Below are 202,952 nucleotides of genomic sequence, written 5' to 3' on the forward strand. Positions count from 1 at the left end.
TCACTCATAATCTGTATCATAAAGTTAAAAAATCAAATTCTTAATTCCTTAACTGACACAGTTCATTTTACAATCTCAATGATTATTTCTTTTATAATCTCCAGCCCCTTATGCTTTACGCATAGTTCTCTGTTTAACTAACAAACCCAGACGTATAACTCGCAACTTAACTTTAATAAACCCAGGCCTGCAACTTATAACCCGCAACTTAACACACCAAACCTGCAACCTCTACTTACTAAATCTTCTGTTTAACAGCTCATAAAACTGATCTACAGTAGCTTGTTTACTTGCCCAATCATACTTCATGGCATAATTGCTTTGCAAAAAGTTATTGGCGGCTTCAAAACTATTCATCTTGTTAACGATATCAATCGCTTCAGAATAAGCCAGATTATATCCCTTAAATAAATCCTTAATAAACAGTAATTTTTCGTTCAGGTTAATGGCGTGTTTCAAATCAGCAATTGGCGATTTTACCGGTTCATCACCCTGTGCATTTGTTTTAGCCAGCAAATCATTTAAACTTTCTGCTGGCTTAGCAGGAGCCACAGGCTGTTCTACTGGCCTAACAGGTACCGCTTCAGGGGTAAAGATTGGTCTATCTGCCACTGGCGGGGAAATAACAGGCTCATCCATTTCTACGTCTTTTAAAGCCGGAATGGGTTCTGAATTGGCAACTATTGGTTGCTCAATTATAGGCTCTATAGGTTTTGGCTCTTCAGTTACAGGCGACTGTGCAATGGATTCCTGATCTGTAAGTTCCGCTGCTTCGTCATGGGCAATTAAAAATGGCTCTGGCCCTATTTCATCTTCTTCATTAAGTGCACTTTCTTCCTGAATGGTTAAAGGTGCTTCTTCTTTTTCGTGGATTTTCTTTTTCTGTGCCAGAATTTCTTCCTCAGCTTTACTCAACGGCCGATCAAATATTTCCTCAACAGATTTGGCTTCATAGTCGAACTTATTATCATCGCTATGGTTTCCCAAAACAAATTCAAAACTGTGATTATCCTGATCTGGTTTAAAGAAATCGTGGGCTAAAACCTCTTCTGCTGTATCTTCTTTATTTTGCTCATCATCCAGAATTTCCTGTTCTGGTTTTACATCGATCCGTTCTTCTGCTTCCTCTGCTGTAATGACTTCCTCTAGTTCTTGTGGTGCAAAAGCCTGATCATTTTCGATATAACCCGGAGAAACTTCTGGTAAGATAATTGTATTTTGTTCTTCCAGCAACGGCTGATTAACTACGGGTGCCGGTTGTTCATTTATGGCATTTAATTTCTGTACAATCCGAACATGATCTGCAAGGAAATCTGCATTGGCTAAAAACAATTCGAGTTCTAAATGATTTAACTGTTGTGGATTTTGAGCAAGAAACTCATATTGCTCATTTAATTCTGTTAAAATACTGCCGACTTTCCTGAAGATACTTTGCTGATTCATCATAAACATTAAACGAATTTTGTGCTGATTTATGTTGGTAACTATGTACCCAAAAATAACACATAATTCTCATATTTGTTGGGTTTTAAATTAATAGAGCGCACATAGAGGCATAATAGATCTGGCATGTTATTTAGCGAACAGAATTTTAGAAGGAGAGGCGAATTTTCAGGAAGTATTGAAGTGGTTTGTGGCTCCATGTTTTCCGGCAAAACGGAAGAATTGATCCGACGTTTGAAAAGAGCACAGATTGCTAAATTAAATGTAGAAATTTTTAAGCCCAGAACAGATACCCGTTATCATGAAACCGCTGTGGTTTCCCATGATTTAAACTCCATTAATTCCACACCTGTTGATAATGCCTCCGCAATTTTACTTTTGGGCACTAATACTCAAGTGGTGGGCATTGATGAGGCTCAGTTTTTTGATAATGAGCTTCCTGATGTTTGCAATAAACTGGCATTAAGGGGAATCAGGGTAATTGTTGCCGGTCTGGATATGGATTTTTCCGGAAAGCCATTTGGTCCGATGCCAGCTTTAATGGCTATTGCAGAACATGTTACCAAAGTAAATGCAGTTTGCGTATGTTGTGGTAATCCAGCCCTTTTTAGCTATAGAACGGTAGCCAATGAATCTACCGTTTTATTGGGCGAAAAAGAAAGCTATGAACCACGTTGCAGGGCCTGCTATAATCTGGATAAAGGATAATTATTCGTTCAAAATATATCTTCAATTATTTAAATAAACCATGTCTACATTAAAAAAAGTAAATAAAATAGCCATTTTAGGCTGTGGTTGGTTTGGTTTTGCTTTCGCGAAGAAGCTGATTTCAATGGGCTATGAGGTTAACGGATCAACTACTACTCCCGAGAAACTTGACTTAATTGCCGAAGAAAAAATTCAGCCTTTCCTGGTCAATTTCACATCAGACCAAGTGATAGCAGATCACGAATTTTTTAATGCTGATGTGTTGTTTATCTGTATCCCGCCGAAACGAAATTCAATTGAAGTGTATGATTATGCGCAGAAAATCGCTTCAATTCTAAACGCAGCAAAAGATAAGGTTGCCAATGTCGTTCTAATTAGCGCTACCAGTGTTTATGGCGATGAAAACAAAGCTGTAAATGAATTAACGGAAACAAACCCAGATACGGAATCTGGTAAAGTAATTGTTGAAGCTGAAAATATATTAAAAATAGAAAATCCTGATGGTTTCACAATTATCCGCTTTGGTGGATTAATTGGACCAGACCGTAACCCGGGAAGATTCTTCGCCGGAAAAACAGCTATTCCGAATGGTTTGGCGCCGGTAAATCTGATTCACCAAACTGACGCGGTGAATATTGCAATTAACATCATCGAAAAACATGCTTTCGGCAGAATTTACAATGCCTGCTCCCCTATGCACCCAACCAGAAAAGATTTTTATACCGCAGCCGCTGAAAAAGCTGGATTAGTGCTACCCGGGTTTGTTTCAGAGAAAAAAGCATGGAAGGTAATAGAAAGTGTAAATGTTCCCAGGTATTTAGAATATAACTTCCAAGAGGAAATAAGATAAGTTATAGCTGCACCAGCTTTGACAACTTTCTTTCTATGGCACTGGTAAAAGTTGTCAAAGCTTATTACCGTAATAAACCCAACAACTCTTTCTTGCTCAATCCTTTAAAAAATCCACCATCGGTTTGAATCAGGTTTTTAACCAAATCTTTTTTAGAAGCCTGCAATTTCATGATTTTTTCTTCGATCGTATCCGGGCAGATCAACCTTACGGCCATTACATTTTTATGCTGCCCGATTCGGTAAGCCCGATCAATTGCCTGGTTCTCCACTGCTGGATTCCACCATGGATCGACCAGGTATACATAATCTGCTTCCGTTAAGTTTAATCCCGTTCCGCCAGCCTTTAAACTGATTAAGAAAACCGGAATATCGGCATTCTCCTGAAACGACTTCACTGTCTCTTCCCGCTTTCTGGTTTGGCCAGTGAGGTATTCATATTTAATGTTTCTCTTCTCCAGTTGCTTTTTGATCAGATCGAGCATAGTTACAAACTGAGAAAATACCAGTATTTTATGATTCCTTGCCTTGCTTTCAATCTGCTCAATTAACACTTCAATTTTGGAAGAGGCCTGCAGGTAAGATTTTCCATCGGCTAATAATGCTGCAGAGTTACAGATTTGCCTCAACATGGTAATGCTTTTCAAAACATGCATGGCGCTTTTAGGCAACTCATCTTCCGTTTTGCCTAAGATAAAATCCTGAATCTCCTTTTTGTTTGCTTCGTAAACTTCACGTTGTTCTGCACCCATTTCGCAGTAGAGAATAATTTCAGTCTTATCCGGAAGCTCCTTAGCTACCTGCTCTTTGGTACGCCGCATTAAAAATGGCCTGATCTTCTTTTGCAACTCTTCTGCCCGCTTCTTATCTTTAAACTGATCAATTGGCGTAGAATATAAGTCGGCAAATTGCTGCTTGCTGCCGAATAAACCCGGACAAGCGAAAGACATTTGTCCGTAAAGATCAAAGGTATTATTCTCAATCGGTGTTCCCGTCATTACGACTTTATTCCGTGATTTTAACAGCCTGACTGCCTTGTATCTTTGAGACTCCGGATTCTTGATATTCTGCGATTCATCCAGGAAAATATAATTAAAACGATAATCTTTTAGAAAACGAATGTCTGAAAGTAGCGTACCATACGACGTAATCACAATCTCAAACTGATCAAAATCATCAGTGGTTTTGATTCGCTCGTTGCCATAAATCGTTTTGACGGTAATTGATGGTGCAAACTTTTCTACTTCAGCTTTCCAGTTGAAAATGAGCGATGCCGGAACCACCACCAGGTTGATGTTGTGGCTTACCTTATCTCTTTGCGATAAAATAAAGGCAAGGATCTGAATGGTTTTACCGAGTCCCATATCATCAGCCAAACAAGCGCCAAAATTAAAGTCATCCAGAAAATTCAACCAGTTAAGTCCTTCTTTCTGATAAGGCCGTAACGAGGCGTTTAAAGCACTCGAAACTTCTACTTCCCTGATGGCATCTGTACCTTCAAACTTCTGTTGATACTGTTTTAACTCATTTTTTACTTCGCCATCAAGCAATGCATCTTCATACAAATCATTCAGCGTAGCAAATTTAATTTTAGGCGTTAGAATAGCATCATCAGTTACTTCTCCCGCATTAAAATAATCTGTAAATTTCTGAATCCATTCATGTGGCAAAATGCCTTGCGATCCATCATCAAGCGTAATAAATTTACTTTTATTCCTAATCGACTTATGCAGGTGCTTCAATGCTACCTGCTGTTTGCCGAATTTCACCTTCACTTTGGTTTCAAACCAATCGGTGCCACTTAACACCTCGATATTGATCTCTGCCTTATGTTGATTAAGCTTATTATTTTTTAGCTGATTGAAGCCTAAAATGTGGATACCTTTATTCTGCCAAATTTCAAAAGCATCCAGAAACCAGCCTTCTTCCAGAAAACGTTTTCTGTGCAAATAAAAGGAATCATTGGTTTCCTGATCGTAGAAGTGAGGATGTTGTCTGAGTACATTGGAGATAAATTGCAGTTCGGCCTGCTCATCGCGATGTAGCGTAAAAACATTTCCCAACTTATCTTGCGCCTGAATTTGCCGTTTAGAAAGCACCGGAATTTCCAGGCTTCCGTAACGCATTACAGGGGTAAGTAAAATAAAATCTTCAGACTCTGACAAGTAGATTAACTGCTCATTTTCGAGATCGAAACCTTTTTCTTCCAATTGATCAGGCGTTGCCGCTTTCAGGTAAGTGTAATCAACCTTGATGCTACCTTCCAGCTGGATCAAGATCAGCTTCTGAAACTCAGGATACTTCGTTTTATGTAAAATTAAACGATTGCTTTGCTTTTTGAAGAAGCTAATCACGCGCAGAAAATCAGGTCTGGTGATGAGATAAAGTTGATCTTTCAGCCGGATAAAATACTGATGAACCAAAACCAGTTGATCCAGTTCGTAAGATTTCCCTTCAATGGTTAACCTACCTGTAATTTCATAAAAATCGTTCAGCTGGTTAACAGATAATCGTAAATCAAGATCAAGAAACTGAACATTTACAGGAATGATCGTCGAAGCCTGGATGTTGGCCTCCTTAGAATCCTGAAGATAGAAAGGAATTTTTTGTGGATTTTTTACAATGGCTTTTAGCGCTTCAATTTCCTCGCCAGTTTGGTCATTATTGTAATTGGCCTGGAAGGTAGAGATCCCACTGTAGAATTTCAGTTCATCACTATCGTCTGTTTTGAATAATAAACTGGTTAAATTTACTCGTTGTAAAGGATTTTTGATCTTCCCGGCTTTTGTTTTTTCTCCTTCATACAGTTCGATAGACAGGTTGCTGTAATAGCGGTGTTGCCCCAGCACGAGAATGGTTTTACTCAAATCGTAAACAGGTTTCAACACATTCTTAGCTTTCTCTTTCGGCAAAAGCAACGCTGCTAATTGTTCTTTGGCTGCTCTATTAAAGGGTTGCAAAGCGGCAATTTTCGGCTTTATTTGCAAAGCTCCATCGGTATGGCTAAGGGAGAAAACAGCATCAAGATCCGGCTCCTTTTCGAGGCCATAATCCATTGCGAGTATATGCAACTTTTGGCGACGCAATCGCTCATCGAAAAAGATAGCGAAATCTTCCCGGTGTAAAATATTGTACAAAACCTGGGCCTGATGCGCACAGAGCTTGTTTTTAGGCGTAGAACATCTACAAGATAACTTTACTGAAGTTCGGTTTTGCTGCACCTGAACAATTGGAAAAACTGCTTCAGCGTCCGGATGACTAAAAGCTGCAAAATTAAGTTCTATCTGCTCCGGATGGAGATTGAAGAAACCTCTCGCATTGGTATGCACTTCCTGACTAAGATGTTTGAGAATAAATATACCGTTTAAATCTTTAAGGTTGAAATCAGGCAATACATAATCGTATGGATTTGGTACTGACTGTTGTTTCTCCTCAAAAATTTGACTCATTTATAGAAAATTATAAGTTATAAAAGTACAGCTATGCCTGGACATAGCGATAATGAGATTTTCATATTTTATCAACAGTAAAAAATTCATCTTTCAACTGGAAGCAGAGCAGAGGCAAAAACTTTTGATCTGTGTATAGCAAAGTCTAAAAATGATCAGCTACGTTCGAAATGACGATAACATTTGGTTACGCTCAACATGAAAGTGAATTATAAGTTTGAAGAAGCCGAAAGGCTTGAATAATTACAGTGATTTTCGTAGATTTAAATAAAAAGGAACGGCAACTTTCTCTGTTTTTCCATTCATTATAAATTCGGCCCCTTGTGTGCCTAAACGGTTAAAGTCAGTTGAAATGGTGGTAATTCCATCCAAAATAATCCTTTTTAATGGTGTTTCATTATAAGATATCACGCCTACATCTTTGCCAATTTTAAGTTTCAGAACAATTAATCGCTCGATCAGGGTCACTAAATCATCTTCCATTAAATTGATATAAACCTCACCAACATTAATTTCTTCATCTTTAATATTGTGAATCACCTTGTGTGCAAAGGCATATTGCTGACAAAACCTGTAAAATCCACTCAAAATTTCCTGGGGAAAATAACTGCTCTTCGGAAAGATAATTTTTAATGTGGTATAATTTGACAAGCGATCCAATGCCTGTTCTAATGCGGCATAAATATCTTGCGCAAAGTTTTCATATGCAGCAGCGTAATCGCCCGTTACGCCTGGCAGCAGCTTATCTAAAATAATAAGCTTTTCTTTCGGAATGGTGTTAATTACCTCATGGGCATTTTCACCACCTTCGAGGAAGTGTGGAATAATTACAAAATGAGTGTAATCATCTTTCTTACTCATGATCATTTTCTTAAAGAAAACGTAATCATTATTATAAATATAAAAATCTATCGCAGCGCGTTCGCCAATGGCTTTGGTAAAGGAATCGTAAATGATTTTTTTATGGGTGCTTAACTTATTAAAAAGCAGGCATACTTTTAATTTTCTTGAAAAATCAGTGTTAATAATGAAATACCCTTTCCCTGGTACCGAATCCACTACACCAAGTTTACGCAGGTTTCTATACCCTTTTTCGGCCGTATCACGAGACATTTCCAAACTGAAACTGAGTTCGTTAATTGAGGGCAGCAAACTTCCTTTTTTTAATTTACCCATATCAATTCCATTCAAAATAGCATTGGTTAACTGCTTATATTTTGGTGTGGATGAATACTCATCAATTTGAATATAATCGAGGATATCTTCTGGTTTCAAAGGAATTTGGCTTGGGTTTCTAATATAAAAAAAAATCTGCTACCAGAGCAGATCTTTTTGTTATATCGTTCGCTGAATAGCAGAATAGTACTTTAAATTAATCATGTCCGTTGGTGCCGGATTACTGTTCCATACATCGTTGATAGCCAGCGCTGTTCCAATCGCAGTAGCCTGAGATACAGATGATGCGTAAACCTCGATATCTGGCACGGCGCTGGCCAACAAATGCATATAGATTGCGTTTTTTCCGAAACCACCATCCACAAAGATTCTGGTTACACCTGGATTCAGAATTAATTTCAGCGAGTACACCTGTTGCTTAACCAAATCTAAAAGTAACTGGTGATAAGCCTCTTCTGCCGTTTGAAAAATATTTAAGTCTCTGGCAGGAAATGCTGAAACCAGTGAAAATTCAGTTTGAATATTCTGGTTTTCGGGCACTTTACTGACGAGCTTTAAAACTAAACCCGGATTGAATTTCAGGTGCTTAAAAAGGTAAGCCGCCCGATCGAAATGTGCTGCAATGCGCTTCAATTGAATCTCATGCTCATTACCTGCGAAAATACGGGAGGCTTTTACCGCTTTCCCCTTAAAATGCATGTAACACAAGCAATCCTTTTTTAATTCACTCGCCGTTAATGGCTCCTGGTTAAAAGGATTTAAACTGATGCACCAGGTTCCTGTAGAGATTAATACAAATGGCGTGTTAAAATTGGCCAGGTAAGGGATTAGTGCGGCAGAACTGTCGTGCAAACCAACACCTACACTCACTTCTTTCCCTTCAAAAGTCGTTTTCAAAGTAGAATCTGCAGGTGTAAATTCGCCAAACTTGTCAATAATCTTTTCCGCTGAAACCCATTGATGGTATTCATTTTTATTAAAATCCCAAAGCTGGGTATGGCATCCGATACTGGTAATATCCGCTACCGCTTTTCCGGTAAGCAAATAACTTAAATACTGTGGCAAATGCAGCGCATACTTAACCCGGGCAAAGAGTTCTGGTCTTTCATTTTTTAAACGATAGAGTTGCATGCCTGAATTTAAGCTTCCTAAAACCGGTGAAGCAGTTTCCAAAGAAATCTTTTCCTCACCGCCATATTCGGCATAAAAAGCTGTTTTTAATGCTTCAGGATATTCCTTTAAATAATTGTAAAGTGGTGTTAAGGGCTCACCATTCTCATCAAGATATACGAAACTCGCGCCATAAGTTGAAAAGTTAATGGCTCTAATATCAAACTCCTTCAATTGCAAAACCTGGTTCAGCGAATCATAAACAGATGATTTTAAGCTTTCCAGGTTTTCACAAGGTTCGCCATCTTCGTCTATCGTTTCTACAAAACGGGCAGAACGCTCATAAACAATGCTGTAATTTTCGTCGATTAAAAATAGTTTCTTGTTTGTCTTTCCAACATCAAATATGGCAATAACAGGTTTGGACATTTTTACTTCCTCTTCGATTATAAACCTGTAGCTACAGTATTTCCACGGTGATCAACTAAATTACTTCTTACTGCCAAATCGCGGTATAAGCCAATTGGTGATAAAGCTGCTCCAGCTCTCAAACGCGCCTCAGCAACTAGCGGTCTCAAATCACTCCGGAAGGTATTTTGAAGAATTTCCTGTGCTTTTGCCACATCATTATTATCCTGAGCGGCATTTAAAGCATTTCTATCCACCAGTAAAGCCTGGGCGTAAGCAATCATAATCGCTTCTACCGATTGCAATAAATCTTCTAAAGGATCTTTCACATTGTGGGAAGCATCAATCATCCATCCTAAATCTTTTGCATGGTTCATGCCTTTTGCATCCATTCCTTCAACCAATTCGTTAAAAATTAAGAACAATTGATAAGGCTTAATACTTCCGGCTGTTAAATCATCATCACCATATTTAGAATCATTGAAGTGGAAACCACCCAACTTTCCTTCCATTAATAATAAGGCAACAATTTGCTCTATGTTAGCATTTGGTAAATGGTGACCTAAATCTACCAGCGTATAAGCTTTTTTACCCAATTTACTGGCGTACAATAAAGATTGACCCCAATCGCCAACTGTGGTAGAATAAAAATTAGGCTCGAAAGCTTTATATTCTACAAATATTTTCCAGTTTTCTGGCAAAGCCGAATAAATTTCCTGCAAACTTTCCAAAGTATTTTCAAAAGCTTTACGGAAGTTCAACTGACCCGGAAAACACGATCCATCAGCCAACCAAACCGTTAAGGCATCAGAATCTAAGGCTACACCATGTTTAATTACTTCGATATTATGTTCAATGGCTTGCTTGCGAATATCTTTGTTTACATTTTGAAGTGATCCAAATTTGTAGCTGTTTGCAGAACCCGCCTGATCTTGAAAGGTATTGGAGTTCATGGCATCGAACTTTAAGCCATAGCTCGAAGCGAGACTTTTTAAACTTTCTGCATTTTGAGGGATATCCCAAGGAATATGAAGTGAAATTGCACCACTCGCGCCGTTAAGGGCATGTAGTAAACCCACATCTTCGATTTTCTCTTCGATTGTCCTTGGCTCACCACCAGTAATGGCAAAACGGCCGAAACGTGTTCCGCCGGTACCCAAAGCCCAGCTCGGAATGGCAATTTGAAAATCTACTAATTTCTGGATTATGTTTTCAAGGTTAACATGCGACCAGTCTTCCTTTAAAAAATCCAACTTGCGCTGGTGTGAAGTAGAAAGGGAGTCGTTATGTTTTTCTATTTGGTTCTGCTCAATATTCATTGCAATATTTGCTTTATTAGGTTAATCTTCGGCGAAAACCGCCATTATCTATCCAGTAACTGGATATTCCTTTTAACAGTCATTTTCGGTCTGTGGAAACCACAGACCTGAAAAACGACTTACTAAAACTAACTTATCTTTAAAGGTATTCTTCATCAGCCTCTGGCTAAAAAAGAAATTCCTCTTGCTGATGCTATCTTACAAACGCCATGGCCACACCGCCATCAACGTTTAACACGTTACCTGTTGATTTCTGCAATAAACCGCCAACGAAAGCGAAACATGCATTTGCAATATCATCTGGTAAAATGATTTGATTTAACAAGGTACGTTTTGCATAATAAGCAGGCAGCTCCGCAACCGTTACGCCGTATGCTTTTGCTCTGCCTTCGGCCCATCCGCCAGCCCAAATGTTACTATCGCTTATTACGGCATCAGGATTAACTACGTTTACACGAATATTATCTGCACCCAATTCTGCAGCATTTAACCTGCTTAAATGAAGCTGAGCAGCCTTTGCACTGCCATAACCGGCATTATTTGGTCCGCTTACCAACGCATTCTTGCTTACAATATTAATAATATCTCCACCAACATCTTGCTTCTGCATCGCTTTTGTTGCAGCCTGGGTGATGAAGAACTGGCCTTTCACTAAAACATCATACAATAAATCCCAGTCTTTTTCCGTGTGATCACCTATGGTTTTAGAAATGGATAATCCAGCGTTATTTACTACGATATCGATACCGCCAAAAGCTAATGCCGCAGCATCAAAAGCGCCGTCAATATCTTCCTGACTGGTTACGTTTAAAATTGCAGTACTATAAGAATCTTTACCATATAGTTTTGAAAATTCATCGCCGGCTTCTTCCAAACGTTCGGCGTTCATATCATTTAAAATCACCACACCGCCTTCAGCAACAAACTTTTTGGCAATTGCTTTACCAATACCGCCTGCACTGCCCGTAATTAAGGCAATTTTACCGGTAAGTGGTTTTGGTTTAGGCATGCGTTGCAATTTTGCTTCTTCTAACAACCAGTATTCTATATTGAATGCTTCCTGGTGTGGTAAAGAAGTATATTCTGAAATTGCTTCAGCGCCTTTCATCACGTTAATGGCATTGATGTAAAACTCTGCCGCAACTCTCGCCGTTTGTTTATCTTTTGAGAAAGTGAACATACCTACACCCGGATATAAAATTACAACAGGATTGGTATCACGAATGGCAGGACTGTTTGGATGTTTACAGGTTTCATAATAGTCTGTATACATCGCTCTGTAAGCCTCAAACGCTGGCAGCAATTGTTCTTTTATCGCTTTTACATCAGACAGATCAGCATCAATGGCTAAATCTAAAACCAACGGACTGATCTTTGTTCTTAAAAAGTGATCCGGACAGCTGGTACCCATTGGCGCCAGACGGGAAAGATCATTCGAATTTGTAAATTCTAAAACACGAACATCATCAGTAAAATGACCGATCATGTGTTGTTTAGAAGAACATAAACCACGTAGTACAGGTGCTAATGCAGCAGCTTGTTTTTTACGGTTAATATCGGTAGCACTTTCTATTTTTTGTCCGCCGAAAACCGACCCTTTTTTACCGTAGTTCTGCGCCAGGTAATCTGAACAGATTTCGATTACATCTAAAGTATTTAAATAACTTTCGTAAGCAGTATCGCCCCAGGTAAACAAACCGTGAGAGCCCAGCATGATCCCCCGAATGCCTGGATTTTCATCTAGACATTGCTTTAATTGCAAGCCCAGTTCAAAACCTGGTTTTTTCCATTCTACCCAACCAATTGTTCCGCCGAATAATTCTTCGGTGATTTTTTTACCATCTTTTGCCGCAGCGATGGCTATGGCCGCATCCGGATGCAAGTGATCGATGTGTGCAAATGGCAGGAAGCCATGTAAAGGCGTATCAATTGAAGGTGCTTTCGAACTTAAATCGAAAATACAGTGATTGAAAAGCTCAACCATTTCATCTTCATGTTCTACGCCACGGTAAATGTTTTTTAAACTGCGCAGGCGATCAACATAAAGTGCAGCTAAACCACTTTTCTTTAAGGTACCTAAATCGCCACCCGATCCTTTAACCCACATTACTTCGGTTTCATTACCGGTAAGCGGGTCTTTTTCCATTAACTTGCATGAGGTATTGCCACCACCATAGTTAGTTAGGCGCAAATCTGCACCCAGTAAATTAGAGCGATAGATCAATAATGCAACTTCATCTCCAGCCAGTTTGGCGGCTTCTTCTTCATCCCATAAGTAGCTTACGTACTTATAATTTGTTTCTTTAACAGACATGTATATTAATGTTTATTTTTTTTAAAAATTTATCTAATTGAATTACCGTAACCCACAATCAGCACAGAAACGATAATGGTTACAATGCCAACGATTACGGTTGTTAATGTTTTTCTTGATACACCTTTCCATTCTTTCAAAACCAAACCCCAAATGTTCGCAATCAGGATGATAAAGGCCATGTGTAAAATCCACGAACTGGCACCGTTACCCATTTTACTTTCCCCCATTCCGTAGAAAAAGAATTGTAAAAACCAGGTGGTTCCTGCAAGTGCAGAAAAGATATAGTTTTTTAATAGCGGGGTTGATTTTTTGGTGTAATCTCCAAAAGTTTTGTTCCTGGCGTTGAGAATCATACACCAAATGAAGTTGGTGGTTAAGCCGCCCCAAAGTACCACTACATAAGTTACGTTATTCTGGAACAGGAAATTACCCGTTTCTGATGGATTTGCAGCTTTCCAGATTTGATTGGCCGCATCCGCCATCGGCTTTCCGGCTTCTAAACCGAAGTTAAAACAAGCGCTTAATACACCTGAAACAATCCCTACGAATAAACCTAAGCCAAATTTAAATTCAGTTTTTACTTCCATGCCGTGCGGATCAGTCACGTCAGAATTAATTTCCTTTTCCTTCATCACGCCTGCTTTACCGCAGATCATGATACCAACAATGCAGACCAAAAGGCCCAGCATCACCATCCTGCCCCAATCGGTATGCAAAAACATCGTGAAGGTATCTTTACCTTCCTGTGGAAAAATATCAAAATAGATGGAAGGTAATATCGACCCAATCACCATCGATAAACCCAGGATAATACTGCTTCCTAATGATACACCGAGATAACGAACGCCTAAGCCGTAAGTTAAGCCGCCAATGCCCCAAAGCACACCAAAGAAATAGGTTAATAAGAGAATGTTTCCACTTGTAGAGGCAATAATATCACTGAAATTTGGAATGGTTAAATAAGCAGCCAATGGCGGAACAATAAGCCAGGAAAAGATTCCTCCAACTATCCAATAGCTTTCCCAGGCCCAGCCTTTAACTTTCTTGTATGGAATATAAAAACTCCCCGATGCGAACCCACCGAAGAAATGAAAAATTACGCCTAAAATTGCCTGCATGCTCTATATTGAATATTTGGTTGGTCCAAAATAGAAAATACACCATGTTTAACTGTTATGCACTGTTATGCCGATCAGTGCAAATTTATTCCTGGTTGGAATATGGTTTACCAGGAAGCAAAATTGCGAATTTAATGCAATGATCAATTGTCAAACCCATATTTTGAGCATTTTAATTAAAAATATATCAAATGTATATGCTATAGATTATCGATTAAATATCGAATTTGTTACCCTGAGTTAACCAATCCATAATTTAGCAGAATTAAATGGTGCCCCCACGTATGAGGCAAAATAATCCTAACCAATAAACCATACAATTATGCCCCGAATTATTTCGCCGCAGTTATTTTTAGAACGATGTCGTTAATTACCTCATTAGATTTCAAAATCTTATAGTGACCGACACCTTCGTAAGCAGTAGCGTTAATATCAGGAAATTTATCGAGAAACTCTTTTAAGAAAGGATAAGTAGAAATGTCATCTTCAGGATCGAAAGCCACAAAGTGATTGAAATTGCGGTTTTCTTCATAAAGATTTACCAGATTAAAATAACTCGCCCGAACCGGAAATTCTTTAGCAAAGTTATCAAAAAACCGATCCTGATGCACAGCTGCAATGCCTACCGAAGTAAGGCTTTGTGCGAACTTCTCCTTAAGTCTGATTAACGGCGCAATGCTGATGAGCATTTTCGGCGACAGATTCAAATCTTGTAAAGCGATTACGTTTGCCATACTGCCTAACGAATGGCCGATTACAAAATCTGGTTGTGTATAATTTGAAGCAATGGATTTAACGGCATCTGTATAAAACATAAGGTTAGAAAGATCAGAACCAGAGCTTCCATTTCCTGGCGCATCAAAGGCAATCACTTCTACATCGTCCATTTTTAACAATTCGACAATTAATTCATAGAAATCTAACGCCTTAGATGCCCAGCCATGTGTTAAAAGTATTTTTATTTTTCCAATGCCCCAACTGAAGCAATTTATTTCAAGGTTGGATTGTGTAAAATAAGGATCGTAAACAGCAAGGGTAAAGATTTTTGCAGCCGCCACCAGTTCTTCCTGATGAATCCGCAATGGCATCTTTGGTGAGTAAAAAATAAACTCACGCATCTGCCCATCATCTGGGTTTTCAGCGGTTGTTTTTAGTGAATTGGTTAACTGTTTTAATCTTTTCAAATCCCGGATATTTTAGATTAATTGCGATTTTAAGTCAGCAGGCGAATAGTTTATCGATTTCAGTGTTTTATCATCGGCTTTTCTAAAAACTAAAAATAAACCATCAACTTCTTTATAATAAGATTCGGTTTGGTCTTTATCGAAATAGTGTTTAATGGTTAATTCGGCCTCTTCTAACGTTTTGCAAGCTTTGCTCATGTTAGAACGGTGAACTTCATCAAACAACGTCTTAAACTTTCCCCCTAAACCAAATTCATGGATAGCACCCGCTAAAACATATTGCAAATCGCACAATGCATCGGCTACTTCCACTAAATCATCATTTTCGACAGCCTCTTGTAGTTCTTTCAACTCCTCAGCCAACAATGCAATTCTTAAGTTTGCCCGTTGTTTAGACGGAATAACCGGCGAATCTAAAATTGGATGTTTAAAAGTGGTGTGAAATTCTGCAACCTGATTGAGTGAATTTGTTTCCTGCATGGTTTGTTGGTTTAATCCTGATGGCAGCAAAAGTATAAAAACCGGCCTAATTTAGCGCCAGAATTTATAAACATCGCCAGGCGACTGTTCATTAATCTACCTTCGTTCTCTAATCACCTTAAAAAACTCTTCCTTATAAGTATCCCCTATCGGTAACGATTGATCATTTATATAAACGGTATTCCCATCTACCATTTTAATTTTATCAAGCGAAATAATGTAGGATTTATGAATGCGATAGAAAGGTGGCTTTGGCAGATCAACTTCTAATTCACGCAGGGCCTGATAAGTGACGATTCTTTGCGTGGAGGTATACACCGAGACATAGTTTTTCAGCCCTTCAATGTATAAAATGTCATCATAGTTAACTTTAATGAATTTGTTCTTGGTATCACCTTTAATAAAAATAAAATCATTTCCGGTTGCAGGCGTAACAATATTTACCATTTCAGTTTGTGCCGGCGCGATGACTTGCTGAGCTTTCAGCGCGGCCTTGTAAAAACGCTCATACGGAATCGGTTTCAGCAGATAATCTACCACATCAAGATCAAAGCCTTCCAATGCAAATTCGGGATAAGCCGTAGTTAGAATCACTTTGCACTTGCCACCCAAAATCTTTAAAAACTGAATCCCGTTAAGCTCTGGCATCTGGATATCTAAGAAAACCAGATCAACCTTGCCCTCCTGGATCAGATTTAGTGCTTCAAAAGGATTAGTAGTGGCAGCAACCAACTCCAAAAATGGTGTTTTATTAATGAAGGTGGCAATAATATCTGATGCATAAGATTCATCATCAACAGCTAAACAGCGGATCATAGAGGGTTTAGGGTTTAGGGTTTAGGGTTTAGGGTTTAGGGTTTAGGGTTTAGGGTTTAGGGTTTAGGGTTTAGGGTTTAGGGTAAATTTAAAATATGGAAATGATTTTTCCTACCAGATATCATTAAATATGGATAATCAATGTCGTTTTATAGGTATTGCCATTATTCGACACCAACAATTCATGCTGATTAGGATAAAGTAAATCAAGTCTTCTGTGAATGTTAACCAAACCTACCCCACTCGAAGGATCTTTTTGTGCATGGCTGATTTTATTGCTCACCTCAAAACTCAAACGCTTTCCATTAATTTTCAGCTTAATCCGAATGGGATGCTTTTCATCATTCATTAATCCATGTTTAAAGGCATTTTCCACAAATGGGATTAAAACCAGCGCCGCAATTTTTTGGTTGGCTATGCCTTCCGTGTTAAAATCAACATAAAACCTGGGTTCAAAACGCATTCTAAACAGTTCAATATAACTTTCCAGGTATTCTACTTCTTTGTTTAGGATAACTTTTCCATCCGGACTTTCATTCAATGTGTAACGCATTAAATCTGATAACCGCAAAACGGCATTCGCCAGTTTATCAGAAACAGGAATCGCCAGCGAATAAACATAGTTTAAGGTATTGTATAAAAAATGGGGGTTAATCTGTGATTTCAAAAAAGCCAATTCGGATTTCACCACCTCATCTTTTAGTTTCCTGTTGGAAATTTCAGTCTCGAAATTCTTTTGCACACTATAAACCGCAGCAGGAATGATGATATATGAAATTCCATAATAAATATTATCTATAATATAAGTAAAAGCGCTGGTATCATCTGAATAATTATGAAAGTCAAACCATTGCAAATAAAGCACTTCTTCTATTAGGTAACGCAACGCGATAAAAACGCCGAGTGTAAAAACCATTCCAACGATTAACTGCGGTATTTTTCCACGTTTCAGGTATTTAGGATAAACCCACAAGTAACAAATATAAAATTCTACAATCCTGATGAACGACATGGAAACACCAAGTGCCACCGTTGCAAATGATGATGATTCGATCAGGTAACCGCTATACTGGTAAGCCAGAATTAAAAGCCAGCAAATAATATGTAGCGCGATAATTTTAAATTGTTTCATGCTCTAAAGCTAAATAAACCTTTTCAAACCCTCAATCTTCTTATTCAAACGCTGAAAAAAATTATCCCAACACCCGCTTTTGCCCTGCAAACGTTTTTTGAATACGATCTCCGGTTTGGATAATAATCTGATGGTTTGGGATTATTTAATTTTCAGCATGCACAGTAATCTGCAGCTTTGAAACATCAAATAAACCAATGATTATGAAAACGGCTACAAAAATCCTGTTTACCTTAATATGCTTATTTATTTTCCAGTTTACAGCATTTGCACAAAAGCAGGAAGTACTCTTAATCGGCACTTTCCATTTTGCCAATCCAAATCTTGATGCCGTGCAAACTATTGATTTCAACATTTTAGGTGATCAGTCACAAAAGGAACTCGAAAATATTACCAATCAAATCAAAAAATTTAATCCTGATCAGATCTTTGTGGAATGGCCGGCTACCGACCAGGAAAAATTAGACTCCTTATATCAAATGTATGTTAACGGAAACTATCAAAGTTACATCAAAGAAAAATATCAGCATACCAAACAATTTGCGAGCTACAATGAAGATGAAACTTTTCAACTCGCTTTCAGGGCGGGTAAAAAAACAGGGTTGGGTAAGATCTATGGAATAGATTACCAGATGAGTTTACCTTTTGATACGGTAATGAAAGCGATTGAATCTGCCAAACAAACTGATTTAATGAATGATATTAGCCTGTTTCTGAAAATTTCAACTGATGAAGCCAATTTACAGCGCAAAACCCTGGGCGTTACGGAAATTATCCTCAACATGAATACGCCAGAATTCAGGGCTAAAAACGCAGGCTTTTATCTTCAAACCATTAATAAAGCAGGGAGCAAAGAAAGTTTCGCAGGTGCTTATTCGGTTTCTGAATGGTACCGCCGCAACCTGTATATGTATTCACTTGTGCAAAAGTTAACCAAATCAACTGATAAAAGAATCGTAATCCTGCTTGGTGCGGGCCACGCTGCCATGATTAAACAATTTATAGCACTCGAAAACAAGTTTAAAATAGTAGAACTGAAAGATCTTTTAAAGTAGCCTTTATATAAGAATATTGCTGGTTTTAAAGCACCAGTAACATCCAAACGTTGCAGGCAAAATGCCCTGAATTGCCTAACGGAGCTGATATCTTTTTAAAACCGGCCTTCTCATACATACCGATTGCTGTCGTTAATTCGGGGAAAGATTCGAGGTAAATTTCATTATAACCAAATTGTTGTGCAGACTCCATACTTTTTTGCATCAGCATTTTGCCTACACCTTTTCCCCTTGCAGCAGCCGCTGTGTAGAGTTTAACCAATTCTACGCAACCATCGGGCAAGCCTGAAGTAGGATAGATACCGCAGCCGCCAATAATTTTACCTTCTTCTTCCGCAATCCAGTAAGCAGACTGTTCTGCCTCAAAAACTTCAGATAGATGATCAGTCGTAGGGTCAGTATAAACGGTGCCTGGTTTATCAATTTTAAATTCCCTTAAAACGGTTCTGATTACTTCGGCAAGTTCCTGGTTATCCTGCGACTCTATTTTTCTATAAGTGATGGACATGATTTTTTTTCGCCAAAGTTAAAAATTGCCCGTAAAGCATTGAAGAAAATTCAAACAAAACTGCAGTGAATTCATTTATTAAAGAAAAGATACGACCATGGAAAACGAAAATAATAAAACGACGAACGGAAACACCAATGAACAACCAAAACCAACTGATGATGTTCAAATGGATATTGAAACAGTAGTTCCATCTGCACACCAGGCGGAAGTTACACCAGGCAACGCTGAAACACCGGCCGATGCTGATGAAGATCAATCGACAGAAGAACCGAAAGAAGAGGAAGGCAAAAAAGTTACGGAGGGTGAAGAAGGTGCCGGGAAACCCGCCACAGATGCTGATCAATCTGGAACAGACGAAGCGTCATCGCCAGAAAAAACTGCTCCAAACGGGGAAGAAGAAACAAACTCAACGGAAGAAAATGATGATAAAAAAGCTGGTGCTGATGACGAGCATAATGGGATTGAAACGGTAACTCCTTAGCGCATTATGCTAATTTTTGTTAAAGCATTATTGCTGCTGAAATAGTTTTACTAAATTACCGTTATGATTAACATGAAAAACACACTATGGCTTTGCCTCTTTACCATTACCATATTTAGCTGTGGTATAAACAGGCAGGCACAGCAGATCAAGGCGCTGGAAGATTGCACGTATAAAATTACAGGAGTTAAACAGGTATCCATTGCTGGGACAAATATTAAGCAATTAATGCAGCAGCAAACGTTTAGCCTCACCAGTTTACCAGGCGTTGCACTGGGCTTGCTTAGAAAAGATATTCCTTTGAGGGCAAATCTTAATCTGGAAATCACTAATCCATCCAGTAACCTGGCAGCGATAAACCAGTTCGAATACAAAATTCTGGTCAATAATACCGACCTGGCGCAAGGAGTCGTTAATCAGAATGTAAGTATTGCTCAAGGACAAACTGTTACGGTTCCGGTTCAGTTAGTGAGCAATATTTATGGATTGGTATCTAACGGAAATGTTTTTAACGACATTGTTAAGGCGGCCCAAAAAGGATCTTCATCTAAGGATGAAAAACTAGGCCTCTTAACCATTAAAATCAAACCTACATTTATGCTGGGAAACACTCCTGTAAAATATCCAGGTTACATTACAATCAATAAGGATATCAGCAGCAAAATATTACTATAAAATTAAGTACAATAAAAAAGGGCAATTTTCTTAATTGAAAATTGCCCTTTTTATTGTAAAGTCTTTTATTTCTTTAAAATTTCTTCTCTGGTTTCAGGAGCATTCCCTGGAAATTATGCTGATCAAGGCTTAAAGAAACACTTTTCCGTTCTATTGATGATAATCTATCTGGCATGGTGGTAGATGACGCTTTTAAACTTGCTGATTTAGCTGCGGTAGTTACGAAGCTCCCTGTTCTGGCATATAACAGCGCATAACTTAATAAAGTCTCAGATTCATCACCCCAGGCTTTTGTCAAATCTTCAAATGCCTCCTTATCAACAGTTAACCCAGCATAATAGCCGCCAACGCCAGCCTGATTCTTCGTTTCAAACTCCGGAACATACATATCTACCTTATCTATCCTAATAGGGAAAAAACCAACAGGTTTGCCATAAGTGGTTTCCCCGATAATTTTAACATCCATAACCGGTTTTAGGCTATTAATCACCAGTTCACTTGCTGATGCGGTAGATCCCGTTACAATAAAGTAAATTCGGGAAAGATTCAAAGACCCCGATTTAACAAAGCGTTCAATATTATCTGTAGAGGCTACCGAAAAGTCTAAATCTGCGTAGGTAGCATATTTGCCATTTACACCTGTAGTAAATGTCTGTACTTTTCCATTGTCATCCAATAGCGGTTGATGAGCCAATACAGAACTTTTTCTTTGTGCTGTAGTTAAATTTCGCAAAAAGCTGTTGTATTGGGTAGTGTACATTACATTACCATTTTGAGCTTGTGGCCCGGCAAGATTAATCATATTAGTTGCTGTCGAAACATAGCCACCGCCGTTATACCTTAAATCTACTACAAGTTCTGTTACCCCCTGTGTGGCGAAATTCGAAAACATTGTTCTTAATGCCGCAGTAGCATTATTTGTAAAGCTGTTGAAAACAAGATAGCCTACTTTTTTTGATCCAACAGTATATACATTCGTAAAAAGTATGGGGTTTTCAGTATAACTTGCTGAACTCACCGTTACCGTTTTGGTTACATTATCCAGGCCAACGAAGGTTAGCGCGATGGATGGATTCGTACCAAAGATTGCATCATTCAAAAAGTTTATAGTCGCATTACTGTAAGTTAGATTGGTGCGTCCGTTGATGCTGGTAATTCTACATCCTCTTGTTAAACCTTGCAAACCTGCAGGCGAATTCGGATAAACATATTTCACCCTTAAATCTGTAGTAGTTTGATAGTTTAAAGAAAAGCCATAATCGTTTGCTGTTCCATTAACATCAGCTTTTAAGGCCGCTACCTTCCCTGCTGTCGTCACCTCTTCAAAAAAAGAATATTTCGGTTTACCCGTACCATTCACGTATTCGTATGGCCGGCCTGTAGAAGGATCTGAAGAAAACTGAGTCAATGCATAAAGTTCTGCTTCATTGGAACTGAAACTACGGGGTTTGAATGCATCGTAGGTGGGTAAGGAAGTATTCCAATAGTAGAGCTCTTTTGTATACAGAAAAATGGAATCTTTTGTTAACTCATCTCTGGTTGCAGTGGCTGTGACCGGGGGTGGTTCAGGAGCAGCACTATCTTTTTTGCAAGCCATAAACAAGCCAATACATAAAAGTGTGGATACTTTCAGGTAGCTATATCTATTATATTTCATAGTTATTTTTTATTTGGATATTTTTATTGATACGAGGATACGCTTTGAGAAGTTGTCTGAACAGGAACATTTAACTATCACAAATTAAATTTATTCCAAAATATTTTAATAAATAAGTGAAGTGTAGATAAATAACTAATTACTATCGATTAAATTACTTTCAACTGAGAATAACCTTAAAAGCAAATGTAAACTAAACCAGACAAATACTAATAAATTAATTAGCATTATCTCGATCTATCATTGAATGCCTCACCAATCCAAAGTTTCTCTATTGCATTTCTATTTAAAAATCCCTGAAAACCAAAAAAGCCTCTCATTTCTGAAAGGCTTTTAGGAGTGGTGCCTGCTGGAATCGAACCAGCGACACAAGGATTTTCAGTCCTTTGCTCTACCGACTGAGCTAAGGCACCCCGTTTTTGAGTTTGCAAAACTAGCATTTTTTTTCAAATACAAAAGCATTTGAAAAACTTATTCCCTAACAATCCCATTTAAGGAAATTAAAAAGCCTCACATTTCTGTAAGGCTTTAGGTTGTGGTGCCTGCTGGAATCGAACCAGCGACACAAGGATTTTCAGTCCTTTGCTCTACCGACTGAGCTAAGGCACCAACCGTTTGGGATTGCAAATGTAGCGTTCTTTTTTCAAAAGCAAAACTTTTTTTTAATTAATTCAGTCTCCTGCTGATTATCAATTAATTAAATTTTTGGTATAGAAAAAACAGCTTCAAAACTAGCTTAGAATCAATACAAACAACTATAATTAAATATTTTTTTATGCATGCATAGTAATTTATTTAGATTAATATCCTATTTTAGCGTAAAACAATCTAATATTGCATGGTGGCTCAGATCATTTTTCTAGTAATAACACTTGCAGCAATTGTGCTGTTTACCTTCAATTCGCGAAAGATTATTCGCAATATTCGCTTAGGAAGACCTGTTGACCGTAATGATCAGCCTCAAAAACGGTTATTAACCATGCTTAGGGTTGCATTTGGTCAGTCTAAAATGGTAGTGAGGCCAATTCCGGCCTTTCTTCACTTCTTTGTTTACATCGGTTTTGTGATTATTAACATTGAAGTAGTCGAGATTATGATTGATGGACTTTTTGGAACCCATCGTATTTTTCATGGGCTGGGCGGACTTTATGATTTCCTGATTGCATCATTTGAAATACTTGCTCTTACAGTGTGGGTTGCCTGTGTGATCTTTCTTATTCGCAGGAATGTGTTAAAACTGAAGCGTTTCAGCGGTGTAGAAATGACATCCTGGCCAAAATCTGACGCCAATTATATCCTGATCACTGAAATTTTACTGATGACAGCTTTCCTGATGATGAATGCTGCGGATCTCAAATTACAGGTTTTAGGCTCAGCACATTACACCTCTGCAGGCGCATTTCCAATCAGCCAATACCTGATTAACCTTTTGCCATCATCAGAAAGTACGCTGGTAGCGGTAGAAAGAGGCTGCTGGTGGTTTCACATCATTGGGATCCTGGCTTTTTTAAATTACCTGCCTTACTCGAAACATTTCCACATCCTTTTCGCTTTTCCAAACACTTATTTTTCAAATCTGGAACCTAAAGGAGAGTTTACCAATATGGCATCTGTAACCAATGAAGTTAAAGCCATGCTCGATCCTTCTTTTGTACCCGCAGAAGCTGAACCCGGAAAATTCGGAGCTAAAGATGCAACAGATTTATCCTGGGTAAATTTGATGAATGCTTATACCTGTACAGAGTGTGGGCGATGTACAGATTCTTGTCCGGCAAACATCACCGGTAAATTGTTATCACCAAGAAAAATTATGATGGATACCCGAGATCGAATTACCGAAATTGGCAAAAACATCGATAAACATGGTGCGGACCATCAGGATGGAAAATCTTTATTAGATGATTACATTACCCGGGAAGAAATTTGGGCTTGTACCAGTTGCAATGCCTGTGTACAGGCTTGTCCGGTTAACATTGATCCGCTTCAAATTATAATGGAGCTGCGCAGATTTGCCGTAATGGAAGAATCGCAGGCTCCGGGAAGCATTAATAACATGTTAGGCAACATTGAAAATAACCAGGCACCCTGGAAATATTCTCCGGCAGACCGGTTTAATTGGGCTGAAGGGAATTAGTTTGGAGTCCGAAGTCTTGAGTTCAGAGTCTCAGGCAAACAACCTAAAATACAATTAACAGTTAACCGCTTTAAACAATTAACCTTTAAAGCGATTAACCTTTAAAATATTGATAAAAATGGAATTTAAAGTCCCTACAATGGCCGAATTATTGGCCGCAGGTGAAGAACCAGAGATATTATTTTGGGTTGGATGTGCTGGAAGTTACGATGAAAGGGCACAGAAGATTACCCGCGACATTTGCAAAATTTTGCATCATGTTGGTATGAAATATGCCGTTTTGGGCACTGAAGAAAGCTGTACCGGAGATCCTGCAAAACGAGCTGGGAACGAGTTTCTTTTCCAAATGCAGGCCATGACCAATATCGAGGTTCTGAATGCCTATAACATTAAAAAAATCGTTACAGGCTGTCCACATTGTTTCAATACCATTAAAAATGAATATCCTGGCCTTGGCGGATCTTATGAAGTGATTCACCATACGCAGTTGATTCAGGACTTAATCAACGAAGGAAAACTAAAGGCAGAGGGCGGCGAAAGTTTCAAAGGCAAAAAAATTACCTTTCATGATCCTTGTTATTTAGGTCGTGGAAATGGAGTTTATGAAGCACCCCGGAAAGCACTGGAGGTATTAGATGCCCAACTTGTGGAAATGAAACGCTGCAAAAGCAATGGTTTATGCTGCGGTGCTGGTGGTGCGCAAATGTTTAAGGAACCAGAAAAAGGCAAAAAAGATGTTAACGTAGAACGAATTGAAGAAGCTTTAGAAACCAACCCTCAGGTAATTGCAGCTGGCTGCCCTTTCTGCATGACGATGCTAAGTGACGGCATCAAACTAAAAGATAAAGAACAAGAAGTTAAGGTATTAGACATCGCAGAAATTACTGCGAGAGCCAATGGCCTTTAATTCTCATCGTATTTAAACCTCGTAGTTTTATAAACCTGCGAGGTTTAATTTGCACATTAAGGCGTTATCACAGCTGGTAACCCGCAAATCTTGGTCAGGTTCTCCCGAATTGCATTTAAATCCTCAGCCTCCATGTTTTTTACCGGTATTACCACTTCTGTAGCCATCGAATCAACATCTCCTCCCCTATCCTTATAAGTTTGCACAATTACATCATCGCCTTTGGTACGCAGGTATAATTTGCCTGCTGTAGTCGTTCCATAATATTCCATATCTTTAAATTTTGCAAGCTTGAACGCGAAATACTCTGTTTTTCCGTTATTGAAATACCGCTTATATCTACAAAAGCCATTGTTAGTAATATTAAGCTCATAACGCTTAATTTGCTTAACTTCCTGGCTGCTATCATAATGATCGATAAAGGATTTTTGCAGGAAACCAACGTATTGTTCCATTGATTCCGGATCTGAAAAAGCGCATAAAAACACCGCCGTGGCCGAAAGGAGTGATGTTTTCAAGCACAATGTAAACTTTTTCATGAGGAGATGATTTTAAGGCAAACCAATTTAATTAAAATTATAAATTTGTATATGAGTTTTTCTCCACAATCTAGAGTCTGGATCTATCAAAGCGACCGTAAATTCACAGCAATCGAAGAAACAGAAATATTAAATAAGCTGTCTGCTTTCACCAATCAATGGAAAGCCCATGGCAATGAATTGCTGGCTAAAGCCGAGATTCGTTATGGCTACTTTATTATTTTAACGGTAGATGAAAGTCAGGCTGGTGTGACTGGCTGCTCTATTGACAGTTCGGTAAGACTTGTTAAAGAGATAGAACAAGAGTTTCATGTTGATCTTTTTAACCGTTTCAACATTGCTTATAAAGTTGGCGGGGGAGTGAAAGTTCAGGGCAAGGAGGATTTTGAAACACTTGTAAACATTAAACAAATAACAGCAGATACGATTGTTTTCAATAACATGGTTCAAAATCTTGAGGAGTTAAATACCAAATGGGAAGTACCCTTCCGCGATAGCTGGCATTCTTCAGTTTTTGCCCACCTCCTGTAAACTCTTATGGAGTCAGCCGCAAGCGACGATACTGTTACCATGTTTTTTAGTGTGCTGTAAAACAATTGCATCGTAAAACATATTGTATGAATAAATCAACTAATATCTATGAAGCGCTGGCTCAAAATCACCTTAAGAATACTTTCTGCACTTGTAATTCTGGTTATTTTAACCTGGCTTGCCGGTGCTTTCTACATTAGCCGCAATAAAAAAGAAATCCTGTCGACTATTCTTGCCCAACTTAACAAAAACCTAAATGGGGAGATTACTGCAGGTAGTATGGAGCCCACGCTTTTAAAAAGTTTTCCTGGCGTTTCTGTGTCTTTAAATGATGTTTTGTTGAGAGACAGCTTATGGGCTCAGCATAAACACGATCTGCTAAAAGCAAAAGAGATTAATGTTTCTCTAAATATACTTTCGCTCCTTGTTGGGGATGTAAACATCAATAGAATTGCTATAAATGATGCCAGGGTATATATCTACACGGATTCTACCGGATACAGCAATACGAGCATATTTAAAAGCAAGCCGAAAACGGAAGAAAAAAAATCTTCAGCAAAATCATCTGCACTTGAAATAAAAAAAATCGATTTCAACAGACTTAGTTTAATCCTGGATAATCAGAAGCGATTTAAGTTATTCAACTTTAATATCGATCAGATTCAAGGTAGAATGCAATATCCGGATAGTGGCTGGACAGGTAAGATCAAGCTTAAAACACTGGTTAACAATTTCGCCTTTAATACGCGAAAAGGGAGCTTTTTAAAAGGCAAAACACTAGATGGAACTTTGTCAGCGCATTACAGCAGAGCTCTAGATGCCGTGATTTTAGACCCGGAGAATTTAAATATTGGCGGTCACCCGTTCAAAATCGGAGCAAAAATTGATCTTGGTAAATCTGCATTTGCCATTAGCATTGCGGTAGATCAAATTCTATTTAAAGAGGTTGCATTAATGCTTTCGCCAAATATTTCTTCCAAACTTTTAAAATTTGGGATTGAAAAACCAGTTGATATCCGTGGGAATATTATTGATGATGGCTCAGGGAAATATGGCGATCCATTAATTAAAGTAGGAATTAAGGTTCGTGATAACATGCTCTCTATCCCTGCCGGAAAACTAACTGCGGCCAACTTTGACGGTTCATTTACTAATCAGGATACCGTTGGAGGTATTATCGGCGATGAAAATTCATCCATAAAGCTTCACAGGCTCACGGCCAAATATTTCAATGCGCCAATAAAGATAGATACCTTCACCGTTAATAATTTAGCCAGACCTATTGCCACTGGCCTTGTAACCTCTCAATTTCCGCTAACAAACCTTAACAACTCGTCAGGCATACAAGATTTTGAATTTAAAGATGGAACTGCAGACTTAAAGCTCTATTGCAAAGCTGATATCGACAACTTCATTTTCATAAAACCAGTTGTTTCTGGGGCAATCAAAATTTCAAATGCAGACATTACCTATCTGCCCCGTAAGCTTCACCTCGTGAAAAGTGCACTGAATATCAATTTTAATCAGAATGATCTTTCTATTCAAAATGGACATTTTCAGCTCGGAAAAAGTGAACTGAATGTAAGTTGCAGTATTAAGAATTTCGGCAACCTATATTATTCAGATCCTGATAAAATCCTGGTTAATCTCAAAATGCATAGTCCGCAGCTTTATTTAAATGAGTTTCTGCCATTTTTAGGGCCTAGAAACACGGCCAAGAAAGCATCGTCTCGCAATTCGATGAAGACCGCATCAAAACAATTAAGTAATGTGTTAGAGGTCTCTAAAATGAATATCAACTTAACAGTTGGGAAAGCAATTTACAATAAGTTTTTAGCTAAAAATCTTTCTGCAGACATCTCATTACGGGGCGAAGGAATATTTTTTAACAAGATAAGTGTAGAGCATGCCGGTGGATTAATCGGTATGAATGGCAGCATTATACAGCAACCAAGTATCAATACCTTTAAATTAAGTTCGAAAATTAGCCATGTAAGTGTGAAAGATTTCTTCTATTCGTTTGATAACTTCGGACAGAAAACCATTACTAACAAAAACCTAAAAGGCTACCTGTCTTCTTTGGTAAATATTTCCGGAAAAATTTCACAGGCAGGCAAGATCATTCCACGTTCTATTAACGGAAAAGTAGTATTCAACTTAAATAATGCAGCCCTGGTAAATTTTGGACCTATGGTTAATGTTGGAAAATTCGCCTTTGCCAACAGAAATATGTCTAATGTTGAAATTAAAAAGCTTGATGGTATCCTCGATATTAATGGCGACAAAGTAGTAATTAATCCGATGCAGATCAATTCCAGCGTACTAAACTTCAATATAAAGGGCATTTATGCCCTTGGCACCGGCACAGACGTTGAAATGGATATTCCGCTCAGAAATCCAAAGGGAGATGAAAACCTGACGAAAGGAGAAAAGCGTGAAGCACGGATGAAAGGCATTGTGCTACATTTAAAAGCGATTGATGATGATAAAGGCGGAATAAAAATCAGGTGGAATAGGGATCATGATTAGAGTCGTGAGTCCGGAGTGGTAAGTCTAGAGTCGTAAGTCATGAGTCCGGAGTCGTAAGTCATGAGTCATGATTCTTTCCCCTTAGCGTTTTAAAGTAGTGCGGCTAGACATTTGACTAAAGACTACAGACTTATGACTGAAGACTAAAAATCCAACGGCCCTAACCTATTCATATTTCTTAAGATCAGGTACTGACGGTGGCGAATATAAGGCGTTGCATTTTTAGGTGTCCACCTTCTGGGATTGGGGAAACATGCAGCAATCAGGGCAGCTTGTCTTTTGGTTAACTTTACGCACGATTTGCCATAATATTCCTGGGCAGCTGCTTCTGCACCATAAATGCCATCCCCCATTTCGATAACATTCAGGTAAACTTCTAAAATCCGTTCTTTGCTCCAAAATATTTCGATCAGTAAAGTAAAGTAGGCTTCAAAACCTTTTCTAATCCACGATCTTCCTGGCCATAGAAACACATTCTTAGCGGTTTGTTGAGAGATGGTACTGCCGCCTTTTACCTTTTTGCCCTTAGCATTGCTGGCAAATGCTTTCTCAATCGCCTTCATATCGAAGCCAAGATGCCTTAAAAACAGTTGATCTTCCGCGGAGACGGCAGCACGCTTCATATTGTTAGACATATCTTCGAAATCAACCCACTTTTTTTCCGTCTTAAACGATTTTCCATCCGCTTTACGCTCAATGTTCCGAAGTGCCATTAGCAGGGTTAAAGGTGGATTAATGAAGCGATAAGCAACTACCCAGATTACAGAAACGAACAAAAAATACAGGAAAACCTTACTTGCAATATTGATAATTTTCTTGAACAGCGGATTCTTGGATTTTGATTGAGGAGGTCGTTTTTTAGCCATGGCACAAAGGTATAAGAAATAAATTTTGTTTCTATACCCAAAGGACCGTAAAGGCATAAACACTTGTTTCCTTTTTTGTATTTTGCCATTAAAAGATTACCATGAAAAAATCAACCTGCCTTATTTTATTAACTGCACTTTTCGGATGCACCACAAATCTTAAAAATGTGCAGAAAAAAAATGAATGGACCTCCCTATTTAATGGAAAGGATATAAAAGACTGGAATGTGAAAATCCATCACCACGAATACAATGAAAATTATGGCAATACTTTTCGGGTGGAAGATGGAATGATCAGGGTGAATTATGATGAGTATGGCGACTTCAATGATCAGTTTGGACATTTGTATTACAAAATGCCATTTTCAAATTATCACCTGAAATTAAAATACCGTTTCGTTGGCAAACTGCAAAAAGGTGCACCGGGTTATACTTTAAGAAATAGCGGTGTGATGTATCATAGTCAAGATCCTGCCACCATGCCGAAGGAGCAAGACTGGCCAATTTCTGTAGAGATGCAGTTTCTGGGTGGTTTAAGTGATGGAAGACCAAGACCTACAGGGAATATGTGCTCTCCAGGAACGGAAATATTTTATCAGGGAAAATTGTATCCGGACCATTGTCTGGATTCAAAATCGAAAACTTACGATGGTGATCAATGGGTTTCTGCTGAATTGATTGTGATGGGAGATTCAATTGTTAAACACATCATTAATGGAGATACAGTTTTACAGTATAGCAAACCTCAAATTGGAGGTGGCGTGGCAAATGGCTTCGATCCTAAAATAAAAGTTGATGGAAAAGCACTTAAAAGTGGTTTCATCGCTTTACAAAGTGAAGGCCAACCGGTTGATTTTAAAGATATCTTTATCAGGAAACTTTAGTACACTCAAATAAACATTTTATAGTGGAATACGTTTATACCTTATGAAAGTAGCATTAATTACAGGCGGAAGCAAAGGAATTGGATTTGGAATAGCCGAATCACTCTTAAAAAATGGCTATAAAGTAGCAATTACCAGCAGAACAATAGATAGTGCCAATGAGGCAGCATCGCAATTGGTAGCGCATGGAGACGTTTTAGCCATCGAGGCCGATGTTAAAAATTTCCAGTCGCAGCAAGATGCTGTTAATTTAATCGTTGAAAAATGGGGTCAGCTTGATATACTGATTGCGAATGCAGGTGTTGGCGCCTTCGCCCCTGTAGATGAAATGGATATTGATTCATGGAATGACATCATCGATACCAACTTAACAGGCGTTTTCTATAGCATTAAGGCCAGTGTAGAAGAGATAAAAAGAAATCAAGGCCATATTTTCACCATTTCAAGTTTGGCCGGAACCAATTTCTTTGCCGGCGGTTCTGCTTATAATGCCAGTAAGTTTGGTTTAACAGGCTTTACCCAATCAGTAATGCTTGATTTAAGAAAATACGGTGTAAAAGTAAGTACCATTATGCCAGGTTCGGTTGCGAGCCATTTTAACGACCATAGCCCGGATGCAGAGAATGATGCCTGGAAAATCCAACCGGAAGATATGGGTAAACTAATTGTAGATTTATTGGCCATGCCTGCAAGAACATTACCAAGTAAGATAGAAATCAGGCCGACCACTCCTAAAGGATAATCAATGGATGTACTGGAAGACTGAGTTTATATCAAAAAATCTTGCACAAAAAAAAATCCCGATTTTCATCGGGATTTTCAATATCTAAATAAAAAAGATTATTCAGCGATTACTTCGAAAGGAACCTGAACTTTCACTTCTTTGTGTAAGTTTAAGTTAGCAACATACTCGCCAACAAATTTAGGTTCAGTTTCGAAAGTGATACGACGACGATCTACATCAAAACCTTGCGCTTTTAATGCTTCAGCGATCTGGATAGTGTTAACAGCTCCAAAGATTTTTCCGCTTTCACCAGCTTTAGCACCGATAGATAGTTTAACAGCAGTTAAACGCTCAGCGATACCTTCAGCATCTTTCTTAATTTTATCTTGTTTAAAAGCAGCCTGCTTTAAGTTTTCTGCCAATACTTTTTTAGCAGAAACTGTAGCTAATGCTCCAAATCCTTGAGGGATTAAATAGTTACGGCCATAACCTGGCTTTACATTAACTACATCATCTTTCTCACCAAGGCCTTTAATATCTTGTTTTAAAATAATTTCCATATCTCTAGCCTCCTATTTTAATTGATCTGCAACGAAAGGTAACAAACCGATGTGACGGGCACGTTTAACAGCCTGAGCCACTTTACGTTGGAATTTTAACGAAGTACCAGTTAAACGGCGTGGTAATAATTTACCTTGATCGTTAATGAATTTCAACAAGAAGTTTGCATCCTTGTAATCGATGTATTTAATTCCGTTTTTCTTGAAACGGCAATATTTTTTACGGTTATCCTCTACTTTAGGGGCAGTTACGTATTGAATTTGTTCTCTTGCCATTACGCTGCAACCTCCTTAGTTTTTTTGTTAAAAGCACCACTACGCTTTTTCTCATTGTAAGCAATAGCGTGTTTGTCTAAACGGATTGTTAAGAAACGTAACACACGCTCATCGCGTTTTAATTGAAGCTCTAATTTTGCGATCAAATCACCTGAAGCTTTGTATTCAGTTAAGTTGAAGAATCCGTTTGATTTTTTCTCAATTGGATACGCTAATTTTCTCAAACCCCAATTATCCTCTTGGATAATTTCGGCACCGTTATCAACAAGAACTGCTTTAAATTTAGCTAATGCCTCTTTTGCAGCCTCTTCAGATAACAATGGGGTTAGAACGATAACAGTTTCGTACTGATTCATTGTTATAAATTATGTTTTTAATTTTTAATCCCGAGGTATATTACGGGGATGCAAAAGTAACAATATATTTCTTAAAATCAAAGCTTTAATTAAAAAAAGCTTGATGCCTGGAGCGGAAAGGCTAAAGCTTAAAGCAGAAAGATCAAAGCAGAAAGATATAAATAATTCAACTAACTAATTGATTGACCTACATCTCTTCTAATAACCGATATGCCTTTGGTGGAAGAAAAACTATACAGAATTCATGCAAATAAAAAAGGGAGATTACTTTTAAAGTAACCTCCCCATCAATTAGCAATATTTAACCTTAATATAATTCTATCGTTTTAGAAAATTGTTTCCCTTTAACGTTAATTACAAATGTTAACGATTGAGAATCAGTTTTACTGATATTAAACTTCCTTTGTAAGGCTGACTTATTTTTGAAAACTTCTGTATAAACACTGTCGTTATACTCATTCATCACCTGCACTTCAATTGGATTACCTTCTTCGTTCTCAACATTTAGAATAATGAAGTCGCCTTCTTTTTTAATTAACGGATGGAAAACATCTGAAAATACTGGTTCAGAAACTGTAGCCTTACCATTCGAAATTACCACTTTATAGTTTGCAAGTTTAGTATCCGACTCAATTTTGATTGTATATTTTCCTTCTGGTAAAGCATTTAAATCATAAAGTTTGCTTGAAGCAGCTTTTGCCTGGATATTTTCCTGAAACAGGACTTCATTATTGCTTCCAATGAAAGATAGGTTTACATTTTCATTTCCTTCGAAAGAAAAACGGAGAAACTTTTCATTTTCACCTTTAACTTTTAAGGTGAAATCACCATCTTTTGCAAAAGTAGTGGTTGCAGTCAAAAATAACGCTGCGATTAGGCTGATTTGTAAGAACTTTTTCATAATTAAATAGCTTTATGAGTGAACAATTAATTTATGATGTAAAATTACTTCGCATTTAGCAGCCAAAACGCGACCATATTCACCGATATATATGCAATATTAACCTTTGTTATTCTTTTTTGTCATCAGAACATCAATACAGCATATTTATCACTATTTTTGTTAAGCAAAAAACCATGAAAACTTTAAAACCAAGCTTTGAAGTTGTAGAACCATCCTTCGGAAGTTCTTTCTATTATTCTAAATACGTGGAAAACGAGAATAATAAGGCACACTTATGGCATTATCATCCGGAAATAGAAATGGTTTTTGTAAACGGAGGCGCCGGAAAACGGCAAATTGGAAGTCACGTTTCTTACTATACTGATGGCGATTTAATCCTGATCGGCAGCAACCTTCCACATTGTGGTTTTACCGACACGCACACTGGAAACAAAAATGAGACGGTAATTCAAATGAAACCGGATTTTTTAGGCGGCGTTTTTATGACACTTCAGGAAGCCAAATGGATTGCAGAATTATTTGATAAAGCCAAGGGTGGAATTGCCTTTGGGGAGCAAACCAAGAAAGACGTGGGCAAGCTAATCGAAGATATGGAGTTCCAACAGCCCTTTAATAAATTATTAACATTGCTTGGCGTACTTAAATCGCTTGAGGCCACCAGAGATTTTAAAATTTTGAATGCTTCCGGATTTTCTATAGAAACACAAATTCAGGATAACGACCGGATTAATATGATTTTTAATTATGTTAAAGATCATTTTCAGGAACAAATTAGCCTGGAAAACATTGCCGAAATGTCTGCCATGACCGTCCCCTCCTTTTGCAGGTACTTTAAAAAAATTACCAAAAAAACATTTACCCGCTTTGTAAATGAATACCGCGTGGTCCATGCCTCTAAGCTTTTATCGGAAAAACACATGGGTATTACCGCTATATCTTATGAAAGCGGGTTCAATAATTTTAGCCATTTCAATAAAATCTTCCATGAGTTTACCGGAAAAAGTGCTTCAGAATATCGGAACGAGCTAAAGTCGATCATTAAATAACGCACAATCAGGCAATTTCCGACTTTTCCACATTTGAAATTTTGACATTTCAAGCTCAACAAATTTTCCTATTTTCGTGCCGATGGAAAATTTTATTGTTTCTGCCCGTAAATATCGTCCGGCCACGTTTGAAACCGTAGTTGGGCAACATCATATTACCGGTACTTTAAAAAATGCCATCAAAAACAATCAACTTGCCCAGGCCTTTTTATTCTGCGGTCCGAGAGGCGTTGGTAAAACGACCTGTGCCCGGATTTTGGCGAAGACCATAAACTGTACTAACCCTACAGCAGAAATGGAAGCCTGTGGAACGTGTGACAATTGCTTGTCTTTCCAAAACGGACATTCATTTAACGTTCACGAATTAGATGCAGCATCAAATAACTCTGTTGATGATATCAGGAGTTTAATTGAGCAGGTTCGGATCCCGCCACAGGCTGGCAGATATAAAATCTATATCATTGATGAGGTTCACATGTTATCTCAAAGTGCATTTAATGCTTTTTTGAAAACATTAGAAGAACCACCTTCTTACGCAATTTTTATTTTAGCGACTACCGAGAAGCATAAAATATTGCCAACCATTTTATCACGTTGTCAGATTTTTGATTTCAACCGCATTCAGGTGGAAGATATTTCAAATCACCTGGCTACTATTGCGCAACGCGAAAATATTGCTTTCGAATCTGATGGCTTACATATCATTGCCCAAAAAGCAGATGGTGGTTTACGTGATGCACTTTCGATGTTCGACCAGATTGCGAGTTACGCAAACAAGAACATTACTTACAAAGCGGTAATTGATAACCTGAACATTTTAGATTACGATTATTTCTTTAAACTTACTTCCCATCTAACGGCTGCAGAAGTTAGTCAGACTTTGCTCCTTTTCGATGAGATTTTGAACAACGGTTTCGACGGAAATAACTTCATTAACGGTTTGGCTACGCATTTTCGTAATTTATTGGTAGGTAAAGATGCCGCAACAATTAAATTATTAGAAGTTAGTGAGAACATTAAACAAAAATATTTAGATCAATGCAGGCAGACGGAATTATCCTTCTTGTTAACAGCTTTGAATTTAGCCAACAATTGCGATTTAAATTATAAAAATTCGAAAAACCAGCGTTTACAGGTAGAATTGGCATTAATTAAAATGTGTCACATTCGATCCGTCGTCCAATTAGCCCAACAGCCTTTAAGCCCTAGTAATACAGCAACTGACCAAGATCAGGATAAAAAAAAAACTAATGTCGTAGCTGAACAAGCTGAAAGCCCTAAGCAAAAAGCGGAAAGTGATCAAGCTGCTCAAACACCCGAAAGCTTATCTGTACCTAAAGCTCCGGCAAGTATCCCATTAGAGAATAAACTTAAAGAAGTTCCAAAAACCAACCCTGTTTCTTCCGCAAATTCCATCAGCATTAACATTCCTAAAAAAAATGTCGGCACCTTAATCCCTTCATTAAATGATTTAGAGCGCCTTGCAAACGGCGAGGAAGAAAGCGGACCGAAGAAAGCTACGGGCGAGGCCCGCGAACCTTTTACTTATGATCAGTTGCTTGAAATCTGGAATAAATATATTCAAATCTTAAAGAGTACTGATAAAATTAATCTTTTTACCATACTGAATAATTTCGCACCAAAGCTGATTAGTCCGGTATTGATTGAGATTTCCGTAGAAAGCAAAACCCAGGAACAATTTGTGGTTCAGGAATCTGTTGAACTAATGAATTATCTGAGAAATCAATTGAATAATTTTGCAGTAGACATTACCTTTAAGCTCGTAGAACGAAAAATTGAGAACAGGTTATACGGCAACCGTGAAAAGTATGATTATCTGGTCAATAAAAATCCTAAGCTTGATGACTTGCGTAAAAGATTCAATCTGGATATTAATCCATAATCAATTTTCAGTTGACAACATAAAACGGTCAACTGAAAATTGCAAACTGTAAACTATTTCTCGGGTGCATCATTAATAGGATAACCTTCTTCATCTAAATCATCGCGGTCATCTTCTGGGGTACGGGCTAAGATTTCATCTTCAGTATTAAGTTTAACACTTTCGCCATTATCTACATGCATACCTAATTCTTCCAGATTATCGTCTGCAATATCTTCATCTCTGGCATATTCATCCCCGACATAAGGGTTTGCTTCATCATAAGTAGAGTCATCGTCTTTCGCGCCTGCAGCTACCGTTTCATAACCCATAGGGTGATCATAATCTTCATTATCTCCTTTTACATCCAATTCATAACTTTCTTTATGTTTATCGTAAGAAAGATTTTCTCTATTGATTTCAGGGTTTTCAGTTGTGCTGTGGATTTTATCTTGTGATCCTTTATTTTCGTTATCTGACATGATTATTTCTCCTATATTATTTGGTATAACAACAAATGGTTTGGCAGATGGTTTTTGGGAGATTATGCTTTTTAAAAGGATTTATTTTTTCTTCCCAAATTTTCTAATTCCCAAATACTTCTTATATTGAGGTACTCATCCCTATAAATCAACCATAATCAAACGATTTATATAGCGTAATAATTCTTCGCTCATGATTGAGAAATATCAAAACAAATACAGAATCGCTTCTGCGCGTTTACAAAACTGGGATTATGCCAGTGAGGGTGCGTATTTTATCACTATTTGTACTAAGGATAGACGGCATTATTTTGGAGCGGTCAAGAATGGAATAATGGTGTTATCAAATGCTGGTGTCATTGCTAATTTGATGTGGTACGAAATCAAAAATCACGGCAAAAACGTGGAATTAGGCGAATTTATTGTGATGCCTAATCATGTACATGGGATTTTGATTTTGAATGATATTGCTAATTTGGATCCAGGCCTGAATATAGAGACAGGGCATGCCCTGTCTCTAAAATCCCCCGGCCAACAACGATTCCAAAATCAGGGGAAAAATACCGTTTCATCTATTATCGGCTCATACAAATCGGCGGTGACTAAACATTGTAACCGACTGGGATTTGAATCTGGATGGCAAACCCGCTTCTACGACCACATCATTCGTGATGGAAGGGCTTTTGAAAATATCTCAAACTATATCATAAACAACCCTGCGAAATGGGATATTGATAAATTCTACATGAACGAATGAAGATTTATCCTGTTTTTGAATATTGCAAAAAAAAATCTCCAATCAAACTACATTCGATTGGAGATTTTATATAACAAACTGAAGCAATTACAAGGAAGCTAAAGCAGTATTTAAAGTTTCACTCGGACGCATTGCTGCGCTTGCCAATTCATCATTTGGATGATAGTAACCACCAATGTTCTGTGGTTTGCCTTGCGAAGCGATTAACTCTTCTGTAATTTTTGATTCCTTTTCAGTTAGTACTTTTGCCAATGGTGCAAACCTTGCCTGAAGGTCTGCATCTTTACTTTGAGCGGCCAGCGCCTCTGCCCAATATAAAGCAAGGTAGAAATGTGAACCACGATTATCAATTGTACCTAATTTTCGGCCCGGAGATTTATCCTCAGCCAAAAACTTAGCATTTGCTTCATCCAACGCATCAGCCAAAACCTGCGCTTTAGCATTATTTTGTGTTTGGGATAAATGTTCTAATGAGGCTTGAAGGGCTAAGAATTCACCCAATGAATCCCAACGCAAATAACCTTCAGCAATAAATTGCTCAATGTGTTTTGGCGCAGAACCACCGGCGCCTGTTTCAAATAAACCACCACCATTCATTAATGGAACGATGGATAACATTTTTGCCGATGTACCTAACTCTAAAATTGGGAATAAATCCGTTAAATAATCACGCAATACGTTACCTGTAACTGAAATGGTATCTTCACCCTTACGGATACGTTCTAAAGTAAATTTAGTCGCTTCGATTGGTGCAAGAATGCGGATATCTAGTCCTTCCGTATCGTGGTCTTTTAAGTAAGTATTTACTTTAGCAATGATTTCTCTATCGTGTGCCCTGTTTTCATCCAACCAGAAAACGGCTGGTGTTTCAGATAAACGAGCCCTGTTAACCGCTAATTTAACCCAATCCTGAATGGGTGCATCCTTAGTTTGACACATACGGAAAATATCCCCTTGCTCCACTTTTTGGTCGAAGAAAACCTTACCATCAGCATCTGTTACACGAATTGCTCCGTTTGCAGTAGCCTGGAAAGTTTTATCGTGCGAACCATATTCTTCCGCTTTTTGAGCCATTAAACCTACATTTGGAACCGAGCCAATTGTAGTTACATCAAAAGCACCATGAGCTTTACAATCATCGATTGTTGCAGTGTACACACCAGCATAACAACGATCTGGAATTAAAGCGATAGTATCCTCGGCATTTCCATCTTTATTCCACATCTGACCCGAAGTACGGATCATTGCTGGCATCGAAGCATCAACAATCACATCACTTGGAACATGCAGGTTTGTTATTCCTTTATCAGAATTTACCATGGCCAATGCAGGGCCATTTTCAATCGCAGCAGCAATAGCAGCTTCAACTTCAGTCTGCTCCGGGCGACCAGCGATCTTTGCAAAAACATCCCCTAAACCATTGCGGGTATCTACATTAATTTCTTTAAAAAGGTCGGCATATTTAGTAAAAACATCTGCAAAGTAAACTTCTACAATGGCACCAAAAATGATTGGATCAGACACTTTCATCATTGTTGCTTTTAAGTGTGCGGATAATAAAACACCAGCGGCTTTGGCAGCTTCTACTTCTTTAGCTACGAAAGATTTTAAAGCAGATAAACTTAAGGCAGAACTATCAATTACCTCACCTGCTTTTAAAGGCGATAAACCTTTTAATTCTGTTACACTTCCATCAGCAGCAACAAATTCTATTTTGAATTGAGTTGCATCAGCAACCGTTACAGATTTTTCCGAATCATAGAAATCACCTTCAGTCATGCTGGCAACTACGGTTTTCGAATCCGAAGACCATTTTCCCATCGAGTGTGGATTTTGTTTCGCATAATTTTTAACTGCTTTTGGCGCTCTACGATCTGAGTTACCTTCACGTAAAACAGGATTTACTGCAGAGCCCAGCACTTTTGCATACTTGGCTTTAATGGCTTTCTCTTCTTCAGTTTGTGCATTATCCGGATAGTTTGGAATGGCAAAACCCTGAGCTTGTAACTCGGTGATGGTACCAACCAACTGTGGAATAGATGCAGATATATTTGGTAATTTGATGATGTTAGCTTCTGGTGTGGTGGCCAGTGCACCAAGTTCGGCTAAAGCATCGCCAATTTTTTGATCGTCTTTTAAATACTCAGGAAAGTTTGCCAAAATTCTTCCTGATAAAGAAATATCTCTGGTTTCTACATCAATACCAGCTGATGCGGTAAAAGCTTGTACAATTGGTAAAAGTGAATAAGTTGCCAGCATTGGCGCCTCATCGGTTTTGGTGTAGATAATTTTTGATGTATTGGACATGTTTATATTGATTTTGCTTTATAAGGTTTAACTAATTAATCGGCTAAAATTGAAAACCGACCTTTTCTTAAAATCGCCTAAAGATAAAATAATCGAATCAATTAAGGAACATCGCAATGTTATTTGTGTTTTATAAAACATTAATTTATTCGCCTATTTTTCAAATAGCTGAAGCCTTTACCCTATTTGTAATTACACCTATAAAGTAGAACGATATGGTGTTTTTTAGAATTGGTTCAGGATTTGTTAAGAAGGAAGACGAATCGAACGGGCAATCTATGACGGGGAACGTATCTCCCTCATTAAATGCGCTACAACGCAGAGCTCTTGAAATTAAACCTATACAAATTATATCTATGAGTGAACAGAATTTAGAACAACTATTGTTGCAAGGACAGTTTGAACAAGCACTATCCTCCATCCAGTCAGGTGATAAATTATCAAAAAATATTCCCGAACATCAGAAATCTCAAATTCTGGAGCGGTTGTTTAGTAATGAGCAATATGAACTCATTAATGAACTGGTTGCCGGCAAGTGGATTGAAACGGATGTTTATGAATTTGATAGTTTCGATAAAAGTGTTTTCGGTAAGATTGTTTGGAACCTCAAAAATGATGAAAAGGCCCTGAGCTTTTTTCAGGATTTTGTAACTAAATTCGAGAACCTCAATGATGAGGTAGAGGCAAAAACCCTAATCAATTATTTCCTCGAGAAAGGAGCAAGCATTGAAAAGATTAAAATATTAATCGATGCCGGATGTGATATCAATTTCACTAACAATGCTGAAGAAAACCTTATCCATCAGGTAATTAAAACCAACCTGATGAAACCGCAGCTTTCTATTTCCTACCTGGAATTATTGATCAAAGAAGGTGTAGATGTGAACGCACCTAACATTGTAAAAAAGACTCCGCTTATTACCGCAGTGGAATCCAATAAACCGGATTACCTGGATATATTATTGCAAAATGGCGCAAATCCAAATGACCTTGATCAGGACGAAAATTCTGCATTTTTCTACGCTGTCGCACACAAACAAGACCTTAATATTTATTTAAAACTTAAAGACTTTGGCAGTCCGGATTTTGAAAAAATCAATAAGGCTGGGGTAAGCACCTTTTTCGAATATCTGCGGATGATGTACGCAAGTGAAAAAAACCTCGAGCTGTTAAGCACGATGATTAGCGATGGGGCGGATCTTTACCAGGCCAATATGTATTATGGAAAAGAGAAAACACCCTTAGACCTGATTGCAGAAAAACAACCTGAGATTTTACAAACTGTTTTGGATTTAGGAGGCATAGATGTTAACCATCAGGATAATCATGGCAATACACTCCTGCATAAAGTTTGCGGTTTTAACGTAAACTATGAAGCGGAGCGGGCAAAAGAGACTTACAAAAAGGTAAAATTATTGCTCGAAAACGGAGCAGATATTTCTATGAGTAACGATGAAGATAAAACACCGCTTATGTTGGCTTCTGATGATAACCTGAAAATAAAAACGGTAGAACTATTAATGAAAAACGCTTAATCTGATTTTTAGAAAATATGTCGATGTCATTTATAATTGCCTGCGAAAGCGGCAAAAGAAAAATAGCCGAGCTTTTATTGGCCAACGGTGAAGTTGAAGTAGGTTATACTGATGAAAAAGGAAGAACAGCATTACATTATGCGGCCCATCGCGGCTACCTGGATCTTGTTCAGTTGTTAATTAACGCCGGAGCAGATATAAACTACGAAGATCACGCTGGTGAAACGCCACTTTACTTCGCTTGTTTACAAAAACAGAAACAAACGGCATTGTATCTCTTATCTGAAGGTGCAAAAGCTGAAATTAAAGATTTAGCCGGAAATGGCTTACTTCACCTAACTGCGCAAAATGGCCAGATTGAAGTTTTAGAAAAATTACTGGAGAAAGGATTGGAAGTTGATGGCGAAAATAATGAAGCCGAAACACCTCTCCTGATAGCGGCCAGCTGGAGGAATAAAGAAATCGTTAAAATGTTATTGGATAAAGGTGCGAACGTAAACACGACTAATAAAAGCGGAAACTCACCTTTGCTTTTTGCCGTAGCTTCTAAAAACATTCCGGTAACAGAACTTCTTTTAGAAAATGGAGCTAACATCAACCACGTTAACCATAACGGAGAAAGTGCCCTGCTGCAAGCTTGTTATGATAGCAACAGGATGCTAATCAAATTATTGATGGACAAAGGTGCCGATGTATTCGTATCTTCTAAAAACGGACAATCACCAATTTGGTATGCTTGCTCAAACAATCAAAAAGAAATTGTGGCATTATTTCTGGATAACGGCGTTGATGTAAATTACTCCAAACCTGTTTCTGGTGATGAAACGTCGATGTACTCATACCTGGATTGGGTAGAAAGTGCCACCAATTTATCCGCAGCAAGTACCTTCTCATTGGATACTGATTATGGCTATGGCGGCGAAAGTTTGCTGCATGTAGCTGCAAAAAGCGGAAATGTAAGCATGGTAAAATTACTAATTGAAAAGGATGCCAACATCAATATTCAGGATGAAAGTGGTAATACCGCCTTGCATTATGCAGCCGCAAACGGTAAGAAAGACATTGTAAAATTGCTTTTGGAGCATCAGGCCGATGGAACCATAGTGAACGCGAAGGAACAAAAAGCCATAGATTATGCGAATATCAAGGGCTTTAACGAAATTACGGTATTGTTACTTCAGTATAATCCAACAACACAAGCCAGTTATAATAAGCCTGTGGAAACTGTAGTGACTGATGAAAAACCAAAATTAGACCTGGCAGCTAAAAAACAAGCGCTATTAGATTTGAAAGAGTTGCTGGATATAGGAATTCTTTCCCAGGAAGAATTTGATGTTGAAAAAGGGAAGATTTTGAGTAGTTAAACTGTGGTAAAGCATTCCAAATCAATATTTATTTAGCGTCTGGAGCAGCAGATATTTTGAAAAACATCTAAGCATTTAAAATGTTATCATTTCGAAATCTTATCATTCACGAAAAAAGAAGAAAATGAAACAATATTATTTTTATGCTTCGATGCTCTCTGTGGCCTTCCTAGCGAGTTGCCAATCCAACTCTAAATCGGGTCCGCAGGGTACAGATACCACCATTACAACTAAAAGTGAATCGCTTAACTTGCCCGCTCCAGACACTACTGCTTCTAAAAATAAATTCAGCAAAGTAATCGGCTGGCCGGAAAATAAAACGCCGGTAGCACCGGAAGGCTTCGTAGTAACGAGATTTGCAACGAATATTAAAAGTCCACGGAATACCATTGTTGCACCAAATGGTGATGTACTTGTTGCGCTTTCAAATTCCGAACGCACTACAAAGGAAAAAATCGCTAATACCGTAACAGGTAAAGCAAAATCGGAAGTGGCAGGACAAAGTGCCAATACCATTTTACTTTACAGAGATGCCAATAAAGATGGTAAACCAGAATTAACGACTACGTTTCTGACTGGCTTAAATCAGCCTTATGGCATGCTGATTATAGGTAATTCATTTTACGTAGCCAACACCGACGGTATTTGGCAATACCCATATAAAAATGGAGATACCAAAATCACATCCACAGGAAAAAAAATTATGAGCTTACCTGCGGGTGGTTACAATAACCACTGGACCAGAAACCTCATTGCGAATGCGGATAAAAGCAAAATCTATGTTACCGTTGGATCTGGAAGTAATGTTGGCGAAAACGGAATGGAAAATGAAGTTCGGAGAGCTAATATTTTAGAGATAAATCCCGATGGTACAGGTGAAAAAATCTATGCCGCAGGTTTACGTAATCCAGTCGGGATAGATTGGACTCCGGGATCTGATATGCTTTGGACAGCTGTTAACGAGCGTGATGGTTTAGGCGATGACTTGGTTCCTGATTACATTACCAGTGTAAAAGAAGGCGCATTTTATGGTTGGCCATATGCTTATTATGGTCAGAATGAAGATCCGCGGATGAAAGGTAAAAACCCGGAATTGGTTAAGAAAACCATTGCACCAGATGTTCCTGTCGGATCTCATACGGCATCGTTGGGTTTAGCCTTTTATAAAGGAACTAAATATCCATCTAAATATCAGGGAGGAGCTTTTGTAGGTCAGCATGGATCTTGGAACCGTTCAAAAATTGCGGGCTATAAAGTTGTTTTCGTACCTTTTAAAGATGGAAAACCAACAGGAAAACCTGAAGATTTCTTAACAGGCTTTGTTGCTGATGCGGATAAGGCTGATGTATATGGCAGACCTGTTGGCGTAACATTTACTCCGGATGGTGCTTTATTAGTTGCCGACGATGTAAGTGGAGTAATTTGGCGGGTAGCTGCAAAATAATTAATTATTCATTTAATAAAATAAGAGGAGATGGTGGAAGCATACATCTCCTCATTATTTTTACTAAAATTTAAAATATTGAAAATACTTTTTACTTCGATTTCCTTATTTCTTTCTGTTACTACATTTGCACAAAGTAAAACTGATTCTACGAAAAAACTGAATGAAGTTATTGTTCGTGGCTATTATAATAATCAACCGCTGTTGAGATCTGTTTCGGCTGTAAATGTGATTGACAGTAACCTTATCCGAACCCAACAAAACACTTCATTAGTAAGCACATTAAACACCGTTCCGGGCTTACGAATGGAAGAAAGATCTCCTGGAAGTTACCGTTTATCACTGAGAGGAAGCCTGCTCCGCTCCCCTTTTGGAATTAGGAATATTAAAGTTTATATTGATGATTTTCCATTAACTGATGCCGGTGGAAACACTTATCTAAATGCATTAGATCCTCTTTCTATTGGAAATATTGAAGTGTACAAAGGCCCTGAAGCCAGCGTTTTTGGTGCCAATACCGGCGGAACAATTTTAATCTCTCCGCAACCTGTAAATGAAAATAATGTCACAGCATCAGTTACTGCAGGCGCTTATGGCTTATTTCATCAAACGGTTGGCATTCAGCAGAAATACAAGGATTACAGTTTTAGCTTTATGCAGGGATACCAGCGAAGCGATGGTTTCAGGGCGCACAGCGCCATGGAAAGAAAATACTTTCAAACCAATCATCAATGGAACTATAACAATAAGGGAAATTTAAAACTTTACGCTTTTTACAGCGACCTGAACTATGAAACACCCGGAGGCTTAACTTTAGCACAATTTGAACTCGATCCAAAAGCTGCCAGACCTGCAACAGCAACGCTACCCGGTGCAGCATCTCAACAAGCAGCCATTTACAACAAAACACTGTTTGGTGGTTTATCAAATGACTATCAGATCAGTAAGAACTTTAAACACGTAATTGCATTGTTCGGAAGTTATACCGACTTCAAAAATCCGTTTATCACCAATTACGAAAAACGATACGAGGGTACTTTAGGCTTGCGAACATTTGTTGATTATCAGCAAAATAATAACCTTTTAAAATTCAATGCTCAATTGGGCTTGGAAAGCGGTGCAACCAAAACGGAAATCAAGAATTTCGACAATAATGCTGGCTCCCCTGCTGCAATGCAGGCTTTTGATCACTTAAAAGCCAACCAGAATTTCGCCTTTCTTCGATTAAACTTCGATATTAGCAATAAGCTTTTAATTGAATTAGCTTCTAGTTTAAACTATTATAAATACAAATATGAAAGCTTTTTCCCGGCAACTATTGAATCGAAAGAGAGAAAATTCGACACGGAACTAATGCCGAAACTAGCAACTTCATATTTAATTAGCAACGAGCTATCAGTTAGGGCATCGGTAAGTAAGGGTTATTCGCCGCCTACCATAGCAGAAGTAAGGGCTTCAGACAATAATATTAATAATGATCTTCAGGCAGAACTTGGCTGGAATTATGAAGCAGGCTTTAGGTATCATCTAAAAAACAATCGCCTCCGTTTGGCAGCTAATGTATTTCAATTCAACCTGAATGATGCAATAGTTCGGAGATTGAATGCAAATGATTCAGAATTTTTCATCAACGCAGGCGGAACTACACAGAAGGGACTTGAGCTGGAAACTGCGTTCTGGCTCATTAGAAACAGTGCTTCATTTTTGAATGCAATTGAATTAAAGAGCAACTATACCTACAGTCATTTCAGATTTAAAGAGTTTACAACGGGCAATGTAAGTTTCGACGGCAACAAGTTAACCGGTGTTCCGGCAAATGTTGTGGTAAGCAGTTTAGATTTCCAATTTAACAAGGGCCTATACTTTTTTGCCCAACATAATTATACTTCCAGTATTCCACTTAATGATGGCAACAGTGTTTTCGCAAAAAACTATCATTTGGTTGAACTTAAAACAGGGATGCGCAACATCCGCATCAAAAACATCAAACTTGAACTTTTTGGCGGGATCAATAATCTTCTGAATAAAAGCTACAGCTTGGGGAATGACCTGAATGCTATAGGCGGAAGATACTACAATGCTGCTGCCGGTATTAACTATTACCTCGGCACATCAATTAAACTTTGATGAATAAAGTAATCAGGTTTTAATTAGCTTGATTACTTTATCCAATATAAATCAGGCATTGAACTAGTTAACTAAATCAATTTCTTTGATGGCTACTTCACTCACCACAATGTCTGTGGTAAATTTTTTCGTGCCGTCTTTTGCTAAGTATGATCCTGTTATTAGTTTGCCTTCTATGGTTAATCTGGTACCTTTTTTAATCTGAGCAGAAGCAAGGTCAGCCTTATCATTCCAGAAAGTCAGCGAAAACCAGTTGGTTCTTTTGGTCTCTTCGCCTGATGCGTTTTTATAATACTCATTTACGGCTAGATTTACCCTGGCTAATCTTTGGTTTCCTGATAAATTTTTAACTTCTGCGTCTGCTCCTGCAAAACCGCTCAATACTACTTTGTTAATTGCACTTTCCATGATCTTTTAAATTTAAGTTTCTTATTGTTTAATGAACGGTAAACTCCTCGCTACCGACAATACAAAGGTGCAACTACTAAAAAGCGTTAGTCGGTTGTTAAGTGTTTATAGTCGTTTATAAACGTTTAAAAACGGATAATCATAAAGGTGAAGGATTCAAAAACTAAATCAATTGAACAATGAACTGCAGATAATCATCTAACTGGAAGAATATTTCTACATTTATGCATGAGATCTCAAATTAATAAGCAGCGCAGTATTCAAAGATCTCAGCTAATATATCACTTCAATACAGAATTGTTTTTTAACAGGCTTTATGAAAACTTAATTTGGATCATCTGTCTGGCCTTACCGATCTTACCGTTATCAATACCTAATAATCGTGGTTCCTTCGTTGTTGCCTGCTCAATCTTGGCGTTCTGGGTATTCATGTTGGTTAGCCTTTATTTTCTTAACTACTTAACAATTATTAAGGGATCAGATCAAACAATAAACAGGACTATAATGGTGAAGATCTTAAAATCAAAATATCCGGATTTAAGGATCAATGATTCCGGGCAACACATCATCAGGTGTACACAAACTACAGGGCTTCTAACCTGGGGGAAACAGATCAATGTGATCTTTGACAACGATCGCATGTTTCTAAATCTAACCACACTCGGACGTTATCAGATCAGATCGCCTTTTCATGCAATTTTTAATGCGATTCAACTGAGAAAAATAAAAAAGGAATTTCAAAATCTTTCGAGGTGATGAGCGTTATATTGGTTTTTGGTCGTTACGACATTTCTCATTTTCTTGCTAATCGTTGAAACATCAGCCAATAGAAAGTTGGAATTTTTATTTCGGCTAAAGCTAAAATTTAGTTAGTTTTAAACATCATCCCATAATACTTAATCTAATTTTATTATGGAGCGCCTGTGTTTAGACTGTGGTAAAGCCGTAAGAGGCAGAACCGATAAAAAATTTTGTGATGATAACTGTAGAAATAGCTATAACAACCATCTGAAAAATGAAAACGGACTATTTTTTAAGAGAATTAATTTGATTCTTAAAAAAAATCGCACATTGCTCGCCCAATTCAATCCAGATGGCAAAATAAAAGTATCGAAGAAAAAAATGCTTACTGCAGGGTTTAATTTCGATTACCATACGCATACTTACTACACTCAAAACGGCAAAAAATATATTTTCTGTTATGAATTTGGTTATCTAGCGCTGAGCGATGAAGAGCTTTTACTAGTAAAAAGGGAAGAAAAACTGCTATAACCTGACTAATTCAAATTTAATTTAAAGAAGCACATCCTTGAATTGAAAAAAATGCTCATTAGAGGGATAACAATATTAGCCCAATTCGCATTGAATTGGTATTACAAAAGCTAAATAATAATCCTAAATCTATTTTAAAAAGTCAAAACACAGCAATTATCGGGTGTTATATTTTCCATTCTTGAAGTAATTTTGTGTATAATAATTAAAGAATGAAAGCACAAGACGAAATTAACTTCACTAGAATTGCAGAAGCGATAAACTTTATTCAGCTAAATTTCAAAAGGCAGCCAAATCTGGAAGAAATTGCTGAAAAAGCAAATTTAAGTCCTTTTCATTTCCAGCGCCTTTTTACGGAATGGGCCGGTACCAGTCCGAAAAGATTTCTGCAATATATTAGCATCGGATATGCAAAAACGTGCTTAAAAGAAAACCAATCCTCCCTATTTGAAACGGCATTGGACACAGGTTTATCAGGCACCAGCAGATTGCATGATTTATTTGTAAATATTGAAGGAATGACACCAGGAGAATATAAAAACGGTGGTGAAAACTTAGCTATCAATTACAGTTTTGCAGCAACACCTTTCGGAACTGTTATTGTGGCTTCAACACAAAAAGGAATTTGCCAGCTTGTTTTCTCTGAAGATGATGAAGTTGCTTTAATGCAGCTGAAAAACAAATTCCCTGCCGCCAGCTATACGCCAAAAACAGATCTTATTCAGCAAAATGCGCTGGCAATTTTTCAGCATGACTGGACTAAACTAAAACAAGTGAAGCTTCATTTAAAGGGCACAGACTTTCAGTTGAAAATTTGGGAAACCTTATTAAAAATCCCGATGGGTGGCTTATCTACCTATGGGCGTATTGCGAATGAAGTTGGGAAACCGAAAGCTTCCAGAGCTGCAGGTACCGCAATTGGCGATAACCCTGTTGCATTTTTAATTCCCTGCCACCGGGTAATTCAGGCTAGCGGGGCCTTAGGCGGCTATCGATGGGATCTTAATCGCAAAACGGCCATTATAGGTTGGGAAGCAGCAAAGATGGAAACCAGGTTATTAATAGAATGATCAATCACCATGAACTATCTGCTGCAAATCTAGCCGGAAAGATAAAAAATAAAGAAATTTGCTTTGGCGGAAATATAAAACTAAAAATCTATGGAAGCCTTCAATGTAAATCCGGCAAGAGCATGAAAAGGGAAAACCGGGTATTTTTTAAATCAGAACAGGACGCGATTGATGCAGGTTTCAGACCCTGTGCACACTGTTTATTCACTACATATAAAAAATGGATTTGTTCAGTTCAACAATAAACTTAAATAAAAATCTCCTTCCTTATGATGGAACGGTGCGGTATTCCGGTCAGTTATTTACTGTGGAAGAAGCAAACGCCTATTTCGAAGTACTGTTAAATACCATCGATTGGAAAAACGATGAGGCTTTTATTATGGGGAAACACATCATTACAAAAAGAAAAGTGGCCTGGTACGGTGACCGGGAGTATGCATATACCTATTCTAAGACCACAAAACATGCCCTCCCCTGGACAAAAGAGCTTCTGGAACTCAAACACACCGCCGAAGAAAATACCGGAGCTAAATATAATTCCTGCCTCTTAAATCTTTATCACAATGGTGATGAAGGCATGGCTTACCATAGCGACGATGAAAAAGCATTAGGTAAAAATACCAGCATTGCATCTATGAGTTTTGGTGCAGAAAGAAAATTTCTTTTTAAACACAAAGTCTCCAAAGAAACTATAGGCATGATTTTAGAAAATGGAAGTTTGCTGGAGATGAAAGATGCCATACAAACGAACTGGTTGCATCGCTTACCCCCAACAAAAAAGGTTTTTACTCCACGGATAAACCTAACCTTTCGATCAATGGTTACAAAATAATTAACTACTTTTTAAATTCACTGATATCAACAATACGGTCTTCATCTGGATTTTGCTTTAAGAATGATGTTCCTTTGCCGTTGGTAGCCCAGCTGTAACCTCGTCTGATCTCATCAGCTACATTTGCAGACTGAGCCACTTTTGCCGGGAGTGTGAGGTTATTAGTTTCACCAGTACGATAATTGACCTGATAAAGAGAATTTCCGGTAACGAAGACGAGCGTCTTTTTATCTGAAGAATTGAACAAGAATTCGCCTTGAATACGTTCGCTATCATGCTGTCTCTTTATCGGATAGATCTTTCCATTTACCAGTGCAATAGCGAAATCATTGTTCACAATAATATTGCTGAGGCTCATTTCCTGTATGCCTTTTGTATATTTTTTATCGTTTTTACCGTTCGATTCCCTGTACAAACTGGTAACACTCACTTTTCCATCTGTTAGTGAAACCACGTAAAACGGAGAAACCAAACCCGTACCATCTTCCACTTGTACCAATGCAGCTGTTTTTTGGGTGTTGATAAATCTTGCTTCCTTAAACTTGTTAGCCACAGGTTTCGGATTATCCTGAACAGCCACAGTGGTATCCTTAAACTTTATTTCATAACTTTCTTTACCTTCAGGAGTTTCGGGCTCGGTAGTTACAATGTTTAAAGTTTGGTTTTTAACGGTTGGAAACTCATTAAAATCATCATTTGCGTAAGCTTTCGGGGTGTAAACAATTTCTAATTTGCCCGGTTTGCATCCAAATAAGCAAATAGAAAGAACAAGGGCTAATACGGTAGTTTTCATAGAATGGAGATTGTAGCTTTTTTTGCTAATTTATTACCTTTATTTCTTTCCTCCGATTAAAATTTCACTTTTATATAATTTAGTCTAAATTGTGTAGAAACAAAACGATTATTCACTCAAAATAATATGTATAACATTCCTTTTACCCAGATTAATTGGACCCAGGTTGAAAAAACAGCACATGCCGGCACCCGGGGAACAGCTACCTGGCAAACCTTGAATTTAGGTGGTTTAAGAATTAGAATTGTGGAATACTCTCCCGATTATCTTGCCGATCACTGGTGTTTAAAAGGCCATATTGTGCAATGCCTTGAGGGAAGTTTTATAAGCGAAATGAAAGATGGAACCACCTTTAGCTTATCAAAAGGTATGACCTATGTTGTATCAGACGATTTAAGTACCCACAGGTCTATATCTGCCGAAGGCGTAAAGTTATTGATTATTGATGGAGATTTTTTAAAGCCTATAGCCGGTTAACATATTACAATCTGAAGTTAATTACTTAAAAAGAATGCTAAAACTTATCTGAAAATGCTACAAGATTTTTAATAAAAAAGAATCTATTACCAAAAGCAAATTATTGGATTAATTATTGTTACAACAGTGAAAATAACAATTATGAAAAATCTATTTACTCTTGCCATAATCCTGGGTCTTTTTAGTGCCTGTTTAGAAAAGAATGACCCAAAGAAATTAACAAATACGAAATGGGAGTTATCAGAACTGCCTGGCTTAACACTCCCTGCAAGTGCTAAAGCAACGCTGGTTTTTGGCGACAGCTTGAAGATAAGTGGTAAATCCTTTTGCAATAGTTATGGCGGCAAGGCCGAAATTGCAGACCAGAAAATTGTATTGAAAGAAGTTATCAGCACCAGAATGTTTTGCCAGGAAACAGACGCTGCAGAGCGGGCTTACATGCAAGCCATTAATCAGGTAACCGGCGCCAAAATAATGGATAAAGAACTTCAACTACTGAAAGGAAACGAAAAACTACTTGTATTTAAAAAAATTGATTAATAACAATCTATATACAAATGGAATGAAATAAAGTAATTTAAGTAATTTCGACCTTTTATTAATCTAACATGCTGTCAAAACTCACGGATGAATTACGCTTTTTTTTCCTAACCGGGAAAAATGCTTTTGTTTTATTTCAACAAAATGATCCGTTACGTTTAGCAGGAGCTACTGCATTTTTTACCAACTTTGCATTACCCCCAATACTGATTATCCTGATCCGCTTATTCGGGATTTTTACAGATCGGCGCACCTTATTCACCAATATTTTTCAGCGGCTGGCGAATATCCTTGATGAGAATAGCATTAAACAAATCAAGTTAACACTGCGAAACATCAGAGGCATTGATCAGCCGTGGTATGTTACCTTGTTCAGTTTCATCTTTTTTCTTTTTGTAGCCACTACCCTCTTTAATGTGATTAAAAATTCGTTGGAACAAATATGGAACATTGGGCAGAAAGATAAAAAAGGAATATTAGCCACTTTGAAATCACGGGCAATATCTATGACTATTATTTTATTTGCCGGAATTTTGTTTTTTATCGGCTTACTGGCCGATAGTGTGCAGGCCATCATTGGCGCTTATTTAAAAACCAATTCACCATCTTTCAGCTTAATTCTTACGTCGATACTCAACCAGATCGTTTTCGTAATTATTGTGACTACTTGGTTTACTATGCTATTCAGGTTTTTGACCAATGGCAGACCAACCTGGAAAGCTGCATTTTCTGGTGGCTTACTCACGGGTTGTTTATTTACTGCCGGAAAATACATTTTAAGAATTCTATTGCCATTAAGCAACATCAGCAATATATATGGGTCAGCCGGGTCTATTATTGTAATTATGCTTTTCGTATTTTATTCTTCACTGATCTTTTACTTTGGCGCATCATATATAAAGGCTTTAAGCATCGGAAGGGAAACACCTATCATCCCGAAGAATGGATCATATGCTTATGAGTTAACCGAAATCGACACTGAAAAAACCCCATAAAAAAAGAGCGGATGCAATGTCCGCTCTTTTCAATATCTGGATAACTGTTGATCTGATTAAAAAATTCTATATCCTAAACCTACAGTAAACAAATTTAATTTTGTTCCCGGATAACCATCTTTGTTCAATTTAGATAAACCCAACTCGTAACGTGCATCAATACTTAATTTTTTAATATCAAGTGCTGCACCAAACTGCCAGGCAAAAGCCTGGTTTTTAAAGTTACCATTAAAAACATTTCCGGTAGCCTGACCAAAACTTTGCTTTTCATCTAAGATAAAGGAAACCATTGGTCCTGTATTTAACCTCACACCAACACCTAAAGCACCTATTTTAGTTCCAACTAATAAAGGAACATCTAAACTGGTAAAACTTACTTTGTTAACCTGTCCGGTTGCATCACTAACTAAATTCGCTTTCTTACCAGAAATGTAAAGTTCTGGCTGGAAATGAACACCTGCGCCACCAATCCTTGCCCATAAGCCACCGTAAAAACCTGCGCGGTTATCACTGCTAAAAGTGTTATCGCTATCAAATTTCGAAAAATTGGCTCCGGCCTTAAGACCTAGCTGGAAAGTTGGTAATAACTGTGCACTTGCAAAAAAGCATACAAATAAACAGGCAATAGTAAGAGATAAAGATTTCATAAACAATAGAGTTAAGTTAATTAGCTTGTTGCATTGTCGATTGCTTCTTGTTCTTTCAAGGCATCAACATTGTTTTTATCGCCAAAATTTTGTGTTTTACCTGCAAAGTAATCTAAAATTCCTGAGATAGTATCTAAGTTATCAGCTAAATTTTGGTGAATATCTGGTAAATCTTTTTCCAGCCTGCCATCGCCTAGTTCGATATTGTCAACTTCGATTTTACCAATCTTTTGGATAAGTGCCGTTTGCGAGTTCTGTAAATCCTCTAACTCACGCACAATTTTTTCCATCAATTCGAATTTTTTTAAGGTATTCATAGATTCTGATTTTAAATTTTTATACTGTTCACTTTATAAACCCGCCCGCCTTCAATTTGTTTTATTTACATAAATGTTCGATACAAATTTGGAATAACCACAAACAACTAATAAATTAGTTAAAACTTTTAAGGTTATGAAAAAGCTTTCCACACTCCTGCTCTTTAGTTTATTTTCAATATGGTGTTATGCACAAAATGCTCCGGTTTTAGATAAAGATAAGCTATTTGATTTATACCAAAGCCAGCGGTATGCGGATGCAGCGGTATACCTTAAAAATGTTTTGGGTGATGATACTCAGGATCTAAAAGCCTTAACACAGATTGGTTATTGCTTTTTAATGGCAGGAAATAATGTTGAGGCCGAAAAATATTATAGCAAGGCCTACCAGATTCAGCCTCAAAGTTTGTCTATCCTTTTTAGTTTAGGCAACATCAGTACCAAACGCGGCAACAACGATAAGGCAAAGAAGTATTATGGTGAAATTGTGAAAATCGACAGTAATAACTTCAACGTTTATAAACTACTTACCAACCTATACCCATCTGCTAAAGATTCTTTAAGATTTGTTTACCTGCTCAAAGCGAACCAAATTAATCCAAATGAAGGAGACGTTGCCGATGACCTGGCCGAAGTGCATGCTGTTAATCAAAATTACGATAAAGCTTATGAGGTACTGGATATTGCAATCAGGGCTGATCGTGAGAACCTAGTATTACAGCGGGCGAAACTTCCAATTGCTAATCAATTGAAAAAATACCCGGAAGTGATCACCTCCGGAGAGATATTAATGAAAGACGGTACAGATGCAGGTGTAATCAAAGATGTAGCTAAAGCATATTACTACACTAAAAAGTATGAAAAGGCTATTAAGCTTTTTTCGAAACTTGAAACTCTTTTGATGCAGAATGAGAATACCTTATATTTCACAAGCCTGAGTTACCGTGCGTTAAAAAACTATAAAATGGCTGCCTTTTATACTAAAAAAACAATTGATGAAGCGATTTCTCCGAATACATCCAGTTATTATGCCTTATTGGGTTTGGTATATGAAGAGAATAGTCAGTTTGCATTAGCCAACTCAGCTTATAAAAAGGGGCTGCAATTTAAAGTCAGTCCAACTATTTATTACCGACTGGCCACCCTTTATGATACGAAACTCAAAGAACCGAAGGCTGCACTCCATTATTATAATCAATATTTAAGGAGCAAACCCGATGCTGAAAATGATAAATCAGAAATTAAATTCACCAAAGATCGAATTGCACAATTGAATCTGACTGATTAAACCAGGTCTTCGAAAACTGGTTTAACATTATCCCAAAAATCATCAAGGGCGATCATTCTGGGTTTAAAGAATGAAATCAGTTCAGGCCAATGTTTTTGGTTAAGGATGCTAACGCCTGTGAGCGTGAGTGAAATTTGGCTAATCGTTTTGCCATATTCATCGGTAAAATCTCTTGTCCAGTCCCATTCTTCGCCTACAGTATTAGAGAACATAAGCTTAAACTCCTCAAACTGATCAAAAATCAAGTGACGAATATCCGAATCGGAGTGGCTCAGCTGGATAGCGATACTTGCTTTTTTGTTATCGACATCCATTTTAAAGAAGATATTTTTTACGCCCGTTTTATAATTAATCCAGTGTACGGTGCTTCCACTTGCCGAAGGAACAGGCTTCATGTATTGTCCGAAACTAATCCAAAACTGCTGCCTTAACCTGGCGGCTTCATCTTTACTGTACATCTAAATTTGTAATTCGCAATAAAACTCAGGCCAAAGGAGCCTCAACTACCAAAAGCTGCAATATTAAAGCATTAATCCTTATATTCAAAATGATAGTAATCGCAAGCTTAAAAACCATTTATGAAAGTCGAAAACAAATGTCATATCCTTTAAACGGGTTACTATCTTAAAAATAATAATTAACTGAACGCCTGTAGCGATATTAATCTTTAATTCGTTTTATAGAAAAAATCAAACAATGAAAAAACTACTCTTTATTTTCGCAATCTTCTTCGCCTTTGCATGTAAAAAAAACAATGCGGCTAACAACGATCTCACTGATTACGATTGGTCATTATCAACAGCCACAATAACTCCGGCAGTAGTTATAAACGGAAAAGCTGAAACCAATTACAGGATAGTGCAAAGTGGTTGTATAGGCGCTGAAGTGAAATTTACCTTTTTAAACGATGGCACCTACCGTTTTTTTGCGGGCGGACCAGCTTGCGATTACTGGAACTCATCAGAACAAACATATTCGAGAACAGGCAACGAAATATCGCTGAAAAATGGAAGTTCTACATCAATCTTCAACCTCGTAAATAACGAATTGAGAAATATTGCTACTCATCAAATCAATAATATTACACACACGGTTGAATATGTTTATATCCGAAAGGCAAAATAAAAAATCATACCACGTCTTTTAGAAATACAGATAACTTAAGATTACTCAGATAACAAACGACCAATAGCAATATGTAATTGATTGCTATTGGTCTTCCATTAAACGCTGCCTACTAAAGATTTACATCATACGTTTATGATTAAATCACCTATTTATTCATCAATCTGGCAACGTATTTCCCGATGATATCAAATTCCAGGTTTACGGTATCGCCTACGTGCACTTCATGTAAATTGGTATGTTCATATGTATAAGGAATAATGAAGACAGAAAACTCATCCGCTGTAGAATGAACAACTGTTAAGCTGATGCCATTTACGCAGGCTGAACCCTTTTCTACTGTTACATTTCCGGAAGTGCTATCGTATTTGAAACGGTATTCCCAACTGCCATCTAATTCTTCTCTTTTAACACAAACTGCTGTTTGATCTACGTGCCCTTGAACAATATGCCCATCCAAACGGGCATTCATTTGCATGCAACGTTCCAGATTTACCCGGCTTCCAACTTTTAAATTCCCTAAACTTGTTTTATTTAAGGTTTCATCAATGGCTGTAACTGTGTGCGATTGATCTGTTAAAGATACAACGGTAAGGCAAACCCCGTTATGCGCTACACTTTGATCGATCTTTAATTCATGGCTAATGGCCGATGAAATGGTGAAGTGAATGTTGGTATGATCATTTTTGATGGCGGTAACCTCGCCCAGCGTTTCTATAATTCCAGTAAACATGATTTATAATTATTGAGGTTTTGGCTCAAAATTCTCAATATTAGAGAAATTAAGAAACCAGTATTAATACTTTAATCTATTTTTTCTCCAGTTGGATGTTTGTAGGGTAACCTGCTCCTGTCCTGCTTTAAAAACTTCCTTCTGAAAAAACTTCGCAGCAACAATGGCAGCAATTAACGCTTCGTCACCATTTAAAGGCTTTACTTGATCTTGTTTAAAATAATTAGACACAAAATGAGTGTCGAAATTTCCAGATTTAAAAGCTTCATGTTGCATTACAAACTTACCAAAAGCAAGAGTAGTTTCTATCCCCGTAATCTCATATTCTTCTATTGCCCTAACCATTCTGGCAATGGCCTCAGCTCTATCCTTCCCATAAGTAATCAGTTTGGCGATCATAGGATCATAATAGATCGGAATTTCCATTCCCTGTTCAAAGCCGTCATCTACCCGCACACCATTTCCTTTCGGGGTTTTATAAGTTTCTAGAATGCCAATGTCCGGCAGAAAATTATTATTGGGATCTTCAGCATAAACCCGAAGTTCAACAGCATGTCCGCTAATTTTCAAATCTTCCTGACGGAAATTTAATTCGCCGCCTGCTGCGATTTTAATTTGTTCTTTGACTAAATCGATGCCCGTGATGAGTTCAGTTACCGGATGTTCTACCTGCAAGCGCGTATTCATCTCCAGGAAGAAAAAATCCAGATTTTCATCCAAAATAAACTCTACTGTTCCGGCACCAGTATAATTAACAGAACGCGCAACATCGACGGCACATTTTCCCATTTTTGCCCTGATTTCTGGCGTAAGCACAGATGAAGGAGCTTCTTCTACCACTTTTTGATGGCGGCGTTGTACTGAGCATTCTCTTTCAAAGAGGTGAACAATATTTCCGTAATTATCACCCAAAACCTGTATTTCAATATGCCTTGGGGAGGTTACATAACGTTCAATAAATACCGCACCATCGCCAAAGGCGGAAGTTGCTTCGCTCACCGCCAGGTCCATTTGCTCTTCAAAGTCATTAACATTTTCTACAATCCTCATGCCTTTTCCGCCACCACCTGCCGCAGCTTTAATCAGGATTGGAAAGCCAACTTCAATCGCCCTTTCTTTTGCTTCATCCAGATCTGTAATCGCCTCTTCCGTTCCGGGAACCATTGGAATATGATATCTTAAAGCCGCAGCTTTTGCTGATAATTTATTTCCCATGATTTCCATTGCCCCGGGAGATGGTCCGATCAAAATTAATCCTGCATCAGCAACCGTCTTTGCAAAGGCCGCATTTTCTGATAAAAAGCCATAGCCGGGATGAATGGCTTCGGCGCCGGTTATTTTGCATGCATCGATAATTTTTTCTCCAACCAGGTAACTCTGGTTGGATGGTGAAGGGCCAATATATATCGCTTCATCAGCGTACCGCACATGCAACGCATTTCGATCTGCTTCAGAAAATACAGCAACAGTTTTAATTCCCATTTCCTTGGCAGAGCGCATAATGCGCAATGCAATTTCGCCCCGGTTAGCAATTAAGATTTTGGAGATTGGGGTATGGAGATTGGAGTTTTCTGGCATTTGGCTATTTACTTTTTATTTAAACAATGTAAATTAATAGTTTCAGACGCCGGACTTCGGACTTAAAGACTACCGACTTCATTACAAATGTAATATTATTTCAATCGCACGATCAATCATCTCAGGGCTAAGATCCAGATGCGTTACCAATCTTACCGTGCTGGCACTTGTTGTACCGCAGTATAAGCCTTTTTCTTTTAATTGCTGAACAACTTTTTCGGCCGTTCCCATTGCTACCTCAAAAATAACAATATTGGTTTCCACAGGCAATACAGAAACCACGTACTTTGTGCTTAGCAACGCTTCTGCCAGGGCGTGGGCATGTTGATGATCTTCCTTCAGCCGTTCTACATGATTATCCAGTGCATAAATACCAGCAGCCGCTAAAAATCCGGCCTGGCGCATTCCTCCGCCAAATGCTTTCCGGAGTTTACGGGCTTTTTGGATCATATCTTTACTTCCCAAAAGTACAGATCCAACGGGCGCACCGAGTCCTTTAGATAAACAAACAGAGATGCCATCAAAATATTTTCCATAATCCTGTGCCTGATCACCAGTTGTAGCCAGTGCATTGAATATTCTTGCACCATCCAAATGAAGTTTCAAACCTTTAATATTACATAAGTGATGAATAGGTGCAATTTGAGTCAGGTCATAACATTTCCCGCCCCCTTTATTCACCGTATTTTCCAGCACCACCAGGCTGGAATTTGGGTAGTGAATATTGTCTTCATTAATTTCAGGCTCGATCAGTTCGGGTGTTAAAATTCCTCTTTCACCATGAAGCAACCTCACCGATGCGCCGGAGTGGAAGGCAATTCCACCAATCTCATAACGGTATACATGGGCCGTTTGGTCGCAAATTACTTCATCCATTGGCTGTGTAAAACACTTAATGGCAATTTGGTTGGTCATCGTCCCCGAAGGACAAAATAAACCAGCTTCCATATTGAAGGTGTTAGCAAGTTTTTCTTCCAGCGTAACCACCGTTTCATCCTCCCCAAAAACGTCATCGCCCACCTTCGCACTCATCATGGCATCGAGCATACCAGCGGTTGGTCTGGTTACTGTATCGCTCCTAAAATCTAAAAAGTTGTTATTCATTTGCATTAAAATTGTAAAATATTCTTAATGTTAAAAAAAAAGACCAATGCCCTTTCGAGTATAATATTAGGGTTTTGAGGCGATTAAAGCCCGTATATAGTGTATTTTTTACACACTTAAATTTCAACAACAATAAATTGTTAAAAAATTATTAAAAAAAAGGATACAAAATATAAGAGTTTTTATACTTTTATCGTGCTAAAACCAAAAATAAATAAAATGATAGTAATTGCAGACGGTGGATCGACCAAAACAAACTGGTGTCTGATTAACGAGGCCGGCAGAAAAATTTACTTTAACACCGAGGGTTACAATCCATATTTTTCAAAAGGAGAATACATTGTAAAATCTTTAAACGAAACTCTTCCAGACCACTTGGAAAGAGAAAAACTAACTGCTGTTTATTATTATGGCGCTGGATGTTCTACTCCAGGTAATGTAAAAATTGTGGCTGATGCCATGAAACAGATTTTTACAAATGCGGAAATCTTTGTTGGTCATGATCTACTTGCCTCTTGCAGGGCGCTTCTTGGAAACGAGCCAGGATTTGCTGCTATCCTTGGAACAGGTACCAACTCCTGTTTGTACGATGGAAACGACATTACGTTAAATATCGATTCTTTAGGGTACTTCCTGGGTGATGAAGGTAGCGGTTCTTACATCGGAAAACGCATTTTAAGTGATTACATGAAAGGTTACATGCCGAAGGGTTTACGTGAGGCTTTTTACGACAATTACGCATTAACCAACGAAGATATTTTCGATAACATTTACAACAAGCCATTACCTAACCGTTTCTGCGCGAGTTTCAGTAAATTCTTATACGATTTTAAAGACAACTATGAAGATTATGCATTCAGCACGATAGATTATGCTTTTACTTCATTCTTCGAAGCATTGGTTATTCATTATCCAAACTACAAAGACCATAAATTAAACTGTGTAGGTTCTGTAGGCTATAGCTTCCGTGATATTTTGAGCATTGTGGCAGACCGTTACGAAATGGGTGTTGGTAAAATCATCCGCTCACCTATAGATGATTTGGTTCACTACCATTTAGAAGCTGCTAAAAAAGTTTAGTTTTTAGCATTTAGTCCGGAGTCATTAGTCTTCAGACGTTATACCAAAAAGGTCCCGATTGAAAATTCAATCGGGACCTTTTTGGTAATATATTTATTTAGTGTTTAGTCTTTGCTCCTCGATCCCTGCTCTTTATTTCTTAATCCTTGTTCCTTGCTCTTTATTCCTTGTTCCTTTTAAAAAGAAATTTCTTTGCCAAATAACTTGGCGTATCTGCGTTTATCAAAACGATAGAGTGTTGCTGCGCGGTAAGAAACACCTTTCTGTTTTTCATCCAGCTCCTTCAACACACCAAAGCTGACGATTTTTTTCCTAAAATTTCGCTTATCAAGTTTTTTACCAAGAATCAGCTCATATACATGTTGCAACTGGGTGAGGGTAAATTTCTCGGGCAGTAACTCAAAAGCAATTGGCTGATGCTTAATTCTCCGTTTGATTTTTTCTAACCCTTTATCGTAGATTTTCTGGTGATCGAAAGCGAGTTTTGGCAAATCGGTAATGGGTAACCAGTTCGCTCGTTTAGCATAAGTACTAATCGGACGAAGTTCCTTATCACCTCCCAAACGAATTAAAGCATAATATGCCAGCGTAATTACCCTACCCTGCGGGTGCCTTCCCGGATCTCCAAAAGCATAATATTGCTCCATGTAAATACCCCGTAAACCCGTTAGTTCATATAGGATACGGGAGGCTGATTGGTCCAGGCTTTCATCTGCACCAACAATGTTACCGGGCAAAGCCCACCAGTCTTTAAATGGTTCTTCATTTCTTTCGATGAGTAAGATTTTTAGTTCCTTACCATCAAATCCAAACAAAACGCAATCTATCGAGAATACTGAATCTAAATGAGGTAAAATTTGTTCCAAGGTAAAATTTAGTTATTTTAAGCAGATAAAGGTATGACTTTCAATATTAAGTAAAAAAAATAAAAAAAATTACTTAGTGTAAAAATTACACACTATATTCGTATCATAGATGGAGCCAAATATTAAAAATATAGCTGTACTTACTTCTGGTGGCGATGCCCCAGGAATGAATGCCGCAATCAGAGCTGTTGTTCGTACCGGAATTTACCATGGCATCAACATGTTTGGTGTAATGCAAGGTTACCAGGGATTGATCACAGATAATATAAAACCAATGGATGCCCGGTCTGTAAGTAATATTTTACACTTAGGGGGAACCATATTAAAAACTGCACGTTGTTTAGAATTTAAAACAGATGAAGGCCAGCAAACTGCCTATCAGAATCTAAAGAAAAATAACATTGATGGTTTAGTAGTGATCGGCGGAGATGGAACTTTTACCGGGGCAAAAAGGTTTTCAGAAACTTTTGGCGTTAAAGTAATTGGAATTCCGGGAACGATTGATAATGACCTGGTTGGATCTGACTTTACCTTAGGTTACGATACCGCTATCAATACCGTAATTGAAGCGATTGATAAAATCAGAGATACCGCAGATGCACATGATCGCTTATTTTTTATTGAAGTAATGGGAAGAGATTCTGGCTGTATTGCACTTAGAAGTTCTATTGCAAGTGGCGCAGAAGCTGTTTTATTACCAGAGCGGGCAACCAGTGTAAATGAATTAATTACCAAACTGGCATTAGGTGCTGCAACTAAAAAGTCATCCAGCATTGTAATTGTTGCAGAAGGGCATAAACAAGGCGGCGCTTATGATATTGCTAAAAAGGTAAAAGAAACTTTTGATCATTATGATACTAAAGTAACCATCCTCGGGCACTTGCAAAGAGGGGGAAGCCCGAGTAGTTTCGATCGTATTTTAGGTAGCAGACTGGGCTTTGCAGCAGTAAATGCATTAATTGCTGGCGAAACGGAACAGATGGTTGGTTTACAGGGTAATGCGATTAAGCTTACCAGTATTACAGAGGCATTAACAGCACACAGCTTTAAACTCGAACCAGATTTAATGGAAATGACGGAAGTTTTATCTATATAATTATATGATAGCAGTTGTTTACAGTGGATCGAGAACCGCATTTTGGAAATTAACACAAAATGGACAGGTAGTAGCACATTGCAATACTACAGGGATTAATCCCACTTTTGTAGATCCGAAAATGATTCTTCAGATTCTGAACAAAAAAGTTGTTCTGGTAAACAATGCCGAAAATATTAAAAAGATTTATTTTTTTGCTGCCGGAGCTTCTTCTGCAGACCGGAAAGATGAACTTGCAGAAACTTTATCATCTTTTTTCAGATATAGCAAAGTTTTGGTAGAAAATGATCTGTTCGGCGCGGCAAAGGCTGCCTGTTACGATCAGCCGGGCATAGTAGGCATGTTGGGAAGTGGTTCCAACGTTGCGTATTTCGATGGCAAAAAATTGATGGATAATAACTTTGGCCTTGGATATATCCTGGGTGATGAAGGATCTTCAAATTATTTCGGAAAGATGCTGCTTAAAAGTTTTTTAAGTAAGCAGTTGCCGGAAGAACTGGAAGTTAAATTTGTTAGAAACTTCAACCTGGATCGCCCTCAAATTTTAGAAAGAATTTATAATAAGCCACAGGCGAATATTTTTTTAACTTCTTTCTTTGATTTTTTTACCCAAAACATTAAACATGAGTACATCCTTAGGTTAATTGATGAGGGATTTGAAAAATATTTTCAAACATACATATTACCTATGGTTGCAGAACACCATCATGAGGATTTACACTTCGTTGGTAAAGTAGCGGCAGAATTAGAAGATAGATTGCAACTGGCCGCAGAAAGGCATCAATTGAAGATAAAAACAATTATTAAAGAACCCATATTAAATTTATTAAAACATTACACTAATTAACAAAACAATGAGCAAAATTGGAATAAACGGCTTTGGCCGTATCGGCAGACTGGTTTTCAGAGCCGCATTAAAAAGAGGATTAGATATTGTAGCAATTAACGATTTGATCGAGCCAGATTACATGGCTTATATGTTAAAATATGATACAACACACGGTAAATTTGATGGCACAATTGAAGTTGTTGATGGTAACTTAGTTGTTAATGGCAAAACAATTCGTGTAACTGCTGAAAGAAACCCTGCTGATTTAAAATGGGATGCAGTTGGTGTTGAAGTAGTAATTGAATCTACCGGTTTATTTTTAACCCGTGCTGATGCTGAAAAACACATCGCTGCTGGTGCTAAAAAAGTTGTTTTCTCTGCTCCGGCTAAAGATAGCGACATCCCTACTTATGTAATGGGTGTTAACCACGATAAATTAACGGCAGATCAAACTATCGTTTCTAATGCATCATGTACTACAAACTGTTTAGCGCCAATTGCTAAAGTATTAAACGATAACTTCGGTATTGTTGAGGGTTTAATGAGTACTATTCACGCGGTAACTGCAACTCAAAAAACAGTAGATGGTCCTTCGGCTAAAGACTGGAGAGGCGGACGTGGTGGTTTCTCTAACATCATTCCTTCATCAACTGGTGCTGCAAAAGCAGTAGGTATGGTATTACCTGAATTAAAAGGTAAGTTAACTGGTATGTCTTTCCGCGTTCCTGTAGCTGACGTTTCTGTTGTAGATTTAACCGTTCGTTTAGAAAAAGCTGCAACTTACGAAGAAATTAAAGCTGCAATGAAAGCTGCTTCTGAAGGTGAATTAAAAGGTGTATTGGCTTACACTGAAGACGAAGTTGTTTCTTCTGATTTCATTGGAGATGATCACGCTTCTATTTTCGATGCAAAAGCAGGTATTTCATTAAATGATAACTTTGTAAAAGTTGTTTCATGGTATGACAATGAGTGGGGATATTCATCTGCACTTGCTAAATTCGTAGAATACTACGCAAGTTTATAGTAGAAAAAAGCCATAAAGCTAAATAAAGTAGTTTAAAAGCGACAATGCCATTGGCATTTGTCGCTTTTCTTTTTAAAGATCTATTTCACTAATAAAAATGTTTTTTATTTTATCACAAAAATCAAATAATACTTATACTTTTCATCATAAATAACCATTTACCTATATAAATCAATTAAAAAAGACTCAAAAACTAAATAATTGACATCAAAAACCTTTTTTTACATAAAAAATGAACTTATGTAGGCATTTTTTATAAAAATTTAACATTTACTTAACATATTTTCACTGTATATTCGCTGCGTGGTAGTTTTAGTAATAGATTTCAGCATAAAACTTACTCCGGATAAAAAATGACAAAAAAAATATATAAAAATTTCATAGTGTATTTTTTACACTATCATTTTTTTTTACTATATTTGTAGAGTAATAAACGCAAAGATGTTTATTCAAATAAAAAAGATAAATCATTCTCCTGAAAAATAGCATTTAGATGGAGGATTAAAGACAAAGCCTGGCTCATAACAGGTTTATATTTGGTTAGAAAAAAAGGAGACGCTTGGATGAGGTCTCCTTTTTCTTTTTACGAATAGTTTTGAAATAATCATGCAGAAATATGATCTTTTGATTCCCTTAAAAATGATGAAACAAAAAAAGCCTTTCTTACGAAAAGCTTTTTAGTTTTAATCTAAACCGTCCCAAGTTTCAATTCTAACTTGGGTTAAAGTTACAGCATTGACCTACTTTTACCAACGGGCCGGTTTAACTTGTTCCTTATACGTATAATTATGTGAAATATTGAGAAGGTGTTTTGACTGATTGACTGATCCGACTCATTATGCATTCAAATAATAGCGGTTGATTTGATTAATTGCGATTTGATTTAACCAGGAGAAGATTTTCAGTTTCGTTTCATCAAAAAAAGTAATTGAAGTCCATACTTCAAGAAATATTTTCTCAAGAATAATTTCTGCTGTTGGTTCATCTCCAACTTCCCTCAGTACCAAACCAAACAGTGCCGCGGCATACTTTTTATATAATAATCTAAATGCCTCCGGATCGTGCCCCCTTAAGCTTTCAAAAAAGATTTCCTGATCTGATAACCAAATACTTCGGCCCGAACCTCCTTCTTGTTGTTTTAACCCGTTAAATGAAAATTGCATTTCTGATCAGTATAAAGCCTTAACACCTAGAAAGTTGCATTTGTTCTTTCCTATAGCGATATATCGAACAACCAGCCGGAATACGAGATGATTTAAGAAGTAGACCCATTTAAATATATCCAAATGAACATCGATCAACCATTAATTCTCTACTTCCGCCACATTGATTGGCCGTAAAAGATTCGATCTTGTTTCGTACATTTGCCTTGAACATGAAAATTTTAGTCTACTTTTTGAGTTTTTCCATTTTACTATTGTCTTGCATTACTTGCGAAGATCGTTTGGATATTGCTCAGACTGAAGGTTTAAAGTTAGCGGTGGTTAAGGTTTCTAAAACTAAAGCTGCGCCAGATAATGATAACTGTTCTCCACTTTGCACCTGCAACTGTTGCGGGCAGCCTGTAGTCAGCATCAACAACAACACGGCAAGCTCTTTTCTCAAACTAATTTCTTCTGATAACCTTAAATCTGGCTACCAAAGTAGAAACGTAACCGAATTTAGCCGAAACATCTGGCAACCGCCAAAATTGAATACCGGGAATATCGGGTAACCGAAATTAACAGTGACCAGGATTTTGGTCTATTTATTCAATTCATAACATTCAGATGCAAAAAATAACATTATTGCTATGCACTTTCTTGTGTGTAGCCACTACCTACGCACAAAACAGTTTAAAAATATTAGTTAAAAATCAGGCAGATCAAACGGTACTTAGTAATGTAACCATCATGATTAAAGGCTCAAACCTCATCACAAAGACAGCAGCAGATGGTACTGCAGGTTTTTCCAATGTTCCAAATGGTAACCAAACCATTATCATCAGAAACGTAGGCTTTGAGGAACAACATTTAAATTTAACTTTTCCATTAACCCAGGATAAAATTTATGAGGTCATATTGACTCCAGCTTCAGATGAACTTGAGGAAGTGATCGTTTCATCTACCCGAACCAGCAGAACAATTCAAAATACCCCCACCAGAGTCGAAACCATCGAGCTGGAAGAGATTAATGAGAAAAGCAACATGCGACCTGCAAATGTTTCCATGATTCTGCATGAGAGTACTGGTATTGCCGTTCAGCAGACTTCTGCAACAAGTGCCAATGCTAGTATCAGAATTCAAGGACTTGACGGACGATATACGCAACTGCTGAAAGACGGCTATGCAAGCTTTGGGAATTTCGCCAGCGGGCTGAGTATTCTTGAAATTCCTCCGCTAGACCTCGCACAGGTAGAAATTATTAAAGGTCCGTCATCAACACTTTATGGTGCAGGCGCGATTGCCGGAGTGGTCAACTTCATTTCAAGAACGCCACGAGAAAAAGCTGATTTTAATTTCATCCTCAATCAATCAAACGTTGGGCAAACCAATATTGGTGCATTTAGCATGCAACGAAAGGGAAAATTGGGCTACAGTATTTTGGCACTAACCAATTTCCAAAAAGCTTACGACGTGGATAAGGATGATTTTACCGAACTTCCTAAAACGGATGATTTCACCCTCCATCCGAAGTTATTTTACTATCCAAATGAAAAAACTACCTTGATTATCGGCAACGCTTTTACTAAAAGTAACCGGACAGGTGGAGATATATTTGTTGTAAATGATGAAGCAGATGGAAATCACAGATACTTTGAAAGCAATAAGAGCATCCGTAATACGTCTACCTTAGATTTCGGTTATAAAGTAAATGAATCAGATTTACTGAAAGTTAAAACCAGTTTCAATTACTTTAAGCGGGATATCGCGATTCCGGATTACACTTTTAACGGGATTAATTATAATGCCTATACGGACATTAGCTACCTTAAAAACATTAGTAACCAAAGTTTAATTTTTGGGTTAAACATTGTTTACGATAAGTTTGCAGAGCAGAATCAAATACCTGGCCTGGCAAAGAACTTTACCACCAGAACTGCCGGCCTTTATGCGCAGCAAACCTGGGATATATCTGATCGTTTTAAATTAGAAAGTGGTATAAGGTTAGATCTGGTTAATTATTTCAATGCTTTCTACCGCAAGAATGAGGCCTTCGTGCTCCCAAGAATCTCTGCCCTTTATAAAATTAATGATCACTGGAGCTCTAGAATTGGTGGTGGTTTAGGTTATAAAACGCCTACACTTTTTACCGAACAAACTGAAACCTTTCAATATCAAAACCTGCTGCCACTAAACAATGTAAAAGCAGAGCATAGTTATGGAGGTACTGCAGATATAAATTATAAAACGGCCATCGGCGAAGATTGGTTAATCAGCTTTAATCAAATGTTCTTCTATACTAAAATAAACAATTCAACTATTCTGATTCAGGATCAATTGGGGACGTTTCATTTTGAAAACACCAAAGAGCCGGTAAGAAGTTTGGGTTTTGAAACAAATGCAAAAATTATTTTTAAAGAATATTTTAAGCTTTTTGCAGGTTATACTTTTACGGATGCGAAGGCGAATTATCTTCCTGTGATTCAAACCATCAGGCTTTTGCCCAAAAACAAAGTCAACCTCGCGTTGCTTTATGAAAAAGAAAGCAATTTTAAACTAGGTCTCGAGGGCTATTTTACCGATCGCCAATACCTCTATAACAATTTACAAACCAACTCTTTCTGGGAATTCGGTTTCATGGCAGAAAAGGTATTTGGCAAGATTTCTGTATTTATCAACGCAGAAAACTTTACGGATACCAGGCAAAGTCGTTATAAGAGTGTGGTAAATGGTTCGCATTTGAATCCAACATTTGATGATATTTGGACACATACAGAGGGCAGAACCTTTAATGGTGGAATTAAATTGAAGCTTTAAAAATATTACTGCTTATTTAAAAAAAATAACTGTTGCACAAGAAAACTATTATTGTATCTTTGCACCCTCTCTGGAAGCTTCCACTCCAGAGTTTAAGAAAGCCTTCCAGCAATGGAAGGCTTTTCTTATTTAGAGTTATTTGCTTTTGAATATGACTACAGCCAATGGTGGCAATGTAATATCGATAGCATATTCCTGATTACCGTAACCTTCTTTATGAGTCACAATTTCCCCTTTGTTGTTGATTCCACTTCCATAGTAAACAATATCATCGGTATTAAAAATTTCTTTCCATTTGGTTTTAAATGGCACACCAATGCGGTAATGCTCCCGGACAACCGGGGTTAAGTTGATTGCAATTACCAAAGTATCTTTTGCTTTCGGGCCTTTCCTCATGAACACATAAACAGATTCATTTGCGTTATCCGCGTCAAGCCACTCAAAACCTTCGTGACTAAAATTAAAATGATAAAGTGCCGGTTCTTTTCTATACAAAAAATTTAGTGCCTTTACAGTTTCCTGCATCCCTTTATGACCAGGATACTGAAGCAAGTGCCAGTCTAATGACTGGGTAAAGTTCCACTCACTGGTATCGCCAAACTCATTGCCCATAAACAGTAGTTTAGCACCCGGGTGCGTAAACATATAACCGTAAAGTGCCCTTAGGTTGGCAAATTTCTGCCAGTCATCACCTGGCATTTTGTATAACATTGGCGATTTTCCATGTACCACTTCATCATGAGAGAAAGGGAGCATAAAATTCTCGGTGAAAGCATATGTCATGCTAAAGCTTAACTGATGATGGTGGTGTTTCCTGGCAAGTGTATCGATTTTAAAATACTTCAAAGTATCATTCATCCAACCCATCATCCATTTCATACCAAAGCCCAGGCCACCAGCATGTACGGGATGCGTAACGCCTGGATAAGTACTGCTTTCTTCGGCAATGGTTTGCACACCGTCGAAATTACCATACACAGCTACATTTAGATCTTGCAGAAACTGAATGGCACCCAAATTTTCGCTGCCTCCATATTCATTTGTTGCAGCATCTCCGTCCGCTCTGGAGAAATTAAAGTACAACATTGAGGCTACGGCATCCACCCGCAATCCATCGGCATGGTATTGATCCAGCCAGAAAAGTGCATTACTGATTAAAAATGAACGGACTTCGTTCCGATCGTAGTTGAAGATATACGATTTCCAATCCGGATGAAAGCCTTTCCGCATGTCTGCATGTTCATATAAGTGCGTTCCATCGAACTCATAAAGCCCATGTCTGTCGCCCGGAAAATGTGAAGGTACCCAGTCTAAAATCACCGCAATATCGGCCTTATGCAGGGCATCAATCAGAAACATTAAATCCTGTGGTGATCCATAACGGGAGCTGGCACCAAAATATCCTGTAATCTGATAGCCCCAGCTTGGAAAGTAAGGAAATTCCATTACCGGCATTAATTCTACATGAGTAAAACCCATTTCCTTTACATAAGGCACTAATCTTTCGGCCACTTCGCGTGCATTTAGTACGCGTTCAGGATTTTCCGGATCACGCTCCCATGAGCCCAAATGCAGTTCGTAAACAGAAATCGGCTGGTTAAGGGCATTAATTTTTGCTCTTTTTGCTAGCCAGGATTTATCTGTCCAGTTATAGTTTGTATCCCAAACCACACTGGCTGTTTGAGGTGGATGTTCCCATTTCCTGGCATAAGGATCGCCTTTTAAATGTTCCGAATCATCGTAGCCCTTAACAAAATATTTATATACTTCTCCTTTAGCAATTTCGGGTATAAATCCTTCCCAGATTCCAGACTTGTCTTCCCTTTTATAAAGTGGATGAGTGGCAGTATTCCAATCATTGAAATTACCTACTACGCCAACTTTTTGCGCATTTGGCGCCCATACCGAAAAATATGTTCCATCCGTATTATTAATAGCAAGGAGGTGGGAACCCATTTTTTCATATAACCTAAAATGCTTTCCAACGGAGAAAAGATCTATATCATAATCTGTAAAAAGGCTGTATACCCAAACTGGCTTACTGGTATCTATTGGAGGCACGGCTATATTTTTTTTCGAAACTCTTTTTGCTGGCATAGTAATTAGACTAGATATATTAGCCCCAAACACTAAACAGCATTCGGAGCTAAAAGATTTACAGACTTAAAATCTGTATATCGCTGAAGTTTTTAAGGCATTTAAAATGAAGCACGTTTTTATCATCTAACAGATAATCGGTTATTTCCTTATCATTTACAATAATCTTTTTCACCTGAGATTTTAATCCCATTACCTGGCAGGCATAAAACTCATAATTCGGTGTATAAAGTCCTTCTATTCGTTGATGTACCTTTAACCCGAGCGCATCTGTTTTTACCGTAAATTTTTTCTCCAGGTAAATGTCCTGCTCAAATGCAAAGGTATCGCCATGATCTTCATACATGTACGAATTTACTTCGTAATCGCTACTGTAAATATTAAGTGCAACCTCGGTAATTGCTTTTTCATCAACATATTGCATTACCGGATATTCCGGAATAACGGAGCCTGCTCTCACAAAAATTGGCATACTATCAATTTTTGCTTCTATTTCATATTCATTTCCACCTTCTAATACCTCATTTGTCCAGAAGTTATACCAGGTTCCTTTCGGAAGATAAACTTTTCTTGAAATTGCCCCCTGCTCAAGAACAGGGCAGATTAGCAATTTATCGCCATAGCAGAATTCATCCTGACGGAAACTGTTGCTGATATTTTCCTGCTCGAGCATGACCAACGGCCTTAAGATCGGGAAACCGTAACGGTGGTGTTCCCAGAAAACGGAATACAGATAAGGCATCAGGCGATATCTTAATTCAATAAATTTGCGGTTAATATCTTCAAAAAATTCTCCAAAACTCCAGGGTTCACGCTCGGCAGTATCACCGGCGGAGTGTGCACGCATAAAAGGAGAGAAAGTGCCCAGCTGAATCCAGCGGGTGAATAATTCACCATCTGGTTCGCCACTAAATCCGCCAATATCTGTTCCGCAGAAAGGCACGCCAGAAACAGACAAACGTTGGCACTGAATGTTTCCTATTTTAAGGTGTTCCCAGGTGGCGATATTATCACCAGTCCAAACGCTCGCATAACGCTGCATTCCAGAATAACCGGCTCTGGTAATGGTGAAGGGGCGTTTATTGCGCATCAGTTTTTTTAACCCCTCGTAAGTTGAGCGAACCATTTGCATGCCGTAAACATTGTGTGCTTTACGGTGAGACCCACGGTAACCGTCATAATTATGGCGAACATCATTCGGGAAAGTGCCCGAACCAAAAACAGCTGGTTCGTTCATGTCGTTCCAGAAGCCTGCAACGCCCATATCTACCAGTTCTTCATATAATTTACCCCACCACTTTCTTACTTTTGGATTCGTGAAATCCGGGAACTGGCATCTGCCCGGCCACACATGGCCTTCCATAAAGTAATCATCACTTCTTCTACAGAAGTATTTATTGTCTTTTCCTTCTTTAAATACCCAATAATCATCGTCCACTTTAATTCCCGGGTCGATCATTACCACGGTTTTAAAACCGTCAGCAGCAAGCTCTTTGATCATTCTGCGTGGATCCGGGAAATATTTTTTATTCCAGGTAAAGCAACGGTAACCATCCATGTAATCGATATCGAGATAGATGGCATCACAAGGTATTTTACGATCTCTGAATTGCTTCGCAATTTCTTTTACTTTGCTTTCCGGATAATAACTCCAGCGGCATTGCTGATAACCCAGCGTCCACTTTGGGGGCATAGGGTGTGTTCCTGTAAGGCTCGCATATCGTTTTACCACATCCATAATGTGCGGACCATGGATATAATAATATTGTAGTTCGCCACCATCTGCCCAGAAACTGGTTTTATTTACATCTTCGCCACCGAAATCGAAATAAGATTTAAAGGTATTATCAAAGAAAATACCGTAGGCAGCCTGATTGTGTAATCCGATATAAAACGGAATAGTTCTATAAAGGGGGTCCTGATTCCAGCCAAAAGAATAAGCATCGGTATTCCAGTTTTCGAAACGACGACCACGAAGGTTGAAGTTTCCGGATTTATCGCCTAACCCAAAGAAATTTTCTTCCGGATGGCATTTTTTTGTTGCATAAATATAGTAGCCACCAAAATCTACATTCTCTTCCCAATGCATAGAATTGGCTTCATCTACCATTACTAAATTGGTAATGTTATCAGAAAAGGATATATGAAAGTTTTCTTTTTCAATTTTACAGGTAACTGAATGTGTGGATATAGTATAGTGATCTTCATGCTCCTGCATTTTAAAAACAGAAACCTTTTGATCTACCTCCGGTACAGCATAAGAAAAGTCATCCAGAAAAACGCCATGTGGTGCAAGCCGAACCCTGATAATATCATCGCTCACTACCCTGACTTCTACCCGCGCATCTCCGTCTGAGAAATAAAAACGGTTTCCTTCTTTTTTTACCTTCTTTACGGCACCCAGATATTGCTTAACAATTGGCTTAACCGATATATCTACTGGATTATTTAAATGCTGTATTTCCTGCTCCTTATCGATCAGGTCATTTACCTCATTTGGCGTATCGTTTTGCTCTTCCATCCTTTACTTATTCAAAATTTATTTGTTTTTACTCTTAAACTTGGGATGTGCTTAAGAAAGTACTATTATACAAATATTTTAGAGAAGGCCCGTAGTAAATCATAAAAAAGGTAAGCACCTTTTTTTACACATAAAGATGCTTTATTGTTTAAAAGCGCAAGCATGGCTGATGAAAATAACCGGTCCAGAAGCAATTTCTGAATACAAATTCATGTTTTTTAGTTCGAAAAATTCTGCTCATAAAAAAGCGTGCCTATTTGGATTAGACACGCTTAATTTATTCTTCGCAAGGCAGGCAATCAACCTATTAAAAAGTTTGTTTAACTATTTAAGCTCCATTATATATACCTTTCCTTCTGCTGAGTTTGATTGCACATTAATTACATATTTTTTGCCCTCGTTTTTAAAGGCATATACGGCAAAAGGCTCATCATCACCTAAACCATAAGTTCTTTTTTTGCCATTATAAAGGTTTTCCTTTAATTTATTTTTGTCGCCCTCATTTGATGGGAAAGGACCTTCATAAATCAGTAATGCACCCAATTTTTCAACCCAACCATCAAAAGTATCATCAAATAAAAGCTTATTAAACGGCTTACCATTTTGCTCCTGAAAAGACAGTAGCCCAAGTTTACCTTTTGTAGTGTAAATCCCGGTTCCGGTGTAATTATTGAGTTTTGCATAGTCAATTAACTCTGAAACTCCATCTTTTGCATCAATAGCGGCTAATTCACCTGTTGGCACAAAAAACGGAAACGCACCTATATTTTTAAGTTCCGGCACCTTTGCCCACACAATCGTATCTGCCGCTACTGCAGGATTGTGTTCTACAGATCGTTCGCCAGAAGCCATACTGGTATCTTGCTCACTTTCAGCGTTATCATTTTTCTGCTTACTATTACATGCGGCCAATGCCAAACAGATGGCTAAAACGGTCAATACTTTTTTCATTTTGCTTAGTTACCGGTTAATTGAGTTGGATAGAATTACAAACTACAGTCAAAAATAATGCTTTGATTTCAAAATCCAAAGGACATAAAAAACCCTCAATGCTTTTCAAAGGCAGTGAGGGTTATCACAACCGAATAGGTGTACTATGGGTTGAAAGAATACGCGATATAATAAATTGCGCCGGCAGCCGGATTACCATACGAGGTAATGTAATATTTGTTCATCACATTGGATCCGCCTAGTTTAATAGATGATTTTACAGAAGGGATTTGCAGGCTCACCTGCGCATCTAATGAACTGTATGCCGGAACATCTCCAGAGGCAAATGACGAGTTCCAATAGAATTTATCCTGCCAGCGATAGTTTACATTGAAGCCAAAATTTTTAATAATTTCCCTGTTGCCCAAACCCAAATTAAATCGAATTTTTGGCGTATTGAAGTCATTAATATAATTTACAGGCAAATCGCCGATCTGATTGTAAGAAAGATTTCCGCTCATGGTCCATTTATTTATCAAATAATCAAGTCCTAAAGCTGCGCCATAAGAAGTTACTTCTCCTGTTGCATTAACCGGAATACCAAATTTAACAAAAGTTGGACTGGCAGGCGTACCTACATTCTGATAAACATCAACGGCGGTGATAAAATCTTTATAAATATTGTAATAACCATAAGCATCAATCAATAGGTTAGGCATGATCAAACCTTTATATCCCAATTCATAAGACTGAACACTTTCCGGGCGAACACCTCTGCTATCTAAGGTGTATTGTTGTAATAATGCAGGATTTGGTGTGCCGGTAGCTGCTGATGCGAGGAAGGCACGATAACTTACATCGGTGAATGGCCTGTTGGTATCTAGTTTATATTTGCCAAAAATGATTTCAGGCAAACCACCAATTAAACGTTGAGATCCGCCGCCAACGGAAAGATCTATATATTGATTTTGAGTAGTTGGATTACGATAACCTGTTTGGTAAGATGCCCTGATATTATTGTTCTTCGCCACCGTAAAAACTCCGGTAATCCTTGGTGTAAAACGCCCCTCAAAGTTCTGGCTTTTATCATATCTCCCTGCAAAAGTAATTTTAACTTTATCGTTAAACAGTTTCTTGCCTATTTGGGCGAATGCACCATACTCATCAATATCAATCGATTCATATAAATCATTAAAGATTGTTCCGGCAGAATTAAGATCATATAAACGATAGGAGGCACCCACCTGAAACTCTACCACATTATTAAAGGCATTGGTAAAATTGTACATTCCTTCGTAGTGATAAAGGTTAGATTTATCGTCAAATTTCGCCCCATAAACACTTTTTGTCGGATCCTGTGCATTGATAGCTGTCGAACTAATGGTGTTATTTAAAATTGCATTTTTGGCGTTCTCAAATTGAGGTGTACCTGGAATTAAACGGCCCTGATTGGCTACGCCCCTCGCCAGTACATGTGCTGCGGCATCCGTTTGTCCAGCTGCCCTTGCTCCTACATAATTACCAATATACTGCGGAAACCAGGTGGTTGATGGCTTTGAAACTTCATTAATATAACTTCCCAGGATGGACGAAATATAGGAATCACCAGAACGCTCCTGCGTGGTATAGCCTTTTAAGTAAAAATCCTGACCTTTTAATTCTACCTTGTATTGGCCGATGTTAAAGTTCCGCAGCGAATAGCGATCCGATCCCGTATAAACTGAAGTACCTGTTCCCCAATTGGCTTGTGCTACAGCCTGAATGGTGTTGGTAAAATTATAATAAACTGCTCCTGATGCTTTGAGTGATTTAGTATTGTAATCTACCAGGCTTTCTTCGTTGTAGCCCGTTCTGGATACATTTTGGTCTGGGATCAGGTTTGCTTTTAAACCTACATAAAAAGGAAGATAATTTTGCACAGCGGGCCGCAATGCAGCAGGCAATCCGGCTAAAAATCCAGCTTGTTGTACAGTATTTGGAATTGCGGCTCCAAAAGCACCATCCATTAAGGCCTTAATATTCGGAATGGCACCACCTGAGCCTGCATTTATACCTGCAATAGTTGCATTTTGAACACTCAGGGCCACGTTGCGCATATTCTGACTAACCTCATCGCCATAAGAATTGATGCCATCATAATTAGTGTCACTGTTTCGATCGCCACTTTTTGCCGTTCTGGAGTTACGATCGAAATTAGAAAAATTGTTTCCTATCCAGTCTTTGGCCTGTAAAAAGGAGAATGCTGCTTTTACCCCAAATTTATTATTCCATGATTTAGCTACCCGAACATCGAGCTGATTAAACTGCTGCACACTGCTATTATCATCGTTAACATGATTAATACCAGTTTTAAATTGAAAACTCGGACCCTGATATTTAAAAGGGTCTTTGGAGGTCATTAATAATGTTCCGTTAATACCACCGGCGCCGTATAATGCAGAAGATGCACCAGGTAAAAGCTCAACATTATCTATATCCAATTCTGTGATGCCTACAATGTTACCTACAGAAAAGTTCAGCCCTGGTGCCTGATTATCCATACCATCGATATATTGATTAAAGCGGGTGTTTCCGTTGGAGTTGAAACCGCGTGTATTGATCGATTTGAAAGTTAAACTTTGCATGCTGCTTTCCACCCCTTTCATATTGTTTAACGCATCGTAAAAAGACGGTGCGGCAATATCTCTGATGGATGCGGCACTCATTCGCTCAATGGAAACCGGAGATTCCAAAATACGTTCTGGCGTTCTGGATGCAGAAACTACCACATCACCCCCTAAAACGACCACCGTTTCGAGTTCCAGAATTATCCCGGAGGTATTAGATGTAATTTGTTGTTCTACCGAACCATAGCCCACATAAGATGCAACTAATGTGAAGGGTAGCTTTGCGGTAGTAGAAAAACTAAATGAACCATTAGCGGCAGAGGCAGTTCCGCCTGATTGTCCTTTAATGATAAGGCTTACTCCAGCCAGTCCCTCTTTTGATTGCCTGTCTTTAACGGTTCCACTTACCGTAATGCTTTGTGCCTGTACCGCTGAATGAATGGCGCATACAAATAATAACACATAGAAGACCTGTGTATAAATTCTGCTCATAAACGATTATTAATTTGGTTGTTTGTATTATTAGTTACCTAAACTTAAACTCTTTTTTCGAATAAAACAAATTATGTATGCATAATAATTCAGTATTGGATTTATAATTTTGATTGACATTCAGTTTGTTGTATTTTGCAATCATTATAAATCATCAGTTACTTTAACAGCGTAATTCTGAGATTTCTGCTAACCATGATGAACAAATTAAAAGCGCTATTCTGCATTATTATACCGATAGGCCTGGCTTTCCTTTTCAATACTAAAATTGGAAGTGCTCCGCCGGTTCTTAAATTTTTAAATCCATTTATAGGTTTTTGGCAAAATGCCGAAAATAACCACTTCATGTTTAACCATAAAGTGAAAATTAAGGGAGCAATTGATAATATTGAAATTGTTTTCGACGACCGGATGATCCCCCATATTTTTGCTCAGAATGATCACGATCTTTATTTGGCACAAGGCTATGTCACTGCCATGCATCGCCTTTGGCAAATGGATTTTCAAACACGTTTTGCAGCGGGTAGAATCAGCGAAGTAGTGGTTTCAGAACCTGCACGGGAAAGTGATCGCTATCAGCGGAGAATGGGCATGGTTTACGGCGCAGAAAAATCGTTGAAAGGCATGATGATCGATCCGAAATCAAAAGAAATGATTCTGGCTTATACCGAAGGTATTAATGCCTATATTAAAACATTATCCCATTCCAACTATCCCATTGAATACAAAATACTGGATTTTAAGCCAGAAAACTGGACACCGTTAAAATGCGCTTTGTTATTGAAACAAATGTCGGCTGTTTTGGCCATGGGTTCTGACGAATTTTACATGACCAACATCTTAAAAAAGTTTGGCCCTGAAATTACCAAAGATTTGTTTCCAGATTATCCATATAGAGAAGATCCGATTATCCCGGTTGGAACCAAATGGAATTTCTCACCACTGCCAGTTCCAAAAACGCCGGAAAGCTTTACCGCATCTCAAACCGGAGCCGTTCGGACAAAAGAAAAAGTAGAAGGTATAGGGAGCAATAACTGGGCATTATCAGGAAGCAAAACAGCATCTGGATTTCCGATTCTGGCCAACGATCCTCATTTAGAGTTAAGCCTGCCATCCATCTGGTATCAGATTCAGCTCCATGCGCCAGGCGTAAATACCTATGGAGTTTCCCTTCCTGGCGCACCGGGAATTATTATTGGCTTTAACCAAAAAATTGCCTGGGGCGTAACCAATGTTGCTGCCGATGTACTTGATTTTTACCAGGTGAAATTTAAGGATAGTTCGCACAATGAATACTGGTATAACAATAAATGGAATAAAACCACTAAACGCATTGAGGTTATTAAAATCCGCGGAAGTAAAGACTTGATCGATACCGTATATTACACACACCAGGGCCCGGTTGTTTATCTGCAAAAGCCCAACTTTGCAAAAGCCGGGAATGTGCCCGTAGGCGATGCACTCCGTTGGATTGCCCACGATGAATCCAATGAACTCATGACCTTTTACTACCTGAATCGTGGCAAAAACTATGATGACTATAGAAAAGCATTAACTCATTACACAGCTCCCGCCCAAAATTTTGTGTTTGCGAGTGTAGATAATGATATCGCAATTACCCCAAATGGCAAGTTTCCACTGAAATGGAAAAACCAGGGAAAATTTATTTTAGATGGAACAGACCCCGCATACGACTGGCAAGGCTGGATTCCGGCGGCTCAAAATCCTACGGTAAAGAATCCACCAAGAGGTTTTGTAAGTTCTGCAAACCAATCTTCCACTGATCAAACTTACCCTTATTACCTGAATTGGGAGTTTACGTCCTACGAAAGAGGGAAGAGAATCAATGATCGCCTCGGCGCCATGAATAAGGCAACGATGGATAGCATCAGACTCATGCAGACTGACAATTATAGCATTCTGGCTCAGAATCTGCTTCCGGCTGTCATTCCGATGCTGAATGCTGATCATTTAAATGCTACCCAAAAAGAAGCTTTGAGTTATTTAAGTAAATGGAACAAACGTTATGATGCCCAGGAAATCGGAGCAAGTGTTTTTGAAATCTGGACGAAGCGCCTGGCTTTTGATATCTGGGATGATGAGTTTATGGTAAAAGGCGTTCCGATGCGCTACCCATCGAGAGATCGTACGGTTGAAATGATTTTGAAAGAACCAACAGCAAAATGGTATGACAATATCAATACCAGCCAGAAAGAGACACTTTCAGATTTAGTTAATGAAGCTTTTAAATATAGCTGCGACAGTTTGGAACGTAGATTCGGACCCATTAACAAAGATTGGCGGTGGTCTAACGTGAAACAAACCAATGTTCCGCATTTGGCGAAAATACCTGGTTTTGGCTCGAAGGTATTGCAGATTGGAGGTGCAAAAAGTACCATCAATGCGATTAGTGAAACGAACGGACCTTCGTGGCGAATGGTGATTGAACTCGGCAAAAACCCAAAAGGCCATGGGGTTTATCCTGGTGGCCAATCCGGAAACCCTGGAAGTAAATTTTATGATAACATGATCGATACCTGGGCGAGTGGCCAGCTTTACGACTTGTTTTATATGCAAACGCCAGATGATGAATCTGGTAAAATTATCTCTCGTTTAAAAATTTCTAAATAATTAAAATGGTTTTCATCGTCATCGCTATAATCTGTTTCTTCCTTCAAATGATTGCGCCCTGGTGGGTAATCATTGTAGTAGCTTTTGCTACCTGCGGCATTATTGGCAAAACAGGTAAAATTGCCTTCTGGCAATCTTTCTTTGCAATCTTCTTATTGTGGATTGGCTACTCCTTATTTAAAAGTTTACCAAATGATAACCTGCTCGCTGGTCGCGTTGCGGTAATGACGGGCGTAAAACTCTGGTGGATTTTATTGCTGGTTACCGGATTAATCAGTGGCCTGGTTGCCGGAATTAGTGGCTATTGCGGTTACCAGTTTAGAATGGCAATGCTTGCGAAAAAAACTGACGATAAAATAGCATAAGGCTTCGTACTTTTGGGGCGTGAATTTAATATCAAAAAATATCTTTTCAATCGCTGATGAAAAGGCATTTCAGGCGCAGGCTTTAGCTACTTTTAAACATCAGGCAGCGCACTGCCAGGTTTATAAGGAATATATCCATCATTTGAAAATCGATGTAAACCAGGTATTTAATATTCAACAGATTCCTTTCCTTCCTATTGGTTTTTTTAAAACCCATTCGGTATTAAGTAGCCAGGAGCCAATTGAAATCACTTTTAGCAGTTCCGGTACAACAGGAATGGTTCAAAGCAGTCATCATGTAACTGATGTTGGCCTGTACGAACAGAGTTATCTGCGTGCTTTCGAACAGTTTTATGGTCGGGTATCAGATTACTGTTTTCTTGCTTTACTTCCCTCCTACCAACAGCGGTCTGGCTCTTCTTTAATTTATATGGTTAACGATTTGATTGAGAAAAGTGGCCATCCGCAAAGCGGATATTTTTTGTATAACCATAATGATCTTTTACAAACCTTAACCGACCTTAAAAAGAGGCAACAGCCAACCGTTTTAATCGGCGTTACTTATGCCTTGCTCGATTTTATCGAAAACTTCGATCTCAATTTTCCAGGGCTTATTGTAATGGAAACAGGCGGAATGAAAGGAAAGCGGAAGGAAATGGTTCGCGAAGAGCTTCATGAACAACTTACCAGGGGGTTTGGAGTGCCAGCTATCCACAGCGAATACGGCATGACAGAGTTGCTTTCTCAGGCTTATTCTTTGGGAGAAGGGATTTTCAAATGCCCGGGCTGGATGAAGATATTGATTCGCGATACCAATGATCCGTTAACACTGATCCCTCAAGGGAAAACCGGAGGAATTAACGTAATAGACCTTGCGAACATCAACTCGTGTGCGTTCATTGCTACTCAGGATCTTGGCAGGATAAATACGGAGGGTAATTTCGAGGTCTTGGGAAGGTTTGACAACGCAGATATCAGGGGATGTAATTTGCTTGTGCAATAAATACCATTAAAAGATCACAAAAATTATTGGGCATTTAAGCTTTTCAGGCAGGAAATAATTAAGTATTTAAGGCCGGTTATTCTTTCCAGTCAAGCACCAAATAAAATTTACCAAAACAATTCTCTGCTAAAAACGATTATTTAAGACAAAACTTAAACTATGAAAAATTTCTTTTTAGCAGCATTAACGGTTACCGGTTTATTTGTAGCCTCATGCAACGGAAAACAGGCAGATCAGGAAAATGCAGATAGCACTTATAAATATTCAGATACCAATAAAATAGATTCGGCATCACTAGACACCACAAAATCAAAACTTTATGCAGATTCAACTACTAATGCTCCGGCTGATGCCAAACATTAGAAAATCACAGTAAAGAAGCCATTAGTTGATTATTATGATTAAAAATAAAAGGCCAAATAGTAATTGAGCCTTTTATTTTTTAATATGATCTATTCTGCAATTAACAGGAAGTAGTTTTTCTTTCCTTTTTGTACCACGATGAACTTATCGTTTATTAAATGATCGCTGTTGAAAATTTGGCTCATATCTGCTACTTTTTCTTTATTTACAGATACACCCCCACCCTGAATGGTTTTCTTTGCTTCTCCTTTTGATGGAAAAATAGCCGACTTTTCTGCCAGCAGGCTTGCAGCATCAATGCCGGCATTTAACTCTGCTGCAGCGATCTGATACTGTGGAATTCCTTCAAAAATATCCAAAACCTGATCTGCTGTCAAACCACTTAAAAATGCCAATGATCCGTTTCCGAATAAAAATTCAGATGTTTTAATAGCCGTTTCCAAGGCCTCTGCAGCGTGTGTTTTAATGGTAATATCTTCAGCTAAAGCTTTTTGCAAAATGCGCAAGTGAGGTGCAGCGTTGTGCTCTGCTTCTAATGCTTCAATTTCCTGCTGCGTTTTTAGCGTAAAAATACGGATCCATTTTTTCACATCATCATCTGATGCATTTAACCAAAACTGGTAGAATTTAAATGGCGATGTTTTCGCCGGATCTAACCACACCGCTCCACTTTCTGTTTTACCGAATTTGGTTCCGTCTGCTTTTTTAATTAACTGTGTAGTAATCGCATAAGCAGTTCCGGCATCTTTTCTTCTGATGAGTTCGGTACCAGTTACAATATTCCCCCATTGATCTGATCCACCCATTTGAACCAGGCAGTTTTCATTTTTCCATAAATGATAAAAATCGTATCCCTGAATTAACTGGTAGCAAAACTCAGTAAATGACAAGCCAGAATCACCTTCCAAACGTCTTTTTACGCTATCTTTTGCCATCATGTAGTTGACTGTGATGTGTTTCCCAACATCTCTGATGAAAGTGAAAAGATTCATATCTTTAAACCAATCAGCATTATTCACCATCACCGCACCATTCCCACCCTCTTCAAATTTCAGGAATTTGGAAAGTTGCGCTTTCATCCCTTTCAGGTTATGCTCAATCATTTCAGGCGTTTGGAGGTTCCGTTCATCTGATTTACCAGAAGGATCACCAACCATACCAGTAGCACCGCCTACCAGGGCAAAAGGTTTATGCCCTGCATTTTGGAAATGAATTAATGTCATGATTTGTGTGAGGTGACCAACATGAAGTGAATCAGCCGTAGGATCAAAACCGATATAACCGGAAGTCATGCCTTCATTTAACTTTTCTTCAGTATTCGGCATAATATCATGCAGCATGCCGCGCCACCTTAACTCTTCAACAAAATTCGTCATTGTATAAGCAATTTAATTCTCGTGCGTGCAAAGATAAAATTTTCACTTACTTTAATGCAAATTAGTTGGTGCGGCAAACCAGCTTTTGAAATCAGTTTTCGCAGCATTAAAATCCGCATGGCCAATCAGGCAGTTCAATGCCGCATCGCTTCGAATCGACTGATTTGGTATCCCTGAATTATTTAACCAGTTATCACACATTTTTTTCAGGAGTGATAGCTCCTCCTCTTCAACCGCATCCATGTCTATGGCGTTTAAAGCAGCATATTCTTCCTTAGTAATTCCCGCAGGTAAATCCCAGTGTTTACCGCTTGGCCCATTCACTAATATTGGCCGGAGAACAGGATTCATTCTGATAAAATCTATTGGTTTCGCTGGCATGGCAGGGTTCAAAATCATATAAGCCACAAAAGCAGCTGTATCTGGCGGATCGTTCAAAATGCTGGTACTCATTTTTTGAATATCCCTGATCAGCCCTGGCTCTTCATACTTTGCTTTAAGTTCGGTGTATTTAACCGGACTATCTTCATCATATTGCAGTTGTGAAACCGAACCTGTACCAATGGATAAAACCTGAATCGGCCCAATGTGATACTGATCGCGATTGCAAAGCACTTCGGTAACTGCAGCAAGCACCGGATTATTGTTCCCGGTTACGCCGCCATCCCAGTAGTATTTCATTTTATTATTCACCTTAAACATGGCGGGCTCATTAAAATAATTTACGGGTGCAGTACTTGATGCATGAATGGCATCAACCAGAGTAAGCTTCTCTCCGGCTTCTCCCGCTTTCGCATTCGAACCATTCAGTTTCTGCGCTATGCCAGCAGTAGATGCAAGACTGTTAACATCCGACCGGAACATCTCCGCCCGATTTCTGTAATAGTCATAACCAATGATCAGGAATTGAGTTTTCACTTTGCCATTAACTGCAACATGCGATGGCACTTTTGTTAAATCTATTGCAGCGATGCCAGGCAAAATTTCTTTTAATGCGGCATGCTTTCTTTTAGTGGCATATTTTGCACCAATTTTAAAAATTCTGGCGATGCTGGAAAGTAAACTTTTTTCCCAGAAACCCAGTTTCGAAAATACTTTGCTTCTTATTTTCTCATCATCAAAAATCTTTTCTATTTCAGATAAACGAAGATTTTCAGCCAGCGCAGCAGCAACTAAACTGCCTCCGCTATTGGCCGCAACCAAATCAAAGTAACTTAACACCTCATGCCCGGAAGCATCGGGATTGTTAAAGGTTTCGGCGAAGAGTTTTCGCAGACACTTTACTTGCGTAAGGGCCCAGGTACCGCCGCCATCTAATGCGAGGATTCGATAAGGTTTAAGAGTTTGCATCATCTTTATGGTAATTCTGTAGTACAACAAATTACAAAATAATAAGATTTTAATGATACCTTTTCTGCCAGATATTTTGCATAACTGAAGAAAACATTACCTTGCAACATGAACTTTCTATCCCATTATTATTTTGATAAATTAACACAGGATGCCAATGTGGTAATGGGAACTGTTTTGCCCGATCTGATTAAAAATGCATCTAAAGAAGCTAATCTATATCCTCAGAAAAATGAATTTCTTTTTAAAGGCAATCCTGATGAGGAAAATTTGCTTAAAGGCTGGAAAAGACACCTGGCAGTTGACTTATATTTCCATTCTTCAGTTTTCTTTTTAGAGAAAACGGCGGTATTAAAGGAGCTGATTAAACCAGTAGTTATTAATACACCGGTTCGGCCGTCATTTTTGGCGCATATTGGCTTAGAATTGTTATTAGATCATTTGCTGATTGAACATAACCTGATTCAGGTTAATCATTTTTATGATAAGTTAATTGCGGTAGACCGCAATTCATTAGCTGATTTTCTGGAGCATTGCGGCCTTAAAAACCAGGCTGTTTTTAACAAATTCCTTGAAAGTTTTATCAGTAGCAAATATTTACTGAGCTACCAAAAACTGGAAAACATCAGTTATGCTTTAAACAGAATCTGCATGCGCCTTTGGCCCGAAACTTTAAATGAGCTGCAGTTACAAGAACTAACCTTTCAATTGGGAATTTTTAAACCGATTTTGGAAGAAGACTTTATGAAGATTTTTGATGAAATTGAAATCAAGCTCATTTAAATAATTATATATTTTCTTTACCAACCTTGTAATTTGAAAGTTTAACTTTCAAATTACAAGGTTTAATAGTATATTTATTGCAATTTGAAAGCAAAGGTTTCAAATTGAAAGGTTATGATTGAAAGGTTAATAAAGCAAAAAATAATTAAAGGTTTAAAAAGTGTTCCTATTGTTGCGCTTTTAGGGCCAAGGCAAGTGGGCAAAACAACACTCGCATTTCAAATCTCTGGTGAATTTTCAGACAAGAAAACAAGCTATTTAGATCTGGAATTGGATACTGATATCAATAAACTTCAGGATTCTGAAAGCTATCTTAAAAGATTTGAAAATGTAATTCTGATTATTGATGAAGTTCAGCGGAAGCCAGATCTATTCCCCAACTTACGGGGAATTGTAGACCTTAGGAGGCGGGCAGGTGAGCAAGCTGGTCATTTTCTCCTTTTAGGTTCAGCATCGAGAGACCTGCTGCAACTTTCATCTGAAACATTAGCCGGAAGAATCAGGTATATTGAACTTACACCTTTTAATGCACTGGAAATCTACAATGATGATCCGCTGAGCTTTAGTGTAGAAAAACTCTGGTTCAGGGGTGGGTTTCCCGGAAGTTTTCTCGCCATAGATGCCGAGGAAAGCTGGGAATGGCTAAACGACTTTATCTCAACATATGTGGAACGCGATATTCCGTTAATGGGACCAAACATCCCGGCCAACCGGTTAAAAAGATTTTGGTCTATGTTGGCGCATTTTAACGGACAGCAGGTAATTTATACCGATTTAGCCAAAAGCCTGGAAGTAAGCCACCCAACGGTTAAACTATACCTGGATGTATTAACCGACTTTTACATGGTGAGGCAATTGCAGCCATGGGCAGGGAATACAAAAAAAAGATTAGTTAAATCTCCAAAAATCTATATTCGAGATACCGGTATTCTTCATAAGTTACTCAACATCTCTAGTCTGGACGATTTATTAGGGCACCCTGCATTAGGATCGAGTTGGGAAGGCTTTGTGGTAGAAAACATCATCAGCCAATTATCAAGTAAATGGCAGTACAGCTATTATAGATCGGCTACACAAACCGAGATCGATCTTGTTTTGGAAGGTCCAAATCATAAAATCTGGGCAATTGAGGTGAAAAGATCTGCCTCACCGAAAATTACAAAAGGCTTTCATATTGCCTGTGCAGATATTGGTGCAACAGAAAAATTTGTTGTTTATTCCGGCACGGAAAGATACCCGCTTCCAAACCATACGGAAGCCATTGGCCTGATTGAGTTTCTCCAGCTATTAAGCAAAAACACCGAGCAGGACCCGGCTTAGCTGTGTAACTAACTTATTGTATCAATAACCAGTATAGCAACCGCTGCCCGAATCTATACCTGTAGATAAGATCATTCATTCTTGCCAGGTTTTTGTTCTTCAAAGCATAAAAGCGAGTTAACCTTTTTTTATCTTTGTGCTATGTCGCTGTTTAGAATTAAAGAGGAAATGGATGCGCTGGTTGCCGAACTTAACCAGCACAATTACAATTATTACGTGTTGGCCATGCCAACGATTGGTGATTTTGAATTCGACAAGAAATTAAAGCACTTAACAGAACTCGAGTTGGCAAATCCAAATTTTGCTGATCCGAATTCCCCTACGCAACGTGTTGGAGGCGATATTACCAAGAATTTCATTACCGTTCAGCATAAATATCCCATGCTCTCGCTGGGCAATACTTACAATGAGGAAGATCTCCGAGACTTCGACGAACGCATTCGCAAAGCCATAGGCGATAACTTTGAATACGTTTGTGAGTTAAAGTTCGATGGTTTATCGATGAGTTTAACTTATGAAAATGGAAAGTTGGTTAGGGCAGTAACCCGTGGTGATGGCACCAAAGGTGATGATGTAACTAATAATGTGAAAACGATCCACACGATCCCTCATCAAATAAAAACCGATCAGGCACCAGAACATTTTGAAATCCGTGGAGAAATCTTCATGCATAAAGCTGCTTTTCTACGTTTAAATGCTGCGCGTGAAGAACTTGGCGAAATCCCTTATGCAAACCCACGGAACTTTGCTTCGGGAACCATCAAAATGCAGGACAGTAGAGAAGTAGCTAAACGTCCGCTGGATGGATTTATTTATTTTCTTTATACCGATAAAAATGAATTTAAAAATCACTGGGATAGTCTGGAAGCTGTAAAGAATTGGGGTTTTCATGTTTGTGAACACAACCGTTTGGTATCGAATATTGATGAGGTGCTCGCATTTATTCATCACTGGGAAAACGAACGCTTTAAATTAAGTTACGATATTGACGGAATTGTAATCAAGGTAAACAGCTATGCGCAGCAGCAGGAATTGGGCTTTACCGCTAAATCTCCACGCTGGGCAATCTCTTACAAATACAAAGCGGCTGAGGTAGAAACTATTCTGGATAAGGTAACCTATCAGGTTGGCCGAACAGGCGCAGTAACACCTGTTGCAAACCTCAAACCGGTGCTACTGGCGGGCACAACAGTAAAGAGAGCTACCTTACACAATGCCAACGAAATTGAAAGACTGGATTTGCACGAAGGTGATGCTGTTTTTGTAGAAAAGGGTGGCGAAATTATTCCCAAAATTATCAGGGTAAACCTGGAGAAACGTTTACCGGGTGCTAAAAAAGTGCATTATTTGCATAACTGCCCGGAGTGTGGAACAGAGTTGATTAGAAAAGAAGGCGAAGCCGTTCACTACTGTACAAACGATGAGGGCTGCCCGCCGCAGATTGTGGGAAAAATACAACATTTCATTTCCCGCAAAGCGATGAATATTGATGGCCTGGGCGATGAAACCATTGAAACCTTTTATAAACATGGTTTGGTAAATCACATCAGTGATTTATATACCTTATATCAAAAAGCGGATCAGTTAAAAGACCTTGACCGCTTTGGCGAACGTTCTATCGAAAACATGCTGATGGGGATTGAAAAATCGAAAGAAATGCCTTTCGAAAAAGTTCTTTTCGGTTTAGGCATCCGCTATGTGGGCGAAACTGTAGCAAAGAAATTAGCAGCCGGAGTAAAAAATATAGACAACCTGTCTACAGCTACTGTGGAAGAACTGATTGCCATTGATGAGATTGGACAACGGATTGCAGAGAGTATTGTTGAGTACTTCGCAAAAAAAGAGCATTTGGCTCAAATAGAATTATTAAAATTGGCAAAATTGCACTTCGAAATTGAAGAAAAGCTAATTGAGCTGGCAAGTGATAAACTTATTGGAAAAACATTCGTAATTTCGGGCGTTTTTGAAAACTATAATCGCGATGAACTCAAAGATATAATTGAGGCCAACGGGGGTAAAATATTGAGTGGAATATCTGGCAAGCTAAACTACCTGGTTGCCGGCGATAACATGGGGCCATCCAAACTGGAAAAGGCAACCAAATTAAAGGTTCCCATCATCACCGATGAAATGCTTTTGGAAATGATAAAATAAAATGAATGAGTGTTTGAATGAGTGAATGATAGAATGTAGGCTACATTCTATCATTCACTCATGCAAAATTCAATAATTACATATATAATGAACAAATTTCAGGGTACTGGTGTAGCATTGGTTACACCTTTTAATGCAGATGGATCTGTTGATTATAACGGTTTAAAAAACCTGATTAATCATTTGATCGACGGAGGGATAGACTACCTCGTTTCTTTAGGTACAACAGGCGAAACCGCTACAATGACCAAGGAAGAGAAGAAGAAGGTGTGGGCTTATACTGCTGAAATTAACAACAATAGATTACCTTTAGTTGCCGGAATTGGTGGCAATAATACGCTTGCCGTTGCAGAAGACATTAAAGCTTTTGATGCGACGGGCTATAGTGCTATTTTATCTGTAAGTCCTTATTATAACAAACCTACACAAGAGGGCATTTATCAGCATTACAAGTATCTGGCAGAAGTTTCTCCCCTAGACCTTATCCTTTATAATGTGCCGGGACGTACCATGAGCAACATGACCCCGGAAACAACTTGCAGACTGGCAAATGATTTTAAAAACATCATTGCTACCAAAGAAGCTTCAGGAAGTTTTGATCAGTTTAACCAGATTATGAGAGATAAACCAGAAGACTTTTTATTAATTTCTGGTGATGATCCAATTACCTTACCAATGATTGCTTTAGGCGCATCTGGAATTATATCCGTTGTTGCCAATGCTTTACCAAAACAATTCTCTGATATGGTAAGACAATGTTTAGCCAACGATTTCAAAGGTGCTGTTCCTGCTCACCTGAGCCTGGTTGAGTTTACGCGTTTGGCTTTTGCCGAAGGAAATCCGGCTGGTATTAAAGCAGCATTAAAACATTTAGGTGTTTGTGGTGATACCGTTAGGTTACCATTAATTAAAGCTTCTTCTGCATTAGAACATTCTATCATTAATGAAATTGAAAAGCTGGTGCAAGTGGCATAATCAATAATATACACATGTTTTAAACAGCGCATGTATTAAATAAGAAACAGGTTATTTCTTTTGCATTATTAAGCAATAGAGTTAACCTGTTTTTTTATGCGTATTTAAAATATTACAAGTCCTATTTTACTGCAAATTAATCACTTATACAGCCATTCTTTTATAAACGATCCTTTATAGAAATATTCCCATTAAGAATACTATGCAGGCATAGAATTTGATCGTGCCTGCATACACACAAATTAAACACACACATGAAAAAATTACTATCAATTGCCCTTCTGGCGGTATGTGCCAGTGGCTGCGCCGTATTTTCTCCAAACAGACATCAGGTGCCAGATCCTGTAGTAGGAATGAACATCGAAGATTTTAAATTAGCCTATCCCCGTGCCAGCTTAGTTTACCTGGCGCGCGACACAAGCAGTTATGAAGTGTCTAAAGCTGCAAATGATGTATTTACTGATTCTGATTTCTATCATTTTGCAGGAAACAAGCTTTTTAAGTTTGAAAAGAAAACTCATTACTTTAATAAGTCTACAGTTACCATTGAGACACCGAAAGAGCAAAAAAATTAACATCTAATAATTTTACTTATTAAAGTGCCTATTATTTATCAGGTAAATAAAAAGGGCCACTTCAAAATGAATTGAAGGGGCCCTTTTACAAATATTTAAACGTAGTCTAATCTTTATTCTTTGCTTCCTGTACTTCCAAACGGATGGCCTGGGCTAAGTTTTTTAAATCCTGCATGCCTTTACGCACACGGGTTCCGGCAGCGCTGTTGCCTTTTGTATAAAACTTATCCGCGTCAGCTTCTAAAGCTGCAACTAAATTTTTCACTTCTTCAAATTTTTTCATTTCTTAGTACTCCTATAATTTTAAAGGTTTGATTTTTAATTACCTAACTCTAATTTAAACGGTTTAGTGCACAAACAAAAATATAAATTAAGAAAAATCGCAACAAAATGCTGCATCTATCTGCCTCAAGGTACTTTTTACATGTGAATTTAAAAAAACATGCCATTGGGTGTTCAAAAATGCAACATCCCGCCTTATGTAACCTTTTTGTGGAGGATTAGATCAGGGCATTTTTTCCTTAAAAAATACTATACCCAAGATATTAAAAAGCCCTGACTAATGTAAAAGAAATCGATTTAGCTTACGGGATATTACTTATGAATAAGCGTTTCTGCAGACTTTAACACGCTCCATAAATAGAATGATAATACGATAGTGCTTGTTTCTTATTGAACCACGAAATGTTAAATCAAAAAAAAGCCAATCATGAAAATGATTGGCCTTAATTATTTGAATTTGCTATCTATGCGATAGCAAACTGATTCTCTTTGTAATAACCGTTTTGCAGCTTTTCATAAACCTCACTAAAGGCATCTAATGTACGTTGAACATCTTCCAGCGTATGTACTGCTGTCGGAATTAAACGCAATTCAATCATTCCTTTTGGAATTACCGGATAAACCACAATTGAACAGAAAATACTATAGTTTTGACGTAAATCGAAAGTGATTGCGGTTGCATCAGTTAGCTCTCCTTTTAAGAAAACTGGTGTTACAACAGAATTGGTTACACCTAAATCAAAACCTCTTTCACGTAAGCCTTTTTGTAAAGTAGTTGCAATTTCCCACAATTTATCCTTTAACTCTGGTTGATTTTTTAATAATTCTAAACGTTTAATCAAACCTTTCACCATTGGCATTGGCAATGCTTTAGCAAAAGTCTGCGAACGCATGTTGTATCTTAAGAAATTGGTAATCTCTTCTGTAGAAGCTACGAATGCACCGATACCAGCCATTGATTTTGCAAAAGTTCCGAAGTAAACATCGATACCTTCAATACAATCTTGCGCTTCGTGAGTGCCTGCACCAGTTTTACCCATAGTTCCAAAACCATGAGCATCATCAACCAGGATACGGAATTCAAAGTCGTTCTTAAGATCAACAATTTCCTTTAATTTCCCTTGTGCCCCACTCATTCCGAAAACACCTTCCGTAATTAAAAGGATACCACCTCCAGATTCTTTAGTCAGCTTGGTCGCACGCTCCAGTTGTTTACGGGCACTATCGATATCATTGTGTTGATACACAAATCTTTTACCCATATGCAAGCGCAAACCATCGATAATACAAGCGTGTGATTCTGCATCATAAACAATTACATCGTTTCTATCAACTAAAGTATCAATAATCGATACCATCCCCTGATAGCCATAATTTAATAAAAATGCATCCGGTTTTCCTACAAACTCAGCAAGTTCCTGCTCCAATTGTTCGTGATACTTAGAGTTGCCACTCATCATTCTGGCGCCCATTGGGTAAGCCATACCGAATTCTGCTGCTGCTTCTGCATCTGCCTTTCTAACTTCTGGATGATTTGCTAAACCTAAATAGTTATTTAAGCTCCAAACCAAATGCTCTTTTCCTTTAAATTGCATGTGCGGTGCAATTTCTCCCTCTAATTTTGGAAATGAGAAATACCCATGAGACCATTTCTGGTGTTGACCAAGTGGCCCCATGTGCTTTGCTATTTTATCAAATATATCCAATGTATTGTGTTTTTTATTATACTGAAATTGTTGCGAATTTACGATTTATTCGGCTTAAAATCAACAGTATTAGTCCTTTGCTTGTCAATTAACTTTATTTAATCAGCCAGGAAGTAAGATTTATAAAGGTGCAATACTTTTAACGGGTAGCCATGATGTTAAAAAAGCCCCCGATTTTAAAATCGGGGGCTCTAAAACTATATTTGGTTTGACTTAGTCAACGTTATCATGTAAAAAAGAATTGTTCGGTCTGATCTCCGTACCACCATCCTGATCGTTACTTAATGTAAAACGACTTACCTGTGATTCTGAAGAGTGCTGAACTTGTTGTAACTGCATCTGTTTACGTTTATAAGCAGGCTCATTTTCTAATTCCTGAAGGCCATTGGTTGTACGCAGTTTCATACTCAAATCTTTCAGGCGTAAAATACGCTCCTTAGATTTTTTCAACTGCTCTTCCATAGACTCATCGCTTTTGTCGTCATCCAAACCTACCACCGGGGTTTCTGGTTCTGGAATTGCTTCCGCAACAGGTGTTTCGAAAACGTAATTTGGTTCAGCTAACTTCACCTCAAATTCAAATCCGGTTTCTTTCGGTTCTTCTACCTGAGGTTCTTCCTCAATTAGTGTATGGCGAACGATATGAGTTTCTGGCTCCTGAAGGCGTTGATGCTCTGGTTTATTGAACATCCCGCCGAAAAGATCTGCCTGAGAAACCTCTTCTTTAGCTTTTAAAACCGGCTCATAAGACGGATCAACTTTAGGCTGAATAAAAGAGTTTACCGGCTCAATCGCACGAACCAATGGTGCCTCTTCCGGCGTCAATAGTGAGATTTTCTTTTTATTTTTTTCTTCATGAACACGTTCTTCAGAAGTCTGGAAACCTGTAGCAATAATAGTTACCGATAGTTTATCTTCCAAAGATTCGTCTGTACAGTTACCCCAGATTAAATCTGCAGATAAACCTGCTTTATCCTGAATGTAATCCGTAATGATAGAAACCTCATCCATGGTTACTTCACGAAGACCAGAGCTGATGTTTAATAAAATATAACGGGCTCCTTCAATTTCATTGTCTTTTAATAACGGAGAGGCTAAAGCACCCTCAACAGCTTCCAATGCACGATCTTCCCCATCAGCGGAATGACTCCCCATGATGGCTACACCGCTATCTTTCATTACCGTACGCACATCTTTAAAATCCACGTTGATATATCCCGGAACGGTAATAATCTCTGCGATACCTTTTGCAGCGGTGGTTAAGATATCATCGGCCTGACCAAATGCAGAACCTAATGTTAAGTTTCCGAAGATCTCACGTAACCTGTCATTTGAGATCACCAGGTAAGAATCTACATATTTCTTAAGTTCTTCCATTCCCTCATCAGCCTGCAGGCGACGCCTTTTACCTTCAAAAGAAAATGGAGTGGTGATAATGGCAACGGTTAAGATATCGAGTTCTTTTGCAGCTTTAGCGATAATAGGAGACGCACCTGTACCAGTACCACCACCCATTCCTGCTGTAATGAAAAGCATTTTGGTTGTGCTACCTAACATAGCCTTAATATCATCTATATTTTCTATCGCCGAGTTTTTACCAACCTCAGGAATAGAACCAGCTCCCATTCCTTCGGTTAAACTAGCGCCTAATTGTACCTTGTTAGGTATAGGACTAGATTCCAAAGCCTGGGCATCTGTATTACAAATAATAAAATCCACACCAGTAATACCCGACAGGTACATATGGTTTACTGCGTTGCCGCCACCGCCTCCAACACCAATTACCTTGATAATTGAAGACTTATCTTTTAACATTTCGAACTGCATATCTTTATGAATCAGTTGTTTAAAAATTTTTAAATCTGTTCATTACTCAATGTAATATTAACACTTTTTCAACATACGTTTTCCACAATTGTTAAGAATGTGGAAAACTCTCTTTTTGTTGAAAAGTTTTAGCTTTTCAAGTAATCTTCATCGCTCACATTCATATCATCCTGAATGAAAGTCTTTGTTTTTGCTAATAATTTATCAAACAAACCTGGTCCGCGTTTCTCTTTCTCTTTGATGGTTTTTGGTTTTTCTACAAAGACACCTGGTTGTTTCATTTCTTCAATCAGCTCTTCTGCCTTTTGAATTCCTTTTATTAACAAGCCAACACTGGTTGCATACATGGGGCTTTTAAGATCATCATAAATGGTTTTAGGCATATCTTCATATTTAGATAAATGCTCATTCGGATAACCAATTCTGCAATCCAAACCAGTTACATATTCTACTGCCTGAGATAAGTGCTTAAGCAAAGCACCACCACCGGTTATAACGATACCACCGATTAATTTTTTCTCGTAGCCCGAAGATTTGATTTCATAGTAAACGTGCTCGATTATTTCTTCCATCCTGGCCTGAATAACGTAAGCAAGGTTTTTAACAGAAATTTCTTTCGGTTCGCGACCACGTAAACCTGGTACGCAAATGATTTCGTTTTCTTTGTTCTCCTCAGCAAGTGCAGAACCGAAACGTGTTTTCAATAACTCAGCTTGATTACGCATAACAGAGCAGCCCTCTCTGATATCTTCAGTAACACTATTTCCACCAAATGGAATTACAGCCGTATGGCGGATAATGCCTTCATGGAAAATTGCAATATCAGTTGTACCACCACCAATATCTACCAATGCAATACCCGCTTCTTTCTCTTCCTCGCTCAACACCGATTCTGAAGACGCCAATGGCTCAAGAATCAGATCCTGAGTTTGTAACCCTGCATTGTTTACACATTTAATAATATTTTTCACTGCCGTAACCTGACCAGAAATGATGTGGAAGTTGGCTTCAAGGCGCACACCAGCCATACCAATCGGATCTTTAATTCCCGGCTCGTTATCAATGGTAAATTCTTGTGGCAATACATGGATAATTTCTTCTCCTGGAGGCATTACCAGTTTAAACATATCATCTATCAGCTTATCGATATCTTTTTTACCAATTTCGTTGTTTAATTCTCTTCTGGTTAAAATTCCTCTATGTTGCAAGCTCTTAATATGCTGACCTGCAATTCCCACATTTACCACCTGTATTTCTACATTGGATTGTCCGCTGGCAACCTCAACTGCCTGCACAATGCCCTGCACCGTTTTTTGAATGTTAGAAACTACGCCACGTGTCACCCCCGCCGATTCTGCCTTGCCTATTCCTAAGATTTCTATCTTACCGTGCTGTGTCCTGCGACCAACGATAACACATATTTTTGTAGTACCGATATCCAATCCTACTACAATGGGCGACTGACTGGTAAATTTTGCCTTGTCCATATTTGTTAATTTTGCTGAGTTTTATATTGTTTTTCTAGGGCTCTGATTTCCTTATCTCTTGCTTCTTTTTGTTTTTTAAGTGCCGCTGCACTTAACGCTGGTTTCGCCTTTGCTGTCACTTTTGGCTTATCCTTCTTCTCTTCTGTTTTCGTTTCTTTTGGTTTCACGGCTGTTGTTACTGCCTTTTTTGGTTCAACCTTTTTTTCTACTTTTTTAACCTCAGTTTTTTTTACCTCTGGTTTTTTGGTCTCTACCTTTTTCGTTTCAGTTTTTTTAACCTCCACTTTTTTTTGCTCTACCTTTTGAGGCAGTGCTACTACCATCCTCTCCACTGGTTTTTCTTTAATTGCTGCCGCGATGACATTGGTGATTAATGAATCTGATACCTTTTGATGAACGCGAATACTGTCCATTTTTGATAGCCGTTTCAGGTTTCTTGCAATCTCAGTAGAATCGCGTCTCTCGCAAACAATCTGATTGGTATACTTTACATTAATTGTTTTATAGGCTTCCCATCCTACCTGAGGCATTGCTTTTTTATAGAAAATTAACAGGTTATTCATCTTCTTTTCGAGCGAATCTGCATTTCCCAAAATAATCCGTTGATTGCCAACCCTTGGAATAAGTTCCATATCGTTCTGCTCATCAACCACGATCTGTTCAATTTGAGCATCCCAAAGGGTATCCTTTTTAATGTATTGAGCGGTTTGATAAAGGTCGCGGGCCAACTTGGTATGGAGTGTATCTACACGACTGCCGAAAACCTCAGAAATATGACCGGTAGCCACCAGCACATTTGCGGTGAAATTAGAAGAGATCGGCATTTTTAATCCATCGTTGTCAATATAAAAGTCTTGTCCGGTTTCGTTTAATATACGCACAATGGGCTGTCTTTGTTTTACCTCAATGTGTAAAACACCATCCATATCTACATAAACTTTCGCAAATGCGATGTACGGGTTGGATTGCAACTTTTTTTCTATCTGATGAATGTTAATTTTTTCTAGATTCCGACCTAAAAGCACGCCCTGATCTTCTTTCAGGATCGCATCAATTTCTTCTCTTTCAATGAAATTATCAGCACCCGGAATCAGGATTTTTACATCTGTACATTTTACTGTTTGCTTTTTCACGTTGATGAAACTTAAAAGCACCACCACACCCGCCAGGCTAATCAGCCAGGCAAAGCCAGTAAAAATTGCGCCCCAGTCAAATCGTTTAAGCATTGGTTAATATATTTTTAAGTGGTTCGATAATCGTATCAATATCTCCGGCACCTACTGTTAAAATCAATTCAGGTTTTTCATCTTTTACGTATTGAATAACCGCATCTTTTGTCAGGATACGCTTATTCGAAAGGGTAATCTTATTTAAGAGAAACGGTGCATCTATTCCTTCCAGTGGCAATTCCCTGGCGGGATAAATATCGAGCAGTAACAGGTCATCTGCAGTACCTAACACACTGGCAAATTCATCTGCAAAATCACGTGTTCGCGTAAACAGATGCGGTTGAAAAATCACTGTAAGTTTTTTATCCGGATATAACTGACGTACGGCATTAAAACAAGCTTTCAATTCTTCCGGATGATGCGCATAATCATCAATATATATCTGCGATCCGTTATTTACAATATACTCAAAGCGACGTTTAACCCCTTTAAAATTAGCTACCGCCTGTTTAACTTTCTCCGGATCGATTCCCAATTGCAATGCAATGGCAATGGCCACCGTTGTGTTTTCCACATTGTGCTTTCCAGGCAGCATCAGGCTAATGTCGTTTATCTTCTGATTATCGTCTTCATAATCAAAAACAAATTTAGCACCTTCTACCCTTAGGTTTAAGGCTTTGGCATTAGCTGTGGCACTTGCTGCGTAAGTTGTACTGTTTTCTAAAGACAAACCTTCATGCACATATAGTTTACCATTAGGTTTCAACTGACTGGCATATAGCCTGAACGACTCTTCCAGTTGACTTTTATCACCATAGATATCCAGGTGATCTGCATCCATGGAGGTAATTACCGCCACATCAGGATGTAAAGTCAAAAACGAGCGGTCATATTCATCGGCTTCTACCACCACTACATTGTTGTTTCCGTAAAGCACATTACTGTTATAATTGCTGGCGATGCCACCTAAAAAGGCAGTACAGCCATAACCTGTATCGGTAAGAATATGCGCAACAATAGAGGATGTGGTTGTTTTACCATGCGTACCAGCAATGCCGATACAATACATTCCTTTACTGATGATGCCTAATACTTCAGACCTTTTTTTCAATGTGAAACCCAGATCTCTGAAATGGTTTAACAATTCAGCATCTTTCGGAATAGCAGGTGTGTAAACCACCAATGTATCCTCCCGAGGGCTTAAAAATGCTTCGGGCAATGACGAAACCTCATCTATGTAAGTGATTAAGATTCCTTCGTTTTCTAATGTTTCAGTAAGCCTGGTCCTGGTTTTATCATAGCCACAAACCAGCTGCCCCCGTTTAGCAAAATAACGGGCAAGTGCACTCATGCCGATACCACCGACACCAACGAAAAATACCCTGTTTATTTTACTTAATTCCATTTTTAATTAGTTAAAAGCAGAAAGATTTAAGCTTAAAGCTGCCTTTCTACTGTGTAAGGTCCAAAGCTTAAAGCTTTTTCTCTTTTCCTATTTTCCCTCTTCCTATTCCCTATCTAATCAATTCCAATACTTCCCTTGCAATAATTTCATCTGCGGCCGGAAGGGCCATTTTCCCAATATTTTCAGCCAGCTTCTGACATTGCCCCTGGTTTACTAATAATTCCAATGCCGCCTTCACTAATGTGTCTTCTGCAGCGCGATCATTAATTAATAATGCTGCGCCATTCTTAACCAGTGCCATCGCATTTTTCGTTTGATGGTCTTCGGCAACGTTTGGCGAAGGGACCAGAATCACCGGCTTCTTAATCAGGCAAAGTTCTGCAATGGTACCTGCTCCTGCTCTTGAGATAATTACATCTGCAGCAGCATAGGCCAAATCCATCTTATTTAGGAATTCCAGAATACGCACATTAGGATGATATTCTAAGCCTAATCGTTCTATAATTCCTTTGTAGTAAAACTTCCCGGTTTGCCATACCACCTGAACATCCTGCGCCAGTATTTCCGGTAAATGTTTTTCAATGGCTTTATTCAATGTTCCGGCCCCTAAGCTCCCACCAGTAACCATGATTGTTTTTTTTAATGGATCGAGTTTCAGCAATTCAGCACCCGCATAGTGTTTACCTTTAATATCCACTACCTCTTTCCTAACGGGATTACCAGTTTTTAATATTTTACCAGCAGGGAAAAATTGTTCCATTTCATCAAAAGCGACACAAATTTTAGATGCTTTTTTACCCAACCATTTGTTTGTAACCCCGGCATATGAATTTTGCTCCTGAATTAAATAGGGTATCCCTTTTAACGAAGCGGCGTATAATATCGGTCCGGAGGCGTAACCTCCAACCCCCACGACTACATCTGGCTTAAAATCTTTAATGATTTCCAAAGCCCGCCTTACGCTTCCAATCACTTTAAATGGCAAGGCAAGATTTTTTAAAATCGAACCCCTTTGCATGCCACTAATATTTAAGCCAATAATTTTATAGCCGGCAGCAGGAACTTTTTCCATTTCCATGCGTCCGTTTGCGCCCACAAATAAAATCTCACAAGAAGGCACCAAGCGTTTTAGCGCATTGGCTATGGCTACGGCAGGAAATATATGCCCGCCGGTGCCACCACCTGATATGATAATTTTTGGGGAATTATTCATGTTTATTTAATTATTGAATGAATGAATTTTGAATGACCAAATGTTTACTTGCAACTATTACATTCCATAATTCAATCATTCTCTCATTTAATCCTTTATTTATTATTACTTACTGTTTTTCTTGCTTTTGCTACGATTGCTAAAATTTCATTTACCTCTTTCAATAATGGCTGAGCTTCTATTGAATTTGTAATTTTTGATTCGGTCAGTATCTCAATCCAAAAGGCAGTTTCATCAGCCTCTTCAACAACAATACTAAGCTTAGCAAAAAATTCTGCTCTAGATCGACTTCTACATGCGGCCCTGTAATTTGCGCCGACTGACGATGCTGATCGTATAAATTGCCTACCTATTATTTTTCCTTCTTCAGATTTAGGTAAAGTCTGATAGAATTTTATTGAATCCAAAACAAACTGCTTTGTTCGTGCCTTTATGGCTGTCACAAAATCAACTTTAGTTACATTTTCCATTATTTATTAATTCATAATTATTAAACTTTGGGATGTTGACTATTGAATAGATCAGACTTTACTTCATTATTTATTCGTGTGCTATATTATTTCCATTTTACCATTCACAATTCTCTCATTCAAAATTCTCTCACTCAAAATTTTCTTAGGCCATCGCCGGAATCTCTCCAACAATAACTTTATTTTTTACCTTTTCTTTATCTTCTTTAGCTAGTGCGCCTGCGTTTTCTTCTATATCTCTGCTTACACTAAGGATGATTCCAAAAGCCACACTAGTGAAAATCATTGAGGTTCCACCCATACTTACCAGTGGCAAAGGCACCCCGGTTACCGGACCTAAACCGACTGCAACTGCCATGTTTGCGAAAGCCTGAATAGTTAGACTAAAGCTTAACCCTGCCGCCAATAGCGCCCCGAATGCCTTCGGGGCCTTGGTAACTATCTTTATACACCGGTATAAAAGCACCAGGTAAAGCACCATAATGACAACTCCTCCCAATGTTCCCCATTCTTCAATAATAATGGCGAAAATAAAATCGGAATACGGGTGTGGCAGGAAGTTGCGCTGCGTACTATTACCTGGTCCTTTACCAAAAACACCACCAGTTGCCAAGGCAATTTTTGCCTGATCTGCCTGGAAAGTTTTATCAGAATGCTGCATCTCCGGATGCAGGAACGTGTTAATCCTCGACATGTAGGTTTTGCGCCTGGGCCCGAGGAAAAACACAAATAACAACAGTACGAAACCGCCGGCACAAACAATGGCAATTTGCTTGATACTAATCCGCCCGATAATCAACAGCAAAATACTTACACCAAAAAGCATAAGTGCCGTAGATAAATTGGCTAGTGCAATTAATACAAATACCACACAAACAGAGCCCATAATCGGTAAAAAAGATTCTTTTACATCTTTAATATTTTCCTGCTTCTTCGTCAGCATTCGGGCTAAAAAGGTAATTAAAGCCAGTTTTGCTAAATCGGAAGTTTGAAAGGTTAATCCAATTACCGGAATTTTTACCCAACGGGATGCATCATTTAAATTCGTTCCGAATATTAAGGTATAAACCAGCAACGGAACGGTCACAATCATTAGAATCTTTGAGATTCCGGCATAATAGCGGTAATCAAGCAAATGTGCAATATAGATCATGCCAATCCCCATTAACACGAATATGAGGTGTTTGGTTAAAAGCAATTTCTCTACAGTCTCGCCCTTTTTGTAAGCCAAAGTTCCGGTTGCACTGTAAACTGCCATAACAGATATAAGCGAAAGCAGGATGATGATCAACCAGATCCATCTATCGCCTTTTGTTTTATCAAGTAATGCTTGGAACATCTATTTAAACCTCCTATTTATAATTCTCTAACTGCCGCCTTAAACTGATTACCGCGGTCTTCATAACTTTTAAATAAATCGAAACTGGCGCATGCAGGTGAAAGTAAAACGGCATCGCCACGTTTAGCCAAATGAAAAGCAATTTGCGTTGCTTCATCAGCAGAAAACGTGTTTACAATAATCTCTACATCATCTTCAAAGGCATCGTGAATGCGTTTATTATCCTTTCCTAAACAAACGATGGCTTTCACTTTGCTTTTAACCAAATCTTTAAGCATGTTGTAATCGTTGCCTTTATCAACGCCGCCCATAATCAAAACTACATCGGCAGTCATGCTTTCCAAAGCATACCAGGTAGAGTTTACGTTTGTTGCTTTACTATCGTTAATGAAATCGATTCCAGAAATTTTTGCCACATGTTCTAACCTGTGCTCAATATTTTTGAAATTACCCATACTCTCGCGAATGGTCTCATTTCTCAACTCTAAAACCTTCGCAACAATGCCCGAAGCCATAGAGTTGTAAATGTTGTGCTTGCCTTGTAAGGCTAAATCTGAAAGAATAGACATGGTTAGTTCTTTATTTGGTTCCAAAAGGATCGTTATCGTTTGTGCTTCTAAATAAGCACCTGGTTCAATTTTTCTTGTAATGGAGAACGGAAATGTTTTGGCTACCGGCTGAAAAGCGGCTACGGCTTTAATGCTTTCTTCATCATCTGCGCAATAGATAAAAACATCATCTGCCGTTTGATTTTGAACAATGCGCATTTTTGATGCAACATAGTTTTCCATTTTGTAATCGTAGCGATCTAAATGATCTGGCGTGATATTCAACAGCACGGCGATGTCTGCTTTGAATTCAAACATATCATCAAGCATAAAGCTGGAAATTTCCAACACATAATAATCATAGTTTTCTTCAGCAACCTGGGCCGCAAAACTATGGCCGATATTACCCGCAAGACCAACATTCAAACCTGCATTTTTAAGGATATGGTAGGTAAGCAGACTAGTAGTCGATTTACCGTTTGAACCTGTAATGCAAATTGTTTTTGCTGTGGTATATCTTTTTGCAAATTCAATCTCTGAAATTACAGGTGTACCCTGTGCCACTAATTTTTTAACGATTGGTGCAGTAGATGGGATACCCGGACTTTTAATTACCTCTGTTGCATTTAAAATCAGCGCTTCGGTATGTTGCGCTGATTCGAAAGGCACATTTAGCTTCTCTAAAGCTGATTTATATTTATCGGCAATTATACCGAAGTCGGAAACAAAAACATCGAAACCTTTCGCCTGTGCAAGCTTTGCTGCACCAACACCACTTTCGCCTGCGCCCAAAATAACGACACGGCCCTGCCCTGCCATTGCTGACTGAGGATTACCTGATCTATTATTTTGATTTGTGTTCATTATTTAATCGTCTTTCGTGGTTCGTCTTTCGTAGTTCGTTACTCGTTTTTCGTGTTTACTCGCTTTGAACGAATAACCTATCTATCTCAATTTCAATGTTACTATTGTAATAATCGCCAACATGATTCCGATAATCCAGAAGCGTGTTACAATCTTCGCTTCGTGATATCCCTTTTTCTGATAATGGTGATGTAAAGGAGACATCAGGAAGATTCTTCGGCCTTCGCCAAAGCGTTTCTTGCTATATTTGAAGTAAGAAACCTGCATAATTACGGATACCAGCTCCACCAGAAAAACCCCACACAGAATTGGAATCAACAGTTCCTTGCGGATCATCAAGGCGAATGAAGCAATGATCCCGCCGATGGCTAAGCTTCCGGTATCACCCATAAATATCTGTGCCGGATATGAATTATACCAAAGGAAGCCTACACAAGATCCTACAAACGCTCCGGCAAAAATCATCAGCTCTGCTGAGTTTGGAATGTACATGATGTTGAGGTAATCGGCCATGACCGTGTTACCGGAAACATAAGCTAAAATTCCCAGCGTTATTCCAATTACGGCCGAGGTTCCTGTTGCTAAACCATCTATCCCATCTGTTATATTTGCACCGTTTGATACTGCCGTGATGATGAAAACAGTAATGAGCAAAAAGATGATGAAGGCAAACTTCTGGTAATCGCCACCCAAAAACTTTAAAACCTTTGCATAATCGAACTCATTATTTTTATAGAAAGGCATGTTCGTTTTAGTCGACTTTACATCTTGCGTATAGTAAAAAGTTTCGCCTTTCTGACGTAAAACCATTGGTGCAGGAGAGGTGTTTTTAACATCATCCTGAACGGTTTCCCTCACCACAATATTCGGGTGAAAATACATCGTCGTTCCTACAATCAAACCTAAACCTACTTGCCCGACAACCTTGAACTTGCCCGCTAAACCTTCTTTATTCTTTTTAAAAACTTTAATATAATCATCCAGAAAACCAACTGCACCCATCCAAACGGTGGTAATGATCATCAGAATTACATAGATATTTGAAATGTTGGCAAACAACAATGTTGGAATCAGGATACCGAGCAAAATAATAATTCCACCCATGGTAGGTGTACCTTGCTTCTGCATCTGCCCTTCCAGGCCAAGATTTCTTACAATTTCGCCAACCTGTTTTTTATGGAGATAATCTATTAACCTGCGGCCATATACAGTCGTAATTACCAATGATAAAATAATGGAAATAGACGCACGGAAAGTGATGTACTGAAACAACCTTAAACCAGGAATGTCATAATGCTTATGCAAGTATTCGAATAATAAATATAACATTAGCTGTTCGGGTTTAATTGTTCTAGTAAAATTTCTTTGTCGTCGAAATGGTTTCTTACGCCATTTATTTCCTGGTATTTTTCATGTCCTTTCCCTGCAATTAAAATAATGTCTCCATGTTGAGCCAGGTGGCAAGCCGTTTTAATGGCTTCTCTCCTATCCAAAATGGATAATGTTTTGCGTTTGTTCGTTGGCGAAACGCCTGCTTCCATGTCTGTAATAATGGTTTGCGGATCTTCTGTTCTAGGATTATCAGAAGTTAAAATTACTTTATCACTCCAATCACAAGCCACCTGCGCCATAATCGGCCGTTTGGTTTTATCCCGATCGCCACCACAACCCAGTACAGTAATTACCTGTTCTGTTCCCTTACGGATATCTGCAATCGTTCCCAAAACATTCTGAACAGCATCTGGCGTATGTGCGTAATCAACAATCCCAATTACTTTGTTTTCCGAAACGATATAATCAAAACGTCCTTCAGCACCAGTTAAGCGACTCAAAGAAGTCAATACTTTTAGTCTATCCTGCTCCAAAAGAATAGCTGTTCCGTACACAGCCAATAGATTATAGGCATTAAATGAACCGATCAGCTTGAAGTAAACATCTTCATTATCAATATCCAGATGCAGGCCACTAAAACCGTTTTCAATAATCTTCGCTTTAAAATCTGCCAGTTGTTTCAGCGCATAAGTTTTTTTATGTGCCTTCGTATTTTGCAACATTACATTCCCATTCTTATCATCGATGTTGGTTAATGCAAATGCTGTTTTAGGAAGCATATCAAAAAAGGCCTTCTTCGCTTTTAAATAGCTATCGAAGGTTTTGTGAAAATCTAAGTGATCATGCGTAAGGTTTGAAAAAACACCACCAGAGAAAGTTAGTCCTTCAATTCTGTGCTGCGAAACGGCATGCGAACTCACTTCCATGAAACAGTAATCGCAACCCGCATCTACCATATCTTTCAACAACTGGTTTAATGCAATTGGATTTGGCGTGGTATGTGTCGCGGCAATTACGGTATCATGAATATAATTCTCAACGGTAGAAATTAAACCCGTTTTATATCCTAAATCTTTAAATAACTTAAATAATAAGGTTGCAATGGTTGTTTTACCATTGGTACCGGTGATGCCAATTAACTTCAAATCTACAGAGGGATTACCAAAATAGTGCCCTGCCATGATCCCTAAAGCCGCCGCTGTATTATCTACCTTAATATAGGTGATGGTAAAATCATGTACTTCCGGCAGGTTTTCACAAATGATAACCGTTGCGCCTTGCGCGATAGTCTGCTCAATAAACTGGTGGCCATCTGTAACGGTTCCGGAAATAGCAAAGAATACATCATCTTTACCAACCTTGCGTGAATCAAAGTTAAGCGCATTGATTTCCCTATCGGTTTTTCCAACCAATTCTTTAATCGTTACGCCATAAAGTAAATCTTGTAATTGCATCCTATTAATTATTGAATGATTGAATCAGAGAATGTAGAATGTGGCTATAGCCTGTAACATTCACTCATTCAAAATTCTCTCATTTTATCATTTATTTTAATTCAACTCTATTTGTACGCCTAATCCTTTTCCAACTTTGGTTCCAGCTGCTATGGATTGCGCAATCACTTTACCCGATCCATACACCTTCGTTTTTAATCCTGCATTGCCTAAAAGGTAAAGCGCATCTTTTAATCCCATTCCGGCTACGTTTGGCATTACACCTCTTCGCTCATTATTTTCCTGAAAAACAGTACCGGCACTCGTGTCGACGATATTGTAATATTCAGATTTTGAAGCAAACAGTGGCTTAAAACCAAATGCCTTATATACTTTTTGGGTAGCTTTACTTTGGCCTGCCTTTGTTGGCGGATTGCCTGTATTACCTACCAATTTAGTCGGCATATCATTGTACATTTGCATATCGCTGGCATATATCCGATCTGCAATTTCCCTGAACACAGGTCCGGAAACTGTGGCGCCATAATAAGCTCCTTTCGGATCGTTAATCACCACGATTAATGAATATTTAGGCTTATCTGCAGGAAAATACCCTACAAAAGATGCCTGATATTGCTTGTTCGCCTTATACCCTTTATTGGCATCAGCCACCTGCGCAGTACCGGTTTTACCTGCAATTTTATAAAGTGGATTGTAAACGATTTTTTTTCCACTTCCCTCTGTTACAACGCCTTCAAGCATTGCCTTAATTTTACTCAGTGTTACGTCAGAGCAAATCTTATCATTAATAACCCTGGCTTTAAACTGCTCAACCGGGTTGCCTAGTCTTCTAATTTCCTTTACAAAAATCGGTGCTACATATTTTCCATCGTTTGCAACTGCATTGTAAAACGATAACATTTTAAGTGGCGTTAACTGCATTTCATAACCATAAGCCATTTGAGGCAACGTCATATTCCTATTCCAGCTTTTATTTGTTTTTGGATTTTTAACCACTGGCATTGCTTCACCGGGAATCTGCAAACCCATTTTCTCATTTAGGTGCCAATCGTACAAATGATCGGTAAATTTGATCGGGTCATTACCATAATGGGTATTAATCAATTTTGCAATTGCCGCATTGGATGATTCTTCAAAGGCCTTTTTTACGGTAACGGTTTCAATTTTCGGGTGTGAATCTGTAATTAATTTCCCCGGAATCTGATAATACCCCGTTCCGATCATGGTATTGGTATCGACCAGTTTATCTTCAAGCAAAGCTATGTATGAAGCCAGCTTGAACGTCGAGCCTGGATCCTGATTACCTGCAATGGCATAATTGAATTTTTCCTTATAAACGCCTTCCTCTATTTTAGAAAAATTTGCCACTGCCCTTACTTCACCTGTTGCCACTTCCATTAAAATAGCCGTTCCGTGATCTGCGTCCATCAGCTTCAATTGCTTTTCGAGTGCATTCTGCGTTAAATCCTGCATATTGATATCTATCGTTGAGATGATATCAGCACCATCTTTCGGCGCAACCTCGGCTTCTTCATTAACAGGAATATAAACACCTCCTGCAATGCGCTGCATTAGTCTTTTCCCGGTTTCACCGTTAATATATTCGTTATAAGCCCCTTCTAAACCAACGCCATTCTTTACATTTTCATTTTTATAACCAATGGTACGGGCAGCAAGCGCCTGAAACGGAAGAATTCGCTTGTTCTGCTGAACAGCGATTAACCCACCACTAAATTTACCAATGTTATAGAGCGGAAAAGTCCGGATGGTTTTCAAATCTGCATAACCTACTTTCCGGTGAATGAGTAAGTACCGGGCACTATCCTGCCGCCCTTTGCGCAACATCCTGGCATACTCTTTTGCTGTTTTATCCTGAAAAATCTGCGCCAGTTTAATACCCAGTGAGTCTACCTTTTCATAAAAGACTTTCTGTTCTGCAATGCCACCGGCAAACATATCCATCCGCAACTCATATTCAGGCACTGAAGTGGCCAGCAAACTGCCATCGTTAGAATAGATATTTCCACGGGTAGCTTCTACATTTACATAACGTGTTGACAGGCTATCTGCCATCGCTTTCCACTTTTTGCCCTGCACAAACTGCACCTGACCGAGGCGCATAAACACTGCGAAAGCAAAAAGCACAATTAAGCCAAATGCCAGATATACACGAAGCAAGATGTTTGCTCTAATATTCATCGCTTTTAACAATTATTTTTTTTGGTGGTTCAATCAATTCTTTTATTCCAAGGGTATCTACTGTTTTGGCTACTTCTGTCAGTTTGCTCTTAAACATTAAGTCAGCTTTTAACGATTTATACTCCCATCTTAATTCTTTTACTTCTTTATTTAATTTATCAATCCGGCGAACATTGTTTACCGCAAAGTGGCTGTTAGCGATATATACCATCCCTAAAAGGGCTAAAAAACACAAATAAGGCAAAGCTTCTGTTGCCGCCTCTTTGGATACCAATCCATCATTAAAAAGCTTACTGATAAATGAATTACTATCCATTTTCTCTTCAGCAGTTTTTGGTTTTTTAGGCACGGCCTTTAACTCTGGTTCAGGACCAATTTCCTCCTCTTCTATATCCTCCCTGAACTTATTCATATCTTCTCTGCAATTCTTAATTTCGCACTGCGGGCACGATTGTTTTGTGCAATTTCTTCTTCGGTAGCTACCACAGCTTTCCTTGTAATTACATGGAAAGGCTTCTGCTGATTTCCAAAGAAATCTTTTTCTACCTCACCCTGGAACTTTCCTTTTGCCATGAAATTTTTAACAGGCCGATCTTCCAATGAATGATAAGACATCACCACCAGGCGACCTCCGGGTTTCAATACATCAGCTGCCTGCAGTAAAAAATCTTCCAGCACCTGTATCTCCGCATTTACCTCAATACGCAGGGCTTGAAAAACCTGCGCCAGGTATTTATTTTCTTTTGCTTTCGGGATGTAAGATGCGATAGCGGCTTTCAAACTATCAATATCCGTGAATGGCAATTCCAAACGCGAAGTAACAATGGCACGCGCAAGTGATTTCGCATTTTTCACTTCGCCATAAATACCAAAAAGCTTATGTAATTTATCTTCAGAATAGGTGTTAAGCACTTCTGCAGCCGTTAAATTGCGGTGCTGATCCATGCGCATATCTAAATCTGCATTATGACGGATCGAAAAACCCCGTTGCGGAACATCAAATTGATGGGAGGAAACACCTAAATCAGCCAGAATACCATCAACCTGCCTTACCCCATTTAAACGAAGGTTATTTTTCAGAAAACCAAAATTTTGATCGATGAACACCAATCGGTCATCATTGGGAATATTTTGTTGCGCATCAGGATCCTGATCAAAAGCAATTAATTTCCCTTTCGCACTTAGGTATTTTAAGATCTCTCTTGAATGGCCTCCACCACCAAAGGTTACATCAACATAAACCCCATCAGGATTGATATTAAGTCCGTCTATACAAGGCTGCAACATTACCGGAACGTGATAATTATTCTCCATCAACGCCTCCTTTCTTATTACCCATTACTTTTTGAGCCAGATCTGCGAAGTTCGCAGGCACATCATCAAAAATATCTTCATAAGATTTTTTATCCCAAACCTCAATACGATCTAACTGACAAGCTAAAACAAGGTCGCTTCCAATCCCTGCATACTCAACCAAAGATTTTGGCAGCAATACGCGACCAGCAGCATCAAGCGAAAGCTCAGTTGCGCCACGGGTGAAAGCCCTTACAAAAGCACGATTTTCCTGATCATAAATATTCAGCTTAGCGAGATCTGCTACTACTGCATCCCAAACATTTTTAGGATAGATGACCAGATTTTTTTCGAAACCACGGTTAATGATGAGTCCGTCATTTTCGGAATTAGGCAATTGTTTCTTAAGCGCAGCAGGTACCATAAGGCGTCCCTTTGCGTCAAGTTTACAATCGAATTCTCCTAAAAGTTGGGTCATAGTGGTATCTACACTTTTTATCTAGTGTAAAAGTAAATAGTTCTACCACTTTTTACCACTTTTTACCACAAAAAAGTTTTCAACATCTTTTTTGTTACAATAAAATGGTCTTAGCGCATCAAATCGCAACTTAACTCATCAATGCTAAGACCATTTATTATTAACAATCAATGACTTATATCTTTAAATTTGAAAAAGTGGGAAACTCGCCCAACTTTTTAAGCACATACAAATCTAAACCAATTAATAGCTAAATGCATGAATAAAGCCACAAAGTAGCTTGGCTAGTCTGATTACCATCGACGGGTTACAGAGATTTTTTTAAAACGGCATTGCCGGCAGGCACCTCTATGTATTTATAATGCTAACTAAATGATGTGTAGCAAAATTATTATATTTAATAATGAAATTCGAGACCGATACCGCTTATCATATTTATAACAGAGGAAATAATAGTCAGAAATATTTTTCACAGAAGCTAATTATTTCTTTTTTTTAAAAAAAATCAGGAAGGAATTGATTTCCCATGCTGATATTCTTTGTTATTGCTTAATGCCTAACCATTTTCATTTTATGGTACTTACCCGTGCAGATTTTAAGGCCAATGATTTAAATAACGCTATGGGAGTTCTACTCAGGTCTTATACCCGGGCCATTAATCTTCAGGAAAAACGAACCGGCTCGCTATTTCAGCAGAAGACAAAAGCAAAAGAATTAATAGATATGAACGATAACAATGCTGTGAGCTATCTGGCAATTTGCGCTCATTACATCCATCAAAATCCAGTCAGGGCTGGTTTGACAAAGAGTTTAAATCAATGGCAATTTTCATCATACCTGGTTTTGCTGGGTTTAAGAAATGGAACGCTGTGTAATCAGGAGTTATTTTTTGCACTTAGCGGAATCAGCAAAGATGACTTTATTGAAGAGAGTGAAGCTATGTTAAATTTTAAACGGAATGAATGGAAACCTTAAAAAATAGTCATCGGATGAATATCGACATGGTGCATATTATTCATCCGATCACTAAATCGATAAATATGAATAGTCATCGGATGAATATCGACACGGTACACGTTATTCATCCGATGACTGAAATACTATTCGTTAATCGCTTTAACGCCTGGCAATTCTTTACCTTCCATATATTCTAATAAAGCACCACCACCAGTAGATACGTAGCTTACTTTATCTTCCATACCGAATTTTGCAATTGCAGCAGCAGAATCTCCGCCACCAATTAATGAAAAGGCACCGTTCTCGGTAGTTGCCGCCACAACAGCATCAGCCACTGCTTTAGTTCCTGCCTGGAAGTTTTCCATTTCAAAAACACCCATCGGACCATTCCACAATAAGGTTTTAGAATTTTTAATCACCTCCTGAAATAAAGCAACAGATTTTGGACCGATATCTAATCCCATCCAGTCAGCTGGAATCTGACCTGAATCTACATCTTTCTTATCTGCATCATTTGCAAATTTATCTGCAATTACCGTATCAACAGGCAAAATTAAATTCACTCCTTTTGCTTTCGCTTTCTCAATTAATTCTAATGAAAGTTCTTGTTTATCTGCTTCCAAAAGCGAGGTACCGATTTCGCCACCTTGTGCTTTTGCAAAAGTATAAGCCATACCGCCGCCAATAATCAAATTATCAACTTTATCCAATAACTTTTCGATCAATAAGATTTTATCAGAAACTTTCGCACCACCCATAATGGCAGTAAAAGGACGCTCTGCATGGTTCAGGATTTTCTCTGCATTTTCTACTTCAGAAGCCATTAAATAACCGAAATATTTTGCATCAGGAAAAAATTGTGCAATAACTGAAGTAGATGCATGTGCACGGTGAGCTGTACCAAAAGCATCATTTACATAAACATTACCCAGTTTAGATAATTTTTCGGCGAAGGCTACATCACCTTTTTCTTCTTCTTTATAAAAACGTAGGTTTTCCAATAATAAAACTTCACCTGGGAAAAGATTTTTCGCCTGGTCAGCAGCATCTTCACCAATACAATCATCAGCGAATTTTACTTCAAGATCAAGCATACGGGATAAATCGCCTAGAATATGTTTTAGCGAATATTTATCAGTCGGACCATCCTTTGGTCTACCCAAATGGGACATTAAGACTACAGAACCGCCATCATTTAAAATTTTAGTAATGGTTGGAAGCGCAGCACGCATTCTTTTATCATCGGTAATTTTAAATTCATTATCCAAAGGCACGTTAAAATCTACTCTGATAAGCGCTTTTTTATCTTTAAAATTTAACTGATCAATTGTTTTCATGTTTATATATTATTTTAGTTTTAGTCGCATTTCATAGTGAAAACCAATACCAGGAATATCAAACTCCGGAGATTCATTGATAAACCCTATCTTTTTATAAAATGGTGCCGCCGCAGACCGGGCATTACACCAGAGGTAATCTGTATTGTATTCTTTGAGGTAGGCTATAGCGAAGGTGATTAATGCCGCTCCATAACCCCTGCCGCCGAAATCCGGATGGGTTGCCATTCCGCGAAGTTGATAACCTTCTCCGTCTTCCGGAAAAAAATCGTTACGCATAAAGGTGGCTACAGATCTGATAGCACCATCTTCCAGGTAACCGAGATGAAAGGTATCATAGGCTTCATCTCCGTCAAAAATACATTCTTGCAACGGCCTACCATTTCTCAGCATCAAGCTTCTGAGTGGAAGAACTTCTTCGTGAAGAATGAATTTAACCATATTAACTTAATCAAAGGTTGATAATAGCAACAAGATAGGCACCGTGTTGTTTTCAGTGCGTTCGCAAAGTTAACAAAGCATTTGAAACCTGATTAAAATTGATTAAGAATTTTGGTGACCGATTGGTAATGGGCGATTTATCACATAGAATAAAAAGTCTAAATAGATCAAAAATGCACTTTATTTTGTGCATAAATGAATAAAACGCACAAAATAAGGTGCATAATTAATATATGAGTTTTGGTATGCACTATATTTTGCGCATCTTTGTGATCATAAAACAATAAGTGATGAAGATTAAGAGGCCAATACTGTTTCCAAAGCATAAAAAAATATTAGAAGCATTTGGAGAGAATATTAAATTAGCCAGGAAGCGGCGGGCTTTAACTATTCTTCAAGTAGCTGAACGGGCAGGATTAAGCAGAAATACAATTACCGGTATCGAAAAAGGTAGCCCAAATATTTCTATAGGGGCTTATTTTAATGTGCTTCGGACGTTGAACTTACAAGACGATTTCCTTAAAATTGCAGCAGATGATGAATTTGGCCGAAAGCTTCAGGATTTAGACCTATTAACTAAATAAAATGACTGGAAAGACGGAGATTTACATCTATGCAGACTGGAAAGGAATTGATGGCCCAATAGAGATTGGGATATTATCTGCTTCTCAGGGAAAAGGAAAAAAAACATTTAACTTTGAATACAATAAAGCCTGGATTAAACATCCCAATTTCTTTTTACTGGATCCGGACCTGGAGCGCTTTAGTGGCCCTCAATACCCAAGAGGAAAAGAAAACTTTGGCATATTTATGGACTCCATGCCCGATACATGGGGTAGAACACTATTAAAAAGGCAGGCTACAGATCATGCAAAAAGACAAGGAACGCTTGTGCCAACGCTCTATGATATAGACTTTTTGCTTGGTGTGAATGATGAAAGCAGAATGGGGGCTTTACGGTTTAAATTGGATAGGAATGGCCCATTTCTAAACAATGATCAAAATCACCCCACCCCACCATGGGCACACCTTATTGATTTGCAAAATAGTGCTGACAAGTTTGAGAAAAATGAGGATAGCAATGACATTCGCGAGGATATAAAAATGCTAATGGCACCAGGATCTTCTTTGGGCGGCGCAAGGCCAAAAGCAAATATAATAGATGAAAAAATGCAGCTATGGATTGCAAAATTTCCTTCAAAAAATGATACAATAGATAAAGCTGCATGGGAGTACCTGGCTTATAAATTAGCATTAAAAGCTGGAGTAGAAATGTCTGATTCTATTTTGAAACATATTTCAGGAGAATACAGCACTTTTTTAACTAAACGTTTCGATAGAGATAAAAGCCATCGGATACATTTTTCTTCTGCGATGACTATGACAGGGAATGTAGATGGCAATGTGGATGAAGAAACAGGATATCTGGACATTGCCGAATTTATTCAATCGAATGGTGCCTTTGTAGATCGCGACCTGCATCAGTTATGGCGCCGGATTATTTTTAATATAGCGATTTCTAACACAGATGATCACCTTAGAAACCACGGATTTCTCCTCACAGATAAAGGCTGGCGGCTTTCACCTGCATACGACTTGAATCCATCTATTGATAAAGATGCATTGGCAATCACAATTGATAGCAATACCGGAGAGCTGAATTTTGAGATCGCTTTTAGCGTTGGCGAATATTTCAGACTGAACAAAAAAGAAATGGAAGAAATACTTTCTCAGGTAAAAGATGCTGTGCAATCATGGAGAGCAATAGCAAATTCCATTAAAATTAAACGGAGTGAAATAGAACTGATGGCTAAAGCATTTAAGTTTGGCTAAAGCCTGATGATATTAATATTGATTTAAGAAAGTAACAGACTAACCTCACCCCTTGAGCAGAAAGAAAACCCTTTTATAATCTCAAAAAAAGGCAGCCATAAAATCACCGTCAATGCGATTTTATGGCTGCTTAAATAAATTACTTGCTTTTAAGTTCGTTAACCGGAGCCGTTAACGCAAAAGACTTGTGAACTTTTTCTACTTCCAATTCTTTGGTTAAAGAAAATGCTGTAGATTGTTTAATATCTAAAGATGAAGCACCAATAGCTACCTTATAATTTCCGGCTTCGGCAACCCAGGCACTTCTGCTTTCCATAAATGAAGCCAGGTCTTTCGGCAATAAGGTAAGTTGTAGCGTTTCTGATTGTCCGGGCTTCAACAATTTAGTTTTTGCAAAAGCTTTTAATTCTGATACAGGTTTATCTATATTTTGATGCGGTGCAGAAAGATAGAGTTGTACAATCTCTTTCCCTGCCACTTTACCAGTATTTTTAACAGTAACAGAAGCGGTTAACTTCCCATCGAAGGTTTTACTGCTCAGTTTAAGATCGGCGTATTCGAAATTGGTATAAGATAATCCGTAGCCAAATTCAAAAGATGGTTTAACTTTAAAAGTATTAAAATAGCGGTAGCCCACATAAATTCCTTCTTCATAAGTTACGTTTTCGGGATTCGAGGCAGGCGTTCCTAACCAGTTTTTCGCTGATGGCGTATCTTCATATTTCACCGGGAAAGTCATGGTTAATTTGCCCGAAGGAGTAACTTTTCCACTGAAAAGATCTGCTACAGAATTACCACCTTCCTGACCTGGCTGCCATGAGAGTAGAATTGCATCTACTTTATTTTTCCAGCTTGCCGTTTCAATTACTCCCCCAATATTTAAAATTACTACTACCTTTTTACCTTTTGCATGGAAGGCTTCGGTTACATTATTAATTAAGCTGACTTCATCGGCTGCCAAATTAAAATCATTATTCACGGTTCTGTCGCCACCTTCACCAGAATTTCTTCCGATGGTGATTACTGCCAATTCTGTTGTTGATGCCTTTTTTGCAATCAGGTCTTTACTTAAATCAAGTTCTGGTAATCTTTCCGGAAGCGCAAGAATTCCACGCTTTTTACGACTTTCCAGTTCTGCAGCTTTTTCTTTTGCAGCAAATGGTGTGTACAGTGTTTTAAGTTCTGTATCTAATTTATAGCCACCTTTTTCTAATCCCTCAATTAATGAAACTGTATAAGCTTCATTTACATCACCGCTCCCGGTTCCGCCTGCAATAAAATCGTAAGAGGTTACGCCAAAAGCAGAAATCAGTTTTTCTTTAGCCTGGTAGGGCAATAAATCACCATTATTCTTTAGCAAAATCATTCCCTCAGCAGCTGCATTGCGTGTAACTTCGGCATTTCCCTTTAAATTTGGCTTGTCGGTGTATTTGTATTTCGCCATAGTTGGCGATTTAAAAACCAGTTCCAAAATTCTTTTAATGTTGGTATTTACAACAGCTTTTGAAAGTTTACCATTTTTCATGTTTTCTAAAATTGCCGTTTTCTGAGCAGGAAGCCCGGGCATGAGCAAATCATTTCCAGCCTCTAGCTGCGCCACCACATTGCTGGTGCCTGCCTGCAACGAACTGAAGCCTGCATAACCACCAAACCAATCAGTCATTACAATTCCTTTAAACCCCCACTCCTCACGAAGAATATTGGTTAGTAAATCTTTTCTTGCCGAAGTATAAGTTCCGTTGATCAAGTTATAAGACGACATAACCGTCCATGGGTTAGATTCTTTTACGGTAATTTCAAAGCCTTTCAGGTAAAGCTCGCGCATGGTTCTTTCGGTAATGTGTTCATTAATCGAAAGGCGATTGGTTTCCTGGTTATTGGCGGCAAAGTGTTTAACAGATGTGCCCACACCATTAGATTGAATACCGTTCACCATGGCCGCAGCAATTTTACCGGATACCAGAGGATCTTCAGAATAGTATTCAAAATTGCGACCGTTTAAAGGGTTTCTATGGATATTCAGTGCAGGAGCTAAAAGCACATCCACGCCATATTCTTTCACTTCATTGCCCATCGCCTTACCAACACTTTGAATAAGCTCCGGATTCCAGGTAGAAGCTAAAGCCGTTCCTACTGGAAAAGCGGTACAGTAATAGGTGTTTTTATTGTTCTCGCGGATGGGTTTAATGCGTAATCCGGCAGGACCATCGGCTACGATAATTTCCGGAATTCCTAAACGCTCAATTTTATAAGTACCGCCTGCAGCGCCCGGAACGCGGCCCTCAATTGCTCCAATAACTGGCGTTAACCCATCGAATCCCGGCATTCCGGTACCCATAAGCATAGCAGCCTTTTCTTCATCTGTCATTTTACTGATCAGGTCATCAATCCGATCGCCCATAGGCAGCCTGTAATCTTCGTATTTATCCAATTTACCGTTTCTGTTTAAATCTTCGAAAGTGAAACCATTAATGGTAATTTTCGGTGATTTTTCAAGGCTTTTTGCTGTTGCATTTTCCCAGGAAACACTGGAGAAAACCAATGCGCCCATCAGCGAAAGCTTCAATGCCTGATTTACATGATACTTTTTCATATTATTATTATTTACCTGGTTAGCTCACTGAATATTAACGCTTTAATCCGATTAAAAATCTGGAAGCATTTTTTAACTGATTCTTTACCGATCATTTAGCGCTTCAATAATTAAAAGAGCTGACAGTCGAAATCAATTCTTTTTCTCATTGCTTCATTATGAAGCAATATTAATGTGTTTAATTAAGAAAAACAAATTATTATTTTTGGAGGCTGGAAATAAACTAACTTCAACCGATGATTATTCAGGAACTTAAAGATGCAAGTGCAGCACATTGGCGCAACTCAATCCCCCATATTTCTATTGACAGCGTTGTATTTGGCTTTCTGAACAACCAATTAAATGTGTTATTATTAAAAATTAAGAAGGATGATAATTGGATTTTACCTGGCGGATATTTACAAAAGGATGAGGCAGTTGATGATGCGGCAAAAAGAATATTATATGAAAGAAGTGGTGCCGATAAGATATTCCTGAATAATTTCGGTGTTTTCGGAAACCTGAATCGTTCTGAAGAATATTTTAAGGATTACCCGGATGATTTATGGCATAAGCAACGCTTTATTACCATTGGTTATTACGCCCTGGTAGATCATACGCAGGTAAATCCACAGCCGGATATCTTCTCAGATCGTTGTGAATGGGTACCTGTTGATCCTATCCCTGAAATGGTGATGGATCATGAAATTATCCTTAAAAAAGCACTTGATACTTTAAGGGAGCACATCAGCCATAAGCCAATTGGTTATAGTTTACTGCCAGAAACTTTTACGCTTCCTGAATTGCAGGCCTTGTATGAAGCTATCCTGGGAGAGAAATTAAACCGGGGAAATTTTTATCGAAAAATAATGCGCTACGACATCCTCATTAAACTTGATGAACAGCGAAAAGGCGGCGCCTATAAATCGCCAAACCTTTATAAATTTGATGAAGAAAAGTATAAGATTGCGTTAAGTGGATTAAACTGGTAGTGAGATAAACTATTTTGTTTGCTCTGGTTCCTTGTCAGCCGCTATCTTTTTCACAATATCAATCAGGCGGGAGCTATATCCGAATTCATTATCGTACCAGCCAACAACCTTCACCATATCGCAAACAATGGAGGTAAGCAGGGAATCAAAAATGCAGGAATGTGGGTTATCAATAATATCTACTGATACGATCGGATCTTCGGTGTATTCAATAATGCCGGCAAGATCAGTTGCGGCAGCCATTTTAAATGCGGCATTAATCTCCTCTATAGTTGTTTTCTTTTTTAGCAGACAAGTGAAATCGGTAAGTGATCCATTCAAAACCGGAACCCTGATTCCTGCACCACCTAAACAGCCATCCAACTCCGGAAAAATATGCGTAATGGCTTTTGCAGCACCTGTAGTTGTAGGAATAATTGATGATGATGCAGCTCTCGCCCTGCGCAGGTCTTTGTGGTTTGAATCGTGCAGATTCTGATCACCTGTCATCGAGTGGATCGTGGTGATATAGCCTTCTTCTACCCCCCAGTTATCATTGAGGATCTTGATCATCGGTGCAATATTATTTGTAGTGCAACTTGCGTTGGAGAGAATTTCACTCTTTAAATCTATGCGGTCATCATTCACGCCCAACACAACCATCGGAATATCGTCAGCAGCAGGCGCCGAAATTAAAACCTGTTTTGCCCCGGCAGTAATGTGTTTTCCGGCAGTATCAAGAGTTAGGTTTTTGCCGGTACAGTCTATTACCAAATCAACCCTCAAAGCAGACCAAGGCAATTCATCAGCTTCTTTAATAGAAAAAACAGGGATAGAAAGCTTTCCAATTACAAGAGAATCCGGTTTGGCAGCAACTTCGCCTTTAAAAACTCCGTGTACAGAATCATATTTAAAAAGATGAGCCATGGCCCTGGCATCTGCCAGATCATTAATTGCAACCACTTCGAAGCCCTCAGCCAATGCCAACCGCAAAAAAGTCCTGCCTATTCTACCGAAACCATTAATCGCCAGCCTCATTTTATTAAAATTAGAGCGCAAAATTAACGTTTATTTCCAGATTATAGCTTTATCGCAAATTTCTGTCTGCATTTATTTACATATTATTTAACAGATTGTTTAGAAAGTCGCCAGGAGATTAGCACATTGAAAACCATACAAATGCCGATTAATAAAAAGATCAGGAGGAAATTACCAAATGTTTGCAGGATTATTGTAGCGAGGATGATGACGAAATTTAAAATAACCGTCATGAATACAATTTTATCGGGCTTATATCCGAGGGCTTCTAATCTATGGTGAATGTGATTTCTATCGCCCAAAAACGGGGATCTTCTGGTTAAAATCCTTACTGTAAATATTCGAAGCGAATCAAAAATAGGAACAATCAAAATAGACACCGCAATGGCAGGTGCGGAATAAAAAGCAGGTCTGTTCATTCCGGTAAATTTATTCAGTTCGATAAACTTAATGGCAAGGGCGGCGGTGGTTATACCGATAATTAATGCCCCAGTATCTCCCATAAAAATCTTTGCCGGGAACCAGTTGTATTTTAAAAAGCCGGCAATAGCACCCGCAAGGGCAAAAGCGATAAAGGCATAAGGCACCTGCCCCATCATGGCAAAACATATTCCAAAACACAGACTTACCAGGATGCCGATTGTACCCGCCAGACCGTCAATTCCATCAATTAAATTAAAGGCATTGTTTAAAAAAATGATTAAAATGATGGAGAAAATGCCGCCACCGATGTAATTTATGTCATTAATGCCGAGCACCCCATAAAGACTGGTAAGCCGAAAGTCACCAAAAAACACAAGAATAGCAGCTACAATCAGTTGCAATAGAAATTTGGTACTGGTATTTGTACCATAAACATCATCTTTTAAACCCAGGCCGGCGAGAATAATGCAGGAAACGATCAGGAAATTAGCTTCTTCGAAACTAATAATTGCGGAAAATAGTAAAGTACAAATGGTAAAACTTACCACAATTGATAAACCACCTAAACGGGATATATTCGCCGCGTGATTTTTTCTGTGCAAATCGCTAATATCAAAAAGCTTGTATTTTAAGGAAGCATGAATTACGGAAGGAATACTAAAGATTACAAGCGACAGTGACAATATAAATATTGCCCCATAGAATACTTCTGGAGTAGCTGTTAACAGATTTTTGAACAAAATGGGGAACTATTTAAACAAAGATAACGATTGATGATAGGTTTCTGCTGTTCTTTTTTTTCTTTAATGTGACAAATATCAATCTGGTATTCCTTTCTGATGCATGAATACGGCTAGCTATATTTGGAGAAATAAAGATAACTTCCTATAGCTATACAGCTTAAAAATAAAATTTAGAACTGTGCATTTAAGCACCACTTAAACAGCATTATCTACTGCCAATACTGTTTTATTTTTGATAGCTTTTTTCTCAGTAATACAGAAAAGGCGTAAGGGATATTATTCATTTTTAGAGCTTTGTAATCATTTTGGAAAGCCCGCATCAAACTCGAAAAGTTCTTATTACTTACACCGCCCATTCTCATGTTCACCATTAAAAAGGGTATATAATATGCCTTCAACTGATGCTGGTAAAAGTACCTTAAAATAAGATCGTAATCTGCAGCAGTACCTAAATTGAGTGCGTAATTACCATATTTGCCAAATAACTGTTTCCTGATGTAGAGTGTTGGATGCGCCGGCATCCATCCTCGGGCTATTTCTTTTTTACCTGCCTGCTTTGATTTCCATGCTCTTAAAATTTTATGGTTTATGGGGTGAATATAATTTAAGTCACCATAAACAGCATCAATCGAAGAATCCTGAACAAAGCTTTTTGCAATCTGTTCAATCACATTTTGATCGGCCAGCATATCATCGGCATTTAAAATACCCACTATCTCGCCAGACGCCATGGCAATACCTTTATTAATGGCATCATACAAACCCTGATCGGGTTCTGAAATTAGCTGGTGAACGTGCGTTTGATATTCTTCAATGATGGAAAGTGTACCATCTGTAGAATCACCATCAACAATAATGTACTCCATATTTTGATACGATTGATTAATAACCGATTCGATACATTCTTTCAGATAGGCCTCGCCATTATAAACTACCGTGATGATGGATATTTTCATTTTTTAATCGCAGTGGCTTTCTATAAAATGTTAAAAAAGCTGCCCCCGTAGTAAAGATAAATAATAGCGGGATAAAATCATCAACAGGGCATTCTTGATAGCAGGTTCCTTTTATACCCGCCCTACCATGGCCAACACAGCCAGACATGGGTAACATGACATTTAATTTCCAAAAGCAGCCGGCGGCGGGATAAATATTGCCTGGTGTGTTTGAAAAAATTCCACCTGGTGAATTCGTTTGGTAAGTAAGTAATTCCGGATAGCCAGGAACCAGGCAACCATACTCTGCAAAAACGAAAATTGGGATAAGACAGATAGGGATGATTAAGCATAACTTTTTCATAAGCTAGTGGATTAATCATACCCTAATGTAGCGTTTTTTTTTATTAAATAGAAATATTTTAGGAGTTAGGAGTTAGGAGTTAGGAGTTAGGAGTTAGGAGTTAGGGAAACAATCCTCGCACATATTGTTTCATCATCTTGATAAAGAATTAAACTAACCTAAAGCTAGCTATATTATATTTAAAACCTGACTATTATTGGCCAGGTATAGCGATACTTCGGCCGGCATCTTTAATATAGCGGATGGCACTTTTTATTTCACAATCACTTAAAGTGTCCATTTTTGCGTCTTTAAATGTTCCGGTTTTACCATACCAACCTTTATGCTTTTTGGTAAATGCATAGCTAACCAGTTTTACACTATCCATTGCAGCGAGTTCCTCAAAGGTTGATATGTCATATAGCCTATTACCAGCCAAATATGACAATTATAACAACCAAGATTAGAGATAATATTTTTGGCATCATATGCATAATATCTACAGGTATCAGTAGTTGTTTTTTTGACCACTACATCAGGTTTGTTTTTTGTTTCATTTACACAAGAAACAATTGAAAAAAGCAGAAAACTACCAAAAGTTATTTTTATTGCATTGGAAACCATTATCGTTATTGGCCGGGCAATGGAATATTTCTATCAGAATCTTTGATATAACGGATGACATTTCTTATCTCGCAATCACTTAACGTATCCATTCTAGCTGTTTTATAAGGCCCATTTTCACTAAACCATCCTTTGTGTTTTTTGGTAAAAGTATAGTCAACTATTTTTAAGCTATCCATCCTGGCTAAACCACGAAATGTCGCCCAACCCCTATCATCCTTTTCTGCAACATCAGGAGATAAGTGACAAAATTTGCAACTCAGATTAGAAATAATTTGTCCAGCATCATATGCATAATATCTGCATGTATCGATTACTTTTTTCTCTTTTTTTTCAATAATAGGTTTAACGTATTTAGGCTTGCCTTTACAACTATAAATTGAAAGAATAAATAAACTACCTAAACTTAGCTTGATTAAATTTGAAACCATTTGTTGGGCTATTTAAAAAATTTCCTAATAATTTTACTGTATTATTATTTAGATTCGTGTATGTACTTTTTGTCATGTCCTTTATATTTCTCATGATAAACTGCATCATATCTCCTCTCTCTGCATCAGAGATGGAATGCCCTGTATTATTGCCCAAGTGATACATTAGGCGATTTTTTTTACTATTATCTTCAATATCAACTAAACCTAATGTATGAAAAAACTCATGTACCCCTATGTATTTGTACCGTTTCCATACGTCATAGCTTATTACCGCCGGGCCACCCATTCCATTTGTAAGGCCACCTGAATAATGTCGTTTTCCTTGCTGATCTGTAAATTGATAACCAATGCTATCTACTACAGCCAATACAAAATCGTTCCCTTTTAATTCGTTCAACATCTTAATCTGTATCACATTTACACTAAAGTTAAAACTATATCGAATAGAGTAAGTTTGATTTTTGTTCAAATCGAATGCTTTTTTAGATGAATCATATTTAAAATATGATATCCCACCTTTATATCCACCGCCCCTTAGTTTCGAAGTAATTACCTGCTGGGTAAAAGTCATTAGGCTATTTAAGCTGGGTGCACCATCTGTGGTAAGATCAAGCACCTTTAAGGTGATGTTAAAATCGCCATAAAGCGTAAGTTCGCCACTGCCGTTATCGCTGATGCGCAGGTTTTTTGCCACAATACCACCCGATAGCGGCTGATTTTGTAGCATAGAAATATTAGTTTTGAATACGTCGATTAAATTAGCATACATGATAATTAAATTAACTATCATAAATATCGCAATTAATCATACAAATTAAAACGTACTTACAGCTTAACCATTTGATTTAAATCAAATTCCTGGTAATTTTACCTTTAATAATATATAAAGATGTAATACTGGTTTTATCAATAATGGTATCGCCTTTAAAATTCGGGTTAGATGAGCGTAGAATCAGTTTACTTTTATCGGCATGTTCAAAAATCATTTTGATGCTCCGCATGTGGTTTGCTTTTTCATCAGTCATGACAACATAAGCTTCACCCCACTGCAAAACTTCATAATTTGTTACTTCACGAACGGCAATGATTTCGCCGGAGGCATATCGCGGATACATGCTATCGCCATAAACCGGAAGATAGGCCGTGCAATCATTAAAGGGCTTATAATTCACAAAATACTCAGCCTTCTCTTCCATCAAATACAAAGTATCTGCATCAGATAGGCTGATATCAAAATAGGGCACGCCTTCTTTACTTTCAGAGATAAAAGGTCCTTTGTTGAGTAAAGGTTCGCCTACTCCGGTTTCCAGCCATTCTATATTTACATCGAACTTAAAGCTAAGCCTATCTTTGAAGCCATTGGAAATCCCAACCCTTCCCCGTAAAATATCTGAAAGTGAACCATCTTTGATATTCAATGCAGCTGCAAAATCCCGCTGAGTTCTAAAACTCAATATATTCATTACCGATTTTAAACGATCTATTTCAGTCATGTATAATGTTAGTAAGTTTGCTAATTTAATTTAGTTTTCCGTATTATTTAATTTAAATTTGTTATGTAACGATGTAAGGTAATCAATTGCCTTAGAATAACTACATCGGCCCAATTTTTTTAACATCCCATAACCAGTAAGTATAAAGACATTAAATTTTAAAGTTATGAACCACATCTTTGCCAATCAAGTATCCTCAAATTTAACGGAAAATATAAACCACATTTCCAGCCTTCCTGATCAAAAACTAAATCACCTGCTGGAACTTCTTACCAATATTATTCCGATAGCTTATATCTTCAGGTGTACGCCGAATGCTGCCCGCATTAGCCTCATTCTGGTTTTAGATCAACACCGCTATCAGGCTACAGAAGAAACTAAAGATATTCTGAAATTTCTGGCTTTAAGCCAAATTAATGTAGAACTGATTTACTATTCTTACGGGACAATCAATGATCTTCTTCAACGTGGCGATTTATTCTTTGCCACCTACTGCAGGCGTGTTAACTGTATTTATCAACACACTGCTAATTACGATTTTATCGAATCATCAGATATTACCCTGGCTGCAATGAAATCATCTTCGATGGCAATTTTAAACAATGGTTTGGAAAAAGCCAACAATTTTTTTGAAGGTGCAACGGCATATCTTGCTATGGGCAGGTTACACCTTGCAGCTTTTATGCTCCATCAAACCTGCGAGCAGGTATTAAAGCTCATTATAAAGTTGTATAATGGAAAAGATTTTAAGAGCCATCAACTGGCTTTGCTTCAGAAAAATGCAGGTTTCTATTTTCCGGAAATCAATAATATTTTCGATACAAAGGCCAGCAAAGAACTGAAGTGGCTGGAATTATTACAACAAGCTTATGTGGGTGCCCGTTATGATGATGATTATAAAATTGAACCAAAGCATTTGAGTTTTCTGCAAGAAAGAACCCTACAAATGCTCAACAAAATACGTAAACATGGCTTAATATTAGATTAGAATTTTAGACGTTTTTTTGCCTCCTGAATGCCAATAACCCCAAAGCAACAGCTACAGCCGCTAATGGTAACATATAATCATCAAGGTCGCATTGAACAGGCGGATCAAATCTATCCGTAATTACCTAAAGTAACTACCGGCAAAGACCCGTACAAAACGCATAAGTCAATAAGTCCGGCAGCCAGACTCACATCACCTGCTCTTGGCACTACATCAAATAGAATAATGCAATAAACTGACATTCTAGACTAGAGAAACAACTGGATTTAAAGGATCGCGGATGAGAAAGAATCCAACCATCCCCAGCGCGATGACTAAAGCAGGCAGGTAGTCGTCTAAAGGGGCATTATTCGGCCGTGCACCACTACAATAAGTAGAATTATTATAGGTAAAATCATAAATCCTTCCGTGCCCGGCCTCGCCTGACGGAGTATTTTTTGACGCAGCTACCTCGCAGTTAACAGCCGGAAATCTTTCCGTCAGCTCTTTTTGTGACGGACCATAGCTACTCCAGAATTCGTTAATATAACCACACATATAGTTATAATGGTTTCCATTATCTTTATAGCCCATAGTATTTCTAGGAACGAAACTCCCCGGAGCAGTCGAACTAGAATAAACAGGCCGCATGTCAGTAGAGCCGTAATAAGGTGCAGTTCCCAGATAAGTGATATAAATGCCTCTCCCATCTAAATTGCATCCTGAACCAGATGTTTGAGCATGACTTGAAGTGATTGCGACTAGAATAATAAGGATAGAAGAAATTAAAAACTTTGAGGGGAAATTCATTTGGAATAAATGGGTATATATATGACTATTTTTTTCGTATTACTTACACTACAAAATTATTCAAAATTGTAATATGAACAAAATGAATGAATGGTCATCACGATTAGAAATCGATAAAACTATACGCTTGAAAAATAGAATAATTTTCAAAAACTGCCTTTAGAAGCCCAAAAGTAAGTTTTATAAGGGGATTTATATTGAGACATAGCATTTAATGCCATGACATTAATCAATAACAATATTTTTACAAACAATTTTAATGCTATACTTTATTCATTCTGTTCACAACCTAAATTAGTATTGTTTTTGAGTGTTTTTTATGAAAATAGCCAGTAGAATTACCGCTAAAACGCTTTAGTTTAAGGCTTAGTTTGAAGTAAAAATGAAAGGAGTTTTTAAATGCTATCTTTATTCAAATTCGGAGTTTCAAACCCCTAAATCCATTAAAATCATGTGGAGTTGTAATCTAACAGGATGATGTAAATAACAAGAACAGTGGATCGAGACATGTTCGATGTTATGCTAATCCAAAAGAAATATAATTTCGCAAAAAGGTAGCTTGCAATTTCATGCAGTTAGATAGGTGGCTAATCGGCTCTAGCTGGATAACCTGCCCGATCTGCAGTACAGAAGAAAGCCTGGTAAAAATTTAGAAACAATAAATTAAAACTTACTTATCTGGTTCAATCAGGATAGACGAAAGCATGATATATCTTAGTCCATTGAACTCAGAAATTGCCCTGAATATTCCAAAAACAATTCGTTTATCTACAATAAGTTTTATTAGGGTTGATTACAAACCAATCATAACGAATCTGATATGATCTTCTTGCTATTTATTACAACTTACGCCTGAATAATTATTAAAAAAATAATTCAAAGCATTTAAAGCCTGTTTAAATTGAATAAAAAAGAATGTTAAGCCATGCATTAGGAAGTTTTTCTTTTGAGGCTTTTTCTCTTTTAATTAAATGCTATTAGCCTTTGATTTGAGGTTGTTTTCTTCTGTCTTGAGGTTATTATCTTGTAATTTGAAGTTATTTAGTTTGATTTTGAAGTTATTTTCTTCGAGACTGTTTAAATTTTCTTTTACTATATATTTATGCTGTTTTTATGTTATACTGAGTTTGCAGATAAATTAGGACTAATCTTCGAAGTATTTCCAAATAAATAGGGTCTTCAACAGGCTCAGACTGACTTACAAATATTTTTCATTCAAATTTAAACAGGCTCTTAATCTCGTTAAAGTCGCAAAGCGCCAATATATAACCCTTAAGAATTATCATGTGAATTTTGCGTTTTTGATAAATGTCATACGCATTCGTCTTTTATTTTAAATCCGAATATTAACAAGCTAACATAATCAATACTAGTTTATAGCATAAAGTATAGCATTTTGCATCACCAACTTTATGTCTTTCTATAGCATTACCTATGTCACTTTATTTGCCATTTGTACTTAAAAAATTTTATATTGTGTTTTTGTTTAATATTACGTTCCAACAATAAACGCCCCCCGATCAGAATCATGCGAAATCAAAAAGCACTCCTAAATTTCTTATTTATTAACCTCATTATCGCTTCCTTATTTAGCTGTGGTGTGCGCAAAGAGCGTACGTTATTTAATGCACCATCAGACATTGTGACGGATACAATTAAGCAGGTTTATGTAGTGAACGACCAGGGAATTAGTGATGCGTATTACAAAATTAAGGTGAATGATCAGCTGGCCATTCGTAACGTTCAGAATTTCGAATTTGGCGCAACTGCAGGGGGCAGTAATACCAATTCATCATCTGGCAGCAGCCAAAATACCCCAGGTGGAAGCATTCAAAATGTACTTTCATACCCGGTAGATCTTGATGGGAAAGTAAATTTACCAGCTATCGGAAAGGTAGATGTGCTGGGCTTAAGCCGACGGGAAGCAGCCATCAAAATTCAGGATATATATAAAACCAGGTTATTAAAGGAACCCATTATCGAACTTAGTGTAGTTAATTTGAAAGTTACTTTATTGGGCGAATTTGGCAAACAGGGCAACTTCCTTCTGGAACGTGACAACACCACGTTAATTGATATCATCGGTGAAGCAGGCGGAATCAGCAAAACAGCCGATCCAAAAACACTTAAAATCATTCGTGGTGATCGTACAAACCCGGAATTAATTTACGTTAATTTAAACGACATTAATAGTTTAGCCAGCAAAAAATTAATTCTTCAAAACCACGACATCATCGTACTCCAACCAACCAAAAGCGCAGCCACGAGCGATAAATTACAAAGTCTGAACAACATTTTGCAACCATTACTGGTCGTAGTCAATTTAGCGGTGCTCATCTTCACGGTTACGAGGTAGTTAGTCGTTAGTCGTTAGTCGTTAGTCGTTAGTCGTTAGTCGTTAGTGAAAACAATTTTGGAATGATGGTTTCTATTTACTCTTTTTTAAAAAATTTTACTTTCTAATCCCCCAATCTTTATTTCACGCCGTTTCACTTCAGGGGGAAGGTGCCAACAGGAAGATAGGACCTCAGCTCTTTGAAACAAAATTATTCGAAACTTTTTTTGTTTCACAATAATGTTTCAAATCTGTATCGGCGCAAATAGAGATTAACGGCAGTTGCTGCACAACCCGCTACCATTAAGTTTAATTTAAATTCATCCCTAAAGCCCAAACCAAATAAGTTAAAATACAGCTAACACTTGCAAAATATCATCAACCTGCAGCAACTCATTCGTCTTTTTCCATTGACGAATCTCACTAAGTACAAAACATTTATAATAATATCATTTCTTTTGAGAAATTGATTTTATCTTTATGTATTAATGATTGCTCCCCAAACTTCAAAAACAAAACACATTGACAGAGTTAGTGCAAGAGAAAAAGGCTGTTAGCCAGAGTATCGATTTTTATAAAATATTCCGGGTATTTTTAAGCAGGTGGTATTGGGTGGCGGCAACGGTTACTATTTCGCTTTGCGGTGCCTGGCTTTACCTGTGGTATACCCCTCCTATCTATCAAACAGGAGCTTCATTAAAATTAGAAGAAAGTAACCCCACTATCGGAACCGGCGGCGGCCAAATGGCCATGCAAAACTATAACTACACCGATAAAATTCAGGCAGAAAGTTTTACCATTCGCAGTAACGAAGTAATTGCCAACGCCGTAAAAACGCTTGATTACAAAATTAGTTACTATTTAAAAGGCCGTGTCCGCACAACCGAGCTTTACCCAAATGTGCCGTTTGTAATCGAAATTACTAAACAAGACAGTGTTAATTTTAGCCGTTCGCTCTATTCGGCAACAGGGAAAGATGATAAACATTTTGAACTCGCACCTGCGGATAACGAAGATCAGAAAGTCACTTATCAATACGGACAACTGATTAATACAGGTAACATGTCATTCCGGATTAAAGATAGAATTCCGGTAAATAGCACCTACCAATTTAAATTTAACAGTCAGGACGATTTTATAGGCAGAGCAATGGGTGGCTTAAACATTGGCGAAGCCGCAAGGTTTACCAACGTAATGGGACTGAGTCAAACCGATGGAAATGCCGTTTTCGCAGCCGACATCCTCAATGCCATTATGAAAGAATACGTAAAGTACGACGTCATTCAGAGGAGGCGATCAGCCAACCAAACGGTAGATTTCATTAATAACCAACTGGGATTTATCAATACCGAAGCCGGAAAATCAGGCAATACCTTAGCCAATTACAAAACCCGCAACAACATGGTAGACATGAGTTCTTCCACTTCCATGACTGTTGGGAAACTAGCTGATTTCGAAAAACAAAAAACAGAACTTAACCTGAAACAATTGGGCATAAAACAACTTCAGGAACAAGTAAACAGCAATAAGGCGAAAGTAGAAATTGGTTTAGACCTGGAAGGAGACATCAATTCCGGAATGGGAACTTTGGTTACCAAACTAAACTCCCTGCTGGCAAACAGAGAAGCGAAGCTTAGCCAGTTTAACAGCGATTCGCAACCCATAAAACAAATTGAACAGCAAATTTCAAATATCAAGACCAGCATTAGAAACGCTGTTGCCGGGATGCTGAGACAAAACGAGCAAACCATCCGCTATATTGATAGTCAAATTTCAGGCGTTACACAGCGCATGAGTTCCATTCCACAAAAGGAACAAAACTTTGTGAAGTTACAAACCAATTTCGAAGTAAATAATAAGGTTCGCTCTTACCTGTCCGAGAAAAAACTCGAAGCAGAAATGAATGCGGCGGCAATTGTGCCTGGTGCATCAATTGTGAACCCGGCTTATCCTTCATATTATGCCATTTCTCCAAACGGAAACAAAGCCTATAGTACTGCTTTAATGTTAGGTTTAGCATCAGGCTTTGGATTGATTTTACTCGTTCGCTTCCTCAATCCTTATATCTACGATAAGGAAACAGTAGAAGGTTTAACCCACACCCCTATTATTGGTGTGATCCGTAAATTTTCTGATTATATAGATCAGGATAGCAGACAAGCACTTTCACTATCGAAACCCAAATCCGTATTTGCAGAATCTGTCCGATCGGTGAGAACGAACCTGAGTTTCCTCGCCAGTCATAAAGAAAGTAAAGTTATCTGTATAACCTCCGAGGTATCAGGAGAAGGAAAATCATTCGTTACCATTAACCTGGCCAGTACCCTTGCTTTAATTGAAAAGAAAATAATATTAATAGCTGCAGATCTAAGAAAATCGAAATTACACAGGGCATTTGGCAGCGACAATAAAAAAGGCCTCAGTTCATTACTATCCGGACAGTCAACTTTAGAGCAGGTGATGATTCATGATGAAGTGCACCACATCGATTTCATTCCAGCCGGGCCGGTACCGCCAAACCCGTCAGAATTACTGCACAACGAAGCCATGAAAGATTTGCTGTCCAAACTTCAGCAGCAGTATGATTATGTTTTAATTGATACCGCACCAGTGGGTCTGGTTTCAGATGCAATTCCGTTAATCAGATCAGCAGACATCAACCTATTTGTAATCCGTTCGGGCGTTTCACAGCAGCGTGCGGCCAACATTCCCGAACGTCTATCCAGAGAATACGGCTTAAGTAATCTGGCAATTATTTTAAATGCCTTTGGTGATGATGCCCTGCACTCGAACTATTATACCACCGATTATTCCCGCGGAGGAGGCAACAGTACTTATTATTATTCAGACTATAGTGGTTACTCCGGATCTGGTTATTACGACGATGAAAACCGGAAATGGTGGATGTTTTGGAAAAAGAAATAGTTGTTAGTCGTTAGTCGTTAGTCGTTAGTCGTTAGTCGTTAGTCGTTAGTCGTTAGTCGTTAGTCGTTAGTCAAAACAATTTCGGAATGATTGTTTCGCTTTATTCCATATTTTTTTTTTAAAAAAACATTCACCTTTTCATCTTTTTGCCATAAAAATCATGACCACAAGTCTTTTCCTTTCAATGGCAAAGGTGCAGACAAGCAGATTGAAGCACTTTGATTTATCTCAACAAAAAACCATAAAAAATCAAACCAGAACACAGTTAAATAAGTATTTTTGCCTGTACCCCAGATGCTAACTATATTATAAAGATGACTCGCCTTAAAAGCCATGCCCATTATATTAGTAAAAAGATCAATAATGTAATTGAGATATTACCCAAATCAACTTTAGCGAGATTAATTTAAAAATATGATCGATAACAGTTATCGTTGGTATCCGGTTTATACCCGTTCCCGGGCGGAGAAGAAGGCTTTTGAAGAATTAAACAGAAAAGGCATTACCACTTACCTTCCCCTTCATAAAACACTCAAACAGTGGAGCGATCGCAAAAAATTTATTGAAGAGCCCCTCCTTAAATCATATCTCTTTGTGTATATTTCAAGCAAAGAATATGCAGAAGTACTCATGACGAATGGCATTGCCAGATTTTTATATTTTTCAGGGAACATAGCATCAATGCCCGGGCAGCAAATTGAACACCTGAAATTACTATTAGCAACCGAGCAAGAATTAGCCGTATTTGATTATGATATCAAACCCGGACAAAAAGTGCTCGTAAAAGCAGGTCCATTTAAAGATATGATAGCGGAAATGGTATCTGTACAAAATAAACAGCGCATCATATTGCGATTAGATAATATCGGTTATTCTATAGAAATCAATACTTCGGTCGCGTTTGTAGAACCGATTTAAGTGTAGCAGATTCTTTGGGGTTAAATATCTTTTTTAAAGAATGGCTCAAGGCACATAAATCCCTTGAGTAACCTATAAAAATTAAAATGCAAAAGTTGAACAGTTCTTAAACTATTTAGCTTTGTTAACAATACATCAGGCTGAGTTGTCCATTCGATAACCAGCATGTTTAAAACAATAATCGGTTCATTTTTTAAAAAAGAAATGTGACTGAAGGGGCGAAGCTGCGTCCGGCCATCAGACCAGTTGACAATCAAAAATTAAAACATTCCGGAAAACTTAGCGTCAGCGGAATTGAATTCGTGGTTGTACAGCCAGTTAAATAATGTGTAGAATAGCAGGAATTATAGATAAAAACGCTGATCTGGAACAATTGGAAAACGACATTAAGTTAATGTGCGATTCCATGCAACACGGAGGCCCGGATGATGAAGGCTTTTATGCTGACGATTCCATTGGTCTCAGATTTGGACACCGCAGGTTAGCATTGATCGACCTCTCTTCGCGAGGGCATCAGCCCATGCAAACTCCAGGAAAAGAGTCCATCATCACCTTTAATGGTGAAATTTATAATTTCCGCGAGTTAAAAGCAGAATTATCAACATCAGGCTACCAATTTCAAACTGAAAGTGATACAGAAGTCATCCTTGCCGCCTACCAGATCTGGGGAACTAAAAGCTTCCAGAAATTTAATGGAATGTTTGCTTTTGCAATCCATGATCAAATCAAACAGCTCACTTATCTCGTTCGCGATCCATCAGGAATCAAGCCTTTATACTATTCTACCCAACAAAACCGGCTGGTATTTTCTTCTGAAGTAAAGGCTTTTGAAAAAATTAGTTACCCATACGTTGAAGAGCCAAAGTGGAAGATTTATTTTCTGGCTTTCGGACATATCCCCCAGCCTTTCACCACGCTTCAGGCAGTATTCTCGTTGAAACCGGGAAACTTTCTGACCTGGAATCACCAACATCAAACTTATGAAATCACATCATTTGAAAAAATAGCACCGGCGAAAACAGTTACCGCAGCAATAGAAGCCGTAACTCAGGTGAACAAAACGCTGGAAGATGCCGTTAATTGTCACCTCATTGCAGATGCACCAATCGGTGTATTTTTAAGTGGCGGAATAGATTCCAGCATCATTACCCTTTTAGCCGATAAGAAAACTGGACAAAACCTCAAAAGTTTATCCATAAATTTTGGTGAGAAAGCATTTTCAGAAGAAAAATATCAACAACTAATTACTGCAAAAACCAGCGGAATCCACCAGACTTATCTGGTAGAAGAACAAGATTTAAATGCCAGCTTTGAAACGATTATGCATGCAATGGATCAACCCACTAATGATGGCATTAATTCCTGGTTTGTAAATAAATATGCTAAAGAAAATGGCTTAAAAGCTGTTTTATCCGGAATTGGCGCAGATGAACTTTTCGGCGGATACCCATCATTCAGCAGAATGGGAATAATCAAGGCACTTAAAATGTTGCCCCCTTTTATACTGCGCTTTTGCAGAAAGCTACCGTCAGAAAAGTTAAAAAGAATCTACTACCTCAGTTACCGGAATCCAATTGGAGAATATCTTTTCCTTCGTGGCTTTTATATTCCGGAAGCCATTGCTCGAATTTTAAATATCAGCAAGAAAGAAATCGATCAGTTGTTCGAAAACTTTCCTATTGATGAAAAAGTAAGTCAATTAAGTGGACCCGAAAGAGCCTCCTGGTTTGAAACACATATTTTCATGCAAAACCAATTGCTAAAAGATACCGACTTTATGAGCATGAGTCATGGAATAGAAGTCCGTGTTCCCTTTCTGGATCAAAACTTCCTGGAAACGATTGATGGCATTGCACCACAACAAAGATTTCCGGCCGAGAAAAAAGGGTTATTAATTGAAGCATTTAAAAACATACTCCCCGAAGCCGTTTGGAACCGGCCAAAAATGGGGTTTAGTTTCCCGCTTCAGCAATGGTTTATCAAAGGAGGTCAGATTTCCAATGAACAGCTGTACGCAGGAAACGGATTTGCCAAACAGCAGATTCAAAAGTTCAAAGCAGGCAAAATGCATTGGTCAAAAGCCTTCGCACTTTACCAGGTATTTATAAAAAATTAAGCCAGAAAGGCCCGCAAAAAACATAAAACGATAAACGAACAACCAAAAACGAACAACGATAAACGACCAACGACCAACGATAAACCCTTTGAAAAACGAGAAAATCTTATTTTTAAGTTTACATAGTTTCAGCTTAACAGGCGGCATAGAAAAAGTATGCAGGTGCGTGAGTAAAATCCTTTCTGATTTAAATACATTATCAAAAAATAATCACCAGTTATTGAGCCTTTATGATGATCAGCCCGACTCTAAGTACATTGATGCCAAAAGTTTTAAAGGCTTTAATGGGAAACGATTAGCCTTTCTTTTTAACACGATCAGGATAGGTTTAAATGCCAATACGATTCTTTTAAGCCATATTAACCTATTGCTTTTTGCCTGGATTTTGAATAAAATTCAACCAAAAAAACGAATTATTCTGATTGCTCACGGCATCGAAATCTGGACTGAACTTCCTAAATGGAAAACCAGATTCCTACAGAAGAGTACAGAAGTTTGGGCAGTTAGTGAGTATACAGCAAGGCAAATCCAAAAAATACATCACCTGGTTCCCGCAAAAATCAAAATCCTGAACAACAGTCTGGATCCATTTTTTTCCATTCCAGCCGGTTTCTCGAAACCTGGGATGCTTTCGCAACGATACCAGCTTTCCAGCAGCACAAAAGTACTATTTACTTTAACCCGTCTATCTTCTCAGGAACAATATAAAGGTTACGATCAGGTCATATTGGCTTTAAAAAACCTGCCTGAAGATGTAATTTACATCTTAGCGGGCAAGGCCGATGAAAAAGAAGAAGCAAGAGTATTAAGCCTGATCGCAGCACATAAACTGGTCCACCGTGTAATCCTGACTGGTTTTTTAGCTGAAGATGAGGTTCAAAAACATTTCCTGCTGGCTGATCTATTTGTGATGCCAAGCAAAGGAGAAGGTTTCGGAATTGCCTTTATCGAAGCCGCAGCATGTGGTCTTGCTTCCATCGCAGGCAATGCCGATGGCAGCCGGGATGCCTTGCTGAATGGAAAACTGGGAGATTTTGTCGACCCAAACAATGTTGAGGAGCTTTCCAAAGCAATTGCCAAACATTTAGCGCTTCCGAAGTCAGCAGCCGATGCACTACACCTTCAAAAGCTATGTTTAAATGCGTTCAGTTTTGAACAATATAAAACCAACTTTCTAAATCTATTATCAAATTAGATGAAGTACCCTCAGCAAAATATGCCTGACAAAAAAGAAGCTTTACCGGCATCCTTTTCGCAAAAAAAAGTAGTCAGTTTTTCACCTTTTTATGGAGCATAAAGAAGAATATAACTGGACGATCGAAGCAAAAGCTTCCTTATTCGATTTAAGAATAAATGAAATCTGGGCCTACCGGGATTTGTTATGGCTCCTCGTACGTCGGGATTTTGTATCCTTCTACAAGCAGACCATTTTAGGGCCACTCTGGTTTTTCATCCAGCCCCTTTTTACCACCATCATCTTCACTTTTATTTTCGGAAACCTGGCAGGTATTTCTACCGATGGTTTGCCGAAACCGTTATTCTACATGGCAGGTATAACCGCATGGAATTACTTTGCAGACTGCTTAACCAAAACATCAACCGTATTTAAAGACAATGCCGGTATTTTCGGAAAAGTCTATTTCCCAAGGTTAATTATGCCACTCAGCATTGTAGCAAGCAACCTGGTGCGCTTTGGTGTGCAAATGCTGCTCTTCCTGCTGATGATGGCTTATTATTATTTTATAGGTGCAAAATTCAACATTACCTGGGCCATTTCGCTCTTCCCAATTATTGTGATATTAATGGCCTTGCTGGGCTTAGGTGCTGGAATGATCATTTCCGCAATGACCACAAAATACCGCGACCTGGCTTTTCTCGTTTCATTCGGAGTGCAACTGTTAATGTACGCCACCACAGTTATTTATCCGTTATCAGAAGCCATAAAAAAATACCCGGCCTATGCCTGGATCATCAAATACAACCCCATGACACCCATCATCGAAACTTTCAGATATGGATTCCTTGGCGAAGGAAGCTTTAGTTGGGAAAGTTTAGGCTATGCTTGTGGAGTAACACTCGGTTTGTTGGTTTTCGGAGTTGTGGTATTTAATAAGGTAGAGCGGAATTTTGTGGATACTATTTAGGTTGGGGAGTTGGGAAGTTGAAGAGTTGGGGAGTTGAATAAAAATATTATCTTTAAATAATCATCCTTTATTTATTTGAATATTAAACTAAATAAAGATTATGTATGTATATCCATTCGAAAAATTAGAAGTTTGGCAATTGTCTAGAAAATTCAGAAAAGAAATTTATAGTTTAGTTAATCAATTTCCAAGAGAAGAAATGTTTGGTTTAACCAGTCAAATAAAACGGTCAGCAAGTAGTATTGGTGACAATATTTCTGAAGGATCAGCAAGAATTACCGCTAAAGACCGAGCGCATTTTTTTGTTATTGCCTATTCAAGTGCAATTGAAACTGTAAATCATTTAATTGGTGCATTAGATTTACTGTATATCTCAGAACATGATTACTTGACATTAAGACTTAAAATAGAAGAAATACACAAATAAGTTAAATGCACTACATAAAGCCCAGTTTAGAGCTAAGTCTTAAAACAACTTAATATCAAAACCCACACCTTACCAAAATACAACTCACCAACGTCACAATGCCTCCAGCCATAAAAGTAGAAAACCTCAGTAAAGCTTACCAACTAGGTCAAATTGGCACGGGTACCATTAGTCGGGATTTAGAGCGTTGGTATGCGCGGGTACGGGGAAAGGAAGATCCGTTTTTGCGAATCGGAGAAAGTAATAATCAAAATACCAGGAGCGCGAGTGATGTAGTCTGGAGTTTGAAAGACATTAATTTTGAAATTGAACAGGGGGATGCAGTGGGTATTATTGGCCGGAATGGCGCAGGTAAAAGTACACTCCTTAAAATCTTAAGCAAAGTAACTGCCCCTACTACAGGTAAAATTTCAGGAAAAGGAAGAATTGCGAGCCTGTTAGAAGTAGGTACAGGTTTCCACCCGGAATTAAGTGGAAGAGAAAACATCTTTTTAAACGGTGCCATTTTAGGCATGCGTAAAAAGGAAATCCAACGTAAACTCGAAGAAATTGTAGATTTTGCGGGAATTGAACGCTACCTCGACACACCCGTGAAACGCTATTCATCGGGCATGTATGTACGCCTGGCCTTTGCCGTTGCAGCACACCTGGAATCGGAAATCTTAATCGTAGATGAAGTATTAGCCGTAGGTGATGCAGAATTTCAAAAGAAATGTTTGGGTAAAATGGGCGAAGTGAGTAAAGGTGAAGGTAGGACGGTGTTGTTTGTGAGCCATAATATGACCGCCGTATTAAACCTTTGTAGTAAAGGAGTTATGCTTAAAAATGGAAAGGTTTCATTTTTCGGGAATATAAGCAGTACAATTGAAGCATATCATAATGAAAGTCAAACTTCATCATTGATAATTCCCCGGAAAAATAAAAAGGTTTATATTACTGATTTTTATTTAGTTAACGATCAAAACATCAAAACGACTACCATTTCGCTCCATTCATATACAAAATTTGTAATAAAAATTTTCTCAAAAGTAGCTAAACAGCCAGTTAATGTTGGCTATGGAATTGATGACATTTATGAAAATAGATTATTTACACTGTTTTCAAAATTTTATGGAAAAACATATTCTTTAAAAGTTGGTGAAAACATAATTGAATGCTATATAAGCTCCATGATACTAAAACCTAATAATTACAAAATTAAAATTTTTGTTGGAAATGACTTTGAGACGCTTGATTATTATGAGGATGGTATTAATTTTAAAGTAGTTCCGAGAGAGAATGTTTTTCTCGAGCTACCTGATGCAAGCCAAGGTTCGTTGGTATTGAATCATTATTGGAGTTAACTTAATATGAATAATTTAGAAGAAGAAATATTCTGCCTCAATTTCGAATTAAATAGTTTTGCAGAGGTTATGATAAAACAGGAATCCGAAAGATGGCTTCCTTCATTTGCGCACAACGTTGTAGAACATGACCATATAGAGAGATATAACCTCGCTTCAAAATATGTAAAGGACAAAAAAGTATTGGATTTAGCCTGCGGAGCTGGAAAAGGAACTTCTATATTAGCTACAGAAGGTAAAGCAAAAAGTGTTTTGGGGGGTGATTTGAACATCAATGCGGTTCGGTATGCAACACATCGCTATAAAGAGGAAAACAATAGCTACCAAGTTATTGATGCTTTAAATCCAAACCTTGAACCTTCTTCTTTTGATGTTGCTGTAAGCTTTGAAACTATTGAACATCTGCCAGACCGAGATCGTTACTTGAAGAACGTTAAAACATTATTAAAAAGAGATGGAGTATTTATTGTTTCCACCCCTATATCATCAAAACCTATAGACGATAAACCTGAAAACCCTTATCATCTAATTGAGTGGGGGTTTATAAATTTCCAGAATTATATTAAGACCTATTTCGACATTGAAGAAGTTTATATACAGCTCTATCCTAAAAAAGCGCATCTTCAATCCGGCTTATATAATAGAACTATGAGAAAATTAGGATTTAAAAACTTTAAGAATCAAGTTCAGGAACAATTTATCTCAAAACTCGAAAAATTCGAAAATCAGTATTTGTTAAGTGAGATTGGTTATGATAGGATAGGTTACCAAATACTGATATGTAAAAATAGATGATAAATCTAGCTATCATTATTCCTGCATATAAAGAAACCTATATGGAAAAGGCATTAATTTCCATTTCAAAACAAACGAATAAAAATTTTAAAGTATATGTTGGCGATGATTGTAGTCAATACGCTATCAAATCAATATGTGATAAATTTAAAAACAAGATAAATTTATCGTACCATAGATTTGATACAAATTTAGGCAGAAAAGACTTGGTTTCACAATGGCATAGATGCATTAATTTAATGAATGATGAGAAATGGATATGGCTTTTCTCAGATGATGATTTAGCAGATCAACATTGTGTAGAAAAATTCTACGAGGCACTGAAGGTAACTAACTCCTTTTACGACGTTTACAGATTTAATACAACAGTAATTGATAGAGATGATAAGTTTATTTCGCAGGCAGTAGAAAGTCCGCAGTTAGAAAATCCGATGCGCTTAACATTGAATATACTGAAGTGGAACAGAGGAAATTCGATGCCTGATCACATCTTTAAAAAAGCTAAGTATAATGAGTTGGGAGGCTTCATTAACTTTATTCAAGCTCAAGGAAGTGACTGGGCCACTTCAATTAATTTTTCATACCCAAAAGGGCTTTATACAATTGCTGGACCCCATGTTTACTGGAGACAAAGCGGTCAAAACATTTCCTCAGAAGCATCAAGGAATAAAGCAAAGCTAATTTTCGGCCACCTACAATTTATATCTTGGGTAAACGAAAGATTTAAAAAAGAAGATGAAACAATTTATGGAACTAAAATTTCTGAGATTAAACAAGAATCAAAAAACAATCTGGAAATGGTAATCAAATTCCATTACAAGGGGATTCCGTTTCTTAAGTTTTTTAATATATCTATGAAGATTTCCTCAATTTTTAAGGAATCAATATTTAAGTCAGCATGGTTTTGTTTGAAGATTAATTATCGGGTTTTCAAATACAAGTATTAAGATGCAGAAAGTCAATACTTTTATTTCTATAATCATTCCCACCTATAATTCTGCTTTAACTATCTCTAAGTGTATAAATAGCATATTAACTCAGTCTTTTGCAAATTTTGAAATTATAATTCAAGATGGAATATCTAAAGATAAAACTCTGGATATTATTGCCAATTTTAAAGATAAAAGGATAATAACTTATAGCGAAGCTGACCATGGAATTTACGACGCGATGAATAAGGGAATTGATAAAGCCAATGGTAAATGGTTCTATTTTCTTGGAAGTGATGATCAGTTATATAACAATGATGTTTTTCGAAAAATCTACGAAATCACTAAAATTACCAAAGAAAAAGTGATTTATGGTAATGCATTGATAATGGGGAATGCGGGCTGGGCAAAAAATCGGCAAATTTATGATGGCGAATTTAACTTAAAAAAAATCCTGAAAAGGAATATTTGTCACCAGGCGATTTTTTACAACCACTCATTATTTAAAGAAATAAGATTTAATCAACAATATCATGTTTGTGGAGATTATGATTTAAATCTTAAGCTTTTTTCACAACACCGTTTTAAATTTATTGACTTTATAATTGCAATATTTAACGGCGGAGGAACTAGCGTAGTAGCAAAAGACAATCACTTTAATCTTGCAAATTGTATCATAGATTATTTTTACCTAAAACTTTACAAATCTGAATTTTCACATTTAAAAAATGTCATACGCTCTAAAGCAATCACCTCTTCAAAGCTTTCGGCAAAAGTTTATTTAAATGCTGTGTATCTAAAACATAAAATCTGTACCAATGCCGACTAAAATTAAACCTATCGCTATCCACCTACCCCAATTTCATCCCTTTAAGGAAAATGACAATTGGTGGGGAAAAGGTTTTACAGAGTGGACTAACGTAACCAAGGCTAAGCCGCTTTTTAAGGGGCACTACCAACCCCATAGGCCTGCAGATTTAGGTTATTACGATTTAAGACTGGAAGAAGCAAGACAAGCTCAAATAGCTTTAGCAAAAGAATTTGGGATCTTTGGATTCTGCTATTATCACTATTGGTTTAACGGTAAATGACTGATGCATGAACCTCTAGATAGGATGTTGAAAAATAAAAAAGAAGATTTTCCTTTTATGTTTTGTTGGGCTAATGAGAATTGGACGAGAAGATGGGATGGACAGGAAAATGAGATATTAATTAGGCAAAACTATAGTGAAAAAGATACTACTGAACACATGGAATTTTTGTGTAAGACCGTATTCAACGATGAAAGATATATCAAAATAGAAGGTGCTCCTGTTTTTATAATTTACAAAGCTTCAATTATTCCTGATGTACAGAAATTTATTAACAGTGGAAATAGAATAGCCAAGGAACATAATTTTCCGTCTATCTATTTTCTTTGCATGGATAACTTCATCACTCAAGATGCTTCAACTTTAGGTTTTCAAGGAAGTGTCCATTTTCAACCAGACCATCGGTATTTAAAAAAAGTTCAGGAGAATTTTTTTGGAAGAATTTTAAACAAGCTAAGAATTAAGTCTTCCTTCTTAATTAAGAATCATTACCAGCTTTATAGTGACTATGTATCTCGAGTCCTAAAATACGATTTCACAATATCTAGAAATATATTTCATGGAATTACTCCGGGCTGGGATAATAGCCCAAGAGTAAAAAAAGGAGCACTAATATTAGACAATTCTGATCCTGAGATATTTAGATCCTGGCTTAAGCATATTATTGCAATTGAACTTAACAGAGAAAGAGATGAAAAGTTTATATTTATTAATGCATGGAATGAATGGGCCGAAGGAAACCATTTGGAACCTTGCAAAAGATGGGGAACTGAATTCTTAAAAGTAATTAAAGAAGAATTTGGATAATATGATTGCCTTCACCATATGTGCTAACAATTACTTAGCTAAAGCCTGTGTACTTCTAAAATCTATTAAATTACATAGTAATATAAAAGTTTATCTATTCCTGGCAGATAACAAGGCAGATGGTATTGATTATAATTCTTTAGGATTCGATAGTGTGATTGTGCCTGAACAATTGGAAATTGAAAATTTACAATGGCAGTTAGAAAATTATAATATTATCGAATTTAACACTGCACTAAAAGGACCAGCATTTAAATACTTGTTTTTAAAGACATCGGCAGATATTATATATTATTTTGATCCCGATATTAAAGTTTACCAGCCTTTAGAATCATTTAATAATTTCTGGAATGGTAAATCAATACTTCTTACGCCACATATTTTATCTCCCATTCCTTTTGATGGTTTATTTCCAGGAGAAAATCTCTTTTTAAATCATGGTATTTATAACTTAGGTTTTCTAGGTTTAAAGCGATCGGTAATGGCTAACAATTTCTTAAACTGGTGGAGCGAAAGATTAGCAGAAAAATGTATCATAGATCTGAATGAGGGTTATTTTACAGATCAGATATGGATCACGTTAGTTCCTTTACTGTTTAACGATGTAACTATTCTTGGGCATCCAGGCTTTAATGCTGCATACTGGAACCTGCATGATCGCTATATTATTTTTAAAGATGGCAAAGCCGCTGTGAACGATGCAGAAGAACTGTATTTTTATCATTTTAGCAGCTTTGATGTAACACTCCAAAAATTAGTGCCATCTGATAATGCACGATACAATTTCAACAATCGAAGTGAAATGACTGCACTTTATGAAGATTACCTGAATGATCTAAAGCAATTTGAAACAGCAAACTATAAATCTTTTTTATACTTCGATGGTCTTTATCCAAAGCCAAAAGGAAACAATATTTCTTTGATGGATAGAATAATAAGAAGAATACGCCGATAGTATTATGAATTTTCTTTTTATCTCTGAAAACTTACCTATAGATACCTACGCCAGCGAAGTTGTATTCTACCGGCACTTTAAGAAATTAGTAGAAAACGGGCATTCTGTTCATATTTTAACAGATCAAAATTCTTATACCAATAGGAAAAAGGATCTATGGAGTAAATTCAAAGTGCATATTCTACCAAACAGAAAATGGTATTATTTGCCATTTAAACCTTTCGGAATACTTAAATATATACGATTTTCACATTACTATTACACTTATACAAAGAACCTCATTGTAGAACAAAAAATAAACAAACTCATTGGTTACATTAGTGGCAATTTTTTAATGGCATTTGCTGCATTTGTTCAAAAGAAAACCAGCCTCCCGCTGATTAGTTTTTTTCATGATGATACCAATGAACTGAACTTTGATGACGATAAAAAATCCATTAATCACAATACCATCGAAATTTTAAATGCGAGTGCTAAAGTTTTTATTGCATCTGAAGCATTCAAAACTAACTGGAGTAAATATTCTCATAAATTTTGCTTACTATATCCCATACCAACAGATAACATAACTTCAAAATCTATATACCCAAAGCTCACAAATCTTGAAATAGGCTATTCTGGCAGTGTCTATAATGAGATATTGCCTTCATTAGAGAAGTTTTCTGGCTACCTTGCAGAAATGAATGCTAACCTTACAATTATTGGAAACAATGAAGCGGTTTATCAGCTTTCAACACAGTATAAACAGGTTACTTGCCTGCCTATGTTCGATACCGCTAAAGAAGCCAATAATTACCTGATAGTAAATTGTAATATCTGTCTGATAGCCTACCCTGAAAACATGATTGACATGCCCTGGATAAAGACCTGTTTTCCAAGTAAATTTATTCAGTATTGCATGCTGGGTTTGCCTACGTTAATTATTGCACCAATTGATTCTGCTTTGGGTAAATGGTGCACTCAGAACAGCTGGATACTATATTCTGAAAAGTATGATATTAAACTGATTAACCAGTTATTACACCAGGCTTTAACAAATGAAGACGTAGCAAAACAGGTTAAGCATCTACGAAATAAAGTATTTAACCCTAATATTTTACATCAAAATTTTGAAGAAACATTAATAGCCTAATAATTTAACAGAAACTTTTATTTTGATTCAGAACATCATTAATCATCTCTACCGGTATCCCACATCAAAATGGAAAACGATCCAACGTTTCGGTGGATTGGTCAGTTATAAAAAAATGCTGGCCGGAAGAAAAGCAATGATGAAAGCAAGTAAAGTGCTTCCCCCAATTATTTCAGACGGAGAAGGACATAAAATCTATTTCTTAACTGGCAAAAATTATCTTTACCAGACGCTATTTTGTGCCTATTCTTTAATAAAAATTTCTAAAACTCCATTCCAGTTTATACTGATAGATGATGGAACATTTGATCAAAAATTAAGTACCCAGGCGAATAAACAAATGCCAGGTGTAAAGATTATAACAACGAAAGAAATAGAAAACAACCTGGAATTGAAATTGCCGATTGCTAATTTTCCATATTTGCATTACAAAAGAAAAGTTTATCCTCATATTAAAAAACTAACTGATATCCATACTATTGGAAATGAACCTCACAAACTGGTGTTAGACTCAGATATGTTATTCTGGAATGACCCTGCGGAAATGATTAATTGGCTGAAAAGCCCAATAGGAAGTCTGCACATGGCTGATTGTGAAGAATCTTATGGCTACAGCATCAAATTAATGGAATCACTTTGTCAAACTAAAATTCCAGAACTCATAAATGTTGGCGCTATCGGTCTAAATTCAGCTACTATAAATTGGATTGATGTGGAGCATTGGGCGAAAACGTTAGAAGAAAAAGAAGGTGCATCTTATTTTTTAGAGCAGGCATTATCAGCTATGATTATCGCAAATCAGCTAAGAACAATATTAGCCCCACAAGATTACATCGTTAATCCAAAAAACGGAAAAGAAAGAAAAAAAGTTTTAGGCCATTATGTGGATTTGTCAAAGAAAGAATATTTTCAGACTGCATGGCTGTAACCACAAATTTAGGCCTCGTTTCATTTTGCATTCCGGCTTATAATGCTGAACGTTATATACGGTTCACCCTTGAATCAATCTTAAATCAATCTTATCCAGAGTTTGAAATTATAATTATTGATGACCACTCAACCGATCAAACATTAAACACTATTAGGCATATAGAGGACAAGAGATTTATTATCCAAAGTGCAGAAAGGAAAGGCGCTGCTGCTGCTAGAAATCAGGCGTTATTTTTGTCCAAAGGAAAATACATCATTTTTTTTGACGCCGATGACTGGATTCCTCCCAATTTTCTGGAAAGTCAGCTAAGCATGTTGCATTCAGAAATGGAAGTTGTAGTCTGTAAATGGGGAAGATTTTTCAATAATGACATTATTAATACTAAAATCAATCAACAGCAAATCCAAAAAGATTTAAATTTTAGAGAGTGGATATTAAATTATTGGAATAACAATACATCAATGACCTGTCCTGGTAGAATATTAATTCCAAAGGTCTTAATAGACCAAACAGGTACATGGGACGAGTCACTATCGCTAAATGATGATTTTCAATTTTTTTCACGAATCTTTAGCCAATGTAGCATAATCAGGTTTAATGATTTAAGCACTTTTCATTATAGATCAGGAATAAGTGGATTATCGTCTCAAAAGGGGCAAGTAGCCTATACTTCTTTTTATAGGAGCTTAAATTCTGGGATTGATTTAGCCCTTAATAAATATTATGATGACATTTTAATAAAGCGTGCGTGCGCAAATTTGTTGATGAGTTTTATTTATGAATGTTATCCAAACCATTCAGCGCTCACAGCAGAAGCGGAAGTAAAAATAATAGAGCTTGGGGGTGCTAATTGCAGATTCCCTGCGGCTGGAAAGACGAAAATATTAAGCAACTTTTTAGGCTGGAAAATGGCTAAGAAACTCAAATCACTAATTTATGAGAGGTAGATTTTCAACAAGTAGAAACGAAACATTGTCTTTTATACAATATCTTAACTTGCCCAAGGCATTCTATTTAGCAATCTTAAGAAAGTATTTCAAAATATACCCTAAATTACCATGGATACCGTTTTCTGCTGCCAGTAAATTGAATGAAATAATTAAACCAAATTGGATCATCTTAGAAATCGGTGCTGGAACATCTACTTTATGGCTGGCAAATAGGTCGAAAAAGGTAACCAGTATTGAGGCTAGCAAAGAATGGTTTGATACACTTAATTCAAAAATCAAATCTAAAAAAATTGGCAACATTGACTTAAGATTTGAATGGACCGCAGAAAAAATGTCTGATTTTAATGAGTATCCGAATAATCATTTTGATCTGATTTATATTGATGGAGGACCTCGTGAATTATGTTGTATAAACGCAATTCCGAAGGTTAAAAAGGGTGGGTATATCTATTTAGATAACTCAGACAGTGACGTACTTTCTGGAAAGGGTGCAGAAATACTTCAAGATTATGTTAATAATCCTTTGAACATAGAAAAGTTCATAGATTTTGTTCCAGGTAATTTCATGATCAATGAAGGTTTATTAGCTAGATTAGTTTGAAAATAGCCATCATAGCAGATCCGGAACTGCCGGTCCCTCCACTGCTCTACGGCGGTATTGAACGAATTATTGCAATGTTGGCGAATGGCTATGTCAACTTAGGTTATGAGGTAAGTTTGTTTGCACATGCTGATTCTAAAACAGCGGCAAAACTTTTCGCCTATACCGGAAAAACGAGTAGGCGTTTTTCAGATATCTTACAGAACTCATTTCTAATTAATAAGGAATTATTAAGTCATCGCTACGATATCATTCACAGTTTTGGCAGACTGATTTATCTATTACCTCAATTGCCTTTAAGTGTCCCTAAATTAATGAGCTATCAAAGGGAACCTACCATTAGCCAGGTTAAAAAAGCCAAAAAAATATCTAGAAGCAATTCGCTGGCCTTTACAGGATGTAGTGCTTACATCAGTAATCAAATACTACCCTATGCCCCAGCCTATCCAATTTTTAATGGTGTAGATCTAGCGTTTTATCATTTTAATAATGAAATTTCAGCAGATGCGCCATTAGTTTTCTTAGGTAGGATAGAGCCTATAAAAGGAACCCACACTGCCATCCAGGTAGCATTGGCAACCAAAAAGAAATTGGTAATTGCAGGAAATATTCCAAATGAATATATCAACTATTTTGAACAGGAAATCAAACCTCATTTATCTGATGAGATCACCTATATTGGTGCGGTAAACGATGAACAAAAAAATAACATTCTAGGTTCAGCACTGGCACTTTTAATGCCAATAGAATGGGATGAACCTTTTGGTATTGTGATGGCTGAAGCAATGGCTTGCGGCACTCCAGTGATCGGTTTCTATAGAGGTTCGGTACCAGAGGTGATTATCAGCGGAGTAAATGGATTTAGATGTAATACCCTGGAAGAAATGATTGTTGCAGTTAAATCTATAGGAACAATTGACCGAAAAACAGTTCGTGAAGATGCAGCGCAACGCTTTTCCTCTCATGTAATCATTAATCAATATTTGGATCTTTATTCTAAACTTATCAATAGTGAAGATTTCAATAGCTAACCCATCAGTAGCACCACATGTTAAACAAAATGTTACTGCCTATTTTGATAGCGGCGACTTAGATACCTTTTATACAACTTTCTTTTCACATCCGGCAAATAAATTTTCTGTTCTATTATCAAAAATTCCAGGGCTTAAGAAAGAGCTCAAAAAGAGATCGTTTGATAGTATACCAATAGAATATTTTGCAAGCAAACCGCTTTTGGAAATTGCAAGAAGCATATCTGCCAGAAAACTGAGTGCAAAAATCACAGATGCCGTCTGGCATCATGCCGAACTGTCATTTGATAAATGGGTTGCAAAACAAATTGAAGCTGGAACGATAGATGTGGTACACACTTATGAGCACTGCGCACTTGCTACATTAAAAAAGGCGAAACAAAAAGGAATTTACACAATCTATGAGCAGCTAAGCCAACACCACGCATTTTTTACCAAGCTAGCAAACCAACAATTACTGTTGTATCCTGATTTAAGAACGATTGATAACGATTTATTGGTAAATGATAAGGCTAAAAAGAGAAACGTTAGACGAGACAACGAACTGAAACTTGCAGACGTTACTTTATGTAATTCTTCTTTTACTAAAAAAACTTTAGTTGACGCCGGCATTGACGAAGGAAAAATAACGGTAATACCACTGGCTTTTCCTAAACCGATAAAAAAAGTTAGAAACAGAAGTAAGAACGAACCCGTAAAGTTCTTATATGCAGGAAATCAGTCATTGAGAAAAGGTATTCACTTATTGTATGAAGCCTGGAAGACCTGCAACTTTAAAACGAATGAAGCCGAGTTATGGTTGATTGGAAAAATGCAACTTCCTGAACATTTGAGAATGGATTTGCCAGGAAAAGTGGTGATAAAAAATACGATTCCGCACGAAGAGCTTCTGGCGCTATACAGTGAGGCAGATATTTTTGTTTTACCAACGCTGGCAGATGGATTTGGAATGGTGATTACCGAATCTATGTCGCAGGGTACTCCAGTAATTACCACAGAAAACAGTGCTGGTCCTGATATAATTAAACATGATGAAAGCGGTTGGATTATACCTGCTGGGGATCTAAATGCTTTGGTTAAACAGATGAAAACAATCGTTGAAAATGCTGCAGCGTTAGATAAGTTCAGTACCGCCGCATTAATGAGTGCTCATCGTTGGCAATGGCCTGACTACCGGAAATTGCTCAGTCAAAAAATAAGTTCATTATATAAGATGAACCTAGAAAGCTTCAATGCAGTCTAAAAAAATCTGTTTAATTACAACCGGACATATTTCTTCTAATCCAAGATTGATAAAAGAAGCGACTTCACTTAGCAATGCCGGATTTGAAGTCCATATAGTTTTTACTCAGTATGTAGAGCACCTGGTAATTGAAGATCTTAAGATTTTATCCTCGCATTCGAATTGGACATATGATCAGTTATTATGGACTCCTATCAATATGCTATTGAGATTTAAAACAGCAGTTTTTCAAAGAATTGCCAGATCAATTTATCCTGTGATCAGATTTAGGGAGTTAATAATTAACCGAAACTATGCCTGGCAACTTAAAGCAGCTAGAAAAGTTAAAGCAGATTTATACATTGCTCATAACCTTGGCGCTTTACCAGTCGCCGTAAATGCGGCAAAAAAAAATCAAGTCAAATGTGGTTTTGATGCTGAAGATTTTCATAGAAATGAAGTTAGCGGCGACCCCAATAGCTTTGATGTGAGATTAAAAAAACACATTGAAGACAAATACCTGAAAGAAATAGATTATTTTACTGCAGCGAGCCCTTTAATTAGCAAGGCTTACAAAGACTTATATCCAGATTTAAATCCAATACTAATCAATAATGTATTTGAAATAAAACATCAACCAAGACTGAATGCAAATATAAATTCGAAATTAAAACTATTTTGGTTCTCACAAACGATAGGTAAGGGAAGAGGATTAGAAGATGTATTCCAAGCAATTAACCTCATTAAAAATCCACTAATTGAATTGCATTTGCTTGGAAATTTATCAATTGATGACCAAGAATATTTTAACAACTTAGCTCATTTCGATATACAATACCACCAGCCTATTTCGGGCAATGAAATATTTGATCTGGCAGCAACATTTGATATAGGTTTAGCGCTGGAAAGAAATACCCCATTAAACAGAGATATTTGCTTAACCAATAAAATCTTCACTTACTTAATGTCTGGCTTAGCCATTATCTCCTCTAATACGCAAGCGCAACAAAAATTTATGGAAGAAAACCCCAACATTGGCAAAATATATCCGATTGGGAATGTGAATGCATTGGCAGATATTATTGTTGATTATTTCAATGATAGAACATTATTAAATCACTATAAAAAGAACGCATTCCATTTGGCAAAATCAAAATATAACTGGGAGATGGAACAAGAGAAATTCTTAGCAATTATTAAAACAGTTATTTAGTTGAAAAAAGTTCTCATCATCTCCCCCTACTTTGCCCCAGTTAATGCCGCGGATATGCAACGGATTAGGATGAGTCTCCCCTATTTTGCTGAATTTGGATGGGAACCTACTTTGGTGATGGTAAACCCAAAATATACAGATCTGCAAACTGATGTGCTTTTAAGTGAAAGTATACCCTCAAATGTAAAAATCCATCAGGTAAAAGCCTTTTCAAAAAAGTGGACGAGCAAATTTGGTATAGGAAGCATTGCTTTACGCGCTTTATGGTTCTACAAACAAAAAGTGAATCAAATCCTTCAAACAGAAAAGTTTGATCTGATTTATTTTAGTACCACTCAATTTCCTGTACTCATTTTGGGCCCATATTGGAAAAGAAAATTTAAGATCCCATATGTTATCGATATGCAGGATCCATGGTTTTCTACTTATTATGAAGATCAGCCGAAGGCCGAAAGGCCCGCTAAGTATTGGTTTTCTCACCGTCTTGATAAATACTTAGAACCAATCGCCTTGCAAAAAGCTGATGGGTTAATTAGCGTTTCGCAAGGCTATCTTGATACATTAAACGAGCGTTACCCAAGGTTAAAAATAGTACCTCAACAAGTAATCACTTTCGGTGCTTATCAAGAAGATTTTGAGATTGTTCGAAAAAACTGGAGTATATTCAAATTACCTTTTCAAAAAGATAAAGACCTCATTCATTTGGTCTATGTAGGCCGTGGCGGACACGATATGAAAGATGCAGTAACCTTGTTGTTCAATGGATTTAAAAAAGGCCTCGCCAATCGATACGAAGATTTCAGTAAATTAAGGTTTCACTTTATCGGCACCAGCTATGCACCTATTGGTACTGGAATTCAAACGATAAAACCAATAGCGGAAGAAATGGGCATTTCAGCATATGTGGAAGAAAAGACCGATCGTATTCCATTTTTTCAGTGTATTTTCACACTGCTGAACGCAGATGGTTTAGCTGTGATTGGGTCGAATGATCAACAATATACCGCATCAAAAACATACCCTTATATTTTAGCAGAAAAACCATTGATTGCATTCTTACATACAGAAAGTAGTGCAGCGAAAATTATTAAAGACTGCCATGCCGGCAAGGTGTTTTCAACAAATAAAGAAGATTCAGATATAGCAGAAGTTAGCAAAGAACTATATTCAATGCTTATAGAAAAGAAAAGTCCGGAGATTAATTGGTCAGAATTTGAAAAATATAGTGCTAAAAATTTGACAAAGAAACAATGTGACCTTTTCAATCAGGTTATAGACAGCCAAAAAACACAGAATTAATTGAAGTCTTTAGCCATCATCGTTACTCACCCTATTCAGTACTATATACCTGTTTATCAGCAACTGGCAAAAACATGCCGTTTAAAGGTATTCTATACCTGGGGAGAACAAGGGGCGGCCTCAAAATACGATCCAGATTTTCAAAAAACCATCTCCTGGGATATTCCTTTGTTAGATGGCTACCTATACGAATTTGTAAAAAATAGCGCTAAAAATCCGGGATCACATCATTACAAGGGAATCGTTAATCCAGACTTGATCAACCTACTCAAAGCGTTTCAGCCAGATGCCATTTTAATTTACGGCTGGGCATATCAAAGTCACCTGGCTGTGATGCGATATTTTAAAAGTAAAATCCCAATTTGGTTTAGGGGAGATTCGACCTTGCTGGATGGAACAAGCACCATGCGAAAAATGTTGAGAAAGGTTTTTCTAACCTGGGTTTATAAGCATGTAGACATTGCTTTTTTGGCAGGCACCGCTAATCATGAATATTTCAAAGCATACGGATTAAAAAAGAATCAACTGGTATTTGCACCACATGCTGTTGATAATAACAGATTTGCAACTGACCGATCTTCAGAAGCCTTAAAATTAAGACAAAACTTAGGCATTTCAGTGAGCGATACCTTAATTCTATTCGCTGGGAAACTCGAAGAAAAAAAGGACCCTTTACTGTTATTGCAGGCTTTTGTAGAAATTGATCAACAATCGCCCCAAAACGAACAACGATCTACTAAAAACCTCCAACAAACAACGAAAAACGAAAAACGACTAACGAATAACGACCAACCAAAAACGACCAACGACCAACCAAAAACCTCCAACACACACCTTTTATTCGTAGGAAACGGCGCGCTCGAAGAAACCCTGAAAGCGCAAACATTACAACATAAAAAACAGAACGTTCACTTCCTTGACTTTCAAAATCAAAGTCAAATGCCAGTAATTTATCAGGCTTGCAATTTATTCTGTCTACCTTCACGAGGGCCGGGAGAAACCTGGGGATTGGCCGTTAATGAAGCAATGGCTGCAGGAAAAGCTATTTTTGTCTCTAACCGTGTGGGTTGTGCAGGAGATTTGATTTCCGGTGGACTCAACGGTGAAGTATTTAATGCTGGCGATTTAGTTGATCTCAAAAATAAACTTCAGAAATTATTACTGGATCCGGCGCATTTACACCAGATGGGAGAAGAAAGTAAAGAAATTATCGAACATTGGACATTTGAACATCAAGTGGAAACATTTGCAAAAACATTAAATGAAGGGCACTAAGCACATTTATTATATTCTTTTATATTTACCCTACCTGCTCAGCGTAGTTTTTCGTTCCTTGCCCCATAGTTCCTATTTAATTGCATGGTTAGGGTCTTTCTTTATTTTCTTTGTTTGTTTCAAGGGATTTATAAAAAAACTTCCAGATGATTTACCCCTGTTTGAGCAGTTGCTGAGGCCCGTCTTCTTTCTCCAAATTGTATTTGCAGGTTACATGGCCTGTACGTCCATCTTTTTCTATATAAATACGCTGGGTTATGAATATTTCAGCTATGTTGGGAATAAAAGTTTTATATCAGAAGACATTTACAAATCAATTGCGCTTTGTCAGCGATATTATGTTTTGGGCCATGCTGCACTAACCCATGGATTACTTGCAGCAATGAGCGATCCACAAGAGAAAAAGTATCGGATTTATGCCCCATCCATGAGTAATTTGCTGCTCGGCATTTCAGTTCTGTGCCTCCCTATTGGCTATTTATTTTCAAAGGTTGGGAGCCTAAACCAGTTTAGTATTCAATTAAATGGGTTAAGTTTTGTTGCAGGAACCATTGCACTTGCATTTGCCATTCGCGAAAATAAGCGGGTTAACCTTTTAGCATCGTCCGGATTATTTGGATTAAATATGCTCTCAGCTTTAAACTCTGGTTTTAAAGAGCCAATTATAATCTGTGCATTGCTATTGGGAATCTTTCTGCTCCCGGTTTACGGGAAAAGAGTATTACCCGTACTCTTTTCCGTTTTGCTGGTGCTATTTTTTGTCCTTCCAACTTTTATCGGAAATTTCAGAAAAATCCAATCCGAAGGAGTTGATGCCTCAACCGCAAGAGATAAAAGCCTTGATCAAATTATAAACAATGATAATCTGGCAAAAGACTTGCAAGAAGATAACTGGGAATTTTTAACCGGCCGTTTATCGGAGATCAGTATGTTTATCAAGTACACAGAATCTACCCCCTATTTTATTCCCTATTATAAAACCAGCTTGTTTACCAACGCATTGCAAACCATTATTCCCCGCTTCTTTTGGCCGAACAAGCCCGATGTTGAACAAATGGTAATGGATCGGGTTTACGCAGCTAGGGTGGTTGATCAGCAAAGTGTTGTATCTGCAAAACCGGCATTTATTGTAGATTGTTACCTTTCTTATGGTGGAATTGGAATTTGGATAGGTTTATTTCTTTATGGCTTTATTGCACAACGCCTATCTGCAATGGCCGAAAGAATGTTCGCTGGCTACTTTATGGGTACAGCGGTAATGTTTGCGGGTTTATTTCAGATTTTATGGCGGGGAAATAGTTTGGAATTTCTGGTAAATGCCGTCTTCTGGAGTCTGATTACAATGTTCATTATTCAAAAGATTTTTAAAGCCAGGGGAATTCTTTATAAAGTTGATTAGTCGATTGAAAATTCTCCACATTACTGCTTCTTATAAACCTGCTTACATTTATGGTGGCCCCATTCAAAGCGTAGGTAAACTTTGTGAAGCAATTGCTATAGAAGCGCAACAAAATGGCATAGACCTGGAAGTGTTCACCACAACAGCCAATGGTTCTACCGAACTTGATGTGGATACCAGTAAGCCAGAGGATGTGAATGGCGTTCTTGTCACTTATTTTAAACGGTGGACAAAAGACCACAGCCATTTCGCTCCTGAACTACTCTTGCAGGTATGGAAAGTACTTCGTGCTGAACGGAATAATCAAAAAATCGTTGTACATATTCACGCCTGGTGGAATCTCGTTTCCGTTCTCAGTTGCCTCATTGCAAAATGGCATGGGGTTCCGGTGCTGCTCTCGCCCAGAGGCATGCTTACGGGCTACAGCCAAAACAACCGACATTCGTTCTTCAAAAGCTTAATTCATAAAACAGTAGGTGCGCGACTTTTAAAATATTGCCACATCCATGCCACTAGCCGGCAGGAAGTAAAAGACATTAATCTTATTTTCACACCGAAAACTATATCTGTAATCCCAAATTTGGTGCAAACTTCGGAGAAACAATCAAGCTACACAAACTTAAATTCAGCGAATGAACCTAATCTGTTTCGCATAATTTTCTTATCCCGGATAGAGGAAAAAAAGGGATTGGAACTTCTTTTCGATGCATTAGCACACCTAACAACATCATGGGCGTTAACCATTGCCGGATCTGGAGAAGAAAAGTATGTTGCAGGCCTGCAACAGAAAGCTACACAATTAAAAGTGGATCATCAGATAAAATGGATCGGTCAGGTTTCCAACCAGGATAAATTTAACTTGTTGGCCCAGCAAGATTTACTGGTGCTCACTTCGTATAATGAAAACTTCGCAAATGTGGTGATAGAGAGCCTGAGCGTGGGTACGCCAGTGCTCATCTCCGATCAGGTTGGCCTGTCTGATTATGTGCAGGAAAAAGATTTTGGCTGGGTTACGTCACTAGATCCGGCAGCTGTTCAGAAATCGTTATCCAGCGCAGCTGATGATCATAACAAACGAAATCTCATCCGCCAGGAAGCACCAATAATTATTGAGAACGATTTTAATGATGCCCGTCTCGTGCAAAAATATTTAAACCTATACCAAAACATTACCAATTGAGAAGTCCCATCGCCGTAATTATTTTAACGTTTAATGAGGAAAATAATATTAACGACTGCCTGGAAAGCGTAAAAGACTTTGCTGCAGAAATTTTCATCGTCGATTCTGGCTCAACAGATCAAACCCTGGAAATCCTCTCGGAATATCCGGTGCAGGTTTTCCAACATCCTTTCGAAAACTACAGTCAGCAACGAAATTGGGCACTTCAAAATCTCCCCATAACAAACAGCTGGGTGATTAACCTCGATGCAGATCAGCGACTAACAGAAGAATTTAAAACTGAAGTAAACCAGCACCTTAACAGTGGAAAATTAGAAAACATTAACGGCTTTCTGGCCAGTAGGAAAACCATGTTTATGGGCAAATGGATTAAGTATGGCGGCCACTACCCTACTTATCATGCCATGACATTCAGATTGGGTAAAGGAGTATGCGAACAAAAACTTTACGATCAGCATTATCTTGTTGAAGGAGAGATGATTAAACTGAAAGGAGATGTAATTGACCTGATTACAGAGTCGTTAAGCACTTTTACCCTGCGGCACGACAAATGGTCGACCCTTGAATCTGTTCAACAGTTTAGTAATGTCAATTCTTCAACGGCAACAATATCGGGTAAATTCAAAGGAGACTCTATGCAACGCAGGCGGTATTTTAAAAACCTGTATGAAAAACTTCCGCTGTTTGTACGGCCGGTACTTTATTTTATAGTGAGGTATTTCTTTCGCCTGGGCTTTTTAGATGGAACCCGTGGTTTGATCTTTCACTTTCTGCAGTGCTTCTGGTTTCGGTTCTTAATCGATGCCAAAATTTATGAACTTCGTAAAACAAAAAACAAATAAACCAGCAAACATGACCGATACTACCGTTAAAGACGCCAAGAAACAAGCTGATAGGAAAGCCATCAAGTTTATTGTGGGATTATTTGTTCTCTACATCCTTTTTAGCCAGGGAAATTTATTTATGTATAGCGTAATGACGCCGACCGGGCGTTTTTACAATCCTTACCTCGCCGAACACTTTGATTACATTCAGGGTTTAAAAACAGCTTTAATTACGCCAGCCGTATGGATTATTAAGTTATTTGGCTTCTATGCCATCCACAACGAAATGGACGTTTTAGTAGTTAATGGCCCCTATCTTCGAATCAATTATTCTTGCCTGGGTTTAGGCGTGATGAGTTTTTTAGCGGCTTTTGTTCTTGCCTTTCCTGCATCCTGGAAATCAACCCTCAAGATGTTAATCATCGGCCTGATCACCATCTATATTCTTAATGTATGTAGAATTGCCGGGCTTGGCTTGCTGTTCGGGTATTTCCAGAGTCAACGCAATTATTTCGATTATCACCACGAAATCTTCAATGTAATCGTTTATATCATCATATTTGTGATGCTTTACATCTGGATCAGGAAAAATACGGTAAAAGGTTAGAAGGTTGCAGAAGTTTTTCATTGTTGTTTGTTTTCGTTGATCGTTTTTCGTTGATCGTTGATCGTTGTCGGTTACCACTTTAGTTTTCAACTCTTACCTTTTCGCTTCCTTAAAATAAAAATGTTTTGTTAAAAACACAATTAAAGAAAAATTTTAATACCGGAGATTTTCAGATCGGGGCTTCTGGTTTGAAACAGTTGTTATGGTATTTTACCGACGTATTTTTTTTCAGGACGAAGGTTATCCCTTTTAGTGCTGTACTGGTATTTCTACTTCGCACATTTGGAGCCAAAATTGGTAAAGACGTTCGCGTCAAACCTGGGATTCAGGTAAAATATCCCTGGAAATTAGAAATCGGCAATAATTGCTGGCTGGCCGATTGTTATATCGAAAACCTGGATTGGGTAAGAATGGGAGAGAAATGTTGCATCTCCCAGCAAGCCATGCTTATGACTGGAAATCATAATTATAAGAAAACAACCTTCAATTTGTTGACTGCGCCTATTGTGTTGGAAGATGGTGTGTGGATGGGTGCAAAATCAGTAGTCGGGCCGGGAATAAAATTGTATTCACATTCAGTACTAAGTTTGAGTAGTGTGGCGGTCAGCGATCTCGCCGCTTATACCATTTATCAGGGAAACCCGGCGGTGAAAGTCAGGGATAGGGAAATCAGCTAAGTTTAAGACGTTAAATGTATGTAGAGCCACTTTGTGGCTTTTTTTATGCCCCAAATTTCCAAGAATCCGAATCCATTTGTTTTTGCAGCATAGATAAGGATCAGGCAGAAAAGTTGGGATGAATCAATTTTAAAGCGAATGCGTTACCAATTAATTTAAGTTTCAACACAGCATTCTTTAAATACTGGTTAATTTATACATATGAGTGGATTGGCCTGTAGATAACACACCACAAATAGAATATAAAAGTAATTTTAATCATAAAAACAAAAAAGGACTAATTATACTTACAATAAACTATCAAAAATAACGTCTTACCTGACTTAATATAGCAACAAAGTACTATCTTGCTCATCACTATGCAGTTGTTGAACTTTCTGGTTAGCATTACATGTTTTTTTCTCTTGTTATTTTCCGTCCACTTGCTTTTCGCAAAAAAAGGGAACAAAAGACAAAATTTGTTGCTTGCATCTATATTCTTTGCCCGCTTCGGGCAAATCTTCACTTCGCTTGTAATAAAGTCGGGTTCTGAGCATGCACTGTCATTAATTTTTCAACTCTTCAGTCCACTTTATTTTGCTGCGCCAGCCTGCTTCTATCTGTATATTACTGGCTTTATCCATAACCGACATAGGTTAACCAAATTAGAATTACTGCATTTTCTACCTGCGCTGCTCGCCATTATACATGTAATCCCCTGGCCGGGTTCAAAAATTTTAAACTGGACTTTAATCACTGCCCAACTTCGTGACAGTGGATATCTTTTTTTGACAGCTGAAAACGGATTGTTCCCCGCTTATTTTCAGTCTGCTGGTCGGCCGCTGCTCACCGTAATTTATCTCATCCTTTGCTGGCACGCCATTCTAAAGTTTAAGATGAAAGATGATCAGGTAAATCATGATGATCATGGCCGTAGCTGGATCATTTTTCTGCTCAAGGTAGCTACCTTTTTTCAGCTCGCCGGATTGATTCCGATTGTGTTGAAATTCCTGAACATCCCTCTTCATCACTCGTTCTTTATCATCTCAAATTGCATTATGCTGTTGGTTATTTTAATGTATGCGCTCCACCGTCCGCATATTTTTTATGGATACCTGCTTGTTGCGATAGATTGGGATACAAAAGAGCCGCCAGCGGAAATGCCTGTCTCAAGTCAGGAAAAAGTTACTGAGCCTCTTTTATTAATGGCTATCGAACGCCCTAAGGTTAAAACACATAGGCAGAAAAAGCTTAATCTTTCTCCAGCACAAACTGCAAATTATGCACTTTTGATTAAGGAGGTGATGGAAAGTGAGCAAATGTATCTTCAACCTGGCCTGCAAATTATTGATCTGGCCACGAGAGTTAATATCCCGGTGCACCATTGCTCGCATGTGATCAATAATTATATTGGCAAGAATTTCCGCGATTGGATTAATGGTTACAGAGTGGAATATTTTCTCCGCCAATATCCCCTGCAAAGTGATAAAATTACCATCGAAGCCATTGCACACGAGTCTGGTTTTAAAAGTCAGGCCACTTTTTATAACGCTTTTAAGAAAGAAAAAGGCGTAATGCCAACTGTCTACTTCTCTCAGGGAACTACTGGGGGTGCCGTGTAGCCTATTTCGTCTAACGGTTGAACGGTTAGAGAGAAATGCCATAGAAAAAGTAAGTTCTGATGTGATTGCAATTAACTTTGATTACATATTATACAAGCAAGTTTGTTTCGTGCCCTGTATAACAGTTGTCTATTAATTTCTCTCCCAATCTATCCCAAAGTATATGAAAGTATGCCTAAAAAACCATTCATTTATGCAACCCCTGTTCGATTTCATGGAACAGTTTCACCCACTATCAGAATCATTTCGAATGCAATATATCGAAGCGTGCGAACTTCTGAATGTTAAAAAAAACAAATTTATCCTTTCGCCAATTGATACTAATGACGCTGCTTTTTTCTTGTTAAAGGGTGTAGTAAGGGCTTTTGTAAAAGAAGGCAAAAAAGATATCAGTACGCGTTTTGGTTTTGAAAATGAATTTCTAGAAGCCATTCAATGTCCCGGCGATCCTTCTGATTATTCGATTGAATATCTGCAGGCGCTGGAAAATTGCCAACTCATCCGGATTCCTTATAAACTGATTGATTTCCTTTATTTAGAATACCCGGAATCGCATATAATAACCAGAAAGCTTTTAGAAAGCAACTATCACGCAGCCTCAGAAAGATCTATTCTAGCGAGAATACCAACCGCCATGGGCAGATATTTGAAATTTGAAAGCGACCATTCAGACATGAACCGGATTCCCCAACGTTATCTGGCCAGTTACCTGGTTATGCGTTTAGAAACTTTGAGCAGAATGAGAAACAAAGCAGTAGACGATCGATTGCTGAAAATGGCTTAAATAGTCAAACTTATGTTTAATTAAAAGTCCTGACAGTTTCCAATAGCTACCTATTGTTTAATTTTTCCCGCAACCAAAGATATCCGTAAGGTACTATCTGGATTTCGCTTTGATCAGCTTTATAAGTTTTTCCTGTTAAAAGATCGGTAAAAGCAGCTTGTGCAGGAAGCTTGAACCGGGAAGCAGCAGCCCCATATTATGGACGGCCATGACTTTACCCTTTTTTACCTTTAAACACATTTGCCGGTATAGCCGCTGCCTTCACATCAAGTACGCGCCAGTCTGCAGTGCTAATTTCAGCTGCAAGTTTCCATTTATCATCAACTGATAATAAACAGACGCAACTTCGTACTGGTACCCATGTTCATCAGACAAATTTTAGCATGTTGATTAATCAATAGCTGATGAATTTATTCAATGTGATAGTAAGTTATCCGGGATAGGCATTGAAAAAGTACCTCCCTAACTGGGTATATCTACCCTTTTTAAGCTTAATCACCTATTTATCCGGGTGATTACCAAACCCTCCTAAAATTTTTGGTGTTGTTTTTACAATGTTTACCTAAAACAAGCCCTATGAAAAAGCTAATTATTTTCATGTTATCCTTGTCACTAGCCTTGCCAACAATTGCGCAAACCCGACAAGATACCACCAGAAAGAAAACAGAAAAAAGAAAACCTGCAAAAAGGAACAAACCTGCAAAAAGGGATACCGCTACGCGGGATACTATGCGACGTGATACGGCAACAAAAACACTTCCGCCACAATAGTTTAAGAACAGCAAATGCTATGATCATTTGATAATGAAAGATCCGGCAAGAATGAAGTTCCATTATAATTAACACTGCTCGTTTTAAACCTTAAACAGTTACCTATGACAGAAAATGAATTTGCTATGAGTGTGAAAACACATGCTAAATCGTTGATATCGCATGCATTTAAATTCACCAAGGACCTCGACGATGCAAATGACCTCGTTCAGGATACGCTCGTTAAAGCTACACGATTTGCCTACAGGTGTGATTACCAAACCAACACCAAAGTCTGGCTTTTTGTAATTATGCGAAATACATTTATTAATAATTACCACAAGAATGTGAAGCACAGGAGTCGCGTGGTGCGTGAAGATGAGGTACCTGCAAGTCAAATGACTTATGGCGCCACAGCCAACGCTGCCGAAACCAGTTTTGCCATGGAAGACATTAAGAAGGCACTAAGCAACATTCCTGAAATGTATTCCGTGCCATTCATCAGATATTTTGAAGGCTATAAATACCAGGAAATTGCTGATGAACTTAATTTGCCATTGGGAACAGTTAAAACCTATATTCACCATGCCAGGTTAAGATTAAAGAAAATGCTGAAGCAATATAAAAACCGCTAATTAGCCAGGCGGCCGAACTTACTGACGCTAGATCTGCAGGATAATTACAGGTCTATAGTTGGTCATTTAACCACAGATGAACAGGATAAAACACAGATTTAAAGTAAGTGTATAGTTGATCTTTTAACTATCAATTGCAAAACCTATGCCGATAGATAAGTAAATAGGGCTTTTATCCGTGTTAATCTGTGCCTATCTGTGGTTAAAAACTCTGCTCCTTAAACAGCTAAAGCACGCAGCTTCATAATCTATGCAAATAGACTTTTATCCCTGTTGATCAGTGCCCATCTGTGGTTAAAAATTCTGCTCCTTAAACAGCTAAATTACCCAGCTTCATCAACTCTATTTCTCCCTTCCAGGGAAAGTGCCGGTAGTGGATAGGGCTTTTAGCTGTGGTTATGATTCTAATCGATACCCGCGACCTTTTTCATGCCTTTCAGAACCCCTTCAAATTAAGCCCCCGCAATTATTAAACGCATACAAGGTGTATAAATACGGGTAATAAATACGCGATATACGGCTGCCAAACGGGTAGGTTGCCAAAAGCAAATTTTTATAACTTGTATTCCTTGAACAAGAAACATGGAATCTAAACTATCCCTACTAAATCGCTTTATTGAAGAAGATACCCTATTATATTTTGCCATCGACCTTAACCAAGAGTGTATTGTCGAACACAATAATGCCTTTGCAACATTCTTCAATGAAATCGATTTTAATAGTGATCATCAAAACATTGTTGCACTTGTTTTTCCTGAAGACATAGGCTATTTGCAAGCTGCTTACCAGGATCTGCAACCAGGTGTTATGAGTGACAATATAGAGTTCAGGATGGTACTGCAACAACGTACCTACCATTTACTTGCTAATGTACTAATTGATAAAGACGATCCTAATATTCTTTCTGGCCGGGTGACTGATATCACTGAAAAGAAAATTTATATTGAAAAGCTCATGGAATATACCAATAAAAAAAATGCAGTCCTGAATATCGTTAGTCACGATCTTGCAGGGCCATTGGGTTCCATTCAAATGCTCTCCTCGCTGCTTAAAAAGCACCTTAAAGAGAATACTGAGGAGCGCATCACAAAGATTATCGATATGATCGAAGCGAACAGCAAAAGAGGAATCAAGATGATTCAGGAATTTATTAAGAAGGAATTTCTCGAATCCATTGGAGTAGAATTATTGAAAAAAAGACGCAACCTGGTAGAAAAAATTGAACAATTGCTCGATGAATATAAATCTTCCGAGCTTCACCTTGATTTAACTTTTGTATTTAAGTGCGCCTTACCCGAAGTATATGTATTTATAGATGAGGTAAAGTTTATGCAGGCGGTGAACAACCTCATTTCGAACGCCATCAAATTCACGCCTGATCATGGAACCATTACCATCTGTCTTCAGGTAACGGAAAACATTGTTCAACTATCTATTGAAGACACCGGAATCGGCATTCCCGAAAAATTTCATGAAAAGTTATTTGATAAGTTCAATCTGGCTGGTCGCACGGGTTTACGTGGCGAACATTCGGTTGGTTTAGGCATGTCTATCATCAAAACCATTGTAGAATGGCATGAAGGAAAAATTTGGTTTGAATCTGAAGAAAACAAGGGAACAACTTTTTTTATAGCGTTAAATGAGGGGTTGGCACCCAGCCAGCAATCATCATCGTTACAAAAAACAGAAAATGAATAACCACCTATTGGCTTTATTGGTTTAAATTAGCAAGATCAAGGAAATGAATTGATCATAGTAAAATGACGAACAACGAACAACCCATCCCAACAAGATTTCAAATACACGACGAAGAACAACCTGCAAAAGCTGATCAGAATGCCTTTCCGATTATCGGTATTGGTGGAGCCAGCGGCTCATTAATTGCTTTTCAAAACTTTTTCAGGCACATGCCCGCCAATTCAGGGATGGCTTTCGTACTTGTTATTCATCAGGACTCGAAAGAGGATGAAGACTTTGAGCAATTAATTACTTCTTATACTGCCATGCCACTTGTAATGGCAGAAGATGGCCTGAAGGTAGCTCCGGAACATGTATATCTGGCGCCAAAAAATGTAGATATTGGGATTCACGACGGACATTTACTCCTTTTTAATCCATCACGGGAAAAAGGTGCTCACATGTGCATTGATCATTTTTTCCAGAGCCTGGCAGACGACCAATGGAATATGGCAGTGGGTATTGTTTTTTCTGGCTTAGGTGCCGATGGAGAAACCGGAATCAGGATGATTAAAGAAAAACTAGGTATGTGCATGGTTCAGGATCCGGAGAATGCCGAATATCCAAGCATGCCTATTGCAGCAATTAAAACACATTTAACTGATTTTGTGCTCGCACCGGAGGATATGCCAACGAAGTTGATCAGGTATCTGAATCATCCCGCATTGCGGTTACCGTTAGAAAATGAATCGAACACGCATAAAACAAATAAAGTACACATTCAGAAAATACTGATGCTGCTTCGTTCGCAAACCGGACATGATTTTACCCTTTATAAAAAAAACACTATTTCCAGGAGAATTGAACGCCGCATTGCCTTTCATCAGCTTCCGGATTATGAGAGCTATGTAAATTATCTCCGCGAAAATCCATTAGAAATAGAGCTTTTATTTAACGAGCTTTTAATTGGGGTAACTAAATTTTTCAGAGATCTGCAGGCTTTTGAAGCGCTGAAGGAACATATTTATACTTTACTTAAAAACAAAGAGCCGCAAGAACCAATCCGCGTGTGGATTGCCGGCTGCTCTACCGGAGAAGAAGCCTACTCTATCGCAATTCTGATTACCGAATATCTCGATAGCCTGCCCATGAAGCGCAAACCAAAAGCGCAGATTTTTGCAACTGATTTAGATGCCAATGCCATTGAACTTGCCAGAACCGGCTTTTACTTCTCAAACATTGTTTCAGAGTTAACCCCGCAGCAAATAGAGCGTTTCTTCATCAAGAAAAACAACGGCTTCACTGTAATAAAAGAAATCAGGGAAATGATTGTTTTCGCGCAGCACAACCTCATCAAAGATGCCCCTTTTACCCGTTTAGATTTACTGTGCTGCCGCAATGTGATGATCTATTTAACTACAGATCTTCAAAAGAAAATTATCCCGATCTTCCATTACTCGCTGAATGTGAATGGCTTGCTTTTTCTGGGCCCCGCAGAATCCGTTGGCGGTTTCCATGATATCTTCAACAGTGTAGATTCAAAATGGAAAATTTTTGAACGCAGGGAAGGGGTATCATCCTTAGGGAAATTACTTGATTTTCCTTTTCATATTGCCAACCAGGATAAACTTTCGAAAACTGAAGTTGCCGTTAAAAGTGGACAAAAAAACCCGCTCGCAGAGCATTTCAACAGGATTTTACTGGATAATCATACGCCTCCATCGCTATTGCTGAATGATAAAGGCGAAATTCTGTACATCAACGGAAATACCAGCAGATTCATCCAGTTGCATCCCGGAGAAGCCATCATGAACATCCACCGGATGATTCGCGAGGAGTTAAAATACGTTGTAGGAAATGCCATCCACCAGGCACACTCCAACCACAGTAAAGTAGAAATTTCAGAAATTAAAATAAAAGAACAGGATAAAAATTTTCTCATTGGTTTTAGCGTAGAATATTTGCACGATCCATCGTTACAAGGCATGTTACTCGTTACCTTTTACGAGAAAGGCCCGGCCAAGAAAAATACCAGAAGAGCCAACAGTACCGTTACAGAAGGTGCGGTAGAAGAGTTGGAAAAAGAACTTACCTACACCAAGCAGCAGCTACATACTACTATCGAGCAAATGGAAACTTCGCTGGAAGAGTTAAAATCGACCAATGAAGAATTACAAAGCACCAATGAGGAGCTCCAAAGCACCAATGAAGAAGCCTTAACGACCAAAGAGGAAATGCAATCGCTCAATGAGGAGTTAATGACCATAAATCTTCAATATCAAACCAAGGCAGAAGAATTAACCCAGCTGAACAATGACATGAAAAACCTGCTGGATAATATTGAGATTGGAACAATCTTTTTAGATAACCAGCTGAATATTTTACGTTTTACACCACAGGTTACTAAACTCTTTAACGTAATTACAACCGATGTTGGCCGCTCCATTACCCACATTGTTTCCAATTTTGATTATCCCTCTATAGAAGCCACCATTAACCAGGTAATTGAAACCTTGGTAGGAAAAGAACTGGAAGTAAAAACCAAAATGAACGAATGGTATAATTTACGGATGATGCCTTACCGCACCATGGATAACTTTATTAGCGGTGCCGTACTTACTTTCACCAAAATAACGCCAATTAAATCGATGAGTGCGCAGATACAGGGCCTGCTTAAATATACCCAAACGGTGATTAATCAATTGCCTGATGCAACACTCGTAATCGATTCAGAAAAAAAGATTTTGGTATATAACCGCCATTTTCTTAATCTTTTTCACTTTACAGACTCAGAAATTACTGAACTTTCTTTTTTAGAAATTGTTAATAATAAGTGGCACTTTAAACTCCTGTCAGAAAAACTTGCTTTAAAAATGCCTGTTAAAGAAGAATTTTATTTGCAGCACCACTTTAATGGAATTGGTTTAATGGGCCTTCATATCTCCATAGAGCATATTCAGTTAGAGGCAAATTTACCTTCCATATTGATTTTAAATTTTAGAAAAGCACAGTGAGAAAACAGGGAGCAGTTACCAAAGACATTATTTTCAGCGCATTAAGAAAAAAAGCAGAGTTGCTTCTTGGCCGTGAAAGTGCAGATCAGCGCATCCGGCAAGAAAACGAAGTTGCTATTTTACTGAACGAGCTGGAGGTATATGAACTGGAACTGGAGATGCAAAATGATGAACTGGAAAGTTCACATCATGCACTGGAATTAGAGCGGCTGAAATTCGTAGGTCTTTTTAATGCTGCACCCATTGGTTACCTGATCCTTTCAACTAATGGCCAAATCTCTGAAATTAATGAAATTGGAAAAAAAATGCTGCTGGCTGGAGCAGAGATAGTTGTTGGGAAAAATTTTTCCAGCTTTATAGCGCCTTATGATCGCAATGAATTTTATACTTTCATCAATCGTGTGCAAAAATTACATTTAAAGGCAAATTGCGAAATCCGGATCCATCCGAAAGGAGCTCCTGTATTTTTTGCCCAGCTGGATGGATCTATCGTAACAGATCCGGGTTCTGGCAATGAAAATTTTTATATCACCATTACAGATATCACTAAACTAAAAAGCTCGGAGCAAAAACTCTGGGAAAGCACAGAAAGGCTAAGTCAGACCTTAGAGGCATCACACACCGGAACCTGGCGCGTAGAACTGAATGATGGGACGGTTTTCCTGGATCATTACAGCAAGCAAATTCTCGATCTTAACGAAAACGAAAGCCAGCCAACGCTAAAAGAACTGTATGATTTGGTGATGGAATCTGACAGGAAAAAACTTATTACCCTTGTAAACAAACTTTGTAATACACAGGAAGTAGATATCGAACTGGGTCTGCAGACTTCTGTAACCAGCAAAATAATTTTAATTAAAGGAAAAGCAATTGACCAGCTTGATGGTTCTACCTTATTTACCGGAATAATTTCCGACATTTCTGAGCGTAAACAATTACTGGAAAAAGAAGAAGAACATGAGCGCAACCAGCAGAGCCTGCTGCGCCGGGCAGCGATAGATGCGCAAGAGAAAGAGCGTCATAAAATCAGTGCCTCCTTACATGATAGTGTTTGCCAGATCCTTTATGGGATTCGTTTCAAACTTAACCATTTGCAGAAAAACGAACCTACCGAAACATCATTTTCAAACATAAATGAATTGCTGGATCTGGCGATCAAAGAATTAAGAACCATTTCAGGCGAATTAAGCCCTTCTATTCTGAAAGACTTCGGTTTTACCTCAGGAATGAAGGATATGATCCATCATTTAGAAAATGCTGGTTTTAAAGTCAATTCTAAAATAGATCGCCAGGCAGATACATTACCGGCCGAAACCCAGCTTTATATTTTCAGAATCATTCAGGAACTTTTAAATAACAGTATAAAACATTCGGGGGCAAGCCAGGCCAACGTAACCGTTAGATTCGATAAAACACAAATCCTCATTATTGTGAAGGATGAAGGAAATGGATTTCAGATTGATATTGATCAGGCACTTAAAGAAGGCTCGGGATTACGGGCAATTAAAAACCGGGTATCACTGTTAAATGGCAATTTGGAGATCAGCAATGATCAGGGCGCTACTTTCACCATTTCCTTTCCAAAAGAGCAATAGTTATTTAAATAAGAGCATGAAAATTGAAGAAGTAAAAAATGTGATTACAGTTGGAGCGTCTGCAGGTGGTTTATCAGCTGTATCTGAGTTGCTCGCGTCGCTACCTGGAAATATAGATGCGGCTGTTTTCATTGTTATTCACATCAGTAAAGTTGCCATTGAAGAAAACATCCTCAGCCTTTTAAACAAAAAATCGAAGCTGGAAGTCGTCATTCCACAAAATGGAACAAAAATAGAAAACAGAAAAGCCTACCTCGCGCCTGTAGATCACCATATGATGCTTAGTAATGGTACAATTTTAACAACCAGAGGGGCAAAGGAAAATCATTGGCGTCCATCTATAGATGTTCTTTTTAGAACCGCTGCTGCAGCTTATAGCAATTGTGTAACCGGCATTATCTTAACCGGTTTGCTGGATGATGGTACATCCGGAATGATTGCGATCAAAAATGCGGGCGGAACCTGCATTGTTCAGGAACCGGAAGAGGCAGAATACGCAGATATGCCTCAAAGTGTGATTAATAATATTGAGGTCGATTACCGCGTATCAATTGTAGATATGCATTATATCCTCTCTGATTTATACAGTAGAGGTATCTGTGTAAAAGGTGAGGTGCCGGCAAACCTCAAACTCGAATCGGAAATTACCTTGAGAATGAGCAGCAATTATGAGCAAACCAGCACCCTTGGCATACCAACTATGTTTACCTGCCCTGATTGTGGAGGCGTACTCACAAAAATTAAGGAGGATGGAAACAGCCGCTACCGCTGCTTTACCGGGCATGTTTACTCTGAAGATATATTAACAGGCGAGTATGCAAATAAAATTGAAGAAGCTTTATGGGTAGCAATAAGAATGATGGAAGAACGGCGCAATTTCATCTCCGGCCTTGAAGAACGCACGCAAATTAACACGTACGTTAGTGAAGACCGAAAGAAAAGAGCAGATGAACTTAAAGTTTATATAGAAAGATTGAAAGACGTACTTAAAGATGTAGGAGACTCAAGAATAACAAAATTATAACGATGTTAAAGATTATACTGGCAGAAGACCATATTATTGTGCGGAACGGCATCAAACTCATTCTGGATTCACAACCAGGCGTTCAGGTGATTGGAGAAGCAGATAATGGAAAAGAAGTGTTAGACCTGATTGCTTCGGGTACCATACCGGATATCGTACTTACCGATATCAACATGCCCGAAATGGACGGCATAACCCTCATTCGCGAACTGAAAGAACGATGGCCGGAAATTAAAACGATTGTGCTATCGATGCTCGATAATGAGAAATACGTTGCGCAAGCCTTTTTAGAAGGTAGCCGGGGTTACCTGATGAAAAACGTAAATGAAGATGAAATGATGTTCGCCCTGAAGACAGTTCACTCCGGCACAAAATACCTGTGCTGCGAATTATCTCAAGGCTTGCTAGACAGGCTTTTACATAATGTGGCGGCGCAGACAGAACAAACGCATATGCAAATTGAACTCTCTATGCGAGAAATTGAGGTACTACACCTGATTGCTGAGGGTTATACCAACCAGGAAATGGCCGATAAAATTTTCCTTAGCAAACGAACAGTTGAAGGGCACCGCCAGTCGTTGATTGATAAAACTGGTTCGAAAAATACCGCTGCCCTTATTCGGTTTGCTGTAACTAATGGGTATCTCAATTAAGCATGTCGGAAAAAGACGGCGCGTACCCAATGTGCTAATACTGACAAAAATTATGCTTTAAATAGTAATGGCCGATGAATTTGTTATTCATCGGCCATTAACGTAATTTTTTTCGGTAACCCTGTTGCCAGGTATTAAGGCGTGGTAGTTGTACCTGTAGTTGTTGCATCACTATCCGTTTTTGTGGTATCGGTGGCTACGCTATCCTGCATAGGAGCAGTTCCGCTCATATCACTCATGGTAGTATCAGAACCAACAGAATCAGAAGCGTTGTTTTTCTTTTCCGAATTGCAAGCAGACAGCATTAATAATACTGCACTTGTCATCATTAGCAAGTGTTTTTTCATTTTACATCTTATTTTGTGCACAACACCATTGTCGGCAATTATGTAAGAGAAGCCTGTTCGCTCGCTAAAGGTTTATAAAAACACTCAAACGGGTAAAAATACGCAAGATAGTTACGTAGATTACCCTATGGTGATTGTTATTCTTCTTCTTCAGATTTTGGTTTAGAGTGCGGCATATTTCCAGCTTCACCTTCATTTCCCTTATCAGCGTCAGCACGTGCTTCTTCTGATCCAAAATCGCCTTCTCCTAATTCACGGCTTAAAAACCCGGCATCACTTTTCACTTTGTTTTCTTCGTTATTATCGTTACTGCGATGCCTCGGAACCTGATTGTCTGGCATGTTGGATCTGTCAGCCGAATTTTCTGCCTGTGTATCTCCAAGATTTTCATTTTTCTCTTGCTCGTTCATAATTGTATTTATTTTATTTAAAAGTTAAACTTGTTGCAGGGTAACACCGGGAAGGCTAATGCCCCCCAACTGTATCCTGTGCATCTAGACGCTTTGGCGCCTGTACCGAATCCTTATTAAGCGTATCGCCATAATCGCGTTTACCATTTCCTTTTACTGCCCTGTCAGATGGATTCTGACAAGATGAGATGATCACTACCAAGAAAGTGAACAATAGGCTATGGGTTGTTTTCATAATATTTCCTTTTTATTTAGAACCCAAAGCATCAACCGAAGGTTTAACTGTACCGCATTTTATTCCGGGAGTTAATCGGTTGGTATCAGCATCGCATCTTTCTTATCCAATGGAACCACTACTATGTTACAACACAATATCCGGAATCACAGTTGCTTCACCTGTTGCATTGCCGATATTCCCTTGAGGCGTATTTTCATTGTAAGAAGTTTCTAAATGCCCGAGATAAATTTTTAGATTCTGAATCTTTTCGTTCACCAATTCCTGTTGCTCTGGAGTATGTTCCGGCGTACCATCCATAGACTTAAGTACGTCCATAGAATAATCCATAAAATCTTTCAGGTTCTCAGATAAAAGTTCTTTTTTTTCAATCATTTTATATCGTTTTGTATTAATAACAGGGCTTGAGACAAAAGGTTCGCAAGAAAATTTTAGCTAATGGAACTTCGATCAAAATGCATCATAATAAAAGCTTTTAGTTTATCTGTAAACCCGTATAGAAGTCCTTTAAAACCTGAAAATATTGCTGTTAAATTTGTTTATTTTGTAACATTTTTGTATCTTTATTGTACCAAAAGAAATCAGCCTATAGAAAAAAGACCTACCTAATCATTCATCATATCAATATATATCCTATGAGAAAATATGTTTTGGGAATCTCTGGTCTTTTATTAATCGCTACCTGCTCCGTTTTTACTTCATGGAAAAATAACGATAAAGAAATCGTGGCGCAGGAGAGTGAAAAGGAAGGACCTTCAAAGACTGCCTACATCCAACATGCGGAAGCACTTTACCAATCGGCCCACTTAAAAGATTCGGGTTTGTCTTTTCCGGTGTTCGAGAAAGCTTTAACTGGCTATTACAATCTGAAAAAAGCAGGCCGTTTATCTGATCACGCATTGTTAACCATTGCAGATTTTGATCAACCGAGCACGCGCAAAAGATTATATGTACTTAATGTTGATGAAAAAGATGTGGTGCTGAATACCTGGGTGGCTCATGGACAACGCAGTGGCGAAGACCAGGCGGTAACTTTTTCTAACAAAAATGATTCGTTTGCCAGCAGCATTGGCTTTTATGTTACTGGGGAGGAATACCACGGCGCACATGGCCGATCGTTACGGCTTGATGGCATGGACCCTGGGTTTAATGATAATGCCAGACTTCGGTCTATTGTTATTCATGGCGCACCTTATGTAAGTGAAGGTACCATTGCAGCATTGGGAAGACTAGGCAGAAGCCAGGGTTGCCCTGCGGTTTCCCCTGAACTTTCTGATCAGTTAATTTCTTCGCTTGGCGAAGGCAGCGTTCTCTTTATCAACAGGTCTGCAGAAAAATATGCTTCGGCTTACCTGGATGAAAAAAGTGCCTGCCTTGCCGCAATGCCCGAAATTAATAAAGAAGCTTTGTATGGAACGTTTTCAACAAGGGATTAACCCTTAAACAAATGCGTATATAAAACGGCATCTAATCCATAAACATCCTTTGCAAATTTCAGTGTGCCGCTTGGATCTCTCCAACAGGTAAAATAGCTGAGGTAAACCGGAATTTGCTTAGGAAGCGAAATATCCTCTGCTCTTGGATCAGTGCTTGCCATTCCGGTACTGATCCTATCAAACTTTTTCCCTGGACCAAAAAGCGCTCTTGCCAGTTCCAAAGGTTGTTCTACCCGTACGCAACCGTGGCTTACTGCCCTTACCGTTTGATTAAAAGCTGCTTTTGCCGGTGTATCATGCAAATAAACACTACTTTGGTTATTAAACAGAAACTTGATTTTCCCTAAAGAGTTATCATCACCCGGGCGCTGCTTAAAAGCATAAGTTTTACCTACATCTTCAGCTCTCCAATCGATGGTTTCCGGATCTTCCACCAATTTGCCTTTGTAAAAAACATCAATATTGTTATTGCTCAGGTAGTAGCGATCTTTTGCCGCTTGTGTTGCAATTTCATTTGTAGCAATGCTTTGCGGAATATTCCACACCGGATTTACCTGCACGCTGTGGATCATACTTTTAAGCTGTGGCGTTTCCCGGTTAAAAGGACGGTCTTTCTCCAGGTCATCGTCATCATATTCTGCCAGAGATTGGCCTGCAGGTTGCTCACGCCCCTCGCCTACGCACACCTTCATAGTTAGTGCTGCTTTGCCATTTTCAATTACATGGAGCTGATATTCGGGAATATTTACCCAAACATATTTTTCTTCTGAAGGATTATTTTGCCAGCGAAGTCGCTCCAGGTTAACCTGAATAATCCTTTTGCTTTCTTCAGCAGAGTGGCCCGGAGCAAGGGTATTTTGTTTTAACGCCTGCTGCAGCATTTTATAGTCTGCACTTTTTGGCTGAATACTGTCTAAAAATGCAACCAGATCTGTGGTTTGATAGGGCTTTTTAAAACTTAAAGAATCTGGTCTTTTAGTTTTGGTATAGTACTGTGCGTAAATTCTCCGCGGACTAACCAAGCCATACTCCATTGCCTGACTATATGTTGTGATTGAATTGCTTGCCGCCAATTCCAGATCAATAATCGTTTGATAAGCAAGATCGAGGTCTTTAACCGCTGCTTTATCATAGGTTTTCTGTAGCAGTGACTTAAATTTCGAAAGCTTAAAGGCTTCTGGCGATAAACCATGATCTTCAGCCAGTGCAATTGTGTTCGCCGCTCTGATCAGCCCGCTATCAGGAAGAAATTTTTCAACTAAAACGGGTTCATAATTATTGGCTGCATAAAGCGCATCCGTAAATTTTGGATTTTTTAAGGTCTTCGAACGTTCTGAAATGGCAGATTTCATTCGTTTTCCGAACTCATCCATATCGATCTTTCCAAATACTTTATTGCCGGTGGCTTCTACCAGGTGGGCACCAACTTGTGATTGATGTTTCTTACAACTTTGCAAAACCGTCAACCCGATCAGCATCACCATTAATACGCCTGTTAAGAATGGCTTTTTAAATTTCACTGAATACATGCGTCTATAATTCAATTTTTGTATCATTTGTTTTATAGAATTTATATCTAATTGAAAAACAAATTGTTAGGCTTACAACAGGCATTACTATTATTCATTAATTGATGCACGCTCATGCGAACTGTATGTTCCTTTCTCTGCGTGTTAAACAATCTTAAAAGGAAGTCTGTTAGTACTTTATGAAACAGATTATTTTCTTTGGCGATAGTCTTACGCAGGGCTACGGCCTGAGAGATCCGGCAACGGCTTCTTTCCCTGCATTAATTCAAAAGATGATTAATGAAACGGGCGAAGGTTTCAATGTGGTTAATGCCGGCTTAAGTGGGGATACCACATTTTCAGCACAGAATCGCCTGAAGCCAATATTAGCTATGCAAACTAACATTTTTGTACTGGAGCTAGGTGCAAACGATTTGATCAGAGGTCATTCAGCTCCAGATGTGGAGGCGAACCTTCAATACATAATCGATCAGGTAAAGCAACATCATCCTGCTGCACCGGTTTTACTCCTTGGTATGGAATTGCCCAAATGGATTCCAGGTGCTAAAGCTGCCGGGTACCGGAATATTTATACCCGCCTGGCAACAAAAAATAAAATCCATTTGGTTCCGTTTCTGCTTGAGGGTGTGGCAGGCATCCCACGCCTGAACATGTTCGATGGTATTCACCCCCTTGCTGAAGGCTATGAAATTATTGCCCTAAATGTTTGGAACACCTTAAAAACAATTCTGGAGAATATAGAGGAATAGGCTATTTACGTCCAAACATTTTTCTCCGTTTTGGTGGAGCAATTGGCCCGATCAGGAAACCAAAAGCATTTAACGAGGGCACCCTGTCGCAAATAATTTTTACGATTCCTAACAAAGGGATGGCAAGAATCATACCTGCTACGCCCCAAACAAACTCACCTAAAACGATAGCCATGATGGTAAATAGTGGATTGATGTTCACTTGTTCACCTACAATTAATGGTTCTAAAATATAGGTTTGAATCAATTGTACCAGTCCATAAACGATGAGTACGCCGATGATCATCTTGCTGTCTCCGCCCTGGGCAATCACCGAAAGAACGGTAAGGCTCGTCCCGGTTAGGTTTCCAACAAAAGGAATGATTTCCAGAATACCGCAGAGCACCGCGAAAAAAATTGCACTTTCAATACCCACAATGCTGAAACCGATTCCATACATTATCCATAATACGACGATCATTGCACCTAGTCCGCTTAAGTATTTTTGGGCAACATGACCGCATTCGTGTACAATATCTCCAGCATTTTCTTTTTCATTTTGTGGCACCAGTTTTAAAATAAAACGCTTAATATGAGACCGGTAAAAAAGAAAAAGGTACATGTAAACTAAAACTAATATAGTGCTGACGCCGATAGAAACCAGATTGCTGGCAAAGTCAATTACCATTGTGCCTGTTTGTTCGCCTTGCCCTTTTACAATTTCCTGCTGTTGTTTCTGGTTAATACCTGCCTTTTCATTAATCCATGCCCTTATATCAGTTACCATACCGCCTAACCGCGATTTCATTTCACCCATGTTCTCGGTAAACGAACCCATTTGCCAGTATAGAAGACCAACAATCAATACAACACTGAAGACAAAAATCAGCATACAAAAAGCCGCTGCCAAACCCCTGTTGATTCCTTTACTTTCAAAAAAGCCACTTAAACGAATGAAAAGCATCGAAAATACCGCTGCAAGCGCAAGCGGAATGAGAAAAGAACTGGAAAAGTAAAGCCCTCCAAAAAACAGGACCATAAAAAGTATAATATAAATGCTGCGTTGAAGTTTATCCATAAAGAGTTCAACACTTTTTGCGGGTAAAAGTTTACGTTAAAAATTGAGTGACATTAAACACCCCTTCCCGCCTAAATAAAGAGGGAGTATCAAGGCGTAGAAACTGCAGGTGTGTTAGCAGGTTTAACCATTAGTCATGGGTTGAAACCCATGGCTATGTAATTTGTTTAATGCCAAAGGTTGTCTCAAAATTTGAAACAACTTCCCAAATTAGCCATGGGTTGAAACCCATGGCTATGTAATTTGTTTAATGCCAAAGGTTGTCTCAAAATTTGAAACAACCTCCCAAATTAGCCATGGGTTGAAACCCATGGCTATGTAATCTGTTTAATGTCGAAGCTGCCTCAAATTTTGAGACAACCTCCCAAGTTAGCCATGGGTTGAAACCCATGGCTATGTAATTAAATTAATATTCTTCCGTCAGCGATGTACATAAAGAAATCGTAAACGTGTTACTCGATCTCCCCTTCGCCCAGCCCTTCCAAAAACCATCCTGACTTATACTCAAACGAAACTTCCTGATCACCGGATTCACTTACCACTTTTGAAGTAAAATCGTGGGCAATTGCCTTCTCATCTTCGAGAATTAATTTTGCTAAGAGGGCAAACTCTTTTAAGTCATTTCCATCTTTAACCACATAGAAAGGTTCTCCGGTTTCTGTCCAGCGGGTTTCTAAAAGACCCTGTTCAAATTTATTGTGGTCTGCCTGGCTTGCCCGAGCGGCTTTATCTTCATTGTTCATATTGTAAATAGAATTAGTTAAACGGACTTTAGCTGAAATACATGAATTTAATTTGAATAAAATTAAATGTTAAAACATAAAAAAGACCGGACTAAAGCCCGGTCTTGAGTATTATTGAAACCAGGCTTGTTATGCCGGAATTTTTCTTGGAACTTCACGCTCCCAAAATCTATGGCGTGCGATCATTTGAACAAACAGATCGGTGAAAGAAGAGAGATCATCAGAAACAATCACCCCTTCACGCAATACCGTTTCTGCTGAATATTCCGCAGGAAGCTTTTTGAAGAAATATCCTGCTTCCAAAACCTGAATAGCTCCTGCATCGGCAGCAATTGCTTTACAATGTTTAAAAGCTTCGTTTAAGAAGTGAACGGCATTAGCCTCCGCCTCCAAACTCGCTGCGCTATTTGTTCCGCCGGGCACATAAACTGCATCATATAGTACAGAGGCAGCTGTCAGGAAGCTTTCATCAACCTGTATTTTCTGATCTTCTGCTGAAATAATTTGACCCAGTTTCGGCGCAATAATATGAACTACCGCACCTTGTGCAACTAATGTATCCTTTACCTTGCTTAACGACTTTCCGTCTACCCCATCTGCTGCAAGAATGGCAACTTTTCTGGTAGCGATAGAATCTTTAATGGTATTGGCCATACTCAGGGCTTCCGACTTGGTTAATACCCCTTCTTTTTGCTCTGGCGTATAATCTGCCGGATCTGCATCCGCAGGAATACTTCCATTCAATTCATTAAGCGGAATTTCAGGTACATGCAAGCCTAAATTGTATGCAACAGCAGCGGCTAAACCTTTATCAATATGCGCCAAAACGCCAAGCATCCTTTTCCTGATTTCCACCATTTTCACTTTACCAAGTTCGAAACTCAGGGCATCAATGATGTGATTTTTTTCAGGATCAGACTGACTGTTTAAGAATAATCTTGCCTGAGAAAAGTGATCGAAAAAACTTTTACTTCTGGCCCGGATTTTTCTGGCGTCAATGCGTTCATTATAGCTGGTAAAGCCACCATCTGCAGCTTTTGTTTGCTGTGGATCGTTTGCAGCGATTCCATTTGGACCATAGCTCGTTTTTCCACGGTTAATGGTTTGGCGCATATAACCGTCGCGCTGGTTATTATGAACCGAAATTACTGGCCGGTTAATTGGAATTTCATGGAAATTTGGTCCACCTAACCTAATCAATTGCGTATCGGTATAAGAAAAAAGCCTTCCCTGCAATAATGGATCATTGGTAAAATCAATCCCAGGCACTACATGACCGATATGATAAGCCACTTGCTCCGTTTCTGCGAAGAAATTATCCGGATTCCGGTTTAACGTCATTTTTCCAATGCGCTGCACAGGAACCAGTTCTTCAGGAATTATTTTAGTAGAATCCAACAGGTCGAAATCAAATTTAAATTCATCTTCTTCTGCAACAACCTGTACACCCAGCTCCCACTCCGGGAAAGCCCCGGCTTCGATGGCATCCCAAAGATCTCTTCTATGAAAATCCGGATCTTTCCCTGAAATATTCTGTGCTTCATCCCACGCCACGGCATGCACGCCAAGCAATGGTTTCCAATGGAATTTTACGAAATGTGATACACCAGCGGCATTCACAAACCTGAACGTATGCACACCAAATCCTTCCATCATACGGTAGCTTCTTGGCAGAGCACGGTCGCTCATCGTCCACATAATCATGTGTGCAGACTCAGGCAACAGCGAAATAAAATCCCAGAATGTATCATGGGCGGAGGCAGCTTGTGGCATTTCATTATCCGGTTCGGGTTTCACCGCGTGTACCAAATCGGGAAACTTAATCGCATCCTGAATAAAGAAGACTGGCATGTTATTTCCAACAAGGTCGAAATTACCTTCCTGTGTATAAAATTTAACAGCAAATCCCCTTACATCTCTGGCAAGATCTGTTGATCCTCTCGACCCTGCTACAGTAGAAAAACGCACAAAAACGGGAGTTTCGGCTCCAGGATCACAAAGAAATGCCGCCCGCGTTAGGTCAGACATGTCTTCGTATACTTTAAAAACACCATGAGCGCCAGATCCTCTTGCATGTACCACGCGTTCAGGGATTCTTTCATGATCGAAGTGGGTAATCTTTTCTCTTAAGATGAAATCTTCCAATAAAGTTGCACCACGATCGCCTGCGGTAAGTGAATTTTGATCATCACTGATTTTTACACCATGGTTGGTGGTTAATCGTTGCCCGGTACTATCGGCAACAAATTCCTCCAGTTTATTGGTTTTATCGTTTTCAACCTGTTGAGGTTTACTTTTATCTACTGGTTTCTTCGCCATTATAGTTCTTCTTACGCCTCTTCGGCGGCTTTATAATTAATTTCTTTTTCTGCAATGGCCGAAAGCTTCGTATCTGCACTCTTCTCTTCGGCAAGTGTTTTTTCCAGAATTGCAGCAACATCTGTTAAACCTAAAGTGGAAGCCAGCTGGACTAAACCGCCATATGATGCAATTTCATAATGTTCTACCTTTTGCGAGGCTAAAATAATCCCTACATCTCTTGTTGCTGTACCAGGTTCTGTTTCTTCTACAATTCCTTCGCCTTCTTTGGTAATTCCTTCCATGGCATCGCATTTTTTTGCAATAGCCTTTTCTCCAAGCAATTCAAATATTTGTTCCAGTCTGGATACGTGAACTTTCGTTTCTTCCAGATGGGACTCAATGGCAGATACAAGCGCAGGTGCGGTAGCCGCAGAGATCATTTTAGGTAAGTTTTTAACCAGATGGTTTTCAGCCCAATATAAATCGCGGATGCCATCCGTAAAAAGTTCGTTAAGTGCCGGAGATGAAGTTGTAGATGGTTTTGTACTCAGTTTTGGCTCAGTACCACTTTCCTGTTTTTTCATAGTGATGTTTTGTTTATGTTGATCAATTGTCTGGCAGGGCGGCTAAAATTTCGTTCTTGATTTCAGGTTTAGCATTAATAATGCCATCAGAAAACGCATTGTGGCTATGTCAGACTTACTTACAACCCTCATTAAGTACAAATGGTTTTAAGAGTTTAAAGGTATTAATACGTAAAATTGCCAGCGTTTATATACCTGATATAAACCATAAACCCGCTGGAAGCAGGAAAAACGCATCTCTGTGGAATTTTTACCGTGTGAAACTTCATCCGGTAAAAAATCAAGTTCAAACTTTACGCCTTTAAAAAGGTTTTGATTGCATGGAAAATATAGACCAACTGATGATACCTGCAGCCCGTAAAGGTGAAACAGCAGTTTTGCAGGAACTCATCCGCAGGGCAGCAGATGTAAATGCCCGCGATGAAAAAGGGTATACCCCATTAATTATTGCATGCTATAACAATCAGCTGGATGCTGCTAAATTGTTACTTGATGCCGGTGCAGATATAAATGCAGCAGATTATGGGGGCAATACGGCCCTGATGGGCGTAAGCTTTAAAGGATATGCTGCAATTGCTAAACTTCTGATTGAGGCAGGTGCACAACTTGATCTTCAGCATGGAAACGGTGGTACTGCCTTAATGTTTGCCAGTATGTTCGGCCGCAACGATGTGCTTCAACTGCTTTTAGATGCTGGTGCCAATTTCGAAATGACCGACGCACGCGGGCAAACGGCAGCAGACCTGGCTGCGATGCAGGGTAATGAAGCAGGACTCGAATTATTAAATGCGGCATTTTCCAGACAATAAGTACTTTAATTGCATGTTATACGGTAGAAATCAGGTAAAATACTTAATCCTGTAATTCTGCAAACCAACCGCTGGTGATATATGTTGTAGAGGTAAACAAGGATTATATGGAACAGATGGAAAGATTAGCAGAAAAGGATTACCAATCCATAGGCTATTTAAACGTTGCACAACCTGAATTGAAGGTTCACAGCGAGCGCAAAACAAATTTAAAATCGAGAAGCAGAACTGCTGCAACGATTTTAAATTTACCGTCCAGACAAAAAGCTGGACAGGTTTTACAAAACCCAAAGGGTGAGATCAGAATGCTCACCGTACCTGCGCCACGCAGCGGAATAAGTGGTCTCCTTTAATATTTAGAGCAGATTAATCTGCTCTAAATATTATTATACTCCTCTCTTCAACATCCACAAACCGAAGCCCTTCTTCTTTTATAGAAAAACCAGATGTTATTGCCGTGTTAAGCAGTAACTCCCAGCGTTTGTTTTGTTTCGATTCTGAAATTAGAATGTTAGCGTATCCGCTGTTTCTGAAGTACAGAAATGCCCCCGATCGCTGGCACGTTTCGAAGGCATTTTAAATTATGAAAAGTCCTACTGCTTATTTTACGCTATAAAGTGCCATCATTTTTTTAAATAAATCTGTGTTCGGGTAAACACCCATAAAATTTTGTGAACCAGGGCCATAGGCAAAAACGGGCACCATAATATTGGTATGATCGTCTGTACTAAAGTTTCCACGCACCGTTCCTTTTTTATAAGAGGCATCGAGTAAAGAGAGACCGCCGGTTTCATGATCTGCAGTTACAATCACCAGTGTTTCTCCATCCAAATCTGCAAAGCGCAGTGCCTCACCAACCAGGCGATCGAAATCATGCAATTCAGTAACCGCATACGGAAGATCATTTGCATGGCCGCCGTAATCTATTTGTGCGCCCTCAGCCATGATAAAAAAGCCTTTTTTATTTTGATTTAGCAAATCGATACTCTTCAACAGCGAGGTTTTAAGCATTTCGCCCCTGCCCTTCAACATACTTCTGGTTACCGAATCTTCCAGCAGTACCAGTTGCTTTCCTGAAGTGGCAGACGTAAAAGATTTCAGATCATTTTGAAGTTGATAACCCTTGCTTTTCAGTTGCTGCATCAGGTTGGTATTCTTATTTTCGGTGAAACTTTTACGTCGGGAACCCACCAGTACCTCAACCGGGCTCTTTTGAAAATCAGCAGCAATTTCCTGAGAAAGGGTTCTTTCAATCTGATGGGCATAAAATGCTGCCGGCGTAGCATCGGTAATATCGCCGCTGGTAATGATGCCGCTTTTAATGCCGAGCGGTGCTAGAATTTCGGGAATTGAGGGTAAAGGTTTGCCATCAACATCTACACTGATGTAGCGGTTATTGGTTTTTTGCCCCGTTGCCATCGCAGTAGCGCCAGCCGCCGAATCTGTAAAATCAGAATTCGAGGCTTCGGTACGGGAAAAGCCGATATGCCTGATATTGATCATATTCAACTGACCGAAATTAGCACTCAAACCCGCCTGAATTTGAGCAAGTCCCATTCCATCTCCAATTAACAAGATCACGTTTTTTACCTGCTTTAGTGAACCATCACTTTTATAAGTTGGTTGATAGGGCTCATATTTTTTAGTATTCACATACTCCAATTTCGCCCTGTCTTTATAGAATTCACTTAAAGCCTTCGGGCGGTCGGTTCCAATCCAGTCGACTCCCATTTGCTCCAATTCTTTCCAACTGTTCGGACTATCTTTTGTGGCCCAGAAGCGAAAGGGCTTACCCATTTTATGTGCTTCTGCAATCACATTTTTCATTTTCTCCAGATCTGGAGGAGTTGGTGTACCTTTTCCATTCCAAACCGAATAATGAGAAAGATCATCGCTAATCATTCCGATATGCTTTAACTGTTCTTCCGTATAATTTCTCCCCGGTCTGCCATCGAAAAAGATCATCTGCGGATAATTTTTAAACTCCCCTGCAGGAGGAACATTACCGCTTACCACAATTTTAATCGCTGATGGATTCTTCGCCTGATCGAAAACTAACGCCAAGCCCCCGAGCTGTTTTACTAAGGTAGCCAGAACATTTTTGTAATCTTCCTTAATATCAATCACCAGTTGTAGTTTTTGCGAGGCATTGGCGTAAGGCTTGTTTCCATTTTCTTTAAAAAAAGCAACAAGCGGATCGATATAAATCTTCTTTAATGTTTTTCCAGATTTGATTTCGGTACTATCATGCGCCACAAATAGTTCGCCGTTGCGGTAGAAAACATCAGCCTCTATGGCGCCCAGGCCTGAGTAATAGGCCTCTAAAAGTGGAATTTGCTGTTTGTAATCATTATGGCTATGGCCGTTGCCGGCATTCAGTTTCTGCTGCGCAGAAACTGAATGAATGCCAAAAACAACCAATAACATCCAAATGAACTGATGTTTGTTTACCATCCTGCATTTTGTTTAATCACGCCCGAACTGTTATCAATTTCTCTTTGTGGAACTGCCCATACATCATGAATACTGGGATTAAAGTTTCTTGCCGGCCAGATTACCGCACCATCATAATCATGCAACGGCTTGGCATAAGTGGCCTGCGCATCTCCCCATCTCACTAAATCGCGATGGCGATCTGCCCACTCTCCTGCCAACTCATTTCTGCGCTCGCGTTTAAGGTCATCAATGGTCATTCCTGTTTTTTGGGCTAAACCTGCCCTCACCCGTATTCTATTCAGTTCTGTATCGCCAGCACCGGGCCCGCTTACATTAATTGCTGCTTCTGCCTTAATTAAAAGTACTTCAGCAAAACGCATCAGCGGCACATTTAAATCTGTGGTTCCGTTATCACCATTGGGATTAACATGTGTAGGAATCGGATTGGCGTAGGTAAACGGCTCCATATATTTTTTAAACTGGTAATTGGAAGTTGCGCCGGCATCTTTAGTAAATGTACGCTCAGCACCAAAAAATGTAAATTTATCTCCAGGTTTTAAAATGGTTACCTCGCGACGCTGATCTCCTGCTACAAAAGAATCATAAAGTTCTTTTGTAGACAGGTAGTATCCCCAGCCATTGTAAATTCCCCAGGCTTTGTTGGTTAACATCACCCCTGGCAATTTGCTTCCCCAACCGGTTCCTCCACCATTTGGCGTACACACTACCGACCAAATGTATTCTTTAGACCAATTATTGGATGCTTTAAATACATCAGCAAAGTTGGTTAACAAATCATGCTGACCTGAACCAATTACCATATCTGCGTATTTGGCCGCATTTGCATAATCCTTTTTAAACAAATAAACTTTAGATAAATATGCCCAGGCGGCCGTTTTATGTGCCTTGCCATAATCAGCGGCTTTCATGGTAGAAAAATTCGGTAAATTATCCGCAGCCTTTAAAAATAAAGAGATAATGTAATCATAATTTTCGGTTACATTTTTCGCCCTTGGTATGGCAACAGCTGCATCGGCATCGGGCGTTACAATGGGTACACCGGCCTTGTCATTACCATAATTTGAAGCCAGTTGAAAATACACTAAACCGGCATTGAAATAAGCATCGCCAATAATCTGTTTTTTTAAATTATCATCCATCATAATGGCTGGCACGTTGGCAATAATATCGTTCGCTCTTTTGATGATTGCATAACGCAGGCTCCATTGCGTTTCGGTATAACCACCGCCAATATAACTGCGGTTAAAATTTTTGATGTTATCGCCTTCCGGTTTATTTCTTCCGGTAACCATATCATCGCTGGCATTAATGAACCAGAACATTCCGCGCCCGTAGAAATCCTCTGAATTGTAATTCTCATACATTCCCGCTTCGGCTTTGATGGCATCTTCTTTTGTTTTCCAGAAATTTTGTGCCGATGGAGAACCTTCCGGAGTAATATCAAGTTGTTTGGTACATGATGCAAAAACTGTAATTGCAACCAGCACCAGGTATTTTATATTCGTTTTCATTTTGTTGTAGATTAAAGATTAACGCTTAAACCGAAGATGAAACTTCTTGCCTGCGGGTAACGGCCAACATCAAGACCGTTGTTATCCATCCCAATTTCAGGATCGAAGCCAGAATAATCAGTTATGGTAAATAGGTTATTAGCCGTTGCATAAACCCTTACTGCACCAGTTTTTAACTTTTTAGTAAGTGATTGTGGCAAACTATAGCCTAAGGTTACGTTGCGAATGCGCAGATAAGAACCGTCTTCAATATAGAAATCGGAAGCATTGAAGTTTCCATTTAAATCACTGGTAGATAGGGCTGGCACTTTTCCACCCGGATTTTCTGGTGACCAAGCATCTAAAATGCCAACCAGCTTATTGTAAGATGGTCCGCTGGCGCTATAAGTAGTTCTTTTTACAGCATTGAAAAGTTTATTTCCCTGCACACCTTGCGCAAAAATGTTGAAATCGAAGTTTTTATAGTTGGCGTTAAAGCTTAATCCATAAGAGAAATCCGGATAGGCACTTCCGGCAAAATAACGGTCTTTGCTATCGATCGATCCGTCCCCGTTAAGGTCTGCAAATTTAAAATCTCCGGCTTTTGCATTTGGCTGAATTTTTGTGCCGGCTGCATTTTTATAATTATCCGCTTCGGCCTGGCTTTGGAAGATGCCATCTGTTTTTAACACAAAATAGCTATACAAAGGCTGACCTACTGTTATTGCCAGTGGCGCCAGCTCGTTTCTGAAATTTGTTCCAACGGCAATATTGCTTAAACCAGGAGCCAATTCTTCTACTTTGTTATTTAATTTGGTAAGCGTTGCATTCACCGAATAGGTAAACGCCGTACTTTTTGCGCTGTTATAAGTTAAGCCCAGCTCAATCCCTTTATCTTTCACTAAACCTGCATTAATGGTTTGGGCATTTAATCCTGCCGTACCCGGAAGTGATCTGGTAAGGATCATTTTATCCGTTTCCTTAATAAAATAATCGGCCACTAAACTCAAACGATCAAGCACTGTAACGTCTAAACCAATATTCGTTTGTTTACTTTCTGCCCAGGTTAAGTTTCTATTGGCCAAAATGGTTTGGATATAACCATTTTGTAACGTTGGCGTTTGCCCGAAATAACTTTGCGTAGCGGTAAGCAAAGGATTTACAGCAGAGGCAGACAAACTGCCCAGGTTGCCCAGAATCCCGTAACTACCTCTTAATTTCAACTCATTTAACCAGGTAGCTGAGTTTAGAAATTCTTCCTTATTAATTGCCCAGCCTGCAGAAACAGAACCATAGTTTCTAAATCTGTTTTCTTTGGCGAGCATAGAAGAACCGTCTCGTCTGCCTATAAATGATAACAGGTATTTTTCTTTGTAATTATAATTTGCCCTTAAGAATACCGATGAAATGGCTTTCGCATCAAAATAACTGGTAGAAGGCTGAATAATGGTGGCATTGGTTAAATAGCGGTACTGATCAGACTCATCATCAAAACCTGCCCCTGAGGTATATAAACCATTACTTTTCGTTTTCTGGAAAGTATAGCCACCAGTAAAATCAAGCTGATGAACGCCGATGGTTGTTTTATAGCTCAACACCTGTTCTGCCAGGAGATCCGTTGAAGCATCTGCCCTTTCTACCAAACTATTGCTCAGCACTGGTTTACCCACTTCAGGGCGTTTCGGAACAAAACTTTTGAACTGTGAGTCCGATTTAGTGATGCTTAGATTAGAACGGAAACTTAATCCCTTTGCCAGCTGTAAGGTAGCATAAGGGTTCACCACCAAAACATTCACCGGGTTATTGATATCCATCCGTTTTAATTCTGCAACAGGATTTACGATATCGCCATAATCACCTGCATATTGCCCGCCAGGTAAACCTGCGAAACTGCCGTCAGCATTATAAGGCGTACCGTTTCTAGGATAATAAACTGCTGATAAAAGTGCTCCTGTATAATCGCTGCTGGTATTGGCACCATTTCCATTGGTACTGCTGTAGGATAGATTTTCACCAACTTTTAACCAGGGCGTAAGTTCATGTTCAGAATTGATTCTGAAATTATACCGCTTGCTTTTAGTGTTCAACACAATCCCTTCGGCATCGCGGTAGTTGAAACTTAAATAGAAATTAGATTTCTCTCCTCCCCCGTTAATGGCCGCATTATAATCCTGAAGCAATGCATCTCTGAAAACCTCATCCATCCAGTTGGTTCTGGTGGTTTGTCCATCTGGATACTTGCTAAGATCGAAAGCAGGTAAAATAGTTGTTCCACCGTTTTTGGCAGCAGTTGCGGCTACTTGTGCCCGTTGTTCAGCATTTAAAGTCTCTAATTTTTTCCACGCACTTTGCTGTCCAACCTTGGCATCGAAGCTGATCTGCATTTTACCTTTTTTGCCTTTCTTAGTGGTGATTAAAACCACACCGCCAGATGCACGTGCGCCATAAATAGCGGCCGAAGCATCTTTTAACACCGAAATAGATTCAATGTCGTTCGGATTAAGCTGTGGTGTACCTAAGAAAATCGAACCATCAATTACGTAAAGTACACTTTCGCCGTTAATTCCGCCTGCACCCCTGATGTTAATCCGCGGCGTCGACGTTGGGTCGCCACCTTCATTGGTTACAATCACACCAGGAGATTTTCCTGCCAGCACTTCGCCAACACTGTTAACCGATCTGGAAGAAAGTTTATCCAAAGAAACCAAACTCACCGCGCCTGTTAGCGTTTCCTTTTTCTGTGTGCCATAACCCACCACCACTACATCGGCCAATGTGGATCTTTCTTCGCTTAAGGTTACATTGATCGATTGATTATCGCCAACGGTTACCTCTTTGGTTCGGTAACCAATCATAGAGAAGGAAAGAACGGTTTGCGCACCAACTTCAATGCGGTAAGCTCCATTTGAATCGGTAGTGGTTCCGCTTTGGGTGCCAAGTACCTTCACCGATACGCCGGGTAATACCAAACCAGTAGAGTCTTTTACCACACCTGTCACTATCCGATCGGGCTTATTAAAGGTTGCATTATTTAAAATAACATAGTTCCCTTTTTCTTCTACGCGAAGACCAAGTTTATCCAGCAGGGAACGTACAGGTTCCATCTGAAAACTTCCGCTTAACTGTGTGTTGGTGCTTTGCAAAAGATCTGGATTGTAAACAAAACTTAAACCAGATATGCTTTCAATTTCACGAACAATTTCGCTGAGTTTACGGCCTTTGCTTATTTTAATATTAACCTTACTTTTTTCTAACCGCTGGGCCATGCCGGGCGATGCCAAAAGTGAACTGCAGAAAATGCAGAGAATTGAAAATGTTAAACATGAATATTTCATGATCCGATAAAGAGATAAGGTCCTCTTGGGTGAGGTTGTTTTCATTGTTTGATTTGCTTGGATGAATTAAAAATTGTTGTGCACTGTCCTTCAAAATAAAGTCGGACAGGTAATGGAATGATCTAATTATTCATTATTTGTATATTTTAAATGTTTGGTGGTTTTGATCCGAACCGAACTTCAGGTGATGAAGACTGCAGATCAGGTCGAGAATTTCTTCTGGCCGCTGTTCACTGTTAAATGTTGCTGTTGTTTTTAAGTCTGCGATTGCTTTATCATTTAGCAATATTTTAATATTGTAAGTATATTCCATCCGCTGGATCACCTGTTGCAGCGTTGCACCGGCAAATTGAATTTTCACAGGACGGGTATGCTGAATCACTTTCAGGATAGATTTCCCTGTCACTTTATTAAACTGAAGCTTTTGATTTTTTACTAATGTTCCCAGCAGGATAGATTTATTCCGAATGGCTACTTTACCTGTTGAAACGGCAACCTCTACATGGGCGTTAGCGCGATAAGCACGGATGAGAAATGAAGTACCTAAAACGGTTACTTTTAACTGAGATGGTAACTTTACCTGAAAAGTTCTTTTTTCTTCATGGGCAATGGAGAAAAAAGCTTCACCTTCAATCAGCGAAATTTCGCGGGAATGAGAATTAAACTTCGCCGGATAAATGATTTTGGCCAAAGGTGCCAGGGTAATTTCCGAGCCATCACTCAGGATAATTTTCTTCCGCTCCCCGGCATGGGTTGATGTGGTAATTTGTTCAGCAGCATTTTTGGATTGACCATTCAATTTCCAGATGGAGAAAGAAACAGCAGCCACCACAAGAATCGTTGCCGCAATTTTTATCCCTTTGGAAATAAGATAAAGTTTCCTTACCGTTTGATTGGCAACTGCCTTTTTAATGTCCTGAAGCATCGCTTCGCGGATAAAAACCTTTTGCTTTGCCGGAATGACTTTTGGGTCTGCATCCAGATTTAGATACCAGTTTTCGACAACACTACATTCCTCAGGACTTGCCTCCCCATTGGCATATTTTTCCAGCAACTGTTTTGCCTTTTCTTCGCTCATTTGTATACACGTCGTTTCCAAAAGGAAAGGGTACTAGCGAAAGATGTTACCAGTACGTTAAGTTTCGGTTAACAACACAGGAGTGCTATAATGATGATGTATGACAGGTTTTCCCGTAGTAATTTCATCGCGGCAGTAATCTGATTTTTAACGGTTTGTACAGAAACATCCAATTCACCGGCAATTTCTTTCACCGTTTTATCCTGTTCTCTACTCATCGAGATCACAAGGCGCATCCGCTCCGGTAAACGTTGCATAGCTGCTTCCACTTCCCGGGCAGTATCCTGAAGAATTAAGTTTTCATCTGCAGTATTCATCCGTTTCTGATTCATCAGGATCGCAAATTCATGACGATGAACCTCTTTAACGGCATTCGATCTGTAGTAATCCACTATCCGGTATTTTACTGCGCCATATAAATACCCCGAAAGATCGCCCTTTAGTTCAAGCTTTTGCCGTTTTTCCCATAAAGAGATGAAAATTTCCTGTGTGATATCCTGAGCGAGCGCCTCATCACCGAGTTTTTTGAAAGCTAAATCAAATACCTTTTCCCAGTGCGCATTGAATATTTGCTCCATTGCGAAGGCATTATCATTTTTTAAAGAAGCAATTAATAATTCGCTCAATGCTGTTCGTTTGCTGTGGCAAAGCTACCGCCTCAATATTCCCTCAGTATTAACAAATCTTAAAGTCTGCCATCAAGATTACTAAAAACAACCCTTAATAAAGCACTTGATTGAGAAAAAATAAATCTAAATAACTGATAATCAATAAAAGTAAAACAAGCTAAAACATTATGCAATGAAAGATGTTGGCTTTAAAATCGATAGTTATTTCGGTTAGTTTACCTTATAATTTAAAACATTTATCATGAAAAAAATTTTTATCTCAAGCTTGTTTTCAGTAGCATTATTTATGGGTGTTGCAAAAGCGCAAATCCAAAAAGGCAATGTGATGGTTGGTGGAAACTTAACTAATATCAACTTAGGATTGGATGATCCGAAAGTTTTCAGTGTAGACATTACGCCTAAAGCCGCATGGTTTATTCAGGATAACGTTGCATTGGGTGGATACGTAAACTTTGGTTTACAAACTACTAAAAATGCGCCAACCACAACAACTTATGGAGTTGGTGCATTAGGCCGTTACTATATGGGTAAAGATGTTGAAGTGTTAAACCACGGACGTTTCTTTGCAGAGGCAACTGTTGGTGTTGGTGGTGTTAATGTAAGCAGAGGCGGTGGTAACACCAATGGCCTTAACTTAAGCGTTGGTCCTGGTTTTGCATATTTCATTACGCCAAACATCGGTTTAGAAACATTATTAAAATACAACGGTTTAGTTGGATTTGGCTCTGAAGCCACTCAAAGTAACTTAAATCTTTCTTTCGGTTTTCAGATCTATCTTCCAGGTCAAAGAACAGCTAACAAAGTAAAAAGCGATATCCGTTAATTATTATGGATTGCTAAAAAAAAGCCGGTATCGATAAGATACCGGCTTTTTTTAGTTAATGAGGGAATACGTTTTTCGTTGACAGTGAATCGTTGTGAGTTGGTCGTTGTTCGTCCATCGTTGATCGTTTTTGATAGTGGTTTTTGACCACATCAACTTTAGTTTTATCACCCCCTGTCAATTCTCTATTTCCTATTCCTGTTATCCATTTCCTTTTCCCTCCAATTACTATTAATAACCCGGATTCTGTGTCAACCTCGAATTAAGCTGAATTTCACGCGTTGGAATCGGATACAAAGCTAAATTAGGCGTTACATTTCCAATTAATCCGTTTGCGGGCACAAAATTGGTTTTATGTGCCTGCATCACCTGCACAAAGTTACCCCACCTAATGAGGTCAAACCACCTTTCACCCTCAAAACACAATTCAATCCGTCTTTCATGACGAATCGTTGTTCTGGCATCAGCCTGAGATAAACCGGATTTTGCATCCAGGTTAGACCGGGTTCTAATCAGGTTCAATTGTGTTAGCGCCTGGGCAGTTTTGCCATTTTCGTTAAGTGCTTCAGCATACAACAATACAACATCTGCATAACGTAAAACCGGCCAGTCATTATCTCCTTCGCTGTTTGCGGCAACGCTCTGGTAAATAAATTTTTTCGCATAATAATACACCAAAGTGCCTGAGCGGTAAACACCGATGGCCGTGTTTAAACGATTATCCCCCGCTTCAAAAGAACCAAAAAGATCAGGAGTACCGCTGTTGTTGCTGTTTCCGGTTACTGCAGTAATGGTGGTACCCGATGGTTGCGGAACAAAACTACGGGCAAAAGTATTGCCTTCACCAAAGCCACCGCCCAGGTATTGAACGGAGAAGATAATATCTCTGTTATTATCCTTACCTAAGCCGAAGACCTGATCGTAAGGCAATAATGTGCCAGCCGTGGCCGATACTGTTGCTAAAATATTTTCCGCCTCGGTAAATTTATTTTGGAACATGTAAACCTTACCCAAAAGTGCATTGGCTGCAATACTTGTTGCACGACCAATATCCGTTCCGGTATAACTTACCGGTAAAACAGCAGCTGCCTCAGTTAAATCCTTTTCAATCTGTGTATAAACAGCGGTAGCCGTTTCCCTGTTGTAAGTATAAGCCTGTGTTTCGGAAGTAATTTCATTTAATACCAGTGGCACACCACCGAACATTCTTACCAGGTTGAAATACATTAAAGCCCTTAAAAATTTAGCCTGACCAATGTAACCATTGCGGTTTGCAGTGGTCATTGCTGGTGTATTTACATGATCGAGTACAATGTTAGCGTACGCAATAGTGGCATAAAATCTTCCCCAGGCATTTTGTAAATTGGTAGAAGCAGGTGTCCAGGTGAGTTTATCCTGCTCGCCATACAACACTTCACTTTCACCATAAGTCTGGCTGTTATCAGAAGGAAGCTCGCCAAAACCATATTGCTCGTTATATTGGGCGAAGACTGCTATAAGCACCTGTTAAAGCAGAGCGGATATCAATTTCCGTATTATAAAAGGTATTTACCGGAATAATGCCTTTTGGTGTTAATTCTACAAAAGATTTTTTACAAGAGGTAGCAGCTACGCTTAAAATAAGCATAGAGATACCGCATATAATGATGTTTTTAGTTTTCATGATTTTTCAGTGTTAAAGGCAATTAAAATCCAAAGTTGATCCCAAAAATAATGGTACGGGCGGTTGGGTAAGTTCCCTGATCTACGCCTGGCGTGGTCGGATCTCCACCCATAATATTTGCTTCAGGATTATAACCAGAATATTTCGTAATCAGGAACGGATTCTGCGCCGTTACATAGAATCTGGCCGATTGAAGAGAAATCTTTTTGAACAGACTTTCACTCAGGCGATAACCCAAAGTAATGTTTCTTACGCGAAGGTAAGAGCCGTTTTCTACTGCTAAACTCGATAAGGCCGGGCCAGGGAGTGAACCTGTAGAAATAGGACTCGGATAAACCACTTCTCTGTCTGGAAAAGCAGGATCAAAGTAATTATTGAAATATTTGCTTAGCGAATTTTGGTTATGGTTACCGGTGATGGTTTGTCGGTTGTTTCCGTTAATAATATTTACCCCTTGTACACCTTGCATTAAAATACTCAAATCGAAGTTTTTATATTGAAATGAGTTGGTTAAACCGTAAGTAAAATCTGGTAAACCATGACCCAATGCCGTCATGTCGTTTATATCAATTTTGCCATCGCCATTCTGATCTTTGATCATGGAATCGCCAATGTTATTGCCTGATGTTACTCTTGGATTATTAGCTAAATCTGCAGCATTTCTAAACACACCCACAATTTCATAACCATACATAATGCCCAGTGGCTGGCCAACCTGTACCTGATACACGTTATTCCAACCATTAATTGCCCTTACTGCCGGCAAGGCAGCAGGACCACCAAGGTCTAATACTTTGGTTTTGTAAGTAGAGAAATTTGCATTGGCATTCCAGGTAACAGCACCAAGTTTAAAATTGGTATTCGCGGTGAATTCAAATCCTTTATTTTGCAGTTTACCTAAGTTAGCCTGGTAAGAAGTGGTATACCCCACATCAAGTGGCAAAGCCTTATTCAACAACATACCGTTAGAATTCCGGATGAAATAATCGAAGGTTAATACAATTTTGTTTTGTAATAAGCCAATATCTGTACCAATACTCGTTTGATCGTTTTTCTCCCAGGTTAAATCCGGGTTAGAAAAATCGATTTGTTGCGTTCCGAAAATGCGGCTGTTGCCCGAAGCGTAGTTCCTGTTTAAGGCAATTGAATTTAGATATTTAAAGCTACCAATATTTGCATTACCTGTACGGCCATATCCACCTCTTAATTTCAACTCATTAATTCCAATTTTTAATAAAGGCTCTTTTAATAAAGGTTCTTCAGCCAAACGCCAGCCAATGGAGAAAGACGGGAACACGGCATATTTGTTGTTTGTTCCGAAACGGGAAGAACCATCCTGACGAACAGCAGCCGTAAACAGGTATTTCTTATCATAATCATAAATAAACCTGCCCGCATAAGAAACAAAAGTATTGGTATCAAAAAGTTCCGTACCCACTGTATTTGGCGATGCCAGAGGGCTTTGTACCGAGGTAGTAATGAATGTTCCTGGCAAACCTGCAGTATAGTTAATCTGTGAATCAGATCTTTGCGCAGAAAACAACCCCAATAAGTTGAAGTGGTGTTTTCCAACTTGCTTATCATAAGTAGCTGTATTTTCCCAAACCCAGTCGAAACTATTGCGTACATTATCTGAAGCAAATATTCCCGCCAGTTGCGGACTTGAATAAGCGGCTGTAGGTGCCGAGCTATAGGCCATAGTTCCGGGTACATAGCCATGAACCTGCTCATTTTCTAAAGTTGCACCAATGTAAGTTTTTAACTTCAATCCAGGGATTGGAGCATATTCCAAAAACGCATTACTTAAGGTTCTGAATGCTCTGGAACGGTTAATTGACTGACTTAAAATGCCTACCGGATTATAGAAGTTAGATGCCGAAAACACAGAGGTTGGCGACAAATTATAATTCAGTTCCCGATCATAAGGCTGTGCAAAATCACCGTTGGCACGATAAACCGGAACTATAGGTTGAAAAGTTAACGCCTGGTTTAACGGGCTTGGTAAATTTAAATCTTCTACCAAACCTTTTACACCAATAATGTAATCGTTCGGGTTTGCGCCGGCCCCACTTGCCTGCCCGGAGGATGGTTGTCTGAATTGCTCTGCATATGATGGCGAAATAGAGAAACCAAATTTCACATTTTTAACAATATCGGCATCCAGGTTAATCCGCGTGTTATAACGGGTATATTCCGTTCCAATTAACACCCCTTTTTGTTTAAAAATACCTGCTGAAGCACTAAAGCGAATCTTTTCACTACCACCTGCAGCATTAAACTCAAAACTACTAATGGGCGCCGTTCTGAAAATTTCCTTTTGCCAGTCTACATCAGGCAGGTTAGAAATATCCCCATCCAGAATACCTGGATACTGGAGGTTTTTGATCCGGCTTAATGCCTTAACTTGTTCAACATATTGGTCTTTACTCAATACATCAATATATTTATTAACCGTTTGGATACCGGTGTAAGCAGATACAGAAAACACAGTTTTACCAGATTTACCTCTTTTTGTAGTAACCAATACCACGCCATTTGCAGCCCGGGAGCCATAAATCGCTGCCGAAGCCGCATCTTTTAAAACTTCAATTGATTCGATATCGCTTGGATTAATCAGGTTGAAATTTGCTGCCGATTGTAGCGGGTAGCCATCCACTACATATAATGGATCGTTTGATGAGCTCAATGAACTTACCCCGCGGATTCTGATGGTTGGCGCAGCACCAGGTTTACCACCCTGATCAGATTGTACCTGAACACCAGCGGCTAAACCAGCCAATGCTTCGCCTGGCGTAGATACAGGTTGATTGCCAATATTTTTCCCTTCTACTTTAGTAATGGAAGAGGTAACCGTAGTACGGGATTGTGTTCCATAACCTACTACCACTACATCGCCCAGCGATTGCGGCGTATCGGCCAGTACAATGTTAATCACTGTTCTATCGCCTACGCTAACCTCCTGGCTCACCATACCGATAAAAGAAAAAACCAAAACGGATCTTTGATCTGGTGCTTTAATGGTGTAATTACCATTAATATCAGAAACAACACCGGTTTTCGTTCCCTTCACCAATACACTTACACCAGGCAAACCAATGCCTTTATTGTCGGTGATTTTTCCGGAAACTGAAATAACCTGAGCCACTGGCTGAATAACCAGCGCCTTTCTTTTAATAATAATTGTAGCATAATCGCCAAAAAGCAACTCCACTGGCTGAGTAGCAAAGCAAGCCTGCAAAACCTTTTGAAGTGGTGTGTTTTTCACCTTAATAGTAACCGGTGAAATGCTGTTAATAATGTTAGCATCGCAAATAAAGTTGTAACCGGTTTGTTTGGTTAACAGGCTTAAAACCTCTCTTACCGGAGCGTCTTTTACATTAATGCTTACCTGCTGGGCAAAAGTGCCCGCACTCACCTGTAAAACAGCAATCATAATTAACATGATGGTAAGCCTCATAACTCGAAGAATTTTTTGCGTATAGCAAGGGGTATTCCCGCACGGAAGTGCAGTAAAAATTTTATACATTTGGTTAGGATTAATTAGTTGTTTGATCGATTAATAATATCCGGATTAGCTAATGACTAATCAATTCCGGGAGTGGTCTCAACACTTCCGGTTTTTGGATTTTTCTTTTGAAGTATAGTTATTTTGCTATAACAGTAATCCTCCTTTCTACCATTACAAAGCGGACCTTATCAGTAAGCGAAATATTTTTAAGCAGACTTTTCAATCCTTTAGACCGGGAATAATTACCCTCAAAATTAAGTGCCGTCATGTCTCCTTCATAATTAACGTCGACATCATACCACCTGGAAATCTTTTTCATAATCGAAGTGATGTTTTCATTATTAAAAATAAACATATCATTCTTCCAGGCCATAACCTCTTCCAAATCTGCCTGAACTATTTTGGGTTTACTCTTGAGGTTGTTAACTGCCATCTCCCCGGGTTTAATCAGCGTTTGAAATTTACCGGTGTTCACTTTCACAGCACCTTCCAGCAAGGTAGTGGTGATATTTTGATCTTCTTCAAAAGCACTGATATTAAAATGTGTACCCAATACTTCTACCTCTTGTTTGCCTGCGACATTTACCTTAAAAGGTTTCTTTTTGTTGCTGGCGACTTCAAAATAAGCTTCACCAGTTAACAATACCTTTCGATCGGGTCCATCAAATGCATTTGGAAAGCTTAGTGAAGAAAAAGAGTTTAGCCAAACGCGGGTTCCATCAGGCAAGGTGATATCATATTTTCCGCCCCTTGGGATGGTGATTTTGTTTAAGGGTTCATTATTTATCTGGTTACCCTTTCCCTTAGCGGAAACCACAAGTCCGTTTCCTGATTTAGAGATATTGGCACTGCCTTTGGTATTAATTACACCATTTTTTGAACCATCAAGTTTAATGTTTTCTCCTGTAGACAATGTGAGTACGGCGTTGGCAGAACCCGCAACAATGTCTTTAACCTCATTTGATGGTTTTGCTTGTGCAGTTAAAACAGGTTTTTGTTTGTGTCGGGAAAACTGATCAACAGCAAGGTAAATGGTGAGTAAAAGCACAGCAGCAAGGGGTGCAAGTATTTTCCAGTTCAGCCAAACGACATTAAACTTTTTTCCATTCTGAGCCAGGATACTCTGATTAAGCCTGGCCCTTAATGTTCCACGAAGCCTTTTTACTGCTTCGGCAGATACCGTTAGATCAAGCAAACCATTTTCTTTTTGATAGGTATGCAGCATATTTTCTTCCTCAGGAGAGCATAAGCCTTTCAGGTACTTTTCGCAAAGGTCAAAATATTGGGTTTCCGTCATTCCCTGGTGATTAAATATTTGGTAGAATAGCTTGTTATAGATATAGATACAATTAAGGTTACACACACACATAAAAAAAATAAAAAAAAAGCAAATAAAGCTTTACGCTATCCTAATACATTTCTTATTTCAGTTTTTAAATCATAGCTTTATTTTAAATAAGCATATGCCAAACAGCAATCATAGCGACCTGGAACTACTAAACCGGATTCTTTACAATGATGAAAAGGCATTTAACCTTCTTTTCGAACGTCATTGGTTGCGGGTGTATGCCGTCTCTTTCCGATATGTAAAAGATGAAGAACTGGCGTTGGAAATTTCACATGATATCTTTCTGAATATCTGGAACAAGCGCCATAGTTTAAAAATTTCTTCCTTCAGAAGTTATGTGGTTACTTCTGCCAGTTACCATGGTATCAGAAAAAGTCAACAGAAAAAAGCGATACCTTTAAAATACGTAGAAAGCTATGAATTTGAAGGCGATGGCCTGTTGATGGATCATCCATCAATAACCAATGCAGGCGATGAAAAAATGCTGATCGCCGAACTCGATCAAAAAGTAAAGATTTCACTGGAAGAATTGCCGCTCCGTTGCCGCGAAATTTACCTCTTAAGCCGCCAGGATCATTTATCCATTACTGAAAGTGCTGAAAAACTTGACATTTCAAAAAGAACAGTCGAAAATCAATTAACCATTGCCTTAAAGCATTTAAGGGCAATGCTGAAGTATACAGGGGTATTGTTTTTTTAGTCTTCAGTCCCTAGTCAAAAGTCTTTAGTCTACGACTTAATTTTCCGTTAAAACAGATCTCTTGAAGTTCTAAGTCGGCAGTCTTCAGTTGGCAGTCTATTCGCGCCTTAAGCTCTAAACTTAATTTCCCGTTAAAACAGATCTCTTAAAGTCGGCAGTCTTCAGTCAGCAGTTTATTCACGCCTTAAACTCCAAACGTAATAAGCTCCACTCTGGACTCAAGACTATCGACTCAGGACTCTGAACTTAATTTTCCGTTAAAACAGATCTCTTAAAGTCGGCAGTCTTCAGTCAGCAGTTTATTCACGCTTTAAACTTCAAACGTAATAAGCTCCACTCTGGACTCAAGACTATGGACTCAGGACTCTAAACTCAGGACTCCAAACTCGAGACTCACCCGCAAATCCTTCTCCTCATCTTCATCAGGCTGAATAATCTCACTTATTAAATTAAAGATGTCTTGTTTATCACCGGTTTTTAAAGAAAGACCGAGTAAACGAACGAGCATTTTCTTTTGGTCGATACTCAGGCTGCTAAATAATTTTGGTTCCACTTCATACAACACTTTAATCAAGCCAGTCAGCTTTAATTTAGAAACATCGCGCTCCCGCTCAGTTGCATATCCGGGAAGGATGCCATCTTGCTCCAAAGTGTCAATCAGTCGATCAGCATATTCTTTTAAGAAGGGCTTACGTTTATTCTTAAGGTATTCATTCAGTTCTTTAATCAGGAAGCGGTATTCGGGAGCAGATTTAGCGGCACCAAACAATGCCACCTGACCTTCATTTTCAAAACTCTTGAAATCGAAATCCCTAAAGAAATCACTATCAATGTAAACACTGTGGAAATAATCATCGCTTTTTTTATTCAGCGTAGTATAATCCTTATAAATTTCCTCCCCTCCCGCCAGGAAATAATATTTAGAAAGCTCTTTATGCAGGCCCTCTTTCCAATGCACATATTTTATTTTGAACCGGAAGCCCGTATCAGCATAAAGCAGCTCGAATTCTTCTTTGCTTTTAATGTTTGCGGAGAAATCAAGTGCTTTTCCATTTACAATAACTTGTATTTCTTTGTGCTTGTTCAGCTCGATAAACCAACAAAACTCGTTAATCAGAAAAGGTACAACACCTTGTTCAAAATCTATTTCGCTGATGCGAAGGTTAGTAAAAGTTACAACTGTTCCGGTTTGAGTTTCGGTTATGGCTTCTTCAGCAGCTTCGTAACTGTTTAATCCGCCTGTATTAATTTGTATCATTCCGCGGTGGAAACCTTTTTCATCCTGATAGGTGGTGCGCCAGGCGGCGTTATGTGCGAAAGTGAAAAAGGTTAGCCGCCCAACCCCATTCCGTCCGTGCATTTTGGAGGTATGTTTTGGGGCAACAATTTGAATAGCCTTTTCCGATTCAAAAAACGGATCGAATTTTTGCTGCAAGTGCTCGAAATTAATGCCGTAGCCATTGTCTGCAATTTTCAGGCTATCTAAACGTCCGAGTTCGTTGGCTACATAATCGATGTTAATCGTATCCGCATTGGCATCAAAACCGTTCCAGATATATTCGGCTATGGCTTGTCTCTCGTTGTAATTTTTAAGAACTTTTTGAATTCCTTTTGAGGTAATGTTAACTTTCTCAGACATTTTTTTACTAAATTAATTAGCAAATATAATTAAACCTCGCTGAAAATATAGCGGTGTTGAAAATCAGTTGATGTAGTGTACACTGTTCTGCAAAGTATGTTTTGAAAATTAAAGATTTTTAAATTAAGTATCTTACTGCAAATAAGCAACATAAGCTTATATTCCTCATATGGTAAATAATATTTAAGCAACTGCTATCAACCATATAAGGCATGGAAGAAAATATAAGCTCAAACGCCAGGTATCAAAAAACTTTATTAAAGCAATACGAATAGCCAACTTGAGCTTCGATGACCTTATATTCTCATATGGTAAATAATATAGGCAACTGCTATCAACCATATAAGGCATGGAAGAAAATATAAACTCAAACGCCAGGTATCTCAAAAAACTTTATTAAAGCAATACGAATAGCCAACTTGAGCTTCGATGACCTTATATTCCTCATATGGTAAATAATATAGGCAACTGCTATCAACCATATAAGGCATTAGAAAATATAAACTCAAATGCCACGCTGTTTAAAAGGCACATTGGCTTCAAATCTCGCGTATGCTTCGATCAACGATGGTAATTAAGACCTCCTTCAATAGCATTACTCTTCTAACGATTAAACTTTAGTCATAATTAACGAATTACAACACTTGTAGCGCTGGCCCGTTATGCTTTTTCTATTTTAATTCCGAGTTTAGCCCAAAATATGATTAATGAATATTGAGAATATCTATGGCGATAAAAAATGGATCGACTTTGGTGGTAAATCACCATTAATTGCCCTGTTTAAATCCTTTCATGAGCTTGGTCCCGAGATTGAGGCCATTATAAACGAACATACATTTCCGGTAAACTTCGCTAAAAACAAACATGTTGCATCGCCCCTTAAACGGAACAGGTATATCTATTTCATTTTAAAAGGTGCAGTGCATGGTTACATCAAAACGGGAAGCAATAAGATTACCACCTGGATTACTACCGAAAACGAACTTGCAGGCACCATCAGGAACCTCTGGGAAGATGTGGCGACTGATGAATATGTGGAAACGATAGAAAATGTACTCGCCATCGCAGTTCCGCACACCATGACTAAATATTTATATGAAAATTTCATGATCGCCAATTATGTAGGCAGAAAGATGACAGAACTTTATATTCAGGGCGCTTCAGAAAGAGCCTTTATTGCCAGATTACCCACCGCACGAAAGCGCTACGAACGGCTTTTGGTAACTTATCCACACCTTATGAACAGGATACCGTTGAAATACATCGCTTCTTTTATCGGAATGCGTTTAGAAACTTTAAGTCGGTTAAGAGGTAAAGTTACCGGAGAATAAAACATCTATCCCTAAAATAAAGCACATGAATATCATTCTAGCCTCTACATCTACACTCTTCGGCGGAACCTATCTCGCTTATCTTAAAGAAGAAATTGTTAATCTTTTTAAAGGCATGGAAGAGATTATATTTATTCCGTTCGCCAGGCCTGGAGGCATCTCTCATGAAGAATATACTGAAAAAGCAAAGCAATTTTTTGCTGGCATTCAAATAAATGTTCGCGGTTTGCATGAATTTGATGATCAGGCAAAGGCAATACAGGAGGCGAAAGGCTATTTTACCGGCGGTGGCAATACTTTTTTGCTGGCTAAAACGCTACACGAAATGGATTTAATGGCAGTACTTAAACACGAAATTCAGAATGGCAAAGCCTATCTGGGCTGTAGTGCGGGTAGCAACATTGGCGGACTGAACATGAAAACCACCAACGATATGCCGATTGTTTACCCTGCCTCTTTCGAATGTATGGGCCTGGTTCCTTTCAACCTTAACCCCCACTATCTTGATCCAAATCCAGATTTAAAACATAATGGTGAAACCCGGGAAACGAGAATCATGGAGTTTTTAACGCAGAACGATACAAAGGTGATTGGATTACGGGAAGGAAACTGGATCAGACGAATAGGCAACTGCATTACTACAGAAGGTACGGAGCCAACCAGGGTATTTGAAAAAAACAAGCAACCTTATGAAATTGCACCCGGCACCGTTTTATAACATTTCCGATCAGGCATGGCTTTGATAGATATTAATCGCTCACGGCAATTTATTTCCCTTGATTTCCGGGTCCTTCGATTAATTAATGAACTGATAATAAATAGGATAAACTTTGCTTTTATTTATGATTTTCTGTAAATTGACATAACCAAATATAGAAAACATGAAACTGCTCAAGAAAATTGAAAACTGGGGAGATCAGCATCACCCTCAATGGATTGATTATTTCAGAATTTTGCTAGGCATCGTCCTCATCTGGAAGGGAGTTGATTTTTACATCAACATGGAAGCCTTTAATCATTTAATGCGAGGCGCCATGCTGGGCACCGCATTTAGCATCAGTTTAGCGGCACACTTAATTATCTTAGTCCACATTATTGGTGGTGTCGCCATTGCCATTGGTACCAATACCCGCTTTTTTTGTCTTTTAAACCTGCCCATCTTAATTGGTGCAGTATTTTTCATCAATATTTCGGGTGGTATCTTTAAACCTTATTCCGAATTCTGGTTTTCATCACTGGTTCTGATCGGGCTTATCTGTTTCACTATTGAAGGAAACGGAGTACTCGCTGTAGATAAAGTGCAGGCCGTACCGCAATAATCTGCTTTTTGATGAAGGTTTAAAATTAGAAAAGGCTAAAAATGCCGCTGATTTATGCTGATTTAACTATCTATTTAAAAAAAATGATACGCTAACTAAATGGTTAGCAAGCACTAATATCTTTTATTGAATATTATCGTAAAAATCATTTGCAGATTACGATCAACTTTGTACTTTTGCACCGGAGAGTTGGCAGAGTGGTCGATTGCGGCAGTCTTGAAAACTGTTGACTTGTTAAAGGGTCCGCGGGTTCGAATCCCCCACTCTCCGCATAACGAGATTTCTTTAAAATCATCATAGAGCTGCTCGTTTTCGAGCAGCTCTAACTGTTTAAGTATCTGCGAATTATGGACAAATTCAGGATGTATCCAAGGTGTTCTAAACATACCCTCCTTAAACGTGAGACCTTGTTTGAACACCTCATTTAAAATAGCGTGCTGCTGGTTTATAGTTGCATCTTCAAAAATGCCAGGCAGATTTAGCATATAAGGCAATAGCAATAGTTCTTGATTAATAAAATCTTCTAAGTCTTCGTCCAATTCGTCCCTACGTTTAAGCAGTTGGGCTCTCTCTGCGTTAAACTTCTTGTTCCATTTTTTATAGGTTGCTGCGTTAATAATATCATCCATCAATTTCTTTTCAGCCCTTTCAATCTTTTCTTCCAGCTTAGATAGTTGATCCGTAATAACCTTTGATTCCTTGTTACGCGTTTCGTTCATTGCCGATAAACCGCCCTTTACCTCAACTACAATTTCATCAATGGCATCCTGCCTGAAAGCCAAGTTGAGCAACAACTTGTTAAACTTTTCATGTAAAACCGCCCCTGAAATATTAACGTTGCTATGCTTAATACAACGGTAGTATAAATAGTATTTACTCTTACCCTTGCTCCAGCCAGCGGTCATGCTTTGTCCGCAACAAGGGCTTTTCAAAATACCTTTTAACGGAAATTCCTCCTTAGGTTGGGTTTTCATCGCCCTTTTATTGACACCGAGCGTGTCTTGTGCACGCCAATATTGGGATTCTGAAATGATAGGGTCGTGAATGGCTTTAACATATTTCTCAGGATTCTTGCCATGCGCCACCACCCTAACCAATCCTGCATATAAGGGATTAATCAAAATCCTGAATATCGCACCGTTGCCACTTTGATGGAAGCCCAAATCTTTTACTTCCTGATGAATAAGGTAGCGTGGAACCCCTGCCAAATAATCGCGGAATATCTTTTGTACGATGTAAGCTTTGGTTTCATCGACAACAAGTATCATTTTACCATCTTTTTGGCGGCCATTCAAATAGCCAAAGGGTGCTTTATTAAGATACCTCCCTGATTCCTGGGCATGTCGTGCGCTCATTTTTGCCCTACGCCTGATTGTTAATAGTTCCTGATTTGCGATCAGGTATTTAAACGCCCTTAAAAGAAATACAGAGGGGTCGGAAGTATCAATATCCAGTGGTTCACTTGTTGCAATTACCTTAATGCCATATCTTTTTTCCAATTGCTCAATCTTTTGTAGCGCTTCGGGAAGATTACGGCTAAAGCGGTCATGGTCGAGTACAATCAAATATTTAACATTGTTTTTGTGCTCTTTTATAAACTGTTCCAGCGCCCTATAATCGGGGCGGTCAAAAGTATAGCTTGACGCCCCGTCGTCTTCAAATACAGAGCCCAAGACAATATGATTGTACTCGCAATAATCTTGAATATTCTTCCGCTGATAGTCTTTTGAGTGGACTGACTGGTCTTTTTTACTTATTCTTACATATCCTATTGCATCCATTCTTTTGTCTACTAATGATGATTTCTACGATAATTTCAGCTATCAATTTACGAAAATCTTCACTTTTTTTATCAATATTTTTAGCTAAACCTACATTCTTTTTATCTATAATTATTGGTGATTTTATCGATTTATTCGTATTTTCCATAACTTCTTTTAGAGGCAAATATGAACGCAAAAAAAATATTAAATTAACACGGTCGTACCACTGTTTTATTCTTTTACCAGATTATTAACAAAGAGATTTCTTATTTTTATAGCAGAACAATCCAGTATTGTTTGTTCATGATAAAAATATTGGCTTTGTAAAGAAGCCCCGTATGTGAAAAATATAGAAAAGTAGATAGCTATATAAGGGTTGTTTCTTTGTTTTTAGCAATCATTTGTCGTAGTCGTTAAATGAATATAAGATCTGGCCTCAATTTATGACCGAATAAGAACAGTTTACTATCCACTAAGTAGTGCAAGCGACCACATAGTATTCGGAAGCATTATATTTGGACGGCCCAGACGAAAATGGCAAGAAAATCTATTGGGATAGTGCCAAAGAATTTTGACAAAACAAATCAGATATTTATTGGAAATGTCAATCAAATCATTTAGCCTTGAAAATTTATTCCTGAAACTTGATTTGTAAAAATTCATTAAAAAAAAGAAGGCGCAAATGGTGGGTGGGACAAGCGACAAACAGATAATCGCTGTAAATGTACGCGATGTGTATGTGGCCGCGCTGGTAGCTGTTAAACATTTGCCTGTAGGTGTCCGAATCATTAGTATTAGTGGTAACATGGCCAATAACGCAGGTGAATCGCAAGCTACGTTATATGTAATGAGCAAATCGGCCCTGCAAGGATTTACCCGTGGCCTGGCATGCGGCCTTGGGTCTATAAATATTACGGTTAATGTGTGCAGCCCGGATCAATAGATACGGATATGAATCCTGCCAATTGATAACCCCCAAAAATGTTATCCTGTGAGGCCTAAGTCAACATGTGGGTCAAACGAGATCAAAAAGCGTTCAAAATATTCTAAATAAAGCGGGTTTTATTCTTTGTGAACAAAGGTTTGCTATTTGGGAAATTCTTTTTTTTCGCGTTTCAGGTCGCTTGGCGAATAAGATCCATTGTAAAATGCTTTTCCTTACGGATTTACTTAAACTCAGAAAATAATCCATTGAATCTGTTTGTAGTGCTAATGCTTCTTCCATATCGCTGGGTATTATTAACTCTTCCACCTGGTCGATCATTGTCCAGAAACCATTTTGTTTAGCAATTTCAATACTATTATAACCTGCTTGGGTCATTAGTCCGTTGTTAATAAGTTGATGTACTTTTTCTTTATTTATTTTGGACCACGTGCTGTAAGGTTTTCTTCTGCTGAAAAACTGCATAAACGACTGATCATCTATAGGCTTTCGTCGGCTGTCTACCCAACCAAAACATAAAGCCTCATTAACCGCTTCGCTCCATGTAATGCTTAATGTGTTGGTTTTCTTTTTGTAGTAAACAAGCCAAACCGATTGTTTTAAATAATGGTTTTCTGTTAACCATTGTCTCCAATCGTGTTGGCTCGTCGGGCAAAATGTTTCAATTTCCATTTTGGATTTTTTCTTTTGCTACTTCATAGCCACTATGATAATACAAACGATAGTGATACCGACTAAATGATAAGTTCCGCTGATAACACTATAGAAAATGGGTCTCGGTATGTTGGGGTTAATGGCTATGTTAACCGTATTCGTAACCAAGTAACCTATGCCCGCTACCATAGCGAATTCCAATGCGCCGCTTAATGTATTAACATTTAAAGCATAAATTAACATAGCAGTTGTTATAGTAATAATCAGGCAACAAATTGCGGGCCCTGCTATAAAGATCGGTGAGTTCGGTAATGTTTCATTTCCTTTGCCAAGTGATGTTTTGTACGGATTGCCGAAAAATACGGTGAACCAAAGACCTCCAAGAATAAAATAGGGAATAAATGCGCATAGAACACTAAACCAATTTAAGTGTGTAAGTTGACTGATCATAATTTTATTTTTAATTGTTAAACTAATTTTGTTACTTAATACTGCAAATGTCGGTCAGATCGTTGACAGCCTTGTGTCAGGGGTGGATATTCTGGAGCATGTTGACCCCCCAATTATGTTTTCCAATTCCGGTTTACGGTAAAACCATTTAAAGCTTTTA

The 202,952-nt window shown here is 38.4% G+C and carries 181 protein-coding genes, 3 tRNA genes and 2 pseudogenes; 95 read left to right on the top strand and 91 right to left on the bottom strand.

What is annotated here, in order from left to right; genetic code table 11:
- Positions 1–231: 231 nt before the first annotated feature.
- Positions 232–1,446 (bottom strand): hypothetical protein, encoded by a 1,215-nt coding sequence (locus GJU39_RS05290; protein ID WP_154279657.1) that lies wholly within the window; start codon positions 1,444–1,446, stop codon positions 232–234.
- A gap of 123 nt (positions 1,447–1,569) precedes the next feature.
- On the opposite strand from GJU39_RS05290, the gene GJU39_RS05295 reads away from it, so the two are divergent.
- Positions 1,570–2,151 carry a thymidine kinase gene (locus GJU39_RS05295; protein ID WP_154279658.1) on the top strand — a complete coding sequence of 194 codons (582 nt, stop codon included), beginning with the start codon at positions 1,570–1,572 and terminating at the stop codon, positions 2,149–2,151.
- Between the two features lie 40 nt (positions 2,152–2,191).
- A complete protein-coding gene (locus GJU39_RS05300) occupies positions 2,192–3,001 on the top strand; it encodes an SDR family oxidoreductase (protein ID WP_154279659.1) in 810 nt (269 codons plus the stop codon).
- A 64-nt stretch (positions 3,002–3,065) separates the two neighbouring features.
- On the opposite strand, the gene GJU39_RS05305 is transcribed toward GJU39_RS05300, so the two are convergent.
- The 10 genes from GJU39_RS05305 to GJU39_RS05350 all read right to left on the bottom strand — a co-directional run bounded on the left by GJU39_RS05305 (position 3,066) and on the right by GJU39_RS05350 (position 17,509).
- On the bottom strand, positions 3,066–6,449 hold the full coding sequence (locus tag GJU39_RS05305; RefSeq protein ID WP_154279660.1) for a DEAD/DEAH box helicase: 3,384 nt from the start codon (positions 6,447–6,449) through the stop codon (positions 3,066–3,068).
- A 243-nt stretch (positions 6,450–6,692) separates the two neighbouring features.
- Complete coding sequence (locus tag GJU39_RS05310; RefSeq protein ID WP_154279661.1) at positions 6,693–7,724, bottom strand: GntR family transcriptional regulator; 1,032 nt, start codon at positions 7,722–7,724, stop codon at positions 6,693–6,695.
- A gap of 60 nt (positions 7,725–7,784) precedes the next feature.
- Complete coding sequence (locus GJU39_RS05315; RefSeq protein WP_154279662.1) at positions 7,785–9,164, bottom strand: FGGY-family carbohydrate kinase; 1,380 nt, start codon at positions 9,162–9,164, stop codon at positions 7,785–7,787.
- Between the two features lie 17 nt (positions 9,165–9,181).
- The gene (locus GJU39_RS05320) at positions 9,182–10,462 is read right to left on the bottom strand and encodes a sugar isomerase (RefSeq protein WP_154279663.1); all 1,281 of its coding nucleotides are present in this window, start codon (positions 10,460–10,462) and stop codon (positions 9,182–9,184) included.
- Positions 10,463–10,655: 193 nt separating this feature from the next.
- Positions 10,656–12,776: a bifunctional aldolase/short-chain dehydrogenase gene (locus tag GJU39_RS05325; RefSeq protein ID WP_154279664.1), complete on the bottom strand. Its 2,121-nt coding sequence runs from the start codon at positions 12,774–12,776 to the stop codon at positions 10,656–10,658.
- Between the two features lie 29 nt (positions 12,777–12,805).
- Entirely contained in the window at positions 12,806–13,897 is a 1,092-nt protein-coding gene (gene rhaT / locus GJU39_RS05330; protein ID WP_154279665.1) for an L-rhamnose/proton symporter RhaT, read from the bottom strand.
- Between the two features lie 332 nt (positions 13,898–14,229).
- Entirely contained in the window at positions 14,230–15,081 is an 852-nt protein-coding gene (locus GJU39_RS05335) for an alpha/beta hydrolase (protein WP_154279666.1), read from the bottom strand.
- 12 nt (positions 15,082–15,093) lie between these two features.
- Complete coding sequence (locus tag GJU39_RS05340) at positions 15,094–15,561, bottom strand: pyrophosphohydrolase domain-containing protein (RefSeq protein ID WP_154279667.1); 468 nt, start codon at positions 15,559–15,561, stop codon at positions 15,094–15,096.
- A 96-nt stretch (positions 15,562–15,657) separates the two neighbouring features.
- On the bottom strand, positions 15,658–16,377 hold the full coding sequence (locus GJU39_RS05345; protein WP_154279668.1) for a LytR/AlgR family response regulator transcription factor: 720 nt from the start codon (positions 16,375–16,377) through the stop codon (positions 15,658–15,660).
- A gap of 124 nt (positions 16,378–16,501) precedes the next feature.
- Positions 16,502–17,509, bottom strand: a complete 1,008-nt coding sequence (locus GJU39_RS05350; RefSeq protein ID WP_154279669.1) for a sensor histidine kinase — start codon at positions 17,507–17,509, stop codon at positions 16,502–16,504.
- A gap of 203 nt (positions 17,510–17,712) precedes the next feature.
- On the opposite strand from GJU39_RS05350, the gene GJU39_RS05355 reads away from it, so the two are divergent.
- On the top strand, positions 17,713–18,564 hold the full coding sequence (locus GJU39_RS05355) for a DUF5694 domain-containing protein (protein WP_154279670.1): 852 nt from the start codon (positions 17,713–17,715) through the stop codon (positions 18,562–18,564).
- Between the two features lie 25 nt (positions 18,565–18,589).
- Here GJU39_RS05355 and GJU39_RS05360 read toward each other — a convergent pair whose 3' ends face one another.
- Positions 18,590–19,072 (bottom strand): GNAT family N-acetyltransferase, encoded by a 483-nt coding sequence (locus GJU39_RS05360; RefSeq protein ID WP_154279671.1) that lies wholly within the window; start codon positions 19,070–19,072, stop codon positions 18,590–18,592.
- A 97-nt stretch (positions 19,073–19,169) separates the two neighbouring features.
- Here GJU39_RS05360 and GJU39_RS05365 point away from each other — a divergent pair, with 97 nt between their 5' ends.
- Positions 19,170–19,556, top strand: coding sequence for a hypothetical protein (locus GJU39_RS05365; RefSeq protein ID WP_154279672.1), 387 nt, complete (start codon positions 19,170–19,172; stop codon positions 19,554–19,556).
- Between the two features lie 72 nt (positions 19,557–19,628).
- The gene (locus GJU39_RS05370; RefSeq protein WP_154279673.1) at positions 19,629–20,231 is read left to right on the top strand and encodes a hypothetical protein; all 603 of its coding nucleotides are present in this window, start codon (positions 19,629–19,631) and stop codon (positions 20,229–20,231) included.
- Between the two features lie 73 nt (positions 20,232–20,304).
- On the opposite strand, the gene GJU39_RS05375 is transcribed toward GJU39_RS05370, so the two are convergent.
- The 3 genes from GJU39_RS05375 to GJU39_RS05385 all read right to left on the bottom strand — a co-directional run bounded on the left by GJU39_RS05375 (position 20,305) and on the right by GJU39_RS05385 (position 22,497).
- A complete protein-coding gene (locus GJU39_RS05375) occupies positions 20,305–21,888 on the bottom strand; it encodes a S41 family peptidase (protein ID WP_154279674.1) in 1,584 nt (527 codons plus the stop codon).
- 340 nt (positions 21,889–22,228) lie between these two features.
- A tRNA-Phe gene (locus tag GJU39_RS05380) sits at positions 22,229–22,301 on the bottom strand.
- 123 nt (positions 22,302–22,424) lie between these two features.
- Positions 22,425–22,497 (bottom strand) — tRNA-Phe (locus tag GJU39_RS05385).
- A gap of 229 nt (positions 22,498–22,726) precedes the next feature.
- Between GJU39_RS05385 and GJU39_RS05390 the strand changes: the two genes are divergently transcribed.
- Both GJU39_RS05390 and GJU39_RS05395 read left to right on the top strand, forming a co-directional pair.
- Positions 22,727–24,022, top strand: a complete 1,296-nt coding sequence (locus GJU39_RS05390) for a (Fe-S)-binding protein (protein WP_154279675.1) — start codon at positions 22,727–22,729, stop codon at positions 24,020–24,022.
- Between the two features lie 118 nt (positions 24,023–24,140).
- The gene (locus GJU39_RS05395) at positions 24,141–24,929 is read left to right on the top strand and encodes a (Fe-S)-binding protein (RefSeq protein WP_154279676.1); all 789 of its coding nucleotides are present in this window, start codon (positions 24,141–24,143) and stop codon (positions 24,927–24,929) included.
- Positions 24,930–24,985: 56 nt separating this feature from the next.
- Here GJU39_RS05395 and GJU39_RS05400 read toward each other — a convergent pair whose 3' ends face one another.
- Positions 24,986–25,468 carry a hypothetical protein gene (locus GJU39_RS05400; protein ID WP_154279677.1) on the bottom strand — a complete coding sequence of 161 codons (483 nt, stop codon included), beginning with the start codon at positions 25,466–25,468 and terminating at the stop codon, positions 24,986–24,988.
- A 51-nt stretch (positions 25,469–25,519) separates the two neighbouring features.
- Between GJU39_RS05400 and GJU39_RS05405 the strand changes: the two genes are divergently transcribed.
- Together GJU39_RS05405 and GJU39_RS05410 are read left to right on the top strand one after the other, a co-directional pair.
- A complete protein-coding gene (locus GJU39_RS05405; protein WP_154279678.1) occupies positions 25,520–25,999 on the top strand; it encodes an ABC transporter ATPase in 480 nt (159 codons plus the stop codon).
- A gap of 108 nt (positions 26,000–26,107) precedes the next feature.
- On the top strand, positions 26,108–28,528 hold the full coding sequence (locus GJU39_RS05410; protein ID WP_154279680.1) for an AsmA-like C-terminal region-containing protein: 2,421 nt from the start codon (positions 26,108–26,110) through the stop codon (positions 28,526–28,528).
- 143 nt (positions 28,529–28,671) lie between these two features.
- Here GJU39_RS05410 and mtgA read toward each other — a convergent pair whose 3' ends face one another.
- Positions 28,672–29,394 (bottom strand): monofunctional biosynthetic peptidoglycan transglycosylase, encoded by a 723-nt coding sequence (gene mtgA, locus GJU39_RS05415; RefSeq protein WP_154279681.1) that lies wholly within the window; start codon positions 29,392–29,394, stop codon positions 28,672–28,674.
- Positions 29,395–29,495: 101 nt separating this feature from the next.
- Here mtgA and GJU39_RS05420 point away from each other — a divergent pair, with 101 nt between their 5' ends.
- Together GJU39_RS05420 and GJU39_RS05425 are read left to right on the top strand one after the other, a co-directional pair.
- Positions 29,496–30,278 carry a 3-keto-disaccharide hydrolase gene (locus tag GJU39_RS05420; protein WP_154279682.1) on the top strand — a complete coding sequence of 261 codons (783 nt, stop codon included), beginning with the start codon at positions 29,496–29,498 and terminating at the stop codon, positions 30,276–30,278.
- 43 nt (positions 30,279–30,321) lie between these two features.
- Positions 30,322–31,020, top strand: a complete 699-nt coding sequence (locus tag GJU39_RS05425; protein ID WP_154279684.1) for an SDR family oxidoreductase — start codon at positions 30,322–30,324, stop codon at positions 31,018–31,020.
- A 98-nt stretch (positions 31,021–31,118) separates the two neighbouring features.
- Here the strand turns inward: GJU39_RS05425 and rplI are convergent, their stop codons facing one another.
- The 4 genes from rplI to GJU39_RS05445 form a co-directional block, all read right to left on the bottom strand.
- Entirely contained in the window at positions 31,119–31,562 is a 444-nt protein-coding gene (gene rplI / locus GJU39_RS05430) for a 50S ribosomal protein L9 (protein ID WP_154279685.1), read from the bottom strand.
- Positions 31,563–31,574: 12 nt separating this feature from the next.
- Positions 31,575–31,838, bottom strand: a complete 264-nt coding sequence (rpsR, locus tag GJU39_RS05435; RefSeq protein WP_010599582.1) for a 30S ribosomal protein S18 — start codon at positions 31,836–31,838, stop codon at positions 31,575–31,577.
- Positions 31,838–32,194, bottom strand: coding sequence for a 30S ribosomal protein S6 (gene rpsF / locus GJU39_RS05440; protein ID WP_154279686.1), 357 nt, complete (start codon positions 32,192–32,194; stop codon positions 31,838–31,840). Before rpsF ends, rpsR begins: the two co-directional genes overlap by 1 nt.
- A gap of 307 nt (positions 32,195–32,501) precedes the next feature.
- Entirely contained in the window at positions 32,502–33,095 is a 594-nt protein-coding gene (locus tag GJU39_RS05445; protein ID WP_154279688.1) for a hypothetical protein, read from the bottom strand.
- 176 nt (positions 33,096–33,271) lie between these two features.
- Here GJU39_RS05445 and GJU39_RS05450 point away from each other — a divergent pair, with 176 nt between their 5' ends.
- Together GJU39_RS05450 and GJU39_RS05455 are read left to right on the top strand one after the other, a co-directional pair.
- On the top strand, positions 33,272–34,144 hold the full coding sequence (locus GJU39_RS05450; protein ID WP_154279689.1) for an AraC family transcriptional regulator: 873 nt from the start codon (positions 33,272–33,274) through the stop codon (positions 34,142–34,144).
- Positions 34,145–34,226: 82 nt separating this feature from the next.
- On the top strand, positions 34,227–36,047 hold the full coding sequence (locus tag GJU39_RS05455) for a DNA polymerase III subunit gamma/tau (RefSeq protein WP_154279690.1): 1,821 nt from the start codon (positions 34,227–34,229) through the stop codon (positions 36,045–36,047).
- Between the two features lie 53 nt (positions 36,048–36,100).
- Here GJU39_RS05455 and GJU39_RS05460 read toward each other — a convergent pair whose 3' ends face one another.
- Positions 36,101–36,508 carry a hypothetical protein gene (locus GJU39_RS05460; protein WP_154279691.1) on the bottom strand — a complete coding sequence of 136 codons (408 nt, stop codon included), beginning with the start codon at positions 36,506–36,508 and terminating at the stop codon, positions 36,101–36,103.
- Between the two features lie 193 nt (positions 36,509–36,701).
- Between GJU39_RS05460 and GJU39_RS05465 the strand changes: the two genes are divergently transcribed.
- Entirely contained in the window at positions 36,702–37,265 is a 564-nt protein-coding gene (locus GJU39_RS05465; protein ID WP_154279692.1) for a transposase, read from the top strand.
- A gap of 87 nt (positions 37,266–37,352) precedes the next feature.
- On the opposite strand, the gene GJU39_RS05470 is transcribed toward GJU39_RS05465, so the two are convergent.
- Positions 37,353–39,572, bottom strand: a complete 2,220-nt coding sequence (locus tag GJU39_RS05470; RefSeq protein ID WP_154279693.1) for an NADP-dependent isocitrate dehydrogenase — start codon at positions 39,570–39,572, stop codon at positions 37,353–37,355.
- 215 nt (positions 39,573–39,787) lie between these two features.
- Between GJU39_RS05470 and GJU39_RS05475 the strand changes: the two genes are divergently transcribed.
- The 4 genes from GJU39_RS05475 (at position 39,788) to GJU39_RS05490 (ending at position 46,042) form a co-directional block, all read left to right on the top strand.
- Positions 39,788–41,107, top strand: coding sequence for an ankyrin repeat domain-containing protein (locus GJU39_RS05475; protein WP_154279694.1), 1,320 nt, complete (start codon positions 39,788–39,790; stop codon positions 41,105–41,107).
- A 23-nt stretch (positions 41,108–41,130) separates the two neighbouring features.
- The gene (locus GJU39_RS05480; RefSeq protein WP_245227692.1) at positions 41,131–42,471 is read left to right on the top strand and encodes an ankyrin repeat domain-containing protein; all 1,341 of its coding nucleotides are present in this window, start codon (positions 41,131–41,133) and stop codon (positions 42,469–42,471) included.
- A 124-nt stretch (positions 42,472–42,595) separates the two neighbouring features.
- On the top strand, positions 42,596–43,915 hold the full coding sequence (locus tag GJU39_RS05485) for a PQQ-dependent sugar dehydrogenase (protein ID WP_154279696.1): 1,320 nt from the start codon (positions 42,596–42,598) through the stop codon (positions 43,913–43,915).
- Positions 43,916–43,993: 78 nt separating this feature from the next.
- Positions 43,994–46,042, top strand: a complete 2,049-nt coding sequence (locus GJU39_RS05490) for a TonB-dependent receptor (RefSeq protein ID WP_245227693.1) — start codon at positions 43,994–43,996, stop codon at positions 46,040–46,042.
- 63 nt (positions 46,043–46,105) lie between these two features.
- On the opposite strand, the gene GJU39_RS05495 is transcribed toward GJU39_RS05490, so the two are convergent.
- Entirely contained in the window at positions 46,106–46,450 is a 345-nt protein-coding gene (locus GJU39_RS05495; protein WP_154279698.1) for a single-stranded DNA-binding protein, read from the bottom strand.
- 504 nt (positions 46,451–46,954) lie between these two features.
- Between GJU39_RS05495 and GJU39_RS05500 the strand changes: the two genes are divergently transcribed.
- The 5 genes from GJU39_RS05500 to GJU39_RS05520 all read left to right on the top strand — a co-directional run bounded on the left by GJU39_RS05500 (position 46,955) and on the right by GJU39_RS05520 (position 49,624).
- Complete coding sequence (locus GJU39_RS05500; protein ID WP_154279699.1) at positions 46,955–47,206, top strand: hypothetical protein; 252 nt, start codon at positions 46,955–46,957, stop codon at positions 47,204–47,206.
- A gap of 291 nt (positions 47,207–47,497) precedes the next feature.
- Positions 47,498–47,722, top strand: coding sequence for a hypothetical protein (locus GJU39_RS23780; RefSeq protein WP_245227694.1), 225 nt, complete (start codon positions 47,498–47,500; stop codon positions 47,720–47,722).
- A 212-nt stretch (positions 47,723–47,934) separates the two neighbouring features.
- Entirely contained in the window at positions 47,935–48,792 is an 858-nt protein-coding gene (locus tag GJU39_RS05510) for a bifunctional helix-turn-helix domain-containing protein/methylated-DNA--[protein]-cysteine S-methyltransferase (protein ID WP_154279701.1), read from the top strand.
- Positions 48,789–49,037: an Ada metal-binding domain-containing protein gene (locus tag GJU39_RS24065; RefSeq protein WP_154279702.1), complete on the top strand. Its 249-nt coding sequence runs from the start codon at positions 48,789–48,791 to the stop codon at positions 49,035–49,037. The genes GJU39_RS05510 and GJU39_RS24065 overlap by 4 nt, the downstream gene beginning before the upstream one ends.
- Positions 49,013–49,624 (top strand): alpha-ketoglutarate-dependent dioxygenase AlkB family protein, encoded by a 612-nt coding sequence (locus tag GJU39_RS05520; RefSeq protein WP_154279703.1) that lies wholly within the window; start codon positions 49,013–49,015, stop codon positions 49,622–49,624. Before GJU39_RS24065 ends, GJU39_RS05520 begins: the two co-directional genes overlap by 25 nt.
- Before the next feature lie 4 nt (positions 49,625–49,628).
- On the opposite strand, the gene GJU39_RS05525 is transcribed toward GJU39_RS05520, so the two are convergent.
- Positions 49,629–50,417, bottom strand: a complete 789-nt coding sequence (locus tag GJU39_RS05525) for a hypothetical protein (protein ID WP_154279704.1) — start codon at positions 50,415–50,417, stop codon at positions 49,629–49,631.
- Between the two features lie 126 nt (positions 50,418–50,543).
- On the opposite strand from GJU39_RS05525, the gene GJU39_RS05530 reads away from it, so the two are divergent.
- From GJU39_RS05530 to GJU39_RS05540, 3 genes are all read left to right on the top strand, one after another.
- Entirely contained in the window at positions 50,544–50,894 is a 351-nt protein-coding gene (locus GJU39_RS05530) for a DHCW motif cupin fold protein (protein ID WP_154279705.1), read from the top strand.
- A gap of 141 nt (positions 50,895–51,035) precedes the next feature.
- Complete coding sequence (locus tag GJU39_RS05535) at positions 51,036–51,434, top strand: META domain-containing protein (RefSeq protein WP_154279706.1); 399 nt, start codon at positions 51,036–51,038, stop codon at positions 51,432–51,434.
- Positions 51,435–51,502: 68 nt separating this feature from the next.
- A complete protein-coding gene (locus tag GJU39_RS05540; RefSeq protein ID WP_154279707.1) occupies positions 51,503–52,429 on the top strand; it encodes a YihY/virulence factor BrkB family protein in 927 nt (308 codons plus the stop codon).
- Between the two features lie 56 nt (positions 52,430–52,485).
- On the opposite strand, the gene GJU39_RS05545 is transcribed toward GJU39_RS05540, so the two are convergent.
- Together GJU39_RS05545 and GJU39_RS05550 are read right to left on the bottom strand one after the other, a co-directional pair.
- The gene (locus GJU39_RS05545; RefSeq protein WP_154279708.1) at positions 52,486–53,076 is read right to left on the bottom strand and encodes a porin family protein; all 591 of its coding nucleotides are present in this window, start codon (positions 53,074–53,076) and stop codon (positions 52,486–52,488) included.
- 20 nt (positions 53,077–53,096) lie between these two features.
- Positions 53,097–53,393 carry a hypothetical protein gene (locus GJU39_RS05550; RefSeq protein WP_154279709.1) on the bottom strand — a complete coding sequence of 99 codons (297 nt, stop codon included), beginning with the start codon at positions 53,391–53,393 and terminating at the stop codon, positions 53,097–53,099.
- 136 nt (positions 53,394–53,529) lie between these two features.
- Between GJU39_RS05550 and GJU39_RS05555 the strand changes: the two genes are divergently transcribed.
- Positions 53,530–54,681: a tetratricopeptide repeat protein gene (locus GJU39_RS05555; RefSeq protein ID WP_154279710.1), complete on the top strand. Its 1,152-nt coding sequence runs from the start codon at positions 53,530–53,532 to the stop codon at positions 54,679–54,681.
- Here the strand turns inward: GJU39_RS05555 and GJU39_RS05560 are convergent.
- Positions 54,678–55,139: a DUF4268 domain-containing protein gene (locus tag GJU39_RS05560; protein WP_154279711.1), complete on the bottom strand. Its 462-nt coding sequence runs from the start codon at positions 55,137–55,139 to the stop codon at positions 54,678–54,680. The two genes, GJU39_RS05555 and GJU39_RS05560, sit on opposite strands and share 4 nt — an antisense overlap.
- A gap of 238 nt (positions 55,140–55,377) precedes the next feature.
- Between GJU39_RS05560 and GJU39_RS05565 the strand changes: the two genes are divergently transcribed.
- A complete protein-coding gene (locus GJU39_RS05565) occupies positions 55,378–55,806 on the top strand; it encodes a hypothetical protein (RefSeq protein WP_154279712.1) in 429 nt (142 codons plus the stop codon).
- A gap of 148 nt (positions 55,807–55,954) precedes the next feature.
- Here the strand turns inward: GJU39_RS05565 and GJU39_RS05570 are convergent, their stop codons facing one another.
- The 3 genes from GJU39_RS05570 to GJU39_RS05580 form a co-directional block, all read right to left on the bottom strand.
- Positions 55,955–56,539 carry a riboflavin synthase gene (locus tag GJU39_RS05570; RefSeq protein ID WP_154279713.1) on the bottom strand — a complete coding sequence of 195 codons (585 nt, stop codon included), beginning with the start codon at positions 56,537–56,539 and terminating at the stop codon, positions 55,955–55,957.
- A 63-nt stretch (positions 56,540–56,602) separates the two neighbouring features.
- Positions 56,603–58,117, bottom strand: coding sequence for an acetyl-CoA carboxylase biotin carboxylase subunit (accC, locus tag GJU39_RS05575; protein WP_154279714.1), 1,515 nt, complete (start codon positions 58,115–58,117; stop codon positions 56,603–56,605).
- An 81-nt stretch (positions 58,118–58,198) separates the two neighbouring features.
- Entirely contained in the window at positions 58,199–59,221 is a 1,023-nt protein-coding gene (locus tag GJU39_RS05580) for a threonine aldolase family protein (RefSeq protein ID WP_154279715.1), read from the bottom strand.
- A 219-nt stretch (positions 59,222–59,440) separates the two neighbouring features.
- On the opposite strand from GJU39_RS05580, the gene GJU39_RS05585 reads away from it, so the two are divergent.
- Complete coding sequence (locus tag GJU39_RS05585; RefSeq protein WP_154279716.1) at positions 59,441–60,301, top strand: BadF/BadG/BcrA/BcrD ATPase family protein; 861 nt, start codon at positions 59,441–59,443, stop codon at positions 60,299–60,301.
- Positions 60,302–60,477: 176 nt separating this feature from the next.
- On the opposite strand, the gene GJU39_RS05590 is transcribed toward GJU39_RS05585, so the two are convergent.
- Entirely contained in the window at positions 60,478–61,167 is a 690-nt protein-coding gene (locus GJU39_RS05590) for an NUDIX hydrolase (protein ID WP_154279717.1), read from the bottom strand.
- A 109-nt stretch (positions 61,168–61,276) separates the two neighbouring features.
- Between GJU39_RS05590 and pfkA the strand changes: the two genes are divergently transcribed.
- Genes pfkA through gap (GJU39_RS05605) form a run of 3 tightly spaced genes read left to right on the top strand, consistent with a single transcriptional unit; the run spans position 61,277 to position 64,116 of the window.
- Positions 61,277–62,263 carry a 6-phosphofructokinase gene (gene pfkA, locus GJU39_RS05595; protein WP_154279718.1) on the top strand — a complete coding sequence of 329 codons (987 nt, stop codon included), beginning with the start codon at positions 61,277–61,279 and terminating at the stop codon, positions 62,261–62,263.
- 4 nt (positions 62,264–62,267) lie between these two features.
- Positions 62,268–63,110, top strand: a complete 843-nt coding sequence (locus GJU39_RS05600) for a hypothetical protein (RefSeq protein ID WP_154279719.1) — start codon at positions 62,268–62,270, stop codon at positions 63,108–63,110.
- 7 nt (positions 63,111–63,117) lie between these two features.
- Positions 63,118–64,116: a type I glyceraldehyde-3-phosphate dehydrogenase gene (gene gap / locus GJU39_RS05605; RefSeq protein ID WP_154279720.1), complete on the top strand. Its 999-nt coding sequence runs from the start codon at positions 63,118–63,120 to the stop codon at positions 64,114–64,116.
- 836 nt (positions 64,117–64,952) lie between these two features.
- On the opposite strand, the gene GJU39_RS05610 is transcribed toward gap (GJU39_RS05605), so the two are convergent.
- The gene (locus GJU39_RS05610; protein ID WP_154279721.1) at positions 64,953–65,279 is read right to left on the bottom strand and encodes an RNA polymerase sigma factor; all 327 of its coding nucleotides are present in this window, start codon (positions 65,277–65,279) and stop codon (positions 64,953–64,955) included.
- Between the two features lie 212 nt (positions 65,280–65,491).
- On the opposite strand from GJU39_RS05610, the gene GJU39_RS05615 reads away from it, so the two are divergent.
- Both GJU39_RS05615 and GJU39_RS05620 read left to right on the top strand, forming a co-directional pair.
- Positions 65,492–65,830, top strand: coding sequence for a DUF6660 family protein (locus GJU39_RS05615; protein WP_154279722.1), 339 nt, complete (start codon positions 65,492–65,494; stop codon positions 65,828–65,830).
- A 55-nt stretch (positions 65,831–65,885) separates the two neighbouring features.
- On the top strand, positions 65,886–68,075 hold the full coding sequence (locus GJU39_RS05620; protein WP_154279723.1) for a TonB-dependent receptor: 2,190 nt from the start codon (positions 65,886–65,888) through the stop codon (positions 68,073–68,075).
- 135 nt (positions 68,076–68,210) lie between these two features.
- On the opposite strand, the gene glgB is transcribed toward GJU39_RS05620, so the two are convergent.
- The 4 genes from glgB to GJU39_RS05640 form a co-directional block, all read right to left on the bottom strand.
- Complete coding sequence (glgB, locus tag GJU39_RS05625) at positions 68,211–70,172, bottom strand: 1,4-alpha-glucan branching protein GlgB (protein ID WP_154279724.1); 1,962 nt, start codon at positions 70,170–70,172, stop codon at positions 68,211–68,213.
- A gap of 58 nt (positions 70,173–70,230) precedes the next feature.
- Entirely contained in the window at positions 70,231–72,693 is a 2,463-nt protein-coding gene (locus GJU39_RS05630; RefSeq protein WP_154279725.1) for a glycoside hydrolase family 31 protein, read from the bottom strand.
- Positions 72,694–73,017: 324 nt separating this feature from the next.
- A complete protein-coding gene (locus GJU39_RS05635) occupies positions 73,018–73,644 on the bottom strand; it encodes a hypothetical protein (protein WP_154279726.1) in 627 nt (208 codons plus the stop codon).
- Positions 73,645–73,787: 143 nt separating this feature from the next.
- Complete coding sequence (locus tag GJU39_RS05640) at positions 73,788–76,721, bottom strand: TonB-dependent receptor (RefSeq protein WP_154279727.1); 2,934 nt, start codon at positions 76,719–76,721, stop codon at positions 73,788–73,790.
- 195 nt (positions 76,722–76,916) lie between these two features.
- Between GJU39_RS05640 and GJU39_RS05645 the strand changes: the two genes are divergently transcribed.
- The 4 genes from GJU39_RS05645 to GJU39_RS05660 all read left to right on the top strand — a co-directional run bounded on the left by GJU39_RS05645 (position 76,917) and on the right by GJU39_RS05660 (position 81,083).
- On the top strand, positions 76,917–79,352 hold the full coding sequence (locus GJU39_RS05645; protein WP_245227695.1) for a penicillin acylase family protein: 2,436 nt from the start codon (positions 76,917–76,919) through the stop codon (positions 79,350–79,352).
- Between the two features lie 5 nt (positions 79,353–79,357).
- Entirely contained in the window at positions 79,358–79,717 is a 360-nt protein-coding gene (locus GJU39_RS05650) for a hypothetical protein (protein WP_154279728.1), read from the top strand.
- Positions 79,718–79,736: 19 nt separating this feature from the next.
- Complete coding sequence (locus tag GJU39_RS05655) at positions 79,737–80,720, top strand: LuxE/PaaK family acyltransferase (protein WP_342448180.1); 984 nt, start codon at positions 79,737–79,739, stop codon at positions 80,718–80,720.
- Positions 80,721–80,879: 159 nt separating this feature from the next.
- The gene (locus tag GJU39_RS05660) at positions 80,880–81,083 is read left to right on the top strand and encodes a hypothetical protein (RefSeq protein ID WP_154279729.1); all 204 of its coding nucleotides are present in this window, start codon (positions 80,880–80,882) and stop codon (positions 81,081–81,083) included.
- A gap of 89 nt (positions 81,084–81,172) precedes the next feature.
- On the opposite strand, the gene tyrS is transcribed toward GJU39_RS05660, so the two are convergent.
- Both tyrS and GJU39_RS05670 read right to left on the bottom strand, forming a co-directional pair.
- On the bottom strand, positions 81,173–82,459 hold the full coding sequence (gene tyrS, locus GJU39_RS05665) for a tyrosine--tRNA ligase (protein ID WP_154279730.1): 1,287 nt from the start codon (positions 82,457–82,459) through the stop codon (positions 81,173–81,175).
- 51 nt (positions 82,460–82,510) lie between these two features.
- Positions 82,511–83,812, bottom strand: coding sequence for a patatin-like phospholipase family protein (locus tag GJU39_RS05670; protein ID WP_154279731.1), 1,302 nt, complete (start codon positions 83,810–83,812; stop codon positions 82,511–82,513).
- A 105-nt stretch (positions 83,813–83,917) separates the two neighbouring features.
- Between GJU39_RS05670 and GJU39_RS05675 the strand changes: the two genes are divergently transcribed.
- The 5 genes from GJU39_RS05675 (at position 83,918) to GJU39_RS05695 (ending at position 89,616) form a co-directional block, all read left to right on the top strand.
- Positions 83,918–84,592 (top strand): ACP phosphodiesterase, encoded by a 675-nt coding sequence (locus tag GJU39_RS05675; protein WP_154279732.1) that lies wholly within the window; start codon positions 83,918–83,920, stop codon positions 84,590–84,592.
- A 114-nt stretch (positions 84,593–84,706) separates the two neighbouring features.
- Positions 84,707–85,912, top strand: coding sequence for an ATP-binding protein (locus GJU39_RS05680; RefSeq protein ID WP_154279733.1), 1,206 nt, complete (start codon positions 84,707–84,709; stop codon positions 85,910–85,912).
- Between the two features lie 141 nt (positions 85,913–86,053).
- Positions 86,054–88,066 carry an NAD-dependent DNA ligase LigA gene (gene ligA, locus GJU39_RS05685; RefSeq protein ID WP_154279734.1) on the top strand — a complete coding sequence of 671 codons (2,013 nt, stop codon included), beginning with the start codon at positions 86,054–86,056 and terminating at the stop codon, positions 88,064–88,066.
- Positions 88,067–88,153: 87 nt separating this feature from the next.
- Positions 88,154–89,041: a 4-hydroxy-tetrahydrodipicolinate synthase gene (dapA, locus tag GJU39_RS05690; RefSeq protein ID WP_154279735.1), complete on the top strand. Its 888-nt coding sequence runs from the start codon at positions 88,154–88,156 to the stop codon at positions 89,039–89,041.
- Positions 89,042–89,295: 254 nt separating this feature from the next.
- Positions 89,296–89,616, top strand: coding sequence for a hypothetical protein (locus tag GJU39_RS05695; protein WP_154279736.1), 321 nt, complete (start codon positions 89,296–89,298; stop codon positions 89,614–89,616).
- A gap of 106 nt (positions 89,617–89,722) precedes the next feature.
- Here the strand turns inward: GJU39_RS05695 and GJU39_RS05700 are convergent, their stop codons facing one another.
- From GJU39_RS05700 to mraZ, 16 genes are all read right to left on the bottom strand, one after another.
- The gene (locus GJU39_RS05700; RefSeq protein ID WP_154279737.1) at positions 89,723–89,899 is read right to left on the bottom strand and encodes a histone H1; all 177 of its coding nucleotides are present in this window, start codon (positions 89,897–89,899) and stop codon (positions 89,723–89,725) included.
- A 463-nt stretch (positions 89,900–90,362) separates the two neighbouring features.
- On the bottom strand, positions 90,363–91,604 hold the full coding sequence (locus GJU39_RS05705; protein ID WP_154279738.1) for an aminotransferase class I/II-fold pyridoxal phosphate-dependent enzyme: 1,242 nt from the start codon (positions 91,602–91,604) through the stop codon (positions 90,363–90,365).
- 213 nt (positions 91,605–91,817) lie between these two features.
- A complete protein-coding gene (gene ftsZ / locus GJU39_RS05710; RefSeq protein ID WP_154279739.1) occupies positions 91,818–93,431 on the bottom strand; it encodes a cell division protein FtsZ in 1,614 nt (537 codons plus the stop codon).
- Positions 93,432–93,559: 128 nt separating this feature from the next.
- Positions 93,560–94,918: a cell division protein FtsA gene (ftsA, locus tag GJU39_RS05715; RefSeq protein ID WP_154279740.1), complete on the bottom strand. Its 1,359-nt coding sequence runs from the start codon at positions 94,916–94,918 to the stop codon at positions 93,560–93,562.
- Positions 94,919–94,923: 5 nt separating this feature from the next.
- A complete protein-coding gene (locus GJU39_RS05720; protein ID WP_154279741.1) occupies positions 94,924–96,144 on the bottom strand; it encodes a cell division protein FtsQ/DivIB in 1,221 nt (406 codons plus the stop codon).
- Entirely contained in the window at positions 96,137–97,492 is a 1,356-nt protein-coding gene (murC, locus tag GJU39_RS05725; protein WP_154279742.1) for a UDP-N-acetylmuramate--L-alanine ligase, read from the bottom strand. The genes GJU39_RS05720 and murC overlap by 8 nt, the downstream gene beginning before the upstream one ends.
- A 109-nt stretch (positions 97,493–97,601) precedes the next feature.
- Positions 97,602–98,705 carry an undecaprenyldiphospho-muramoylpentapeptide beta-N-acetylglucosaminyltransferase gene (murG, locus tag GJU39_RS05730; protein WP_154279743.1) on the bottom strand — a complete coding sequence of 368 codons (1,104 nt, stop codon included), beginning with the start codon at positions 98,703–98,705 and terminating at the stop codon, positions 97,602–97,604.
- 95 nt (positions 98,706–98,800) lie between these two features.
- Entirely contained in the window at positions 98,801–99,175 is a 375-nt protein-coding gene (locus GJU39_RS05735) for a four helix bundle protein (RefSeq protein ID WP_154279744.1), read from the bottom strand.
- Between the two features lie 145 nt (positions 99,176–99,320).
- The gene (locus GJU39_RS05740; protein ID WP_154279745.1) at positions 99,321–100,514 is read right to left on the bottom strand and encodes an FtsW/RodA/SpoVE family cell cycle protein; all 1,194 of its coding nucleotides are present in this window, start codon (positions 100,512–100,514) and stop codon (positions 99,321–99,323) included.
- A gap of 17 nt (positions 100,515–100,531) precedes the next feature.
- Positions 100,532–101,926, bottom strand: a complete 1,395-nt coding sequence (gene murD / locus GJU39_RS05745) for a UDP-N-acetylmuramoyl-L-alanine--D-glutamate ligase (protein WP_154279746.1) — start codon at positions 101,924–101,926, stop codon at positions 100,532–100,534.
- Positions 101,927–102,007: 81 nt separating this feature from the next.
- Complete coding sequence (mraY, locus tag GJU39_RS05750) at positions 102,008–103,255, bottom strand: phospho-N-acetylmuramoyl-pentapeptide-transferase (protein WP_154279747.1); 1,248 nt, start codon at positions 103,253–103,255, stop codon at positions 102,008–102,010.
- Positions 103,255–104,712, bottom strand: a complete 1,458-nt coding sequence (locus GJU39_RS05755) for a UDP-N-acetylmuramoyl-L-alanyl-D-glutamate--2,6-diaminopimelate ligase (RefSeq protein WP_154279748.1) — start codon at positions 104,710–104,712, stop codon at positions 103,255–103,257. The genes mraY and GJU39_RS05755 overlap by 1 nt, the downstream gene beginning before the upstream one ends.
- A 96-nt stretch (positions 104,713–104,808) precedes the next feature.
- Complete coding sequence (locus tag GJU39_RS05760) at positions 104,809–106,911, bottom strand: penicillin-binding protein (protein WP_154279749.1); 2,103 nt, start codon at positions 106,909–106,911, stop codon at positions 104,809–104,811.
- Complete coding sequence (locus GJU39_RS05765; RefSeq protein ID WP_154279750.1) at positions 106,901–107,323, bottom strand: FtsL-like putative cell division protein; 423 nt, start codon at positions 107,321–107,323, stop codon at positions 106,901–106,903. Before GJU39_RS05765 ends, GJU39_RS05760 begins: the two co-directional genes overlap by 11 nt.
- Positions 107,320–108,225 carry a 16S rRNA (cytosine(1402)-N(4))-methyltransferase RsmH gene (rsmH, locus tag GJU39_RS05770; protein ID WP_154279751.1) on the bottom strand — a complete coding sequence of 302 codons (906 nt, stop codon included), beginning with the start codon at positions 108,223–108,225 and terminating at the stop codon, positions 107,320–107,322. The genes GJU39_RS05765 and rsmH overlap by 4 nt, the downstream gene beginning before the upstream one ends.
- Positions 108,215–108,682, bottom strand: coding sequence for a division/cell wall cluster transcriptional repressor MraZ (gene mraZ / locus GJU39_RS05775; protein WP_154279752.1), 468 nt, complete (start codon positions 108,680–108,682; stop codon positions 108,215–108,217). Before mraZ ends, rsmH begins: the two co-directional genes overlap by 11 nt.
- Positions 108,683–109,255: 573 nt before the next feature.
- On the opposite strand from mraZ, the gene GJU39_RS05780 reads away from it, so the two are divergent.
- On the top strand, positions 109,256–109,657 hold the full coding sequence (locus GJU39_RS05780; RefSeq protein ID WP_154279753.1) for a hypothetical protein: 402 nt from the start codon (positions 109,256–109,258) through the stop codon (positions 109,655–109,657).
- Between the two features lie 125 nt (positions 109,658–109,782).
- On the opposite strand, the gene GJU39_RS05785 is transcribed toward GJU39_RS05780, so the two are convergent.
- Together GJU39_RS05785 and GJU39_RS05790 are read right to left on the bottom strand one after the other, a co-directional pair.
- The gene (locus tag GJU39_RS05785; protein WP_154279754.1) at positions 109,783–110,976 is read right to left on the bottom strand and encodes a phosphoglycerate kinase; all 1,194 of its coding nucleotides are present in this window, start codon (positions 110,974–110,976) and stop codon (positions 109,783–109,785) included.
- Between the two features lie 9 nt (positions 110,977–110,985).
- Positions 110,986–111,417 (bottom strand): GNAT family N-acetyltransferase, encoded by a 432-nt coding sequence (locus GJU39_RS05790; protein ID WP_154279755.1) that lies wholly within the window; start codon positions 111,415–111,417, stop codon positions 110,986–110,988.
- 290 nt (positions 111,418–111,707) lie between these two features.
- On the opposite strand from GJU39_RS05790, the gene GJU39_RS05795 reads away from it, so the two are divergent.
- Both GJU39_RS05795 and GJU39_RS05800 read left to right on the top strand, forming a co-directional pair.
- The gene (locus tag GJU39_RS05795; protein WP_154279756.1) at positions 111,708–112,001 is read left to right on the top strand and encodes a helix-turn-helix domain-containing protein; all 294 of its coding nucleotides are present in this window, start codon (positions 111,708–111,710) and stop codon (positions 111,999–112,001) included.
- Between the two features lies 1 nt (position 112,002).
- On the top strand, positions 112,003–113,250 hold the full coding sequence (locus GJU39_RS05800) for a type II toxin-antitoxin system HipA family toxin (RefSeq protein WP_154279757.1): 1,248 nt from the start codon (positions 112,003–112,005) through the stop codon (positions 113,248–113,250).
- A gap of 139 nt (positions 113,251–113,389) precedes the next feature.
- On the opposite strand, the gene GJU39_RS05805 is transcribed toward GJU39_RS05800, so the two are convergent.
- Positions 113,390–115,843: a glycoside hydrolase family 3 N-terminal domain-containing protein gene (locus GJU39_RS05805; protein ID WP_154279758.1), complete on the bottom strand. Its 2,454-nt coding sequence runs from the start codon at positions 115,841–115,843 to the stop codon at positions 113,390–113,392.
- Positions 115,844–116,079: 236 nt separating this feature from the next.
- On the opposite strand from GJU39_RS05805, the gene GJU39_RS05810 reads away from it, so the two are divergent.
- Entirely contained in the window at positions 116,080–116,814 is a 735-nt protein-coding gene (locus tag GJU39_RS05810) for an NUDIX hydrolase (protein WP_154279759.1), read from the top strand.
- A 9-nt stretch (positions 116,815–116,823) separates the two neighbouring features.
- Here GJU39_RS05810 and gap (GJU39_RS05815) read toward each other — a convergent pair whose 3' ends face one another.
- From gap (GJU39_RS05815) to GJU39_RS05850, 8 genes are all read right to left on the bottom strand, one after another.
- Positions 116,824–117,831 carry a type I glyceraldehyde-3-phosphate dehydrogenase gene (gap, locus tag GJU39_RS05815; protein WP_154279760.1) on the bottom strand — a complete coding sequence of 336 codons (1,008 nt, stop codon included), beginning with the start codon at positions 117,829–117,831 and terminating at the stop codon, positions 116,824–116,826.
- A gap of 83 nt (positions 117,832–117,914) precedes the next feature.
- Positions 117,915–118,994, bottom strand: a complete 1,080-nt coding sequence (locus GJU39_RS05820; RefSeq protein ID WP_154279761.1) for an MraY family glycosyltransferase — start codon at positions 118,992–118,994, stop codon at positions 117,915–117,917.
- Between the two features lie 212 nt (positions 118,995–119,206).
- Positions 119,207–119,953 carry a glycosyltransferase family 2 protein gene (locus GJU39_RS05825; protein WP_154279762.1) on the bottom strand — a complete coding sequence of 249 codons (747 nt, stop codon included), beginning with the start codon at positions 119,951–119,953 and terminating at the stop codon, positions 119,207–119,209.
- Positions 119,922–120,296 carry a hypothetical protein gene (locus GJU39_RS05830; protein WP_154279763.1) on the bottom strand — a complete coding sequence of 125 codons (375 nt, stop codon included), beginning with the start codon at positions 120,294–120,296 and terminating at the stop codon, positions 119,922–119,924. Before GJU39_RS05830 ends, GJU39_RS05825 begins: the two co-directional genes overlap by 32 nt.
- A 193-nt stretch (positions 120,297–120,489) precedes the next feature.
- Entirely contained in the window at positions 120,490–120,714 is a 225-nt protein-coding gene (locus tag GJU39_RS05835) for a hypothetical protein (RefSeq protein WP_154279764.1), read from the bottom strand.
- Between the two features lie 190 nt (positions 120,715–120,904).
- Positions 120,905–121,330, bottom strand: coding sequence for a hypothetical protein (locus GJU39_RS05840; RefSeq protein ID WP_154279765.1), 426 nt, complete (start codon positions 121,328–121,330; stop codon positions 120,905–120,907).
- Positions 121,296–122,123 (bottom strand): hypothetical protein, encoded by an 828-nt coding sequence (locus GJU39_RS05845; RefSeq protein WP_154279766.1) that lies wholly within the window; start codon positions 122,121–122,123, stop codon positions 121,296–121,298. The genes GJU39_RS05840 and GJU39_RS05845 overlap by 35 nt, the downstream gene beginning before the upstream one ends.
- 55 nt (positions 122,124–122,178) lie before the next feature.
- Positions 122,179–122,826: a LexA family transcriptional regulator gene (locus GJU39_RS05850; protein ID WP_154279767.1), complete on the bottom strand. Its 648-nt coding sequence runs from the start codon at positions 122,824–122,826 to the stop codon at positions 122,179–122,181.
- A 166-nt stretch (positions 122,827–122,992) separates the two neighbouring features.
- Here GJU39_RS05850 and GJU39_RS05855 point away from each other — a divergent pair, with 166 nt between their 5' ends.
- Positions 122,993–123,814 carry a HEPN domain-containing protein gene (locus tag GJU39_RS05855; protein ID WP_154279768.1) on the top strand — a complete coding sequence of 274 codons (822 nt, stop codon included), beginning with the start codon at positions 122,993–122,995 and terminating at the stop codon, positions 123,812–123,814.
- 110 nt (positions 123,815–123,924) lie between these two features.
- Here the strand turns inward: GJU39_RS05855 and GJU39_RS24070 are convergent, their stop codons facing one another.
- On the bottom strand, positions 123,925–124,056 hold the full coding sequence (locus GJU39_RS24070; protein WP_280790407.1) for a hypothetical protein: 132 nt from the start codon (positions 124,054–124,056) through the stop codon (positions 123,925–123,927).
- Position 124,057: 1 nt separating this feature from the next.
- On the bottom strand, positions 124,058–124,444 hold the full coding sequence (locus GJU39_RS05860; protein WP_154279769.1) for a hypothetical protein: 387 nt from the start codon (positions 124,442–124,444) through the stop codon (positions 124,058–124,060).
- A 1,687-nt stretch (positions 124,445–126,131) separates the two neighbouring features.
- Here GJU39_RS05860 and GJU39_RS05865 point away from each other — a divergent pair.
- The 36 genes and pseudogenes from GJU39_RS05865 to GJU39_RS06040 all read left to right on the top strand — a co-directional run bounded on the left by GJU39_RS05865 (position 126,132) and on the right by GJU39_RS06040 (position 167,462).
- Complete coding sequence (locus GJU39_RS05865; protein WP_154279770.1) at positions 126,132–126,959, top strand: polysaccharide biosynthesis/export family protein; 828 nt, start codon at positions 126,132–126,134, stop codon at positions 126,957–126,959.
- 501 nt (positions 126,960–127,460) lie between these two features.
- Complete coding sequence (locus tag GJU39_RS05870; protein ID WP_167515643.1) at positions 127,461–129,863, top strand: GumC family protein; 2,403 nt, start codon at positions 127,461–127,463, stop codon at positions 129,861–129,863.
- A 414-nt stretch (positions 129,864–130,277) separates the two neighbouring features.
- Complete coding sequence (locus GJU39_RS05875) at positions 130,278–130,781, top strand: UpxY family transcription antiterminator (RefSeq protein ID WP_154279772.1); 504 nt, start codon at positions 130,278–130,280, stop codon at positions 130,779–130,781.
- A gap of 325 nt (positions 130,782–131,106) precedes the next feature.
- Entirely contained in the window at positions 131,107–132,897 is a 1,791-nt protein-coding gene (gene asnB / locus GJU39_RS05880) for an asparagine synthase (glutamine-hydrolyzing) (protein WP_154279773.1), read from the top strand.
- Between the two features lie 88 nt (positions 132,898–132,985).
- The gene (locus GJU39_RS05885; RefSeq protein ID WP_154279774.1) at positions 132,986–134,092 is read left to right on the top strand and encodes a glycosyltransferase family 4 protein; all 1,107 of its coding nucleotides are present in this window, start codon (positions 132,986–132,988) and stop codon (positions 134,090–134,092) included.
- Positions 134,093–134,183: 91 nt separating this feature from the next.
- The gene (locus GJU39_RS05890; RefSeq protein WP_154279775.1) at positions 134,184–135,041 is read left to right on the top strand and encodes an ABC transporter permease; all 858 of its coding nucleotides are present in this window, start codon (positions 134,184–134,186) and stop codon (positions 135,039–135,041) included.
- A gap of 100 nt (positions 135,042–135,141) precedes the next feature.
- On the top strand, positions 135,142–135,468 hold the full coding sequence (locus GJU39_RS05895) for a four helix bundle protein (protein ID WP_167515644.1): 327 nt from the start codon (positions 135,142–135,144) through the stop codon (positions 135,466–135,468).
- 98 nt (positions 135,469–135,566) lie between these two features.
- A complete protein-coding gene (locus tag GJU39_RS05900) occupies positions 135,567–136,811 on the top strand; it encodes an ABC transporter ATP-binding protein (RefSeq protein WP_154279776.1) in 1,245 nt (414 codons plus the stop codon).
- A 6-nt stretch (positions 136,812–136,817) separates the two neighbouring features.
- Positions 136,818–137,606: a class I SAM-dependent methyltransferase gene (locus tag GJU39_RS05905; RefSeq protein WP_154279777.1), complete on the top strand. Its 789-nt coding sequence runs from the start codon at positions 136,818–136,820 to the stop codon at positions 137,604–137,606.
- Positions 137,603–138,553: a glycosyltransferase family 2 protein gene (locus GJU39_RS05910; RefSeq protein ID WP_154279778.1), complete on the top strand. Its 951-nt coding sequence runs from the start codon at positions 137,603–137,605 to the stop codon at positions 138,551–138,553. The genes GJU39_RS05905 and GJU39_RS05910 overlap by 4 nt, the downstream gene beginning before the upstream one ends.
- A gap of 1 nt (position 138,554) precedes the next feature.
- A complete protein-coding gene (locus GJU39_RS05915; protein WP_154279779.1) occupies positions 138,555–139,364 on the top strand; it encodes a glycosyltransferase family 2 protein in 810 nt (269 codons plus the stop codon).
- Positions 139,354–140,433 (top strand): annotated as a pseudogene (locus GJU39_RS05920) (glycosyltransferase WbsX family protein). Before GJU39_RS05915 ends, GJU39_RS05920 begins: the two are co-directional and overlap by 11 nt.
- 1 nt (position 140,434) lies before the next feature.
- Positions 140,435–141,388, top strand: a complete 954-nt coding sequence (locus GJU39_RS05925; protein WP_154279780.1) for a hypothetical protein — start codon at positions 140,435–140,437, stop codon at positions 141,386–141,388.
- Between the two features lie 4 nt (positions 141,389–141,392).
- Positions 141,393–142,520 (top strand): glycosyltransferase family protein, encoded by a 1,128-nt coding sequence (locus GJU39_RS05930; protein ID WP_154279781.1) that lies wholly within the window; start codon positions 141,393–141,395, stop codon positions 142,518–142,520.
- A gap of 136 nt (positions 142,521–142,656) precedes the next feature.
- Positions 142,657–143,448: a glycosyl transferase gene (locus GJU39_RS05935; RefSeq protein WP_154279782.1), complete on the top strand. Its 792-nt coding sequence runs from the start codon at positions 142,657–142,659 to the stop codon at positions 143,446–143,448.
- The gene (locus tag GJU39_RS05940; protein WP_154279783.1) at positions 143,439–144,398 is read left to right on the top strand and encodes a glycosyltransferase family 2 protein; all 960 of its coding nucleotides are present in this window, start codon (positions 143,439–143,441) and stop codon (positions 144,396–144,398) included. The genes GJU39_RS05935 and GJU39_RS05940 overlap by 10 nt, the downstream gene beginning before the upstream one ends.
- Positions 144,388–145,002, top strand: a complete 615-nt coding sequence (locus tag GJU39_RS05945) for a class I SAM-dependent methyltransferase (protein WP_154279784.1) — start codon at positions 144,388–144,390, stop codon at positions 145,000–145,002. The genes GJU39_RS05940 and GJU39_RS05945 overlap by 11 nt, the downstream gene beginning before the upstream one ends.
- Entirely contained in the window at positions 144,999–146,033 is a 1,035-nt protein-coding gene (locus GJU39_RS05950) for a glycosyltransferase family 4 protein (protein WP_154279785.1), read from the top strand. Before GJU39_RS05945 ends, GJU39_RS05950 begins: the two co-directional genes overlap by 4 nt.
- Entirely contained in the window at positions 146,014–147,276 is a 1,263-nt protein-coding gene (locus GJU39_RS24175; protein WP_154279786.1) for a glycosyltransferase, read from the top strand. The genes GJU39_RS05950 and GJU39_RS24175 overlap by 20 nt, the downstream gene beginning before the upstream one ends.
- Positions 147,266–148,468 carry a glycosyltransferase family protein gene (locus GJU39_RS05960; RefSeq protein WP_154279787.1) on the top strand — a complete coding sequence of 401 codons (1,203 nt, stop codon included), beginning with the start codon at positions 147,266–147,268 and terminating at the stop codon, positions 148,466–148,468. The genes GJU39_RS24175 and GJU39_RS05960 overlap by 11 nt, the downstream gene beginning before the upstream one ends.
- A complete protein-coding gene (locus GJU39_RS05965; protein WP_154279788.1) occupies positions 148,469–149,767 on the top strand; it encodes a glycosyltransferase in 1,299 nt (432 codons plus the stop codon).
- On the top strand, positions 149,768–151,042 hold the full coding sequence (locus GJU39_RS05970; protein WP_154279789.1) for a glycosyltransferase family 4 protein: 1,275 nt from the start codon (positions 149,768–149,770) through the stop codon (positions 151,040–151,042).
- Positions 151,029–152,441 carry an exosortase Y-associated Wzy-like protein gene (locus tag GJU39_RS05975; protein ID WP_154279790.1) on the top strand — a complete coding sequence of 471 codons (1,413 nt, stop codon included), beginning with the start codon at positions 151,029–151,031 and terminating at the stop codon, positions 152,439–152,441. The genes GJU39_RS05970 and GJU39_RS05975 overlap by 14 nt, the downstream gene beginning before the upstream one ends.
- A gap of 4 nt (positions 152,442–152,445) precedes the next feature.
- Positions 152,446–153,621, top strand: a complete 1,176-nt coding sequence (locus GJU39_RS05980; RefSeq protein ID WP_167515646.1) for an XrtY-associated glycosyltransferase XYAG1 — start codon at positions 152,446–152,448, stop codon at positions 153,619–153,621.
- A complete protein-coding gene (locus GJU39_RS05985; RefSeq protein WP_154279792.1) occupies positions 153,618–154,463 on the top strand; it encodes a glycosyltransferase family 2 protein in 846 nt (281 codons plus the stop codon). Before GJU39_RS05980 ends, GJU39_RS05985 begins: the two co-directional genes overlap by 4 nt.
- Before the next feature lie 10 nt (positions 154,464–154,473).
- The gene (gene xrtY / locus GJU39_RS05990; protein ID WP_167515647.1) at positions 154,474–155,052 is read left to right on the top strand and encodes an exosortase Y; all 579 of its coding nucleotides are present in this window, start codon (positions 154,474–154,476) and stop codon (positions 155,050–155,052) included.
- A 125-nt stretch (positions 155,053–155,177) separates the two neighbouring features.
- Entirely contained in the window at positions 155,178–155,729 is a 552-nt protein-coding gene (locus tag GJU39_RS05995; RefSeq protein ID WP_154279794.1) for a WcaF family extracellular polysaccharide biosynthesis acetyltransferase, read from the top strand.
- A gap of 461 nt (positions 155,730–156,190) precedes the next feature.
- Positions 156,191–157,330 carry a helix-turn-helix domain-containing protein gene (locus tag GJU39_RS06000; protein ID WP_167515648.1) on the top strand — a complete coding sequence of 380 codons (1,140 nt, stop codon included), beginning with the start codon at positions 156,191–156,193 and terminating at the stop codon, positions 157,328–157,330.
- 250 nt (positions 157,331–157,580) lie between these two features.
- Complete coding sequence (locus GJU39_RS06005) at positions 157,581–158,114, top strand: Crp/Fnr family transcriptional regulator (protein ID WP_154279796.1); 534 nt, start codon at positions 157,581–157,583, stop codon at positions 158,112–158,114.
- 576 nt (positions 158,115–158,690) lie between these two features.
- A complete protein-coding gene (locus GJU39_RS06010) occupies positions 158,691–158,885 on the top strand; it encodes a hypothetical protein (RefSeq protein ID WP_154279797.1) in 195 nt (64 codons plus the stop codon).
- A 104-nt stretch (positions 158,886–158,989) separates the two neighbouring features.
- Positions 158,990–159,499, top strand: coding sequence for an RNA polymerase sigma factor (locus GJU39_RS06015; protein WP_154279798.1), 510 nt, complete (start codon positions 158,990–158,992; stop codon positions 159,497–159,499).
- A gap of 582 nt (positions 159,500–160,081) precedes the next feature.
- Positions 160,082–161,197 carry a sensor histidine kinase gene (locus GJU39_RS06020; protein WP_154279799.1) on the top strand — a complete coding sequence of 372 codons (1,116 nt, stop codon included), beginning with the start codon at positions 160,082–160,084 and terminating at the stop codon, positions 161,195–161,197.
- A 62-nt stretch (positions 161,198–161,259) separates the two neighbouring features.
- Complete coding sequence (locus tag GJU39_RS06025) at positions 161,260–164,190, top strand: CheR family methyltransferase (protein WP_154279800.1); 2,931 nt, start codon at positions 161,260–161,262, stop codon at positions 164,188–164,190.
- The gene (locus tag GJU39_RS06030) at positions 164,187–165,785 is read left to right on the top strand and encodes an ATP-binding protein (protein WP_154279801.1); all 1,599 of its coding nucleotides are present in this window, start codon (positions 164,187–164,189) and stop codon (positions 165,783–165,785) included. Before GJU39_RS06025 ends, GJU39_RS06030 begins: the two co-directional genes overlap by 4 nt.
- Before the next feature lie 16 nt (positions 165,786–165,801).
- Positions 165,802–166,809, top strand: coding sequence for a chemotaxis protein CheB (locus GJU39_RS06035; protein ID WP_167515649.1), 1,008 nt, complete (start codon positions 165,802–165,804; stop codon positions 166,807–166,809).
- Between the two features lie 2 nt (positions 166,810–166,811).
- Positions 166,812–167,462, top strand: coding sequence for a response regulator (locus tag GJU39_RS06040; RefSeq protein WP_154279803.1), 651 nt, complete (start codon positions 166,812–166,814; stop codon positions 167,460–167,462).
- Between the two features lie 134 nt (positions 167,463–167,596).
- Here the strand turns inward: GJU39_RS06040 and GJU39_RS06045 are convergent, their stop codons facing one another.
- From GJU39_RS06045 to GJU39_RS06060, 4 genes are all read right to left on the bottom strand, one after another.
- Positions 167,597–167,791, bottom strand: coding sequence for a hypothetical protein (locus tag GJU39_RS06045; protein ID WP_154279804.1), 195 nt, complete (start codon positions 167,789–167,791; stop codon positions 167,597–167,599).
- Positions 167,792–167,946: 155 nt separating this feature from the next.
- Entirely contained in the window at positions 167,947–168,219 is a 273-nt protein-coding gene (locus tag GJU39_RS06050; protein WP_154279805.1) for a hypothetical protein, read from the bottom strand.
- Between the two features lie 55 nt (positions 168,220–168,274).
- Positions 168,275–168,454, bottom strand: a complete 180-nt coding sequence (locus tag GJU39_RS06055) for a hypothetical protein (RefSeq protein ID WP_154279806.1) — start codon at positions 168,452–168,454, stop codon at positions 168,275–168,277.
- A 126-nt stretch (positions 168,455–168,580) separates the two neighbouring features.
- Positions 168,581–168,829 (bottom strand): hypothetical protein, encoded by a 249-nt coding sequence (locus GJU39_RS06060; RefSeq protein WP_154279807.1) that lies wholly within the window; start codon positions 168,827–168,829, stop codon positions 168,581–168,583.
- A gap of 260 nt (positions 168,830–169,089) precedes the next feature.
- Between GJU39_RS06060 and GJU39_RS06065 the strand changes: the two genes are divergently transcribed.
- The gene (locus tag GJU39_RS06065; protein WP_154279808.1) at positions 169,090–169,890 is read left to right on the top strand and encodes a murein L,D-transpeptidase catalytic domain family protein; all 801 of its coding nucleotides are present in this window, start codon (positions 169,090–169,092) and stop codon (positions 169,888–169,890) included.
- Here the strand turns inward: GJU39_RS06065 and GJU39_RS06070 are convergent.
- Positions 169,887–171,446 carry a L,D-transpeptidase family protein gene (locus tag GJU39_RS06070; protein WP_245227696.1) on the bottom strand — a complete coding sequence of 520 codons (1,560 nt, stop codon included), beginning with the start codon at positions 171,444–171,446 and terminating at the stop codon, positions 169,887–169,889. The two genes, GJU39_RS06065 and GJU39_RS06070, sit on opposite strands and share 4 nt — an antisense overlap.
- Before the next feature lie 152 nt (positions 171,447–171,598).
- On the opposite strand from GJU39_RS06070, the gene GJU39_RS06075 reads away from it, so the two are divergent.
- Positions 171,599–172,168, top strand: a complete 570-nt coding sequence (locus GJU39_RS06075; RefSeq protein WP_154279809.1) for an arylesterase — start codon at positions 171,599–171,601, stop codon at positions 172,166–172,168.
- A 1-nt stretch (position 172,169) separates the two neighbouring features.
- Here the strand turns inward: GJU39_RS06075 and GJU39_RS06080 are convergent, their stop codons facing one another.
- The 4 genes from GJU39_RS06080 to GJU39_RS06095 form a co-directional block, all read right to left on the bottom strand.
- Positions 172,170–173,225: an AI-2E family transporter gene (locus GJU39_RS06080; protein ID WP_154279810.1), complete on the bottom strand. Its 1,056-nt coding sequence runs from the start codon at positions 173,223–173,225 to the stop codon at positions 172,170–172,172.
- A gap of 452 nt (positions 173,226–173,677) precedes the next feature.
- Positions 173,678–173,968, bottom strand: coding sequence for a hypothetical protein (locus tag GJU39_RS06085; protein ID WP_154279811.1), 291 nt, complete (start codon positions 173,966–173,968; stop codon positions 173,678–173,680).
- 129 nt (positions 173,969–174,097) lie between these two features.
- A complete protein-coding gene (locus GJU39_RS06090) occupies positions 174,098–176,287 on the bottom strand; it encodes a catalase (RefSeq protein WP_154279812.1) in 2,190 nt (729 codons plus the stop codon).
- Between the two features lie 11 nt (positions 176,288–176,298).
- Positions 176,299–176,853: a YciE/YciF ferroxidase family protein gene (locus GJU39_RS06095; RefSeq protein ID WP_154279813.1), complete on the bottom strand. Its 555-nt coding sequence runs from the start codon at positions 176,851–176,853 to the stop codon at positions 176,299–176,301.
- 320 nt (positions 176,854–177,173) lie between these two features.
- Here GJU39_RS06095 and GJU39_RS06100 point away from each other — a divergent pair, with 320 nt between their 5' ends.
- Positions 177,174–177,662: an ankyrin repeat domain-containing protein gene (locus tag GJU39_RS06100; protein WP_154279814.1), complete on the top strand. Its 489-nt coding sequence runs from the start codon at positions 177,174–177,176 to the stop codon at positions 177,660–177,662.
- Positions 177,663–177,778: 116 nt separating this feature from the next.
- Entirely contained in the window at positions 177,779–178,015 is a 237-nt protein-coding gene (locus GJU39_RS06105; RefSeq protein WP_209437591.1) for a hypothetical protein, read from the top strand.
- Positions 178,016–178,262: 247 nt separating this feature from the next.
- On the opposite strand, the gene GJU39_RS06110 is transcribed toward GJU39_RS06105, so the two are convergent.
- The 5 genes from GJU39_RS06110 to GJU39_RS06130 all read right to left on the bottom strand — a co-directional run bounded on the left by GJU39_RS06110 (position 178,263) and on the right by GJU39_RS06130 (position 186,648).
- Complete coding sequence (locus GJU39_RS06110) at positions 178,263–180,116, bottom strand: alkaline phosphatase (RefSeq protein ID WP_154279816.1); 1,854 nt, start codon at positions 180,114–180,116, stop codon at positions 178,263–178,265.
- Positions 180,110–181,630, bottom strand: a complete 1,521-nt coding sequence (locus GJU39_RS06115; protein WP_154279817.1) for a RagB/SusD family nutrient uptake outer membrane protein — start codon at positions 181,628–181,630, stop codon at positions 180,110–180,112. Before GJU39_RS06115 ends, GJU39_RS06110 begins: the two co-directional genes overlap by 7 nt.
- Before the next feature lie 11 nt (positions 181,631–181,641).
- Positions 181,642–184,944, bottom strand: a complete 3,303-nt coding sequence (locus GJU39_RS06120) for a SusC/RagA family TonB-linked outer membrane protein (RefSeq protein WP_154279818.1) — start codon at positions 184,942–184,944, stop codon at positions 181,642–181,644.
- Positions 184,945–185,077: 133 nt separating this feature from the next.
- Positions 185,078–186,022: a FecR family protein gene (locus tag GJU39_RS06125; RefSeq protein ID WP_154279819.1), complete on the bottom strand. Its 945-nt coding sequence runs from the start codon at positions 186,020–186,022 to the stop codon at positions 185,078–185,080.
- Positions 186,023–186,090: 68 nt separating this feature from the next.
- Positions 186,091–186,648, bottom strand: a complete 558-nt coding sequence (locus GJU39_RS06130) for an RNA polymerase sigma factor (protein WP_154279820.1) — start codon at positions 186,646–186,648, stop codon at positions 186,091–186,093.
- Between the two features lie 244 nt (positions 186,649–186,892).
- Here GJU39_RS06130 and GJU39_RS06135 point away from each other — a divergent pair, with 244 nt between their 5' ends.
- Complete coding sequence (locus GJU39_RS06135; protein ID WP_154279821.1) at positions 186,893–187,474, top strand: hypothetical protein; 582 nt, start codon at positions 186,893–186,895, stop codon at positions 187,472–187,474.
- A 231-nt stretch (positions 187,475–187,705) separates the two neighbouring features.
- Here GJU39_RS06135 and GJU39_RS24180 read toward each other — a convergent pair whose 3' ends face one another.
- The 4 genes from GJU39_RS24180 to GJU39_RS06155 all read right to left on the bottom strand — a co-directional run bounded on the left by GJU39_RS24180 (position 187,706) and on the right by GJU39_RS06155 (position 193,942).
- Positions 187,706–188,977: a RagB/SusD family nutrient uptake outer membrane protein gene (locus GJU39_RS24180; RefSeq protein ID WP_154279822.1), complete on the bottom strand. Its 1,272-nt coding sequence runs from the start codon at positions 188,975–188,977 to the stop codon at positions 187,706–187,708.
- Entirely contained in the window at positions 188,949–189,137 is a 189-nt protein-coding gene (locus GJU39_RS06145) for a hypothetical protein (protein ID WP_154279823.1), read from the bottom strand. The genes GJU39_RS24180 and GJU39_RS06145 overlap by 29 nt, the downstream gene beginning before the upstream one ends.
- 22 nt (positions 189,138–189,159) lie before the next feature.
- Positions 189,160–192,663: a SusC/RagA family TonB-linked outer membrane protein gene (locus tag GJU39_RS06150; protein WP_154279824.1), complete on the bottom strand. Its 3,504-nt coding sequence runs from the start codon at positions 192,661–192,663 to the stop codon at positions 189,160–189,162.
- A gap of 118 nt (positions 192,664–192,781) precedes the next feature.
- Positions 192,782–193,942, bottom strand: coding sequence for a FecR family protein (locus tag GJU39_RS06155; RefSeq protein WP_167515651.1), 1,161 nt, complete (start codon positions 193,940–193,942; stop codon positions 192,782–192,784).
- A 166-nt stretch (positions 193,943–194,108) separates the two neighbouring features.
- On the opposite strand from GJU39_RS06155, the gene GJU39_RS06160 reads away from it, so the two are divergent.
- The gene (locus tag GJU39_RS06160) at positions 194,109–194,693 is read left to right on the top strand and encodes an RNA polymerase sigma factor (protein WP_154279826.1); all 585 of its coding nucleotides are present in this window, start codon (positions 194,109–194,111) and stop codon (positions 194,691–194,693) included.
- Between the two features lie 358 nt (positions 194,694–195,051).
- Here GJU39_RS06160 and GJU39_RS06165 read toward each other — a convergent pair whose 3' ends face one another.
- Positions 195,052–196,332 carry an ATP-binding protein gene (locus tag GJU39_RS06165; RefSeq protein ID WP_154279827.1) on the bottom strand — a complete coding sequence of 427 codons (1,281 nt, stop codon included), beginning with the start codon at positions 196,330–196,332 and terminating at the stop codon, positions 195,052–195,054.
- A gap of 707 nt (positions 196,333–197,039) precedes the next feature.
- Between GJU39_RS06165 and GJU39_RS06170 the strand changes: the two genes are divergently transcribed.
- The 4 genes from GJU39_RS06170 to GJU39_RS06185 all read left to right on the top strand — a co-directional run bounded on the left by GJU39_RS06170 (position 197,040) and on the right by GJU39_RS06185 (position 199,252).
- Complete coding sequence (locus tag GJU39_RS06170; protein WP_154279828.1) at positions 197,040–197,663, top strand: Crp/Fnr family transcriptional regulator; 624 nt, start codon at positions 197,040–197,042, stop codon at positions 197,661–197,663.
- A gap of 25 nt (positions 197,664–197,688) precedes the next feature.
- Positions 197,689–198,381: a dipeptidase PepE gene (gene pepE / locus GJU39_RS06175; RefSeq protein ID WP_154279829.1), complete on the top strand. Its 693-nt coding sequence runs from the start codon at positions 197,689–197,691 to the stop codon at positions 198,379–198,381.
- Positions 198,382–198,544: 163 nt separating this feature from the next.
- A complete protein-coding gene (locus tag GJU39_RS06180; protein ID WP_154279830.1) occupies positions 198,545–198,982 on the top strand; it encodes a DoxX family protein in 438 nt (145 codons plus the stop codon).
- A gap of 183 nt (positions 198,983–199,165) precedes the next feature.
- Positions 199,166–199,252, top strand: a tRNA-Ser gene (locus GJU39_RS06185).
- Positions 199,253–199,986: 734 nt separating this feature from the next.
- Here the strand turns inward: GJU39_RS06185 and GJU39_RS24260 are convergent.
- Positions 199,987–200,763: pseudogene (locus GJU39_RS24260) on the bottom strand (recombinase family protein); the annotation flags it as partial.
- The gene (locus GJU39_RS06195; protein WP_154279831.1) at positions 200,732–200,911 is read right to left on the bottom strand and encodes a hypothetical protein; all 180 of its coding nucleotides are present in this window, start codon (positions 200,909–200,911) and stop codon (positions 200,732–200,734) included. The pseudogene GJU39_RS24260 and the gene GJU39_RS06195, both read right to left, overlap by 32 nt.
- Positions 200,912–201,427: 516 nt before the next feature.
- Between GJU39_RS06195 and GJU39_RS06200 the strand changes: the two genes are divergently transcribed.
- The gene (locus GJU39_RS06200) at positions 201,428–201,688 is read left to right on the top strand and encodes an SDR family oxidoreductase (RefSeq protein WP_245227697.1); all 261 of its coding nucleotides are present in this window, start codon (positions 201,428–201,430) and stop codon (positions 201,686–201,688) included.
- Positions 201,689–201,781: 93 nt separating this feature from the next.
- Here GJU39_RS06200 and GJU39_RS06205 read toward each other — a convergent pair whose 3' ends face one another.
- Both GJU39_RS06205 and GJU39_RS24265 read right to left on the bottom strand, forming a co-directional pair.
- Positions 201,782–202,360, bottom strand: a complete 579-nt coding sequence (locus tag GJU39_RS06205; protein WP_154279832.1) for a YdeI/OmpD-associated family protein — start codon at positions 202,358–202,360, stop codon at positions 201,782–201,784.
- A gap of 18 nt (positions 202,361–202,378) precedes the next feature.
- The gene (locus GJU39_RS24265) at positions 202,379–202,792 is read right to left on the bottom strand and encodes a DUF1761 domain-containing protein (protein ID WP_154279833.1); all 414 of its coding nucleotides are present in this window, start codon (positions 202,790–202,792) and stop codon (positions 202,379–202,381) included.
- Between the last annotated feature and the right edge of the window lie 160 nt (positions 202,793–202,952).

This window comes from Pedobacter petrophilus, from assembly GCF_009674725.1.
GTDB classification, from domain to species: Bacteria; Bacteroidota; Bacteroidia; order Sphingobacteriales; family Sphingobacteriaceae; genus Pedobacter; species Pedobacter petrophilus.

Excerpts from the sequence above, each read along its gene's own strand:
- accC (WP_154279714.1), bottom strand. The coding sequence starts at position 58,117 with ATGCCAGAAAACTCCAATCTCCATACCCCAATCTCCAAAATCTTAATT.
- GJU39_RS05930 (WP_154279781.1), top strand. The coding sequence starts at position 141,393 with ATGAATTTTCTTTTTATCTCTGAAAACTTACCTATAGATACCTACGCC.
- GJU39_RS05660 (WP_154279729.1), top strand. The coding sequence starts at position 80,880 with ATGAAAAATTTCTTTTTAGCAGCATTAACGGTTACCGGTTTATTTGTA.
- GJU39_RS05630 (WP_154279725.1), bottom strand. The coding sequence starts at position 72,693 with ATGGAAGAGCAAAACGATACGCCAAATGAGGTAAATGACCTGATCGAT.
- murC (WP_154279742.1), bottom strand. The coding sequence starts at position 97,492 with ATGGAATTAAGTAAAATAAACAGGGTATTTTTCGTTGGTGTCGGTGGT.
- GJU39_RS05975 (WP_154279790.1), top strand. The coding sequence starts at position 151,029 with ATGAAGGGCACTAAGCACATTTATTATATTCTTTTATATTTACCCTAC.
- GJU39_RS05370 (WP_154279673.1), top strand. The coding sequence starts at position 19,629 with ATGAAAAACACACTATGGCTTTGCCTCTTTACCATTACCATATTTAGC.
- GJU39_RS05535 (WP_154279706.1), top strand. The coding sequence starts at position 51,036 with ATGAAAAATCTATTTACTCTTGCCATAATCCTGGGTCTTTTTAGTGCC.
- GJU39_RS05865 (WP_154279770.1), top strand. The coding sequence starts at position 126,132 with ATGCGAAATCAAAAAGCACTCCTAAATTTCTTATTTATTAACCTCATT.
- murD (WP_154279746.1), bottom strand. The coding sequence starts at position 101,926 with ATGAACACAAATCAAAATAATAGATCAGGTAATCCTCAGTCAGCAATG.
- GJU39_RS06205 (WP_154279832.1), bottom strand. The coding sequence starts at position 202,360 with ATGGAAATTGAAACATTTTGCCCGACGAGCCAACACGATTGGAGACAA.
- GJU39_RS05670 (WP_154279731.1), bottom strand. The coding sequence starts at position 83,812 with ATGATGCAAACTCTTAAACCTTATCGAATCCTCGCATTAGATGGCGGC.
- GJU39_RS06170 (WP_154279828.1), top strand. The coding sequence starts at position 197,040 with ATGAATATTGAGAATATCTATGGCGATAAAAAATGGATCGACTTTGGT.
- GJU39_RS05735 (WP_154279744.1), bottom strand. The coding sequence starts at position 99,175 with ATGGAAAATGTAACTAAAGTTGATTTTGTGACAGCCATAAAGGCACGA.
- GJU39_RS05700 (WP_154279737.1), bottom strand. The coding sequence starts at position 89,899 with ATGAAAAAATTTGAAGAAGTGAAAAATTTAGTTGCAGCTTTAGAAGCT.
- GJU39_RS05845 (WP_154279766.1), bottom strand. The coding sequence starts at position 122,123 with ATGATAGTTAATTTAATTATCATGTATGCTAATTTAATCGACGTATTC.
- GJU39_RS05860 (WP_154279769.1), bottom strand. The coding sequence starts at position 124,444 with ATGCGGCCTGTTTATTCTAGTTCGACTGCTCCGGGGAGTTTCGTTCCT.
- GJU39_RS05795 (WP_154279756.1), top strand. The coding sequence starts at position 111,708 with ATGAAGATTAAGAGGCCAATACTGTTTCCAAAGCATAAAAAAATATTA.
- GJU39_RS06120 (WP_154279818.1), bottom strand. The coding sequence starts at position 184,944 with ATGAAATATTCATGTTTAACATTTTCAATTCTCTGCATTTTCTGCAGT.
- GJU39_RS05695 (WP_154279736.1), top strand. The coding sequence starts at position 89,296 with ATGAAAAAATTACTATCAATTGCCCTTCTGGCGGTATGTGCCAGTGGC.
- GJU39_RS05805 (WP_154279758.1), bottom strand. The coding sequence starts at position 115,843 with ATGAAAAAGTATCATGTAAATCAGGCATTGAAGCTTTCGCTGATGGGC.
- GJU39_RS05640 (WP_154279727.1), bottom strand. The coding sequence starts at position 76,721 with ATGAGCAGAATTTATACACAGGTCTTCTATGTGTTATTATTTGTATGC.
- GJU39_RS06155 (WP_167515651.1), bottom strand. The coding sequence starts at position 193,942 with ATGACGGAAACCCAATATTTTGACCTTTGCGAAAAGTACCTGAAAGGC.
- GJU39_RS05340 (WP_154279667.1), bottom strand. The coding sequence starts at position 15,561 with ATGCAGGAAACAAATTCACTCAATCAGGTTGCAGAATTTCACACCACT.
- GJU39_RS06060 (WP_154279807.1), bottom strand. The coding sequence starts at position 168,829 with ATGATTGAAAAAAAAGAACTTTTATCTGAGAACCTGAAAGATTTTATG.
- GJU39_RS05325 (WP_154279664.1), bottom strand. The coding sequence starts at position 12,776 with ATGTCTGTTAAAGAAACAAATTATAAGTACGTAAGCTACTTATGGGAT.
- rplI (WP_154279685.1), bottom strand. The coding sequence starts at position 31,562 with ATGGAAATTATTTTAAAACAAGATATTAAAGGCCTTGGTGAGAAAGAT.
- GJU39_RS05320 (WP_154279663.1), bottom strand. The coding sequence starts at position 10,462 with ATGAATATTGAGCAGAACCAAATAGAAAAACATAACGACTCCCTTTCT.
- GJU39_RS05875 (WP_154279772.1), top strand. The coding sequence starts at position 130,278 with ATGATCGATAACAGTTATCGTTGGTATCCGGTTTATACCCGTTCCCGG.
- GJU39_RS05480 (WP_245227692.1), top strand. The coding sequence starts at position 41,131 with ATGTCATTTATAATTGCCTGCGAAAGCGGCAAAAGAAAAATAGCCGAG.
- GJU39_RS05450 (WP_154279689.1), top strand. The coding sequence starts at position 33,272 with ATGAAAACTTTAAAACCAAGCTTTGAAGTTGTAGAACCATCCTTCGGA.
- GJU39_RS05800 (WP_154279757.1), top strand. The coding sequence starts at position 112,003 with ATGACTGGAAAGACGGAGATTTACATCTATGCAGACTGGAAAGGAATT.
- GJU39_RS24265 (WP_154279833.1), bottom strand. The coding sequence starts at position 202,792 with ATGATCAGTCAACTTACACACTTAAATTGGTTTAGTGTTCTATGCGCA.
- GJU39_RS05740 (WP_154279745.1), bottom strand. The coding sequence starts at position 100,514 with ATGTTCCAAGCATTACTTGATAAAACAAAAGGCGATAGATGGATCTGG.
- GJU39_RS05935 (WP_154279782.1), top strand. The coding sequence starts at position 142,657 with ATGATGAAAGCAAGTAAAGTGCTTCCCCCAATTATTTCAGACGGAGAA.
- GJU39_RS05720 (WP_154279741.1), bottom strand. The coding sequence starts at position 96,144 with ATGCTTAAACGATTTGACTGGGGCGCAATTTTTACTGGCTTTGCCTGG.
- GJU39_RS05295 (WP_154279658.1), top strand. The coding sequence starts at position 1,570 with ATGTTATTTAGCGAACAGAATTTTAGAAGGAGAGGCGAATTTTCAGGA.
- GJU39_RS05360 (WP_154279671.1), bottom strand. The coding sequence starts at position 19,072 with ATGTCCATCACTTATAGAAAAATAGAGTCGCAGGATAACCAGGAACTT.
- GJU39_RS05500 (WP_154279699.1), top strand. The coding sequence starts at position 46,955 with ATGGTGAAGATCTTAAAATCAAAATATCCGGATTTAAGGATCAATGAT.
- GJU39_RS05960 (WP_154279787.1), top strand. The coding sequence starts at position 147,266 with ATGCAGTCTAAAAAAATCTGTTTAATTACAACCGGACATATTTCTTCT.
- GJU39_RS05925 (WP_154279780.1), top strand. The coding sequence starts at position 140,435 with ATGATTGCCTTCACCATATGTGCTAACAATTACTTAGCTAAAGCCTGT.
- GJU39_RS05600 (WP_154279719.1), top strand. The coding sequence starts at position 62,268 with ATGATAGCAGTTGTTTACAGTGGATCGAGAACCGCATTTTGGAAATTA.
- GJU39_RS06165 (WP_154279827.1), bottom strand. The coding sequence starts at position 196,332 with ATGTCTGAGAAAGTTAACATTACCTCAAAAGGAATTCAAAAAGTTCTT.
- GJU39_RS05650 (WP_154279728.1), top strand. The coding sequence starts at position 79,358 with ATGGTTTTCATCGTCATCGCTATAATCTGTTTCTTCCTTCAAATGATT.
- GJU39_RS24065 (WP_154279702.1), top strand. The coding sequence starts at position 48,789 with ATGATCAATCACCATGAACTATCTGCTGCAAATCTAGCCGGAAAGATA.
- GJU39_RS05465 (WP_154279692.1), top strand. The coding sequence starts at position 36,702 with ATGATTGAGAAATATCAAAACAAATACAGAATCGCTTCTGCGCGTTTA.
- GJU39_RS05760 (WP_154279749.1), bottom strand. The coding sequence starts at position 106,911 with ATGAATATTAGAGCAAACATCTTGCTTCGTGTATATCTGGCATTTGGC.
- GJU39_RS06065 (WP_154279808.1), top strand. The coding sequence starts at position 169,090 with ATGAGAAAATATGTTTTGGGAATCTCTGGTCTTTTATTAATCGCTACC.
- GJU39_RS05445 (WP_154279688.1), bottom strand. The coding sequence starts at position 33,095 with ATGAAAAAGTTCTTACAAATCAGCCTAATCGCAGCGTTATTTTTGACT.
- GJU39_RS05780 (WP_154279753.1), top strand. The coding sequence starts at position 109,256 with ATGGTACTTACCCGTGCAGATTTTAAGGCCAATGATTTAAATAACGCT.
- GJU39_RS05395 (WP_154279676.1), top strand. The coding sequence starts at position 24,141 with ATGGAATTTAAAGTCCCTACAATGGCCGAATTATTGGCCGCAGGTGAA.
- GJU39_RS06025 (WP_154279800.1), top strand. The coding sequence starts at position 161,260 with ATGACGAACAACGAACAACCCATCCCAACAAGATTTCAAATACACGAC.
- GJU39_RS05400 (WP_154279677.1), bottom strand. The coding sequence starts at position 25,468 with ATGAAAAAGTTTACATTGTGCTTGAAAACATCACTCCTTTCGGCCACG.
- GJU39_RS06055 (WP_154279806.1), bottom strand. The coding sequence starts at position 168,454 with ATGAAAACAACCCATAGCCTATTGTTCACTTTCTTGGTAGTGATCATC.
- GJU39_RS05840 (WP_154279765.1), bottom strand. The coding sequence starts at position 121,330 with ATGGTTTCAAATTTAATCAAGCTAAGTTTAGGTAGTTTATTTATTCTT.
- gap (WP_154279720.1), top strand. The coding sequence starts at position 63,118 with ATGAGCAAAATTGGAATAAACGGCTTTGGCCGTATCGGCAGACTGGTT.
- tyrS (WP_154279730.1), bottom strand. The coding sequence starts at position 82,459 with ATGACGAATTTTGTTGAAGAGTTAAGGTGGCGCGGCATGCTGCATGAT.
- GJU39_RS05495 (WP_154279698.1), bottom strand. The coding sequence starts at position 46,450 with ATGGAAAGTGCAATTAACAAAGTAGTATTGAGCGGTTTTGCAGGAGCA.
- GJU39_RS06100 (WP_154279814.1), top strand. The coding sequence starts at position 177,174 with ATGGAAAATATAGACCAACTGATGATACCTGCAGCCCGTAAAGGTGAA.
- GJU39_RS05470 (WP_154279693.1), bottom strand. The coding sequence starts at position 39,572 with ATGTCCAATACATCAAAAATTATCTACACCAAAACCGATGAGGCGCCA.
- GJU39_RS05420 (WP_154279682.1), top strand. The coding sequence starts at position 29,496 with ATGAAAAAATCAACCTGCCTTATTTTATTAACTGCACTTTTCGGATGC.
- GJU39_RS05890 (WP_154279775.1), top strand. The coding sequence starts at position 134,184 with ATGGAGCATAAAGAAGAATATAACTGGACGATCGAAGCAAAAGCTTCC.
- GJU39_RS05905 (WP_154279777.1), top strand. The coding sequence starts at position 136,818 with ATGAATAATTTAGAAGAAGAAATATTCTGCCTCAATTTCGAATTAAAT.
- rpsF (WP_154279686.1), bottom strand. The coding sequence starts at position 32,194 with ATGAATCAGTACGAAACTGTTATCGTTCTAACCCCATTGTTATCTGAA.
- GJU39_RS05425 (WP_154279684.1), top strand. The coding sequence starts at position 30,322 with ATGAAAGTAGCATTAATTACAGGCGGAAGCAAAGGAATTGGATTTGGA.
- GJU39_RS06160 (WP_154279826.1), top strand. The coding sequence starts at position 194,109 with ATGCCAAACAGCAATCATAGCGACCTGGAACTACTAAACCGGATTCTT.
- GJU39_RS05615 (WP_154279722.1), top strand. The coding sequence starts at position 65,492 with ATGAAAATTTTAGTCTACTTTTTGAGTTTTTCCATTTTACTATTGTCT.
- GJU39_RS05895 (WP_167515644.1), top strand. The coding sequence starts at position 135,142 with ATGTATGTATATCCATTCGAAAAATTAGAAGTTTGGCAATTGTCTAGA.
- GJU39_RS06080 (WP_154279810.1), bottom strand. The coding sequence starts at position 173,225 with ATGGATAAACTTCAACGCAGCATTTATATTATACTTTTTATGGTCCTG.
- GJU39_RS05405 (WP_154279678.1), top strand. The coding sequence starts at position 25,520 with ATGAGTTTTTCTCCACAATCTAGAGTCTGGATCTATCAAAGCGACCGT.
- GJU39_RS05290 (WP_154279657.1), bottom strand. The coding sequence starts at position 1,446 with ATGATGAATCAGCAAAGTATCTTCAGGAAAGTCGGCAGTATTTTAACA.
- GJU39_RS05850 (WP_154279767.1), bottom strand. The coding sequence starts at position 122,826 with ATGACTGAAATAGATCGTTTAAAATCGGTAATGAATATATTGAGTTTT.
- GJU39_RS05755 (WP_154279748.1), bottom strand. The coding sequence starts at position 104,712 with ATGCAATTACAAGATTTACTTTATGGCGTAACGATTAAAGAATTGGTT.
- GJU39_RS06035 (WP_167515649.1), top strand. The coding sequence starts at position 165,802 with ATGAAAATTGAAGAAGTAAAAAATGTGATTACAGTTGGAGCGTCTGCA.
- GJU39_RS05940 (WP_154279783.1), top strand. The coding sequence starts at position 143,439 with ATGGCTGTAACCACAAATTTAGGCCTCGTTTCATTTTGCATTCCGGCT.
- mraY (WP_154279747.1), bottom strand. The coding sequence starts at position 103,255 with ATGTTATATTTATTATTCGAATACTTGCATAAGCATTATGACATTCCT.
- GJU39_RS24070 (WP_280790407.1), bottom strand. The coding sequence starts at position 124,056 with ATGTCAGTTTATTGCATTATTCTATTTGATGTAGTGCCAAGAGCAGGT.
- rpsR (WP_010599582.1), bottom strand. The coding sequence starts at position 31,838 with ATGGCAAGAGAACAAATTCAATACGTAACTGCCCCTAAAGTAGAGGAT.
- pfkA (WP_154279718.1), top strand. The coding sequence starts at position 61,277 with ATGGAGCCAAATATTAAAAATATAGCTGTACTTACTTCTGGTGGCGAT.
- GJU39_RS05555 (WP_154279710.1), top strand. The coding sequence starts at position 53,530 with ATGAAAAAGCTTTCCACACTCCTGCTCTTTAGTTTATTTTCAATATGG.
- GJU39_RS06145 (WP_154279823.1), bottom strand. The coding sequence starts at position 189,137 with ATGAAAACTAAAAACATCATTATATGCGGTATCTCTATGCTTATTTTA.
- GJU39_RS06050 (WP_154279805.1), bottom strand. The coding sequence starts at position 168,219 with ATGAACGAGCAAGAGAAAAATGAAAATCTTGGAGATACACAGGCAGAA.
- ligA (WP_154279734.1), top strand. The coding sequence starts at position 86,054 with ATGTCGCTGTTTAGAATTAAAGAGGAAATGGATGCGCTGGTTGCCGAA.
- GJU39_RS06200 (WP_245227697.1), top strand. The coding sequence starts at position 201,428 with ATGGTGGGTGGGACAAGCGACAAACAGATAATCGCTGTAAATGTACGC.
- xrtY (WP_167515647.1), top strand. The coding sequence starts at position 154,474 with ATGACCGATACTACCGTTAAAGACGCCAAGAAACAAGCTGATAGGAAA.
- GJU39_RS05565 (WP_154279712.1), top strand. The coding sequence starts at position 55,378 with ATGAAAAAACTACTCTTTATTTTCGCAATCTTCTTCGCCTTTGCATGT.
- ftsA (WP_154279740.1), bottom strand. The coding sequence starts at position 94,918 with ATGGACAAGGCAAAATTTACCAGTCAGTCGCCCATTGTAGTAGGATTG.
- GJU39_RS05560 (WP_154279711.1), bottom strand. The coding sequence starts at position 55,139 with ATGTACAGTAAAGATGAAGCCGCCAGGTTAAGGCAGCAGTTTTGGATT.
- GJU39_RS05675 (WP_154279732.1), top strand. The coding sequence starts at position 83,918 with ATGAACTTTCTATCCCATTATTATTTTGATAAATTAACACAGGATGCC.
- GJU39_RS05810 (WP_154279759.1), top strand. The coding sequence starts at position 116,080 with ATGATTATTCAGGAACTTAAAGATGCAAGTGCAGCACATTGGCGCAAC.
- GJU39_RS05580 (WP_154279715.1), bottom strand. The coding sequence starts at position 59,221 with ATGAATAACAACTTTTTAGATTTTAGGAGCGATACAGTAACCAGACCA.
- GJU39_RS06180 (WP_154279830.1), top strand. The coding sequence starts at position 198,545 with ATGAAACTGCTCAAGAAAATTGAAAACTGGGGAGATCAGCATCACCCT.
- GJU39_RS05410 (WP_154279680.1), top strand. The coding sequence starts at position 26,108 with ATGAAGCGCTGGCTCAAAATCACCTTAAGAATACTTTCTGCACTTGTA.
- GJU39_RS05610 (WP_154279721.1), bottom strand. The coding sequence starts at position 65,279 with ATGCAATTTTCATTTAACGGGTTAAAACAACAAGAAGGAGGTTCGGGC.
- GJU39_RS05620 (WP_154279723.1), top strand. The coding sequence starts at position 65,886 with ATGCAAAAAATAACATTATTGCTATGCACTTTCTTGTGTGTAGCCACT.
- GJU39_RS05540 (WP_154279707.1), top strand. The coding sequence starts at position 51,503 with ATGCTGTCAAAACTCACGGATGAATTACGCTTTTTTTTCCTAACCGGG.
- GJU39_RS05390 (WP_154279675.1), top strand. The coding sequence starts at position 22,727 with ATGGTGGCTCAGATCATTTTTCTAGTAATAACACTTGCAGCAATTGTG.
- GJU39_RS05830 (WP_154279763.1), bottom strand. The coding sequence starts at position 120,296 with ATGAAAAAGTTATGCTTAATCATCCCTATCTGTCTTATCCCAATTTTC.
- mraZ (WP_154279752.1), bottom strand. The coding sequence starts at position 108,682 with ATGACCCAACTTTTAGGAGAATTCGATTGTAAACTTGACGCAAAGGGA.
- GJU39_RS05300 (WP_154279659.1), top strand. The coding sequence starts at position 2,192 with ATGTCTACATTAAAAAAAGTAAATAAAATAGCCATTTTAGGCTGTGGT.
- GJU39_RS05525 (WP_154279704.1), bottom strand. The coding sequence starts at position 50,417 with ATGAAAACTACCGTATTAGCCCTTGTTCTTTCTATTTGCTTATTTGGA.
- GJU39_RS06090 (WP_154279812.1), bottom strand. The coding sequence starts at position 176,287 with ATGGCGAAGAAACCAGTAGATAAAAGTAAACCTCAACAGGTTGAAAAC.
- GJU39_RS05570 (WP_154279713.1), bottom strand. The coding sequence starts at position 56,539 with ATGTTTACTGGAATTATAGAAACGCTGGGCGAGGTTACCGCCATCAAA.
- mtgA (WP_154279681.1), bottom strand. The coding sequence starts at position 29,394 with ATGGCTAAAAAACGACCTCCTCAATCAAAATCCAAGAATCCGCTGTTC.
- GJU39_RS06045 (WP_154279804.1), bottom strand. The coding sequence starts at position 167,791 with ATGATGACAAGTGCAGTATTATTAATGCTGTCTGCTTGCAATTCGGAA.
- GJU39_RS05680 (WP_154279733.1), top strand. The coding sequence starts at position 84,707 with ATGATTGAAAGGTTAATAAAGCAAAAAATAATTAAAGGTTTAAAAAGT.
- GJU39_RS06015 (WP_154279798.1), top strand. The coding sequence starts at position 158,990 with ATGACAGAAAATGAATTTGCTATGAGTGTGAAAACACATGCTAAATCG.
- GJU39_RS06095 (WP_154279813.1), bottom strand. The coding sequence starts at position 176,853 with ATGAAAAAACAGGAAAGTGGTACTGAGCCAAAACTGAGTACAAAACCA.
- rsmH (WP_154279751.1), bottom strand. The coding sequence starts at position 108,225 with ATGGAGAATAATTATCACGTTCCGGTAATGTTGCAGCCTTGTATAGAC.
- GJU39_RS05910 (WP_154279778.1), top strand. The coding sequence starts at position 137,603 with ATGATAAATCTAGCTATCATTATTCCTGCATATAAAGAAACCTATATG.
- GJU39_RS06150 (WP_154279824.1), bottom strand. The coding sequence starts at position 192,663 with ATGTATAAAATTTTTACTGCACTTCCGTGCGGGAATACCCCTTGCTAT.
- GJU39_RS05345 (WP_154279668.1), bottom strand. The coding sequence starts at position 16,377 with ATGATCCGCTGTTTAGCTGTTGATGATGAATCTTATGCATCAGATATT.
- GJU39_RS05790 (WP_154279755.1), bottom strand. The coding sequence starts at position 111,417 with ATGGTTAAATTCATTCTTCACGAAGAAGTTCTTCCACTCAGAAGCTTG.
- GJU39_RS06105 (WP_209437591.1), top strand. The coding sequence starts at position 177,779 with ATGGAAAGATTAGCAGAAAAGGATTACCAATCCATAGGCTATTTAAAC.
- GJU39_RS05455 (WP_154279690.1), top strand. The coding sequence starts at position 34,227 with ATGGAAAATTTTATTGTTTCTGCCCGTAAATATCGTCCGGCCACGTTT.
- rhaT (WP_154279665.1), bottom strand. The coding sequence starts at position 13,897 with ATGCAGGCAATTTTAGGCGTAATTTTTCATTTCTTCGGTGGGTTCGCA.
- GJU39_RS05825 (WP_154279762.1), bottom strand. The coding sequence starts at position 119,953 with ATGAAAATATCCATCATCACGGTAGTTTATAATGGCGAGGCCTATCTG.
- GJU39_RS05355 (WP_154279670.1), top strand. The coding sequence starts at position 17,713 with ATGAAAACGGCTACAAAAATCCTGTTTACCTTAATATGCTTATTTATT.
- GJU39_RS06075 (WP_154279809.1), top strand. The coding sequence starts at position 171,599 with ATGAAACAGATTATTTTCTTTGGCGATAGTCTTACGCAGGGCTACGGC.
- GJU39_RS05645 (WP_245227695.1), top strand. The coding sequence starts at position 76,917 with ATGATGAACAAATTAAAAGCGCTATTCTGCATTATTATACCGATAGGC.
- GJU39_RS05765 (WP_154279750.1), bottom strand. The coding sequence starts at position 107,323 with ATGAATAAGTTCAGGGAGGATATAGAAGAGGAGGAAATTGGTCCTGAA.
- GJU39_RS06125 (WP_154279819.1), bottom strand. The coding sequence starts at position 186,022 with ATGAGCGAAGAAAAGGCAAAACAGTTGCTGGAAAAATATGCCAATGGG.
- ftsZ (WP_154279739.1), bottom strand. The coding sequence starts at position 93,431 with ATGCAGTTCGAAATGTTAAAAGATAAGTCTTCAATTATCAAGGTAATT.
- GJU39_RS05585 (WP_154279716.1), top strand. The coding sequence starts at position 59,441 with ATGATAGTAATTGCAGACGGTGGATCGACCAAAACAAACTGGTGTCTG.
- asnB (WP_154279773.1), top strand. The coding sequence starts at position 131,107 with ATGTGTAGAATAGCAGGAATTATAGATAAAAACGCTGATCTGGAACAA.
- GJU39_RS05365 (WP_154279672.1), top strand. The coding sequence starts at position 19,170 with ATGGAAAACGAAAATAATAAAACGACGAACGGAAACACCAATGAACAA.
- GJU39_RS05915 (WP_154279779.1), top strand. The coding sequence starts at position 138,555 with ATGCAGAAAGTCAATACTTTTATTTCTATAATCATTCCCACCTATAAT.
- GJU39_RS05530 (WP_154279705.1), top strand. The coding sequence starts at position 50,544 with ATGTATAACATTCCTTTTACCCAGATTAATTGGACCCAGGTTGAAAAA.
- GJU39_RS05375 (WP_154279674.1), bottom strand. The coding sequence starts at position 21,888 with ATGAAATATAATAGATATAGCTACCTGAAAGTATCCACACTTTTATGT.
- murG (WP_154279743.1), bottom strand. The coding sequence starts at position 98,705 with ATGAATAATTCCCCAAAAATTATCATATCAGGTGGTGGCACCGGCGGG.
- GJU39_RS05945 (WP_154279784.1), top strand. The coding sequence starts at position 144,388 with ATGAGAGGTAGATTTTCAACAAGTAGAAACGAAACATTGTCTTTTATA.
- GJU39_RS05900 (WP_154279776.1), top strand. The coding sequence starts at position 135,567 with ATGCCTCCAGCCATAAAAGTAGAAAACCTCAGTAAAGCTTACCAACTA.
- pepE (WP_154279829.1), top strand. The coding sequence starts at position 197,689 with ATGAATATCATTCTAGCCTCTACATCTACACTCTTCGGCGGAACCTAT.
- GJU39_RS05510 (WP_154279701.1), top strand. The coding sequence starts at position 47,935 with ATGAAAGCACAAGACGAAATTAACTTCACTAGAATTGCAGAAGCGATA.
- GJU39_RS05315 (WP_154279662.1), bottom strand. The coding sequence starts at position 9,164 with ATGTCCAAACCTGTTATTGCCATATTTGATGTTGGAAAGACAAACAAG.
- GJU39_RS06195 (WP_154279831.1), bottom strand. The coding sequence starts at position 200,911 with ATGGAAAATACGAATAAATCGATAAAATCACCAATAATTATAGATAAA.
- GJU39_RS06010 (WP_154279797.1), top strand. The coding sequence starts at position 158,691 with ATGAAAAAGCTAATTATTTTCATGTTATCCTTGTCACTAGCCTTGCCA.
- GJU39_RS05485 (WP_154279696.1), top strand. The coding sequence starts at position 42,596 with ATGAAACAATATTATTTTTATGCTTCGATGCTCTCTGTGGCCTTCCTA.
- GJU39_RS06085 (WP_154279811.1), bottom strand. The coding sequence starts at position 173,968 with ATGAACAATGAAGATAAAGCCGCTCGGGCAAGCCAGGCAGACCACAAT.
- GJU39_RS05520 (WP_154279703.1), top strand. The coding sequence starts at position 49,013 with ATGGATTTGTTCAGTTCAACAATAAACTTAAATAAAAATCTCCTTCCT.
- GJU39_RS05785 (WP_154279754.1), bottom strand. The coding sequence starts at position 110,976 with ATGAAAACAATTGATCAGTTAAATTTTAAAGATAAAAAAGCGCTTATC.
- GJU39_RS05545 (WP_154279708.1), bottom strand. The coding sequence starts at position 53,076 with ATGAAATCTTTATCTCTTACTATTGCCTGTTTATTTGTATGCTTTTTT.
- GJU39_RS05475 (WP_154279694.1), top strand. The coding sequence starts at position 39,788 with ATGGTGTTTTTTAGAATTGGTTCAGGATTTGTTAAGAAGGAAGACGAA.
- gap (WP_154279760.1), bottom strand. The coding sequence starts at position 117,831 with ATGAGGCTGGCGATTAATGGTTTCGGTAGAATAGGCAGGACTTTTTTG.
- GJU39_RS05855 (WP_154279768.1), top strand. The coding sequence starts at position 122,993 with ATGAACCACATCTTTGCCAATCAAGTATCCTCAAATTTAACGGAAAAT.
- GJU39_RS05550 (WP_154279709.1), bottom strand. The coding sequence starts at position 53,393 with ATGAATACCTTAAAAAAATTCGAATTGATGGAAAAAATTGTGCGTGAG.
- GJU39_RS05350 (WP_154279669.1), bottom strand. The coding sequence starts at position 17,509 with ATGAAACAATTTAAAATTATCGCGCTACATATTATTTGCTGGCTTTTA.
- GJU39_RS06005 (WP_154279796.1), top strand. The coding sequence starts at position 157,581 with ATGCAATATATCGAAGCGTGCGAACTTCTGAATGTTAAAAAAAACAAA.
- GJU39_RS06110 (WP_154279816.1), bottom strand. The coding sequence starts at position 180,116 with ATGGTAAACAAACATCAGTTCATTTGGATGTTATTGGTTGTTTTTGGC.
- GJU39_RS05460 (WP_154279691.1), bottom strand. The coding sequence starts at position 36,508 with ATGTCAGATAACGAAAATAAAGGATCACAAGATAAAATCCACAGCACA.
- GJU39_RS05635 (WP_154279726.1), bottom strand. The coding sequence starts at position 73,644 with ATGAAAAAAGTATTGACCGTTTTAGCCATCTGTTTGGCATTGGCCGCA.
- GJU39_RS06135 (WP_154279821.1), top strand. The coding sequence starts at position 186,893 with ATGAAAAAAATTTTTATCTCAAGCTTGTTTTCAGTAGCATTATTTATG.
- dapA (WP_154279735.1), top strand. The coding sequence starts at position 88,154 with ATGAACAAATTTCAGGGTACTGGTGTAGCATTGGTTACACCTTTTAAT.
- GJU39_RS06040 (WP_154279803.1), top strand. The coding sequence starts at position 166,812 with ATGTTAAAGATTATACTGGCAGAAGACCATATTATTGTGCGGAACGGC.
- glgB (WP_154279724.1), bottom strand. The coding sequence starts at position 70,172 with ATGCCAGCAAAAAGAGTTTCGAAAAAAAATATAGCCGTGCCTCCAATA.
- GJU39_RS05305 (WP_154279660.1), bottom strand. The coding sequence starts at position 6,449 with ATGAGTCAAATTTTTGAGGAGAAACAACAGTCAGTACCAAATCCATAC.
- GJU39_RS06115 (WP_154279817.1), bottom strand. The coding sequence starts at position 181,630 with ATGAAAACGAATATAAAATACCTGGTGCTGGTTGCAATTACAGTTTTT.
- GJU39_RS06020 (WP_154279799.1), top strand. The coding sequence starts at position 160,082 with ATGGAATCTAAACTATCCCTACTAAATCGCTTTATTGAAGAAGATACC.
- GJU39_RS06070 (WP_245227696.1), bottom strand. The coding sequence starts at position 171,446 with ATGATACAAAAATTGAATTATAGACGCATGTATTCAGTGAAATTTAAA.